This is a genomic window from Brevundimonas sp. SGAir0440, assembly GCF_005484585.1.
In the GTDB taxonomy this organism is placed as follows: Bacteria; Pseudomonadota; Alphaproteobacteria; order Caulobacterales; family Caulobacteraceae; genus Brevundimonas.
Map to the genome: position 1 here is coordinate 57,672 of NZ_CP039435.1, position 223,657 is coordinate 281,328.

Genomic DNA, 223,657 nt, shown 5'->3' on the forward strand with positions numbered 1-223,657 from the left:
TCGCCGGTGGCGAGCAGGGCCTTGACCACGTCGTCCGCATCGGCGGGCTTGGACAGATAGTCGACGGCGCCGGCCTTGACCGCCGCGACCGCCGTGGCGATGGCGCCGTAGCCGGTCACCATGACGATGCGGGCGTCTTCGCGTTTTTCGCGCACCGCCTCGACGATCTTCAGGCCGTTGCCGTCCTCAAGCCGCATGTCCAGCACGGCGAAGGCCGGGGCCTTATCCCGCAGCAGCTGCGTCGCCTCGGCGACGGATTCAGCGGTCGTCACTTGAAAACCACGTGCTTCCAGCGCCCGCCCCATCCGGGTGCGCAGGGCCTGGTCGTCATCCAGCAGCAGCAGGGACTTGTCGGGCAGGGCGGCGATGCGGGCTTCGAGTTCTGACATGCGTTTCTCTCTCTCCTGCCGCTTCAAGTCGGGACGGGGAGCGCGCGGGTCAAGGCCAAGGTTCCGCCTGCGACGCTTCGACCCAATCGCCTCATGCCGCGACCTCCAGCGCCGGCCGCGCCCAGCGCACCGCCACGCGCGCGCCGCGAGGCGCCGCCTTGGCGTCCGATTGCGGCAGGCCTTGGCCCACGCTGACCGAGCCGCCGGTCCGTTCCAGCAGGGTGCGGGCGATGAAGAAGCCCAGCCCCATGCCGCCCTGGCTGGGGGCGATGGGCGGCTCGACCGTTGCGCGAGGCTTGGAGGGTCGGGCGGCGGCGGCGATCTGGGCGGCCAGGGCCTGGCGCGCCTTGCCCTGAGGCCGACTGGTCACATAGGGCTCGCCCAGCCGGGGCAGGATGTCGCCTGCGAAGCCCGGCCCGTCATCCAGAATCTCGATCTCGATCCAGCCGGCGTCCACCACCGCCTGGACCCGAACCGTCGTCCTGGCGAAATCGGCGGCGTTCTCGACCAGGGTGGACAGACCGTGGATCACCTCGGGCATCCGGCGCACGCGCGGCGCGGGCTGACCCGGCGGCGTCTTGACCAGCACATCGAAGGCCAGATCGAAGCCCCGGTGCGGCTCCACCACCTCTTCCAGCAGCGCCTTCAGCGAGACGTCGGCATAGAGGGCGTCGTCGCCCTCGGGCTGCTGCGACAGCTGGGTCAGGATGCCCCGGCACCGTTCGGCCTGTTGCAGGATCAGGGCCGCATCCTCGGCCGCGTCGCTGTCGGGGGCGGAGGCGCGCTGAAGCTCCTTGGCCACCACCTGAATGGTCGCCAGCGGCGTGCCAAGCTCATGCGCCGCCGCCGCCGCCAGGCCGCCCAGCGCCGCCAGCCTCTGTTCGCGTTGCAGCACGTCCTGGGTGGTCGCCAGGGCCAACTCCAGCTTCTCCGCATCGGCCGCCACCCGCCAGGCGTAGCCGGCGGTGAAGACCACGCCGGTCACCAGGGCCATGGCCATGCCGAGGCGATAAAGCGTCGGCAGGTGGAAGTTCTCGTGCGGGCGCCAAGGCAGGGGTTCGGACCAGAAGAACAGCACCCCGACCGCGATCAGGGCCAGCACGCCCAGCATCAGGGCCTGACGCGCCGGCAGGGCGGCCGCCGCGATGGTGACGGGCGCGACCAGCAGCAGGCAGAACGGGTTCTCCAGCCCGCCGGTCAGACCCAGCAGCACGCCCAGCTGGAAAATGTCGAAGCCCAGGTGGATCGCCGTCGTGCGCCCGTCCGGCAGGCTGGCCTCCAGCCGTCGCACCCGCGCCATGGCCCCCACATTCACCGCCGCGCTGATGGCGATGACGATCAGGCAAGGCCAGAGCGGCAGGGGGAAATGCAGCCCCTGATGCGCCGTCAGGATCGCCGCACTCTGGCCGATGATCGTCAGCCAGCGCAGAACGATCAGGGTCCGCAGTGAAAACCCCCGACCGCGACGCGGCGCATCGCTCCAGCCGTTCAACGGCTCCGAAGAGGATACGCCGTGCGGCGCCATGCGGGCTTCTGTCGAGGTCACACGCCTTCTATAGACCGATCACATTCGTTTCGTGAGAGGCCGTCATGCCGCGTCGTTCCATCCTGCTGTTCGCGGGCGCCTGCATCGCCATCGCCGTGGCTCTGGCCATCATCACCGTCGTGGTGGTCAGCGGTCGTGCGCCCACGTCGGACGGCGCCGAGGTGACGTCGACCGGCCAACCCCTGGTCGGCGGCGACTTCAAGCTGGTCAATCAGGATGGGCGGCCCGTCGATCAGACGATGCTGAACGGCAAATGGAGCCTGGTCTTCTTCGGCTTCACCTACTGCCCCGAGTTCTGCCCGACCACGTTGGCCGAACTGGGCGCGGTGCAGCAGCGGCTGGGCGACAAGGCGGACAATCTGCAGATCGTCTTCGTCAGCATCGACCCTGAACGCGACACGCCCCAGGCGCTGAAGGACTATCTGTCGTCAGACGGCTTTCCCAAGGGGACCATCGGCCTGACGGGCACGCCCGAACAGGTGGCGACGGCCGCCAAGGCCTACCGCGCCTTCTATCAGAAGGTCGGCGAGGGCGAGGGCTATACGATGAACCACTCCCTGACCGTCTATCTGATGGGCCCGGACGGAAAGTTCCGCACCGCCGTCGCCTATGGAATGGGTCCGGACAAGACGACCAAGATCATCGAACAGGCGATGGCGCGGGGTTAGCGGCGACCCCATAATCCTTTTGCAGGGTGATGCATTATATGTTGCCCTGCACAAACGGCGCTCGGCCGTATCGGATCGTCATGCTCTACGCCTTTCATGAACTCGCCTACCAGTCGGCCCTGCCGTTTCGGGTCGGCGCGCAACTGGCCCGCAGCTTCTGGACCTCGCCTTTCAACCCGGCGGCCGACACCGCCATCGGCCGCACGGCCTACGCCTCGGCCGAACTGTTCGAGAGCGTGACGCGGCGCTACGGCAAGCCGGCCTGGAAGCTGGAAACCATCGACATCGGCGGCAAGCCGGTGCGAACCACCGAACAGGTGATCTGGCAGAGCCCGTGGTGCCGCCTGGTTCGCTTCGCCCGCAACATCGGCGATCTGAAGCGCGCCAAGAAGCCCGCCTCCGGCCCGGCCGTCCTGATCGTGGCCCCGCTTTCGGGCCACTACGCCACCCTGCTGCGCGGCACGGTCGAGGCCTTCCTTCAGGACCACGACGTCTATGTCACCGACTGGGTCAACGCCCGCCAGGTGCCGATGCTGGAAGGCCGGTTCGACTTCTTCGACTATATCGACCACGTCCGGCTGATGCTGGCCGAGATCGGCGGCCGCGCCCATGTCGTCGGCGTGTGCCAGCCCGGCCCGCCGGTGCTGGCCGCCGGCGCGGTCATGGCCGAGGACGAGGACGAAAACCGTCCCCTGTCGATGACCTTCATGGGGTCGCCCATCGACGCGCGCCTGTCGCCGACCGTGACCAACCAGCTGGCCGAGGAAAAGCCCTTCACCTGGTTCAAGTCGAACATGATCCACACGGTGCCCCTGCCCTATGCGGGCTTCGGACGGCGCGTCTATCCGGGCTTCGTCCAGCTCTACAGCTTCATGTCGATGAACGAGGATCGTCACCGCGACGCCCACTGGAACTATTTCACCAGCCTGATCGCCGGCGACGGCGACGAGGTCGAGAAGCACGAGGAATTCTACGACGAATATCTGTCGGTGCTGGATCTGACCGAAGAGTTCTATCTCCAGACCATCGACATCGTCTTCCAGCAGCATCTGCTGGCGCGGGGCCTGTTGGAACATCGCGGGCGCAAGGTCGATCTGTCCAAAATCACCGACATCGGCCTGATGACCGTCGAGGGCGAGAAGGACGACATCTCCGGCGTCGGCCAGACCCAGGCCGCGCACGGCCTGTGCCCCAACATCCCCGACGATCGCCGCGTCCTCTACGTCCAGCCGGGCGTGGGCCATTACGGCGTGTTCAACGGCCGTCGCTTCCGTGACGAGATCTATCCCCGCGTGCGCGACTTCATCGCCCAGAACGAGGCCGCCGGTGGCGTACCGCAACGGTCAGCGGCTGCCGCTTGACGAAAGCGGGGCCGGCGCCGGTCCCGTCCTCAGACTTTCGGTCAATCCGCGCGCGCGGCGCCTGTCGGTGCGGATCGACGCGCGCGCCGGCGAGGCCGTGGTCATCGCCCCGACCGAGCGCGGCCTGAGCCAGGCCGTCGCCTTCGCCCGATCCAAGGCCGTCTGGATCAGCGAACGCCTGGCCGTCCGCCCCAAGAGCCGCCCGCTGGAACCGGGCCAGATCATCTCCCTGCGCGGCAGGCCTGTGCGGCTTGAGGCCGTGTCCGGCGCAGGCGCCGCGCGCCTGGTCGAGGACGGGACGATCATCCGCTCAGGCGGCGAGGGCGAGGCCTACGCCCGCCGGGTCGAAAACCTGTTGAAGCGCGAGGCGCGCGATACGCTTCTGGAACGCACCGACCACCATCTGCGCGCGCTGGGCCAGGGCCCGGTCAAGATGGGCATCGCCGACACCCGGTCGCGCTGGGGCTCGTGCAGCCCGCACAACCGCACCATCCGCTACTCCTGGCGCGTCATCATGGCCCCGCCCCCGGTCATCGACTACCTCGCCGCCCACGAGGTCGCCCACCTGGTCCACGCCGACCACAGCGCGGCCTATTGGTCCGTGGTCGAACGTCTGGTCGGGGATCACAAGCCCTGGCGCAAATGGCTGAAGGATTACGGCGCCGCGCTGCACGCCGTGGGGCGCTAGGCGGAAACCCCGGCGGCCGGGCGCGTTTCACCATGGCCCGTCCACTCAGGAACGCCCTATGAAAACGATGATCACCCTATCGATCGCGCTCGGCCTCGCCGCTGCCGCCGCCTCATCCGCCAGCGCCCAGTCGCAGGCCACGATGAACGCCAACGCCGCCCAGGAACTTCAGCGCGCCGATCGGGCGCTGAACAGCCAGTACACGACGACGATGGGACGGCTGTCGCCCGCCAGCCGCACCCTGCTGCGCACCGCCCAACGCACCTGGATCAGCTTCCGCGACCAGCAATGCCGGTTCGAGGCGTCCGGCGTTCAGGGCGGCTCCGCCTATCCGATGGTGCATTCGACCTGCCTTGCGCGTCTGACGACGGAGCGGACACGCCAGTTGCGGACCCTCAGCCAATGCCAGGAAGGCGACCTGTCCTGCCCCCGCTGACCCAGGCCTGAAATGCAAAGGGAGGCGACCGCCGGGTCGCCTCCCTTTTTTACGCGCCGTAGGCGTCGTGATTAAAAGAACAGGGCATCGCCCTTTCGCTCCGGCGCCGGGCGGCCCTCGGGCTGCTGCGAATTCGGCGCATCGCGATAGCCGCCCCTGGGTGACGCCGGGCTGGACGGCTGCGGCGACGGCGGTTGCATCGGCGCCTGGTCGTCCGGGACATAGGGTTCGCCCGCCAGGGGATCGACGGGTTCGATGGGCAGGCCGTTCTGGTCCAGGCCGCTCATCAGATCGCCGACCGGATCGGGTGCGACCCAGCCTTCAGGCATGGGCGGACCGTTGGGGATGGCGGGGGCGTCCAGGCGCGGCAGGGCCGCCTCCATGAAGCCCTTCCAGATGGCGGCGGGCGACGAGCCGCCGGTCACGCCGCGCATGGCGGTGTTGTCGTCCTTGCCGACCCAGACGGCGGTGACGAAGCCGCCGGTATAGCCCACGAACCAGGCGTCCTTGTAATCCGAGGTCGTGCCGGTCTTGCCCGCCAGGTCGCGGCCCGAGATCGCCGCCGACCGGCCCGAGCCGCTGGTGACCACGCCGCGCAGCATCTGGTTCATGTAGTACAGCGACGGATTGTTGATCGCCTGGCCGCTCTGGCCCGACTGGCGCTGATAGATGACGCGGCCCTGGGGCGTGCGGATGCGGCTGATGCCATAGGCATCGACCCGGCGCCCGCCATTGGCGAAGGCGTCATAGGCAGTGGCCATCTCGATCGGCGAGACCTCGACCGCGCCCAGCGCCATCGCCGGCTCCAGACCGATGCGGCTTTCGATGCCCAGACGCCGCGCGGCGCGGGCCACGCTGTCGCGCCCGACCTGATCGGCGACATAGGCCGCTACCGTATTGGTCGACTGGGCCACAGCCTGGGCCAGGGTCATATTTCCGCTGAAGGTGCCGGAATAGTTGCGGGGCGACCAGTTGCCGATTGTGATCGGCTGATCGACCACCGGGGTCTGGGGCGTATAGCCGGCCTCGACCGCCGCCAGATAGACGAACGGCTTGAAGGCCGAACCCGCCTGGCGCCTGGCGTCGACGGCGCGGTTGAACTGGCTGTCGGCATAGGAGGAGCCGCCTATCATGGCGCGGACCCGGCCGTCGCCATCCAGCGCGACCAGAGCCGCCTGCTGCACGCCCTTGCCGGCGTCACGATCCAGAATGCGGCGCACCGATCGCTCGGCCGCCGTCTGCAGCGTTAGGTCCAGCGTGGTCTCGACCACCATGTCCTCGGTCGGTTCGCCGACCAGACTGCGGATCGACTTGTCCAGCCAGTCGATGAAATACTGGGCGTGCTGGGTCGCCAGAGTGCGCGAGACGATGACCGGCTGGGTCACGGCTTGTTCGCGCTGGGCGGCGGTGATGACGCCGGCCTCTTCCATCTCGTTCAGCACGACGGTGGCGCGGGCGGCGGCGCGTTCGCTCTCGGACACCGGCGAATAGCGCGAGGGGGCCTTCAGCAGGCCGGCCAGCAGCGCGGCCTCGCCGACCGTCAGGTTTTTGGCCGACTTGTCGAAATAGCGCTGCGACGCCGCCTCGATCCCATAGGCCCCGGCGCCGAAATAGACCCGGTTCAAATAGAGGGCCAGGATCTCCTTCTTGGAGAATTTCATCTCCAGCCAGACGGCCAGCATCAGCTCCTGCACCTTTCGGCGCATGTTCTGGTCGGGCGTCAGGAACAGGTTCTTGGCCAGCTGCTGCGTGAGGGTCGAGCCGCCCTGCACCACCCGACCGGCGCGGACGTTGGTCGCCATCGCCCGCATCATGCCGATGGGGTCGAAGCCGGGGTGGTGATAGAAGCGCCGGTCCTCGATGGCGATAAAGGCGGCCGGCACATAGTCCGGCAGGGCGTCCAGATCGGCGGGCGGCGCCATCTGGGTGCCTCGCGTCGCGATCAGGGCGCCGTTGCGATCCAGATAGGTGATCGAGGGCTGGCGATCGACCTGATACAGGCTGGAGGTGTCCGGCAAGCCGCGCGCAAAGACGGCGAAGAAGACGACCAGGAAGATCAGCCCCCAGACCGCCAGCACGGCGCTCCAGTAGAACAACCGTCCCAGGGCCGACCGGCGGGGCTTGCCCTGCGCCTGTGGTCCGCCCGCATTCACCGGTCCCGCCATGTCCGTCCTTCAGATGCCGCGCTGGGCGAGTTCTCGTTCATCGGCTGTGTATCGCGTATGAACGCCCGCCGAAACGGTCCCGCCGACTTCACGGGATCGTGAGCGGCTATTTCGCCGAAAGAAAGGCGCGCCGGGCCAGCCATACGCCGCTTTCCGCCCCGTCGTGTTCCACGCGCAATCCGGCGTCGGCCAGCAGGGCGCGATAGGCCTCCGGGTCAAGACTGGCGTGATAGAGCGGCTCGCCCCGCCAGTCGCCGATGGTCTCGCCGTGCGCCTGGCCAGAGGTGAACATCAGCCGCCCGCCCTCGGCGACGCACGCGGCCAGCGCCGGCAGCACCCTGCTCTGATCATCTGGGCAGAGATGAAACAGACTGTGCCAGGCCAGAACGCCGTCGAACGGACCCGCCGGAAATTCATCGCGCATATCCGCCAACGACCACACGCCTGTCGGCAGCGTCGCCTGAGCATGGGCGATCAGGCCCGGCGACGCATCCATGCCCGTCACCTGATGTCCCCGCTTCAGCAGGGCGGCCCCAATGGGCCAGCCCGAACCGCAGCCGACATCCAGAATAGATGCGCCTGCGGGCAAATCCGCAACGAAGCGGTCCAGCCAAAGCGCTTCGTCCGCCCCGCCCGCGCCGGAATACAGGGTCGCGCCTCGATCCCGGACCCAGTCGTCGGCCTTGTCCCTATAAAGGCCGACGATCCGTTTCGCGGACGGATGGGTCACGGCGCTCTATTTCGCCAGGAAGGCGTCCAGGTCGGCGTAGAAGGCCTGGGGCTGGTCGAACATGATGAAGTGAGCGCTGTCGTCGATCCGCTTCAGCTGGGCGTCCTTCAGATTGGCGAACGACATCCGATAGATGCTGTCGGTGATCTCGGGCGTCATGCGGGGATCGTTGAACTTGACGTACAGCACCTCGGTCGGGGCGGTGATCTTGGACAGTTCGGGACGCAGGTCCGTCGTGATCAGCTCGCGGAAGGCGGCGGCAGAGACCTTCTGGTCGCTTTCGCGCATGTCCTCCAGCGCCTCGGCGCGGCGGCTTTCGGTGTTGATCATGCCGTTGATGCTGGTGGTCGCCTGGGCGACATAGGCCTCGCGCGGGCTGTTGGCCTGGGCGGCCCAGATCTGGTCGGCGACCGGCGTCACGCTTTCGGCCGAGGCGCCGGGCGCGGCGAACATCGCGCCCATGAACGGGATCATGTCCACGACCATCAACTTGCCTACCGCATCGGGATGGCGCGCGGCCAGCATCATGCCGATGGTCCCGCCCATCGAATGGCCGACGACGACGGGCTTGGTCAGGCCCTTTTCACGGATGTAGCGGGCGATCTCTTCCGCCACCGGCGCGGCGACCGGCGAAGGGGTCGCGCCCTGCGCATTGCCCTCGGCCGGCGCGCCGGCGAAGCCCTGCACATGAATGCGGTGCACGCGCCAACCCACGCCGTCCTGCGCCGTCAGATGATCCACCGTCCCCTGCCAGACCTCGGGCGACGAGCTGAGACCGGGGATCAGGATGATGTCGCGACCATCCATGTCGCCATCGACGCGAACGTGGATGCGGTCGGACTGGAAATCGGCATGCTGGTGGCCGTGGACGTGACCCGCCTCCGCATGGGCGCCATGCCCGTCCTGCGCCAGGGCGGCCGGTGCGGCACACAGCAGGGCGGCGGCCGCTGCGGCGCCGACGGTGCGGTTCAGAATGGATGCGATAGTCATGATCAAACTCCCCTTTGACGCCCGCTTATGCCGCACCAACTTTGATATGTAAAGTTCTCTGTCAGGTGACATGAGACAGGCGCCGCGCGGCTCTGTTAGACAGTCGGTATGAAGCTCGCCGACGCCGCTCCCGTCCAGTCCCCCCAGGTCGAACCCGCCCCTTCAAAAGCCGGCGCGCAGCCGTTCGGCAAGGGGTTTGTCACCGACGCCTGGTACTTCGTCGCCCTCGGCCGTGACGTCGCTCCGGCCAGCCTGAAACGCTACGAGATCATGGGCGAGCCGGTGCTGATCGGCCGCACCCGCGCAGGCCAGGTCTATGCGATGCGCGACATCTGTCCCCACCGCGCAGCGCCCCTGTCGGCTGGCAAGCTGGTGGAGAAGCCCGAAGAGGGCGAGACGGTCGAATGCCCCTACCACGGCTGGCGCTTCCGACCCGACGGCGTCTGCGCCGCCATTCCGTCGCTGGTCGAGGATCAGGCGTTCGAGGCGAACCGCATCCGCGTGCGGTCCTATCCGGTGCGTGAAAGCCAGGGCATCGTCTTCGTCTGGATGGCTTCGGACGCGCGCAACCCGTCGGAGCCGGACCACGAACCGCCCATCTTCCCCGGCGTGGTCGGCGGCGAGGCCAAGCTGGTCGAGGCGATGGATTTCGACAGCCACATCGATCACGCCGTCGTCGGCCTGATGGACCCCGCCCACGGCCCCTACGTCCACCAGCAATGGTGGTGGCGGTCCGAGCATTCGATGCACGAAAAGTCCAAGGCCTTCGCCCCGACCGAATTCGGCTGGGCCATGGTCCGCCATGCGCCGTCGTCGAACAGCCGCCTCTACAAGATCCTGGGCGGGGCGCCCGCGACCGAGATCACCTTCCGCCTGCCGGGCTTCCGCTGGGAGCATATTCAGGTGGGGGAAAAACAGGTCCTGGCCCTGACCTGCCTGACGCCGATCACCGACACCAAGACGCGCATCACCCAGATCTTCTGGTCCGACCACTGGGTGTTCGGCCTGGCCAAACCCTTCCTGCGCATGGGGGTCGTCGCCTTCCTGAAACAGGACGGCGGCATGGTGAACCTGCAGAACGAAGGCCTGCGCTACGACCCCGCCCTGATCTGGATCGACGACGCCGACAAACAGGCCAAATGGTATCAGCAGCTGAAGCGCGAATGGGCCAAGAGCCGCGCCGAGGCGCGCCCCTTCGTCAATCCGATCCAGCCTGTGACGCTGAGGTGGAAGAGCTGAAGACGAACGTCTCCCCCCCATGCAGTGGGGAGGGGGACCGCGAAGCGGTGGAGGAGCTCTTGAAGTCCCACAGCCGCCTGTGATGCGTTAAAGAACCCATCCGTCACGGCGCTGAAGAAGCGCCGCGCCACCTCCCCACTGCGTGGAGAGGAGACACTGGGTCTTACAGCTTCAGCCCGTTCTCTTTGGCCAGGTCGACCAGCTTCACCATCGGGCGCGGGCCCCAGTGGGCGATGACTTCGGACGCCGCCAGCGAGCCCAGCTTGCCGGCCTCTTCAAGCGTCAGGCCGCGCGCGAGGCCCAGCAGGAAGCCGGCGGCGTACTGGTCGCCGGCGCCGGTGGTGTCGATGACTTTGGCGACCGGATAGGCGGCGACGACGACGCGGTCCTCGCCCTTGATCACGACTGAGCCCTGCTCGCCGCGCGTCACGGCGGCGATCTCGACGATGGCGGCCAGTTGCGCGGCGGCGGCGTCGAAGTCTTCGGTCTCGAACAGGGCGCCCAGCTCGGCTTCGTTAGCCAGGACGATGTCGGCGGACTGGGTGATGAAGTCCAGCAGTTCGGCGCGCCAGCGGGCGACGACGAAGGTGTCCGACAGGGTGATGGCCACCTTGCGGCCGGCCTTGTGCGCGGCGGCGGCGGCGCGTTCGAAGGCGGCGCGGGCGGGCGCCGGGTCGAACAGATAGCCTTCCAGATAGACGATCTCGCTGGCGCCGATCAGGGCCTCGTCGATGTCGTCGGCATACAGCTGGTTTGCGGCGCCCAGGAAGGTCGCCATGGTGCGTGCGCCGTCCGACAGCACATTGATCAGGCAGCGACCGGTGCCGAAACCCTGTTCCGCCCCGCCGGTCAGGACAGGCGTGTCGAAGTGGACGCCCGCGGCGCGGATGTCGTGGCTGAAGACCTGGCCCAGCGTATCGTCGGCGACCTTGCCGATATAGGCCGCGCGGCCGCCGAACGAGCCGACGCCGGCCACGGTGTTGCCGGCCGATCCGCCCGAGGCCTCCACGCCGGGCGCCATGGCGTCGTACAGGGCGGCGCTGCGTTCGGCGTCGACCAGCTGCATCGAGTTGGGCGCCAGGTCCTGGGCCGCCAGGAAGGCGGCGTCGCAGGGGCTGAGGACATCGACGATGGCGTTGCCGACGGCGCAGACGTCATATTGGGCGGTGTTCTGGGTCATGGTTGCGCCTTAGCCGGTCAACGCCCGCACGTCATCCGAAATCACATAAGGAAGGCCTTATATGCTCCGTGTCGCTTCGGTATGAGGACTGCATGACCCAGATCGCCGTCCTGACCCCCGATCCCGCCGACAAGACCTATGTCGGGCGCTGGCCCGAGGTGCTGGACCGGTTGAAGGCGACGCTGGAGAGCACGGGCGCGACGGTCACGGCCACGCCCTGGAGCGATCATGTCGAGGACGCGTCGGGCCTTGAGGCCTATGACCTGATCCTGCCGGTCATCGCCTGGGGCTATCACCGCGATCATGGGCGCTGGCTGAAGGCCTGCGCGACTTGGCGCGAGGCCGGCCTGGCGGTCGCCAATCCGGCCGAGGTGCTGCGCTGGAACTCGGACAAGGCCTATCTGGCGCGGCTGGCGGACAAGGGCGTGCCGATCCCGCCGACGCGCTGGACCGACGGCGTGAACCAGGATCAGGTGGACGCCGCCTTCGCCGAGACGGGCGCGCCGGTGCTGATCGTCAAACCCACGGTGTCGGCCGGGGCGTTTCGCACCCTGCGCCTGGCGCTGGGCGAGGTGTTGAGCGATGCGCCCGAGGGCGCGGCGATGATCCAACCCTATCTGAAATCGATCGAGACCGAGGGCGAGACCTCGCTGCTGTTCTTCGGCGGTCGGTTCAGCCATGCGGTCAACAAGCGTCCCGTGGCGGGCGACTTCCGCATCCAGGTCCAGTTCGGCGGCCTGTACAGGGCCGTGACGCCGGACGCGGCGGCGATGGCCTTGGCCGAGCAGGTGCTGGCCGCCATCGACGAACCGCTGCTCTATGCCCGCATCGACATGGCCCGCGACGACGCCGGTCGATGGGTGCTGATGGAGGCCGAACTGATCGAACCGGACTTCTATCTGGACCACGACCCTGCGAACGGCGCCGGCTTCGCCGAGGCCGTCAAGGCGCGGCTGGAGACCTAGGCCGCCTCGTGCTGAACCGCGCCCGAACCGGGCCTGGAGCTCAAAACTCTTCCCAGTCCGACTGAACGGCAGCCACAGCCGCCCGTCCGCCGCCGGCCGCCATGCGGGCGCGCGCAGGGGCGGCGTGGGCCCGGGCGAAGCTTTCGACGCGTGCCTTCATCTGCTGGACGGAGGCCGCGTGAATCGGCGTCGGCGCCGCCGCGACCTGGCTGGTTTCGAAGCGGCCGACCAGCTCGGCCAGTTCGGCGGCCTCGCGGCTCAGGCTCAGGCTGGCGGCGGTCGACTGCTCGACCATGGCCGCGTTCTGCTGGGTGACCTGATCCATCTGGTTCACGGCGGTGTTGACCTCGGCCAGACCCACCGCCTGTTCCTGGGTCGAGGCGCGGATTTCACTCATCAGGGTCGTGATCTCTTCGATCCGGCCGGCGATGCCGGTCAGGGCCTCGCCCGACTGACGCACCAGAACCACTCCGTCCCTGACCTGGGCGGAACTGGCCGAGATCAGCGTCTTGATCTCCTTGGCTGATTCCGCCGACCGCTGGGCCAGGGCGCGCACTTCGGAGGCGACGACGGCGAAGCCGCGACCGGCCTCGCCCGCACGGGCGGCCTCGACGCCGGCGTTCAACGCCAGGAGATTGGTCTGGAAGGCGATCTCGTCGATCACGCCGATGATCTGGCTGATCTCGTTGGAGGACCGTTCGATCTCGCCCATGGCCGCAACGGCCTTCTGGACGACCACGCCGCCGGTCTCGGCCTGGGTCCGGCCTTGGGTCACGACAGTGTCGGCGGCCTGGGCGTTTTCGGCCGTCTTGCGCACGGTGGCGGTGATCTGGTCCAGCGCGGCGGCCGTCTCTTCCAGACTGGCGGCCTGTTGTTCGGTGCGGCGCGACAGATCCTCGGCGGCGCTGCCGATCTCGTGTGCGCCCGACTGCATCGATCCGGCGTTGACGCCGATCACGCCGACGGCCTCGTCCAGCGCCGCCATGGCCTGGTTGAAGTTGCCGCGCAGCACGGCGTATTCGCCGGGGAAGTCGTCCTGGATGCGATAGGACAGGTCGCCGGCCGCCATGGCCGACAGGCCCTTGGCCGTGCCTTCGACGACGGCGGCCTGGACCTGGGCGGCCTGACGATCGGCCTCGGCGCGGCGCTCACGCTCTTCTTCGACGGCGGTGACGTCCGTGGCGAACTTGACCACCTTGTAGGGGCGGCCGTCGCTGTCCAGAATTGGATTGTAGCTGGCCTCGATCACCACCCGCTGGCCGCTCTTGCCGTAGCGCACGAACTTGTTCGCCACGAACTCACCGGCATTCAGCTTTCGCCACAACTCGGCATAGGCCGGCGTCTGCGCCTCGGCCGGATCGACGAAGATCTTGTGGTGACGTCCGACGATTTCGGACATTTCGTATCCCACCACTGACAGGAAGTTCTGATTGGCCTCCAGAATGACGCCATCCAGATCGAACTGGATGACTGCTTGAGAGCGACTGACGGCAGCCATCATGTTGCGCAGCTCGTTGAGCGTCTTGTCATCTCTGGTTTTGGCGAAGAGGCGCAATGCAAAAATCTTTCGTGCTGAGATGAACGTTAATGCCACATCAACACTTTAAATCAGGTGTCAGCATGGTTAGCGCGCTAAAGGCTCAACCTGGGGGAGAATATTCCTCTGCGGTCTAGCTTTATCCGCCTTAAATCCGCTACGCCGCCCGCTGGTTCCATGAGGTCATATTTGTCGCAACGCCCCCATCTGCTGTCGTCAGATCAGCGCAGCGCCCTTCAGCTCGACGTCGCCATGACGCTGATGGTGACAGCCAAGCGGTGGAGGTTACGTGTCGCCGATCTGTTCCGAGAGTCCGGACACACGGGCGCGCCGACCGTGGTGCTTTATTTCCTGGCGGACGAGCCCAAGGGCCTGACGCTTTCCGAGTTGGCGAACAGGATGGAGCTGTCCGGCGCGTCGCTGACCCGTCTGGTGCAAAGACTCGAGAAGGACGGCATGGTCAGCCGGCGTCGGATGATTGGAGACGGCCGATCATGGCTGATCCAGATGGAGCCGGCCGGGCGCGCCGAAATCGAGGCGTTCGAGATCCATGCCGCGGCCATGCGCAAACGAATGTTTGAAGGCGTTTCGGACGAGGATATGGCTGCCGCACTTCGCGTGCTGAAGGCCTTGGCCGAGAAGCTGACCCACGGCCCCGACGCCGCTCCGGGGATCTAGCCCGCCGCCTCGCCCAGCGCCATCAGGCCTGCCCGCGACGGGCACAGGTCGGCGATGATGCAGGACAGGCATTTGGGTTTGCGCGCCGTGCAGGTGTAGCGGCCGTGCAGGATCAGCCAGTGGTGCGCCTTGGGCAGCCAGTCCTCCGGCACGACCTTGAACAGCTGGGCCTCGACCTTGTCCGGCGTTCCGGCATTGGCCAGCGCCAGCCGGTGCGAGACGCGAAAGACGTGGGTGTCCACGGCGATGGCCGCCTCGAACCCCAGTTCGTTCAATACCACCGAGGCCGTCTTTCGACCCACGCCGGGCAGGGCCTGAAGATCGGCGCGGTTCAGCGGGACCTCGCCGCCGTGCTGCTCCAGCACGATCCGGCTGAGCGCGATTACGTTCCTTGCCTTGCCGCGATAAAGGCCGATGGAAGCGATGTAGGGGATCAGCCCCTCCTCGCCCAGGGCCAGCATCTTCTCCGGCGTGTCCGCGACCTTGAACAGCCGCTCGGTCGCCTTGTTGACCGACACGTCCGTCGCCTGTGCCGACAGGGCGACGGCGACGACCAGGGTGAAGGGATCGGAGAAATCCAGCTCGGTCTTGGGTTCCGGCATGACGCCGGACAGGCGCTCGAAGATCGCCTCGACGCGGTCTTCGTCGGGCGGCCAGCGCAGCACGGGGATGGCCGCCCCGGTCATCACAGCCGGGCGTTTGGCAGGCTTGGCGGCGGGCTTTCTGGCCTTGGCGGGCTTCATGCCTCGCTGTCGTCCCCAGGGCGACGCGGGTCAAGACCCAGGCCCTTAAGCGCTTGGGCGGTCAGGGCGGCGTCGGCGGCGCGCTCACCCTCCATCCAGGCGCCGTGGGCCGTGCCGTAATAGACCGGCGCCGTCGCCTCGCCGGCCAGGAAGATGCGGTTCTCGACCGACGTGCGCAGCTTGGCCCGGTCCGCCGCATGGCCCGGCAGGGCGTGGGAATAGGCGCCGCGCGACCAGGGATCGACGCCCCAGCCGCTGACCGCAACCGCCTCCAGCCGGCGGCGCATGTCCGACCCCAGGGCCGCGACCAGTTCGGACACGGCGAAGTCGAACAGGGCGGCCGGCCCCTGCGCTTCCAGCCCCCAGGCGAGGTCGGCGCCGAAATAGGCCTCGATCATCGGCCGCCCGAACGGCCGCAGGTGATAGCCGCCGGTCTCGGCCGTATCGGTGCGGGTCCACAACTGGGTGTCGGGCTGGAAATCGCCGGCGCCGCGCACGGTCATATGCACCTTGGACGCCAGGCCCAGCGGCACGCCCGCCGTCGCCTCGAGCAGGGCCGGAACCGGCGGATCGATGCGGATCGCCTCGCCGGCGATCAGGCTGTTGGGGACCGTCAGGATGACGATCCGCGCCGTCAGTTCACCGCGATTGGTCTCCAGCCGCAGCACCGGTCCGGAACGGTCGATGCGCCTGACGGCGCAGTCCGTGACCGTGATGGACGAAACGGCCTGCCCCAGCCGGGCGATCAGGCGGCCATAGCCTTCGCGCACCCGCCAGTTCACGCCGGTGTCGCCATAGGCGTCGTAATCCAGGCTGGACACCTCGGCGAACCGCGCGCCGTTCAGGGCGCCCGAGATGGCGTCCATGTGAGGGTTCCAGGGACAGTTGAGATCGAAGAAGTCCGACGCCGGGCGATCCTCACCCGCCCCCGCGCGGACGAGCGCCGCCGCCTCGCTCACCCGCTGGTCGAAGGCGGCGAAGTCCTCGCCGAACGCGGCCTGATCCGCGCGGGTCATCTCGTGATCGAAGGCCTGAGTGCGCCACGGCGGCGGCGTCTGGTCCAGCGTCAGCCCCTCGGCCTCGACCCGTCCGGCCAGCACATTGTCGTCTGCCGAATGCAGCCAGCCGCAGCCCATGTCCAAGCCTTCGCCCTCGGCCCGAACCGTCCAGGCGCGCCCGCCGATCCGGTCGCGGGCCTCCAGCACCAGAACCGACAGGCCGGGCCGCATCAGACGACGCGCGGCGGCGATGCCGGCGGCGCCGGCGCCGATCACCACGACATCGACCTGAGACGGCAGCGGCGGGGAGGCGGAGATGCGGGCGGTCATGGCGTCAGGACATACACGAAAACCGGTCGTGATCGGCGCCGTCCCGATCGCCTATTGATTTTTGGACGGCGCGGTCCATTTTAGCGCCGCTTCAAAACGCCGCACCTCCCCCCGGATTCTTCATGTCGCCTGAATTCAAGAAACGCCTGCCGCTGTTTGCGGCCGCCCTCGTCGGCCTGGCCCTGATCGTGGGCGGCATCGTCTGGTGGGTGAACGGCCAGCGTTGGGAAAGCACCGACAACGCCTTCGTCCAGGCCGACACCACCCTCGTCAGCCCGCAACTGTCCGGCCGAGTCACCGAGGTCTTGGTGGGTGACAACCAGCGGGTCGCGGCAGGTCAGATCCTGGTCAAGCTGGACGATTCCGACCAGAAGGCCCAACTGGCGCAGGCCGAGGCCAATCTGGCCGCCGCGATCGCCGCCGTCGGCCATGTCGACGCCCAAGCCGAGCAGGAACAGGCCACCATCGCCGCCCGCGCCGCCTCGGTCGCCCAGGCCAACGCCCAGGCCGGCCTGGCCCGCGCCGAGGTCGATCGTTACGGCAAGCTGGCCGAACAGGGTTGGGTCTCGCAACAACGCATCCAGACCGAGCGCGCCTCGGCCGCCACCGCCGCCGCCAGCGTGCAGCAGGCCCAGGCCGCCCTTGTCGCCGAGCAACGCACGGCCGGCGTGCTGGGCTCGACCCGTCAGCAGAGCGTCGCCGCCGTCGAACAGGCCCGCGCCGTGGTCGAACAGGCTCGCATCGCGCTGGAGCGCACCGTCATCCGCGCCCCGGTCGCCGGCGTCGTCGGCGCCCGCAGCGTGCGGCCCGGCCAGTATGTCAACGCCGGCACGCAACTGCTGTCGGTCGTGCCCCTGACCAACACCTACATCGTCGCCAACTTCAAGGAGACGCAGCTGGACAAGGTGCGCCTGGGCCAGACCGTCGAGATTTCCGCCGACGCCTTCCCCGGCCGCAAGATCGAGGGCCGCGTGGACAGCTTCGCCCCCGCCACCGGGTCCGAGTTCGCCCTGATCCCGGTTGAGAACGCCACGGGCAACTTCACCAAAATCACCCAGCGCGTGCCCGTCCGCATCGTCGTCAGCGGCGCAGACCGCAGCCTGGCCCTGCGTCCCGGCCTGTCGGTGGACGTCAAGATCGACCTGAAGAGCCAAGGCGGCCAGAGCTTCGCCGAAGCCGCCACAACGACCGGAGCCGCAGGCCAGTGACCGCCGCCAACCCCGCCGCGAATGGCGGGGCCCCTGTCGCGCAAAAGGGTCCCGTCGCCGGCCATCCCGAAATCAACTGGACCATGCTGCTGCTGGGCTTCGCCGGCATGGTGGTGGGCCAGTTCATGGCTATTCTGGACATCCAGATTGTCGCCGCCTCCCTGCCCCAGATCCAGGCCGGCGTCGGGGCCTCGGCCGACGAGATCAGCTGGATCCAGACCGCCTATCTGATCCCCGAGGTGGTGATGATCCCCCTGTCGGGCTTCCTGTCGCGGCTGTGGGGGACGCAGCGGCTGTTTCTGGTCTCGTGCGCCGGCTTCGTGCTGATGAGCGTCGCCACGGGCCTGTCGTCGTCGATCGACATGATGATCCTGTTCCGGGCCATCCAAGGTTTCGTGGGCGGGGCCATGATCCCGACCGTCTTCGCTGTCGCCTTCACCGCCTTTCCGCCCGCCAAGCGCGTCACCGCCAGCGTGGTCATGGGCCTGATCGTCACCCTGGCGCCGACCGTCGGGCCGACGCTGGGCGGGCACCTGACGGAGTGGCTGAGCTGGCGCTGGCTGTTCTTCATCAACGTCGGGCCGGGCCTGCTGGTGCTGTTTCTGGTCGGTCGCTACGGCAACTTCGACAAGGGCGACCCGTCGCTGGCCAAGGGCTTCGACTGGTGGGGCCTGGGCCTGATGGCCGCTTTTCTGATGTCGATGCAGTTCGTGCTGGAAGAGGGCGCCAAGAACGACTGGTTCGACGACACCCACATCCTGCTTTTGACCGTCGTGGCGGCGGTCGCCGGACCGATCTTCATCTGGCGGTCCCTGACCTATCGCCAGCCGATCGTGGAGCTGCGCGCCTTTGGCAATCGCAACTTCCTGGTCGGTTTCATCATGACCTTCATCGTCGGGTTCGCCCTGTTCGGCGGCACCTTCCTGCTGCCGCTCTTCTTGGGCCGCGTGCTCGGCTATTCGTCGTCAGAGGTCGGCACCACCATGGTCGTGTCGGGCCTGGCCATGTTCGCCACCGGCCCCTTCGCCGGACGACTGGTGCGCAAGCTGGATGCGCGGGTGCTGATGTTCGGCGGCTTCATGCTGTGCGCCTGGGGCATGTGGCAGGCGCGCGTCGTCACCGACGACTGGGGCTTCTGGAACTTCGCCTCGGTCCAGGCCTTCCGCGGCGTCGGCGTGATGCTGGCCATGATCGCCTCCCAGCAGGTGACGATGGCGACCCTGCCGCCGCAGATGGTCAAGAACGCCTCTGGGCTGGTGAACCTGTCGCGCAACGTCGGCGGCGCCTTCGGCCTGGCGATCCTGAACACCAGCCTGACGTCCAACACCGCCCTGCACATGAGCGAACTGACCAGCGCCATCGGTCAGGGCGACCAGGCGATGCGCAACATGTTGGCCGGCATGGCGCATCGGTTCGCCGGCTCCATCGACCCGGCCGCCTCGGCGATGAAGGCCATCTATGGGATGTTGCAGAAACAGGCGACGACGATGGCGTTCGGCGACGCCTTCGCCCTGCTGGCCATCCTGTGCGCGGGCGCGGCCTTCGTCACCCTGGCCGCCCAGCCGGTGAAGGCCCAGGCCGGCGCCCCGCCCTCGGACGCCCACTGATGGCGCGCCGTCTCGGGCAGGTCGATGAACGCAAGAGCGAGGCGATCCTGGACGCCGCCGCGACCCTGTTCGCCGACAAGGGGTTGCAGGCCAAGATGGACGAGATCGCCAAACTGGCCGGCGTCTCCAAACAGACGGTCTACAACCGCTTCGCCTCCAAGCTGGAGATCGCCCAGGCCCTGGCGTCAAAGCGGGTCGAGGACATCGTCGCCCCCCTGCGCGGCACCGGCGATCCGCAGACGGTGCTGGAGGCCCTGGCCCTGACGCTGCTGAACCGGGTGTGCAGCGGCGACAAGGTCGGCTCGATGCGCGGGGTCGCGCTGGTCTCGGTCGAGGCGCCTGACATCGCCCACGCCATCTATGAGGCCGGCCCGCGTCGCAGCCTACGCGAACTGGCCGCCTGGCTGGCGGAACAGACGCGGCTGGGCCGAATGAGCGTCGCCGACCCGGAAGAGGCGGCCGAGATGTTCGCCGGCCTTGTGCTGGGCCACGGCCATCTGCGCGCCATGCTGGACGTGCCGCAGCTGGAGGCCGACAAACGCGCTGGTCGCGCCAGAGAGGCCGCGCGCATCTTCATGGCCGCTCATCCGCCCGCCACCGCCGCCAAGACTTCCTGAGCCCGGCGCGCTACAGTCGCCCCACCCTGTCGCTTGAGACCGCCTTCATGCTGATCCACCTGTCCTCCTGGCCCGAAATCGATGCGCGACTGAACGACGGCGGCCCGCTGTCCAGAACGGTGGTCGTGCCCATCGGCTCGAACGAGCAGCACGGGCCGACGGGGCTTCTGGGCACCGACTGGCTGTGCCCCGAGATCATCGCCCATGCGGCCGAAAAGACCGAGGCCAACCTGATCGTGGCCCCGACCTTCAACATCGGCATGGCCCAGCATCACCTGGCCTTCGCCGGCACCATCAGCCTGCGCCCCTCGACCTTCATGGCCGCGATTACGGACTGGGTGTCGTCCCTGAGCCGTCACGGGTTTGAGCGGATCTACTTCCTGAACGGGCACGGCGGGAACGTCGCGACCATCGAGGCGACGATCTCGGAAATCTACGCCGAGTGGAGCTTCGTCGAGGACAGCCCGCCCTTCATCCTGAAGCTGAAGAACTGGTGGGACCTGCCCGGCGTCAATGGCCTGTGCAACCGCCTGTTCCCGACCGGCCATGGCATGCATGCCACACCGTCCGAGATCGCGGTGACGCAGGCCGCCTATCCCGAGCGGATCAAGACCGCCGACTACAGCCCGCAGATCGCGCCGAACGGGCCGATCCGCGACGCCCTGGACTATCGCGCCCGCTTCCCCGACGGCCGGATCGGCTCGGACCCGGCCCAGGCCAGCCCCGAGAAGGGCCAGCAGATCATCGACGCGGCGGTCCCCGCCCTGCTCGCCGACATCACAGCCTTCGCCGCAGAAACCCAGCCGGGAGCGTCGCTCTGACCCGCAGGACGCCCACAGCCGCCAGCGCCGCCGTCGTCGGCGCCGAGATCCTGGCCGCCTCGGCCGAGGTGATCGCGGCCCGCACCGGCCTGATGGCGCAGGGCCTGACCAGCGCCAAGGGTCAGGACTTCACGGAACTGTCGCTGATGAGTTCCGAGAAGACCAAGGCGCTGTCCGCCTCCGCCGACGCCATGGCCGCCAGCGCCGGGGCCATCGGTCAGCGGCTGGGGCGCGTGGCGATGGACGAGGGCGCCCATGCCCTACGCGCGGCGGCGGCTGTGACCCAGGCCCGCACCCCGGCCCAGGCGGCCGAGGCCCAGTTCAGCTACGCGATGGGCTGGTGGAGCCGGGCGGCGGCCCAGGCCATGACCCTGAACGGCGAACTGCTGAAGGCCCAGGCCGAGGCGCTGGCCCCGATCCACAAGACGGCGACCGCCAACGCGAAGCGGTTGCGCAAGACGCGCTAGGCCGGCTGCACCAGCTTGAGCTTGGGCTTCTTGATCTTGGGCGCTTTGGCCGGACGCTCGGCCTTCTTGGCGGCCTTCTCGGCCTTCCTGACTTCTTTCTCGACCGCCTTCAGCGCCTTCTTGGCCGCCTTGGCCTCGGCCTTGGCGGCGTCAGGGGCGTCGTCGGCGGCGGCGGCCAGATCGGCCAGCTGATTGAGGAAGGTCTCGCGCTGGCCCTTGGGCAGCAGGGCCATGATCCGCTTGTCGGCGGCCTCGACCAGCGGCCGCGCGGTCTCCAACCGGGCCGCGCCTTCAGCCGACAAACGCACGGCCTTGGCCCGCGCATCCAGGGTCGAGCGTTCCCGCTCCAGCAGGCCCTTGGTCGTCATGCGCGCGACCAGATCGGCCAGGGTCGAGCGGTCGATGCCGGTCATCCGCACCAGTTCGGTCTGGGTCAGGCCGGCCTTGATCGAGACCGCCTCCAGCACTGCGAACTGGCGCTGGGTCAGGCCGTCGGCGCCGGTCTCCTCGGCATAGATGTCGAGCGCCAGTTGAAGGGCGCGGTGCATCAGGTGGCTGGGCGAGGTGGCCAGGGGGCCGACCTTCCTTGCCGCTTTTCCCGCCTTCACCATCGCGCCGCTCCCCTGAAGTTTCGTCCGAACACGTATCAGCTCTGCTTTACGATTTGACGGGGAAAGCGCGTCGGTTCCGTGACAGTTCCGCTTGGTCCCTAGAGCCCGGTATCGGGCGAGACGGGAGCCGGCTCCTCGTCCTTGATCAGGTGATTCATGATGAAAAAGACCTGCCAGACGCCGAACACGGCCGAGGCGATCCACAGCCCGCCGCGGAAGGCGACCCAGGTATCATCGGACTGGGTGCGCCAGACGATCTCGTTGACGATGCAGACGGCCGCGAAATACAAGCCGTAACGCAGGGTCAGCCCGCGCCAGCCCGCGTCGGTGATGCGGATCGCCTCGCCCAGAAGATATTTGAACGGATAGCGGTTCAGCGGAAGCGATCCCAGCAGTACGACCGCCAGCAGGCCGTTCTGGATCGACAGCTTGATCTTCAACAGGTTCGGATCGTGGAAGACGATGGTCAGCACGCCGAAAATCAGGGCGAAGCCGCCGGTCAGCAGCGGCAGGGGCGCCAGACGACGCTCGACCACATAGCCGACGATCAGGGCGATCAGCGAGGCGCCGACCAGGACCCAGGTCGCCTGGACCAGGGCTTCCTGCCCGTCCAGACCGCGCGCGAACCGGTTGACCGCATAGGCGGCCATGAAGGCCACAAGCGCGCCGAAATCGACGGCCTGACGGATGTTGGAAGCCTTTTTCGGCGTCTCGGTCATGTCAGTCTTCCAGTCCCACCAGCGAGCGGGAGAAGGCGCGGGCGTCGAACGGTTGCAGGTCCTCGACCCCTTCGCCGACGCCGATCAGCATCAGGGGGGCGTCGGACGCCTGGGCCACCGGCACCAGCACGCCGCCGCGCGCCGTGCCGTCCAGCTTGGTCATGACCACGCCGGTCACGAAGGCGGTCCGGCCGAACATCTGTTCCTGGGCCAGGGCGTTGCGGCCGACGGTGGCGTCCAGCACCAGCAGGGTGTCGTGCGGCGCCTCGGGATCGACCTTCTTCAGCACGCGGACGATCTTGAGTAGTTCGTCCATCAGGGCGGACTTGTTCTGCAGCCGGCCGGCGGTGTCAATCAGGACCACGTCATAGCCTTCGGCCCGCGCCTTGGTATAGGCGTCGAAGGCCAGGCCCGCGGCATCGGCGCCGTCGCGACGGCTCTCGAAATCGGCGCCCGAGCGCTCGGCCCAGACCTTCAGCTGTTCGCGGGCGGCGGCGCGGAAGGTGTCGCCGGCAACGATCATCACCTTGGCGCCCTTGCCCGTCAGATCGGCGGCGATCTTGCCGAGCGTCGTGGTCTTGCCCGATCCGTTCACCCCTACGAACAGGACGACATAGGGTTTGGGGCCGGACAGGGGGTCGAAGGTCGCCTGGCGCGGCGACAGTTCGGCGGCGACCGCCTCGGCCAGGGCCTCCTTGACCTCGCGCTCGGGCGCATCCTTGCTGAACTTCAGGGCGCGAAAGCGTTCGACGATCCGGGCCGAGGCGGCCGGGCCGAGATCGCTCTCCAGCAGATGCTCCTCCAGCTGCTCCAGCGAGGCCTCGGACAGAGGCTCCTTGACGAAGGTGGCGACGACCTGATCGGTCATCTGTTTGGAGGAGCGCGAGAGCCCAGCGGACAGGCGCTGGAACCAGCCCTTTTTCGGCGTATCGTTCATGCAGTGGCTTTAGCGGGGGCGAAGGCCAACGTCATCCGCATTCGCGAAGGTCGTCCGCGACGTTTCAGACGGTCGGCGACCAAAACACCGTCTAATTCGTCTAATTGATCTGAAATCGAGACCTCCCTGTTAGCGTCAGTGCGAAGGCGAGGATTATAGGCCCGCGCAAAATCGACGATGGCAGAAGGCGGTGAGAAATCGGCAAACCGTTGAAAGCGCGAGGGTTGGAGCCGCCAGTTTGGATGGCTGTCGATCATTTTCTTCCGTCATCCTGTGCAAGCCTCTGGCGCAGACGGCAGCGGCGAAGATCATCGAGCGGCGCTTGCGCTTGTAGAGCCGATCGACAAAGAATATGCGCTGCGCATACGTTTCATATAGAGCGAGAGTATCATGGGCATCGTCAATATCGAGGACGAACTGCACGAGCAGCTGCGGCGCGCTGCGAAGGCGTCCTATCGGTCGATCAACGCCCAGGCGGCGTTCTGGATCAGGATCGGCATATTGTGTGAGATGCATCCCGGCGTGACGTTCCAGGAGCTGGTGGCGCGCGAGTTGCGGGCGGCGGGCGTCGATGCGTCAGTGCCCGCGGACGCCGCCGCGTGATCAAGACGCCGGCCGAGATCGCGCTGATGGCCGAAGCGGGGCGACGGCTGGCCTCGGTCTTCACCCATCTTGACGCGATGACGCTCGAGGGGTTGAGCACGCTGGAGATCGACCGAAGGGTCGAAGCCTTCATCGTCGACGAGCTGAAGGCGCGGCCGGCCAGCAAGGGTCAGTACGGCTATGGCTTCGTGCTCAACAGCTCAATCAATCAGGTCGTCTGCCACGGCGTGCCCTCCGCAGACGACATCCTGAAGAGCGGCGACATCGTCAATCTGGACATCACCCTGGAGAAAGACGGCTTCATCGCCGATTCCTCCAAGACCTACCTTATCGGCGCGGTGGGACCGCAAACCCGGCGGCTGGTGCGCACCACATATGAAGCCCTGTGGAAGGGCATTCAGGCGGTGCGTCCGGGCGCGAAACTGGGCGACATCGGTTTCGCCATCGAAAAACACGCCAGGAAGGCCGGCTATTCCGTGGTGCGCGACTATTGCGGGCACGGCATCGGGCGCGAGATGCATGAAGAGCCGCAGGTGCTGCATTTCGGCAAGGCCGGGACCGGCGTAACCCTGCGCGAAGGCATGACCTTCACCATCGAACCGATGCTGAATCAGGGCGTCCGCACGGTCCTGACCGAGGACGACGGCTGGACCGTGGTCACCTCCGACGGAAAACTGTCGGCCCAGTTCGAACATACAGTGGCGGTGACAAAAGACGGCGTGCGGGTCCTGACCCTGAGGCCGGACGAGACGCGGGGCGCATAGGCGCGCGAAGACGTTTCCGTCCCTTCACCATTCGCGCCTATATGAAGGCCGATGACCGGCGCCGGCCGGGTGATGCGGACGATCCGATGGCTGATGCTCTGTTCCATTCTCCCAAGACCCACGGCTTCGTGCGCGTGGCGGCGGCGACGCCGGTCAGCCACGTGGGCGACCCCAGGGCGAACGGGCAAGAGCACGTCGCGCTGATCCGTCAGGCGGGCGAGCAGGGCGTGGACCTGATGGTCTTTCCCGAGCTGTCGCTGTCGGCCTATGCGATCGACGACCTGCATATGCAGGCGGCGCTGCTGGACGAGGTCGAGCGGCAGATCGCCGTAATGGCGGAGGCGACGGCCGAGGCGGATGTCGTGGCGGTGGTCGGGGCGCCGATCCGCAACGGCGACGCCCTGTATAATTGCGCGGTGGTGATCGGAGCGGGCGAGGTGCTGGGCGTCGTTCCCAAGACCTATCTGCCCAACTACCGCGAATACTATGAGAAACGCTGGTTCGCGCCGGCGACGGCGCGCGCCGAGGACGTGATCCAGCTTAACGGCGAGACGGTGGATTTTGCGCCGGGCCTGTTGTTCGAGGCGGTCAACCGGCCGGGCTTCGTCTTCTCGGTCGAGATCTGCGAGGACTATTGGGCGCCGCTGCCGCCCTCGACGCGGGCGGCGCTGGCAGGCGCGCGGATCCTGCTGAACCTGTCGGCGTCCAACATCGTCATCGGCAAGGCGGACGAGCGGGCGATGCTGAGCGCCAGCCATTCGGCGCGCACGCTGTCGGCCTATGTCTTCGCCGCCTCGGGCTGGGGCGAGAGCACCACCGACCTGGCCTGGGATGGGCAGGCGACGATCCATGAGTTGGGGGCCAAGCTGGCCGAGGGCGAGCGGTTCGCCTTGGAGAGCCACCTGACCATCGCCGATGTGGACGTGGACCGGATCGGACTGGACCGGTTGCGCAACGGCACCTTCGCCGAATGCGCGAGAAACGAAGGCGAGGCGGCGACCGTCGTGCCTTTCATGGCGCGCGAGGATCATGAGGCCAGCGAGCTGATCCGGCCGCTGGACCGGTTCCCCTTCGTGCCGGACGACGCCGGGCGGCTGGACCAGGACTGCTATGAGGCGTTCAACATCCAGGTGCAGGGGCTGATGCGCCGCATGACGGCCACAGGCGCCAGGTCGCTGGTGATCGGCGTGTCCGGCGGGCTGGATTCGACCCAGGCCCTGCTGGTCGCGTGCCGCGCCTTCGACCGGCTGGATCTGCCGCGGACCAATATCCTGGGCTTCACCATGCCGGGGTTCGCGACCTCGGACGGGACCAAGTCCAACGCCTGGGCGCTGATGACCGCGCTGGGCGTCACGGGCGCAGAGATCGACATCCGCCCCGCCGCCGAACAGATGTTCAAGGACATCGGCCACCCCTACGCCGAGGGTCAGCCGGTGCACGACATTACCTTCGAGAACGTGCAGGCGGGTCTGAGGACCGACTATCTGTTCCGGCTGGCCAATCAGCACAACGCCTTCGTGCTGGGGACCGGGGACCTGTCGGAACTGGCGCTGGGCTGGGCCACATACGGCGTCGGCGACCATATGAGCCACTACAACGTCAACGGCGGGGTGGCGAAGACGTTGATCCGTCACCTGATCCGCTGGGTGGCGGCGGGCGACCTGATTGGCGCGGGCGCGCGCGACACGCTGCACGCGATTCTGAACACCGAGATTTCGCCCGAGCTGGTGCCGGCCAAGGATGGGGTGATCCAGTCGACGGAAGGCACCGTCGGCCCCTATGCGCTGAACGACTTCTTCCTGTTCTACATCAGCCGGTTCGGGATGACACCGTCCAAGGTCGCCTTCCTGGCGCACCAGGCCTGGGGCGATGCGGGCGCAGGGCATTGGCCAGCGAATACGCCCGAGGACGAGAAGGTCGAATATGATCTGGCGACGATCAAGGGCTGGCTGAGGAAGTTCCTGATCCGCTTCTTCCAGACCGCCCAGTTCAAGCGCTCGGCCCTGCCGAACGGGCCCAAGGTGGTCACCGGCGGATCGCTGTCGCCGCGCGGCGACTGGCGCGCGCCGTCGGATGGGAACGCGCGCGCGTGGCTGGACGAGCTTGAGGCGAACGTGCCGGACTGACCGTCTCCTCCCCATTGCATGGGGAGTAGACGCGGCCCTAGAAGCTTGGCCATGACCGACGACGTGACCAAAGATTCCAACGGCAACATCCTGGCCGACGGCGATAGCGTGACCCTGATCAAGGATCTGAAGGTCAAAGGATCGGGCGGGGTGACGCTGAAGCGCGGGACGCTGGTCAAGACCATCCGCCTGACCGGCGATCCGGACGAGATCGAGGCCAATGTGGAGAAGGTGCGCGGCCTGGTCCTGCGGACCGAGTTCGTGAAGAAGGCCTGACCCTCTTCCCTTCGCGCGATGCAGCCGCCATCTAGCGGCCTATGACCGACACCCTCGCCGCCCCGACCTCGACCGCTTCCGCCAACAGCAAGATCCCCGTCACTGTCCTGACCGGCTATCTCGGTGCGGGCAAGACGACGCTGCTGAACCGGATACTGACCGAGGATCACGGCAAGCGCTACGCCGTCATCGTCAACGAGTTCGGCGAGATCGGCATCGACAACGACCTGGTGGTCGGCGCCGACGAGGACGTGTTCGAAATGAACAACGGCTGCGTCTGCTGCACGGTGCGGGGCGACCTGATTCGCGTGGTCGCCGGCCTGATGAAGCGCCAGCGTCCCGGCAAGCCGGCCTTCGACGCCATCATCGTGGAGACGACGGGCCTGGCCGACCCCGGTCCGGTGGCCCAGACCTTCTTCGTGGACGAGGACGTCAAGGCCAAGACCCAGCTGGACAGCGTCACGACCCTGGTCGACGCCAAACATGTGATGGCGCGCCTGGATGACTCCAAGGAGGCGCGCGAGCAGGTGGCCTTCGCCGACCGGATCATCCTGAACAAGGTCGATCTGGCGACGGCCGACGAACTGAACGTGGTCGAGGCGCGTCTGCGGGCGCTGAATCCGCTGGCGCCCATCGTGCGGGCCGAACGGTCGAACGTGCCGCTGGATCAGGTGCTGGGCCTGGGGGCCTTCGATCTGGAACGCATTCTCGAGGTCAAGCCGGACTTCGTGAACCCGCCGCACGGCGCGGACGGCCATGTGCATGACGAGCACTGCGGTCATGACCATGGGCATCATGACCACGATCATGACCACCATGATCACGGCCACAGCCATGGCGCGCGCGGTCACGCTCACCAGGACGACATCAAGGGCATCTCCCTGTCGATGGATCGGCCGCTGGACGGAGCCAAGTTCACCGCCTGGCTGGACCGGCTGCTGGGCGAGCAGGGTCAGAACATCCTACGCGCCAAGGGCATCATCGACGTGAAGGGCGAGAACCGACGCCTGGTCTTCCAGGCCGTGCACATGATCCTGGAAGGCGACCTGCAACGCGAATGGGGCGCCGCCGAACGCCGCTGGAGCCGCGCCGTCTTCATCGGCCGCGATCTGGACGAAGCCGAACTGCGCCAAGGATTTGAAGCCTGCGCGGCCTAAGTTGATCCTTCTCCCCTCGGGGGAGAAGGTGGCCCGCAGCGCGGGTCGGATGAGGGGGCTGGTGGATACGGATGTGGCAGACGCCGCCGAGAACCCGACAGTCACGCCGTCTTCGCGCCGACATGACAGGCGCGGAAGCGATCCTGTGGTCGATGCTGCGAAACCGGCAGCTGGATGGCCTGAAGTTCAGGCGACAGGCGCCAGTCGCTGGGGCCATCGCCGATTTCGCCTGCCATGAGATCAGACTGATCATAGAGTTGGACGGCGGCGTGCACGATCTGCACGAGGCGCGGGACGCCGTGCGGGACGAGCGGCTTCGCGTCGCGGGCTATACGGTCATGCGATTCAGGAACGCCGAGTTTTCGAAGAATCCGGCGGTTGTGCTGAACGCGATACGGCGACATGCGAGCATGCAGACACAGCCCCCTCATCCGGCCGGCTCCGCCGGCCACCTTCTCCCCCGAGGGGAGAAGGGAAGCGACGAGTAAGTCTTACTTCTCGAACAGCTTGTTCCAGCGGCGCTTGTCGCGGGCCTTCCAGGCGCCGCGGTGGTAGGCGTCGGAGCCGATCAGGGGGACGACCGTGGTGGCCTCGGCGAAGACCATCTGTTCGTGGGTGGTCTGGACCTTGCCCCAGGAGGCCGCCTCTTTCAGCGTCGAGGACGAGCAGGCGCCGTCGCGGACGTCGGCAACGGTGATCTGAACTGCATAGCGGTGCATCTCAGCCTCGACGCCGAGGATTTCGGCGCAGACGACCGTGTCCTGGGCGAAGTTCTTGGGCACGCCGCCGCCGACCATGAACAGGCCGGTGACGCCGGCGGCGATCTTGATGTCGGTCAGTTCGCGGAAGTCGGCGATGGCGTCCAGCATCAGATAGGGCTGGCCGGCGGCCGCCCGCTCCTTCTGGTGCTTGACCAACCCAAAGCCGGCCGAGCTGTCGACGAAGGCCGGGCAGAAGATCGGCACGCCCTCTTCATAGGCGGTCTGGATGAGGCTACCGGGCTTCTTGGCGTTGCCCTCCGACAGCCACTTGCCCATCTCCCAGATGAACTCGCGGCTGGAATAGCCGCGCGGCTCCAGACGGTTGGCGATCTCCAGGATGGTGTGGTCGCAGGCCTGGAGCTCTTCCTCGTCGATATAGGTGTCGTAGATCCGGTCGATGTAGTTGTCGCGCAGGACGTTGTCGTCCACCTCGCCGGCCGCCTGATAGTGTTTGAAGCCCAGGGCCTCGAAGAAATCCATGTCGACGATCGAGGCGCCGGTGGCGACCACGGCGTCGACCATGCCGAACTTCACCATGTCGCGGTAGACGTGCATGCAGCCGCCGGCCGAGGTCGAACCGGCCAGGATCAGCCAGGGCGAGCAGTCCTTGTCCTCGATGGCCATCGAGAAGATGTCCGCAGCGCGGGCGGTGTCGCGCGACGAGAAGGACATCTTACGCATCGAATCGATGATCGGGCGCGCGTCGAAGCTGGTGATGTCGACGTGCTCGACGACGTTCTGCAGCAGCTGGGCCTTGGTGTTCGATTGAACGGGAGCGTTCATTTCGGCGGTTTCCCTGTGATTTGAGCGCCCGTCGAACAAGCAGACGTGCCGGGACGGAGCGACCGACAGGACCGATAGACTCCCAACCTTCAGCCGTCACCCTCGGACTTGATCCGAGGGTCGGACGTTCCGCCACGCGCTCCTCGCAGGGGAGACGCAGAGCGGCCGATCCTCGGGTCGAGCCCGAGGATGACGGTTACAGGTGGGGGCGTCTACTTCCGGCGCGACTTGCGCTGACCGGCCTTACCCTTGGGGCGTGACAGGCGCACGACCTTGCGGGCGTTCTCTTCCGCCGTGGTGCGCACGGTGGGGATGGAACGCGGGGCCAGACCGTACAGCGAGGCCATCGGAGCGTCCTCGACTGCCGCGATGTCGTGTTCGCCATAGCCGTTGAAGCCCGTCGACATGGCCACGCCATAGGCGCCCAGCATGCCGATTTCGATGAAGTCGCCTTCGCGCACATCGGCCGGCAGCCAGAAGGGGCCCGGCATATGGTCGATGGAATCGCAGGTCGGGCCGTAGAACTGGAAGGCCTTCAGCTCGCCTGCGCTTTCACCGTCCCGCACCAGCTTGGTCGGGAAGGGCCAGCGCGAATGGGTCGCGTCGAACAGCGAACCGTAGGAGCCGTCGTTCAGATAAAGGGCGTCGCCCTTGCGCAGGTCGACACGGGCCAGGATCGACGAGGATTCGGCGACCAGCGCCCGGCCGGGCTCGCACCACAGCTCGGTCGTTTCCGACACCGGCATCTCGTTGAAGCCGCGATGGATGGCGTCGGCGTATTCGCTCATGTCCGGCGGGACCATGCCCGGATAGACGGAAGGGAAGCCGCCGCCGACATCGACGATATCGACGATCACGCCCGCACGGCTGATCGACCGGCCGACCTGGGCCATCGCCGCCTGATAAGCGGTCGGGCGCATGCACTGGCTGCCGACGTGGAAGGAGACGCCCATCAGGCCGTCCTTGACCGCCTGGCGCGTCGCCATCAGCAGGGCCGGCGCCTGATCCGACGAGACGCCGAACTTGCCCGACAGCGTGTAGGCGGCGCCGTCGGCCGAGACGGCCATGCGCACGATCAGGTTCAGGTCGTCCGCGCCGCCGGTGGCGTCGAGGATCTTGTTCAGCTCGTCGATGCAGTCGAGCGAGAAGGTGCGCACGCCGTGATCGAAATAGGCCTTGGTGATCGCAGAGCGGCTCTTGACCGGGTGCATGAAGGCCAGGCGCACGTCATGGCTGACCGAGCGAACCAGCTCGATCTCGGCGATGGACGCCACATCGAAGCCGCGAACGCCGGCCTCGATCAGGGTTTCGACGACCCAGCGCGAAGGGTTGGCCTTCACAGCGTAGAAGACGTCGGCCTTTAGATTATCCTGGAACCAGCGCGCCGCTACGGAAACCGAACGCGGCCGCACGAGGGCGACGGGACGTTCAGGGGACCGCTCACGGACCAGGTCCAGGGGAAGCTGATACGTGCGCAATTCACGTAACCCCCTGCTAATTGTTAAACCCAGACCGGCGTTAGCGGCGCAGACAGGACCTACGGGGTCCGCCGGAGAGCGCGATATGGGGACGCGCGACTGTCATGTAAAGAGGTTTTTTCGTGGCGGGGCCGGCAAGAAGCTGTGCGAAGCGTCGGGGAAACTGGCGACCAACGGCTGCGTTAGGCTTTCGAGGGGACCGTCATGAATCGCTGGATATTTCTGTTTCGTCGCCTGTCGCGGCAACTGTGGTGGCGCGCCAGCCTGTATGCCGCTCTTGGCGTGATCGCCGCATTGGCCGGGGCGTGGGGCGCGCCGTTCGCCCCCGACGTTCTGGCCGAACGGTTCGGCGGCGATTCCGTGGAGGCGGTGCTGACGATCTTGGCGTCCAGCCTTCTGGCGGTGGCGACCTTTTCGCTGGGCGCCATGGTCACCGCCTACACAAGCGTGTCGAGCGCAGCGACTCCGCGAGCCGCCGCCCTGATCACCGGCGACGAAAGCACGCAAAAGGCCCTGTCCACCTTCGTCGGGGCCTTTCTCTACGCCATCGTCGGCGTCACCGCGATCAACGCCCAGTATTATGGTCCGGGCGGACGAGCGATCATCTTCGTCTTCAGCCTTGGCGTCGTGGCGTTGGTGGCCTTTCGTCTTCTGACCTGGGTAAGCCGCCTGACCAGTCTGGCGCGGCTCAGCCATACCGTCGAGCGGGTCGAGGCCGAGGCGGCCAAGGCGCTGAAGGCGGACGCGGAACGACCGCGCATGGGCGCTGCGTTGGGCACGTTGTCGCAAGGCCGGATCGTCGCGGCGGCGTCGACCGGCTACGTCCTGAACGTCGATGTCCAGCACCTGCAGACGCTGGCGGAACGGGCGGATGCGCGGGTCCAGATTCTGGCGCGGCCTGGCGCCTTTCGCATGCGGGGCGAACCCTTGGCGCGTCTGGACGGCGACAAGATCGCCCCAGATGCGGTGCTCAGCGCCTTCATTCTGGGCCGGGAACGGTCGTTCGATCAGGATCCGCGCTATGGCCTGATCGTCTTGGGCGAGATCGCCGACAAGGCGCTGTCGAGCGCCGTCAACGACATCGGCACGGTCGTGTGCGTCGTCGGATCAGGCGTTCGGCTGCTGGATCAGTGGGCCGATCAGAGAACCGAAAAGGTGGCGGAGTGTGATCGCGTTCTGGCCGAGGCGCTGGACGCATCCGAGCTGCTGGACGACATCTTCGGCCCGGTCCTGCGGCATGGGGCCCACGATCTGACGGCCGCCATCAGACTGCGCAAGGCCCTGGCGTCGCTGTCGGTCCATCCGGTTCTGGCGGGTGCGGCGCTGGCCATGGACGACCGGCTGCTACAGGCGGCGCAGCCCCAGGACGCGGCGGACGGGGCGCTTCTGCGGCGTTGCGGCCTGGGCGAGACCGTAAGGGCGGACTAGACGAAATCCCACGCCCCGTGCGATTAAGACTTGCCCGAGCGTGATTTCAGCTTATTGCGGCGCCCCTTCGCCATAGCCTCCTAGCGAGTTCATGAGTTCATCCGCAGCCGCCGCCGCCCCTGGGCTAGTCCTGGCGCGTGACGTGTCGAAGACCTTCGGATCGCGAAAGGCGCTGGACGGCGTCTCGATTTCCGTGGCCTCCGGCGAAATGGTCGCCCTGATCGGTCCGTCCGGTTCGGGCAAGTCCACCCTGCTCCGCTCCATCACCGGCCTGCAGTCGATCGATGCGGGCGCCGGCACGATCCAGGTGTTCGGCGAGACCGTGCAGAAGGACGGCCGGGTCACCGGCGCCGTGCGCAAGGCGCGCAGCAAGCTGGGCATGATCTTCCAGCAGTTCAATCTGGTCGGGCGTCTGAGCCTGTTCTCCAACGTCATGCTGGGCGCGCTGGGGCGTCTGCCCGGATGGAAGGGCCTGCTGGGCCTGTGGCCCCAAGCGGACAAGGACAAGGCCATGGCGGCCCTGCACCGCGTCGGCGTCAGCGACTACGCCGCCCAGCGCGCCAACACCCTGTCCGGCGGCCAGCAGCAGCGCGGCGCCATCGCCCGCGCCATCGTCCAGGGCGCAAAGGCCATTCTGGCCGACGAACCCGTCGCCTCGCTGGACCCGGTGTCCGCCCGCAAGGTGATGGAACTGCTGGTCGAGCTGAACAAGCGCGACGGCATGGGGGTGATCGTCACCCTGCACCAGGTCGACTACGCCATCCGCTACTGCGACCGCGTCATCGCCCTGCAAGGCGGCAAGATCGTCTATGACGGCCCGTCCACGGCGCTGGACCAAAAGCGCCTGATCGAAATCTACGGTCCCGAGTTCGAGGACGCGTTCTGGGAGACCAAGGCATGAGCCTGTCGCGCATTTCCCCTACTCGCCGCCTGTTTGCTGCGGCCGGCGCTGCCGTCATGATCCTGGGCCTGGTGGCCTGCGGCGGCGGCGAGGACAAGAAGGCTGCGGGCGGCGCGCCCAGCGAGATCACCTTCTCGATCCTGTCCGCCGAAGGCCAGGCCTCGGCCGGCCCTCTGTGGCAGCCGCTGCTGGACGACATGTCCAAGGCCATAGGCGTGCCGGTGAAGCCTTACTTTGGTTCGAACTACACCGTCCTGGTCGAGGCCATGCGCGGCAACCACACCCAGGTGGGCTGGTTCTCGGCCAAGCCTGAGGTCGAGGCCATCGACCGCGCCAAAGCCGAGGTCATCGCTCGCACCGTCAACCGCGAAGGTCTGGACAGCTATCAGTCCACCCTGATCGTCAAGAAAGGGTCGGGCATCACGCTGGATCAGGTCATGGCGTGCGGCAAGAAGTACAACTTCGGCATCGGCGACGCCCAGTCGACGTCGGGCACGCTGGCCCCGCTGACCTTCCTGTTCAATCCGCGCGGGGTGGTCCCCAGCCAGTGCTTCAAGACCGTGCGCTCGGCCAACCACCAGGCCAACGCCTTCGGCGTGGCGACCGGCGTGATCGACGTGGCCACCTCCAACAGCGTGAACACCATCTTCATGCGCAAGGAGAACCCGCAGCTGGCCGGCCAGATCGAGGAAATCTGGACCTCGCCGCCGATCCCCGAGAGCGGCATCGTCGTACGCGAGGACCTGGATCCGGCGCTGAAGGAAAAGATCCGCAGCTTCTTCCTGACCTATGGCCAGGGCGAAGGCGCCGAGGCCGAGCGGCAGCGCAAGGTTCTGGCGGACCTGGAATATTCCCGCTTCACCGCCGCCGACGACAGCTATCTGGACCCGATCCGCGAAATGATCGCCGACCAGAAACTGGGCGAGGCCCGCGCCAAGGGCGATACGGCCGCCGCCGCCGCCGCCGAGCGCGAGCTTCAACGCCTGCGCAGCCTGCGTGAGGTCCGGCCTTGACCGCAGTCGCGTCTCCCGCCGTCGCGATTCCGGCGGCGCCCAAGAAGTCCGCCCTCGCTTGGGTCGCCGACGTCCTGGTCTGGGGCGGCGTCGCCGCCGTCCTGCTGTACAGCATCGACGCGGTCGATCTGGGCAACATCTCGCGCCTGTTCGCCGGCAACGACAGCACCCAGCTGTTCGTCCATGACCTGCTGCGTCCCGACTTCAGCGACTGGAAGATGTTCGTCGCCAAGATGTGGGAGACGGTGCAGATCGCCCTGTGGGGCACCTTCCTGGCCGTGATCCTGGGCATTCCGCTCGGTCTGGCGGCGGCGCGCAACATCGCGCCCGTCTGGATCGTGACGCCCGTGCGCTGGATCATGAACCTGCTGCGTTCGGTGCCGGATCTGGTGATCGGCCTGCTGTTCGTGACCGCCGTGGGCCTGGGGCCTCTGGCGGGCGTTCTGGCCATCACCCTGAATACGGCCGGGGTTCTGGCCAAGCTGTTCTCGGAAGCGGTCGAGTCGATCGACAAGGGTCCGGTCGAGGGCGTGCGCGCCACCGGCGCGGGCAAGCTGCACGAGATCGTCTGGGGCGTCCTGCCTCAGGTCGCGCCGCTGTGGACCTCATTCGCCCTGTACCGCTTTGAATCCAACAGCCGGTCCGCGACCGTGCTGGGTCTGATCGGCGCGGGCGGCATCGGCCAGGTGCTGTTCGACAGCATGAACGCCTTCGATTTCCGCGCCGTCTCGGCCATCGTGATCGTCGTCGTGGTCGCCGTGACCCTGATCGACACCCTGTCGCAGGTGATGCGCCGCCGCCTGCTGTAGCGGCGGCGGTTCCCTTCGCGGGACTGTCATAATCCTCTGCTCTAAGCATCGCGAAATCGATGCTCAGGGAGAGCCTTGGATGATCCGCACACTGAAACTGGCGGCTTCGGCCGCCGCCCTTCTGGCCCTGGCGGCCTGTGGCGACAACGGCGGGGGCGGCTCCGCCTCCGGCGCGCGCTCCGGCATCTGGGCGGCCGGTTCGTCGACAGTCTTCCCCTTCGCCACGCGGGTCGCCGAGACCTTCGCGCGCGGTTCGGGCGGCGCGGCGCCGCGCGTCGAATCGCTGGGCACCGGCGGCGGCATCCAGGCCTTCTGCCAGGGCGTCGGCCCGACCACCCCGGACATCGCCAACGCCTCGCGTCAGATGAAGCAGTCCGAGTTCGATCTGTGCGCCAAGAACGGCGTCACCGACATCGTCGAGATCAAGATCGGCTTCGACGGCATCGTCATCGCCACGGCCCGTAACGGCAACGGCTTCAACTTCGAACTGAACGACCTGTACGAAGGCCTGGCCAAGGAAGTGCCGGGCGCCGACGGTCAGTTCGTCGCCAATCCGGCCAAGACCTGGAACCAGGTCAACGCCGGCCTGCCGAACCAGCGCATCCAGGTCTATGGCCCGCCGCCCACCTCGGGCACGCGCGACGCCTTCCTGGAGCTGGGCATGACGCCGGGCGCCAAGCTGGTGCCGGCCGTCAAGGCGATCGAAGGCGACAAGGACCGGTTCGAAGCCATCGCCCACACCCTGCGCGAGGACGGCGCCTGGATCGATTCCGGCGAGAACGACAACGCCATCGTCCAGACCCTGACCCGCACGCCGGGTTCGCTGGGCGTGTTCGGCTATTCGTTCCTGGAGCAGAACCTGGATACGGTGAAGGCCGAGACCATCGACGGCGTCGCCCCCACCGCCGACACCATCGCCAGCGGCGCCTATCCGCTGTCGCGCAGCCTGTACATCTATGTGAAGAAGGCCCATATCGGCGTCATTCCGGGCCTGCAGCAGTTCGTGCAGGAGTTCCTGTCGGAAGGCGCCGCCGGCAAGGGCGGCTATCTGGCCGACCGCGGCCTGATCCCGCTGCCGGAGGACCAGCTGCTGGCCCAGCGCGCGACCATCGCCGCCATGACCCCGATGGCCCGCCCCGCCAAATAAGGCGGAACCTGACCGCCGTTCCGCCCCTTTTTTCACCGGTTCGCCCCGTTGAAGCGCGAAGCGCTTCAACTGAAGCGCACGAGGCCGTAGAAGGGGCGGGATAGCTGTCAGGATGATTTGATGACCACCACGCCCGCGCGCCTGCGCAAGGCCGTACTGCCCGTCGCGGGCCTCGGCACCCGGGTCCTGCCCGGCACCAAGACGACCCCCAAGGAACTGCTGAACGTCGTCGACCGGCCGATCCTGTCCTACATCGTCGAAGAGGCGCGCGAGGCCGGGATCGAGCACATCGTCTTCGTCACCGGCCGCTCCAAGGGCGCCATCGAGGACTATTTCGATCACCAGATCGAGCTGGAAGCCCAGCTTCAGGCCAAGGGCAAGACCGACATCCTGGAGATGATGAACGCCGAACTGGCCTCGGCCGGCGAGATGAGCTTCACCCGCCAGATGCAGCCCAAGGGCCTGGGCCACGCCGTCTGGTGCGCGCGCGACATCATCGGGCACGAGCCGTTCGCCGTCATCCTGCCCGACGTCATCGTGGATTCGCAGCCCGGCGCCCTGAAACAGTTGGCCGAGGTCTATGCCGAAACCGGCGGCAACATCATCGGCGTGGAATCCGTCCCCGAAGATCAGACCCACAAATACGGCATCGTCGATCCGGTCAGCCGCGACGGTGCGCGCATCGTCATGAAGGGCATGGTCGAAAAGCCCGCCGCCGGAACTGCGCCGTCCAACCTGTCGATCTCGGGCCGTTACATCCTGCAGCCGGAAATCTTCGACCTGTTGGCGACGCAGGAAAAGGGCGCGGGCGGCGAGATCCAGCTGACCGACGCCATGGCGCGACTGATGGCGGACCAGAGCTTCACCGCCGTGGAATATGAAGGCGTCACGCACGACTGCGGCGACAAGATCGGCCTGCTGCGCGCCAACGTCGCCCTGGCCCTAAAACGCCCCGACCTGGGCGACGCCGCGCGCGAGGCGATCGCGGGCCTGCTGTGACGCTGGGGAAGGCAGCGGGGGTTCCGGTTTACGCCCGCCCCTGCTAACCCTCCGCGCAAATCATCAGGAGACGAACCATGGCGACTTCCGAAGGCTGGGACATGCCGACCGGCGACCTCATGAAGGGCAAGAAGGGCCTGATCATGGGCGTGGCCAACTCCAGCTCCATCGCCTGGGGCATCGCCTCGCAGCTGGCCGCCCAGGGCGCCGAGCTGGCCTTCACCTATCTGGGCGAGAGCCTGGAGCGTCGCGTGCGTCCGCTGGCCGAGAGCGTTGGCGCCAAGCTGCTGATCCCGGCCGACGTCACCGACGACGCCTCGATGGATGCGGCCTTCGCCGAGCTGGAAAGGACCTTCGGCACGATCGACTTCGTCGTCCATTCGGTGGCCTTTGCCAACAAGGATGAGTTGAAGGGCAGCTTCGTGGACAACACCACGCGCGACAGCTTCCTTCTGGCCATGAACATCTCGGCCTTCAGCTTCGTGGACGTGTCGCGTCGCGCGGCCAAGCTGATGCCGAACGGCGGCAGCTTGATCACCCTGACCTATCTGGGGTCCGAGCGGGTCATTCCGAACTACAACACCATGGGCGTCGCCAAGGCCGCGCTGGAAGCCGCGACCCGCTATATCGCGCGCGACCTGGGTCCCAAGAACATCCGCGTCAACGCCATCTCGGCCGGGGCCATGCGCACCCTGTCGCTGGCCGGCATCTCGGGCGGGCGCGGCCTGCACTCCAAGTCGGCGCAGTTCTCGCTGATCAAGGAAGAGACCTCGATGGAAGGCGTCGCGGGCGCGGCCCTGTGGCTGTGTTCGGACCTGGGCCGTTCGACCACGGGCGAAGTCGTCCACGTCGATGCGGGCTTCCACGCCGTGGGCCTGCCGGAAGACATCGAAGGCTGATCTAGGAGGGCTGATCCCAGCCTTCCGCCACCTGAAGCGACGGTTTAAGGCCGGGGCATGACTGCTCCGGCCTTTTCCATGCGCGCACTGCCCGCCTCGGCCTTTTCGTCCGCCGCGGTGGCGACGGTGATCGGGTTCGGCGGGACGGTCGCCCTGGTGGTCCAGGCCGGCCAGGCCCTGGGGGCGGACGCAGGCCAGATCGGGTCGATGGTGACGGCCCTGTGCCTGGGCATCGGCTTGCCCGGCGCGGTGCTGAGCTGGCGGCTGAAGATCCCCGTCGTGCTGGCTTGGTCCACGCCGGGGGCGGCCCTGCTGGCGGCCTCGACTCTGGGCCTGTCCTGGCCGACGGCCATCGGCGCCTTCGTCTTCGCCGCCTTGCTGATGATCCTGACCGGCCTGATCCCGGTGCTGGGGCGGCTAGCGGGGCGGATCCCGGCGGCCATCGCCTCGGCCATGCTGGCGGGGGTGCTGCTGCCCTTCGTGCTGAGACTGTTCAAGGTGGCGCCAGACGAGACGGCCTTGGTCGTCGGGCTGATCGCGGTGTTCCTGGTCTTTCGACGGCTGTGGCCGACCTGGGCCTTGCCCGCCGTGCTGGCGGCGGCCTTTGCGGTCCTGGCGATGCGGGGGCAGTTGGCCCTGCCGGCCGGGACCGGACTGTTCGGCCATCTGGAGCCGGTCGCGCCAGTCTTCGACTGGAAGGCGGCGGTCAGCGTTGGCTTTCCGTTGTTTCTGGTAACGCTGGCGGCCCAGAACCTGCCTGGGCTGGTGGTGCTGCAGAGCGCCGGCTATCCGCCGCCCGCCAATCGACTGATCCTGTCCACCGGCGTCGCCAGCCTGCTGATCGCACCGTTCGGCGGGCATGGGGTCAATCTGGCGGCGATCACGGCGGCGATCTGCACTGGGCCGGACGCCCATTCCGATCCCACCAGGCGTTGGATCGTGGGCGTGATCTATGGCGGTCTTTATCTGGTCGTGGCCCTGTTCGCCGCGCCGCTGGCCGGACTGTTCATCGCCATGCCGCCCGCTGTGCTGACGGCGGTGACGGGTCTGGCGCTGATCGCGCCATTGATCGGCGCGATGCAGACCATGATGACGGAGGTCGGATCGCGCGAGGCGGCCGTGCTGACGTTTGCGGCGACGGCTTCGGGCCTGACCCTGTTCGGCGTCGGATCGGCCTTCTGGGGTCTGGTCGTGGGGTTTGCGGCGTTGGCCGCGATGCGCTGGATCAGACCGCCGGCCTGATCCAGCGAGAGGCGATTAATCCCGCAGCGAGGCCGGGACCTGACCGCCGTTTTCGGCCAGCTTCTGCCAGACGGCCTTGGACAGGGCGATGTTCTGTTCGGCCGAGCCGTGCTCGCCGGCGTGGACGTTCAGTTCCTCGGCCAGTTCCTTGCGGGCGGCCAAACTGGAATCCAAGTCCAACAGCTTCAGAAGATCGACGATCGAGGTGCGCCAGTTGCCGCCGCCGCCCTTGGACGCCGCCAGATCGCTGAGCACCGCCTCGACATCGACGGGCGGCAAGGCCGGTGCGGCGGTCGGAGCCGGCGCAGCGTTAGGAGCAGGGATTCCGGCCGTCGAGGCCGGCGTTGGAACGGGGGCCGCCTTCGGCTTGTGGCCCGTGATCTTGTTCCAGATCGAAGAGAAGATGCCCATCGGTCGCGCTCCTGTTGGTTGTGAGCAGACAACGCGACCGACGGGGCGAGGTTCAGATCAGTCACGCGCCGGAATGTTGAGGCCGCGCTGCACGGCGGGGCGGGCCAGGCCGCGCTCAAGCCAGGCGGCGACGCGCGGGAAGTCGGCGAAGCCGACGATCTCGCCTGCTTCGTAGAAGCCGATCAGGTTGCGGACCCAGCCCAGGGTGGCGACATCGGCGATGGAATAGTCGCCGACAAGCCAGTCCCGGCCCTCAAGCCGCGTTTCCAGCACGCCGAGCAGGCGGCGGCTTTCGGCGACGTAGCGGTCGCGCGGGCGCTTGTCCTCGTAGTCCTTGCCGGCGAAGCGGTGGAAGAAGCCCAGTTGGCCGAACATAGGGCCGATCGCGCCCATCTGGAACATCACCCACTGGATCGTCTCATAGCGGGTCGCCGGATCGGCCGAGAGCAGTTTGCCGGTCTTCTCCGCCAGATAGATCAGGATGGCGCCGGATTCGAACAGGGCCAGCGGCTTTCCTTTCGGGCCGTTCGGATCGAGGATGGCGGGGATCTTGCCGTTGGGGTTCAGCGACAGAAACTCCGGCCCCCAGGTCTCGTTCTTGGTGATGTCGATCAGGTGCGGCTCATAGGCCAGGCCGACCTCTTCCAGCATGATCGAAACCTTCACCCCATTGGGCGTCGGCAGGGAATACAGCTGGATGCGATCGGGATGCTGGGCCGGCCAGCGTTGCGTGATCGGAAAGGCGGACAGGTCGGTCATGGGTGCGGCCTCGGCTATTGCGATAGGCCTATGTCGGCGCCGTCCGGGCGATCCGCAACACCGACGGGAGCGGTGACGAAACTTCAGTCCGGCTCGCGCTCGCCCACCTCGGTCGGCGGAACGGCCATGAGCCAGCCGTCGGCCAGATGCAGTTCCGGCGTCGCTTCCTTCGTGAAGGGCAGATACCAGGTCGGGCCGCCGGCGGCGGGCGCAATCTCCAGCATGTCGTCTGCGCCGAAATTCTGGACCGATTTCACCGTGCCCATGACGGCGCCCGCCGTGTCGCGGACCTGAACGCCCAGTAGATCGGCGAGGTAGAATTCGTCCTCGTCCGGCTCGGGGAACCGGTCGCGGGGGACGTGCAGCTTCAGGCCGCGCAGGGCGTCGGCCTGTTCCTTTGTGGTAATCTCCTTAGCCCGGCCGACGACGCCGTTCTTGTCGGGCCGCGTCGAGGTCAGGGTCAGGGCCACGGTGCCATCGGCGCGCAATAGAGGGCCATAGGCGGTCAGGGCCAGGGGATCGGCGGTGAAGGCGGTCACCCGCACCTCGCCCCGCACGCCGAAGCCGCCGCCGACCTGGCCGACGAGGATCAATCTGCTGTCCGTGGTCATGCGCGTTCTTAACCCATGAAAAAGGCGGCGTCGAAAGACGCCGCCCTGATCATCGTCAAACCGAAAGGCTTAGCCTTCGGCCTTTTCCTCGGTCGCTTCAGCAGCCGGGGCCTCTTCGGCGGGCGCTTCTTCAGCAGCGGGAGCGTTCTTGGCGGCTTCGGCGGCGGCGGCGGCCTCTTCCTTGGCGCGGGCGGCGGCTTCAGCAGCCTCGACCTTGGCGGCGGCTTCGGCTTCCAGGCGGTCGGCTTCGCGCTGGGCGCGCTCGGCGGCGCGCTCTTGCGCCTTCTTGCCCGGAGCGCCCTTGTTCGGGTTGTTCGACTGGGTCCACTTGACCTTCTGGCCCAGGGTCTCGTCCTGCGACAGGAAGCGGGCGACGCGGTCGGTCGGCTGGGCGCCCTTGCCGAGCCATTCGGCGATGCGCTCGACCTTCAGGGCGACGCGCGGGGTGGCGCCGTCCTTGGGCAGCATCGGGTTGTAGCTGCCGACCTTCTCGATGAACTTGCCGTCGCGCGGCGAGTGCGAGTCGGCGATGACGATGTGGTAGTAGGGGCGCTTCTTGGCGCCGCCGCGGGCCAGACGAATCTTCAGCATTTCAGGTCTCTTTCTAGGAAGTCGTTATTTCTTGGGAGGGAAGCCCGGTAAGCCCGGAAGGCCTCCCGGAAGTTGTCCGCCGCCCAGTCCGGCGAGCCGGTCCTGGATGGCTTTCAGATCGTCGGCGGAGGGTTCGGCCATCTTGCCGCCGCCCAATGCCTTGAGGCGGGCCATATCGGGGCCGGCACCGCCCATCCCGGGCATGCCGCCGCCAAGGCCGCCCAGCATGGCGGCCATCTGCTGCATCTTCTTGGGTCCGCCGCGCGCCATCGACTTGACCACATCGGCCATCTGGCGGTGCTGTTTCAGAACCCGGTTCACGTCCTGCACATCGACCCCGGCGCCGGCGGCGATGCGCTTCTTGCGCGAGGCGTTCAGCAGGTCGGGTTTCTTGCGCTCGGCCTTGGTCATCGAGGAGATAATGGCTTCTTGACGCAGGATCATGCGGTCGTCGATGCCGCTCTCGGCCATCTGACCCTTCATCTTGGCCACGCCGGGCAGCATGCCCATGATGCCCTGAAGCCCGCCCATCCGCTTCATCTGCTGAAGATGACCGGCCAGGTCATCCAGATCAAACTGGCCCTTGGCCAGTTTGCGGGCCATCTTCTCGGCCTTGGCCTGGTCCAGATCCTGGCTGGCCTTTTCGACCAGGGCGACGATATCGCCCTGACCCAGGATGCGGCCGGCGACGCGACGGGCGTCGAACACGTCCAGCGCATCGACCTTTTCGCCGGCGCCCAGATATTTGATCGGCAGGCCGGTGACGGCGCGCATCGACAGCATGGCACCGCCGCGACCGTCGCCGTCGGCGCGGGTCAGAACCAGGCCGGTCAGGGGCAGGCGCTCGTGGAAAGCCTTGGCGGTGCGAACGGCGTCCTGGCCGGTCAGACTGTCGGCGACCAGCAGGGTCTCGACGGGCTTGGCGATGTCGGCGACCTCGGCGACCTCGTTCATCAGCCCTTCGTCCAGGGTGATGCGGCCGGCGGTGTCGAGGATCAGGACGTCGAAGCCCTGGAGTTTCGCCGATTGCAGCGCCCGGCGCGTGATCTGGACGGCGCTTTCGCCCGCCACGATCGGCAGGGTGGCGACCTCGATCTGCTTGCCCAGGGTCGCCAGCTGTTCCATCGCGGCCGGACGACGCGTGTCCAGCGAGGCCATCATGACCTTCTTGCGATCGAATTTGGTCAGGCGCAGCGCCAGCTTGGCCGAGGTCGTGGTCTTGCCCGAGCCCTGAAGGCCGGCCATCAGCACAACGGCGGGCGGGTTGGCATTGGTGTTCAGCGGGACCGGCTCTTCGCCGCCCAGCATCTCGATCAGGCCGTCATAGACGATCTTGACCACCTGATCGGCCGGCTTGACCGAACGGATGACCTCTTCGCCCGTCGCGCGCTCGGTAGCGAAGGCGATGAATTCCTTGACGACCGGCAGGGCGACGTCGGCCTCGAGCAGGGCCACGCGCACTTCGCGCATCGCCTCGGCGACATCCTTTTCGGACAGGGCGCCGCGCCCGGTGATCCGGTCGAAGACGCCTGTCAGCCGCTCGTTCAGAGCCTCGAACATTCACTACCTCATGGCGACGGGTGAAACGGCTCCATACGACAACGGCCCCCGGCGACGATCACGTCGGCGGAGGGTTCTCGCCGGGCTCGTCTCATCGAAATGAGGGTCGTCCCGGTGGAGACGCAGGTTCACTTGCGTCGGAAGCGGCGGCTTATGGCGGAAAAACCGTACAAAGGCAACCGGAGCGATCCGGTCACGCTATAACAGCCAATATCGGCGCAGGGATTTAGCGGATTGTCATCATCGTGCTAAGAGCCGCGCCCTTTATAGGGGCGGCGTTGTCGCCAGGGTTTCAGACTTCGGGAGAAGCACAGATGAGCAAGGTGCTGGTTATCGGCGCAGGCGGCGTCAGTTCGGTGGCCGTCCACAAGATGGCGATGAACGCGGACATCTTCTCGCATATCACCCTGGCGAGCCGGACCAAGTCCAAGTGCGATGCGATCGCCCAGTCCGTGAAGTCGCGCTTCGGCGTCGACATCGACACGGCCGCCATCGACGCCGACGACGTGGCGGCGACCACGGCGTTGATCCAGAAGGTGCAGCCCGAACTGGTCGTGAACCTGGCCCTGCCCTATCAGGACCTGTCGATCATGGACGCCTGCCTGGCCGCCGGCGTCGACTATCTGGATACCGCCAACTACGAGCCGCGCGACGAGGCCAAGTTCGAATACAAGTGGCAGTGGGCCTATCAGGACCGCTTCAAGGACGCCGGCCTGATGGCGCTGCTGGGTTCGGGCTTCGACCCCGGCGTGACCTCGGTCTTCACCACCTACATCAAGAAGCACCTGCTGGATTCCATCGAGACGCTGGACATCCTGGACTGCAACGGCGGCGATACCGGCCTGCCCTTTGCGACCAACTTCAACCCCGAGATCAACCTGCGCGAAGTGACGGCGAACTCGCGTCACTGGGAGAACGGCCAGTGGGTCGAAGGCCCGGCGCTGAGCCACAAACAGACCTTCGACTTCGAAGGCGTGGGGCCGAAGAACATGTACCTCATGTACCATGAGGAGCTGGAATCGCTGGCGAAGTTCTACCCCGAGATCAAGCGCATCCGCTTCTGGATGACGTTCGGCGACAGCTATCTGAAGCACCTCGAAGTGCTGGAAAACATCGGCATGACCTCGATTGAGCCGATGCAATTCCAGGGCCGCGAGATCATTCCGATCGAGTTCCTGAAGGCCCTGCTGCCCGAGCCGGCCTCGCTGGGTCCGATCACAAAGGGCAAGACCAACATCGGCGTCATCGCCACCGGCCTGAAGGACGGGGTCAAGAAGACAGTCTACGTCAACAACATCTGCGACCACGAAGAGGCGTATGCCGAGACCGGCAACCAGGCCGTCAGCTACACCACCGGCGTGCCGGCCATGATCGGCGCGGCCCTGATGGTGACGGGCCAGTGGAAGGGCGACGGCGTGTTCAACATGGAGCAGCTGGACCCCGATCCCTTCATGGACATGCTGAACAAGCACGGCCTGCCGTGGAAGGTTCAGGACCTGGACGCCCCTCTGGACTTCTGATCGGACCGACTGAATGCAGACCCAGGCCGGCGATCCGGGCGCCTTTGCGCATTTCGACCTGAACCGCGTCGCCTCGCCCGCCTTCGTGGTGGACGAGGCGGCCATCCGTCGCAATCTGTCCGTGCTGAAAGGCGTGCGCGACGGGGCGGAGGCGCGCGTGCTTCTGGCGCTGAAGGCGTTTTCGATGTGGTCGCTGGCCGATGTGGTCGGCGACTACCTCGACGGGGTCTGCGCCTCGGGCCTGTGGGAGGCGCGGCTGGCCCGCGAGTTCTACACGGGCGAGCTGACCACCTATTCGCCGGCCTATACGGCGCAGGACCTGCCTGAGATCCTGCGTCTGTCGGACCACGTCATCTTCAACAACCCGGCCCAGATCGCCCGCTTCGCCGATCTGATCGCCAAGGCCCGGGCTGAAGGGCAGGCGTTCGAGATCGGCCTGCGGCTGAACCCCGAACATTCCGAAGGCGAGGTCGCCAAATACGACCCGGCCCAGCCCTGCTCGCGCCTGGGCTTTCCGGTGTCGCAACTGACGGCCGACCATCTGATCGGCGTGGATGGTCTGCACATCCATGCGCTGTGCGAGCAGGATTTCCAGCCGCTGTCGCGCATCTGGGCGGCGGTGGAGCCGAAGCTGGCGCCGCTGCTGGGCGGGATCAAATGGCTGAACCTGGGCGGGGGGCACCACATCACCCGCGCCGACTATCAGACTGACGAACTGATCGCCTTCGTGCGCGATCTGCAGGCCCGGCACGGGGTTCGGGTCTATCTGGAGCCGGGCGAGGCCGTGGCGCTGGACGCCGGCATCCTGATCGGCGAGGTGCTGGACGTGTTCGACAACGGCATGCCCATCGGCATCACCGACATCTCGGCGACCTGCCATATGCCCGATGTGATCGAGGCGCCCTATCGCCCCGCGCTGCTGAAAGAGCCCGAACATGGGGTGACGGTGCGGCTGGGCGGACCGTCGTGCCTGGCCGGCGACATCATCGGCGACTACGTCTTCGCCGAACGGCCGACGCCGGGAACACGGATCGCGTTTCTGGACCAGGCCCACTATTCGATGGTGAAGACCAACACCTTCAACGGCGTACCGCTGCCGTCCATCGTGCTGTGGAACAGCGAGACGGATGCGCTGAGGACGGTGCGCGCGTTCGACTATTCGGCCTTCCGCGACCGCCTGTCGTAGCCGCAAGAAAAAGGGCGGCTCGCGCCGCCCTTCCCTGACCTATTCTTCCTTCGGTTCGTCCGCCGCCGGTTCGGCGTCGGGCTTGGGCGTCGAGCCCGGTTCGGTGACAACGATGCCTTCGGGCGCGGCCGGCAGTTTCGACAGGTCGCCGCCGGCGCGCAGGACGTCCAGCGCGCGCTGAAGCTGATAGTCCTTTTCCTTGTCGAACTTGTCGCCCGGAGCTTCGCGTGGGGTGTGCGGACCCTTGCGCTCGGCGCCGATGGAGGCGTCCAGGGCCGTGGCGTAGGCGGCTTCGGAATAGATGAAGCTGGAGCGCGAGACGATGCGGGCCTCGGCCTCCGAACGCGCGACTTCCAGGTCCGGCTCGATGCCAATCTTCTGGATCGAGGCGCCCGAGGGGGTGTAGTAGCGCGCGGTCGTGATCGACAAGGCGCCGTCCTGGCCCTGACGCAGCGGGATCACGGTCTGGACCGAACCCTTGCCGAAGCTGGTCAGGCCCACGATGGTCGCGCGCTGGTGATCCTTCAGGGCACCGGCGACGATTTCCGACGCCGAGGCCGAGCCGTAGTTGACCAGGACGACCAGCGGCAGGCCGCCGGTGACGTCGCCGGGCTTGGCGGAATAACGCTGAATCTGCTCGGGCTTGCGGCCGCGCTGGCTGACGATCTCGCCGCGTTCCAGGAAGGCGTCGGAGACGTCGATGGCGGCGTTCAGCAGGCCGCCACCGTTGTTGCGCAGGTCCAGGACATAGCCCTTCACGCCCGGCTTCTCAGCCTTGATCTTGGCGATGGCCTCGTTCAGCTCGCGGCCGGTGTTCTCGTTGAAGGTCGAGACGCGCAAGTAACCGAAGTCGCCCTCGACCCGGCCGGTGACCGACTGAACCTTGATGACCTCGCGGGTCAGGGTCACTTCCAGCGGGTCTGAACCGTCGCGCAGGAAGGTCACCTTGACGCTGGTGCCCACGGCGCCGCGCAGCTTTTCGGACACCTGGCTGACCGTCAGGCCCGCCGCGTTCTGGCCCTCGATCGAAGAGATCACGTCCCCCGCCTGGACCCCGGCCCTGGCGGCGGGGCTGTCGTCCATCGGCGAGATGACCTTCACCATGCCGCCGTCGGCGCTGATGGTCAGGCCGACGCCCGAATACTGGCCTTCGGTGCGCTCGCGCAGGTCGTCGTAGTTGGAGGGCGGCAGATAGTTGGAGTGCGGGTCCAGCGCCGTCATCATACCGGCCAGCGCGGCCTCGATCAGCTTCTTGTTGTCGACCGGGACGACGTAGGCCTGCTCGACGATGCCCACCACGTCGCCGAACAGCTCCAGCATGCGGAAGGTTTCGTTTCGCGGGGTCTGGCTGCTGACAGCAGCGGCGGATCCGCCGAGCACCAGAGCGGCGCAGCCGACGAGGAGCAGTTTACGCATTCGGTCTCTTTCGGTCGGGCCGATCACTGTGCGCGCCCGTGGGAAGGTTAAGGCCCCGTCCTCACGACCAAATCGTGGCGACGCGGCGTCCCGCCGATAAAATCAGCGTCAGACGAGAATGCAAAGGACTATTGCGGGTTCACCGCAACCACGGTCCCGGATCGATCGGCCGTTCGTCGCGGCGCAGTTCGAAATAGACATCGCCGTCCGGGCCGCTGCGCCCAAGGGTCTGGCCGTCCGAGACCCGGGCGTCCGGGCCGACATCGACGCTTTCCAGGCCGGCGATGACGGCGCGCCAGCCGGGACCGAGGTCCAGCACCACCACATTGCCCCACCCCGTCAGCGGCCCGGCGTAGGCCACCTTGGCGTCGGCGGGGGCGGTGACGGCTGCGCGGTCGGCCCGCCAGCGCCAGCCGGAGGTTCCGGCGCCCCAGGTCTGGCTGGGCGCGCCGGCGACGGGCGAACTGAGGCGGCCGCGTCCGGCCGGAAGGCGAGCGGTCGGCGTCTCTTCGGCCTGGGTGGTCGGGACCGCGCCGCCCAGTTCGCGAATGCGGCGCTCCAGCACGGCGGCTGCGCGTTCGGCGGCGCGGGCCTCAGCGTTCAGGACGGCGGTCAGGGCGGTCTTGCGCGCCGTCAGCCCCTCGATCTCGCCGCGCCGGTCGCCTTGCTCGCTCTCGGTCGTCAGCAGTCGCTCCGAGGACAGGACGGCGAGGCGGCGGATGCGCATGATCTCGGCCTGACGGGCGGCCAGCACCTTGGCGCGGCTTTCCAAATCCGGCGTCATGGCTTTGAGCAGGATGGAGGCGCGCACCGTGTCGATGGCCTTGTCGGCGGGCACTAGCAAGGGCGGCGGCGGCCGGCGGCTCATCATCTGCAGCGCGCTGAGCAGACGGCCCTGGGCGCCGCGCTCCCGCGCCAAGTCCGTAACCAGTTCGGCCTCGCGCTCGGTCAGTTGCTGGAGGCGGGCGCGCTGATCGTCGATCTGACGGTCGCCGGTCTGTTCGTCGGCCCGCAGCGAGGCCAGGCGGCGCTCCAACTGAGCCAGTTCGGTCTTGGCGGCGTCGGCGTCGGCGCGCAGACGACGGGCGCGCACCGTCTCGTCGCGGTATTCGGCCTGAATGCGCGACAGTTCGCTCTCGGGCGCCTGCCCACCAAAGCTTGGGCGGCTCATCGCCGGGGCGGCGCAGACAAAACCCGTCAGCAGGGCCAGCGATAAGGGTATGGCGCGACGCATGTCAGTCGCGATGATAGGGCGATCCGGCCAGGATGGTCACGGCCCGATACAACTGTTCGGACAGCATGGCGCGCGCCAGGGCATGGGGCCAGGTCTGGGGACCGAAGGCCAGGGTCGAGGACGCGGCCTCGCGCACGCTGGCGTCCAGCCCGTCCGCTCCGCCGATGGCGAAGACCAGACGGCGCTCGCCCTGATCCCTCAGTTTGGCGATGTGGTCGGCGAAGGCGCGCGAGGAATAGGTCTTGCCGCGCTCGTCGCAGGCGATCAGGTGCGATCCTTCGGCGGCCGCGAGGATCAACTCGGCCTCCGGCGCCTTGCCGGGTCTGCGGGCTTCCAGATCGATCAGTTCGAGGGGACCGAGGCCAAGCGCGCGTCCCGACAGGGTGGCGCGCTTGGCGTAGTCGTCGGCGAGCGTCGCTTCAGGCCCCCGGCCCGGTCGGCCGATGGCGACGATGCTCAGCTTCATGGTGTCAGTCGCGGACCATGCGGTGGGCGGAATCGACCGCCCAGATCTTTTCGATGTTGTAGAAGGTGCGGACTTCCGGGCGGAACAGGTGCACGATCACATCGCCGGCGTCGATCAGAACCCAGTCGCAGTGCGGCAGGCCCTCGACCTTGGCCTTGCCCAGCCCCTGTTCTTTGAGCGTGCGCAGCAGGTGGTCGGCGATGGCGCCGACGTGACGGTGCGAACGACCGGACGCCACGATCATGGTGTCGGCCATGGCGCTTTTGCCCTTCAGGTCGATCAGGACCATGTCCTGGGCCTTGTCCTCGTCGAGGCGGCTCAGCAGGGCTTCTTCCAGCGGCGTGGAGCCGACGGGGCGGGGAGCGGAATCGTCGAAGCCGCGCGGGGAGGCGTCGGATTCAAAGCCGTCTTCGGAATGGAGAGGTTCGATAGGGTCCATCTCGTGCGCCGTATTCGAAACGGCGGCGTCTTGCGTATCATACGCGGGCGAGGGGGTCAGCGGAGGGCTCCGGGAGCGTTGACTAAAGAAGCCCTCTAGCACGGATGGGCCGCAACGTGAACCGCCGCCCGAATCATCCGGCGATCACGAGGTCGCGCGCTCGCCTTTTCCGGTCCTGATCGCCGTGGACGACAGGGGGTTGAGCGGCGCCGTCAGATAGGTCCAGGCGGGCGCCTGAAGCGTCGGCAGAAGCCCCGCCTGCTGGGCCGGAATGCGGAAACCGGCGAAGCGGGCGGCGGCGGGCGCCGTGCGGCTGTCCAGCAGCGAACCCGGCCGGGCGATGACCGCCACCGGCATCAGCCGCATGATGTCGGTCCAGCCTCGCCAGCGGTGGAAGCTGGCCAGATTGTCCGACCCCATCAGCCAGACGAAATGCACGCCGGGATGCCGCGCGACCAGAAGGCGCAGGGTGTCCACGGTCCAGGCGACGCCGGCCCGACTCTCGAAGTCCGAGACGATCATCGACGGACCGCGTGCGTGCTGGCGCGCCGAGGCCATGCGGTCCTTCAGCGGCGCGCTGTGACGGGCATCCTTCAACGGGTTCTGCGGCGAGACCAGCCAGACGACCCGGTCGAGATCCAGACGTCGCATGGCGGTCTCGGCGACATGGGCGTGACCGTCGTGGGCGGGATTGAAGGAGCCGCCGAACAGGCCGACCTTCATGCCTGGAGCGAGGATCAAGCCGTCGCGTAGCGCCCCGGAGCGGGGGCCGGCGCCTTTGGGCGCGGGACCGGCGTGGAAGAAGGACAAGCGGCGTCTCGGGCGGCGGGCGTTGTGCTCAGCGGCGCCCTTATAGCGCGCGCCCATGCTCCGCCTACAGAATTCGTTCTCAGACGGCGGCGTCGAACAGGGCGTCGCGCGCCACGTCGGCATGGGTCATGGGGAACAGGTGTCCGCCGCCGGACACGACCTCGACCGAGACATTGGGCAGGCCACGGGGCTGGATCGGCACATGGGTCAGGGCGCCATGCTCGGCTTTGAGGATGCGAACCGGTCCGGGATAGCGTTTCATGGCCCGCCACGGATCGTGCGCCTGGGCTGCGTAGTTGGCCGCCTCCCAGGCCGGCGCGGCGGTCAGGCTGAATCCGCCGTCGCCTTCGTTCAAACCTTCGGAAAGATAGTCGGCCAGGACCATATCGGGCCAACCCTTGAACGCGCCGCGCCCGCGATAGGCGGCCATGGCCTGTTCGCGGCTGTCGAACTGGCTGCGACGGCGCAGGGTAGCCTTGGCGATAGGGATCGCCTTCATCAGCTTGTGGGCGAAGGGCAGGTTGAAGGCGAAGACCGCCGAGCGTTTCCAGATCACCGGATCGAACAGCACCAGGCTGGACACCCGATCCGGCCGGACGGCGGCCGCCAGAAGCGAGGCCGTGCCGCCCATCGAATGGCCGGCCATGACCACGGGCGGGCCGTCGATGGCCTCCAGCAGCGCCAGCAGGTCGTCGCGGTGGTCCAGCCAGCTGGTCTTGGGCCTCGCGAAGGTCGGCAAGGCCGATCGGCCATGCCCTCGCAGATCCGGCGCCCAGATCCGCAAGGACGCCGACAACGGCGACAACAGGCTGCGATAGGTGGCGGCGTTGAAGCCGTTGGCGTGAGAGAAGATCAGGTCGACCGGCCGGTTCGGATCGCCGAAATCCAGCACGGCCATCGCGCCGGCGCCCCAGCGATTGTCGATCGGCACGGACAGGCGACGCGGTGGGGACATCAACGCCGCATCCATGGTCATGCGACGTCGCGACAGGCGGCGCAGCGACCGTGCGCCTCGATCGTCGTGCGGGCGATGGCGTAGCCGGCGGCGGATGCGGCGGCGTTCATGGCGCTCTGGTCCGGGCCGCTGACCTCGCGCGTCGCGCCGCAGCAGTCGCAGATCAAAAAGGCGGCCGCGTGGGCGGCCTCGCCGTCGTCGGTGCAGGCGACATAGGCGCTGATCGAGGCGATGCGGTGGACCATGCCCAGCCGTTCCAGAAACTCCAGCGCGCGATAGACGGTCGGCGGCTTGGCGGCCTGGCCGTCTTCGCCGAAGCGCGCGATCAGATCGTAGGCCTTCACCGGCTCGCCGCTTTCCAGCAGCAGCGCCAGGACGCGCCGACGCTGGGCGGTCATCCGCTCGCCCTGCTGGACCGCGCGCGCCTCGGCCGCCGCCAAGGCGCGGTCCAGCGCCCCGCCGTTCAGGCCGGAGTGGTCATGGTCATGATCGCAGGCGAAACCCATACGCCACAGCTAATGGCTGGCGATCCCCACTGCAACCGACGCATCGCGGGTTTGCCGGTTGCGCGGCGTTGGGCTAGAAGGCCCGCCTTCCGATCTTTAACCAGAGCGTCCTCGCTTCATGACCGACACGAACAATTCGCCGCTTGAAGGCAACGTCCTCTTCTACACCAACCCCGAACCGCTGGATCAGAGCGTCCACGGCGGCTTGGGCGTGAACCCGAGCGACAAGCCCTACGCCTTCGTGGCCCAGACCAATATCGTGCCGCTGACGGTCACCGAATTCTCGGCCGCCGCCCTGTCTTACCCGATCATCTTCACCGGCGAGAACCGCCAGCCGGTGGCCGTGATGGGCCTGAGCTCCAACGAAAACCTGTTCGTCGCGCCGGACGGCGAGTTCCGCGCCGACGCCTATGTGCCGGCCTATGTGCGCCGCTATCCGTTCGTCTTCGCCGACGACAAGCAGAACCAGCGCCTGATCCTGTGCATCGACCGCGGCGCCTCGATCGTCGCCGAGGGCGGCCAGAACCCGCTGTTCGTCGACGGCCAGCCCAGCGACTACACGAATATGGCGATGGAGTTCTGCAACAACTTCGAACAGGAGCGCCAGCGCACCGAGGGCTTCGTCGCTCTGGTCAAGGATCTGGACCTGCTGGACATCCGCGAAGCCCACTTCACGCCGCGCAATCCCGACGGCACGCCGGGTCAGCCGCAGAAGCTGGCCGAATACTATGCGGTGTCGGAAGACAAGCTGCGCGCCCTGCCCGCCGAGAAGCTGGTCGAGCTGCGCGACAACGGCGCCCTGGGCCAGATCTACGCCCACCTGGTGTCGCTGGTCGGTTGGGATCGCCTGATCGCCATGGCCGTGATGCGTCAGGCCCAGGCCCCGACGTCGGTCAACTAGGATCCGGTCTGTCGAAGATCGATCAACGCCCCGCCGGTTCGCCGGCGGGGCGTTTTTCGTTTCAGCGGCGCGAGAACAGCGCGCGCGTCAGGCAGGAAAAGACCAGACGCCCGGCCTCGTCCAGCAGGTCATGCGAGGCGATGACGATGCCCTTGTCGTCGCCGACCGGGTCCTTGCCCATCACTGTCATGCGACCCCGCAAGAGTTCGCCGGCCGGCGGATTGCGCATGTAACGCAGCCCATCGACGGCCAGGACCTTGGTCTGGGCCCAGCCGCCGGACTTGTCGGCCGCCAGTCGACTCCACAGCACATAGACCATGGCGTCCGGTGCGCCGTAGGCCACGTCCCAGCCCGGCGAGAACCGCTCGATGAAGACGTCCAGCGCCCCCTGATCGACCGCACAGGCGCCCAGCGGCACAACCTGCCCCACCTCCAGGTCTTCGAAATGGACGTGCAGCGGATCGCTCATGCGCAGACCTTGGGTTCAGGCGGGTTCTTCGGAAACGCGAACCAGCAGCTTGCCGTCGTGATCGCCGGTGAACAAGCGATTCAACGAGCCTACCGCGCCTTCCAGCCCGTCGTCGACGTGAACCTTCCATTTCACCCGGCCGTCCGCCAGCCACGGGCCCATTTCCGCGACCATCTCGCGAGCGCGAGGGGCGTAGTCCAGAACCAGGAAGCCCTGGACGTGCAAGCGATGGGTGATGATGCGCGCGAAGTTCGGCGACGGCGGCGCCTTGGTCGCATTGTAGGAGGACACAAGGCCGCAGACCGCCATCCGGCCATGGACCTTCAGCCGGTTGAACACCGCGATCATGATGTCGCCGCCGACATTCTCGAAGTTCAGATCGACGCCGTCGGGGGCCAGACGATCCAGCGCCTCGCCGACATCCTCGTTCTTGTAATCGATGGCCGCGTCGAAGCCGAGTTCGTCGGTCAGCCAGGCGCACTTCTGCGGGCCGCCCGCGATGCCGATGACGCGGCAGCCGCGCTGTTTGGCGATCTGCCCCGCGACGGAGCCGACCGCGCCGGCGGCCGCCGAGATGACGATGGTCTCGCCTTCCTTGGCCTTCAGCACGTCGGTGACGCCGAAATAGGCGGTCAGGCCGGTCATGCCAAGCACCGACATATTCGCGGTCAGCGGCAAACCGGGCGCACGATGCACCGGACGCAGGCCGCTTTCCGGCACGACCGCATAGTCGGCCCAGCCGCCCGAGGTCGGCATGACGACATCGCCTGTTTTGAAGCGGCTGGATCGCGAGGCTTCGACCACGCCCAGCGTCAGGCCGCGCATGACCTCGCCCAGGCCGACCGGCGGCAGATAACCCTCGGAATCGTTCATCCAGGTGCGATTGGTCGGGTCCAGCGACAGATAGACGGTGCGGACCAGCACCTCGTTCTCCTTCAGATCAGGGATGGCCGTCTCGACCAGTTCCAGATCGCCGGGCTGGATCAGGCCCTTGGGTCGCTGGCGCAGCACCCATTGACGGTTCGTCTTGCCGCTTGTCGAAGCCATTAGCGTCTCTCCGTGCGTTTTCTTTGACCACCATCTTGGCCGCGACGGCGGCTTCGGTCGAGGTGCGCGCCAAGAAAAAAGCGACCCTTTCGGATCGCTTTGAAGTGGCATCATCGAGAATGAGGCGCGGAGGCGGCATGATCAGCTTTCGCAGATCAAGTCGGGGGGCGTCGCCGCCTCCACGGACCGATAACGGCGGCGCCCGAAGCCGGTTCCCGTTCTCGATCGCTTTTTTTGCGCTTTCGTACTTTGGCCCATCAATGCCGGCGCAAACCAAAGAAAAGGCCTCGATCCCGAGGGACCGAGGCCGATCTTGTCGTCAACGAAAGATCGCGTTTTAAGCGGCTTCCTTCTGGCGCGACGGGTGGAAGAACAGCGCCTGGCTGATCGCCGCCTTCACCGTTTCCGGCTGGAAGGGCTTGGTGATCAGGAATGTCGGTTCGGGACGCTCGCCGGTCAACAGACGCTCCGGGAAGGCGGTGATGAAGATCACCGGCACGTCCATGGTCTTCAGGATATCCTTGACCGCATCAATGCCCGACGAGCCGTCGGCCAGCTGGATGTCAGCCAGTACCAGACCCGGCTTGTGGCGGGCGACGGCGTCGATCGCCTCGTCGTGCGTCGTGGCGGTGCCGGTGACGCGGTGACCCAGTTCCGTGACCAGGCTCTGGATGTCGGCCGAAATGATGGCCTCGTCCTCGATGACCAGAACATCGGTGGCCAGTTCGGCGTCGATGTCGGCTTGGGCGTCGGCGATCAGACGTTCCACGTCGCGCGGATCGGCGGACAGGATTTGCGCGGCTTCCGAGGGGGTGAAGCCTTCAAGCGCGGTCAGCAGGAAGGCCTGACGCGAGCGCGGGGCGATACGCAGCAGACGCTGCGAGGCGTCGCTGCCCGTGGTTTCCAGCGTGCCAGTTTCCAGCTGCGCGCCGGTCGAGGACCAGATCGCGTGGAAGACATGATAAAGAGCGACCCGCGGCGTCATGTCAGCCGACAGCTGCTGCTCGCCGGCGGCCAGGGCCTCCAGAGCGACGCGGACATAGTTGTCGCCGGTAGATTGATCGCCGGTCAGGGCGCGTGCGTAACGGCGCACATAAGGAAGGTGCGGCGCGAGTCTGGCCAGAAGGCTCATTCAGATAGTCCCCGACAAATCACAGCCCGGCCGGCAAGGCGGGGCGCTACATCAGCCCTAAACGTCACATTCGCATCACGGTTCCGCCGTGGCGAACAAGCTTTAGCATTAAAAGACGTCCATGCAGGAACCCGGCCGGTCTGATGACGTTTGAGACCGACATCTTCTCGCGATGACAGTTGGGTGGGCTTGGCTCTGTCTATGATCGATTCTCCGGACTCCTCTCGTCCCAAAGGCGAACAGAAGGGGGAGGCAGGGCTTGAAGAAGCTCGCCTTCGCCAACAGGCCATTGGCGTCAAGCTGCGGCACATGTTCGACGAGGTCGTCAACGAACCCGTGCCCGATGAGTTTCTCGATATCCTGAAACGCGCCGACGCCAAGTCTTCGGACAGCGCCGCATGAGCACCTCACGCCTGGGCGCCGCCCCCAAACCCGCGTCGGCCGACGACGAGGGCTTCAAGCGCGAACTGGTCCTGCTGATCCCGCATCTGCGCGCCTTCGCCCGGACCTTGACCGGCGACCCGACCGCCGCCGACGATCTGGCGCAGGACGCCATGATGAAGGCCTGGGATGCGCGCGCCAGCTATCAGATGGGCACGAACATGAAGGCCTGGACCTTCATGATCCTGCGCAACCAGTTCTATTCCGAAAAGCGCCGCTCGTGGCGCCAGTCGCAGCTGGATCAGGAGGCCGCCGAGCGGACCCTGGTCGCCGTGGACGATCCCGAGGCGCCCGTCGCTCTGGACGAACTGCGTCAGGCTCTGAAGACCCTGCCCGAAGAGCAACGCGAAGCCTTGATTCTGGTCGGCGCCGGCGGCTTCGCCTATGAAGAAGCAGCCGAAATCTGCGGCTGCGCCGTCGGCACGGTGAAGAGCCGCGTCAGCCGCGCACGCCGGGCCTTGCAAGCCACGCTGGAGCGGGGCGGTTACGGCCGCGACGGTGAAGCGGCCGGCGACGCCATGCGCACGATCTTGGGCGAGGCCGACAGGCTGGCCGGCGCCCGGAGCTAAGCGGCGGTGAACGAGACGAGCAGGGAGGCCTCCAGGTCGCGGCTCGGTCGCACGTGGAAATCGGATCGCTTTCAGGGCATCCGGTTTCGACTGGGTGCGGCCATGGCCATGGCCCTGCTGCCGATCTTCGTTCTCAGCCTGATCCAGACCCAGGCGGACTTCCAAAGACAGGCCGACGACCGGCAGGTCGACCTTCAACTGGCGGCCGAACGCAGCGCCTCCAGCGCCAAGGCCAAGCTGGACAGCGCCCAGGTGCTGTTGCGCGCGCTCAGCCCCGATGCGGTCGGCCCCTATTGCGCACCGCGCCTGACGGCGCTGGTCGGACGTCTGGAAGGTTACGAGGGTCTGTATCGCATCAGCCCGACGGGCGAGGCGGTGTGCGCCTCGGGCCGGGCGGACGGCGTGAGATCCGGCGTGGCGCCCGCCGCCCAGGCGACCTGGTTCCAGCGGTTGCGCAATGGCGAAGAACTGGTCGTCATGCGCGCCCCCGATGGCGCCGGCTATGAAGGCGCGCTGATCGTGGCCACCCGCGCCGAGCGCCCGATGGGCCGTTTCGACGGCGCCATGGTCGCCGTGATCCCCTTCTCCGCCCTGCAACCCGATGTGGCCGACCCCGCCCTGCCCTCGGACGCGGAAGCGGTATTGACCGACGGCGCCGGCCGCATTCTGACGGCCAGCGATCCCGACGTCTTCAAACTGTCGGCCGGCGACGACATCGCCGGCTGGGTCGGCCGAGCGCGCGATCAAGGGTCCGCCGTGTTCGAAGCGAAGGATGCGCAGAATCAGCGCCGCGACTATGCGGGCGCGGCCCTGGCCGGCGGCGATCTTTACGCCCTGTTGTCAGCCCCGGCGCCCGGCTGGCTGTCATGGGCGCGGCTCAATCCGATCGGCACCCTGCTGCTGCCGCTGGGCGCTTGGTTGACGGCGTTCGCGGCGGTGATGCTGCTGTCCGAACGCATCTTCATCCGCTGGCTGGACTATCTGGAGCGGGTCGCGGCCATCTACGCCAAGGGTCGGTTCTCGGTGCGTCCGCTGCAGGCGATGAACGCCCCGTCGGAAATCCGCACCATGGCGCGCACCCTGGACGAGATGGCCGAGGCTATCACCCTGCGCGACCGCGAGCTGACGGACGCCTTGATGGAAAAGGACGCGCTGATGCGCGAAATCCATCACCGGGTGAAGAACAACCTTCAGATCATCTCCTCCCTGCTGTCGATGCAGCAGCGCGCGCTAACCGATGCACCGGCCAAGGCGGCGCTGGGTGATACGCGCCAGCGCATCTCGGCCTTGGCCCTGATCTACCGCACCCTTTATCAGAGCAACGACATCCGCCACGCCGATGCGCGCGAGTTTCTGAACGAACTGGTGGGACAGCTGATCGCAAGCGAAGCCGGGCGCGGACCGGTGGTCATCAGCTCGGTGGACGCCGATTCCCTGCATGTCGATCCCGACAAGCTGGCGCCCCTGGCGCTGTGGCTTGTCGAAGCGGTCAGCAATGCGCAGAAACACGCCTTCGCCCACAGCGGCGGCGAGCTGAAGGTGCGCTTCCGCGTCCAGGGCGAGACATCGGTTCTGGAAGTCGAAGACAATGGCCCAGGCGCCCAGGCCGGCGCCGAGGTCGGGGTGGGCCGCACCCTGATGAGCGCCTTCGCCAAACAGCTGCGCGGCGAGACCGAGTTCGCCGCCCCGCCCGGCGGCGGCACCATCGCCCGCATGATCTTCGCCACCCCCGAAGCACTCGCGCCCGTCGATCCGGCGGACAAGACGCCCGGAACCGCAGCGCTGGCGTCGCGTTGATGAGCCGAGACCGGCGGAGTTTCACCCCGGCCAACCCTGGAGCTTCCCCTATGCGCAAGATTTTCGTTCTGGTCGCCGCCGCCGCCGCCCTGACCACCGCCGCCTGCAACACTGTCGAAGGCGTGGGCCGCGACACCCAGGCCGCCGGCCAGGCCGTGACCGGCGCCGCTCAAGACGCCAAGAACTAATCGACGGCTGCAGCCCAGGCTGAAGCATTCGACCGGCAAGGCCCCGCATCGTCGGGGCCTTGTTCGTTTCAGGACCGCGATAGGAGCCATCCCGTGAACCACACCGCCCGCGACGCCGGCCTCAAACTCTTGCGCCAGCACGCCCTGATCGCCGGCAAGGCCGTACCCGCCAACGGCGGCGGCATCGCCGTCGATGATCCGGCGACCGGCGATGTGATCGGCCACGTCCCCGATCTGGGCGCCGACGAGACCGAACAGGCCATCGCGGCGGCGAGCGAGACGTTCAAGACCTGGTCGCGATCCGACCCGCACGCGCGCGCCGCCTTCCTGCGCAAATGGGCGGCGCTGATCGACGACAACCTGGAGGGTCTTGGCGCCCTGATGGCGCTGGAGAACGGCAAGCCGTTCGAGGAGGCCAAGGGCGAGGTCACCTACGCCAACGGCTTCTTGAAATGGTTCGCGGGCCAAGCCGAGCGGCTGATCGGCGAGACCCAGGACAGTCCGCTGGGCCATCTGATCCTGACCTATCGCGAGGCTGTCGGACCCTGCGCCCTGATCACGCCCTGGAACTTCCCCGCCGCCATGCTGACGCGAAAGCTGGGGCCGGCGTTCGCGGCAGGCTGCACCGCCGTGGTCAAGCCGGCCAGCCAGACGCCCTTCACCGCCATCGCCCTGGCCGAACTGGCCTATGAAGCGGGCCTGCCGAAAGGCGCCCTGTCGATCGTCACCGGGGACGCCGCCACCATCGGCAAGGCGCTGACCGACAGCCCGGACATCCGCAAACTGTCCTTCACCGGCTCGACCGGGGTAGGCCGCAAACTGGCCGAGCAGTGCGCGGGAACGCTGAAGCGGGTGTCGATGGAGCTGGGCGGCGCGGCGCCGCTGATCGTCTTCGCCGACGCCGATCTGGATCTGGCCGTGGCGGAGACCATCAAGGGCAAGTTCAGGAACTCGGGCCAGACCTGCGTCTGTCCGAACCGCGTCTATGTCGAGCGGTCGGTCGCCGAGACCTATGCCGAGAAACTGGCCGCCGAGGTGGCCAAGATCGTGGTCGGTCCCGCCTTCGACGACGGCGTGAAGGTCGGGCCGCTGATCGAGGACAAGGCCATCGACAAGGTCGAAAAGCATGTGGCGGCGATCAAGGCCGACGGCGGACGCGTGCTGACCGGCGGCTCGCGCCACGATCTGGGCGGCCGCTTCTTCCAGCCGACCGTCACCTTGGGCGGAAATGATGAACTGTTCCGTGAGGAAGAGACGTTTGGCCCCATGATCCCCGTCTTCGCCTTCGACACCGAGGACGAGGCGCTGGAGAAGGCCAACGCCAGCGACTATGGCCTCGCCTCCTATCTGTTCACGCGCGATCTGGACCGGGCCATGCGGTTCAGCCGTCGGATTGAGGCGGGGATGTGCGGGGTCAACACCGGCCTGATCTCCACCGCTGTCGCCCCGTTCGGCGGGGTCAAGCAGTCGGGCTATGGCCGCGAAGGCTCGATCCACGGCATCGACGAATATGTGGACGTCAAGACGGTGACGCTGGCGCTGAAATAGCGCCGGGTCGCCGGGCCTGTAATTCGCCGCGCTTCTGCGGCATAAGCCCGCGATGAAGTTCCTCGACCAGGCCAAGATCTATATCCGCTCCGGCAACGGCGGCGCGGGCTCCGTTTCGTTTCGACGCGAGAAATTCATCCCGAACGGCGGCCCGGACGGCGGCGACGGCGGCAAGGGCGGGGATGTCTGGATCGAGGCGGTCGAGGGTCTGAACACCCTGATCGACTATCGCTATCAGCAGCATTTCAAGGCCCAGACCGGCCACCACGGCCAGGGGCGCCAGATGCACGGCGGCAAGGGCGAGGACGTGCATCTGAAGGTCCCCGTCGGCACCCAGGTGCTGGACGAGGACAAGGAAACGGTCCTGCTAGACATGGACACGCCCGGCAAGATGGAGCTGTTGCTGAAGGGCGGCAACGGCGGCTGGGGCAATGTGCGCTTCAAGGGGCCGACCAACCAGGCGCCGACCTACGCCAACCCCGGCCAGGACGGTCAGGAACGCTGGATCTGGCTGCGGCTGAAGCTGATCGCCGACATCGGTCTGGCGGGTTTGCCCAATGCCGGAAAGTCGACCTTTCTGTCGGCCGCTAGCGCCGCCAAGCCCAAGATCGCCGACTATCCGTTCACCACCCTGGCGCCGAACCTGGGGATGGTGGACCTGTCGCCGTCAGAGCGGTTCGTCATCGCCGACATTCCTGGCCTGATCGAGGGCGCCAGCGAGGGCGCGGGCCTCGGCACGCGGTTCCTGGGCCATGTCGAACGCTCGGCCAGCCTGATCCACCTGATCGACGGCACGCAGGACGATGTCGTCGAGGCCTACCGCATCATTCGGGGCGAACTGGAGGCCTATGGCGAGGGTCTGGCGGACAAGGCCGAAATCCTGGCCCTGAACAAGATCGACGCCCTGACGCCGGAGGCGCGCGAGGAGAAGGCCGCCGAACTGGAGGCTGTCGCCGGTCGCCGTCCCATGCTGGTGTCCGGCGTGTCGGGAGAGGGCGTGCCCGCCTTGCTGCGCGCCGCCTGGGCCGAGGTGAAGAAGACGCGCGGCGCCCTGGCCGGCGATAGCGACGCGGACCAGATCAGCGGTTGGCAGCCCTGATCAAGCCTCCGTTGCGGGTTCCGGTTCGGGCTTGCGGCGGGTCGGCTTCGGTTTGTCGGTCGTCTTGCCCTCGTTCGCATAGGGCTCGCCGTCGCCCGACAGCAGGATCGCCATCCAGCGCGAACCCTTGAACTCGGCCAGGATCGCCATGGCCATGACCGCCAGCGGCGTCGACAGGAACATGCCGACCACGCCCCACAGCTTGCCCCAGAAGGCCAGGGCCAGCAGCACCACGACTGGGTCGATGTTCTGGTTGTCGCCCTGCATGCGCGGCTGGATGAAGTTGCCGACGACGAACAGGATCACCTGCAACCCGACCAGCAGGATGGCGGCGGGCCAATAGCTTTCGAACTGGACCAGGGCGAACAGCGGCGGGGCCAGACCGGCCACCGCCCCGCCCAGAACAGGGATGAAGCCGACGATGAAGATCACGAAGGTCCAGAACTCGGCGTTCTGAAGCCCGACGGCCCGCATCAGGATCCAGGCGACGACGCAGATCATCGCGCCGGTCACCGACTGCACCCAGATATAGCCCTCTACCCCGCCGCGTACGCGCTGGAACACCGCGACCGCCTCGTCGCGCTGGGCCTCGGACGGGAACATGGCGACGATTTTGCGCCGGAAGCCGACCTGAGAGGCCAGCAGAAAGCCCAGATAGATCAGGACGAAGAAGGCGCCCGAGGCGATGCCCTGCACCTGGAACGCCATGGATGTCAGCCAGCCGCGCACATCGACGCCGCTGATCAGATCCTGCGCCGTCGGCGGATTGGCCAAGCGCACCAGCCCATAGGCGTCGCGAATGATCTGATCGATGCGCGGGCCGATGTTGGCCGACACGCCGGACGCCTCGCCGAAGAAGCCCGCCGCCCCGTTCACGATGATGGCGATGGAGGCGAAGAAGGCCAGCACCACCAGCGTCAGGGCCGCGATCCCGGCCATGCGGCTGTTCAATGGCGTGCGCGCCTCGACCGACCGCTTCACCCCGTCGATCATGATCAAGAGAAAGATGGCCATCGCCAGCGGCGTCAGGATGTCGCGCAGCCAGTAGATCGCCGCCCCGGCCGCGACCGTGGCGATGACGCCGAGGGCATTGCGAGCGGCGACCGAGGATGGCGTGGCGATGGGGTTTTTCATGAGCATGTTGTCGAACCGCCCGCCGTCGCCGTCAATCGCTGTTCCGAGCGCGCGGGGAACGCGCTAGACCTTTGCCGGAGACGCCATCGGAGACCCCAATGCCCGACGCCCTGCCCGGCCTGTTCCTCGGCCAGTCCGACGCCGCCCAGCCGGAAAATCTGCTGTTCAACCGCGCCAACCGTCACGGCGTCGTCGCCGGCGCGACCGGCACCGGCAAGACGGTCACGTTGCAGATCATGGCCCAGGGCTTTTCCGACGCCGGGGTGCCGGTCTTCTGCGCCGATGTGAAGGGCGACCTGTCGGGCATCTCTCAGGTCGGCGCGCCGAATGAGAAGCTGATCGCCCGCGCAGCCGAGATGGGCCTGACCCTGACGCCGCGCGCCGCCCCGACCGTCTTCTGGGACCTGTATGGCCAGAAGGGGCATCCGATCCGCACCACGGTGTCCGAGATCGGTCCGGTGCTGATGGCGCGGATGCTGAACCTGAACGAGGTGCAGGAGGGCGTGCTGACCGTCGTCTTCCACGTCGCGGACAAGGAAGGTCTGCTGCTGCTGGACCTCGACGACCTGAGGAGCCTGCTGGTCTATGTCGGCGAGAACGCCGAACGGATCGGGCGCGAGGTCGGCAATGTCGCCCCCGCCTCCATCGCCGCCATCCAGCGCGCGCTGTTGCAGGTCGAGCAGCAGGGCGGCGACGCCTTCTTCGGCGAACCGGTGCTGAAGCTGGAAGACATGATCCGCGTCGGCCTGGACGGCCGGGGCCAGGTCAATGTCCTGGATTCGACCCGGCTGATGAACAGCCCGCGCCTGTACGCGGCCTTCCTGCTGTGGCTGCTGTCGGAGCTGTTCGAACAGCTTCCCGAGGTGGGCGATCCGGAAAAGCCGCGCCTGGTCTTCTTCTTCGACGAGGCGCATCTGCTGTTCAACGACGCCCCCCGCGCCCTGCTGGAAAAGGTCGAACAGGTCGTGCGCCTGATCCGGTCAAAAGGCGTCGGGGTCTATTTCGTGACGCAAAACCCGGCCGATATTCCCGACAGCGTCCTGGCCCAGCTGGGCAACCGCATTCAGCACGCGCTTCGCGCCTATACGCCGTCGGAACAGAAGGGGCTGAGGGCGGCCTCGCAGAGTTTCCGCGCCAACGCCGCCTTCGACACGGCCGAGGCCATTCAGGCTCTGGGCGTGGGCGAGGCCCTGGTGTCGGTGCTGGACGAAAAGGGCGCGCCGACCATCGTGGCCCGCACCAAGATTCGCCCGCCGGCCTCGCGCCTGGGTCCGGCGACCGATACGGAGCGCGCCGCCGTCATGGCCGCCAGTCCGGTGCGGGGCCTTTACGAGCAGGTGCTGAACCGCGAATCCGCCGCCGAAATCCTGGCCAACCGCCACAGCGCCGCCGATCAGGCTGAAGTTCAGGCCAAGGCGCAGGCCGAGGCCGACAAGGCCGCCGCCGCTCAGGCCAAGGCCGATCAGAAGGCCGCCGAGGCGCGGGCGAAGGCTCAGGCTCAGGCCGAAGCGCGGGCGGCGCGCGAGGCCGCAAGGCCGGCGCGTCGGTCCACCCGCGAAACCCCGGTCGAGGCGCTGACCAAGTCGGTCCTGCGCACCGCTGGGTCGACCCTGACCCGCGAGCTGATGCGCGGTCTGCTGGGCGGGCTGAAGCGGCGCTAGGTTCCACTCGGGTCTTGCAACGGGGCGGGGGCGAGCGCATCTCCCGCCCATGTTCATCCAGACCGAACCCACGCCCAATCCGAACGTGCTGAAGTTCCTGCCCGGCCGCGACGTGTCGCCGACCGCCGCGCTGGAATATCGCACCATCGACGAGGCGACGGCCTCTCCGCTGGCGGAGGCCTTGTTCGAACTAGAAGGCGTCGACGGCGTCTTCTTCGGCGCGGACTATGTTTCGGTGACCCGCCAGCCTCAGGGTCCGGAATGGTCGGAGATGAAGGCGCCGATCCTGGGCGTCGTCATGGATCACTTCGTCTCGGGTCAGGCGCTGACGCGCGGCGCCGGCGGCGAAACCGACGGCCATGCCGAGGACGACAGCGAGATCGTCGCCGAAATCAAGGCCCTGCTGGACAGCCGCATTCGTCCCGCCGTGGCCCAGGACGGCGGCGACATCCTGTTTGATTCTTTCGACGAGGCGACGGGCGTGCTTAACCTGCGGATGCGCGGCGCCTGCGCCGGCTGCCCGTCGTCGTCGGCGACCTTGAAGGCCGGGGTCGAGCAGATGATGCGCCACTATGTCCCCGAAGTGACGCGGGTCGAGCAGACCCTCTGATCCGGACGCGGTGGCGGTTCTGCGACGCGCCGCCTAGAAGACGCCCATGAGACTTCTGGTGATCGATACGGCGCTCGGCGCCTGCACGGCGGCGGTGTTCGAGGACGATCGCGCGGTCGCCGTGCGCTTCGAGCCGATGACCAAGGGACATCAGGAACGGATCGGCGGCCTGGTGCGCGACGTCATGGCCGAGGCGGGCGGCGGTTTCGATAGCCTGGACCGGATCGGCGTCACGGTCGGGCCGGGCTCGTTCACCGGTCTGCGCGTCGGCCTGGCCTTTGCCCAGGGTCTGGGCGCGGCGCTGGATCGGCGGGTCGTCGGTCTTTCGGCGCTGGACGCGCTCGCCGCCTCGCTCACCGATCAAGATGGTCCCATCGCAGCCCTGATCGATGCGCGGCGCGGTCAGGTCTATGCGCGCCTCTTCGCCGACGGCGGGCCGCTTGGCCCCGATGAAGCGTTATCGGTGGAAGAGGCCGCGCGGCGGATCACCGACATCGGACCGGGCGTCGCTTTGGTCGGCAATGGCGCGGCGGTCGTGACCCAGGCCTTTCCCGACCTGCCCTTCGCCCATCTGGACGATCGGGTCGCAGCGTCTCCGGGGGCGCTGGCCCGCCTGGCCGCCGCCGCAGATCCGGCGACCCATCCGCCCCGTCCGCTCTATCTGCGTGCGCCCGACGCCACGCCGCCCAGCCGCCTGCCGGGTCAGCCGCGCCAGCCCGCGCCATGACGGCGGTGAACCCCGCCTCACTCGCCGCCTTGCACGCCCAGGCCTTCGCCGCGCCGTGGGGGGCCGACACCTTCGCCGATCTGCTGTCGCAGCCGGGCGTGCTGGCGGTCAGCGAGCCCGACGGCTTCATCCTGATCCGGACCGTGGTCGACGAGGCGGAAATCCTGACCCTGGCCGTGGTCCCGTCCGCGCGTCGCCGCGGACTGGGGCGACGTCTGGTCGAGGCGGCGGCCCTCGCTGCGGTCCAGGCCGGCGCGACGCGGCTGTTCCTGGAGGTCGCCGACGACAATATCGCCGCGCGCAGCCTGTATGAGCAGACCGGGTTCGATCCGATCGGTCGCCGCAAAGCCTATTATGCGGGCGCCGACGGATCGCGGACCGATGCGGTGGTGATGAGCCGCGACCTCTGTGCGCCTAACGCCAACCTGACGCTTCCCTGATGCGATCCAAGCCCCTATTCTAGGCGCATGGACCGGATCGAAAAACTCTGCGCCGAGCGCGGCATGCGTATGACCGAACAGCGCCGGGTGATCGCCCGGGTGCTGTCCAACGCCGCGGACCACCCGGATGTGGAAGAGCTGTATCGCCGCGCCTCGGCCATCGATCCGCACATCTCCATCGCCACCGTCTATCGCACCGTGCGCCTGTTCGAAGAGGCGGGCGTGGTCGAGAAGCATGATTTCGGCGACGGCCGCAGCCGCTATGAAGAGGCCGGCGACGATCACCACGACCACCTGATCGACACCAAGTCGGGCGAGGTGATCGAATTCTTCGACGCCGAGATCGAGCGGCTGAAGAACGAGATCGCGGAACGGCTGGGCTTCCAGCTGATCGGCCACAAGCTGGAGCTCTACGGCGTTGCGATCGAGGGCGCCGAACCGTCCAAGCGCGAAGGCCTGATCTTCACCCGCCATGCGGCGCGGGTCGATCCCGCCGATGTAGATGCGGGCTGACGCTCGGCTTGTCGCGACGCTTGCGGGCGATCATAAGCCCACGATGACCGAGACCCTGGTTCCTCAAGTCGAGACGGCGCCCGAAAAGCGTCTGTTCATCAAGACCTACGGCTGTCAGATGAACGTCTATGACAGCGAGCGCATGGCCGATGTGCTGCGCCCGCTGGGTTATGGCGTCACCGACGACGTGAAGGCCGCCGACTTCGTCATCCTGAACACCTGCCACATCCGCGAAAAGGCGGCCGAGAAGATCTATTCCGAGCTCGGCAAGCTGCGCGAGATGCGCGACATCCGGCGCGAAACTGGCGGGGACCTGACCATCGCCGTCGCCGGCTGCGTCGCCCAGGCCGAGGGCGAGGAGATCATGCGGCGTCAACCGGCCGTCGACATCGTCGTTGGTCCCCAGGCCTATCACCAGCTGCCCGAGCTTCTGACCCGCACGGCGCGGGCGCGGGGCGAGCGGATCGGCGCCGACTTCGCTCCCGACGACAAGTTCGACGCCCTGCCCGCGGCCCGCTTCACCGAGGGGCCGACCGCCTTCCTGACGGTGCAGGAGGGTTGCGACAAGTTCTGCACCTTCTGCGTCGTGCCCTATACACGCGGCGCCGAATGGTCGCGGCCGATGGCGGCGGTGCTGGAAGAGGCGAGACAACTGGCGGATCGGGGCGTGCGCGAGGTCACCCTGCTGGGCCAGAACGTCAACGCCTATGACGGCGAGCGGCCGGACGGGCGCAAGGCGACCCTGGCCGAACTGGCCTATGCCCTGGCCGAGATCCCCGGCCTGGACCGCATTCGCTATACGACCAGCCATCCCAACGACATGGCCGATGAGTTGATCGCCGCGCATGGCGATCTGGACGCCCTGATGCCCTATCTGCACCTTCCGGTTCAGGCGGGGTCGGATCGCATTTTGCGGGCAATGAACCGCAAGCACGGGCGTCAGAAATATTTCGACCTGATCGACCGAATCCGCGCTGCACGGCCCGATATCGCCATTGCGGGCGATTTCATCGTCGGCTTCCCCGGTGAGACGGATCGGGAGTTCGAGGACACGCTGGATCTGGTGCGGCGCGTGAACTACGCCGGCGCCTTCGCCTTCGCCTATTCGCCGCGACCGGGCACGCCGGCGGCGGGCATGGGCAAACAGGTCGAGCCGGAAATCGTCAAGGACCGACTGCATCGCCTGATCGGCCTGCTGACGGAACAGCAGACCGCCTTCAACGCGGCGCAGGTGGGCCGGACGCTGAACGTGCTGTTCGACAAGCCGGGACGGCATGGCCACCGTCGCCAAGCGATCGGTCGATCCCCATATCTTCAATCGGTCCACGTCGATGACGCGGATCATCTGATCGGGCAGATCGTTCCGGTCGAGATCATCGCCGGCCAGCAGAACAGTCTGTCAGGCCGGCTCTTAGCAGACGGGCTCAGGCAGCCGGGTCCCGCAGGCTCGGCGACAGCCCAAAAAGAAAAGGCCGCTTGATGGCGCGTGAGTCTGAATTCGTCCCCTTGAACGATGCCGAACTGCGGGCGGTCATCGGGCCGAACAGTCGCCACGTCGCCCTGATCGAGGACGCCTTCAAGGTGCTGGTCGAGGCCCCGGGCGGCGGGGTCTCCGTCAATGGCGGCGCCCGCGACCGCACGGACGCCCGCCAGGTGATCGAGGATCTGGCCAAGCGCGCGGCCCTGGGCGCGGAAGTCACCGAGGCCGACGTGCGCGCGGCCTTGGGACAGGCGCGCGGCGGTCGCGGCACGCCGGGCATGGCGGCGGCGGGCGTGTCGCTGCCGGGCGGCAAGCGCGGCGCCATCGTGCCCAAGACCAAGGCGCAGGCCGCCTATCTGGACATGCTGGGCCGGTGCGAACTGAGCTTCGGCGTCGGCCCGGCGGGCACCGGCAAGACCTTTTTGGCGGCGGCCTATGGCGCATCGCTGCTGCGGCGGGGGCAGGTGGACCGGCTGGTCATCACCCGCCCGGCGGTCGAGGCGGGCGAGAAGCTGGGCTTCCTGCCCGGCGACCTGAACGAAAAGGTCGATCCCTATCTGGCGCCGATCTGGGAGGCGCTGAACGACATTCTGGGCGCCGAGGACGTGCAGCGTCGCCGCGACAAGGGCGAGATCGAAGCCGCCCCCATCGCCTTCATGCGCGGCCGCACGCTCAGCCATGCCTTCGTCATCGTCGATGAAGCCCAGAACACCAGCCGCCTGCAGATGAAGATGGTGCTGACGCGCCTGGGCGAGGGCGCGCGGATGGTGGTGACGGGCGACCCGTCGCAGATCGACCTGCTGAACCCGCGCGATTCCGGTCTGGCCCACGCCCTGCGCATCCTGGACGGGGTCCAGGGCGTCGGCATCCTGAAGTTCGAGGCGTCCGACGTGGTGCGTCACGCCATGGTCGAGCGGATCGTGCGCGCCTATGACGCCGACGCCGCGCGCGGACGCCCCGCCTCGGACCTCGAAGACCCCGCATGATCGAGATTGAAGTCGAGGCCGAGGCCTGGACCGGCGCCCTGCCGGACGCCGAGGCCGTCGTCGAACGCGCGGCGCAGGCCGCGCTTGGCACGGTGGAGGGCGACATCGTCGTCCTGCTGACCGATGACGCCGCCGTGCGCGAACTGAACGGTCGGTTTCGCGACAAGGACAAGCCGACCAATGTCCTGTCCTTCCCGGCGCCGGAAAACGCCTTTCCGCATCTGGGCGACATCGTCCTGGCTTACGGCGTCTGCGCGACCGAGGCCGAGGCGCAGGGCAAGACCCTGGCCGATCATCTGAGCCATCTGGTCGTCCACGGCGTGCTGCACCTCTTGGGCCGCGACCACGATGACGACGCCGAGGCCGAGGAGATGGAGGCCGAAGAGCGCGACATCCTGGCCCAGATCGGCGTCGCCGACCCCTATCTCACCGAGCAGGACTGACCCGATGTTCCCCGACGCCCTGCTGGACCGTTTCGCGGCCCCGATCCGCGCCCTGCCTGACAGGAAACGCGCCCTGACATGGCGGCTGATACGCATCGTTCTGGCGCTGCTGGCCGGCGCCGGGACGGCCTTCGCCCATCCGCCGTTCGGCGTGCTGATCGGGCTTTTGGGCTATCCGCTGCTGATGATCCTGTCGGAGCGGTCCGACACGATGCGCGGCGCTTTCTGGATGGGCTGGCTGGCGGGGTTCGCCTATTTCTTCGTCGGCTGCTGGTGGGTGGCCGAGGCGTTTTTCGTCAATCCCGAACAGGCGTGGATGGCGCCGTTCGCGGCCAGCCTGCTCCCGGCGGGCCTGGGTCTGTTCTGGGGGACGGCCTGCGCCCTCTATCGTCGGTTCGCGCCGCTGGGCGCCGTGCGGGTGCTGTTGTTCGCCGCCCTGTTCTGCGCGGCCGAATGGTTGCGCGGTCATGTGCTGACGGGCTTTCCGTGGAATCCGGCCGGCGCGACCTGGCGCGCGGGCGGCGGCATGTCCCAGTTCGCCTCGGTCGTCGGCGTCTATGGGCTGAGCCTGGTCACGGTCGCGGCCACGGCGGCTTTCGCGCCTTTGATCGGGCCGGGCGACAAGCGCAGCCGCCTGATCTCTGCAGGCCTAGGCGCCTTGGCGCTGATCGCCGTCGGCGGCTTCGGCGCCGTCAGGCTGGCGCAATCGGACCTTCAGTTGACCGACACGGTCGTCCGCCTGGTTCAGGCCGATGTGAAGCAGGAGACCAAATGGTCGCCCGAGGCCTATCGCTCCATCGTCGATCGCTATGTCGCCCTGACGGGTCAGGCGGCGGCGCGGACGCCCAACGTCGTGGTCTGGCCCGAAGGCGCCCTGCCCGCCTCGGCCAACGACGTCTTCGCCTCCGCCGACGCCCAGGCCATCGCGGGCGCCCTGCGTCCCGGCCAGACCTTGCTGATGGGCCTGGCGCGGGGCGAGCCGGACCTGACCGCGCCCGAGGGCGCGCGCTATTACAACAGCCTGTTCGCCCTGGCTGACGAAGGCGGAGCGGGTCTTCGGGTCGCCGCCGTCTATGACAAGCACCGGCTGGTGCCGTTCGGCGAATATCTGCCCTTGGGGTCGATCATGACCTCCATCGGCCTGCGCAGCCTGGTGCATATGCCCAGCGACTTTTCCGCCGGACCGACGCCGGCCCCGATTTCGTTTCCGGGCGCTCCCCCGGCACAGGTTCTGATCTGCTATGAGAGCCTGTATCCCGGCTTCACGCCCGGCGCGGCTGGACGGCCCGAGTGGATCGTCAACGCGTCGAACGACGCCTGGTTCGGCGCGACCTCGGGCCCGCGCCAGCATCTGAACCTGGCCAGCTATCGCGCGATCGAGACCGGCCTGCCCATCGCGCGGGCCACGCCGACCGGCATTTCGGCCATGATCGATCCGTGGGGCCGGATCGTGGAGGGTCAGCGACTGGAGCCCGGCGTCATGGGCGTGATCGACGCCCCCCTGCCCCGTCCAACGGGCGTGACGCCCTATGGTCGATTTGGCGATTTCCTGTTCTTTTTCTCAATGCTAACAGCGTTCATCCTGTCCTTGTGGCCGTCGATCCGGCGATCTAGGGTCCAGGGAAGTCGAGTAGCGATCTAGGTGAAGGGTGACGGCGATGGCGCGTGAAAAGGACGAGGATCCGCACCCCGTCGATCGCCATGTCGGCCGTCGCGTTCAGGAAAAGCGTCTCGACCTTGGCCTGACCCAGACCGCCTTGGCCAAGGCCGTCGGCGTCAGCTTCCAGCAGGTGCAGAAGTACGAAAAGGGCACGAACCGCGTCTCGGCGTCGAAACTGTTCGAAATGGCCGAGTTCATGAAGGTCGGCATCCCCTTCTTCTTCGACGGCTACAGCAGCGCGACGGTCGGCGTCGCCGAAGAGGCGCCCGCCTTCGACCACGAGCATCGCCCCACCAAGACCAGCGTCGAGATCACCCGGCTGGCGCCACGCCTGCCCGCGCGCAAGCAGAAGCTGATCCTGGACATGATGCGGGATATGCTCGGCGACGACGACGCCCAGAACTGAGGGCTAGCCGACCGCGACGATCTCGGCCGACTGACCGGCCACCGTCACCTCGTCGCCGACCCTTTTGCCCATAACGGCGCGGGCGAGGGGCGAGACATGGCTGACCGAGCCGGCGGCCGGATCGGCCTCGTCCTCGCCGACGATGCGCCAGGTCTGGGCGCGCCCGTCCTCGCGCTCGATGGAGACCGAACCCCCGAACCGCACGGCCCCATCGTCCTCGGTCGGTTCGACCAACTGCGCTGAGGCGCGCCGGGCGGACCAGTAGCGCAGGTCCCGCGTCGCGCGGGCCATGGCGGTGCGGTCGCTCTCGATCGAACCTTGCACCTGGGCGGCGGTATAGGCGGCGCGGGCCGAGGCCAGTTCGGCCTCGATCGCGGCCAGCCCCTCGGGCGTGACCAGATTGGGATGGGGCGAGATCGGGCGGTCCGCCAGGTCGGCGGCGGTGGCTTCCAGATCTTCTTCGCGGGTGAAGGCAACGCTCATGACACGGAACATAGCGATGACGACGCCTATAGCCAGCGCGGCCGCAAGCGCGCAAAGCCACGCCATGCAACAGTCGCCCCGTCTTACGACCTCTCGCACCGTTCATGTGATCGGCGCCGGCCCAGCAGGGCTGATGGCGGCCGAACGGCTGGCGCAGGCAGGGGCGACGGTCGTGGTGCACGACCGGATGCCGTCCGTGGCGCGCAAGCTGCTGATGGCCGGGCGCGGCGGTCTGAACCTGACCCATTCGGAACCGCTCGATCGGTTCCTGACCCGCTATGGCCCCGCCCAGCCGACGGCCGCCGCCTGGATCGACCAGTTCACGCCTGCCGACCTGACCGCCTGGGTCGAGGCGCTGGGGCAAGAGACCTTCGTCGGCTCCAGCGGGCGGGTGTTTCCCAAGACCATGAAGGCTTCGCCGCTGGTGCGGGCCTGGCTAGCGCGGCTGGAGGCGCAGGGCGTCGAGATTCGCACGCGCTCGCGCTGGACCGGTTGGCGCGACGGCGCGCTGACATTCGAGACGCCGGACGGGGAGCGCCTGGAACGACCCGACGCCGTGGTCCTGGCTCTGGGCGGCGCCAGCTGGCCGCGTCTGGGCTCGGACGGCGCCTGGACGCCGTGGCTCAAAGCGCAGGGCGCCGCCGTGTCGCCGTTCCGGCCAGCCAATGTCGGCTTCGACGTCGCCTGGTCGGCGTTGTTCCGTGATCGATTCGCGGGCCAGCCGCTGAAAGGCGTCGCTATCGCCCATGGCGAGCGGACCGCGCGGGGCGAGGCGATGATCGCCCGCTACGGCATCGAGGGCGGGGTCATCTATGCGCTGTCCGCGGCGCTGAGGACGGCGGTCGAGACCGAAGGGCGCGCCGAGATCCAGATCGATCTGAAGCCCGATGTAGCGATCGGAAAACTGACCGACCGTCTGTCCAAGCCGCGCGGCAAAGCCAGCCTGTCAAACCATCTGCGCAAGGTGGTCGGCCTGGAATTGGCCGCCGTCGCCCTGCTTTATGAGGCCGGCCCCCTGCCCGCCTCGCCTCGGGCCTTGGCCGAACGGATCAAAGCCATGCCGCTGACCCTGACCGGCGTTCAGGGACTGGAGCGGGCGATCTCCTCGGCGGGCGGCGTCAAACTGGACGGCGTGGACGAACGGCTGATGCTGGTCGCGCGTCCGGGCGTTTTCGTCGCCGGTGAGATGCTGGATTGGGAGGCGCCGACCGGCGGCTATCTGCTTCAGGCCAGCTTCGCCTCCGCCGTCGTCGCGGCCGACGGCGTCATCGACTGGCTCGACAGCCGGGACTGAGAAAGGCAGGGTCGCGCGGTTCGATCAGGAGTATCCGATGCGCCACGCCCTCCCCGCTGTTTCCATCCTGGCCCTGATGATGGCCTGCTCGCCGGCACTGGCGCAGGAGACGATGCCGAACATCGACGCCGCGCGGATGAATGAGTCGGTTCGGATTCTGGCGTCGGACGAGTTCGAAGGCCGCGCCCCCGCCTCGGCCGGCGAGGAAAAAACCGTTACCTGGCTGGTCGAACAGTTCAAGGCCGCGGGGGCCGAGGGCGGTGGGCCGGACGGCGCCTTCGTTCAGGTCGCCCATCTGTCGCGCACGCGCCAGGACGGTCCGGCGACCGTCGCCGCGACCGTCGGCGGCAAGACCATCAGCCTGGAGCGCGGTCCCGAAGTTCTGGTGTCCAGCGACCGGCCGACCAACCACATCACGGTGACCGACGCGCCCGTGGTCTTCGTCGGCTATGGTGCCACGGCGCCCGAGCGCCAGTGGGACGATTTCAAGGACGTAGACGTGCGCGGCAAGGTCATCGTCGTCCTGGTCAACGATCCCGACTTCCAGGCGCCCGACGGCGATCCGGTCGCGGGCAAGTTCGACGGGAACGCCATGACCTTCTATGGCCGCTGGACCTACAAGTTCCAGGAGGCGGGTCGTCGCGGCGCGGCGGGCGTACTGGTGGTGCATGAGACGGCGGGTGCGGGCTATCCCTGGTCGACGCTGCAGAACTCATCGGCCGCGCCAAAGTTCGACATCGTGCGCGCCAACCCCGACGCCGAGCGCGCGGCGTTCCAGGGCTGGATCCAGCGCGCCAAGGTGGAAGAGCTGTTCACCGCCGCCGGCCTGGATTTTGCCGCCCTGAAGGACAGCGCGCGCAGCGTCGATTTCAAGCCCATCGTCCTGCCCGGCCTGACGATGAGCGTCGATTTCGGCCAGATCGCCGACAAGGTGGAGACCAAGAACGTCATCGCCCGCATTCCCGGCTCCGAACGCCCGGACGAGACCGTCATGTACGGCGCCCACTGGGACGGCTACGGCGTCGGCACGCCGAACGCCCAAGGCGACAAGATCTATAATGCGGCGGTGGACAATGCGACCGGCGTCGCCGCCCTGCTGGAACTCGCCCACGCCTTCGCGGAGGGGCCGCGCCCCAAACGATCGGTCGTCTTCGCCGCCTGGTCGGGCGAGGAGGCGGGCCTCCTGGGCTCAACCTATTACGCCGCCAACCCGGTCTGGCCGCTGGAGATCACGGTCGCCAACATCAACGTCGACAGCCTTTTGCCAGGAGCCGAGATCGACCCGAACGTCGTCGTCATCGGCAAGGGCAAGAACCAGCTGGACGACATTCTGGCCCGCCATGCGACCGAGACGGGCCGCACCCTGATCGCCGATCCGGCGCCCCAGGCCGGGGCCTTCTATCGCTCGGACCACTTCCCCCTGGCGTTGAAGGGCGTGCCGGCCCTGTTCCCGGCGGCGGGCTTCACCGGCGCCAGCGCGGTCAGCCGCGACTACGTCCAGAACCGCTATCATCAGCCCACGGACGAATGGAATTCGACCTGGACGATGGACGCCGCCGCCGCCGATGTGGCCCTGATCTACGCCGTCGGTCGCGAGCTGGCGGACGGGGACCAATGGCCGGAATGGAACGCCGGCGCCGAGTTCGGCCCGGCGCGGGACGCCTCGAAGGCTTCGCGACGCTAAATCTCTAGCTGAAGCTCGGGCGCGGCGGCGGTGGTCGCGGCGCCCGGCGGCAGATGCAGGATGAAGGCGGCGCCCTTGCCCGGCTCGCTTTCGACCTCGGCCCAGCCGCCGTGCAGTTCGACCAGGGCCTTGACCAGGGCCAGACCCACGCCGGGGCCGCCCCTCTCACGCCGCACGAAGCGATCGAAGACATGGGCCTGCAGGTGATAGGGAATGCCGCGCCCGGTGTCGGACACCGTCAGGCGGATTTCGGACGGGCCGGTCTCGGCCTTCAGCTCCACCGCCCCGCCTTCGGACACGGCGCGCGCCGCATTCTCCAGCAGATGATCCAGCGCCTGGCCGATGCGGTGCTCGTCGGCGCGGATGGGTTTGAGATCGGCGGGACAGGACACGGTCAGGGTGGCGCCGCGCCCCTCGACCCGCGCCCGGACCTTTTCGGCGGCCTGGCTCAGCAGGTCGCAGACCCTGAGGTCGCCCAGCGACAGCTCCATCTCGCCGGCGTCGATCTGGGCCATGTCCAGCACGTCGTCGATGGAGCGGGCCAGTTGGCTGGCGGCGATGCGAATGGCGCCCGCGTGCTGGCGGCTGCGCTCGGGCAGCTCGCCCATCGTCTCCAGCAGTTCGGAATAGCCGACGATGGTCGTCAGCGGCGTGCGCAACTCATAGGAGACGCTGCCCACGAACTCGCGCTTCAGCGCCTGGCTTTCGGCCAGGGCCTGTTCGCGCTGCACCAGCGCCTGCTCCAGCCCGCGACGCGCGGTCACGTCCGAGAAGGCGACCAGGGTCGCGCCGTCCGGCAGGGGACGGGTCTGCCAGGCGGCGACGCGACCGTCCACGGTCCGGCCCTCGCCGGAGATGGCGACGCGGCTCTCGGGATCAGGATCGGCGACGCGCGCCTTCAGTCCCAGCCACAGGGCGGGATCGGGCAGCACGGCCTTGCACAGTTCGGCCAGGGCGTCGAAATCCGAGGCCGTGGCGATCTTGTCCGCCGACAGGTTCCAGAAGGTTTCGAAGGCCTCATTGTGCAGGCGCAGTCGGCCGTCCGAGCCGAACACCGCGACCGCGTCGTTCAGCTTGTCCAGCGTCGCGCGCTGGACCTGGATCTGGGCGTTGAAGCGGCTGCGCAGCTTCAGCTCGTCGGTGATGTCCGAGAAGATCAGCAGAATGCCGCCCAGCGGGTGCGGCTGGCGCACGACGCGCAGGGTGCGCCCGTCCGGCAGGGACCAACTGTCGTCCGGCGAGGCCTCCGACGCGCCGTAGAACTCCAACTCACGCGCCTTCCAGCCGGCGTAGTCGACGACCTCGGGCAGGCTGCGACGCTGGCGCAGACGGTCCAGCAGTTCGGCATGGGTCGGACGTTCGTCCAGCCAGGCCGCGTCGATGTCGAACAAGGCCTGGAAGGCGGTGTTGTGGAAGGCCAGCCGCTTTTGCGGGCCGAAGATGGCGACGGCGTCGGCCAGGTGGTTCAGCGTCTCGTCATGGGCGTCGACGTGGCGGCGCAGGGTGTCGCGCGTCTCTTCCGCCTCGGTCACCTCGATGGCGAAGGCGGTGACGGCGCCGCCGCCCGCCGGTTCGGCGATGATGCGCCAGGCGCGCCGCGCGCCCCCGCCGGTCGTCCAGCGGAAGCCCTCCTGGCGCACGCCCAGACGCGCGGCCTCGGCGACCAGGGCGTCGGCGCCGCGGTCGAAGGACACGCCCTTTTCGACGGCGTCGTCGATGCTCTCGGCATTGGTCTCGTTCAGCCAGGCGCGGTTGGCCCAGGCCAGCTTGCCGGTCCCGTCCACGACCCAGGTCGGGGTGGGCGAGGCGTCGCCCAGCAGGGCCAGGCCGCTTTCCGTCGCATCCGCCCCGGTCAGGGTGAAGCGCGACGCGGGCGACAGCCGCAGCCAGGCCGAACCGCCCGCGACCCGTCCCTCGATCCGCCAGGGCTCTACATCGTCCAGCGCGACCAGACCTTCGAACGCCTGACCTTCGTGAACCAGGGCGTCGATCAGCGCGCCGTGGGTGATCCGGAGCTTGTTCAGGACGGCGGCCCCGGCCTCGGTGTCCTCACCCGCCAGCCGCGCGATCAGTTCGGCCGAACCGATCGGCAGACCGGCCGCCTGCCCATCCGGCGTCAGGGCCAGGCTGACGTCGTCGAAGGCGCGCAGCATGGCGTCATGGCGGCTGAGGTCGGCCAGGGCCTCGACCCGCTCGCGCTCGGCGGCGACGGCGGTCTCATGCAACCGCCCACGCAGCAGCAAGGCCCAGGCGCTGACGGCCATGGCCAGTCCGGCTGCGCCCGCTGTGGCGACATAGGCGATGTCGGCCTCGGCCATTCGTGTCCCTGGAGAAGAGTCTCAGCCCCGATTCGCTAACCATACTCCAAGCGCGCGAAAAAGCGGCAGTCTCGTAATCGCGTCATCGCGCCCCGTTGCGGCAGGGCGTCGAGACGGCGATATCGCGAGCATGACCGACCCGATCGCCCCCTCTCTCGACGACTTCGCCCGCCTGGCGCAGGAGGCGTTCGACGCCCTGCCCGGACCGTTCAAAGATGCGGCGGGCGAGGTGGTCATCCGCATCGACGACTTCGCCGACGAGTCGACGCTTGCCGAGATGGAGATCGAGGATCCGTTCGAGCTGACGGGCCTGTATCACGGCGTGGACATCGGCCGGCGCGACAGCCTGGGCCCGGCGGCCGAGCCGTCGCGGGTCTTCCTCTATCGCCGCCCCATCCTGGACGAATGGTGCGAGCGCGGCGACGTTGGGATCGGCGAACTGATCGCCCACGTCCTGATCCACGAGATCGGCCACCACCTGGGCCTGACCGACGACGACATCCACGCCATCGAGGACGACGCGGATTGACGCCTTATTTCGTCGCCGGATAAGGCGTCGTCACCGCGCCGGAGATCATGCCGGGGATGGCCTCGCCCAGGCCCAGCAGGATGAACTGGATCGCCAGGGCGCACAGGATCAGGCCCAGAACCTTGACGATGATCGCCATGCCGACCTCGCCCAGCAGGCGGCTGAGCGAGCCTGTCAGGGCGAAACAGACGAAGGAGACGGCGCAGGCCGCCGCGATCGCCACCAACGATCCCATGGTCCCGGCATAGCCCAGCTTGGCCGCCTCGCCCGCCTGGATGATGACCGCCGAAATGGCGCCAGGACCGATCATCAGCGGAATGGCGAAGGGCACGACCAGACGCTGAAAACGCCTGCGGGCATAGCCGCGCACATCCTTGGAATCCGCCAGCGCATCCTTGTCGGCGAACATGGCCAGAAAGTCGCCGCGCGCCATGTCCAGACCCAGGAACAGCAGCAGTATGCCGCCCGCGATGCGGAACGCCGCCAGCGAAATGCCGAAGAACTGCAACAGGCCCAGGCCCGTGAACAGGAAGAAGGCCAGGAAGACGGCGGCGAAGGCGCAGATCAGGGCCGAGACCGAAATCCGCTGACGCAGGGTCGCCCCCGCCGTCGCGGCGGCGAAGATCGGCAGATTGCCAATCGGGTCCAGCAGGGCGAACAGGGTCACGAACAGGTTGACACCCAAATCGACTGCGTTCATCGCCTGCCCTCGCCCTCAATCCATCACGCCGCCCTGCCGACGCGCCCTCGTGTCCGGCATAGCCGCTCAGCGCGAGTCCGTCGATGACCGATCCCCAAACCGCCTCCGATCGTGCGCCCGACGAGCGGATCATCTGCGCCCTGGACGTGCCGACGACGGCCGAGGCGGCCGCCCTGGCCGAGCGGATCGGCGATGCGATCGGCTTCTACAAGGTCGGACTGCAACTGTTCGCGGTCGATGGCATGGCGCTGGCGCGGGAACTGAAGGCGCAGGGCCGGAAGATCTTTCTGGACTGGAAGCTGCACGACATCGGCGCGACCGTAGAGAAGGCGACGGCCAATCTGGCGGGCGCGGATTGCGACCTGCTGACGGTGCATGCGCGACCCCAGGTCATGGCGGCGGCGGCGCGCGGCGCGGCGGGATCGAAGATGAAGGTTCTCGGGGTCACCGTTCTGACCAGCCTGACAGCCGACGATTTGGCCGCCGACGACCACAGCCTGTCGCCGGCCGATCTGGTCGAGCGGCGCGTGCGTCAGGCGCTGGAGGCCGGAATCGACGGCGTCGTCTCCAGCCCGCATGAGGCGGCGCGTGCCCGGGCTCTGGCGATCGAGGCGGGCCGGCCCGACTTTCTGATCGTCACGCCCGGCGTGCGACCCGTCGGCGCGGCGCTAGACGATCAGGCGCGGGCGGCGACGCCACAGGCGGCGCTTGAAGCCGGCGCGACCCATCTGGTCATCGGTCGACCAATCACGGCGGCGACCGATCCGCGCGCGGCGGCGCAAGCGATCGCACAGCAGATCGCCCTGATCTGAGACAGACCAGGGCGACCGTTCGTCTTCAGTTGTTCCAGCGCGAGGCGATCAGCCGCGCTCGCCCGGCTCCTGGGCATAGCCGTGACGCGGCGGGGCGTGGGGCGCAGGCGCCTCGGGCGGCGGCAGGTCGCCGTAGTAGCCCGACGGCGGCGGGGGCGGAGGAGGCGGCGGCGGGGCCGTGTTCACCTCCGGCGGCGCGACATAGACCTGGGCCGGAGCCACATTGACCGGCGCGGACTGCACATAGACTGGCGACTGATCGACGTAGACCGGGCCGCCGACCTCGACCTGGGCGGGCGCGACATTGACCTGGGCCGGGGCGACCTGGATGTGTTGCGGGCCGATGTTGACGGGCGCCGATTGCACATAGACCGGGGCCTGATCGACATAGACGGGCGGGCCGACATCGACCTGGGCCGGAGCCAAATTCACCTGCGACGGAGCCACCTGAACGCGTTGCGGCCCGATGTTCACCGGCGGCGCCTGCACATAGATGGGCGGCTGTTCGATATAGGTAGGCGGTCCCATCTCGATCTGGGGCGGGGCCAGGCTGACCTGAGAAGGCGCGACATAGATGCGCTGCGGCGCGATCTGGACGGGCGGCGCCTGGACATAGACCGGCGGCTGATCGACGTAGCCTTGCTCGTAACGCTGCTCATAGCGGTGTTCGTAGCGAACCGGCGGGCGAACGGGCGGACGGCAGTTGCAGTCGATCGGACGGCCCGGATACGGACGCCAGCCGATGTAGTCACGGCCGAACCCGTAGACCGGATATCCCACCGGAGCGCTGACCGGAGGACGACCGACCAGGACCGAGGTCGCGCTGACGCCGCCGACATAGCCGCCGCCGTAATAGCCGTCCGAATAGCCGCCGCTTCCGACATAGGTCGTGCCGCCGCCGACATAGCCGCGCTGGAAGCTGGACGAGCTGGAATAGGACCGGGCGCTGCTCGCCGAATAGCTGGAGGCGCTCGCATAGGCGTTGGCGTTGGCATTGGCGTAGGCGCCGCCGTTCACGTTCACATTGACGTTGTGGTTGGCGTTGTAGTTGCCGCCGCCGTAGTGACCGCCGCCGCCGCATCCCCCGCCGCAGCCGCCGCCGGGGTGGCCCCCGCCATAACCCCCGTGACCGGGACCACCGGCCAGAGCGGGCGCTGCGGAGAGCAGCAGAGCCGCCGACGCGGCGGTAAGTATCGACTGTATCGTCACGGGACAGACTCCTCTGAGTTGTCCCGACACTGGCAAGTCCGGCGCCTGTTTCTTAAGGCGTGGTTAACCTTTGCGCCCGTTTCAGCACGCCGGCGGGTCAGAAATCGACCGCCAGCCCCTTCTTCTCCCAGTCGCCGAAACGGGTCGGTTCGGGACCGGTCGGACCGCCGTATTCCGTGTCCGCCTGAACCGTCGATTCCGCCGCGCGACGATCCGCCGCTTCCTGAAGCGCGCGCCGCGCGGCCTCGCTGAGCGGCCGTTCCGGCGTGGCGTGGGGCACGTCGGCATTGAAAACGGGCGCCGCAGCCGGCGTCTCGTCGGCGTCATTCGGCGCGAGGGTGGGATGTTCGGTCACAGGGCGGCTCCCTTGAGGCTTGATGCGCCTTCTCTCAAATAGAGGTTCAAGCCCGGGACGCCAGACGGATCGGGAATGGAACCGCGATGAACCATCTGAAGACCTTCATTCTGTTGGCGGCGATGACGGCCCTGTTCGCAGGGGTCGGCTATCTGATCGGCGGCGCGACCGGCATGGCGATCGCCCTGCTGTTCGCGGGCGGGATGAATCTGTTCAGCTACTGGAACGCCGACAAGATCGTGCTGAAGATGTACCGGGCCCAGCCGGTCGACGAGCAGCACCCCAACGCCGTGGTCAGGAACTATGTCGCCGACGTGCGTCAGATGGCCCGCGACGCCGGCCTGCCCCAGCCGCAGGTCGCCATCATTCCCAATGATCAGCCCAACGCCTTCGCCACCGGCCGAAACCCCGAGAACGCCGCCGTCTGCGCCACCACCGGCCTGCTGGACATGCTGACGCGCGAGGAGGTGCGCGGGGTGATGGCGCACGAGCTGGCCCATGTGAAGAACCGCGACACCCTGATCATGACGGTGACGGCGACTATCGCCGGAGCCATCGCCGCGCTCGCCAACTTCGCCCTGTTCTTCGGCGGCAACGACCGCGAGCGGCCGGGCGGAATCATTGGCACGATCGCCCTGATGCTGCTGGCGCCGATGGCCGCCGGTCTGGTGCAGATGGCCATCAGCCGGGGCCGCGAATATGAGGCCGACCGCGTCGGCGCCGAGATCGCCGGCGATCCCCAGGCCCTGGCTTCGGCCCTGCAGAAGATCGACGCCTACGCCAGGCGGATCACCAATCAGACGGCTGAGCGCAATCCGGCCTCGGGTCAGATGTTCATCATCAATCCGCTGGCGGGTCGCGGTGCGGACAATCTGTTCTCGACCCATCCGGCGACGGGAAACCGCGTCCGGGCCTTGATGGAGCTTGGCGCGAAGATGGGAATGCAGTCCCGCGCCCGAACGCCGGACCTCACCCAGCCGCGACCGGCCGCCAGTTTCACCACCACGGGCGTCCCGACCACCCCGAACGAGCCGCGCGGTCCCTGGGGCTGATCGTCGCGGTCTGGACGCCGTTTGCGGTTTGCACTCCGCGACCGGATCACATCAGATGCGCCCCTGTTCAGCCATCGGGCTTTCTTGGGGAAATCCATGTCGCGTCTGCTCGCCTTCGTCTCCGCCGCCGCTCTTCTCGCCACGCCGGTCGCCGCCCAGTCGGTGGACCGCGTCGCCGTCAACGGCATCATCGACCAGGGGCTGAACCACAGTCAGGTGATGCAGACCGCCGCCTATCTGACCGACCGGATCGGCGGGCGGATGACCAACTCGCCCCAGATGCGCGAGGCCGAACGCTGGGCGCAGCAGCAGTTCCGCGACTACGGTCTGTCCGACGTGCGCGCCGAAGGATTCGAGTTCGGCCGGGGCTGGTCCATCGTCCGCTCCAGCGCGCGCATGACCGCGCCGCGCCCGCTGGATCTGCGCGCCATCCCGGTGGCCTGGACGCCCTCGACCAATGGCGTGATCAGCGGCGGCGTGATCGTGGCCCCGATCTCCAAGGTCGAGGACTTCGACAAATGGCGCGGCAAGCTGTCGGGCAAGATCGTCATGCTGTCCCAGCCGGGCACGGGGTCCGAGCCGACAGAGCCGGCCTTCCGCCGCTGGACCAGCGCCGAGCTGGCCGAGCGCAACACCTATAATCAGCCCCAGCATTCGCCGGCCGCCATCGAACGCTCGCTGAAGACCGTCAACTTCGCCAATCAGTTGGACGCCTTCCTGGCCGAAGAGGGCGCCCTGGCCTGGGTGCGGATTTCCCAGCGTGACGGCGGCCTGCTGCACGGCACGGGCTACACCTACCAGGTCGGCGCCACGCCCAAGCTGGCTGGGATGGAGTTGGCGGCCGAGGATTATCGCCGTCTGGCGCGCTTGGCCCTGACCGACGCGCCGCCGACGCTGGAGCTGATGAGCGAGGTCCGCTTCCATGACGAGGACGTCAACGCCTACAACATCCTGGCCGACATCCCCGGCACGGCGCGCGGAACCGAATACGTCATGGCCGGCGCCCATCTGGACAGCTGGGTCGCCTCGGACGGAGCTGTCGACAACGCCGCCGGCAGCGCGGTGGTCATGGAGGCCGCACGCATCCTGAAGGCGCTCAACGTCAAGCCCAAGCGCACCATCCGTTTCGCCCTGTGGAACGGCGAGGAGCAAGGCATCCTGGGCTCGCTGGCCTATGTCGACCGGCATCTGGCGACGCGTGCGCCGTCGAACGATCCGGCGCTGGCGGGCCTGCCGGACAACCGCACCTGGCGCAGCCGCTGGCCGATCGAGCCGCGCGCCGGCTATCGCGATCTGGTCGCCTATTTCAATCTGGACAACGGCTCGGGCAAGATCCGCGGCATCAACGCCGAGGGCAATGTCGCCGCCGCCCCGATCTTCCAGGAATGGCTGGCGCCGTTCGCCAGCATGGGCGCAACGACCGTCTCGCTGCGCAACTCGGGCGGCACCGACCACGTCTATATGCAGACCGTGGGCGTGCCGGGGTATCAGTTCATTCAGGACCCGCTCGACTATTCCAGCCGCCTGCACCACACCAGCATCGACAGCTACGACCACCTGAAGGCCGAGGACCTGCGTCAGGCGGCCGTCATCCTGGCCAGCTTCCTGCTGAACGCCGCCAACCGCGACGAGCCCCTGCCGCGCATGCCGCTGCCGACCCAGCCCACGCCGAGCGATCCGTTCGAATATCCGGCGGCGGACTAAGAGTTCAGGGGCGAGGAAAACCTCGCCCCTTTCTTCTTATCGGATCACGCGCGCTCGACGCACATCGCCACGCCCATGCCGCCGCCGATGCACAGGGTCGCCAGACCCTTCTTCGCGCCCGACCGCTTCATCTCGAACAGCAGGGTCGTCAGGATGCGCGCGCCCGAGGCGCCGATGGGATGGCCGATGGCGATGGCGCCGCCGTTGACGTTGACCTTGGCCGGGTCGAGACCCAGCTCCTTGACCACGCACAGACTTTGGGCGGCGAAGGCCTCGTTGGACTCGACCAGATCCAGATCGGAAACGTCCCAGCCGGCCTTCTCGAGCGCCTTCTTCGACGCCGGGATCGGGCCGGTCCCCATGATGGACGGATCGACGCCGGCGGTGGCGTAGGAGGCGATGCGGGCCAGCGGTTCCAGCCCGCGCGCCTTGGCCTCGTCGGCGCTCATCAGCACCAGGGCGGCGGCGCCGTCGTTCAGCCCGGACGCATTGGCGGCGGTCACGCTGCCGTCCTTGGTGAAGGCCGGTTTGAGCTTCTGCATCAGCTCCAGCGTCGCGCCGTGGCGGATGTATTCGTCCTTGTCGACCGTAACATCGCCCTTGCGGCCGGGGATGACGACCGGCGCGATCTCCTCATCGAACTTGCCGGCGTTCTGGGCCGCCTCGGCCTTGTGCTGGCTGGCCAGACCGAATTCGTCCTGCGCCTCGCGGCTGATGGACCATTTTTCGGCGATGTTCTCGGCCGTCTGACCCATGTGATAGCCGTTGAAGGCGTCCCACAGGCCGTCCTTGACCATGGTGTCGACCAGGGCGACGTCGCCCATCTTGTGCCCGTTGCGCAGCTGTTGGGCGTGCGGCGCCTGGCTCATGCTCTCCTGACCGCCGGCGACGACGATCTTGGCGTCGCCGAGAGCGATCTGCTGGGCGGCGATGGCGACGGCGCGAAGGCCGGAGCCGCAGATCTGGTTCAGGCTCCAGGCGGCGGCCTCCTTTCGAACGCCCGCGCCGACCGCGGCCTGGCGCGCAGGGCCCTGACCCGCCGCGGCCTGCAGCACATGACCCAGGATCACCTCATCGACCTCGTCGCCGGAAACACCGGCCCGTTCCAGCGCCGCCTTGATGGCGACCTCGCCGAGCTTGGACGCGGGAAGGGACGACAGGGCGCCCAGGAAGGAGCCGACCGGGGTGCGCGCGGCGGAAACGATGACGACGTCGGTCATGGGATTTCACTCTTTGGAGAATAACTCGGCGGGACCGTTTTGCCGCATTGCAGCGCGTTCGTCACCTGCGACGACATCGACAGGGCGCGATTCAGCCAATCGTCACCCTGTCGGCGCATTGTCTCGGAACGATAGAGGCGATCGACGGATTGGAAGGTCCATGCTGCGCACGCTGAAACGTCTTGTCACCCACGTCTGCACGCCGGACGAGCTGGACATGATCGAGCACTATCCGACGCGCGCGGAAAAGCTGGCGGATCTGTGGGTCCACGTCGTCGGCCTGATGCTGGCGGCGGTCGGCGGCATCATTCTGGCGGGTCTGGCCGGGGTCTATGCGGGGATCGGCGGCGTGATGGCGACCGCCATCTACGCTTTGTGCCTCGTCGGCATGCTGACGGCCTCGACCCTCTATAACTGGACCAACCCCTGCGCCGCGCGGCCGGTGCTGCGGCGACTGGACGAGGCGGCGATCTTCCTGATGATCGCCGGCAGCTACACCCCCTTCACGACCCAACGGTTCGAAGGTCTGTGGGCCATCGGCTTCACCACCCTGATCTGGACCCTGGCCTTCCTCGGCGCCGGGGTGAAGCTGTTCGCCCCGCGCATCTCGGACAAATTCTGGAGCGGCGTCTACGTCGTCTTCGGCTGGCTGGCGGTCGCGGCCCTGAAGCCGATGGTGGAGACGGTGCATCCGATCGCTCTGGCTCTGCTGGTCATCGGCGGCCTGATCTATACCGCCGGGGTCTTCGTCTTCATCAGCCCGCGCGTGAAGTTCCGCCGCGCCATCTGGCACGGCTTCGTCGTCACCGGCGCGACAGTCCACTGGACGGCGGTGCTGGTCGGCGTCGTGCTGGCCCCGGCGATGAGCCACTGATCGACCGTCCGTTCCCGGCGATTTCGCCCCCTCTGGCGCATCGCGTCGCAACGGAGGATAGTGACGCGTTGCAACATCGCGAGAACAAGCGTGGCTGACGAGAAGAACAAGGGCGGAAAGACCGGCGACAGCGCTCAGGTCGTCATCAAGAAGTATGCGAACCGCAGGCTCTACAACACGCGGACCAGCGCCTATGTGACGCTGGAAGACCTGGCGACCATGGTGCGCGAGGGGACCGAGTTCGTCGTCTATGACGCCAAGACCAACGACGACCTGACCCGCCAGATCCTGACCCAGATCATTTTCGAGGAAGAGAGCCGGGGAGAGGCCTTGCTGCCGGTTCAGTTCCTGCGCCAGCTGATCGGCTTCTACGGCGGTCAGATGCAGGGCGTCCTGCCCTCCTATCTGGAGATGTCGTTGGCCAACTTCGGTCGCCAGCAGGAGCAGTTCGCCAGTCAGATGGGCCGCGCCTTCGGAACCGGCGCCGGCGCGACCCTGATGGAGGACGCCGCGCGCGCCAATATGGCGATGTTCGAGCGCGCCATGCAGATGTTCCCGGCCTTCACCTATCCGCGCGCCGAGCCGACCCCGGCCGCGTCGGACGACAAGGCTGAACCCGCGCCGCCGCCCGAGGCGCCCGACGCCCTGAACGAGATGCGTCGCCAGATGGACGAGATGCGCCGTCAGATCGAAAAGCTGGCGGGCGGCAAGGGCAAATGACCGATCGGATCCAGGCCGTCGGCGGACCGGACCGGGTGGATCGCCGCGAAGGCGAACGCCGCGAGCGCGAGCGGCGCGCCCGATCCGCCTCGCGCGCCCTGGTCCCCGTCGATGCGCCTGAGATCGCCGAACCCCAACCGGCCCCGGCAAGGGCTGCCGCCCTGCCGACGCCCGAGCCCGGCGCCGCCGCCTTCGTGGCCCAGCAGATGGGCCAGAGCGGCCAGAAACGGGGCCTGCGCGGCGGCCCGCCGGTGCTGGACGCGGCCCGCTCCGCCTACCTTGGAGCCGAATATTCGGGCGCGGCCGAGCGTCGTCCGAAAACAGGCAAGACCGCCAAGACCGAAATCTGAGCTGACGCTGCTCCGGCGGCACGGGGTTTGCTGGGGGCGAGGCAGAACGCTGTCAGCCGGACCCGCCCATGCCCGCCGTCTTCACCCTTGTCGCCAAAGCCTTCGACATCGCCGTCGTCGCCCTGATCTTCACGGCATTTTCGTAAGCGCTACCGCGCTTCGCGCTGCTTGAGCGCATGTTTCTTAGGGCCTATCGCGCTTTGCGCGACTTGAGCGCATATTTCTTGGGGCCTACCGCGCTTCGCGCTGCTTGAGGCCGTTGTCGGGGAGAGCCGTTGGGCTCACGCTCCGCCGAAATCGAAATCCTTGCGCGACGCGATGATGGTCACGATGAACCCGGCCAGCACGTCCAGCAGGATCATGATCACGATCAGGAAGAAGGTCGAGGTCGCGAACCCCGGCAGCAGCAGGAACTCCACCAGCACGCCGATGAACAGGATCATCGACAGGGCGTGATTGATGATGGCGATCCGCTGGCTGGAGGTGGACTTTACCAGCTCGAAGAACAGCAGGATCAGGCCGAGAAACAGGATCAGGTCGCCCGATCCGATCGTCCATTGCGCTCCCGATGTCATGGTGACGGAAAAGAGCGGATCGCGCAGCAGCACGTCCGCCTGCACCATCCCCGCCCCGCTCGGCGCGCCGAACAGCACCACGATATTGTAGAGCACCACCGGGATCAGCAGCAGCGGAATGGCGAGCAGCATGGACGGTCCTCTTCGCAGCCGGTCCAACGGCTACGCCTGTTCACCCTGATTTAGCGCCGTTTGCGAAACGCCGCCACAAGGGTTCAGCGCTTGGGAAATCCGCCTGCCCGGCTGAGCGCCGACGGCGCCGGCCGGCCGATGGCTTCGCCAATCCAGCGCGCCGTCGCGATCAGGGCGTCCAGATCATAGCCGGTTTCGAACCCGCCCCGCGCCAGCATATAGACCAGATCCTCGGTGGCGATGTTTCCCGTGGCGCCCGGCGCGAACGGACAGCCGCCAATGCCGCCGACAGACGCGTCCAGCACGTCGATCCCCGCCTCGACGCCGGCATAGGCGTTGGCCAAGCCGGTGTTGCGGGTGTCGTGGAAGTGTAGGCGCAGGGTCGCATTCGGCGCGGCCGCCCTGGCCGCCTCGATCTTTTTCGTCACCGCCCAAGGATCGCCCGCGCCGATGGTGTCGGCCAGACCGATCTCGCCGACGCCCTTCTCGGCGATGGCGCCGACCATATCCGCGACCTGGTCGACGGAAACCTCGCCGTCGAACGGACAGCCCCAGACGCAGGAGATCATGGCCGACAGCGACGGCGCGCCCTCGCTGGCCTCGGCGTTGTGGCGGCGGGCGACGATCTCGCCCAGCATGGCCAGTTGATCCTTCACCGCCAGGCCCTGGTTTTTCAGACCGAAGCCGTCGGTGGCGGCGACCGAGACATTGACCTCGTCCACTCCGGTCGCCAGCGCCCGGTCATAGCCCTTGCCGTTCAACACCAGGCCGATGCGGCTGCGCCCCGCCTCATGCGACAGGGCGGCCATGACCTCTTCGGCGCCGGCCATCTGCGGCACATATTTGGGATGGACGAAGGAGACGGCCTCGATCCGTTTCGCCCCCGCCTGCTCGAGCCGTCGCACCAGATCGGCGCGAACCGCGGGCTCAAGCACCGCCTTTTCGTTCTGCAGGCCATCGCGCGGCCCGACTTCGACGATCTGGATGAAGCGGCCCATCACTCGGCTCCCGCCACGACGTTGCCGTTACCGTTCCCGTTTCGGGGCGGCGGCGCATAGACGGTCAGGCTGACCGGATCGCCGGCCGAATAGTTGTAGCCGTTGACCGTCCCGACCGCGCGACCGGACACGCCCAGACGCGCCGCAGCCGCACGGAAGGCGTCGGCGTCGCGTCCTTCGACGATGGCGGGCCGCCCCTCGGCCAGGGCCTCGGCCGCGCCCTGGGCGTCGGTCAGGTCGGTGTCGCGCCCGGTCAGGAAGACGAAGCTGGGTTCATGGAAGCCGGTGATCGCCACCGGCCCCGGCGTGCGGCCCTGACGCGGGTGCAGGTCCGCCGCCTCCAGCGCCTTTTCAAGCTGGGGCGCGATGGCCAGGGGCCGCAGCTGGCGGATGGTGCCCGACAGGGCCGCGTGCGCCACGATCCCGAAGGCCAGCGAGGCGACCAGAGCCGCGACCGGCGCGCGGTTCAGCAGCAGGAAGCCACCCATCGCCCCCGCCGCCAGCGCCATGACCACCGTCAGCGCCGCCCAGGTCTGGGCTGTCGAGGTGCCGTAGACGGTCAGCCCATAGACGGTGATGCCGATGATCAGCAGGGCCGCGAACGCGCCCAGCACCGCGCCGGTGATGCGCGAGACCTTGCCGATGGGCTGGGCCAGGGCGGCGGCCGCCAGCAGGGCCAGCGCTCCAAAGGTCGGCAGGGTGTAGTGCCACAGCTTGGTCGGCGCCAGTTCGAACATCAGCCAGCCCGGGACCAGCCAGCAGACCAGGAACCGGATCGCCGGCTCGGCGCGTCGGCTCCAACCCGTCGACACGGCGGCGGGCAACAGCAGGGTCGAGGGGAAGAACAGCAGGGGCGCCAGCAGCAGATACATGCCGGGGAAACCCGAATGGCTTTCGTGCGCGCCGGCGATCTTGGGCGCCAGGTCCCCGCCGATGGCCTCGCGCCAGAAACCGCCGTCGGTGGCGATCGTGATGGCGATGGCCCACGGTCCGACCATCAGGGCGACCAGCGGCAGACCCCACCCCCAGCCGAGGCGATACAGCCATTTGATATTTCGATCCCAGATCGACAGGGCGATGATCGCCAGGGCCACGACCAGGAACCCGATCGGTCCCTTGATCAGGATCGACAGACCGATCCCGATCCAGAACAGCAGCTTGTGTGGCCGGATTGGACGTTCGCCCGCCTTCGTCGCCATATAGATGCGCGCCAGCGCCGCCATGGCCAGGGTCGTCGCCCCGCACAGCATGGCGTCGGTCTTGGCGATGCTCGCCTCGGTCGACAACAGGAAGGTCGCCCCCATGATGGCCCCGCCGAAGAAGCCGACCCGGCGGCCCAGCATGGCCGAGCCCGCCCAGGCCACGGCCCAGGCCGCCAGCATGGCGCCCAGCAGGGACGGGATGCGATAGGGGGCGATTTCGCGGTCCTCGACATCCGAGGTCAGGCCCACGGCGATCGCCTGCATCCAGTAGATGCCGACCGGCTTCTTCCAGCGCGGCTCGTCCTGATAGCGGATGTCGACATAGTCGCCGCTTTCCAGCATCTGGGACGTGGCCTGGGCGAACCGGCTCTCGTCGCGATCCAGCGGCGGCAGCAGCAGCAGGCCCGGCAGCCCGGCGATCAGCGTCAGCAGGGCCGCGAGAACCGGCCCGCGCCAGCCGGCGATGCGGCCATCCAGATCGAAAGTCTTCATTCCAGACTCCTTACACGGCGACTACGCCGTCGTCAGCCGTCTCCCCTAAGCCGTCGTTATCCTCTATGGAGCGCCGATGACCCCCGAAACGCCCGAAATCTCCGTCGTCGTTCCCGTCCATGACGAGGCGGGCGCCGCCGTGCCGCTGGCGCGCGAGATCGCCGCCGCCTTCGCCGGCCGTTCGTACGAGATGATCTTCGTGGACGATGCGTCCCGAGATGCGACCCTGGCCGAGTTGAAGGCCGCCATGGCCGAACTGCCGGCGCTGCGCGTCCTGGCCCACGGGACCAATGCGGGCCAGAGCCGGGCGGTTCGAACCGGCGTCCTGGCTGCGCGCGCGCCGGTCGTGGTGACGATGGACGGTGACGGTCAGAACCCGCCGGCCGATGCGCCCCGCCTGGTCGATGCGCTTCTGGCCGCCCCCGGCGATGTGGGCCTGGTCGGCGGTCGTCGCGCCAAGCGCCAGGACACAGAGGCCAAACGCCAGGCCTCGATCTGGGCCAACCGCATCCGCCGAAAACTGCTGGGCGACGACGCCGAAGACACCGGCTGCGGGCTGAAGGCCTTCCGCCGCGATGTCTTCCTGCGCCTGCCCTACTTCGATCACATCCACCGCTATCTGCCGGCGCTGATGATCCGCGAGGGGTTCAAGAACCAGTATCTCGACGTGGACCATCGCCACCGCGAGGTCGGCCGCTCGAAATACACCAACTGGGGCCGCCTGCGCGCCTCGGTCTCGGACCTCCTGGGCGTGATGTGGCTGAAGACGCGGTCCCGCAAGCCGGGCGCGATTTCGGAGTTCTGAAACAGCCACACCCGCCCCGCTTCGCAGAGAGGATAGGCAAACAAAAAGGGCGGGACCTTGCGGTCCCGCCCTTCTGCATTTCAGCGTCGGTTAGCTTGGACCCCGGCCTTCGCCGGGGCGTCCGGGCGACCCGAAGGCCGCCCTTCCGCTTAGAAGTCCATGCCGCCCATGCCGCCCATGCCGCCCATGTCGGGAGCCGCAGCGCCGCCCGACTTCTTGGGGGCGTCGGCGACGGCGGCTTCCGTCGTGATCAGGATGCCGGCCACCGAAGCGGCGTCTTGCAGAGCCGTGCGGACGACCTTGGCGGGGTCGATGACGCCCATCTGCACCAGATCGCCGTACTCTTCGGTCTGGGCGTTGAAGCCGAACGAGGACTGGTCGTTTTCCAGCACCTTGCCGACGACGATCGAGCCTTCGACGCCTGCGTTTTCCGAGATCTGACGGATCGGAGCCTGCAGGGCGCGACGGATGATGGCGATGCCGGCGTTCTGGTCGGCATTGTCGCCCTTGACGTCGGCCAAGATCTTGGAGGCCTTCAGCAGGGCGATGCCGCCGCCCGGAACGATGCCTTCGTCAGCTGCGGCGCGCGTGGCGTTCAGGGCGTCGTCGACGCGGTCCTTCTTTTCCTTCACTTCGACTTCGGTCGAACCGCCGACGCGCAGGACTGCAACGCCGCCGGCCAGCTTGGCCAGACGTTCCTGCAGCTTTTCCTTGTCGTAGTCCGAGGTCGTGTCTTCGATCTGGCGCTTGATCTGGGCCACGCGGGCTTCGATCTCGTCCTTGCCGCCGACGCCTTCGACGATGGTGGTGTCGTCCTTGGTGATCGAGACCTTCTTGGCCTTGCCGAGCATGTCGAGCGTGACGCTCTCAAGCTTGATGCCCAGGTCTTCCGAGATGACCTGGCCGCCCGTCAGGATGGCGATGTCTTCCAGCATGGCCTTACGGCGGTCGCCGAAGCCCGGAGCCTTGACGGCGGCGACGCGCAGGCCGCCGCGCAGCTTGTTGACGACCAGGGTCGCCAGGGCTTCGCCTTCGATGTCCTCGGCGATAATCAGCAGCGGACGGCCCGACTGCACCACGGCTTCCAGGATCGGCAGCATGGCTTGCAGCGAGGTCAGCTTCTTCTCGAACAGCAGGATGAGCGGCTCTTCGAGTTGGGCCTCCATCTTGTCGGCGTTGGTGATGAAGTAGGGCGACAGGTAGCCGCGGTCGAACTGCATGCCTTCGACGACGTCGACGGTGGTGTCGGCGGTCTTGGCTTCCTCGACGGTGATAACGCCCTCGTTGCCGACCTTGGCCATCGCCTGGGCGATCAGCTCACCGATTTCCGAGTCGCCGTTGGCCGAGATGGTGCCGACCTGGGCGATTTCGGAGTTGTTGGAGACCGGCTTGGAGTTGGTCTTGATCTCTTCCAGCACCAGGCCGACGGCCTTGTCGATGCCGCGCTTCAGATCCATCGGGTTCATGCCGGCGGCGACGGCCTTGAGGCCCTCTTGCACGATGGCCTGAGCCAGAACGGTTGCGGTGGTGGTGCCGTCGCCCGCCTTGTCGTTCGTCTTCGAAGCGACTTCGCGGATCATCTGGGCGCCCATGTTCTCGAAGGCGTCTTCCAGCTCGATCTCTTTGGCGACCGAGACGCCGTCCTTGGTCGAGCGCGGGGCGCCGAAGGACTTCTGGATCACGACGTTGCGGCCCTTGGGACCCAAGGTCACCTTGACGGCGTTGGCGAGGACGTTGACGCCGCGCAGCATCTTGTCGCGCGCGTCGGTGTTAAACTGTACGATTTTAGCAGCCATGCGGGCAGCTCCTATCTATATGGATTGATTGAAGAACGTCGGACGTCGGGTGCTTAGGACAGCACGCCCAGGACGTCGGATTCCTTCATGATGATCAGGTCTTCTCCGTCGATCTTCACTTCCGTGCCCGACCACTTGCCGAACAGGATGCGGTCGCCGGCTTTCAGCTCCAGAGCATTGACCTTGCCTTGGTCGTCACGGGCGCCAGGGCCGACGGAGACGACTTCGCCTTCCTGCGGCTTTTCCTTGGCGGTGTCGGGGATGATGATGCCACCCTTGGTCTTGGATTCTTCTTCAACGCGCTTGACCAGCACGCGGTCGCCGAGCGGACGGAACGCCATCGGACTTCTCCCTCTAGAACCCCCGGATCGGGGCGTTTTTGAAACGGTGTGCGGCGCTCTCGCGATCGCCGTTTTGGCAGCCGACCAGCGAGAGTGCTAACGCGGGCGGGAGTTAGGCAGAGGCGCTGGCATCGTCAAGCGGCGCGGCTCGATCTCCGCGCGAATTCTCTGTGACAAATGAACCGAAAATGAATGCCGACCTCCGGGGTCGTTCAAACTGGGAGCGATAGAACAGCTCCAACGCTGGATGCCTTCCCGCCCCGGAAATGCAGATCGGCGAGGAAAGAAGGAGACCAAGATGTCCAAGCTGCTGAAGATCACTGCGGTCGCCGCCGCCCCCGTCGTGGCCCTGAGCCTGATGGCCGCTCCGGCATCCGCCCAATCGCGCGATCGCGACAACACCGGCCGTAACGCCCTGATCGGCGCTGCGGTGGGCGGTCTGGCCGGCGCCATCTATGGCAACGGCGACGGCAGCTATATCGCAGGCGGCGCGCTTGCCGGTGCGGCGCTGGGCGCGGTGGCCTCCAACCGAGGATCGGGCTGCGAATATTATCGCGGCGGCCGCTGCTACCGTAACCAGGGCCACTGGGAGCGCGAGCACGGCATCGACCGCAGCCGCTCGGGCTATGACTACCGCTACGACGGCCGCCGTTACGACTCGCGCTATGACCGCCGCGACTACCGCAATGATCGCGACTACCGCTATGACCGCCGCTGGTAAGCGTTCGACAGTCTAGGTGATCGGCAGGGCCCGTCCGGCAAGGACGGGCCCTTTTCGCGTCAGCCCATCAACCGCGTCATCAGGGCCGCCGTGGACGGATCCAGGTCCGCCGAGGGGCCGCCCGCGTCCACGTCCTTCAGGATCGCCTTGGCCAGGACCTTGCCCAGTTCGACACCCCATTGGTCGAAGCTGTTGATGTCCCAGATCACGCCCTCGACGAAGGTCTTGTGCTCATACAGGGCCAGCAGCGCGCCCAGGGCCTCGGGCGTCAGCCGCTCCATGACGATGGCCGTCGACGGACGGTTGCCGGTGAAGGTGCGGTGGGACGCTAGGCGCGTCGCCTCTTCCTCCGACAGACCCTGAGCCAGACCTTCAGCCCTGGCCGCCTCGGTCGTCTTGCCCAGCATCAGGGCCTGCCCCTGGGCCAGGGCATTGGACCAGAGCGGCGATTCCGGCGCATCCGCATGCGTCCTGGCGACAATCACGAACTCCGCCGGCACGACCTCCGGCCCCTGGTGGATTTGCTGGAAGAAGGCGTGCTGCCCGTTGGTGCCCGGCTCGCCGAAGACGACGGGACAGGTCTGGCGCGTCACCGGTGTGCCGTCGCGGTGCACCCGCTTGCCGTTCGACTCCATCTCCAGCTGCTGCAGGAAGGACGGCAGGCGACGCAGGGCGTGGGCGTAGGGGGCGACGGTACGGGCGGGCCGGTTCAGGCCGTCGACGTTGAACACCTGGGCCAGGGCCAGAAGGATCGGCGCGTTACGCTCCAGCGGCGCCGAGACGAAATGCGCATCCATCTCCGCCGCGCCCGCCAGCATCCGTTCGAACACGTCCCAGCCCAGGGCGATGCCGCACGACAGGCTGACCGCCGACCACAGCGAATAGCGCCCGCCGACCCAGTCCCGGAAGGCAAAGGTCCGACCGCAGCCGAAGGCGGCCGCCTTGTCCGGCGCCGCCGTCACCCCGATGAAGTGTTTCGTCATCCCCTCGGCCGGCAGCGACGCCGCCAGCCAGGCCTTGGCCGCCTCGGCGTTGGCCAGGGTTTCCTGCGTCGTGAAGGTCTTGGACACCACCACCACCAGGGTGGTTTCGGGATCGAGGCCCGTCAGCGCCTCGGCCATGTCGCGCGGATCGATGTTGGCGACGAAGCGCAGATCGATGGCCGGGTCCAGCGGACGCAGGGCGTCCCAGACCACGCGCGGCCCCAGGTCCGAACCGCCGATGCCGACATGGACGATCGCCTCGAACTTGCGCCCCGTCGCGCCCGCCTCGGCGCCCGACCGCACGGCGTCGGCATAGGCCTTCATGTCCGCCCGCACGGCGTCCACCTCGGCCGAGACCGGCTCGCCCAGGGCCTTGAAGTCGGCGCCGGGCGCAGCGCGCAGAGCGGGGTGCAGGACCGCCCGTCCCTCGGTCAGATTGACGGCCTCGCCGGCGAACAGGGCCGCGCGACGTCCCTCGACGTCGGATGCCCTCGCCAGATCGAGGCAGGCCTCGAAAGCGGCGTTGGTCCAGCTCTGTTTCGAAAGGTCCAGATAGAGCCCCGCCGCCTCGACCGACATCCGCGCCAGCCGGTCGGGATCGGCGGCGAACTGATCCACGATCCGCGCGGAGGCGGCCTCGGCGGCGGCTTGGTCGAAGGCGGTCCAGGCGGCGTCGCGGGTCATCGTCGTCTCCATCGGGAATGACAGGGTAAACACTCGTTTACGGCTGGGGCGTATTCAGGTTCAACGTCCCAGCGGACGCTGAAACAGGAAGTCACCTCAATGTCCTGCGGCCTTGCTCTCACGATCGCCCTGGCGATGTCCAATCCCGCGGTGGCCCTGGCCGCCGAACAGCCGGCCGCCGCGCCCGGCGCGCCGGTCTCGGTGGCGGGCGAGCCGCTGTTCGCCGACATCATCTCGCGCTCGGCCAGCCTGAAGGCCGTGGTGGACGGTTGGGCCGCCGCCAAGGCCGCCGACGACGCCGCCTTCTTCACCAGCCAGGCCTTCACCGGCTTCAAGGCCCAGGCCGAACAGTTGGCCGCCCTGGACATGCAGGGCCACCTGATCCTGAAGGAACGCGGCACCGACGGCGATCTGAAATGCATCCTGCGCGGCATTTCCGAGGACATGCCCAAGAAGGTTCAGGCCGTTCAGGCCGCGGCCAACCCGGCCGAGCGCGCGGTCGCCCTGTCGGAACTGTCCTATCTGCTAAACGACAACGTCGAAGTCATCACCGCCCCGCCCAAGCCGGAAGTCTGACGGCTTCTAGAGAGCGGCCAGCGCCTCCAGCACGCCCTTGCCGTAGCGATCCAGCTTGGACTGGCCGACGCCGGAAATCGCGCCCAGACTGTTCAGGTCGCCCGGCTCGGCGTGGGCGATCTCCAGCAGCGTCCGGTCCTGGAAGATGACATAGGGCGGGACGTGCTGTTCCGAGGCGCGGTCGCGGCGCCAGGCGCGCAAGGCCTCGAACCGGGCGCGGACATCGGCGTCCATCGTCTCCAGCGCCGCATTGCGCCCCTCGCCCGATCGATCACGACGACGCGGGGCGGTATCGGCCCTCAGCGGCGCGCGACGCACCTCGATCTGGCGCTCGCCGCGATAGACGGCGCGCACCGCCTCGGGATCGCCCAGCCCGACCAGCGGCTTGCCGTCGTTGGGATCCTCGACCAGCAGACCTTCGAACAGCAGGTGATCGACGATCTCGCGCCAGCTGTTCAGCGAAATCTCGCGCCCGATGCCCCAGGTGGACAGTTGCTGCTCCCACGGCTGCACGTCCTTGGTGCGGGCGGTCAGGTGATCGACGACGCGGCCCCTCCCAAACCGGCCGCCCAGCCGCTGCACCGCCGCCAGCGCCTTCTGGGCCGGGACGGTCGCGTCATAAAGCTGGGGCGGGTCGCCGCAGATGTCGCAGACGCCGCAAGGCTGGGCGTCATGCTCGCCGAAATATCGCCGCACGGCCTGGGCGCGACAGACCGCGCCGTCCAGCATGGCGAACAACTGACGAGTCTTTCGCACCTGGACCGATTTGACCTCCTCGGCCATCGGACGGCTGTCCAGTCGGCGCAAGGACCAGGCGATGTCGGACGGGCCATACAGGGTGATGCCCTCGGCCGGTTCGCCGTCGCGACCGCCCCGTCCGATTTCCTGCCAATAGGCCTCCAGGCTGCCCGGCGGATCGGCGTGGATGACGAAGCGGACGTCGGCCTTGTCCACGCCCATGCCGAAAGCGATGGTCGCGACCATCACAGCGCCCTCTTCGGCCAGGAAGCGTTCCAGCCGGCGGTCGCGCTCCTTCGTATCCATGCCGGCGTGATAGGCGATGGCGTTGGTCCCCGCGTCGCGCAGCGCCTGGGCCACGCGGTCGCAGCCGTCGCGGCTGCCGCAATAGACGACGCCCGACTTGCCCCGCCGTTCGCGCACCAGTTCGATGACGCGGGCGTCGGTCTTGGCCCGAGACGCGCTCTCCTTGCGCTCGGCCGACAGTTGCAGATTCGGACGCGCGAAGCTGTCGACGAAGACCGTCGCCTCTTCCAGCCGCAGCGAGCGCAGAATGTCGTCGCGGGTGCGGGCGTCGGCGGTCGCCGTCACCGCGATGCGGGGCACGTCGGGGAACCGCTCGGCCAGCAGACCCAGGTTGCGATAGTCGGGGCGGAAGTCGTGACCCCACTGGGACACACAGTGGGCCTCGTCGATGGCGATCAGGCTGAGCGGCAGTTCCGCCAGCCGGTCCATCATGGCGCCCGCCGCCAGGCCTTCGGGCGAGACATAGAGCAGGTCCAGTTCCCCCGACCGCGCCGCCGCCCAGATGGCCGAACGCTCGTCCAGCGACACGCCGGAATCCAGCCGCGCCGCCGCGACGCCCTGCTGCTTCAACGCCTCGACCTGATCGGTCATCAGTGCGATCAGGGGCGACACCACCAGCCCCAGTCCGGGGCGCAGTATGGCCGGGATCTGATAGCAGACGCTCTTGCCGCCGCCGGTCGGCAGGACCGCCAGCACATCGCCGCCCGACAGGATTTGCTCGACCACCCGTCCTTGCAGCCCCCGAAAGTCGGCATGACCCCAGACACGCGCCAGCAACGCCCGCGCGTCGTTCAGGTCAGGCGTATCGGTGGTGGAGAACTGGGGGCGCGTGGCCGGCATCCTTAAGCTGTGCACTCTTTGTTCCCGAACAGAAGACGCCGCCGGCCGCGAAGGCGACCGGCGGCGGCGTCATAGGGGACGGGTTTAGTGGGCGGGCGCTTCGGCGAACTGGCCGCCGACGCGGTAGCGCCACAGATAGGACGGGGCGATCGCCGCCATGCCGGCCGGATGGTCGATGCCCAGATCGCTGAGGCCGAACGCATCGGCGGCGACCACATTGTCCTTCTCCAGCATCAGCACCTGATCGCGCGTCAGCGGCGGGGTCAGGCCGACGAACCGGCTCAGTTGCAGCAGCGAACCCAGGGGCTTGGCGACGATGAAGGGCACCGAAACCAGCATCCGGTCGCGGCCCGTCTCACGACGCACCAGCTCCAGCACCTCGCGGAAGGTGTAGAGGCTCGGCCCGCCCAGTTCATAGGTGCGGCCGGCCGCGTCCGCGCGGGTCACGCCGCGCGCGATGGCCTCGGCGACATCGCCGACATAGACCGGCTGGAACCGGGTCTCGCCGCCGCCGATCAGCGGCAGGGCCGGGGCCATCGTCGCCATGGCGGCGAAGCGATTGAGGAAGCTGTCGCCCGCGCCGAACACCAGCGACGGACGCAGGATCACCGCATCCGGATAGACGGCGCGCACGGCCGCCTCGGCCTGGGCCTTGGTGCGGCCATAGGCCGAAGGGCTGGCGGCGTCGGCGCCGATGGCCGAGATCTGGACCAGGCGCGCAACGCCCGCCGCCTTTGCGGCCTCGGCGATGGTCTTGGCCGCCTCGGTGTGAACGGCGTCGAAACCGCGCTTGCCGCCTGCGTCATGCAGCACGCCGACCAGATTGACGACGGCGTCCGCGCCGCGCACGGCCTGCGCCACATCCGCCGGGTTGGTGATGTCGCAGCGCATGAACTGGATCTGGCCGGGATCGCCCAGCGGCTGGATTTCGATCGCCAGGACCGGGTTGCGCACGGCGACCCGAATGCGCCAGCCGCGACGCGCCAGGGCGCGCACCGCCTGCGACCCGATAAAGCCCGAACCTCCGAAGAGGGTCACGACGCCGGGGGCGAGGTCAGCCATGGGGAAAGCTCCAGTCGAAATCCGTTTCGGCGGGATAGACGATAGGGCGCCGCACCGCAACGCGGGCCTTCACGGTCACGCTGGCGTTCGACGCGCGGCCGCCCATCTGAGGCGGATGAAGCTTTTCACCATTGGCTACGAGGGCGCGACCCAGGCCGACGTCATCGCGCGGCTGAAGACAGCCGGTGTGCAGACCCTGATCGATGTCCGCGCGGTCGCCGCGTCCCGCCGCGCCGGCTTTTCCAAGACGATCCTGGGCGAGAGCCTGAAGGCCGAAGGGATCGACTATGTCCACCTGCGCGGGCTGGGCACGCCCAAGGCGGGACGTGACGCGGCGCGCAAGGGCCGTGTCGACGAGATGCGCGCCATCTTCGCCGATCACTTGGCCGAGCCCCGGGCGCAGATCGAGTACGAGCGACTAAAGGCGCTGGCGGCCGACAAACCCGTCGCCTTGCTGTGCTTCGAGGCCGACCACGCCGGCTGCCACCGCGCCGTCCTGGCGGAACGACTGGCGGAGGAAACCGGCGCGGCGGTCGTGGATCTCTAGCCTTAAGGCCGTCCGACCAGCTGATCGACCGAACCGCTGGTGACCGGGTGATAGAGCGGCCGGGCCTCGGCGTAGATGCGCCGCGCGTTGCCCCGACCCCAGTCGCCCTCGTTCCACAGGGTCTGGAACAGCGGCAGGACGAACTTGCGACGGCCCTGGCTGGTCAGGAACTTCTCGGCCGTGGCCACAGACGGCTGATAGCGATGGGCCAGGGCGATCTGCAGCCAGGCGAAGGTCAGTTCGGCGTTGCCTTCGTTCGCCAGATTCAGCGTGCGCTCCAGATCGGCCAGCTGCGCGGTCGTCAGCCAGTCGGCCCCCGTCCGCAGACCCTCGGGACGCCAGCCCAGGAAGCGCTGCCGCTGCTGGGTGTTCCAGTCCGCCCACGGAATGGCCGAGGCCGGCCCCTTGTCCTTGAAGAAGGCCACGGCGGCCGCATCCACCGGCTCGAAGGCGTGGGACACCGGCGCGACGGCGTTGGACGGCAGGCCGGGCTGATAGACCCACGCGTCCATCTGCAGCTGGCTTTCCAGCGCCGCGTCGCCCTTGATCAGGTTGTCGCGGATGTCCTGCAGGAACATCGCCGTGGTCATGGGACGATAGGCGTTGCGGTCGAAATAGCCGCGCAACCACGCGTCGAACCGATCCCGCCCGACGGTGCGTTCGATGGTCCGCAGGAACAGGGCGCCCTTCTCATAGGCGATGTCGTTCATGCCGTCGTCGGGATCGCGGCCCTTCAGGTCCAGATGCAAGCGGGTGTCCGCCGCCGGCAGGGACTTCAGCGTGTCCTGAAGGCTGTCCCAGCCCAGCACCTGCTCCTGCATGGCGCGGTCATGGCCATAGACCGACTCCATGATCCGGTTCTCGAAATAGACGGTGAAACCCTCGTTCAGCCAGAAATCGTTCCAGGTCGCATTGGTGACCAGATTGCCCGACCAAGAGTGCGCCAGTTCGTGCGCGACCAGCGACACCAGCGAGCGATCGCCGGCGATGATGGTCGGGGTGGCGAAGGTCAGCTTCGGGTTCTCCATCCCGCCGAACGGGAAGGAGGGCGGCAGGACCAGAAGGTCGTAGCGGCCCCAGCGATACGGGCCGTACAGCTTCTCGGCCGCCGTCACCATCTGGGCGGTCGGCTCCAGCTCCCACTGGGCGGCGCGCAGGCGGCTGGGCTCGGTCCAGACCCCGGTGCGGCCGTCGAACGGCGCAAAGGCGATATCGCCGACGCCCAGCGCGATCAGATAGGGCGGGATCGGATTGTCCATCCGGAAGCGCCAGGTCTTCATCCCGTTTAAGGCCCGCTCGCCGTTGGGCGTCAGGTGATCGGCGCTCATGACCACCGTCAGGTCTTCAGGCGCGGTGATGCGGGCCGAATAGGTCTGGCGGATGCCGGGGCTGTCCTGGGTCGGCACCCAGGTGCGGGTCAGGATCGCCTGGCCCTGGCTGAACAGATAGGGCTTCTGTCCGCCCGCCGTCTGGCTGGGGTTCAGCCACTGCAGCGCCGCCGCATTCGGACGGGTGGAATAGCGGATGGTGATCTTGCGTCGCTCATTGGCGGCGAAGGCCGGGAAATAGACCGTCAGCGGCTGGCCCAGGATCGGGTCGCTGTCGCCGACGACATAGCGCAGCGGCTGGCCCGCCGCGTCGCGCACATCCTGAATGTCCAGATCGCGGATATCCAGCACGATCTCGTTGGCGCCCGGGATCGCCAGGATGTCCAGGGTCGCCGTGCCCGCCAGGGTCTTGGCGTTGAAGTCGGCGGTCAGGTCCAAGGCCACATCGACGACGCGGGCGATCTCGGGCCGGGCGTGGGTGTGGACGTCCACCGCCTCGGGACCGGGCGCCGGGGCGATGGCGGGCGGGGTCATGGCCGACCCTCCCGTCGTGGTGGAGCAGGCGCTCAGACCCATGGCGGCGGCCAGGGCGAGGGCGGAGACGAGACCGAGCGCTTTGCGCGTCATCGAGGTTTTCCTGGGCTGATCTTACGATTGGCCCGGAGAACGCGCGGAAACGCGAAAAAGATCAAGCCTTGGCGGCGACCGGCGCGTGATGGGCCCGGAACAGCCGTCCCCGCTCGGCGAACAGCACCCAGCCCAAGGCGACCAAGCCAAAGACGGTGAAGCCGACCGACATCGGAATGGTCGTGCCGTTGAACTGTTGGCCCACCGCAAAGCCCAGCAGCGAGCCGACGATGGTGGAGACGAACCCCTGGATCGAGGCCGCCGTGCCCGCGATCTTGCCCATCGTCTCCATGGCCATTGATCCAAAATTGCCCGCGATCAGGCCGAAACAGAACATGGTCAGGGTCTGCAGCATCGCAAAGGTCCAGATTGATTCATGACCGCTGATCGCCACCCCTGCATGGATGGCCGCGATGCTGGTGAAGCCGATCAGGGCCGTGTGCGAAATCTTGCGCGAACCCAGCTTCACCACCAGTCGCGCATTGACGATCGAGGCCACGGCGATGCCGCCCGCGATCAGGGCGAAGATGGCCGGAAACGCCGCCTCGGCGTGAAAGACGTCGGCGAAGATCTGCTGCGACGAGTTGATGAAGCCGAACAACGCCCCGGTGATCGCCGTCATGGCCAGGGTGTAGCCGACGGCCGTGCGATCGGTCAGGGCGATCTTGTAGGCCGAGACCAGCCGCTTGACCTGGATCGGCAGGCGATCCTCGGGCTTCAGCGTCTCGGGCAGACGCAACGACGCCCAAACGATCAGGCCTACCCCGATCAGGCCCAGCCCGGCGAAGATCCAGCGCCACGGCCCGACCAGCATGATCATCTGACCCAGCGACGGCGCCAGGATCGGCACGCCCAGGAAGACCAGGAAGCTGAACGACATGACCCGCGCCATGGTGCGCCCCTCATACCGATCGCGTACGATGGAGACGGCCAGCACGCGGGTGCAGGCGCTGCCCAGACCCTGACCGACGCGGGCCATGATCAGCGTCTCGAAGGTCGGCGCCAGGGTCGCCAGCAGGCTGAACATCACATAGACGCCGACGCCGAACAGCAGGACCGGCTTTCGGCCGAACCGATCCGCCAACGGACCGTAGAACAGCTGCGCCCCGCCGAAGCCCAGCAGATAGGCCGTCACCACCCATTGCCGATCGTTGTCGGTCGCCACCTTCAGGTCGGCGCCGATGTGCGGCAGGGCCGGCAGCATGGAATCGATCGCCAGCGCATTCAGCGCCATCATCAGGGCGATGAGACAGACGAACTCGACGAAGCCGAGGTCCTTCTTGGCGGGCGCTGACGCAAGGGAAGAAGACATCCGCGCCAGATGCGCCGTCACGCCCCGATCCGCAACCGCACCCCCGTCATAAATTGCTGCAATGCAGCGAAATCGGGTTTGAACGGGCGGCGCCTCGCCAAAGCCGCGAAGCTTCGCTAGAGGAAGTCATGACAGAACAGATGACAGCACAGGCGGCGCTGGACCGCCTCGAAACCCTCTACACCCAATCCGTGACCAACCTGCGCGACGCCGTGCGGGATTTCGTCAACACCGGCGCGCGGCCCGATCCGGTCAAGCGCGCCGAAGGGGTGTTCGCCTATCCCGAACTTCGCATTCGCTGGGACGGGGATCGCCCCCAGGACCTAGAGCCGCGCGCCTACGCCCGGCTGTCGAGACAGGGCAGCTATTCGACTACAGTCACGCGACCGGACCTTTTCCGCCCCTATCTGACCGAACAGCTGGGCCTGCTGGAGCAGGAATATAATGCGACCTTCGAGGTCGGCGTCTCGCGCCAGGAAATCCCCTTCCCCTATGTGACCGACGGGCTGGAGGTCGCGCTGGACCGGTCGATGACGGCGGCCCTGGCGCGCTGGTTCCCGACGACGGACCTGGCCCATATCGGCGACGAGATCGCCGACGGCCTGTTCGAAATGGGCGGCGACTTCCCCCTGTCGCACTTCGACGGCCTGCGCACCGACTTCTCGCTGGCGCGGTTGAAACACTACACCGGAACGCCGGTGGACGACGTTCAGTCCTATGTCCTGTTCACCAACTACAATCGTTACGTCGATGAGTTCGTGCGCTGGGCCATCGAGCAGCTTCGGACGCCCGGCTCGCCGTATCAGACCCTGTCCTGCGCCGGCGGCGTGGTGATCACGCGCGACACGCCCAACCCCGAGGCGGCGATCAGCGACACGGCGTGGAAGAAGCACCAGATGCCGGCCTATCACCTGACCGCGCCGGGCCATAAGGGCGTGACCCTGGTCAACATCGGCGTCGGCCCGTCCAACGCCAAGACGATCACGGATCACCTGGCGGTCACCCGTCCGCACGTCTGGCTGATGATCGGTCACTGCGGCGGCCTGCGCGCCAGCCAGACCATCGGCGACTACGTCCTGGCCCACGCCTATCTGCGCGACGATCACGTGCTGGACGCGGTGCTGCCGCCCGACATTCCGATCCCGTCGATCGCCGAAGTTCAGCGCGCGCTCTATGACGCCACCAAGTCGGTCAGCGGCATGCCGGGCGACGAGGTCAAGCTTCGCCTGCGCACCGGCACGGTCGTCACCACCGACGACCGGAATTGGGAGCTGCGCTATTCCAAGTCGGCCCTGCGCTTCAACCAGTCCAGAGCCGTCGCCATCGACATGGAAAGCGCCACCATCGCGGCCCAAGGCTATCGCTTCCGCGTCCCCTACGGGACGCTGCTGTGCGTGTCGGACAAGCCGCTGCACGGCGAGATCAAACTGCCGGGTCAGGCCAACCGCTTCTACGAAGGTTCGATCTCCGAACACTTGCAGATCGGCATCCAGGCGGTCGATCTGATGCGCAGCGAAGGCTCCAAGCTGCACTCGCGCAAACTGCGCGCCTTCGACGAGCCGCCGTTCCGTTGATCCCAACCGTCTCCTCCCCACAGCGTGGGGAGGGGGACCGCGGAGCGGTGGAGGGGTTTTGAAAGCCCACCGGCGGCTGCGATGCGGGAAAGAACCCCTCCGTCTCTTTGCTACGCTTCGAGCCACCTCCCCGCTTCGCAGGGAGGAGACCGATCTGAGGTCTTCAGACCGCCGCCTTCTCCAGTTCGCCGGGCTCGACCGGGCTGGGCGCGGTGTTCGCCTTGCGGGTGTCCTGACGGCGCGGCAGTCGCCAGACCTGATGCGAGCGATAGCCCGTTCCATCCCAGGCCAGGGCCGTCACGGTGATGGTCTTGGCGTCCCAGTCGATCTGGTTGAAGCCGGGCGGCGCGCCGCGCTCGCGGTGCGACAGCGTCCCGCAGCCGACGGCGTAGGAGCAGCGGTCCGCCAGCGGGATCGGCATGGCGAACGGCACATGGACGTGGCCGGTCATGATCAGATCGACGCCGGCCTCGGCGAAGATCAGGGCCGCCTCATCGCCGCGCTTGACGTCGCCGGTCATCGGCGTGCCGACCATCTCGATCAGCGGATGGTGGCAGGCCAGGATTCGCAGCGCGCCGATCGGCGCCTGACGCAGGGCCTCCGCCGCACGCCGCGTCTGGTCCAGATCGATGACGCCCTTCGACCAGTTGGGGCGCGCCTGCCAGCCGCGCGCGGTGACGACGCCGCGCACCATGACCGCATCGCTGCAGAACTGGCCGTCGTGGGCCGGAAAGCCGGTCGCCGTCTCGAACGCCCGCCAGGGATGGAAGACCCGCGCGATGGCGTCCCAATAGGGCACGTCATGATTGCCGACGATGACGAAGCGCGGCTCGGGCATGGCCCGCATCCATTCGCCGGCGGCCTTGAACTCGTCGGGAAACCCCTTCTGGGTGATGTCGCCGGTGATCAGCACCAGATCGTTCGGCGTGGCGTGGGCGTAGTCCAGAGCGGCGGCGCAGGCGCGTTTGTGCTCGCAGCCGAAATGGACGTCGGAGAACTGAAGAACGCGTCCCATCAGACGCTGTCCTCGGCCGAAGGCGGCTTGGGCGCCAGCGCCTTGAAGGCCTTGGGCACGAAGCGGATCACGGCCTCGGGCTTGAGCAGCAGCGGCTCGCCGTCGATCACGGCCGGGATCTTGGATCGCGCGCGCACCTCGATCCGTTTCGCCGGGCGGGTCGAAACGGCCGGGTCCTGGCGCCAATCGCTGAACAGCGCCGTCGCGGCCAAGCGGAAGGCCTGGGTCGTGTCGCTGGGGTCCATGGCCGCAGCTTCCAGGCCGATTGGGTCCTCCATCGCCTTGGAGATCATAGGGCTGATCAGCACCAGCGCCTCGGTCCGGCGTTTCTCGCCGCCGTCGAGAGTGAAGCGCAGACGCCCCGAGAAGGCGCGTTTCAAGGCGCGACGGCCATATTGCCAGGCCAGCTTGATCTTTCCGGTCCGCATCGCCTCGCGCGCCGGGGCCCACAGCGCCGGCGATCCCAGAATGGCGGCGCAATAGAAGTATTCGCCCTGAACCTCGCCGCCCGAAACGGCCTGGGGCTCGCCTTCCTCCAGCGCCCGCTTCAGCGCCAGCTTCCAGTCGGCGGTGCCGTAAAGCGCCTTGGGCAACATGTTCATCGTGCCGCCCGGCAAGGGGGCGATCATCGGACCGTCCGGCTTGGCCTTCGACGCCACCGAGCGCGCCGTGCCGTCGCCGGCCAGAACGAAGATCACGTCCGGCTTGGCGTCGAACGCCTCCGCGATCGTCTTGTCGAAGTCGCCGCCGCCCAGCGTCATCACCTCGGCCTTCAGATCATAGTCGGCCAGGATCGCCTCGGCCTCGCCCGCCGCGCGCGGTCCCACGCTGCCGGACAGCGGATTGACCAGCATCACGACATGCCGGATCTGGGAGCGGATGGACGGCGCGCAGCGCACGTCTGTTTCGGGCGTATCGGGAGCAGCGACATCTATCATGGCGGCCGAACGCCCCGCAGACGCCGTCGTTCCGCCCAAGCGTCACCATAGTTGCCGATGCAGTCTCTCGATGCGGAACCTATGCCGCGAGGACACGTTTGCTGCCCACAGGGGCCAACACCCAGGGACAAAGGAATTCATCATGAAAAAGGCGATTATCGCGATTGCCGGCGCCGGCCTGCTGGCTTCGGCCTGCGCCAGCGACCCGTACGGCTATAACAACGGCTCGAACGAAACCGTTCGCCAGGGCGCCATCGGCGCCGGCCTGGGCTCCGTCGCCGGCGCCATCATCGGTAACAACGTCGGCGGCGGCAACGCTGCGACCGGCGCCCTGATCGGCGGCGCCCTGGGCGGCACCGCCGGCGCCATCCGCGGCTCGAACCAGGACCGCAACAACCAGCAGCGTTATCGCGACAGCCAAGGTCGCTACTACTACTGCTACGACAACCGTCAGGACGAGTGCTACTGGGACAACGGTCAGCGCCGTTATTGATCGGTGATCAAATGCCGGTCGCGCAGATTTGCGACCGGCGTTAGGTTGAGGGGGCGGCCTGTCGGACGATGGGCCGCCTCTTTTGCGTAATGGGCCGGCCGAGCCGGAGGAGGGCTGAGATGAAGCGATCGATGGGTCTGGCTGTGGCGGCCGTGGGCGTGCTGGTGGCGTGCGCGCCGATGCCCAAGCGCGAGGCGCTGGTGGTGGGCGAATCTCTGTGCGCGCCGGGGCGTTTCGATATCTACTTCCTGGAGAACCAGGCGCGGCTGACCGAGCCGGCGGCGATGGTGCTGAAGGCGGCGGCGACCAAGGCGAAGGATTGCGACGTGCGCAAGGTGCGCGTGGTGGGCCTGGCCGACGCCACGGGGACGCCGGAAGCCAATCTGAACCTGTCGCAGCGGCGCGCCCGGACGGTCGTCGAGGCGCTGACCCAGGCGGGCATGCCGGCGCCGATCTTCGAGCTGAACGCCGCAGGCGACGCGGGCGCCACGACCGCAGCCGGCAATGACGAACCGCTGCGGCGCCGCGCGGAAGTGATCTACGAGGCCTATCCGCGCTGATCGACGCGGGGGCGGGCGCAGCGATGGCGCGGGGACGCGTGACGCATTAGGTTGCGGCGCTCCCCTCGCCTGCCGGAACACGCGTTTGCGCCTCTTCGCCCTTCTCCTCGGCCTGCTGTTCAATTTGACGGGCGTTTCGGCGACCGTCGCCCAGCCGGTGCAGAGCCAACCCACGGGCGTCGTCGCCTTCGGACCGCAGCGGACCGAGCGGATCGAGGCCGAACTGGTCCCTATGTCGCAATGGGTCGCGCCCGGTTCGACGACCGTGGTAGCGGTGCGCCAGAAGATCGCGCCCGGCTGGCACACCTATTGGCGCAATCCGGGCGACAGCGGCGGGGCGACCAGCCTGATCTGGACCCTGCCCGCCGGGGTGACCGCCGATCCGATCCTGTGGCCGCTGCCCAGCCGCCAGCGGCTGATAAGCCTGATGAACTATGGCTATTCGGGCGCGGTGCTCTTGCCCGTGCCGATCCATGTGCCGCCGACGGCGCGGCCGGGCGAAGTGCTGACCCTGACGACGGATGTGCTGTTTCTGGTGTGCAGCGACCAGATGTGCGTGCCCGAGCCGATGACCCTGTCGCTGGCCCTGCCGGTGCGCGAGGGCGCAGCGCCGCTGGCCAAGCCCTGGGGTGAGGAGATCGAGCGGCTGGTCGAAACCGCGCCACGCCCGGCCGGGATCGAGGCGCGCGTCACGCGTCAGGGCGGCCAGCTGATCCTGACCGCGACCGGCGGGCCGCTATCTGGCGACCAGGCGGGCGCCGACATCAGCCAGGTCTATTTCTATCCTTTCGACGGCGGGCGGATCGACCATGCGGCGGCCCAGTCGGGCCAGCGGGGTCCGAACGGCCTGACCCTAACGCTGACGGCCGGCAAGGACACGGCAACGACGGCGCTGAGCGGCGTCCTGGCGACCGACAAGGGCGCGTGGGAGATCACGGCGGAGCCGGGCGCGCCTCTGGCGGGCGCCCAAGGCGGCGCGGCGCTGAAACCGCTGGACGAAACCACGGCGACGCCGACGAAGACCGGCGCTTGGGTCTTTCTTCAGGCGCTGGGCCTGGCGCTGTTGGGCGGGCTGGTGTTGAACCTGATGCCGTGCGTCTTCCCGGTTCTGGCGATGAAGGCGGCGTCCCTGTCGGCGGCGGCGCATGATCCGGCGCGGGCCCGGCGCGACGGCTTGGCCTTCACCGCCGGGGTGCTGGTCAGCTTCCTGGTTCTGGCCGGCGCCCTGCTGGCGTTGAGGGCGGCGGGTCAGGCGATCGGCTGGGGGTTCCAGCTTCAGTCGCCGGGCGTGGTTGCGGCCCTGGCCCTGGTCATGCTGCTCGTCGGGCTGAACCTATCGGGCGTCTTCCATGTCGGCGCCGGATTGCAGAACGCGGGGTCCGGCCCCCTATCGCGCCTGCCCGGTGCGGCAGGCGCCTTCTTCACCGGCGTTCTGGCCGTGGTCGTCGCAGCGCCCTGCACCGCGCCCTTCATGGCCGCAGCGCTCGGCGCGGCCTTGGTCCTGCCCTGGCCGATGGCGCTGGCCGTTTTCCTGATGCTGGGGCTGGGTCTGGCCCTGCCTTATCTGGCGATCAGCCTGTCGCCCGGCCTGTTATCGCGCCTGCCGCGCCCGGGCGTCTGGATGGAGCGGCTGAAGGGTCTGCTGGCCTTTCCCATGTATGGGGCCGCGCTGTGGCTGTTGTGGGTGTTTACGCGACAGGGCGGCGTCGACGCCTTGGGCCTGCTGCTGACGGCGGCGCTGCTGCTGGCCCTGGCGGCCTGGCTGACGGGTCTGGCGCAAGCGGCGCGCCAGCGTGATGAACGGCCGATCCTGACCACGATCTGCGCGGTCGTCGTCGGCGTTCTGGCGCTGGGCCTGGCAGGCGTTGCGGCGGGTGCGGCGCGAGACATGGATGCCGCGCCTCAAGGCGACAGCGGCCCGCTGGCCGCCCAGCCCTGGTCGGCGGCGGCGGTGAGTGCAGCGACCGCCTCGGGGCGACCCGTGCTGGTCAATCTGACCGCCGACTGGTGCGTGACGTGCAAGATCAACGAACGCGCGGCCCTGTCTTCGCCCCGTGTCGCAAAGGCGATGCGCGAGGCGAACGCCGCCTATCTGGTCGGTGACTGGACCCGGCGCGACGACGCCATCACCCGCGAGCTTCAGGCGCATGGGCGTTCGGGCGTGCCGCTGTATCTGCTGTATCGACCGGGCCGGGCTGAGCCGGAGATCCTGCCGCAGCTGTTGACCGAGGGCGTGGTCGTGGATGCGCTGAAGGATTGAGCGTCAGCTCAGGAACCGCTGCACCGCCGCCAGGAACCGCTGCGGCTGCTGCATCATCACCTGGTGCTCGGCGCCTTCGATCCGCTCGAACCGGGCCGTGCGCGGCAAGCCTTCGAAGCCGTAGCGATACAGGCCCTCCAGCCGGTTGCGAGGCGCGTCGGGATCGCGGGTCCAGCCATAGACGACGGTGACCGGGGCGGTGATCTCAGACAGGCGGGGGCGCAGATCGACGGTCAGGGCCTCATACAGGCCCTGGGCCAGGACGCGCCGATCGCCGCCCTGAAGCCCCAGCCCCTCGAACACCATGTCGCCGGCCAGACCCATGTCCACCCCAAAGGCCGCGACCTGGGACTTCAGCGCCTGATCGCCGAACAGCAGCAGGGCCTGATAGCCCAGCCGGGCCAGGGGCTCGACCTGATCCGATGTGGTGCGCGCGTCGATCAGGGACGGGAAGAAGGGCGAGGAATCGACCACCATGACGCGCCCGATCCGGTCGCCCATGTCGGCGGCGACGCGCAGGGCGATCTGGCCGCCCAGCGAATGGCCGATCACGGCGGGCCGGTCGATGCGCTGCTCGCGGATGTAGCGTTCGATCTCGCTGGCGGCGGGGCCGGCCAGACCGCCGCTGACATTGTCGCCGATCTGGGTCTCGCCAAAGCCGCGCAGGGTGACCAAATGCACCCGGTAGCGGTTATCGAGCCGATCCGCCGTCGAGCGCCAGGCCGAGCCGGTCGAACCCAGGCCGGGGATGAAGATGATGTCCGGCCCCCGCCCGCGCGTCTCGACGAGGATGCGGCTGGAGCTGAAGGCCGGAGCGGCCTGTAACTGCACCTTGGCCTGGACGGCGACCGGGGCGAGGACGAACAGGGTCGCAAGCAGCGAGGCGAAAAGGCGGATCATCATCCGCCCCTAACGCCCGATCACGGCGATCGGTTGACCCGCGCCTGCGACCTATCGCCCCTTGAACTCGGGCTTGCGCTTTTCGACGAAGGCGGACATGCCTTCCTTCTGGTCCTCGAAGGCGAACAGGGAGTGGAACAGGCGGCGTTCGAACTGGACGCCCTGGGTCAAGGTCGTCTCCAGCGCGGCGTTGACCATCTCCTTGTTGGCCATGATCGCCAGCGGGCTTTGCGAGGCGATCTTGGCGGCGATCTTGCGGGCTTCCTCCAGCAAAGTGTCGTGCGGGAAGACGCGCGAGGCCAGGCCGGCGCGTTCCGCTTCGGCCGCATCCATCATCCGGGCGGTCAGGACCATGTCCATGGCCTTGGACTTGCCCACCAGACGGGTCAGGCGCTGGGACCCGCCGATGCCCGGCGCGACGCCCAGGTTGATCTCGGGCTGGCCGAACTTCGCCTTGTCCGAGGCGACGATGAAATCGCACAGCATGGCCAGTTCGCAGCCGCCGCCGAGAGCGAAGCCGTTGACCGCAGCGATGATCGGCTTTCTGAACCGAGTGATGCGGTCGTGACCCAGGGCGAAATAGTTGCCCGTGTACATCTGGGCATAGGTCTGATCCGCCATCTCCTTGATGTCGGCGCCGGCGGCGAAAGCCTTTTCGCCCGCGCCGGTCAGGATCAGGCAGCGCACGCCGTCGTCATGCTCGACGCTGTCGAGAAAGTCGGCCAGATCCTTGAACAGGGCCGCGTTCAGGGCGTTCAGCGCCTCGGGCCGGTTCAGGGTCACCACCGCATAGCCGTCGGCGTGGCGTTCGATCAGCAGATTGGAATAGGCGTCGGCCATGGTCGGTCTCCTTTGACGGCGGTCATACAGGCGCGCGGCGGGGCTCGCCAGCGCAGGCGCTATCGTCGGGGCATCAGCGCCAGGGTCAAGGCGGCGCGGACCAGTTCGACCACGACGACCATGCCCAGCAGCAGATTGGCGGCGATCACCTGACCCCGCGCGCCCGACAGGTCCAAGGTCCAGCCGAAGACGGACGACAGGGCCAGCACCAGGGCCGAGAGCAGGACCAGGCCGACCAGCAGCATCAGGGCGACATGACCCGCCTTCAGCGCCGCCTGGAGCGTCGGCCCCTCGTCCAGCACGCGGGCGCGACGGCGCAACAGGCGCGCGATCAGGCCGGTGGCGGCGGCCTCGGCGACGGCGGCGACGACCAGGGCGGCGACGAACCACCAGATCAGGTCGCCGAGATCGCCGGCGCGCAAGCCCTGGACGAAGTGGACGAAATAGGCGCCCCAGACCAGGACGCCGACGATCAGACTGATCCACAGGTGGATTTTGCGCATGGGTCGGACCTCGAAGGCTTATCGCTTCTGGCAGGAGGGGCAGTAGAAGGTGGAGCGGCCGCCCTGAACGATGCGGGCGACCACGCCGGTGCATGTCTCACCACGGCAAGGCTCGCCCTCGCGGCCATAGACGTCGAACCGGTGCTGGAAATAGCCCTGGCCGCCCTCAGCGTTGGCGAAGTCGCGAAGTGTCGAGCCGCCCGCCGCGATGGCGTCGTTCAGGACGTTTCGAACCTCGGTCGCCAGACGCTCCAGCCGCGCCTTCGACACCGATCCGGCCGCGACCAGGGGCGAGATGCGGGCGCGGTACAGGGCCTCGCACACATAGATATTGCCCAGGCCGGCGACGATCCGCTGATCCAGCAGACTGACCTTGATATTCTGTGTCTTGCCGGCGAAGGCCTCGACCAGATGGGCGCCGGAAAAGCCGTTGCCCAGCGGCTCGGGCCCCAGGCCGGCGAACCAGGGATGGGTTTCGATCTGATCGCTGGAGATCAGACCCATGAAGCCGAACCGGCGCGCGTCGGCGTATCCGATGCGGGTCGCCGCCCCATCGCGGATGGCGCAGCCGCTGAAATGTTCGTGCTTGCCGGCGATCGGCGCCGCCTCCTCGAACTCGCCCAGCAGGGTTCCGTCCAGGGTGAACCGGCCGGTCATGCCCAGGTGGGTGATCCAGGTCTCGCCGGTGGACAAAGGCATCAGCAGATATTTGGCCCGCCGGTCGATCCGCAGGACCGTCGCCCCCTCCAGCCGTTCGACGAAGCGCTCGGGGAAGGGAAATCGCAGGTCGGGCCGGTTGATCCGGACCCGCGACAGCCGCGCGCCCTCCAGCACCGGCGTCAGGCCGCGTCGGACGGTTTCGACCTCGGGAAGTTCGGGCATGGCCCGGTCCTAGCCCGTCCGGGTCGCGGGGCCAAGCGGCGGGGGCCTCGCATCTGACCGCGACCAGTTGCCGCCTGCGACAGAATGCGCTTACGTCCGCGCAAACGTGGGACCTCGCATATGACAGACGCCGCCGCCGCCCCGAAGGGCCGGCTTGAACTGACGCTCCGCGCCCTGGTGCTGGGCTGCCTGCTGGCGGTGATCTTCACCGCCGCCAACACCTATCTGGGCCTGCTGGTCGGCCTGACCTTCGCCTCGGCCATTCCGGCGGCGGTGATCTCGATGGCGGTGCTGCGGGCGTTCCGCACCTCGACCATCTGGGAGAATATGACCGTCCAGACCGTGGCCTCGGTCGGCGGGGCCATGAGCTCGATCATCTTCGTCCTGCCGGGCCTGGTGATGATCGGCTGGTGGCTGGAGTTTCCGTTCTGGCAGTCGGTGGCGATCTGCATCCTGGGCGGCGTGCTGGGCGTGACCTTCTCGATCCCGCTGCGCCGGGCGCTGGTCACGGGCGGCGGCCTGCCCTACCCCGAAGGCGTCGCCGCCGCCGAGGTGCTGAAGGTCGGCTCGCGCGGGGCCGAACAGACCGAAAGCGCGGTGCGCGAGAACAAGTCGGGCCTGTGGGTCGTGGTCGCCGGCGCCGTGGTCTCGGCCGGTTACGCCCTGCTGGTCGCGGGTCGGGTCTTTGCGGGCGAGGCGGCCAAGTTCTTCAAACTGCCGGCCGCGCTGGGCGGCGGGGCCACGGGCATGGGCTTCGGCATGCAGTTCGCCCTGCTGGGCGCCGGGCATCTGATCGGCCTGACGGTCGGTTTGGCGCAGCTGTTCGGCCTGGTGCTGGCCTGGGCTGTCGCCGTGCCGATCCTGACCAGCCCGGATACCATCGCCTGGCTGACGGCGCACGGCATTCCGTCGATCGCCTCGAGCCTGCCCGCCGGCGTAGGCGCAGAGGAGCTGGCGACCACCGTCTGGGCGCGCGAGGTGCGGTTCATGGGCGCGGGCGTCATCGGCGTCGCCGCCATCTGGACCCTGATCAAACTGGCCGGTCCGCTGATCGGCGGCCTGACCTCGGCGCTGGCCGCCAACGCCAAACGCGCCCACGGCGAAGTGCTTGAGCGCACCGAACAGGATTTGCCGATCAAACTGGTCGGCGGGGTTTCGGTCGCCTGCCTGGTCGGCATCGCCGGCCTCCTGGCCTGGTTCGCCCAGAGCGCCCCGGCCCTGGCGGGATCGACGCCGCTCCTGGTGATCGGCGGCCTGGTCTATGTGGTGCTGATCGGTTTCGCCGTGGCGGCCATCTGCGGATACATGGCCGGTCTGATCGGCTCGTCGAACAGCCCCGTGTCGGGCGTCGGCATTCTGGCCATCGTCATCGCCTCGCTGCTGATGCTGGGCGTCATGGCCGTCGCCGGCGTGCCGGCCGATCCGTCGATCATCGCCTTCGCCCTGATCGTGACGGCGGTGGTCTTCACCGTCGCCGTCATCGCCAATGACAACCTTCAGGACCTGAAGACCGGCCAGTTGGTCGAGGCCACGCCGTGGCGTCAGCAGGTGGCGCTGATCGTCGGCGTCGGCGCCGGCGCCCTGGTGATCCCCTTCATCCTGAACCTGCTGAACCAGGCCTTCGGCTTCGAAGGCGGCCCGCCCGCCATCGTGGAAGGCGCCAAGACCCTGGCGGCGCCCCAGGCGACCCTGATCTCAGCCCTGGCGCGCGGCGTCATCGGCGGCGATCTGCGCTGGGACCTGATCGGTCTGGGCGCGGCGATCGGCGTGGTCATCATCGTGCTGGACGCGGTCGTGTCGAAAGCGACCAAGGGCAAGGTCAAGCTGCCGCCGCTGGCCGTCGGCATCGGCTTCTATCTGCCGGCTGCGGTCACCACCATGCTGGTCATCGGCGCCGTCGCCGGATGGATCTACGACAAGGCGGTCTCATCCACCCGCTACGCCGACGTGGCGCGTCGGATGGGCGTGCTGCTGGCCTCGGGCCTGATCGTGGGCGAAAGCCTGTTCGGCGTCTTCACCGCCGGGGTAATCGTGGCGACCAGGGACGACGCGCCCTTCGCCATGCTGCCCGAGGGTTCGGCCTGGCCGGCCATGCTGGCGGGCGTCGTCGGCTTCGCCGTCGCGGTGTTCGGCCTGTACGCCTGGACGCGCAGCCGGGCTTCGAAGGTCTAGCGACGAGGTTCAATCAGAAAGAAAGGCCGCCCTTCGGGGCGGCCTTTTGCATGTCAGGCGGCGCTTCGCGTGGCGACCATCATGTAGTTGATGCCCGCATCGTCGGTCTGGCTCCATCGGTCCTGAAGCGGGTCGTAGTTCAGGCCGTAGGGCCCCTCGACCGTCACTGGTTCGGCGGCCAGCATCGTGCGGATTTCCTCGGGCTTCAGGAACTGGCGCCAGTCGTGGGTGCCGGCCGGAACCCAGCGCAGGATGTATTCCGCCGCCACCTTGCCCAGGGCCAGCGACTTCAGCGTGCGGTTCAGGGTGGCGACCATCATCACCCCGCCCGGCCGGACCAGGCGCGAACAGGCGCGCACGAAGCCCTCGGGATCGGCGACGTGTTCGATCACCTCCATCGTCAGGACCACGTCGAACGGCCCCGCTCCTTCCGCCTCGATCTGTTCGACCGTGGCGGCGCGATAGGCGATGTCCAGGCCGACCATGTCGGCATGGGCGCGGGCCGTGCCGATGTTCTCGGACGAGGCGTCGATGGCGGTGACGTCAAAGCCCATTCTCCGCATCGGCTCGGCGATCAGTCCGCCGCCGCACCCCACGTCCAGCAGGGTCAGACCTTCGAAGGGCGCGCGCGCCTTGGAATCGCGGCCCAGCCGCGAGCAAAGCTGGTCGCGGATCAGCGCCAGCCGCGCCGGGTTGAAGCGGTGCAGCGGCGCGAACGGCCCGTGCGCGTCCCACCATTCGGCCGCCTGGGCCGAGAAGCGCGCCACGTCGGCGGGGTCGATCGATGCGCCGAACGCCGTTTCGGGCGAATTTTGCGAAAAACCATGCCCCTGTTGGGGTAGGCGAGACGGAGCGGCGCCGTTAGAAGCGGTCATGACGCGAGGGATGAACCTTCGCGCCCTTTCACGCAAGCAGGGGGCGGAACGCCACGATGACGCGGCCCGATACGACACGACTGGTGATGAAGTTCGGCGGCACCTCGATGGGCGACCTCGAACGCATTCGCCGTGCGGCGCGGATCGTCGCGGCCGAAGTGTCGGCGGGCAAACGGGTCGCCGTCGTCGTCTCCGCCATGGCGGGCAAGACCAACGAACTGGTCGCCTGGACCGACGGCGCCGGACCGGCCGCCGCGGGTCTGCCGCTCAGCGACGACGAATATGACGTGGTCGTCGCCTCGGGCGAACAGGTTACCTCGGGCCTGCTGGCCGCGACGCTGCGCAACATGGGCTTCAACGCGCGCTCGTGGATGGGCTGGCAGGTGCCGATCCTGACCGACGACGCCCACGCCCGCGCCCGCATCATCGACATCCCCGGCGAGAAGCTGGGCGCCGCCGTCGACGCCGGCGAGATCGCCATCGTGCCCGGCTTCCAGGGCGTGACGGCGGACGGCAAGATCACGACCCTGGGACGCGGCGGTTCGGACACCTCGGCGGTCGCCGTGGCGGCGGCCCTGGGCTGCCCCTGCGACATCTATACCGACGTGGACGGCGTCTATACGACCGACCCGCGTATCGAGAACCGCGCGCGCCGCCTGGCCAAGGTGTCCTACGAAGAGATGCTGGAAATGGCGTCCCTGGGCGCCAAGGTGCTGCAGACCCGCTCGGTCGAGCTGGCCATGGCCAAACAGGTGCCGGTCCGCGTCCTTTCAAGCTTTATCGAACCTGACGCGAATGGCGTCATGCCCGACAAGGGTGGAACCCTGATCTGCGACGAGGAGGAGATCGTGGAAAAACGTATCGTGTCCGGTGTGACCATGAGCCGTGACGAGGCCCGCATCACCCTGCTGGGCCTGTCCGACCGGGTGGACGCGCCCGCCGACGTCTTCACGCGCCTGGCCGAAGCCAACGTCAACGTCGACATGATCGTGCAGAGCCAGTCGCGCACCGCCGGAACCGTCAACCTGACCTTCACGACCGGGCGTCGCGACGCCGTGCGCGCCGCCGACCTGATGACCGCCGCCAAGGAGCAGCTCGGCTTCGAGGAAATCCGCGTCGACGAGGACGTGGCCAAGGTTTCGGTCGTCGGCGTGGGCATGCGCAGCCATGCGGGCGTCGCCCAGACCATGTTCAAGGCCCTGGCCGACAAGGGCGTGAAGTTCCAGGCGATCTCGACCTCCGAGATCAAGATCAGCGTGCTGATCGACGCCGCCTACGCCGAGCTGGCCGTTCGCGCCCTGCATTCGGCATATGGGCTAGACGCGGTATAGGGTGATTTCAGAAGGCGCCTAGGCGCCGGGGCGCGGGAGACATGATGCCGGCAGGCGGCGCGATGACCAGAGGACCCCGGATCCTCCTGCGCCAGATCCGCGAGGCTCTGGGCGGGGCCGGCGCGGGCGTGACGCCGGCGCAGGACCGGTTGAACATGGTCGTCAAGATCATCGCCCGGTCCATGGTCGCCGAGGTCTGCTCGATCTATCTGCGTCGCGCGTCGGGCGAGCTGGAGCTGTTCGCCACCGAGGGTCTGAACCCCGACGCCGTGCACAACACCCGGCTGCGGCCCGGCGAGGGCCTGGTGGGCGAAGTGGCGCGGATGGCCCAGCCCATCAGCCTGTCGGACGCCCCGTCGCACCCGTCCTTCTCCTATCGTCCCGAGACGGGCGAAGACCCCTATCACGCCTTCCTGGGCGCCCCGCTGCTGCGCGGCGGTCGGGCCATCGGCGTCCTGGTCGTTCAAAACCGCACTGAGCGGCGCTATGACGAGGAAGAGGTCGAGGACATCCAGACCATCGCCATGGTCCTGTCCGAAACCGTGTCGTCGGGCGAACTGTTGGCGCTGGACGAGTTGCGCGACGTGGAGCTGGCGCCGCACCGGCCCGAACGGCTGAAGGGTCAGAAGTTCGCCGACGGCCTGGCCTTCGGCCATGTGGTTCTGCACGAGGCGCCGCTGGCGCCCGAACGCCTGCTATCCGACGACCCGGCGATGGAGGAGGCGCGGCTGAAGCTGGCGCTGGCTACGCTGAAGAGCGGCCTGGACGTCATGCTGGACAAGGGCCAAGGCCTGGCCGGTCCGTCGTTCGAGGTTCTGGAAACCTATCGGATGTTCGCCGACGACCGGGGCTGGAACCGGTCGCTGGAAGAGGCGGTGCGGAACGGTCTGACGGCCGAGGCGGCGGTGGACCGGGTCAGAAACGAACACCGCGCCCGCTTCGCCCAGGCGCGCGACCCCTATATCCGCGAGCGGCTTCACGACTTCGAGGACCTGGCCAACCGGCTGCTGCGGGTGCTGGCGGGCGACAAGCCGGGCGAGCGCGAACTGCCTGACGATGCCATTCTGGTGGCGCGAAACCTGGGCCCCGCCGACCTCTTGGAATATCCGCGCGACAAGCTGAAGGGGCTGTTGCTGGAAGAGGGCTCGGCCGCCAGCCACGCCGCCATCGTCGCCCGCGCGCTGCAGATCCCGTGCGTCGGGCGCCTGATGGGCCTGCGCGACCGGCTGTCCGAAGGCGACATGGTCATCGCCGACGGCGAGACCGGCGAGACCTATCTGCGTCCCCGCCCCGACATGCTGGAGGCGGTGCAGTCACGCATGGCCGTGCGCGAACAGCGCCAGGCCGAGTTCGCCCAGCTGCGCGACGTGCCGGCCGTGACCCTGGACGGTCAGCGGATCACGGTCCTGACCAACGCCGGGCTGGCGGTCGATCTGGAAAACATGATCGAGACGGGCGCCGAGGGCATCGGCCTGTTCAGGACCGAGTTCCAGTTCATGGTCTCGGACGAACTGCCCCGGCTGGACGCCCAGACGGCGCTCTACAAGCTGGTGCTGGACGCAGCGGGCGACAAGCCCGTGACCTTCCGCACCCTGGACATCGGCGGCGACAAGGTCCTGCCGTATCTGGAAGCCGAGCGCGAAGAGAACCCCGCGCTGGGCCGTCGCGCCATTCGCCTGGGGCTGGACCGGCCGTCGTTGCTGCGGATGCAGCTTCGGGCGCTGCTGGCGGCGGGGGCCGGGCGCGAGCTGCGCGTCATGTTCCCGATGATCGCCACGGTGGACGAGTTCCGGGCCGCGCGCGAGCTGGTGGATATCGAATGCGCCTGGGCGCGGCGTCGCGGGCGCGCCTTGCCCGCCCTGCTGCGCGTCGGGGCGATGGTCGAATGCCCGTCGCTGCTGTGGCATCTGGACGCCCTGCTGCCGCTGACGGATTTCGTCTCCATCGGCACCAACGACCTGTTCCAGTACATGTATGCGGCCGACCGGACCAATCCGCTGGTGTCGGACCGCTATGACCCTCTGTCGCCGCCGACCCTGCGGGCGCTCCAGACCATCCAGAAGGCCTGCGCCGACACCGGCACGCCGGTCTCGATCTGCGGCGAGCTGGCGGGACGGCCGCTGGAGGCCTTCGCCCTGATCGTGCTGGGCTTCACCCGACTGTCGGCGCCGGCGGGCGGTGTCGGGCCGGTCAAGCGGATGATCCTGTCGGCGGACCTGAATGCGGCCCGGCGCGGCATGGCCAATCTGCTGAACCTGTCCACCGGCTCGGTCCGGAACGAGATCGAATCCCTGGCGCGCAAGCTGAACGTCGCGGTCTGATCGCAGGTTTTTGGACGCACGGGCGGCGTTGCTGGTCGGCGCGCAATCGTCTATCTCGGGCCCTGTGAACGGCGCATCGGCGCTGTGTTTCCCGGACATGGGGTCAGGCGTCATGGCGCGGAATGCGGGGGTCGCCCCCGAGGCGATCGAAAGCCTTGCTGACCGGCCGGATCCGACGGCCGCCTTCGTCGACGCCGCGACCCTGGGCGACGGTTTTCGCGCCGCCCGCGAGCGATCGGGCAAGTCCCCGGCCGAACTGGCCGCCGAGACCAAGGTGCATCGTCGGTTCCTGACCGCCCTAGAGCAAAACGACTGGTCGTCCCTGCCCTCGCGCGTCTTCGCCCTGGGCTATGTCCGGGCCTACGCCTCGGCCCTGGCGCTGGACGAACAGACCGCCGTCGAGCGGTTCAAGCGCGAGAGCCCGGACACCTCCGTACCGCTGAAGGCGCCCATCGGCATCGCCTTCGAGGACGTGAAACGCCATTCGCCACGCATCGTCGCCGGCATCGCCGCCGTGGTGGTCGCCGTCATCGGCTGGAACGTGTTCCAGCGCGCCAGCCTGCATCGGACCGCCCATCCGTCCGATATCGCCGCCGTGCCCAAGGCCTGGACCGGGGCGGCCGATCCCGATCCGCAGGTCGCGCTCAGCGCGCCCATGTCCGCCCCGCCCGACCAGACGACGCCGGCGCTGTACATCACACCAGGGCTGGAGGCCGAACTGACCGGGGTCGATCCGACCGATCCGGCCGTGATCGCCGCCGCCGCCAATCCGGAGCCGGTGCAGAAGGCGTTCAACCCGCGCGGGGCGGTCTATGGCGCCTCGGCCAACGCCTCGATGGTGGTGATCCAGGCCAAGACGGCGGGCGCCCTGGTCGTGCGGCTGGGCGACGGTCAGGCCCTGTTCGCGCGCCAGATGGCGCCGGGCGAGGCCTGGCGCGCGCCCATCGGCGTGGCGGCGACGGTGGACGTGTCCGACCCGGCCGCCTTCGACGTCTTCCTAAATGGCGAATACGGCGGACCGCTGGCCGGCGTGCTGACGCCGCTGGCCCAGTTGAACAGCCGTGCGGACCAGGCGGCCAAGGCTCTGGCCGCCACGCAAGCGCGCGCCCAGGCCCAGGCCCAGGCCGCTCAGGCCCGGACCCAGGCGACCGCGACGTCAGGGGCGACGCCCTCCCCCGCGCCCGCGTCCTCTTCACCCGCCCCTGCGCCGAACTGATGCGTCGGCCGTGGTCCCGCCGTCATCATCGGCCTATATGATGATCCCATGAGCGATCACACGCACGTCCGACCCTGGCGCCACATCGAGCGTCGCAAGAGCCGCCAGATCCGCGTCGGCTCCGTTCTGGTGGGCGGCGACGCCCCGATCAGCGTCCAGTCGATGACCAATACGCCGACGACGGATGCGGCCGCGACGATCGACCAGATCCGCCAATTGGAAGAGGCCGGCGCCGATATCGTGCGCGTCTCCTGCCCCGACGTGGAATCGACCGCCGCCTTCAAGACCATTGTGCGCGAGGCCAAGGTCCCCTTGGTCGCCGACATCCACTTCCACTACAAGCGCGGCATCGAGGCGGCCGAGGCGGGCGCCGCCTGCCTGCGCATCAATCCGGGCAACATCGGTTCGGCCGACCGCGTCCGCGACGTGATCAAGGCGGCCAAGGACAACGGCTGCTCCATGCGGATCGGCGTCAACGCCGGTTCGCTGGAAAAGGAACTGCTGGAAAAATACGGCGAGCCCTGCCCCGACGCCATGGTCGAGAGCGCCCTCAACCACGCGCGCATCCTTCAGGACCACGACTTCCACGAGTTCAAGATCTCGGTGAAGGCGTCCGATCCCTTCCTGACCGTCGCCGCCTATCAGCAGCTGGCCGAGGCGATCGACTGCCCGCTCCATCTGGGCGTGACCGAGGCAGGTCCGTTGCGCACCGGCACGATCAAGTCCGCCATCGGCCTGGGGTCGATGCTGTGGGCCGGGATCGGAGACACCATCCGCGTGTCGCTGGCCGCCGATCCGGTCGAGGAGATCAAGGTCGGCTTCGACATCCTGAAGTCGCTGGGTCTGCGCCACCGGGGGGTCAACATCATCGCCTGCCCGTCCTGCGCGCGTCAGGGCTTCAACGTCATCGAGACGGTGGCGGTGCTGGAAGAGAAGCTGGCCCATATCTCGACGCCGATGAGCCTGTCGGTGATCGGCTGCGTCGTGAACGGACCGGGCGAAGCGCTCTATACCGACATCGGCTTCACCGGCGGCGGCAAGGGCGCGGGCATGATCTATCTGAACGGCAAGATCGCCCACAAACAGGCCAACGACGGCATGATCGACCACATCGTCGATCTGGTCGAACAGAAGGCCGCCGAACTGGACGCCGCCCGCGCGGCGGCGCTTCAGGCGGCGGAGTAGGCTGCGGAAGCCGCTTGTGCAGGGTGGCGATGCCGGCGGTATTCGGAAATCAGAGTCGAAGTCGGATTGGCGGCGGGTGCGAACCCGCCGCCGTTTTGCGTTTCAGATCACTTTGAACAGACGCAGGGCCTGATAGCCGGCGGACAGGAGCACCACGGCGCCGACGCCGTAGGTGAGAGCGCGGCGCGGGGCGATGCGGGCGATGACGCCGGCGAAGGGGGCGGCGATCAGGCCGCCGAGAATCAGGCCCAGCACCGCCATGGCGTGGGTGGAGAAGCCCTCGGCCTCCTGCCAGTGGCCGGTCAGCAGGGCGACCAGGAAGGTCGCGGAAATGGCGGAGGTGACGAAGAACTCCGCCGTATTGGTGGTGCCGATCGAGACGCGCGGATCCTGGCCCGTGCCGACCAGGGTGGTGGTGACCGTGGGTCCCCAGCCGCCGCCGCCGATGGCGTCGAAGAAGCCGCCGACCAGACCCAAGGGGCCGGCGAACTTGCGCGGGAAGATCCGCTCGCGCGTCTGACGCGTGGCGCGCCAGATGATCACGACGCCCATGATGGCCAGATAGGTGGTGATGAAGGGCTTGAGCAGATCGCCGTCGATGCTGGTCAGGACGAAGGCGCCGAAGCCGCCGCCGACGACGCCGCCGAGCGCCAGCGGCACGAACAGTTTCCAGTTCACGTTCTTGTTGACCGTATGCGACCCGGCCGAGGCCGCCGTGGTGAAGACCTCGGCGGCATGGACGCTGGCGGACGCCGTCGCGGGCGGCACGCCAAACGACAGCAGGACGGTGGAGGAAATCACGCCATAGGCCATGCCCAGCGCCCCATCCACGATCTGGGCCAGAAATCCGACGGCGAGGAAGAGCAGGAAATCTTGCATGGCGGCCTCTGCAATAGGGGGCGAACGGTGCGGGCTATTTCCCTAGTCGGTCAATAGGAGAAGAAGTGACGGCGGCTTGCAGAAGGGTTCGCGCCTCGAAGACGGCGGCGATCGCGTCGCGCCCGTCCTGAAGCACAGGCTGCAACGGACAGGTCTCGACATCCGGGCAGGTTTCGCATGGACCATAGGCGGTGCGCGAGGCGCAGGGCGCGAGGGCCAGCGGGCCTTCCAGCGCGCGGATGACATCGGCGAAGCTGATGGCGTCGGCGGGCGCGCCCAGCGCATAGCCGCCCGCCCTGCCCCGCTTCGAGGCCAGCAGACCCCGACGGCGCAGATCCAGCAGAATGGCCTCCAGGAACTTTCGCGGAGCCGCCGCCGCCTCGGCAATCTCGGCGATGGTTGCGGGACCACCGTCCGGCAGACCGGCCAGATGCACCATGGCGCGCAGAGCATAGCGAGACCGGTTCGACAGCATGATCCGTGATCGCCCGGCTGAGCCGCCGACGCAAGCTGGGGGAACTCGATCCGGCCCTCAGGCGAGGCGCGCCACCGCCTCCAGAATCTGCGCGCCGTTATAGGGTTTCAGCACCAGGGCCTCGGCCATGTCCGCATTCTTCGCGGCGGCGGCGACATCGCCGGAGATGAAGATGACCCGTACGGCCCAGCGATCCGTCAGGACGCGGGCCAGTTCCACCCCGGTCATCTCGCCCGACAGATTGATGTCCAGCAAGGCCGCATCGATGCTGTGCAGCGCAGCGGCGGCCTCGGCGGCGGCGGCGCTGTGGAACGGGCCGACGACATTGTGACCCGCCTCGGTCAACAGTTCGGTCAGCGAGGCGGCGGCGTCGGGATCGTCCTCGACCACCAGCAGGGTCAGGGCCTCGACCTCGGCCGGCGCCGTGGCGTCAAGCGGCGCCTGGCGCGTGATCACGGCGCGAAGGTCGCGCCAGACATCGGTCGAGGGGCGGTCGGTGTCCAGATCATAGATGGCGGCCATGGCCTTCAGTTCGCGGGCATCCTCGGGCGACAGGTCGCCGCCGGTCTCGGCCAGACGGCTGTCGTACAGGCGGCACAGGCGATCGACGCTTTCGGCGACCTCGGCGGCGTCGGGATGCGACGGGGGCGGGCGATCGAACATGGCGTCCTCCTTAAGGTTGTTCGATCTCAACTAATGGCTTCAAGCCGATTGCGTCACCGCGACTGACGCCATCGTGACCCGGCCGTTATCGCCGATCACAAGCGCGGCGCCGGCGCCGGTCCACGCCCCGACACGGCTTGCAATCGACACGACGCCCCCCGGCGGGTAAGGACGGCGCTCCGCTTTTTCTCAGGACATTTCCCTCTTGCGACTGCCCAAGGCCCGTCTCGATCAGGTGCTCGACCGTTTCCACGAGGTGGAGGCGCGCATGGGTTCGGCGACGGACGGCGCCGAGATCGTGCGGCTGTCCAAGGAGCACGCCGAGCTGAAGCCCGTCGTCGATGCGGTTCAGGGCCTGGCTCGCGCGCGCGCCGAAATGGCGGACCTGGAAGCCATGACGGCCGATCCGGAAATGGCGGCGATGGCCGAGGAAGAGCTGCGGGCGCTGACCGACAGGCTGCCCGAGCTGGAACGCGAAGTCGCGCTGCTGCTGGCCCCGCGCGACGCCGACGAGAACGCCTCGGCCGTGCTGGAAGTGCGCGCCGGCACCGGCGGGGACGAGGCGGCCCTGTTCGCGGGCGATCTGTTCCGCATGTATTCGCGCTACGCCGCCTCGCGCGGCTGGCGGATCGAGCTGGATTCCGCGACCGAGGGCGACGCCGGCGGCTATAAGGAAATCATCGCCACGGTGACGGGCGAGGGCGTGTTCGGCCGGCTGAAGTTCGAAAGCGGCGTTCACCGGGTGCAGCGGGTGCCGACGACCGAGTCGCAAGGGCGCATCCACACCTCTGCGGCGACGGTGGCGGTCCTGCCCGAGGTCGAGGACGTGGAGATCGAAATCCACGACAAGGACATCCGCATCGACACCTTCCGCGCGTCGGGTTCGGGCGGGCAGCACGTCAATACGACCGATTCCGCCGTGCGCATCACCCACCTGCCCACCGGCATCATGGTGACGTCGTCGGAGAAGTCCCAGCACGTCAACCGCGACAAGGCGATGAAGAACCTGCGCGTGCGCCTGTACGACATGCAGCGCCAGGCCAAGGACCTGGCCCGCTCGGACAGCCGCAAGTCGCAGGTCGGTTCGGGCGACCGGTCCGAACGGATCCGCACCTACAACTATCCGCAAGGGCGGGTCAGCGATCACCGCATCAACCTGACCCTGCACAGCCTGCCCCAGATCATGGAAGGCGACATCGATCCGCTGCTGAACGCCCTGATCGCCGAGGACCAGGCGGCGCGTCTGGCCGATCTGGAAGCCGAGTTCGGCTGATCAGCCCAGGACGCCGGTCAGCGGCAGCCACAGCACCACGCCGGTGACGGCGGTGTAGGCGGCGAAGGCATGCACCGACTTCAACCGGCCGCTGGCCAGGGGGCTGTCGAGATCGGCGCGGTTGACCCACAGCAGATAGGCGGCCTGGATCGCCCAACCGGCGAGAAAGGCGACCACGGCCCAGGCGCTGAGCGCCGCCAGGGCGACGCCGGACATCAGCACCACCACGCCGCCCAAGGCGATCACGCCGTCTGCGATCTGATCGTCTGCCGGAACGGCGATGACGCCGGACAGCGCCCGTTGCAGACGCCAGTTGAGCCAGGCCTGATACAACAGCATCAGTCCGCCCAAGACGTAGAACATCCCTATCGCGCGCGCCGCCCACTCCATGTCCGAAATAAGGCGCCATTTTCGGCGCTTGTAATCAGGGAAAATGCGTCGCCGATTCGGATCGTTAACGACCGGCGCAAATTAGACACAACCGTTGGTCTGCGAGCGCGCCCGCTAAGCTTTGGCGGACAGGGCGCGCTGAACCGCCGGACGCGCCTTCATGCGCTCGAAGTGCGCCTGGACGCGCGGGAATGCGGCGATGTCCACGCCGTCGCTTTCCAGCCAGCCGGCGAAGGTGAACAGATAGGGGTCCGCGACCGTATAGGCGTCGCCCATCGCCCATTCGCCGGTCAGGTCCGCCTCGATCAACGCAAAGCCGTCGCGCATGTTCTGCGTGACCTTGGCCGCCATCGACGCCTGGGCGGCGGCGTCGTCGCTCCACCGCGCGGCGCGGCGACCGTGGGCGTGGGCGACGTGGACGGTGGTGGCCAGATAGAGGTTGAACGCCTGCATCCGCGCAAAGGCGAAGGGATCGGTCGGCGCCAGAAAGCCGGGCGGCGACAGGGCGGCGATGTGCGCCAGAATGGCGGGGCTCTCGGTCAGGACGCCCTGATCGGTCGCGAGCGCAGGAACGCGGCCCTTGGGATTGATCGCCAGATAGGCCGCCTCGCGTTGCTCGGCCCTGGCGAAGTCGACCAGACGAACCTCATAGGCCAGCCCCGACTCCTCCAGCGCAATATGGCTGGCCCGGCTGCAGGATCCGGTCGCGGCGTAGAGGGTCAGCATGGTCGCGCCTCGCAGCAAAGAAAAAGGCGGCGAGATCATCGCCGCCTTTCAGGAAATCAGAGGTCCAGCAGGGCCCGCGCCGGATCTTCCAGCAGTTCCTTGACCCGGACCAGGAAGGTCACGGCTTCCTTGCCGTCGACGATGCGGTGATCGTAGCTGAGGGCCAGATACATCATCGGGCGGATCTTGACCTCGCCGTTGATGGCCATCGGGCGCTGGACGATGTTGTGCATGCCCAGGATGCCCGACTGCGGCGCATTCAGGATCGGCGTCGACATCAGCGAGCCATAGGTGCCGCCGTTGGTGATGGTGAAGGTGCCGCCCTGCATCTGATCCATGGTCAGCGAGCCGTCACGCGCGGCCTTGCCCAGGGCGCCGATGCCCTTTTCGATGCCGGCGAGCGACAGGGTGTCGGCGTCACGCAGGACCGGAACCACCAGCCCCTTGTCGGTGCCGACGGCGACGCCGATGTCGTAGTGGTTCTTGTAGATGATGTCCGTGCCGTCGATCTCGGCGTTGACGGCCGGGATCTCATGCAGGGCCGCGACGACGGCCTTGGTGAAGAAGGACATGAAGCCCAGCTTCACGCCGTGGCGCTTTTCGAACACGTCCTTGTACTGGGCGCGCAGGGCCATGACGTTGGTCATGTCCACCTCGTTGAAGGTGGTCAGCTGGGCGGCGGTGTTCTGCGATTCCTTCAGGCGGCGGGCGATGGTCTGACGCAGGCGCGTCATCTTCACCCGCTCTTCGCGCGGCTGGTCGGCGCGCGGGGCGGCCGGAGCGGCGGCGGCGGCAGGAGCCGGCGCCGAGGCCTGGCCGATGGCGGCGATGGCGTCGGCCTTGGTGATGTTGCCCTTCGGTCCCGTGGCGTTGATGGCCTTGGGATCCAGATTGTTCTCGCCGACCACGCGCTGGACGGCGGGCGACAGGGTTTCGTTTCTGGCGGTCGAGACCTGGGCCGAGCCGGTGTTGGCCGGGGCGGCGGCGGGCGCCGGAGCGGCTGCGGCGGGAGCCGAGGCGGCGGCGGGCGCGCTCGCAGCACCCGAACCCGAGCCCGATCCTGAGATTGAGCCGATCTTCTGGCCCGGCGTGACGGTCGCGCCTTCGTCGGCGGCGATCGTCAGAACGCCGTCAGCCGGGGCGGAGACTTCGACCGCGACCTTGTCGGTCTCGATCTCGACCAGCAGTTCGTCCTTCTTGACCGTGTCGCCGTTCTTCTTGACCCACTTGCCCATCGAGCCTTCGGCGACGCTCTCGCCCATGACCGGGACGGTGATGTCGATCGCGGCGGCGGCCGGAGCAGCGGCGGCCGGCGCGGCCTTGGCGTCAGCTTTGGCGGCCTTGGCCGGGGCAGCGGCGGGCGCAGCGGCCGGAGCGCCGGCGGACGCGCCTTCCGTCACCGAACCCAGCACCGTGCCGGGAACGACGTTATCGCCCTCGGCCGCCTTGATGTCGCCCAGCACGCCGTCGGCGGGCGAGACGACTTCCAGCGAGACCTTGTCGGTCTCCAGCTCGACCAGCAGTTCGTCCTTCTTGACCGGATCACCGACCTTCTTGGTCCACTTTGCGATGGTGGCTTCGGTGACGGATTCACCGAGGGCGGGGGTCAGGATGTCGGCCATGTCAGGTCCAGCTCGTCTCTAGTCGGTCTTTTGTACGTGTATCAGGCGAAGGCTTCGGTCGTGAAGGCTTCGAGTTCCTTCAGGTGCCGGCTCATCAGACCGGCGGCGGTCGAGGCCGATCCGGGACGGCCGACGTAGCGGGCGCGCTTGGCCTTCACGTCCAGCTTGTCCAGCGTCAACTCCAGCCACGGATCCACGAAGGTCCAGCCGCCCATGTTCTTCGGCTCTTCCTGGCACCAGACCAGTTCGGCGTTGGGGAAGCGGGCCAGTTCCTTGCGCAGCGACTGGATCGGCCACGGATAGAACTGCTCCAGACGCAGGATGTAGACGTCGTCCACCGCCTGACCGTCCTTGGCCTTCTTCTCGCGCGCGTCCAGCAGATCGTAATAGACCTTGCCCGAACACAGGATGACGCGGCGGATGTCCTTGTCCGCCTTGATCGTGATGCCGGCGATCTCGGGCCGCGTCTGGGCGTCGTCGTGCAGGACGCGGTGGAAGGACGAGCCTTCGGCCAGATCGGCCAGGCTGGATACCGCCTTCTTGTGACGCAGCAGCGACTTGGGCGTCATCAGGATCAGCGGCTTGCGGAACGGCCGGTGCATCTGGCGACGCAGGATGTGGAAATAGTTGGCCGGGGTGGTGCAATTGGCGACCTGCATATTGTCTTCGGCGCAGGCCTGCAGGAAGCGCTCCAGACGGGCCGAGGAGTGTTCCGGCCCCTGGCCTTCATAGCCGTGCGGCAGCAGCATGGTCAGGCCGCTCATGCGCAGCCACTTGCGTTCGCCCGAAGAGATGAACTGGTCGATCACCACCTGGGCGCCGTTCACGAAGTCGCCGAACTGGGCTTCCCACATGACCAGCGTATTGGGGTCGGCCAGCGAATAGCCGTACTCGAAGCCCAGCACGGCCTCTTCGGACAGGGCCGAGTCGATGACTTCGAAATTGGCCTGGCCTTCGCGCAGGTTGTTCAGCGGGATGTAGCGCTCTTCGGTCGTCTGATCGATGATGCCCGAGTGACGCTGCGAGAAGGTGCCGCGCACCGAATCCTGACCCGACAGACGGATCGGGAAACCTTCATCGACCAGCGAGGCGAAGGCCAGGCTCTCGGCCGTGGCCCAGTCCAGGCCCTGGCCCGAGGTGACGGCTTCGCGGCGACCGTCGATGACGCGCTTCAGCGTCTTGTGCATGTCGACGCTGTTGGGGATCGTGGTCAGGCGGTGGCCCAGGTCGGTCAGCTTGGCCAGCGGCACGGCGGTGTCGCCGCGCAGCTCGTCCTTGGGCGACTGGAAGCCCTGCCACTGGCCGTCCAGCCAGTCGGCCTTCTCGGCGGACCAGGTCTTGCCGGCCTCGAACTGCTCGTCGAGGAATTTCTCGAACCGCTCGACCTCGGCGTCCACCTCGGCCTGGCTGATCACGCCTTCGGCCACCAGACGCTGCGAATAGAGTTCGCGGGTCGAGGGCTGGGCGCGGATCTTCGAATACATCAGCGGCTGGGTGAAGGTGGGATCGTCGCCTTCGTTGTGGCCGAAGCGGCGGTAGCAGAACATGTCCACCACCACGTCCTTGTGGAACTTCTGGCGGTATTCGGTGGCCACCTTGGCGGCGAAGACGACCGCTTCGGGATCGTCGCCGTTCACGTGGAAGATCGGCGCCTGGACCATCAGGGCCACATCCGACGGATAGGGCGACGAGCGCGAGTTGCGCGGGCTGGTGGTGAAGCCGATCTGGTTGTTGATGACGAAGTGCAGCGTGCCGCCGGTGCGGTAGCCCTTCAGCCCCATCAGGGCGAAGCACTCCGCGACCACGCCCTGGCCGGCGAAGGCGGCGTCGCCGTGGATCAGCAGCGGCACGACCTTCGAGCGGTCCAGCGCCCACTGCCCCTCGGGCACGCCCTCGTTGGCCTCGCGAATGTCGAACGCCTGTTTGGCGCGCGCCTTGCCCAGCACGACCGGGTTGACGATCTCGAGGTGAGACGGGTTGGCGGTCAGCGACAGGTGGACGTGGTTGCCGTCGAACTCGCGGTTCGACGAAGCGCCCATGTGATATTTGACGTCTCCCGAGCCCTCGATGTCGCTCGGCACGGCCGAGCCGCCCTGGAACTCGTGGAAGATGACCTTGTAGGGCTTGCCCATCACGGCGGCGAGCACGTTCAGGCGGCCGCGGTGAGCCATGCCCAGCACGACCTCGTCGACGCCCAGCGAACCGCCGCGCTTGATGACCTGCTCCAGCGCCGGGACCATGGCCTCGCCGCCGTCCAGGCCGAAGCGCTTGGTGCCGGGGAAACGCTTGTGCAGGAAGCGCTCGAAGCCCTCGGCCTCGACCAGCTTAGACAGGATGGCCAGCTTGCCTTCCTTGGAGAAGGCGTTCTGCTCGAACTTGTCGGCGCCCTCGAACCGCTGCTGCAGCCAGGATTTCTCTTCCGGCTCAGCGATGTGCATGAACTGGATGCCGATGTTGCCGCAGTAGGTGCGCTTCAGGATTTCCAGCACTTCACGGATCGTGCCGGTCTGAAGACCAAGCACGCCGTCCAGGAAGATCGGGCGGTCCAGATCGGCGCCGGTGAAGCCGTAGAATTCGGGCGTCAGCTCAGGGTTCTCGACCGGCTGCTCAATGCCCAGCGGGTCCAGCTTGGCCTGCAGGTGGCCCCGCACGCGATAGCTGCGGATCAGCATCAGGGCGCGGATGGAATCGTGGGCGGCGGCGCGGATCGCATCGGCCGAGACGTCGGCGGCCGCGGCCTTGGGCGCAGCAGCAGCCGGCGCAGCGCCGGCCTTTTTGGGATCGGGCTTCGGCGCCGGCCAACGGCCGTCGAAGACGCCGGTCTCTTCGGTCGGCTCGGTCGCTGTGCCGCGACCCCAGCTGCCGGCGCCAGCCGAGGCGGTCACCAGCGCGGCGTTATCGCGCAGCTGGTCGAAAAAGGCTTTCCATTCGGCGGAAACGGAGCCGGGGTCTTTCGCCCACTTCTCCTGAAGCTCCTCGACGTAGGCCGCATTGGACCCGTAGAGGAATGAGGTCTCGGCAAAGACCTGGTTCAGCCGACCGGCATCGTCCGCCATCGTTTCGCAATCCCTGGGCCCCGACGGACACATCTCCGTGAGGGGCGCGCCCGTCATATAGGCGTCGTTTCCTGACGGGTCATGACCGAAACGGGGCAATTTGGTAGGAAATTGGTCGCAGGCCCAAGAAAAAACGCCCCCGGCCTGAGCCGAGGGCGTTCATCGATGCGTCACACGGCATTTTTGATGCCGAAAAGGCGCTCAAGCAGCGAGGCGCCGCGCGGCGAGCGTAGCGCCCGCGCGCAGCACGCACTTGGAAGCCTCAGCCCTTCAGCACTTCGACCAGGGTCTTGCCGAGGCGCGCGGGCGATTCCGACATGCGGATGCCGGCGGCTTCCATCGCCGCGATCTTGGATTCCGCATCGCCCTTGCCGCCCGAGACGACGGCGCCGGCGTGACCCATGGTGCGGCCCTTCGGAGCCGTGCGGCCCGCGATGAAGCCGGCCATCGGCTTCTTGCGGCCCTTCTTGGCTTCGTCGATCAGGAACTGGGCGGCGTCTTCTTCCGCGCCGCCGCCGATTTCGCCGATCATGATGATCGAGGTGGTTTCCTCGTCGGCCAGGAACAGTTCCAGCACGTCGATGAATTCGGTGCCCTTGACCGGGTCGCCGCCGATGCCGACGGCCGTGGTCTGGCCCAGGCCTTCGTTGGTGGTCTGGAACACGGCTTCATATGTCAGGGTGCCCGAACGCGACACGATGCCAACCGAGCCCTTCTTGAAGATGTTGCCCGGCATGATGCCGATCTTGCACTCGTCCGGCGTCAGGATGCCGGGGCAGTTCGGGCCCAGCAGGCGCGACTTGGAGCCTTCCAGGCGACGCTTGACCTTGACCATGTCCATCACCGGGATGCCCTCGGTGATGCAGGTGATGAAGGGGATTTCGGCGTCGATGGCTTCGATGATCGCGGCGGCCGCGCCCGACGGCGGGACGTAGATCACCGAGGCGTCGGCGCCCGTGGCGTCCTTGGCTTCAGCGACCGAGGCGTAGATCGGCAGGCTCTCACCGTGCGATCCGGTCCAGTTCGTGCCGCCCTTGGAGGGGTGCACGCCGGCGACCATCTGGGTGCCGTGATAGGCCAGCGCCTGTTCGGTGTGGAAGCCGCCGGTCTTGCCGGTCAGGCCCTGGACGATGATCTTGGTGTTCTTGTCGACGAGAATGGACATGGGTCTGTGCTCTGAATTCGATGTGTCAGCGGGGCGGTGGCGAGTAAGGCCGAAGCCTTAGCCGACCGCCGCGACGATCTTCTGGGCGGCGTCGTCGAGGTCATCGGCGGCCTGGATGGTCAGGCCCGACTCGTTCAGGATTTTCTTGCCCAGTTCGGCGTTGGTGCCTTCCAGACGCACGACCAGCGGCACCTTCAGGCCCACTTCCTTCACGGCCGCGACCACGCCCTCGGCGATGACGTCGCACTTCATGATGCCGCCGAAGATGTTGACCAGGATGCCCTGGACGTTCGGGTCGGCGGTGATGATCTTGAAGGCCGCAGCGACCTTCTCCTTGCCGGCGCCGCCGCCGACGTCGCAGAAGTTGGCCGGCTCCTTGCCGTACAGCTTGATGATGTCCATCGTCGCCATGGCCAGACCGGCGCCGTTGACCATGCAGCCGATGTTGCCGTCCAGCGAGACGTAGGCGAGGTCCCACTTGGACGCTTCGATTTCCTTGGCGTCTTCTTCGGTTTCGTCGCGCAGTTCCTTGATGTCGTCGTGGCGGAACAGGGCGTTGCCGTCGAAGCTGACCTTGGCGTCCAGAACGCGCAGGTGGCCGTCCTTCATCACGATCAGGGGGTTCACCTCCAGCATGTCCATGTCCTTCTCGACGAAGGCCTTGTACAGGGCGGGGAACAGCGACTTGGCGTCTTCGGCCGCGGCGCCCGTTAGGCCGTAGGCGGCGACGATGGCGGCGACGTCGGCGTCGGTCACGCCCGCGCTGGGGTCGATGACGATGTTCTGGATTTTCTCGGGCGTGTCGTGGGCGACGGTTTCGATGTCCATGCCGCCTTCGGTCGAGACGACGAAGGCGATGCGGCCGTAGGCGCGGTCGACCAGCAGCGAGCAGTACAGTTCACGCTCGATGTCGGCGCCGTCCTCGATGTAGAGGCGGTTGACCTGCTTGCCGGCGTCGCCCGTCTGGGCGGTGACCAGGGTGTTGCCCAGCATTTCCTTGGCGTGGGCGACGGCTTCCTCGACCGAGAAGGCCAGGCGCACGCCGCCCTTGGCGTCGGCCGGCAGTTCCTTGAACTTGCCCTTGCCGCGGCCGCCGGCGTGGATTTGCGACTTCACGACATAGAGCGGGCCGGGCAGCGACTTGGCGGCCGCCTCGACCTGATCGACCGACGTCACCGCGACGCCTTGCGCGACCGGAGCGCCGAAGCCTTTGAGGACCTGCTTGGCCTGATATTCGTGAATGTTCATGGGGGACCGTCGCAACCGCTGCTGGGAGAGTTGCGGGGCTTATAGGCCCCACCCCTTCGCAGGTGCAACCGTCCACAGCCCCCCTTTAGTCGACCCAGTCCTTCTTGAGGGTGCGCGATGCCCCGATCAGCAGGATCGCGGCCAGCACATAGAAGCCCATGCCGGTGTAGATGGCCCAGCGCAGGCTTTCCTCGCCGAAGCGCGGCGCCAGCAGGTCGCTCATCCAGCCGAAATAGTAGAAGCCGACCGCGATCCCGAGCAGATTGTTCAGCAGCAGGAACAGGGCCGAGGCCGTCGAGCGCATGGCCGCCGGCACCAGATGCTGGACCGCCGCCGTGATCGGGCCCAGCCAGGCCAGGTTCAATCCGGTCGGCAACAGGAAGATCAGGAAGGCCAGGGTCAGCTGCTGAACGTGGCTGCCGCCGCCGGGCAGAACCAGGCCGATCAGCCAGGGCGAGTTCATCGCCAGGATGAAGCACGGCGCCGAGATCAGGAAGGCGACGGCGGGCGTCAGAGGATAGGCGCCCTTGCCCTTCTTGGACAGCTTGTCGGCGATCATGCCGCCCAGCCAGATGCCCAGGATGCCGCCGATCAGGGCGATGCCGGAATAATAGATGCTGGTCTGTTTCAGGGTCAGGTCGAAGCTGCGCATAAAGAACAGCGGCAGCCAGCCGGCCACGCCATAGCCGCACACCGACGATGAGGCCGCGCCCAGGCCCAGCAGCCAGAAACTGGGCTTCTTGATCACCACCGAGGCGGTGCGACGCGCGATCATCAGCGAAACGCCGATCACCACCGCCAGCAGGCCGCCGAACGCCAGCACCAGCGGATTGCCCAGCGACATGCCCATCAGCCAGCTCAAGGCGCCGAGGATCAGCAGACCGGCGCCGAGACCCAGCATGATCTGGGCGGCGATCTTGCCGGCCCGATCGGTGCCGACCGGCGCGGCCGCCAGGGCCGCGACCTGGGCCTCGGTCTTGATGGCGTCTATGCCGCCCCGCTTGGGATCACGCACCGTCAGACGCAGCAGGGGCGCGACCAGCACACCCAGCAGGCCGACCACGATGAAGGCGGTGCGCCAGCCGTAGGTCGCCGCCAGTAGACCACCGACCAAGGTCCCCGCCGCCATGCCCAGCGGAATGCCGAAGGCGAAGGCCGCCATGGCCCGCGCGCGCTGATGCGGCGGGAAATAGTCGGCGATCAGCGAATAGGCCGGAGCCACGCCGCCCGCCTCGCCGATGCCCACGCCCATCCGGCACAGGAACAGCTGGCCGAACGATCCGGCCATGCCGCACAGGGCGGTGAAGCCCGACCAGACGGCCAGGGCGCCGGTCATGATCCAGACCCGGCTGAACCGGTCGGCCAGCCACGCCAGGGGTATAGCCAGTGTCGAATAGACCGAGGCGAAGGCGATGCCGCCCAACAGGCCGAACTGGCTGTCGGACATGCCGAACTCTTCCTTCAACGGCGCGGCCAGGATGCCGATGATCTGGCGATCCAGGAAGTTCAGCATGTAGATCAGGATCAGAACCGCCAGCACATAGTAGCGGTAGCCGGGCCGCTCAGGCCGCTCGGGCCGCGCCTCCTGGACCGTCAGCGTCTCCGTCGTCATCGGCGTTTCCCCTCGGCGTCTTGTTGTTCGTTGCGGCGAGCCTAGCCGCAAGTCCGCCCTGTGCAAAATAGGCCCGGCGGAGCGAAAAGGGGCGGCGGCCCGGAGACCGCCGCCCCTCGTCGTCAGGCGTTATGGATGTGGATCAGAACTTCAGACCCAGGGTCGCCGTGACGGTGCGCGGCGGGCCGTAGAAGCCGATGATCGAGTTGCCGGTCAGGGCGCCGGGGAAGGTATAGCCGCCGACGCGATAGCGCTCGTCGCCCAGGTTCTTGCCGTGGACGCCGAAGGTCAGGCGGTCGTCGGACGAGGTCCAGACGATGCTGGCGTCATACATCCAGTAGGCGTCCTGATCGAGCAGCGGCGCGGGCGTTTCGAACTGCTGATAGGCGCCGCGGTAAGCGACCGACGGGATGAAGGCGATCGACGAGCCATTCTCCATGACCCAGTTGTAGTTGGCCGAGATCGATCCGGTCCATTCCGGCGTGTTCTGGAAGTCGCGCTGCGAGGATACGTCGACGACGCAGCCCGGCAGGGTCGGGCAGGACGTATTGCCCGAGGCCGTCGGGATATAGGCCAGGAACTGGTCGAACTTGGCGTCAATGTAGCTCAGCGAGGCGTTGAACGTCAGGGCGTCGGTGGCGCGCACGCGGCCTTCGAACTCCCAACCGCGTATCGAGGACGAGCCGACATTGTCCACCACCGAGGCGACGGTCGCGCCGGCCGGATACTGGGTCGTGATCTGCTGGTTCTCGTAGCTGGAATCGAAGATCGCGGTGGCGAAGGTCAGGCGACGATCCAGCAGCGAACCCTTCAGCCCGATCTCATAGGTCTCAACCGTTTCCGGCGCATAGCCGTTGACGGTGGCGGGATACAGGACCGCATCGCCGCGCATGTCGAAGCCGCCCGATTTGAAGCCCTCGCCCCAGGAGGCATAGGCCGTCAGATCGGGGCCGAACTTGTAGTTGACCGAGACGCGCGGCGTGAACTTCTCGAACTCGCGGGTGCGGGTGTAGTTGGTGCGCGGCGCGCCCAGCGGCACGGCGGCGTTGTTGCCGAAATAGGGGCTGCGGATGCCCAGATACTGCTGACGGAAGACGGTGCCTTCCTTCTCGTCCTTGGTGAAGCGTCCGCCGACCGAGACCGACAGGGCGTCGGTGAAGTCATACGAGAAGTCGGCGAAGGCGGCGTAGCTCTTGGTCGCCACTGAACCCGAGGTCAGGGTCGTCAGATTGGCCAGACCAACGACGGTGTCGAAGGCCCCCGAGGCGTTGGCGTCCATGTAGAAGACGCCGGCGACGCCGTTCAGGCGGCCCGCGCTGACCAGAACCTGAAACTCCTGGCTGAACTGGTCGTCGTCATAGGCGGCGGGAATGTCGAGGATGGGCTGAGGCAGGTTGTCGAAGTCGATGTTGCCGCGCGTCAGGCCTTCACGATAGGCGGTGATCGACTTGAAGGTGAACATGTCGCTCATCTCCCATTCGCCGGTCAGCGACACGCCGCGCGTCTGGACGCGGTTCTTGTCGCCGGCGCCGGCGTTGGTGTCATAGACATCGGCGGGCGACGGCGCGAACTCGCGGTGACCGTGGCGCGCGTTGGAATCGTCGTTCACCAGATCGCCGGCCAGACGGAAGAACAGGCTGTCGGTCGGGCTCCATTCCGCGCTGGCGCGGAAGGCGGTCACGTCCTTGTTGTAGTGTTCGTTGCCGGTGTTCAGGTTCTTGCCGTAGCCATCGCGCAGATAGCGGGCCAAGGCGGCCGAGACCTTGAACTCGTCGTTGAAGGGCAGTTGGGCGCTGGCGATCACGTCGCGCTGGTTGTAGCTGCCGTAGGAGGCGCGCAGGCTTCCCTCGGGCTCGTCCGCATTGATGCGGCTGGTCACGTATTTGATGGCGCCGCCGATGGTGTTGCGGCCGTAGAGCGTGCCTTGCGGACCGCGCAGCACCTCGACCCGCTCCACGTCGAAGATGTCCAGAACGGCGGCCTGCGGACGGGCCACATAGACGTCGTCGATATACAGGCCGACGCCGGGATCGAAGCCCCACAGCGGATCCTGCTGGCCCACGCCGCGAATGAAGGAGATGAGGGTCGAGTTCGAGCCCCGCGCGGCGTTCAGCGTCAGGCTGGGCGTCGAGCGCGCCAGTTCGGTGATGTCCAGGGCGCCGCGCGCCTCAAGCTGTTCGCCGCTGACGGCGGTCACCGCGACCGGCACATCCTGCAGGCTTTCCGCGCGGCGGCGCGCGGTGACGACGATGTCGTCGACGGTGGCGGCGTCCTGAGCGTTCGCGACCTGAGCGGTCGCCTCCGCATCCTGGGCGAACGTGGCCCCCGCAAGCACGCCCCACGCCGCGCCGGCCAGCAGCGCGCACTTCACATGACGGTTCATGATCCTAGACCCCTTTGTCGTTTCCAGCCCGATGGACGCTTTTATTCAGCGTTCAATGATTTTCACGGAACCTACCCGGTTTCGGCCGTCTGTCAAACACTGGACTGACGCAGCGTCACTTGGTCCCCCAACCGTGGCGCCGTTGCACCGTCGCGGTCGTGCGCCTAGCCTTGCCGGATGAGCAAGCCGGACGCCGCCGCCACCCTTCCCCGCCCCGTCGCCGCCGCGCGCCGCAAGGCGGCGGGCGCTGCCCCGGCGCGGCGCGGCCGGCCGCCCAAGACCGAGGCCAAGGCGGCCGGTGAGACGCGCGATCTGATCCTGGATGCGGCCGAGGACCTGTTTTCCAAACACGGCTTCTACGGCGTCACCATCCGCGAGGTGGCGCGCGAGGCGGGCGTCGATACGGCCCTGGTGCACTACTATTTCGGAGCCAAGCGCGAGCTGTTCGACGCGGTCTTCCTGCGCCGGGCCGAAGTGTGGAACGACGATCGCGTCGCCGCCATCGACCGCTATGCCGAGACGGCGGGCGACGACATGACGCTGGAGGGCTTGCTGGAGGCCTTTCTGCGGCCGCCGTTCGAATGGTCGCTGAAGGGCGGGCCGGGCTGGAAACACTATTCCGCCCTGGTGGCCCAGACCAACGCCAACCCCAGCTTCGGCGGCGAGACGATGGCGCGCTATTTCGACCCGGCCATCCACCGGCTGATCGAGCTGATCGCCAAGGTGCTGCCGGGCGCCAGCGAGGTCGATCTGTACTGGGGCTATCACAATCTGTCGGGCGCCCTGACCCTCACGCTGGGCGAGACGGGGCGACTGGACAGGCTGTCGAACGGGCGGGCGCGATCCGGCGATCTGGAGACGGCGGGCGACTATATGGTTCGGTTTGCCGCAGCCGGTTTCCGCGCCGTAGCAGGAATGACCCCGCGCCAGGGCTGATCGGTCACGCCGGGGCACCGTCGCGCGCCCGGCTTTCGCCCGGCCGAAAATCATGGTTTCAAGGCGCAATCTTCCGACTGCGAAAGCCCTGATGACCGCCCCTGCCGCCGACCGCCGCCGCACCTTCTTGCGCGGCCTCATCGTCGCCGTTCTGGCGGGCGTCTTTCTGGCGGTGACCGGCGCCTTCGGCAGCGCGGGCGCATCGCTGCCCGTACGGCTGGCCTATTGGGTGCTGGTCATGGTGCTGGGCGGACTGTGGGGGCATCTGTGCGGGGTGCTGGTCAGCCGGTTTATCGATTCCGACGAGCGGCCGTGGCTTAGCATTGCGGTCATGGTCGTGATCATCACCGGGCCGCTGTGCGTGCTGGTGTGGGCGGCGACGGGCCTGTTCTTCGCCCAGAGGCTCTATCCGCTGGCGGTGCTGCCGGAACTGGTCGTGCCCGTCGTGGTCATCACGGCGGCGGTGACGACGTTGAACGTCTTTCTGGGGCGGGCCGTGCCGATCCAGACCCATGCCGCGCCGCCCGAGACAGCGGCTCGCTCGGTTCGGTTTCTGGACCGTCTGCCGATCAAGCTGAAAGGCGCGACGATCCGGGCGGTGCAGGCCGAGGACCATTATCTGCGCATCCACACCGACCGGGGGTCGGACCTGATCCTGATGCGGCTGTCGGACGCGGTGGAAGAGCTGGAGGGGCTGGAGGGCGCCCAGACGCACCGCAGCTGGTGGGTGGCGCGTGAGGCGGTGCGCGCCGTCGAACGCGGCGACGGGCGCGCGACCCTGACGCTGGACGGCGGCCTGTCGCCGCCGGTCAGCCGCCGCTACGCCCGGATGCTGCGCGACGCCGAATGGTGGTGAGGCTCTCTTTGAGCGCATGATTCACGCTTCGGACGGGGCCGCGTTGCGCCCCGATCCGAAACGATCACGCGCTAGGGCGCGGGCTGGGTGGTCAGCATCGACGCCGGCGCGGCGCAGCCGGTCAGTTCGTCGTCGCCGATCTCGACCTTGGCCGTCAGCGGATAGGTGCGGTCGCTCATGCCGTCCGAACATTCGGTGGCGATCAGCACGACGTTCAGCGCCTTGTTCAGATTGGTCGAGCTGGCGAAGGTCGCGACCGTGCCCTGGACCGTCGCGCCATGGTTCGGCGCGCGCTGGGTCGGCTCATCGACGCGGGTGTAGATCAGGGCGTCCGGCGTGATCTCCACGCCCCAGAAGGGTTCGGTCCCCAGCGCCCGCACCGGCTGCCCCAGATCGACGCCGCCCAGGGTGACGGCGGCCTGCGGCTGCGGCGCCGGCTTGGGCTTGGACTCCTCGCGGTCGTAACAGGCGCCGAGCGAGAGGCCGGCCACGGCGATGGCGAACGGGGCGGCGGCGAGCGGAATGAGGCGCATGACGGCTCCTTTTGGTTCGGGCGCAGGTGAGGTCCCCGCCGCCCTCGGTCAAGGGGCGCGGCTGGGTTATGCTGATCCCATGTCGATTCGCCCCACCGCATTCGAGTTCTTCGCCGGGGGCGGCCTGGCGGGGTTGGGACTGTCGGCCGCCTGCATCGACACCGTCTTCGCCAACGATATGGACGCGGCCAAGGCGCGCGCTTTCAAAGCCAATCATCCGCACACGCCGTTTCGCCAGGGCGATGTCTGGAGCCTGACTGTCGACGATCTGCCGGGACGGCCAGATATGGCATGGGCCTCGTCGCCCTGTCAGGACGTCAGCCTGGCGGGCGCGCGCGGCGGGCTGGAGGCTGGGCGATCGGGCGCCTTTTGGGGCTTCTGGCGATTGATGCAGGGTCTGGCGGCCCAGGGACGCGGCCCGCGCGTGATCGTGTTGGAGAACGTCATCGGCCTGCTGACTTCCGGGCCAAGGACCGAAGTGGGGCGAGATTTCGCGGCCGTCTGCACGGCGATGGTCGAGGCGGGCTATACGGTCGGCGCGCTGGAGATGGACGCCGCCCACTGGCTGCCCCAGTCGCGCCCGCGTTTGTTCGTTGTGGCCATTCAGGGCGAGGCCCCGCGCGCGGCCGGTCCGATCCAGCCCTTCCATTCACCGCGTCTCATCGCCGCCCACGCGCGGCTGCCCGAGGCGGTGAAGGCGGCCTGGGCGTGGTGGTCGCTGCCCGCGCCGTCGCAGCGCAATCTGGACCTGGCGGCCATTCTGGAGCCCGACGACGCCGTCCACTGGCTGGATGATGCGGACGCCATCCTGGCCCTGGCCGCGCCGCTGCACCGCGCCCGGATCGCGTCGGCCCTGGCGTCTGGCCAGCGCTGTGTCGGCGCCGCCTATCGCCGGGTGCGGACCGAGAACGGCCGCAAGGTCCAGCGGCTGGAAATCCGGTTCGATGGTCTGGCCGGATGCCTGCGGACACCGGCTGGCGGCTCGTCGCGGCAATATGTTGTGGTGTGCGATCAGGGCCGGGCGCGGGTTCGGCGTCTGACCGGGCGCGAGGCCGCGCGGCTGATGGGCGTGTCGGACGACTATCGCCTGCCGTCTAGCGAAAGTGCGGCGCTGAAGCTGATGGGCGATGCGGTCGCCGTCCCGGTGGTCAGGGCGCTGGCGGAGGGGCTGTTGCTGCCCGCGCTGCTGGATCGACGCGCCGCCGCCTGACGCCGTCACTGATCGCCCAGATAAAAACACCCCCCGGGATATCGCCCGAGGGGTGGGAAACTTGCGGTCCTTAGCGCTGGACCCACTGGCCCTGGGCGTTGCGGTACCATTGGCCCGAGGAGATGCGGGGCAGCAGCTGGGCCTCGAACATCCGGGCCCCGGCGACATCCGCCGAAGTGCCGGCGTCGGCGGCGCTGCGGGCGTAGGCGGCGCGGCGGCCCGAGTTGGTGGCGTCGACCGCGGCGCGCAGGCTGGCGTCCGAGGTCGGGGTGCGGAAGCCCAGGTAACCGTCGGCCTGTTCGCCCACGGTGCCGGCGGCCTTGGCCTGGTCGATCTGCGCCTTCTGGGCGCTGGTCTGGGCGAGGGCGGCGCCCGCGACGCCCAGGGCCGCGAGGGCGGTGCCGATGACGAAGAGTTTGCGGAAGGTCATGTCAGCCTGTCCCTTTCAGAGAGAAGCGAGAAATCAGAAGAGGTTGGGGTTCTGCTGCAACAGCTGTTGCAGCTCCTGGTCCAGACGAACGCGCACATCGGCGTCCAGCTTGGCGTAGATCTGGATCGGCGCGACCTCGAGACGGATGGTCGGGGCGCAGGCCGCGAGGGCGACGACGACGGCTCCGAAACCGAGGCCGGCCAGTTGGCGCTTGTGGATCATGACATGGGCTCCGGTTCGGCCGAGGGTGATGTCTCTATTAGCACGCCGTCCAATGAACGCGCGCTGAATGGTGAAGTTCAATCGGCAGGCGCCGGGACGGGCGCGGGCGTCGCCTCCTGCTGACCCTGGCGGGCGCGATTGACGGCCAGCAGGTCCGAGATCAGCTGGTTGGCGTTCAGGGTTGTGTCCAGGGTCAGGTCGATCTGGGTGTTCGACGGCAACGGCAGTTTGCGGTTCAGGAACTGGCGGCTGATCAGTTCGCCGATCGTCAGGCGAAGCTCCTGGCGCTTGGGCGGATCGTGGCGGCCGCGAATGTGGAACAGGACCGCCAGACGCCCGCCGTCTAGGCTGTTCACATCGGCGCTGAGCTGATCGAAGGACAGGTTTTCCATCGCCTGATAGGCCAGGTCCTCGACGACGTTTTCCGACACCTCGCCGCCCCCGCCGCTGGCGGCGACGTCGGTCAGGACGTCCCGCTTGATCGACAGGCGGCCCGGCTGCACGGCCTCCAGTTTGCCGGCGGTGATCTTGAGCCCGCGCTTGGGGTCCATGATGAAGGGCAGGCGGCCCGAGACGACGGCGTCCAGCTGAACCTTGTCGTCAAAGCCGGTGTCGGCGACGATATCGCCCAGCTGCACCCGGTCCAGCACAATCACGCCGCTGTAGGGCTGGCTCGCGTCCAGCGGGACGGTGAAGGGCTCGACCGAGACGGTCCCACCACCGGCGACGACCTGGGCGCCGTCGATCAGCACCCCGGCCTCGTTGATCGAGAAGGTCACATCCAGCGCCGTGACCGCCGTGCCGACGGCCAGACTGTCGGCCGTCAGCTTTTGGTTCGGAGCGGTGATCAGGGGGGTCAGGCTGCTGAAGACGATGTCCCCGCGCAGACCCTTCACGGCCCCGACCGGACTGACGAAATCCAGGCCCGGCGTGACCAGATGGCCGCTGGAGGTCGGTTCGGCGTCCTTGGTCCAGTCGAAGCGGCCGTCGAAGCTGACGGCGCCTTCGACCGGCGACTGCAGGAAATCGGCGGCGAGCGGGCTGAGCATCGCCGGCTGAAGCCCATGCTCGGCGAAGGTCACCTTCGGGGCGGTGATGACGATGCCGCCCGATCCGGTGCGACCGTCGTGCGCCAGGGTCAGTCGGCCGAGACCATAGGCGGCGGCCGCGCCCGTGCCCTTCAGATCGAAGGCGCCGCTCCAGCGTTCGTTGGCCAGCGTCGCAGATCCTGTGGCCGAAAGCGGTTCGAACCGTTCCGGCGTCAGGGCGTCGATGACGCGGGCGGCGGCCACATTGGCGGTCAGGCCGATGCCCGCCTTGGTCCCGTCGACAGTGACACGGCCTGCGGCGTCGGCGAACCGCATGCCGAGGAAGGGCGCCTGGGCCGACACCTGACTGAACCCGGCCGCGACGCGCCAGACGCCGTCCCTGGACGTCAATAGCGGACCGCCCTGGGGACACAGTTTGCCGGCGACCTGATGGACGTCGTTCTCGTCCAGCTCCAGCCGCTCGACGGTCAGGTCGACGCAGTCGGATGTAGCATAGGTCAGCCGGCCTGCGTTCAGGGCCAGAACGCCGCGCGTCCGGGCGTCGATGCCGCGCGCCAAATCGAAATCCAATCGGGCGCGACCGTCCAGCGTCGCTTCGAACCCGCCCTCGGTCAGACGCCAGTTCGGGACCGCGACGGACAGTTCCGGCAGGCCCTTGCCGCGCGTTGCGGTCAGGGTCAACGCCCCGCCGCCCAGCTGTCCCGGCTCAGCCTGATAGGCGCCGCCCTGACCTTGAGCCACCGTCAGGACGTCGCCGTTGGCGGGCGTCAGGGTCACGGGACGCGACAGGGCGACGGTCGTGCCGGCCGCGCCCGTGGCGAAGCGGACGGCGGGCGCGTTCAGGGCGAAGCGTCCCAGCGCGCGCTTCATCTCGGCCAGCTCGGCGATGTCGTCGGGACCGACCGCGCCAAACAGGGGCCAGGCCCCGTCGGCGGCGCGCAGCGATCCGTTCGCCGCGATCTGAACCCCGCCGTCGCTGACCACGTCCAGGTCCACATCGGCGCGACCGCGCTTCAGCGCCAGGTCGCCGAAACCGAACCGGTCGAAGGCCGCGCTCAACGGCCCGGTCGCCTCGAAGGCCGCGTCCTTGCCGCCCAAGGCCAGGTCGCGCGACGTCAACGACAGTCCGCCGATCGCCGTCTGACCCGTCCGTCCCGAACCGGCGGTCAGGGCCAGCGGCCCCTGCACGCGCCAGCGCACGGCGTCGTCGCGCGACACCGTCAGCTTGCCCCGAGTCGCCGTCGCGGCGACATCGGCGATGCGCAGGTCCGCGCCCTCGACGGCCGCCGCCTTCAGCGCGGTGGTGACTTCGCCGTCCAGCCGGAAGGTTTCGATCCAGCCGGAGACGACGCCGTCGAACCGGGCGGCGACATCGGCGCTGCGGGCGCTGAGCGTCGAGGTTCCCAGGCGCTCGCCCGTCAGGCGGGCGTCCAGAACCGCCCGGCCGTCGCCGCGCCGCGTCTTCAAATCCGGATAGGGCAGATCGCCGGTCAGGGTCAGCGCAGCCCCCCGCCCTCGCGCGGCCGATGTCGCGAAGCTGTCGGCGGCGGCCGACAGCTTGATCGCCATCCGGTCGCCGGTCGTGGTGAGGTCCAGCAGGCCGGACAGGCCCTGGGCCTGCGTTTCGCCGCTCTTCAGCGCAGCCTTCGGCAGGCGCGCCGCCAGCCGCATCAGCTTGCCGTCGTCGATCCGGGCGTCAGCCAGCAGGTCGACGGGCCCGTATTCCGTACTCAACCGCCCGCTGCCGCCCTCGACGATGACCAGGGGTCCGCGCGAGTCCGGGCGCGGCGGTCCGCCGGTGAATTCCTTGATCAGCGGGTCCAGCGAGCCGAACGACAGCTTTCCACCCTTCCAGCTGGCCCGAACGACCGGTCGCACCAGCCGGATGCGGCTGGGGGTGACGCCGAGGCCCGACCTGGACCACGGCAGGGCGACGGCGTAATCGACCTCGGCCCGCTCGACCACGACATCCGGATTGTCGGGATCGCCGATGCGGATGCGGCCGACGAAGCCGTCGATTTCGATCCGCTCCACCTCGACATCGGCCGGAATCCCGCGCTGGTCCAGCCAGCCCACCAAGACATTGCGCGCCACCGCGCGGCGATTGAGATAGATCAGAGCCGCCGCCACGCCGATCAGCAGCGCCAGAATCAGAACGCCTACTGCGACGGCGCGCAGGATGCGACGGGTCTTGGCCTGCGGCTTTGGCTTTGGCTTGGACGGTGTGTCGGTCAAACGGATCGATCGCGTGATTGAAACAGCGGGCCGTCCACCTTGGTCATCCTTATCCCCAGCACAAGATCAAAGCATGACGGTCGGTTTTCGGCGCCCGTCTCCTGCCGGTCAAGCTGGGCCAGATAACGGCGAATCGGCCGGTCGGGATCCCTGCACCGTCGAGCTTTGTCTGACGCACGTTAACCGTTTGTAACGGTCTGCTTTCCAAAATGAGACAAGCGCGGTATAGGACCGCCTTCGCGCCACGGGCGATACGGCGCGATCTTCGAGAACGAGTAAAGCTTTGGCGCCGAAGGCGTCGCAATACGACGGGGACCGATGGCTCAGTTCGACCCACGCCGCCAGCCGATGCGGCTCGCGCCGCACATGCTTACCGCGGCCGCTGCGATCTCGGTGGCGATGCTCGCCGGTCGAGCCTATCAACCCGCTCAGGCCGAAGAAGTTCCCGCCCTGACCTCGGCCCAGATGGCGGCCATGGAAGCCAAGGCCTTCGCCGCCGCCAATGCGCCCGCCGGCCTGACCGCGCCCGAGGCCGTCAACGTTCAGATCCGCCGTGGCGAAACCTTCGAGCAGGCCGTGCGCCGCACCGGCGTTGCGCCCGAAGAAGCCAGCGCCGTCGCCGCCACCGTCGCCAACGCCTTCGACCTGGCCGATCTGCGCGCCGGACTGAAGTTCGAAACCGCCATCGCCAAACCGCGCAACGGCCGGGGCGACGCCCGCCTGATCGGCCTGACCATGCGCACCGGCCCGGCGTCGCAACTGACCGTATCGCGAAGCTTCGACGGCGCCCTGCGCCTGCGTTCGCTGGAAGAAAAAGTCACCCATGAGACCGTCGTCCTGAAGGGCGATGTCGAGCGCAGCCTGTCCGCCAGCGCGCGTGAACTGGGCGCCACCGCCTCCATCGTCCGTTCCGCCAGCCGTCTGTTCGCCACCAAGTTCGACATGCAGCGCGACATTCGCGCCACCGACGAGTTCACCATGGTCTTCGACCGTGAAGTGACCGAGGCCGGCCGCACGGTGGACGTGGGCGACCTGATGTACGCCGAACTGCGCGGCGTGACCTTCTATCGCTTCAAGCCCGCCGGCGCGAAGGAAGCTCAGTTCTTCGATTCCAACGGCAAGAACCTGCGTTCCGCCATGATGCGCACGCCGCTGCAGAACTTCCGCCGCGTGTCCTCGGGCTTCGGTTTCCGCACACACCCGATCTCGGGCTACAAGAAGATGCACCAGGGCATCGACTTCGCCGCCGGCACCGGCACGCCGGTCGTGGCCCCCGCCGACGGCGTGGTGGTCGAGGCGCGTCGCTGGGGCGGCTATGGCAACTGGCTGCGCATCCGCCACAACAACGGACTGGAAAGCGGCTACGGCCACCTGTCGCGCTACGGCTCGGGCATCCGCGCCGGCCAGCGGGTCAGCCAGGGTCAGATCGTCGCCTATGTCGGTTCGACCGGCGCCTCCACCGGTCCGCACCTTCACTATGAGCTGTGGCGCGGGGGCCAGCGGATCAATCCCGCCGGCGTGCGCACCCAGGAAGGCACCGAACTGGCCGGCGCCGACCTGACCGCCTTCCGCGCCGAAAAGGCCCGCATCGACCGCATCATCGCTTCGGGCGGTCAAAAGCGTCCCGCCATGCAGCAGGCCTCGGCCGAAGGCCTGCGTCCGGCCCGCGGCTAAGGTTCAGCCGACCAGACGCGGGGTCGCGCGCCCCAGCGCCGGGCAGGACAGGCCGTGGACCGTCACATCGGCCTCGCCCAGCTTCAGGCCCAACAGGTCCAGCACGGGATTGAGCGCGCCGTCCAGCACCGGCCCCAGCGGCTCCAGCAGCCGCCCCAGGGCCTTGGTCAGATCGCCGAGTCCCAGGCCCAGGCCGATCACATTCACATCCACGTCCAGGCGCGCCAGCAGGCTGGCCACCGCACCGCTCGCGAAACCGCGTGAGGCCATGGTCTTGGCGCGCTGGTTTTCGATGTCGCCCGCGTCGAACCTCAGCGATCTGAAACCGGCGTCCGCCGCCTCGACATCCGCCTTGCCGGTAATGCTGACCAGGCCCAGGACCGACAACAGGGTCGCGCGCTGGGGCGTCAGCGGGGTCTTGAAGTCGCCCAGCCTGGCCTCGTCCACCACACCGATCGATGCGCGCGCCAGGCCCGGCCGCACATCGACCTCGACAGCGCGCGCCGGATCGCAGGACAGCGACTTCAGCCGCGCCTCGGACGCCGCCAGTTCGATCAGGATCGGCAGTTCGACCCGCGCCAGACCCGACAGGGATTGCGCGGTCTTGGCCCGCACATAGAGCCGCGCCTGGGCCGTGCGGATGATCGGCTGGCCGTTGGCCGTCACCGTCAGCCAGGGCGAGCGATTGGGCCGTTCTCCGATCGCCAGGCTCGTCTTCAGATCGGCCAGCCCCGCCGGCACGCCCAGGTTCAGCGCGATCTGTCGATCCCCGCCCCCGACCTCCAGCATGGCCATGACCAGATCCATGGCCGACACCGAGGCGTCCAGCCCTTCGCGGATCCCGTCCGGCGATCGCGCCTCCAGCCCGATCAGGTCACCCAGCCGGACCTTCGTCCCGACCGAGGCCGAGGCCAGCTTGCCCAGCGCCCCGCCGTCCTGGCCGCCCGCCACCCGCTCCAGCACCCTCAGCGCACGGCCGGCGTCGACCTGGGTCGCCAGAAGCCGGTCGTAGTCGCCGATCTGGACGCCCAGATCGGTCGCCAGGGCGTCGGTGAGCCCCAGCAGATTGACGTCGAGATCGATCAGACGGCGATAGTCCATGACGCTGAGCGACACCTTGGACCCGGTCAGGCCGCCGAGCAGTTGGTTGGCCACGCCGCCGTCCAGTCGCGCGAGACGCGACCCGATGGAGATCATGGCGTTGGGCGTCGCCCCGCCCGTCGTCGCCGTGGCCCGGCGGGTGACCCGCACCTGATCGCGGCCCAGCAACAGCGGCGTGAAGAACATCGGCGCGCGGCTGGTGACCTCGACCCGCGCGGCGTTCGGCTTCACGCCACCCGTCATGAACCGGTCATTGCGCGACTTGGCCGGATCGGGCGTATAGACGCCCAGCGCCGTCGCCACCGTGACCGAGACGTCGGGCGCGACATTGGCCTCGACCGTCGCCTGGGCCGCGCGCGAGACTGCGCCCTCGCCCTGCGCCAGGTTTCGCACCGCCGACAGCGCCGCGAGATCCGCCGCCCCCTGAACCCGCCGGGTGTGCAGCACCAGAACGCCCAGGTCGATCACCGCCGCCGTGAACAGACACAACAGACCGCCCGCGACCGCCGCGATCACCGCCACCGCCCCACGCCGATCGGCGCCGAACCGGAGCCGCAGACAAGGCGCCCGGACGTTCATCAATAGTCGCCCACATGGATGACCGCCGACCGCCGAATGACGGACGGTGGACGCGGCAGCATCCCGCCCAGCGCCATGATCAGACTGTCGCTCGCGTCATAAACCACGACGACCCGCAGCCGCCCGGCGTCCTCCCTCACCTCGATGGTCGTGTGATCGGGGTTCAGCGCCACGCCCCGCACCGCCTCGCTGACCTCGCGCCGCGCCAGACCGTCGCGCTCGGCCGCGTCCAGTCCCCCGATCGCCGCCCTGGCCCCCTCCGACGCCAGCGCCTGAACCGACTGGGCCATCAGAAACCAGCCGCCATAGACGACGATGCCGATCAGCAGCAGGACCAGGATCGGCCCCACCAACGCAAACTCCACCGCCGCCACGCCCTCGCGCCCGCGTCGCCTAGCTGAAGGACCGTGTCCGAACGTCCGCATGCCAACCTCACGATTGCTCGTTTGGGTTGTATATCAGGCGCGGTTAAGGGTTCGTGTGGCCGGTGCCATCGCCATTATACAGTTTAGCGTAGGTACAATCGCGCGAGCACCTAGGCATCTGCTCGGCTCCAATAGCGAGCCGGGAGATCGAGACGAAAATTGGAGCGGCTCTGAAGGTGTAGCGCTGTCGGCCCTTGCGTCGCGGACCGACCGACGATTCCACGCAATGGTACGCCAACATGGAACCTAGGTCTTCGCCCGGATCGCGCCGGCAGAGAGCCCGATGTTTCCTATCTAAAGACCCGCGAAGTCGACGGCCTTGGCGAACAACTCGCCACGACTGCTGACGTCCAACTTGCGATAGGCATGCTTGATGTGTGTGCGCAGTGTCTCGATGGAGATGTCCTGCTTCTGAGCAATACGCCCCGTCTCCATCCCCGCCAACATCATCGTCACGATGTGTTTTTCGCAGGGTGTCAGATGGTGGATCTGGAGCATTGCTTCATACGAAACACGGTCCGCCATTCGGTGTGCGGCAAACCCAATACTGTCGTCGTCGCCAGGTATCAGTTGTTGACAGCGCAACAGCCATTGTCGGTCGGCATCCGTCGATGTGACAGCATAGATCGCTCGGCCGGGCACAGCGTCTTTCAAAAGCCGAGCCAGCGCCGCAGCCGTCTGTGCACTGTCGGAGACAAGATGGTCGTCAATGACCCGAAAAACGCCGGCGTCGTTCAACATGCGGTAAGCGGCTTCGTTCGCCCAACCGATGCGTCCCGATCGTGAAAGCAACATCCTGGCGCGGGGGTCGATATTGACCCACGCCGCGATAGCCCGAGACCAGGGCGGTATGCGCTCGGCGTCATTATCGAAGTTCAGGTTCGCCTGTCGTGGATCGCAGTCGCCGATTTCACTCCCGACAGCAAGAAAGCCCGTCACGCCCACAATCATCTCAACCCTCCCTCGTGGCTGGGCCTCGATGCTCGACACGTAAACAGCCATTCCAAGCGTCGAGCGTTCTCAGGCGCAGTTCACCACACCGTCCTATCCACAGACCGGGTCAATTGACATACCCGAGTTAGGGGAGTGGCGACCGTCGAAGCCGATCCAACTCAATACCGCCCGCCAAGCAGTATCGGGCTATCCAGCGAACACGCTGGCGCATCCTTAAGGTGTGTCCTTGCACCATCAATATTGATGCACACATCGACTAGACAATCATCGATAGTGTCTTTGACGATGCGACGCCGCCTCCAGCGGTGAATAGATGATGACACCACGACATTGTGGCGCCCACCCAGTTCCATTGGGCGGGAAGATATTGAAAAGCTGGAGGATATTATGCGGACCTATACTATTGCGGCGGCGACTGCCGTCGCGGCCCTGCTGGCGATGCCGGCTGTGTCGAGCGCACAGACCAATGTGACCGTCTCGACCACCGTGACCAACTTCTGCGGCATCGGCTTGGCCAATGTTGCAGGCGGAAACGTCGCGGTCGCCAACGGCGTACGTCAAAAGGTCACTACATTGCGGATGTCGTGCAACGCCGCCAGCGGCGCCAAACTGACGTCAAGCGCCGCCAACGGCGACTTTAAGTCGGCGGCAGGCAAGCTGATCAACTACGATTGGGATCTGTCCGTGCCGGAAATCCCGAGCCTGGGCTTTGCGGCCAACGACACCTATCCCGGCGAACCTGCCCAAGTCACCAACTCCGGCGGCTATAGCCAGAAGCTGGCTGACGGCGTCTTTGCCGATCTGTTCCTGAACCTCTGCTACAACGTTCCCGGCGGCAGCGGCGTGGGCGGAACGCAGGGCGATCCGAGCAACCCCGGCTCTTCAGGTTGCGCTGCCGCCCCCTCGGGTCCAGGCGCCGCCTCGGCTCCGGCCGGAACCTATACGGAAACCTTCACCTTCTCGCTCGATCCCGCTTGATCGTCGCGAAATGCAGGGGCCGCCCTCGGACGGCCCCTGCTTCTTCTTCAGGGGTCTGACAGCATAAGGGGGGTAACAATGACGCTTCGTGCACTCGCGACACTGATGGCCGCAACGGCCTTGACGACAGTCTTGATGGCAGGGTCGACGTCACCAGCCGAGGCCATGGACGTCTCGCCCATGATCTCGAAGGTCACGCCGTCCGGCAGTGGGGCCAGCTATCGGATGACCGTCAGGAACGACAGCGCCACACCGGCGACGGTCGAAATCGAGACTTATCGTATGCAGGTCGATGCTAACGGCGCGCGGTCTCTAGTCGAAGACGACAAAGACATCACGGTGTTTCCTGTCCAGTCCGTCATCCCGGCCAATCGCGAACAGGTGATCCAAGTCCGCTACACAGGCGACGCGACCGAAGAGGGCCGCATGTATCTGGTCCGCGCGGCTCAGTTGCCGATCAACATGCAGACAATGCCCGGCGACAGCGGCGTTGGCGCTGACATCCAGGTCGCTTTCACCATCAATACCTATGTGTTCGTCGCCCCGCCCAGGGCTCGCGCCGAAGTGCAGGTTACTGCGGTGTCACGCCAGCCGAATGGCGACGTCATCTTGACCGCCCACAACTCAGGGACCGGCTTCGCCTATATCCGTGAGTCCAGGATCATCCTGAAGACAGCGGACGGAAAAATGCATGAGGTGCCGGCCGCCGAAGTGGATGTCGGAGAGGTCAGTGTGATCGCCGGCGGCGCTACGCGGCAGGTTAAGATACCGGCGGCCCTCGTCGCATCGGCATCCGGCGACCTCACCGCTTCCATCGTGCTGCTGTGAGGGCCGGCGATGGCCCGCAAGTCCCTCAAGGGCGGGCGGTCCGGAGCGCGAACCGCTTTTCGCCGCATCGGGGCCGTCGCCTGCATGGGAGGCGGGTTGGCGAGCGTGGCGCATGCCGCACCCGTCGTGCTGACCGATGAGGTCATGCGCACGGCCCCACCGGACTATTCCGCCGTCGTAGCCATCGATCGAGGCGAAAGCGACAGCCCCGTCGGCGAAGCTTCGCCGCCCATTCAGGACCAGTCTCCCTCGGTCAGGCCGTCCTCGGTTTTTACGCCGATCCAGGGACCGCTAACGCTCGATGGCAAATATCTTGGCGACATCAGCGGCTCGGTCGACGCCCAGGGCCAGGGATTGGTGGATGCGACAGCCCTGTTGGACTTGTTGAAGCCTCAGATCGGGCCCGAACTCTTCACCGTTCTGACAGGCCGGATCGCGACACAGACCAAGGTCAATATGGCGGACCTTGTCAGCGACACCTTCTCTTTAACCTTCGATCCTCTTTCCCTGACCTTCGTGGCGACTTCCACGCCGGAAAGCCGAGCGCGTCGCGATGTCGGCTTCTCCCAAACCCCGGTGATCGACCCTGCCGCCTTCGATCAACCGGCGGACTTTTCGGCCGGCGCGAACATCACCCTGGCCCAACTCTACTCCCACACCGACACTCGTTTTTCGCCGCTGCAGGGCGGCGTCGACTTTTTCGCCAACCTCGGCGGGTTTGACGGCGTCACGCTGACCACCGGCGTCGATTACGATGGAAACAACGAGCAAGGCCGCTGGCAGCGCCGCGAAATCCGTCTGACCAAGGACATCTTCAACTCCGCTGTACGTTTGACCGCCGGCGAGTTCGCGCCGCCGATCGACAGTTTTCAGGGCTCGCAAAGGTTTTTGGGGCTATCGGCCGCACGCGCATATTCAACCATTCGACCATTCCAGAACGTGCGTCCTGCTGGCCGCCGGCAGTTCATCCTAGACCGTCCGGCCTTGGTCGTCGTCGAGGTCAACGGCGTGGTGGCGGAACGGATCCGTCTGGACGCCGGCCCCTACTCCATTGGCGACTTTCCCTTCGCGCAGGGCGCCAACACGGTTCGCCTGCTCGTCGAAGACGACAGCGGTCGGCGCGAGATCGCTGTGTTCGACCTGTTCGGCGGCGCCGGGCTGCTGGATCGCGGCGTGTTGGATTTTGGGGTGTCGGCCGGACTGCTGGAAGAAGGCGGAGATCTACAATACGGCTCGACGCTGGCCGCGAGCGGCTTTGTGCGCAAGGGCCTGTCCGATGTTCTGACCGTCGGCGTCAACGCTCAGATCGCCGACCGAAAGGGGCAAGCCGGCGCAATAGCGACATGGGGTTCCAAACTGGGTCTGATCCAGCTGAGCAGCGCCGCCAGCCATAACGGCGACACCGGAAAAAACGGCTACGTCGCCTCTGTCGATTATCTCCTTGAAAGGACTTTGGGCAAGAACGCTGAAGCGCGTCTTGTGGCGTCGGCCCAGGCGACCAGCCGCTATTTTCAGAACGCCTTCGACCCGTCCGCCTTCAACAACGAGAAATGGCGCGCCGCCGCGCGGCTGCTTGTGCGTTTTCGTGACTATTCGATCAGCGGCGGCGTCGCCTTTGTAAAGGGTCGCGAACAAAAAGATCGCACCGATTTCAGCCTGGGCCTGGGCCGCACTTTCCGTCGTTTCGCGGTCAATCTGGCCTGGCAGCGCGGGTCCACCGAAGATGGCCGCGACGAGGACCGCTTCGGATTGACGCTGACGTCGCGTTTCGGCGGGCGCTGGAGCACCACCGCGCGCTACGACAGTGACAACGACCTGCGTGAGGTTGGGGTGTCACGCGCATCCTCGGGCCGCCTCAATGACTTGAGCGGCGACCTGCGGCTGTCGCAAGATCGAACCAACCAAGCGATCACGGCGGACCTGCGCTACATCAATAATCGGTTCGACGCCGAACTCGTATCGAACCGGCTGGTTTCGTCCGAGCCCGGCGGGGTCACGCGCCAGGAGTCGCTGTGGCGACTGTCGACGATGATCGGTTACGCCGGCGGCGCCTTTGGCGTGGGACGTTTGGCGCGCGAGGGCTTCGTCATCGCAACGCCCCACCCTACCCTGTCTCGTTCGCGCATCAAGCTGACGGATTCCAGCGGCTATACGGTCGCGCACAGCGGATGGCTGGGGCCGGCTCTGGTCGGGTTGGGTCGCGGCTATGGCGTCAATCGCTACGAGATCGAGGCCGATCCGTTGCCGCAGGGCTATGACCTGGGCAGCGGCGTCATCAACATCTTCCCTGGCTACGGCAACGGTTATCGCTTCGTGGTGGGTAGCGACGCGTCGCGCACCGCGCGAGGCGTCCTGATGTCCGCCACTGGGCCGGTCGCTCTGGCCGGCGGCGTCATCCAGGCGGCAGGCGCACCGGCCGATGCCGAGGGCAAGCCCTTCTTCACCAACCGGTCCGGACGGTTCGTCGCCGATGGCCTGGCTCCGGGCCGCTATCGCTTGGTGATCCAGGGCGCCGTGGTGGGAGAATTCGTCATTCCCGAGAGAGTGGAAGGAACAGTCGATGTCGGCGAAATCCGCACGTCTCCGCCGTCGCCGTAGGCGCAAGACGCACGGTGACCGAAAGATCCGGGTTCCAACCTGGTCTGAAACGCTGACCGTCATCGTCTCGCTGGTCCTGGCGGCTATCCTGGCCGTGACCGCCTCTAAGGCGAGAGCCTGCGACCTTGCCCTGACCCAGAACCCCAACACTGTCGTCATCAACTACAATCCCTTCGCTGCGGGACCGTCGAGCGGCGCCATCGATTTGGGCCTGAAGAACCAGACAGATGAGGCCTGCGAGCTGCGGCTGTCCTTCGTTGACGACGGCGGGGCGATTGTTTCCCGGCTGGACCTTGGGGGCGTGGGGGTGCAGTTTCGTCCGCGAGAGGCGTCGGGGCTTCAGACGTCTGACGTCGAGCCTGGAGTCTTGCGCTACACTCTCGCAGGCAAGGCGACAGGTCAGGCGCAGTTGGACGCCGCCATCGTCGTGGACGCCGTGCCGGACGCAGGAACCTACGCCAGCGACCTGAAGCTGCTGGTCAAGGACGCTGATGGGACGGCTTTGCTTGCCCCAATCCCGGTCCGGTTGCAGCTGGTATCCACGCCCCGAGCACAACTGAATCTGGCTGGCGCCGCCGGAGCCTTTGGTTCGGGTTCCAGTGTGGAGGTGGTCGATTTCGGTGACGCCTCTACCGGCCTGACGCGGCGCATCTTCATCCAGGTCCGCGCCAACGCACCGTCGGTCATCGCGATCACGTCCGAACATCGCGGCCTGATGCAACGTCAGGGCGATGCGGAGACGGCGTCCAGCGTCGCCTACGCGGTCGAGCTGGACGGGACGCCGGTCGATTTACAGGCGCCGTGGACCAAGGAGGTCGATCCGCCCCGGACCCTCGCCGGCATATCGCTGCCGATGCTGTTTACCTTGGGCAAGATCAAGGATCAGATGGCCGGTCGCTATCAGGATGTGCTCGCCATCGACATATCGCCCCGCTGACGAGAGATACCCCATCATGGTTAGCCCATAGCGGCGATTACGACGCGGCCTTCAAACTGTTAACAAAGTTAATGCGATGAGCCGGCTGTTTTGAGGAGCCGGCACACACAGATCGTAAGCTCGAGGCCGACAGCTCTATCCGGGTTTTTGACGGCCTGCGGAAAGGGGTGGCGCAAATGTATGAGCAAAAGATTGGGTCGGCGTCGCGAACAGACGGCCGTGCTGTTTCAGCAATCCTGCAAGGAGAGTTTGGGCAGCGCCGGACGCCAATCAGGTCAAACGGAAATCCGACACCCCTGCCTCGTGCGGACTGCACCGCCTGGTTCGAACACGACATTCACGCCCGTTTTGTTCTGGATCCTCAGGGCTGCGTGATCCACGCCAACGCCAAGGCCAGAGCCATGATTGCAGCCGGTGTGCTGGGCGCTGGCGGGGCTTTCATCTGTCCCTCCCATCGCAATCGTGGCGAGTTCGACGCCTTGGCCAACCGTCTGCTGCAAGGACGACAATCCCACGGCCGCCTTCTGTTTCGCGCAGGCGATGACGCCTGGTGCCTGCTGGATCTGGCGACGGCGCCCGATGCGATTGACCGCATCTTCGCCACGGCGCGCCCGGCCCGTTGCATGGGCGTGGAGGTTATGGAGCCGCTGCGCGCTATTTTCGGTCTGACCCGGGCTGAACTCCTGGTCCTATCCCATCTGACCCAAGGCGAGGCGCCAAAGGACATCAGCCGAAAGATGGATATGTCGATCCACACTGTCCGCGCCCACCTGCGCGCCATCTGCATGCGCATGGGCGTCAAAGGCATTACCGGCGCCCTGAGATTGAGCTTTCAACTCATAAACTGACGCTCGTTTCGCAAAGCCATCAGAAACGTCCGCCGCACGCCTCCAAGGTCTTCCATCAAGACAAACGCTGAGCTGGGCCACACGCCGTCGGCGGCGCGGTTTGCGGAATCCGGTGACGTGCTGGATGCTGATTAGACCATCCGAGCCGAGCGCCGACTTTCAACAAAGGTTCAAAATAACTGTCACCACGCGTCCATGAACACTGAAACGTGGTCAATCGCGTGCTGCCTCAAGTCTCATGTTACGATCGCCTCAAGCTCTATGCAGCGTTACCTCGGCAGGGGCCGGACGAAGCTTTTGTGCTTTCAGATGGTGTCAAAAAACTCACCAGACTTTCAAAAGGCAGCGGTCGCGAGATCCAGTAGCCCTGGATGGTGTCGCACCCCAATGTTGCCAAGACATCAAACACTTCCCTGGTCTCGACGCCCTCAGCGACGACGGTCATGCCCAAGCCGTGGGCCAGATCGACGGTGGATTTGATGATCAGACGATCGCGTGCGCTGTTGACGACATCAAGGATCAGAGATCGGTCGATCTTCAACTCGTCGGCGTTCAGAATTTTCAGATAGCTGAGCGAAGATAGGCCGGCGCCGTAGTCGTCGATCGAAATCCGCACCCCCGCCGACCGATAGGCCGCGATCGCCTGGGCCGCGATCTTCGGGTTTTCGATGACGGCAGTCTCAGTGATTTCGAAGATGAGATCGGCGTCGCAGCCCTCGATCAACTGAAGCGCACGCGCTTGGAAGGCCTCGTCCACAAGGAGCCGTCCCGAAACATTCAGAGCGATCGCCAAATGAACGCCCTGAGCCTTAAGCGCGGCCTGATCCTCGATCGCTTTGATGATGCTCCACTCTGTCAGGACCCTGATCTGTCCCGTCTGCTCGGCGATGGGAATGAACAGGTCCGGCCCGATCCGACCGCGAACGGGATGATGCCAGCGGCAGAGCGCCTCGACCGAAGCCGTTGAGCCATCCGAGGTCTTCCGCTTCGGCTGATAGTGCAGACTGACGTCGCTCCTGCGCAGGGCGTCGCGAAGTTCCGACATCAGGGCGAGGTTGTTGTCGGGATCGACAAAAGTCGCCTCGTCATACAGCACCGTACGGTCGTCCGAGAGATCGGCCTGGTTTAGCGCCGTCGTCGCCCGTTCGATCAGGGCGTCGCCGCTCGCCGATTGCCTATCCTGCGAGGCGCTGCCGATGCGGACGAACAGATCCAGCGGCTGGCCGTCGACTGTGAAGGTCGTCTCTACGGCGCGAAGAGATCTGGCCAGGGCGTGTTGCTGATCCGCGGACAGATCGGCCCGCGAGAAGGCGAGCACCGAGGACGCAATTTGCGCCACCAGGTCCACTTCGGCCAAATCGGCCAAGCGATCGGCAAGCTGGACCATCAAGGTGTTGGCGACGTCATAACCGACGACCCCGCGCATTTCCGCATGGCGATCCACGCCGATCGCAAAGACGGCGACGTTCGTCTCGGCTGTGGCGATGAGATCGTCGATGCCCGCCAGCAGGGCTCGGCGGTTTGGAATCCCGGTTTCCGGCTGATGCATCGCCAGATGAAGCAGGCCGGCCTCTCGCGCCTGCACGATCGCCTTGGCCTGCCTCGTCAGCTCGACGCGGGTCGCCCAGATCGCCATCAGTGTCTGCGTGAAAAGAAGCGCGGCGATGTCGATGCTAACCGGCAACAAGGCCTGAAGCACGACCGGCGCGATCACGATCAAGGCCGTGACGGCGACATGGCGCACGACTAACCGCCACAGAGCAGCGCCCCCGCTTCTGACGGGCTGCAGCGCCGCGACGAGTCCGGCGCAGAGGATCAGAAGAGCCAGCGGGCTGAGGCTGATCAAGGCCCGTCCGCCAGCGATACTTTCGTAGGCGAGGGCGTGGATGATGACGCCGGGCAACAGCCCAACGGGCGTGGCGAACTCGTCGCCGAGTTCCAGGGCCGTCGCCCCCATCAGAACCTTCTTGCCGCGCACGAGCGAGGGGTCGAAGCGGCCGCTATAGACGTTCTCGAAACTGAGGTGGGGGATCGATTTCTGCTCGATCCCGAAATCGACGGTGAAAGCGCCCTGACGCACCGAGGCATCGGCCAGCAGGGCCGCGACCGATGGCGGCGCGTCTTCTGAGGCGCCGTAATCGTAATGGCGCACCCGTCCGTCCCCATCCACCGGCACATTGACCGACGCGAGCAACGACTCGTTCAGAAGCGGCCCGATCGGGCGGTTGCCCGATCTGCGTCTCTCGCCGGCGCCATACGACTCCATCTGCTCAAAGGTCGCCAACGCCACCTGACCAGGATGGCGCGATACCGCCGCCGCCAGCGCCTGATCGGACGCGGGATTGGACGGCGCGCTGAAATCGACATCGACGGCGACCAGGGTCGCGCCGGCCGCAATCAGATTGTCGATCGCTTGGGCATATCGTCGCCGGTCCCATGGCCAGGCTTCTGCGGCGACCAGGCTTCGGGAATCGATCTCGACGATCGTCAGGCTCTGGCTGGCAGGTCGCTCCAGAACCGAGAACCGCGCAGAGGCGATGACGTCGTCTAGGGGCCGGAAGGCGTTCGCAAGCATGCCAACGCCAGCGAACGCCAGGATCAGCACGGACCAAACGACGACAGGAAGTCGACGTCGATCGAGTCCATCAGCAGCGGTGCGCATGGTCACCGTTTCGGAGGCCGAGGACCGCCCTTGCCGGGATCATCCCCACCCGGATTACCGTTGCCGGGGTTGCCGTTGCCCGGGTTGCCCGAGCCCGGATTGCCGTTGCCGGGGTTGCCGTTGCCAGCGTTACCGTTGCCCGGATTGCCCGAGCCGGGGTTGCCGGCGCCGGGGTTGCCCGAGCCGGGATTGCCGTTGCCAGGGTTGCCGTTGCCGGGGTTACCCGAGCCGGGGTTACCCGAGCCGGGGTTACCATTGCCCGGATTGCCGTTGCCAGGGTTGCCCGAGCCGGGGTTGCCGTTGCCGGGGTTGCCGTTGCCGGGGTTACCGTTGCCCGGGTCGCCCGACCCCGGGTTACCATTGCCCGGATTGCCCGAGCCGGGGTTGCCGTTGCCTGGGTTGCCCGAGCCCGGGTTGCCGTTGCCCGGATTGCCGTTGCCGGGGTTGCCGTTGCCAGGGTTGCCGGCGCCGGGGTTGCCCGAGCCGGGGTTGCCGTTGCCGGGGTTACCCGAGCCGGGGTTACCATTGCCCGGATTGCCGTTGCCAGGGTTGCCCGAGCCGGGGTTACCGTTGCCCGGATTGCCCGAGCCGGGGTTGCCGTTGCCAGGGTTGCCGTTGCCGGGGTTGCCGTTGCCGGGGTTACCCGAGCCGGGGTTACCATTGCCCGGATTGCCGTTGCCAGGGTTGCCCGAGCCGGGGTTGCCGTTGCCGGGGTTGCCGTTGCCGGGGTTACCGTTGCCCGGGTCGCCCGACCCCGGGTTACCATTGCCCGGATTGCCCGAGCCGGGGTTGCCGTTGCCAGGGTTGCCGGCGCCGGGGTTGCCGTTGCCAGGGTTGCCCGAGCCGGGGTTGCCGTTGCCAGGGTTGCCGTTGCCTGGGTTGCCCGAGCCCGGGTTGCCGTTGCCCGGATTGCCGTTGCCGGGGTTGCCGTTGCCAGGGTTGCCGGCGCCGGGGTTGCCCGAGCCGGGGTTACCGTTGCCCGGATTGCCCGAGCCGGGGTTGCCGTTGCCAGGGTTGCCGTTGCCGGGGTTGCCGTTGCCAGGGTTGCCCGAGCCCGGATTGCCGTTGCCAGGGTTGCCCGAGCCGGGGTTGCCGTTGCCGGGGTTGCCGTTGCCGGGGTTACCGTTGCCCGGATTGCCGTTGCCAGGGTTGCCCGAGCCGGGGTTGCCGTTGCCGGGGTTGCCGTTGCCGGGGTTACCGTTGCCCGGGTCGCCCGACCCCGGGTTACCATTGCCCGGATTGCCCGAGCCGGGGTTGCCGTTGCCAGGGTTGCCGTTGCCGGGGTTGCCCGAGCCCGGGTTGCCATTGCCCGGATTACCGTTGCCGGGGTTACCGTTGCCGGGATTGCCCGAACCCGGGTTGCCGTTGCCGGGGTTGCCCGAGCCTGGGTTGCCGTTGCCCGGATTGCCCGAGCCTGGGTTGCCGTTGCCAGGGTTGCCATTGCCCGGATTACCGCTGCCGGGGTTACCGTTGCCGGGATTGCCCGAACCCGGGTTGCCGTTGCCGGGGTTGCCATTGCCCGGATTACCGTTGCCGGGATTGCCCGAACCCGGGTTGCCGTTGTCGGGGTTGCCCGAGCCTGGGTTGCCATTGCCCGGATTACCGTTGCCGGGGTTACCGTTGCCGGGATTGCCCGAACCCGGGTTGCCGTTGCCGGGATTGCCCGAACCCGGGTTGCCGTTGCCCGGATTGCCCGAACCCGGGTTGCCGTTGCCGGGGTTGCCCGAGCCTGGGTTGCCGTTGCCCGGGTTGCCATTGCCCGGATTACCGTTGCCGGGGTTGCCCGAGCCTGGGTTGCCGTTGCCGGGGTTGCCCGAGCCTGGGTTGCCATTGCCCGGATTGCCAGCGCCTGGATTGCCGTTGCCAGGGTTGCCGGCGCCAGGGTTGCCGTTGCCGGGGTTGCCCGAGCCCGGATTGCCTGAGCCAGGGTTGCCATTGCCCGGGTTGCCCGAGCCTGGGTTGCCATTGCCCGGATTGCCAGCGCCTGGATTGCCGTTGCCAGGGTTGCCGGCGCCAGGGTTGCCGTTGCCGGGGTTGCCCGAGCCCGGATTGCCTGAGCCAGGGTTGCCATTGCCCGGATTGCCAGCGCCTGGATTGCCGTTGCCAGGGTTGCCGGCGCCAGGGTTGCCGTTGCCGGGGTTGCCCGAGCCCGGATTGCCTGAGCCAGGGTTGCCATTGCCCGGATTGCCAGCGCCTGGATTGCCGTTGCCAGGGTTGCCGGCGCCAGGGTTGCCGTTGCCGGGGTTGCCCGAGCCCGGATTACCGTTGCCGGGGTTGCCCGAGCCAGGGTTAGCGTTGCCGGGATCGCCATTGCCGGGGTTGCCCGAGCCCGGATTACCGTTGCCGGGGTTGCCCGAGCCAGGGTTAGCGTTGCCGGGATCGCCATTGCCGGGGTTACCCGAGCCCGGGTTGCCGTTGCCCGGGTTGCTGGCGCCTGGGTTGCCCGAGCCGGGGTTGCCAGGATTAGTCGCTCCAGGATTGGCGCTGTTACCGGGGCCCGCTGCGGCATTGTTGCTTGCGTTGGTTGCAGCTGGCGGCAGTGAAGCGTTTCCGCTTGAAGCGGAGTTTCCTGCCGCAGCGGTGGACGTCGCAGTTGAAGACGTCGTTGGAACCGAAGTCGTGCTTGTGGTCGTAGCCGATGTTGTCGTCGTCGCGGCCGTCGAGGCGCCTGATGTGGACGCCGTCGCAGTAGTGGCTGCTGGCGCGGCCGCTGGGGGGTTCTGAACCAGACCATCGGTCAAGGCCTCGTAGTCCAGACTCGGCGCCGCAACGGGAGCCGCTTCCGTCGGAACTGCAGCCGCCGGTGTGGAAACCTCGACGCTGGACGGTTGTTGGCGTGGAACCAGGGCGGTGGCGCCCGCCGCCACGTCGCTGACGGCATTGCCGTTATTGGCGCGAACTTCGACCAGACCTTCTGCGACATGCACGCGGTCGCCCATGGGGTCGACGGTGACTGTAAATGTCGTCCCCTTCACCACGGCGGCAAGCAGCGGCGTCTCCACGCGGAAGTGCGGCTGCCTCTGCCGATCGACCTGGAAAAGGGCCGAGCCGAGGTCCTGCAAGACCCGCGTCATGCCACCGACTTCTGGCGCGAGCGTGGTGCGACTGTTCGGCCCTACCACGACCCTTTGCTGACCGTTCGTGATCATCGCACGGCCGTTTCCGCCTGTCGTGACGCTGGTTCCGGTCGGTAATACCTGCCCAACCGAGCCGTTTGCAGCGGGCCGCGCCGGTATGGCCACGCGAACAACGCCCGCCACTTCCCTGATGCGCCATTCATCCGCCAGAGCCTGGGTCGGGTAGCGCACAAAGAAGAAGAGGATCGCGAAGAATATTGCGTATCGATTGGCCAACACACACTCCAGACATTCTGTTTGATGTTCTGGATATCAGGACGTGCCTGCCAAGCTCTTAACTGGTGATATTAACACGATTTTTAGCCCGAACGCCGTAAATGATCTCCTGTGTTTGGAGAACGGCGTGCGTCATATTTTTTCGACTTCATGGTTAAGAACAATCAGCGTCCTGTGGGGGATGGTGGCGGTGCTGACCATGGCTGTCGCGGGACCGGTTCGCGCGGACGCTGAGCCGGCCTCGACGCCGGACGCCGGATGCGCCGGATGTCTGATCCTGACCAGCATGCTGATCCAGGGGGTGAGCGCCTATCCACTCGCCGATCTCGCCGACACCTATGACCAGCAGTTGGCGCGGCGCGTCTCGGTGGACGATCTCGTGCAGTCGGCCAATGCAATCACCGCCCGTTATCGCAACGACGGATATTTTCTGACCCGCGCCGTCGTCGCCGAAACCGACCCCGCCATCGGCGCCGCCCGCATTGTCGTGTTCGAGGGCTATATCTCGGAACTGAAACTGACCGGCGATGGCGCGCAGGCTGTCGAATCGATCCTGAAGCCTTTGGTGAACCAGCGCCCCCTGACCATCGGCGAACTGGATCGCCGTCTGTCGCTGGCGTCCGACGTGCCCGGCGTCAAACTGACCAGTCGCATCGAGCCGATCATCGGCGACCCGGCGCAGCACCGCCTAGTGGTCGAGACGGAAATGGCCGCGGGCAGCGCTGGCGTCTATGCCGACAATCGCGGCTCCGAAACCCAAGGTCCGTGGCAGGTCTATTTGTCCGGCGCCCGCAACTCGACCTTTACGGCCGGCGACCAGATCACATTGGGCGTGCTGACGGTGCCGGATCGCCCTGAAGAGCTCACCTATGTCGATGCGTCCTACTCTGTCATCGCGTCCGGAGGCGGCCGCGTCCGCTTTGGCGTATCGGGCTATGAGACGGATGCGCCGCTTCAGAACGCATCGGGCTGGGTCGGGGGGAGCAGCCGCATGGCCTCGGTCACGCTCTCGCATCCTCTGGTCCGTTCGCGCGACAAGAACCTCTGGCTCAACGCGGGACTGGATGTCCGTCGCGTCGAGCAGAACTACGTCGCCACGGGTCGCACCGACGAGACCCTGACCGTGGCGCGGATGTCGGTGGCGGGACAGCGGCGTTCCAGCTCCGGCTGGATGGCCGGCTCAATTCAGCTATCGAAAGGGATTGACGCCTTCGGCGCCACGACCGAGCGCTCGCCGCTGAATACGCGCTACGACGCGACGGGCGAGTTCTTCAAGGTCAACGCCCAGGTCAGCGCCTATCGCGATCTCAGCAAGTATGTCGGCGTCTATGTCGAGGCCTCAGGCCAATGGTCGGACGACGCCTTGCTCAGCTCCGAAGAGTTCTTCGTCGGCGGCCCGACCTATGGCCGGGCGTATGACTATGGCGAAGCCAGCGGCGACAAGGCCGTCGCCGGGATGATTGAGGCGCGGATCGGATATGATCCCAAGGGCGACCTGATCACCTTCGCCCAGGCCTTCGCCTTCTTCGACACCGCCAAGGTGTGGAACAAGACGCCCGGTCGCGACTGGTCCGAACAGCTGACGTCCGCCGGGGTCGGTTCGCGCATCACCTTCGACCGCAAGACCACCCTTCGTATCGAGTTCGCCAGACCCCTGTCCCGTGCGCCCTATAACCAACATGACAAAGGCTGGCGCACCTTCGTGTCGTTGTCGAAACAGTTTTAAGCGCGCGCAGAAGCTCTCGCGATGCGCTGCGGCGCATCGCCAGGCGACACGGCTTGTTCCTTGATCGCCTTGACGATGCTTTACTCTGTCAGGGCCCCTGATCTTTCTCCCTTTGTTCGGCGATGGGAATGAACGGGGCAGGCCCGATGCGGCGCGAACGGGATGATGCGAGCGATTAAGTGCCTCGACCGAAACCGCTGAGCCATCCAAGGTCCCGTGCTTGGCCTGTTAGTGTAGTCCTTCATGCGCCGGACGGCATGAAGGTCGGACATTAAGGCCAAGTTGTTGTCGGATTAACGAAGGTGGCCTCGTCATTGAGCACTGTACAGTCGTCCGAGACAGAACCTTAACCAATAAATTGAGCTCATTGCTAATCATACAGTCTTAGCAAGATTTAACGCGCAGGGGATAATGTATCGGGACGTCGAGAGAGAACGTCTTATGACCAGTGCTGTCCGAAATGGATATCTTGCTACTGCAGCGCTATTTTCAGCCACGCTGCTGATAACGCAGGCGGCGCACGCGGGTCCCCAAAGCGGGTCATTTCGTCTTCGCGCTACAGTGCCACTTTCCTGCTGGGTCAGGTCTGAGACTGTTATGCAAGCAGTGAGCGGTGCCGAAGGCACGGTGACGGAAGCTTGCAATAATCCTGGCGGCTTCACCGTGACAGCCAATTATCGCCAGTTAAGCGGTGATGAAAGCGCGAGTCTGACATATGGCAACAGCGTGCTGGACCTGTCGGAGACCTCTGGAAAGATTGTCAGTCAGTCCACCCGAGCCGCCATACGAAAAATGAACTATCGGTTCGACGCCGTCAAAGTCGAAACCCCCTTGATTGTGGTTCTGACCATCCGCCCGATTTGATGCGCCGACTTCGGCGCTACATCGGTCGGACTGAGATGGTCAGCACATCAGAATAGCGCCCTGCTCGAAGCCCACTCACGCTTTCGACATCAAACCCGAGACTGAAGCGATCGAACCTCTCTTTCCATCCGCCTACCCGCAGCGACGAGGGCTGGTTCAGCTGGTAACGCTCGCCGTCCAGCACCAAGGCGTAGGGCACGCTCCAGCCGGTTGCTCCTAGTGATAGACGGCCCTGATTTTCAGAAGAGAAGCTGACGACATATCCCCTGGTACTCTGAACCTGCAGTTGAAGGGGAGACTGATGCAGCCCTTTGGAAAGTTCACCAAGGTCGACTGTTGCTCCAGACCCTGCGCGACGACTAACGGCGCCTGCAAGCTGGATGGCAGTGACAGGACGGACTTGGAGTTCGAGCGAAAGGTCGCGACTCGTCAGGACATCCTGTTCTCGCCCGACCGCCTGTAGCCTGAGTTTCTGGGAGAACGACCCGTCTCCGCGAAGCTGGGAGGCGTCCACCACGAAAGACAATAACCGTGTCACGGTCTCCCCCGGCCCCACAGCGAGAGGACGACCCCTCATCGTTTGCGAGCTTCTGCCGGCACGGGGCGTCAGGTCTCGGCTCGCTTCCTCATCTACTAGCGTATAGGGCACGCGATCAGTTCCGAGGCCAGCCAGGCCATAGGGTTCGTCTAGTAATTCCGCTTCTAGCGCGCCCAGGCATGTTCCCGTACCCGAGTTCGTCAGCGCGAGCTGAAACTGCTTGAACGGAACTTCTGCACCAAACGGATCATAATCCTCTATCGACCACCTGGCGCTCACGACATTAATGATCAACCGGCAGTCTGACGGTTTCGACGATGTAACCTGAGCCCGGACAGGTGCAGCTGAAAGTGCAGCCAATACGATTGTGAAGAATAAGTTCGCACGCATGGTCGCTTTCCTTGAGCTGATCATTCCGGAACTTTGATGACTTGAAGGTCCAGCAAACCGTCAGTATCGGTCGGAACCTGAAACTCGAAGGCTGTGCCATCGGCGTCGGAAAGGTTGATGCTGTACCGGCCTCCCGGCTTCAAGCCTGAAAGCGCAAATCGGCCAACGCGGTTCGTGAAGACATTAACGGGGGCAGTATCAGGTTCCGTCAGCGATCGCATCACGCCAGCCGCCAGTCCAACAGCCTCGCCGTCAGACCGTTGCAATGTGCCGTAGGCCGTAACGAACGCGTCGGTGCCAACCGTTAATGCAAAGCCGCTTCGGTTTGCGGGCTTGACCCGAAAAATGCCCGATCCGATGTCGTAGCCGCGGGGCGGGTTCACGACATCATAGCGAATCGATTGATCGACGAACGGCGTCAGGAAGCTGAACACGGCGGGGCCAAGAGGCCCAGAACTGGCGATATATCGACCGTCTTCGAGACTATCCCCGATAATCACACGCCGTCCCTGCAGGCTCTGGTGCTCGCCCACAATGGCAAAGCTGTTGTTAATGCGTCGGCCAATTCCGATCCGCCCGCCTGTGATCGCTAGAGACGTACCAACGCTGAGCGTCGTTGCGGTTCGGTCAGACACCGATGAGAAGTCTTCGCCCGTCGCTGATTGTGTGAACGCCACAGTCCCACGATTACCCACATAATCCGCATAGGCCGACACGTTCGCAGGACCGTCGCTGTATCCAACCAAGGCACCGTATCCGATGCTGCCGACACGCCCGTCACCACTCTTAGAATAGCTGGCGACGGCGCTGTCTGTACGTTGATCGTACGCAACCTCACTTCGACGCTGGAAGTCTGGTTGCCAAGTGATGGAGAATCTGAGCCCGATTTCCTGGCGGTCTCCAGAGCGAAACGCTGTTCGACCATAATCCGCTCCGATCGACGCGCGCACCCGAGGCGTAAATCTATAGTTTGCCGTCGTCGTCACACGCCAAGTGGGATCGAGATCCATTCGAAAGGTCTGATAGGTCGCATTGACCGTTCCATAGAGCCTCGCTGAAAAGTATCGGCTGTATTGTGCTGAAGCTGACCAATCCGAGAAATTTTGCAGCGCAATATTACCCAAGGTCGAAAAACGCTCGGATGTAAAGTCTGCTTGTACCGTTAGATAGTCAGCCTGTTCCCCCCTATCGAACTGACGATCATAGCTAATACCTGCGGCATACCCGGCGCCAGATTCGCTGTTGCTGGCTGCTGCGTTGAATTGTAACCGCGATCCATCTCGTAAGATCAACTGGGTTTCGCCATATAGCCCTTGGACGGCCTCGCTCAGTTGAAGCCCCACGCCTACTGCGGGCCTATCGACGAAAGCCTTTCGGTAGAACCCGGTGAAGGCCGGATCGCCATCATAAGTAGGCGAGCCGAAGAAGCTCTTCGACGAAACGCCGAGAAACGCGCCGTACTCGAAGTCTCCGGGCTCGAGGTCGATCGGGTCGAGATAGGCTGAGTAGTTGAGTAGTTGCGTTCGTCCGGCCAAGTCGCGGATCCTGACCTCAACGTCGTTGCTCCCGGCAAGCAGAGGCAGCGAACTGAGGTCGTACGGGCCGGCATCGAGCTGAAGCTCACGAAAAACCACGCCGTTGCGCAGAATGGTGACAGTAGAATCCTGCTCCAGTAGCAGTTGCCGACTGCCCTGAAGGATGTCGCTGCGGAAGGCATTGAAGCGCCTGCGCTGGCGCGAAACACCAATACCGCCTAGCGGCACATAGCCTTGCCGACCGCGAAACTCGGGGTCCAGATCGCCCAGGTACCAGCGTCGATAAGCTTCGGGTTCATCATAGACCAATCGCGCGTACCGCCTGTCGAACTCGGTTGTTCCGTCGACACCTCGCCCCCCCCGAGCTTCCGCCTCGAAAACAATATTTCCAAATCTGATTGCTCCCGAAACTAGGCCGGCCGGATCAATCTGGCCGTCCTGCGCGGTGGCGAAGGCATCTAGATTCACATAGGCAGAAAATGGTTCGGGCTGAATCGATGACTCAGGCTGCCGTGTGCCGGCAGCAAATATCTCTCCCCTTGACCGCCGCGCAGGATCAATCCTCAGAATGGCTACGGACAGCGTCGAAGGGTCATAAGCAAGAGAGACGCCAGCGGGCGAAATATCCTCACTTTCAAATATCAAACGCTCGCCGATCAGCGATGTGATCTCCGCCAAGGCTTCCGGATTGACAACATCACGCAGCAGATCAAGGAAGGTCGTGCGCTCGATCAAAACGCGGTCATCAGCCGTCAAGGTGATAGGAAGTTCACCCAGTGCGCGCCGTCCGAATAGAAGCGGCGCAGTGATCTGCAAATCCCGGTCATACGGATTTACATTGGGTCTTTGGAAACCCTGCGCGCCGGACGACTGCATCGACGGATCAGGCTGCGCCTTTGGAGCAGCCTCGACTGAAACCGGCGGGTTTAAATCGTAAGCCGGCGCAGTTTTCACGACCGCGTCTGTGTAGTCGCCCCCAAGCGCGACGAGGGCCAGGGCGACCCCCGCTATCATCCCGCGAAACTCAGTTTGATCGGCCCGTCGCCAAACGCCTGTCCCGTTGGAACCGTCAGAACTCGCTCCCCGCCTTGCGGAGGGACATAACCAACTCCAACCGCTCCGCTGATCTGACCAGCAGAAAGCGTGATTTTCAGAGGCTGGCCAGACCGGTCGGTGCCGTCAAGGACCCAGTTGACACCGCTCATGACCGCATGGCGCTGGCCAGTATTCCGCAAACGAACCTTGACGACAGGCACTGGAGATGCGTCCACGGCCGGAGTCGGCGTGGCGGGGGTGCCAGTGATAGCTTCGATCGACGTCTGCGTCGTGGCGGGCACTGCCGGCTGCTTAATTTCCGCGGCCTCAACCGAGACGACCTGCACGCTGGATTCCGTGTTGGGCGGCGCCACGATGATCAGCGTCTTCATATGATACACGACCTGAACCGCAGCGCTTCCCAGGTCGGTTGATCGGGACTCGAAGTCGACGGGGAGCTGTCTGATCTCCATGTAATAAGCCATCGAGGCAGAGGCCGCTGGATCGCCGATCCACTGAGCTCGGATGATTTGTCGAGCACCGGGTGCCGCAACCCCTTGCGGCGGGAAAACTAGGAAGTCTTCGTCAGCCGGGGTCTCGGTGATCGTCCCGTCAGCATTGAAGGTTATGCGCGTGATGCTGGTTTCATACGGTAGAGGCGTTGACGCGATATTCTGCACTTCAATACGGGCCGACGCGCCAGCACCAAGAGTGCTGATTTCGCTGACCATAGGCGATACTCTCATAGCCCACGCACTGCCGGCCAAGGCACAAAAGATGGCCACCAACATCATCAAGCCGATAGGCAAAAATCTGAACCGGAGCGAAACTGACATGCGTGCTCTCAAGCAAGCGCCGAGCCGATAGCGGCGGCAACGATATTCGGGGCGAAACATGAAAGGAGGGTATCCGAAGACACCCTCCTTTCGGTCTTATCGTAGTGCTTAGATGTCGGTGTCGAAGCGAACGGTGATCACGTCCTCATACGTGCCAGCCACCAGACCCTTGCCAGGCTTGCCTGCGAAGAAGCGCATGCTCAGACCCGAGCGCCACGCTCCCAGAGTTTTCTGTTCTGCATCGTCGCCCGAAGCGACAGTGAGGTTCGTTTCGCCGCCGGCCTGGAAAGTCGCCGTGACCGAATAGGGGATGTTTGCTTGGAACTGGTTGCTGTCAAAGGCGCCGGGAGCACTGTTGACCAAGCCACGAACGCCATTTGTCTTGGTGATGCTCATGGTATTAGCTGTGTTGCATCCTGCGGTGCCGCTGGCGATCGTGAGCACAATGTTATCGCGTAGGTCGAAGACGGTATCCGAACCCAGGTTCGATTGGCCTTCAACGCCGATCTCGCCCAGATCGATGACCTGCTGGCTGCCGTTGCCGCCACCGGTAAACAGTACGCAGTCGGCCGGCACGAAGCCGGTGATGCGCCAGCTGTTGGTTTGGGCGTCGTTAAGCTCAAGCGTCGACGCCGTCGCCGTGCCGTTCGAGTTCTGACCGCGGACCGTATAGGTCGTGACGGGATTACTGCCGCCGCGCGAGCTGTTCGTCGTCACGTTGACGTTGTTGGTCTGAGCCGCCGCAACCGAAGCGGTCAGCGTCATGGCGAGGATGGCAGCGCCGCCAAGCAAGCTGGTGATCGTTTTCATAGGGTGTTTCCGTATTTGTAAGGATGAAATGTCGGGTAACCGAAAATAATGACGGCCCCCACATCCTGGTTGATAAAATATTAAATAACGCTGGTCAACTCAAAAAACATACCTAAAACAAGTAAATCCGAACATCTGCACTTAAAACAACACGAACAACATCTACGCCTACTGTCACGCAGACGAGTTCTTCCGTACCTCAAATTTTTTGGCGTGTTTTTACTATAGGCCGACACGCAAAGTCATTGTTATGACGTCGCTATACACGCCCGCGAGCAGGCCGGGAGCCGGAGGCGACAACGTGGACAATGTGATGAGGCCATCGCCAGCGGAGATGTGATCGCCCGTGTTGATTACAGCACCCATTCCTGACATCTGACCGGAAGTGAAGGTGCGCTGAACGACACGAGAAGAGGCCGCCCCCTGCAGCGGAAGCGCGACGTTCAAGGCGTAATCAAGAGTGCCCGCAAAGCCACCCTGACCTTGCGGACTGAGCTCATGCCTCAACCCACCACCCGACTGAAACTCCAGCTCGAACGGCACATTGCACGACAGCGCGAAACCCATTTTGATGGTACGCGCACCCGAACTTAAATCACCCAAATCCACATCGGAAATGTCAGGAAGCTCGCAAAGCGACCGAATATCTCCCTCGACTACGACCGCTATTTCATTGCGAGCGGGCTGCGAAGAGCCGCGATCAGCAGCGGACACCGGCCCCGCCGCCCCACAACCTAGAGCTGAAGCAGCACACAGCACAACAACCCGTGATGCTGCATTTCTGCGCGAGCGCTTGATCGCCATTCCCAACCCCTGCCCTAGGCACCTCCCCGGCACCCGTCTTGGTCGTTACCCTTACAAAAGCCGGGCCATGCCAATTTGGGACACCTTTGGCCGCATTATCGGGCGAAAAGCAACAAAAATTAACACTTTCTTAACCAAATCACAAAGTTGGACCTATGCGGCATTAAGCTTTGCAAGCCACCCGCTCGACTCCATCAGCTTGAAAACCGCTACGTGTGCCAATGTGGCAATGCGCAACTACCTTGGCTCTGGAGTGTTCTGATCTACCGGTTAGACCGGGTTGCAACCGCTGTGCGCGCTGCCGGCGCTAAGGACGCCTCAGCCGACGGTCGCGTTGTTCACGCCATCGAGAGAGCCAAAAGCCGTCTTCTGGCCCACCCACGATCCGCCCGAGGCGTGCGTGAAGGTGGCGATCAGCTACGATTCAGAGACCTGACGTTGTGCTGAACTCATGTCGCGACGACACGACGCCTAACGACATCCGATACAGCAATCAGTGCGCCCAGTGCGGCAGCAGCGTTACCCCTGTACGGGCGAAGCTACCACAAGCGCAGCGCTTTACTTCGCTTGGCGACATACGCGACGATGGTCTGCGAGCGATGCGACAACCAACGTCCGCAGATCGTCATTCAAGGACACCATCTCAACGGGGGCCAGCTGACGGAGTTATGGCGCTGGTTGCCGACGGACCGAACATGACTTTGGAAGAGTTCGACGCCCTGATCGAGGCGGCGATCCGCCTCTACTTGGTCATCATGAACCACGGGATCGATGATTTCGGCTTCATGACCTGATGGAATGTGCGTTGGGCGCGATCAATGCCCTCTTCGAGAATCGCAGTGAAATCAGGACTGGCGATTTTCAGCAGTTTTCAAAGGTCAGACGATTTTCGGCGTTCGCTGCATTTCCTGTGTGGTGGAACCAGATTTTCGGCGCGATCGTAACCCTGCGGAACTCACCATCACGGTACTTTTTCACCTTTGGTTTGGCTTCTAAGTCGATAACCCCTTGGTCTAGAAACTGGTCAATGTGGACAATCAACGCCACACGACCATCCGACCCGTCAGGTTGTTGGACCTGAAGATGCAGATCAGTCCCTTGGTTCTTCATGAAAGCGCCATGCGAGACACCAATAAACCCACCGCCTAGAGCCTTATCGACGCGCGATACGAAGTCACTGTTGCTGTTCGCCTAATCCGTAAAGGCACGGCGGATGCCTCTGTAAGTGATGCCTTTCGGCGTTCGTTCATAGTCCATATTCGAGACCTCCCGTGCTTAACTCTGACCGTTAAGCACGACGCGATCCATGCAGCGAAGGGGGGTGGCTGGGGGTGACCCCCCCAGCCCCTGCCGCCCCCCTTTCCTTCGGACCTCAATAGTCCCGAATTGGCGTACGTCGAGTCACAGTTGATTGGTAAAGTGACTCGAAATCTCAGGCTGGGTCAGGGTTTGGGCGGCGCGGATGAGTAACGTGACTCCTTTGGTGGAGTCACGGTTGCCGTTTGACCTCAGTTCGCCGACGCGCCAATGGGGGCTGTTCAGGTGATGCCAACCGCACGCCGGAGCCCGTATCACCCGAGGCTGGAAGGAATATCACTCCAGCAGACCGAAGTGTGGACACCATCAGCTTAGCATTTGCGGCATTCACCGGCGCCAGACCGTTGTTCCCCTCCGCGCGCTTGATCGTGTTTGGCGCCAATCCAGTACGCTCAGCCAAGTCCAACACTGACATATTCACCAATCCCCGGGCGGCCCGCAATTGTGCGCCAGTCGGGTGATCGGCGGGTTTCGTCCTCGGTGCATTCATGATTCAATTTGACTCTTTAGACCAAGTTTGAATTCTTGGACTCATTCTGACGAAGGAGTCTTACATGAGTGTTTACGATCTGCCCAACCTCGCATGCCCAATCTACGGCGCGCGCCTTCAGCGCTCGACCTGCACAAATTGCAATGCCGCCTATACGCGTCGCTACCTCAAGGTTCAGCGGCGAGTGACCCCCGCCGTCGCGCTTCACAGTCGCGCCCGCCAGCGGGCAGCCCGTCGCGGGCTGCCGTTCGATCTGGATGTGAGCGACGTCATTGTGCCTTCAATTTGCCCCGCGCTGGGCGTGCCGCTCGTCGTTGGCGAGATGCGTTCGCCCTATTCCCCGTCACTTGATTGTATCCGGCCCGCCCTCGGTTATGTTCGCGGCAACACCCGCGTGATCTCTGACCAAGCGAACCATTTGAAAGGCGTCCTCGACATCGAGGGGCTGATTAAGCGCGCTGTGGCTTCGGTCGATCAGCGCCGTGAAGACTATGCGCGCCTGGCCGCGTACCTCGACCGGGAACTCCTGCTTGCCGACGTGCGGCGCAAGGCGGCGCTGGCGGGGGCCGCCGGCGAGGAATGGGCAGAGGTAGCCAAGTTCCTGGACGCGGCGTTTGTACGCGCCGATTGGAAGCGCTGATGTCCAACCAAGTTGATTACAGCGAAGGTTTGCAGCGCCATTTTAAGGCTGTCGAGGTCACTCCAGGCCACCAGCGCGTCCTCGTCGGCACCAAGCCGCTCGAAGACGGCTGGGTCATGTCGATCATAAAAATCGATGGGTGCACCAGTGAAGCTGAAGCTGTCTGGCTCGGCCAATGCGTTCAGTCTGACCTGATTGACTACATCAGCACTGCTAACGACGAGGTCACGCCCCTTGAGGCGGTCATGGTCGAGTTCGGTCAGATCCCTCCCGGCGCCTGCTGGACTGTCGCCGTCTATGTAACGTTAGCGTCGTCCGAGGAAGCCGCCGCGATGTTCGATTTTATGACGGCCTATGCCACCACACCCACCACATGGGGGCACTAAAACAAAAGCGACGCGAATGCAGACAATTCCTTTACAATAACAGTATGTTAACTCAGAACCACTATTGCTTATTCAGCAGGGTCTGCTATAACCAACCCTCGATCACGTTCTCCGTCGGCAGTGACGACAACCGAGGGAGGCACCGCTCAGTCCCGAGCCCGCATACCTATTGCCTGTCGTCAAAATGCGCCCTCGTTCCTCCCCGTCCGCCGACAAGGCGCCAACAGACTGGGCCCGACTTAAGGCCGTCGCCTTTCACCTGTTGCCTTCGGGACAGATCGACCAAGAAGGCCGACCGTCCGCACTCCCAGCGTTCTGGCCGCTGCTGCTCACGAAGGAGCAGTTGAGCGCCTACCTGGCGCTGTCGTGGTCCACGATTTCCAAGATTTGCACGGTAGCTCCTGTTGATTTGGGAGCCAGCGCGTGATCCGCTACAACCGTTTTCAGATCGACGAATGGGTTGCGAGCCTGCCGCTCAAAACGGTCAAACAGGCTGCGCCGGCGGCTCCATCGCTTCCAGACATGGAAATCAAAAGCGACGAAAGGCGAACCTCAGCGCTAGATAAGGTTCGGGCACGTACCCTTAATCGTCTGAGCCAAAGCCGCCAGTTACTGAATGATGAAGCGCGCGATGGATAAGGTTAAATACGTCCAGCGCATTCGACGCCCGGACGGCACCGTCGATCTCTATTTTCGCAAAGGGAACCACCGTGAGGGCCCTCTGCGGTCACTCGATGGGTCCCCAGAACTCAAGGCCGAGGTCGATGCGATTCTCGCTCGACTCGCCAGGGCGCAAGCCGCTCAGACGCCGAGGGCAGGGACTGTAGGCGGCGCTATCCAGCGCTACAGGAAGTCCGCCGATTTTATCGGGCTCGCCCAGTCGACACAGATAGAATACGGGCGCCTACTCAATGAGATCGAGGTCGATGTCGGCGACGTTCGCCTCGCTGAAGTTGATAAGGGCTGGGTCAGAGACCAGCGCGACCTTTGGGCGCCGCGCGGCCATAAAGCCACGAATGACCGCGTTCAGATGCTCAAAAATGCCCTGAAGCCGGCCACTGAGGACGACCGCATAAAGACCAACCCTTTCTTGGGGCTGAAAAAGCTGGCTCCGCCTCATGACGCTGATGAGGTGAACCTTGCCTGGACAGACGAGGAAGTGGACGCGTTCATCGCGCTAGCCCTTAGGCGCGACATGCCGGGCCTGGCCCGTGCCGTGGCTCTAGGGCGCTGGGGCGGCTTCCGTCGGGGTACAATCTGCAACATCCCGCTGAACGCTCGGATCATCGCGCAAGATGATGACGGTTTGCCCCAGCGCCGGCTCTACTGGACGACCGAGAAGCGTAAGGTTTTGTGCGACAAACGTGAAGACAGCCGCCTCTCTGCTTTTTTTGGAGAGCACGTCCACCAAAGCCCTTACCATCGCATACAACCAACGCGGCCACCCCTGGAAGGTGCGCGCTCTTAATCAGGCTGTCACCCGCCTGGCCATTGCGCTGGCTAAGACCAAGCGCGCTCGTCCCAATCTTACACCTCATGGCCTGCGCCATGCCCGTGGGCTTGAACTCGCGTACGCAGGTGCATCTGATGCCGAAATCATGGCGCAGCTTGAACACACCACCGAACGAGCGGCGCGGATTTACCGCCGGCAGGCGCAGCGTCGCCGCATGGCGGACAGCGGGCAGGACCGAGTCGATAATGTCGTAGCGCTCAAGGCACAGAGAAAACGGTCTTCGAACGGGACGTAAACGCAGACTGTAACGAAGGGTGTAAAACGACTGTAACGGCGCGGATAAAAACACGCGCCTCATCCACTAAGTCGTTGAAAAAGATGGCGCACCCGGAGCGATTCGAACGCCCGACCCTCAGATTCGTAGTCTGATGCTCTATCCAGCTGAGCTACGGGTGCGGCTGCCTTGCGGCGAGGGCGGGTCTTTAGCCGGTGGATCGGGCGGACGCAAGCGGGGGAATGCAGTTTCTGCGTCTGAAGCGGTTGGCGTGGCGGCTGCGACGGCTTAGGCCTGTCTAACGCTCCCCTGCTTTCGGATCTTTCATGCGTTCTTTCCGTCGCCAGATCGCCGCTATGCTGGTTCCCGTCCTCATGGCGGGATGCCAGACCGCGACAGCCAGCCAAGCGGCGCCCGCGCTGGCGACAGTATCGCCTCAGGCCCCGTCGCCGGCCGCATCGCCCGCTCGGGGGCCGTTTGTGGCGGCGGCGAATCCGCTCGCGGTCGAGGCGGGGATGACCGTGTTGCGGCGTGGCGGATCGGCCGTGGATGCGGCGGTGACGATCCAGGCGGTGCTGGGTCTGGTGGAGCCCCAGTCGTCGGGCCTGGGGGGCGGGGCCTTTTTGATGAGCTATGACGCCGAGACCGGGACCGTCACGGCCTATGACGGGCGCGAGACGGCGCCGGCGTCGGCGACGCCCGAACTGTTCTATGAGGACGGCAAGCCCCTGCCCTTCATCGACGCGGTGCTGTCGGGCCGCTCGACCGGGGCGCCGGGGGCGGTGGCCATGCTGGCGATGGCGCAGAAGGATCATGGGAAGCTGGCCTGGCGCGATCTGTTCGGGGACGCCGAACGGCTGGCGCGCGACGGGTTCACGGTCAGCCCGCGTCTGGCCGGCATGATCAATGGACGCAGTCCGCAGGCGCGGACCCGCTGGGCCAGCGCCTATTTCACCAAGCCGGACGGGACGCGGTATCAGGCGGGCGATACGTTGAAAAACCCCGCCTACGCCGACACGGTCGCGCGATTGGCGCAGCAGGGGCCGGGCGTCGTCTATGGCGGGCCGATCGGGCGCGACATCGCGGCAGCGGTTCGCGAAGGACCGCGTCCCGGCGGTCTGACCGAGGCGGACATCGCCGGCTATCGGCCCTTGCGCCGCGACGCTCTCTGCCGGCCGTATCAGGCCTATGTGATCTGCGTGCCGCCGCCGCCGTCCAGCGGCGCGGCGTTGCTGCAGTTCCTGGCCATGGCCGAGGAAACGCCGGATCTGGACAAGGGGGCCAGGAGCCCTGAGGCCTGGGTCGCGTTCGGGCGGTTGCAGCGACTGATGTATGCCGACCGGGACCGCTACATCGGCGACAACGACTTCGTCGGCGTGCCGATCGCCGGCCTGCTGGATCCCGACTATGTCGCGTCGCGCGCGGCTCTGGCTCCGCAGGTGAACGGCCCGGTCGAGGCCGGCGCCCCAGCGGGATCGCCGCCGCGCGGGGCCGACCAGACCGCCGAGCCGGGCGGCACCTCGCACATGGTCGTCGTGGACGCCTGGGGCAATGCGGTCAGCATGACCACGACGGTCGAGAGCATCTTCGGCAATGGCCGGATGGTCGACGGCTTCTTCCTGAATAATCAGCTGACCGACTTCTCCTTCACGCCGCTAGAGGACGGTCATCCGGCCGCCAATGCGGTGGCGGCGGGGAAGCGGCCGCGCTCATCGATGACGCCGGTGCTGATTCTGGATCGTCAGGGGCGGCTGGTCGGCGCCATAGGCTCGCCGGGCGGGTCCAGCATCCTGGCCTATGTCGCCAAGGCCTTGGTCGGGACGATGGACTGGGGCCTGTCGATGCAGGAGGCGATCGCCCTGCCCAATCTGGTGGTGCGGGGCGAGATGGTCGGGGCCGACACCGACATGATCGCGCCGGATATCCGCGACGCCCTGGCGGCGGCGGGCATGGCCCTGAGGCCCAACGCCACCGAGACCTCGGGGCTGCATGGCGCGATCTGGCGCGACGGTCGCTGGGACGGAGGGGCCGATCCGCGTCGCGAGGGCGTGGCGGTCTCGGAGGTTCGCTGAAGGCTCAGCGGCCGGGACGGATCGACAGCTGGAAGGCCAGCAGGCCTTCGCTGACGTCGGTGTCCAGGCCGTTCATGCCCCGCAGACCCTTGCCGGCGTCAATCTCGCGATAGACGACGCCGAACGAGGTCTGCATGTCGCCCTTGCGATAGGCCACGCCGATCGAGGCGTCGCCCAGGAAGCTGCCCTTGTCCTGGGTGTAACCCGAGCGGGCATAGTCGCCGTCGCGCGTGCGGGCGAAGTTGTAGCCCACGGCCCGGCCCGATCCGGCGGCGTACAGATACCAGCGCGGCCGCTCGCCGAACCGTTCGCGGCCGTTGGGGGCCAGACGATCCAGCCCCTCGCCGATCTTGAGCGTGACCCCGGCCTCGGCCGAACGGCCTTCGCTGCCGACGCCGAGACCGGCATGGGGCGTCAGGCTGACCTCGAGGCCCGAGGCGGTATGGCCGCGAGCGCCGCGGAAACCGCGCACATAGCGCAGGTCATAGGCGTCGGGGTCCAGTTCGGCCCGATCGACGGGCGTGACCGGCAAGGGAGAGCCGTCGGCGCGGCGCAGACGGCCGGCCGTTTCCAGCGTCACCCGGTCGGTGAAGTCGGTGCGATCAATCCAGACGTCGTTGCGCGTGCTGGCGGTCAGGCCGGATCGGTTGTCGGGACGGAAGGCGGTCGGGATTTCAATCTGAGCGCCGAACCGGGCGTCAGGGGCTACGCGGAAACTGGTCTGTTCGGTCAGGCGCGCCTCGACATCGGGCGAGGCGTCGAAGGCGTTGGGGGCCCAGGTCTGTGCACAGGCGGCGCTCGCGCCGGCCATCGCCAACACGCCCCCCAAGCCGAGACTACAGGCCTTCAATCGCATCCGGTCTCCCCACCGATCCGCTGGACACACACTGCAACCCTCAGGCGCAAGAGTCCAACGGCTTTTGGTCATGGTTTCGTCGCGTTTGAACGAGGACGACCTGCCGGGGTTCCAAAACGAAAAAGGGCCCCGCTGTCGCGGAGCCCTTCGGGTCGCTCGGTGCAGATGCCTTACTGGCAGGCCAGGCACTCGTCGTAGTCGGTCTTGGGCAGGGAGAAGAGATCGGGCTGATTGGGGTCGATCTCGGCCTCGGCCTTGTCCTCGGCGCCCGCGAAGGCGGCGCGCTGCACCGACTTGGAGCGCAGGTAGTACAGCGACTTCACGCCGCGTTCCCACGCGGACCAGTGCAGCATGTGCAGGTCCCATTTGTTCACGTCGCCGGGGATGAACAGGTTCAGCGACTGGGCCTGGCAGATTTCCGGCGCGCGGTCGGCGGCCAGTTCGATCACCCAGCGCTGGTCCAGTTCGAAGGCGGTCTTGAACACGCCCTTCTCGTCCTCGTTCAGGGCGTCGAGGTGCTGGACCGAACCTTCGTTCTCCAGAATGGAGCTCCACACCGCCTCGGTGTTGATGCCCTTTTCGTCGAGCAAGCGCTCCAGATAGGGGTTCTTGACCGCGAACGAGCCCGACAGGGTCTTGTGGGTGTAGATGTTGGCCGGGATCGGCTCGATGCCGGCCGACGTGCCGCCGCAGATGATCGAGATCGAGGCGGTGGGGGCGATGGCCAGCTTGTGGCTGAACCGCTCCATCACGCCGCGCTCCTCGGCGTCCAGGCACGGGCCCTTCTCCTCGGCCAGCAGGCGGCTGGCCTTATCGGCCTCGCGACGCAGGTGCTTGAACAGGCGCATGTTCCACGACTTGGCCATGGCGCTTTCGAAGGCGACGCCCTGCCCCTGCAAGAAGGAGTGGAAGCCCATCAGGCCCAGACCCACCGAACGCTCGCGCTTGGCCGAATAGACGGCGGCGGCCATGGCGGGCGGGGCGCGGCGGATGAAGTCCTCCAGCACATTGTCCAGGAACCGCATCAGATCCTCGACGAAGCGCGGCTCCTCACGCCATTCCAGGAAGGTCTCGGCGTTCACCGACGACAGGCAGCAGACGGCGGTCCGGTCCACGCCCAGGTGGTCGCGGCCGGTGTGAAGCATGATTTCGGCGCACAGGTTCGACTGTTTGACCTTCAGGCCCAGGTCGCGCTGGTGCGGCGCCATCTGGCGGTTCACCGTGTCCGAGAAGATCAGATACGGCTCGCCGGTCTGCATGCGGATGTCGAGCAGCTTGGTCCACAGCGAACGGGCGTCGACGGTCTTCATGACCGCGCCGTCCTTGGGCGACTTCAGGTCGAAGGTTCCGCCGACTTTCACCGCCTCCATGAACTCGTCGGTGACGTTGATGCCGTGGTGCAGGTTCAGGGACTTGCGATTGAAGTCGCCCGACGGTTTGCGGATCTCCAGGAACTCTTCGATTTCCGGGTGGTGGATGTCCAGATAGACGGCGGCCGAACCGCGGCGCAGCGAACCCTGGCTGATCGCCAGCGTCAGGCTGTCCATCACGCGGATGAAAGGGATGATGCCCGAGGTCTTGCCCGCTCCCTTGACCTTTTCGCCGATGGAGCGGACGCCGCCCCAATAGGTGCCGATGCCGCCGCCGTTCGAGGCCAGGGCCACGTTCTCGTTCCAGACGTTCTGGATGCCGTCCAGGCTGTCGCCCACCGCGTTCAGGAAGCAGGAGATCGGCAGGCCGCGATCCGCGCCGCCGTTCGACAGGACCGGGGTCGCCGGCATGAACCACAGGCGGCTCATATAGTCATACAGGCGCTGGGCGTGTTCGGCGTCGTCCGAGAAGGCGGTCGAGACCCGCGCGAACATGTCCTGATAGCTTTCGCCCGGCAGCAGATAGCGATCTTCCAGCGTCTTCTTGCCGAAGTCGGTCAGCAGATCATCGCGCGAGCGGTCGACCTGGACCGATTTGACCACGGTCAGGTGGGGGCGCTCCGGCGTCGGCGTCGCCGCAACGCCTTGGAATTCCGTCGTCTTCAATGCCTCGCCGCCAGCCATGGTCATCTGCGTCCTGAACAAAAAATCGTTTGAGCCGCCCGCGCCGCGACCACATCATCTTGTGGCCTCCGCGCTCCCCGAGCCCACATATAGGGCGCATATGCCTAATGACCCGTCAACGGGTTGACGCCGACCATTGTGGGCGAATCGGTCGGACAAGTCCCAGCCGCCTGGGGAAAAGCCAGTACTCAAGCCAGCACGTCCGTTTTACGCGCCTGAGACAAAGCGATCACGAACGCGTGATCGGAACGACTGACCAGCTTGGCCGTTGGCTCGCCCATGACGCTTTCCGATGTCCGCGCCTTTTTGATACGCGTCCTGACGGTCGCCCGCACCGAGATCGCCGCGCTTCTGGCCTTGCTGGTCGTCGCCGGCGGCGTTTTGACCTTCGCAGGCCTCGCCGATGAGATGACCGAGGGCGAGGGCCAGGCCTTCGATCTTCATGTCCTGGCGCTGATGCGGCCCTATGCCGACGACCCGGGCCGGCCGTGGGGGCCGTGGTGGCTGAAGGAGGCGGCGGCGGACATCACCTCGCTGGGCGGCATCTCGGTGCTGGGGCTGTTCGCCCTGATCGTGATCGTCTTCCTGCTGAGCCAGCGGAAATGGCTGTCGTCCCTGCTGCTGATCATTGGCCTGGCCGGGGGCGTCGCGCTCTCGGAGGGCCTGAAGGCCGTGTTCGAACGCGCCCGGCCCCCTGCGGCCATGCAGGCGGTGGAGACGATCAACGCCAGCTTCCCGTCCGGCCACGCCCTGCTATCCACCGTCTTCTATCTCAGCGTCGCCGTCATGCTGACCCGCGCCTTCCCGCGCGAGCGGTTCAAGGTCTTCGTCCTGGGCGTCGGCATTCTGCTGGCCCTGCTGGTCGGGCTGACGCGCATCTATCTGGGCGCCCACTGGGCCACCGACGTCTTCGCCGGCTGGGCGGTCGGCGCCGCCTGGGCCATGGCCCTGTGGCTGGTCGCCTATGGGGTGGCGCGCTGGCAGAAGCGTCACCGCGCGGCGCTGCAGGACGAAGCCTCGCCGATCGAAGCCGCGCCCGACCCGACCAAAGTCTAGGCCCGCCATCTGCCGCGCGGCAGGCTAGTCTGGCGACATGACGGAGACGCACGCCATGGACCACGCCGCCCTTTACGCCAAACGCCTAAAGACACCCGATCAGGCCGCCGCCCTGATCGTCTCGGGCGCCAAGGTCGCCATGGGGCTCGGCGTGTCCCAGCCGCCCGCCCTGCTCAAGGCCCTGGCCGAACGGGCCGCGCGTGACGAGGTCGAGGATGTGAACCTCTACTATCTGCTCTCGACCGCTATCGCAGGGGACACGGTGCTGCGCTATGAGCTGATGGACCGCATCCGCCCCTGGAGCCTGTTCCACAGCGCCATCGAACGCCGGCTGGAACAGCGCGCACACGAGGAGGGTTGCCCCAACCCCGTGCAGTTCATCCCCACAGGCTTTCAGCAGTCGCCCCGCCTGTTGTGCGAGGAGGTCAAGGTGGATGCGCTGATCTGCACCGTCTCGCCGATGGATGCGGAGGGCTTCTTCTCGTTCGGGACCAACACCGGCTACGCCAAGCCGGTGTCGCAGACGGCCCGGACGGTGATCGTCGAGGTCAATCCGCACATGCCGCGCGTGTTCGGCGACTGCACCATCCATGTGTCCCAGGTCGTCGGCATCGTCGAACATGCCGCGCCCCTGCTGGTCGTGCCGCGCGCCCAACCTCAGCCGGCGGACCTGGCCATCGGCCGCATCATCGCCGGCCTGGTCGAGGACGGGGCGACGCTTCAGATGGGGATCGGCGCCCTGCCCAACGCCGTCTGCGACGCCCTGATGGACCACCGCGATCTGGGCGTTCACACCGAGATGCTGACGCCCGGCCTGGTCGAACTGATGCAGGCCGGCGTGGCCAACCATGCCCGCAAGACCCTGCATCCGGGCGTGGGCGTCTTCGCCTTCTCGATGGGCGACCTCAACACCTATGAGTTTCTGGACGGCAATCGCGGCATGGAGGCCCATCCGGTCTCCTATGTGAACGACCCGGCCGTGATCGCACGCAATGCGAAGATGATCTCGGTCAACGCCACGCTTCAGATCGACCTAACCGGCGCCTGCTGCTCGGAGTTCTTGAACGGGCGCCAGTTCACGGCCGCCGGGGGCCAGCTGGACTTCGTGCGCGGCGCCTATGGATCGGAGGGCGGCAAGTCGATCATCGCCTGTCATTCCACGGCGGCGAAAGGAACGGCCTCGCGCATCGTCGCGCGTCTGGACGGGCCGGTCACCACGCCGCGCAACGACACCCACATCGTCGCCACCGAACACGGCTGGACCAATCTGAAGGGCAAGTCGTCCAGCGAGCGCGCCCGCGCCCTGATCGCCTTGGCCGCGCCCGAGTTTCGCGACGGCCTGACGGCGGCGGCGCGCGAACAAGGGCTGATCTGACGCCGCGCTTGATCTTGGACCGTCTGTGGGGGCTTCTGGCGTCATGAAGACCATCCGCCTTATGGCCCTGCTCGCCCTCCTCGTCGCCGCGCCTTTCAGCGCGAGGGCGGCCCAGGGCGCCTATGCGACCGACGGCGACTGCGGCGGGCGGCCGATGACCACCGTTCGGATGGCGCCCGGCTATTGCCTGGGGCTGGTCTGGCAGGGCGCTGGGGCCGAGGGACCGCGGATGCCGCGCGGCCTGCTGGCGCTACCCGACGGCGACTGGTTGGTGACGGATCTCGGCAGTTGGGAGCAAGGACGCGGCGCCATCTGGCGGCTGTCGTTCGGGTCCGACGGCGCGCCGCGCTGGCGACGGCTGGCGCAAGGTCTGAGCATGCCGCACACGGCGGCGCGCGGGCCGGACGGGCTCATCTATGTGTCCGAGATGAACCGCATCCTGACGCTGGACCCCGACGCGGCCGATCCGGCGGCGACGGTGCGCACCGTGATCGGGGACCTGCCTGACAATCGGCTGCACGCCAATCGCCACCCGCTGTCCAGCTTCGTCTTCGATGCGAACGGGGACCTGCTGGTCAATGTCGGCGCCCCCAGCGACCGCTGCGTGGATGCGCGAGGCCGGGCGCGCGCCAATGCGGCGGGCGCCTGCATCGACAGCGCGGCGACGGCCCAGGTGCGGCGTCACACCTATCTGGGCGCCGGCCGCTGGGCCGAGGACAGCACCGTCTTCGCTTCGGGCCTGCGGAACTCTATCGCCCTGGCCCGGCACCCGTCGGGCACGATCCTGCAAGGCGAGAACTCGGTCGACCTGACCACGCCCGACCATCCCTATGACGAGATCAATGTCCTGCGTCAGGGCGGCCATTACGGCTGGCCCTATTGCGTCGATCTGGCGACGCCCCTGCCGGGCTGGAGCGCGGCCCAGGCGCGATGCCGCCAGCGCGACCGCCCGGTCGCCCTGCTGCCGCCCCACGCCGCGCCGCTGGACCTGATCTATTACGACGGGGCGATGTTCCCCGAACTGCGCGGCCGGCTGCTGATGAGCTGGCACGGCTATCGTCGCGCGGGCGGCCGGATCGTGGCGGCCGAGACGGATGGCGAGGGCCGCCCCCTGACTGATATCGGCGGCCGCTACGCCATCTATCCGCGCGGCGCCCTGTCCTATCCCCCCGGCGCGCCCAGCCTACGCGGCAAGGTGCTGACGCCGGGTTGGGACACGGTCTCAGGCCGCCAGCCGCGCGGCGCGCCGGTCGTGCTGGCCGTCGCCGCCGACGGATCGATCTGGGTCACGGACGACCGAAACCGGGCGATCCTCAGGATCGCCCGCTCGGATAAGACGCCCTAGCTCTTGCGCGCGTCGCGCTTGGCCAGGACGCGCAGACGAAGGGCGTTCAGCTTGATGAAGCCGGCCGCGTCCTTGTGGTCATAGGCCTGGACGCCTTCTTCGAAGGTCACCAGGTCCTGATCGTACAGGCTGTTGGGGCTTTCGCGGCCGATGACCGAGACATTGCCCTTGTACAGCTTGACCTTGACGGTGCCGGAGACGTTTTCCTGGCTCTTGTCGATGGCGGCCTGAAGCATTTCGCGCTCGGGCGAGAACCAGAAGCCGTTGTAGATCAGCTCGGCGTATTTCGGCATCAGCTGGTCCTTCAGGTGCATGGAGCCGCCGTCCAGGGTGATGCTTTCGATGCCGCGGTGCGCCGCGATCAGGATGGTCCCGCCAGGGGTCTCATAGACGCCGCGCGACTTCATGCCGACGAAGCGGTTCTCGACCAGGTCCAGACGGCCGATGCCGTTGTCGTGGCCATACTGGTTCAGCGCCGTCAGGATCGTGGCGGGCGACATGGCCTCGCCGTTGATCGAGACGGCGTCGCCCTTTTCGAAGCCGATCTCGATGACGGTGGCCTTATCCGGCGCGTCTTCGGGGCTGATCGTGCGCTGGTGGACGAACTCGGGGGCCTCGACCGCCGGGTCTTCCAGCACCTTGCCCTCGGACGAGGAGTGCAGAAGGTTGGCGTCGACGCTGAAGGGCGCCTCGCCGCGCTTGTCCTTGGCGATCGGGATCTGGTTCTTCTCGGCGAAGTCCAGCAGGGCCTCGCGGCTGCGGAATTCCCACTCGCGCCACGGGGCGATGACGCGGATGTCGGGCTCCAGCGCATAATAGCCCAGCTCGAACCGGACCTGGTCGTTGCCCTTGCCGGTCGCGCCGTGACAGACGGCGTCGGCGCCGACCATCCGGGCGATCTCGATCTGGCGCTTGGAGATCAGGGGCCGGGCGATGGAGGTGCCCAGCAGATAGTCGCCCTCATACTGGGCGTTGGCGCGGAACATGGGGAAAACGAAGTCGCGCACGAACTCTTCGCGCAGGTCGTCGATGAAGATGTTTTCGGGCTTGATGCCCAGCTTCAGCGCCTTCTCGCGCGCCGGGCCCAACTCTTCGCCCTGGCCCAGGTCGGCGGTGAAGGTCACGACCTCGGCGTTATATTCGGTCTGGAGCCACTTCAGGATGATCGAGGTGTCCAGCCCGCCCGAATAGGCGAGGACGACTTTCTTGACGGGCTTGTCGGCGGGGGCGGACATGGCGGCTCTTTCAGCAAGGGACGGTCAGTCGGGGAGTTGACGCGCGCATAAGACCGGGGGTCCGGCGATGCAACCTTTTCCGGGTCGCGCGGGTGAGAACATGAACCTTTCGTCATGTTCCATTTGGTCGCGTTGCCAGGCGGCAGACCGGCGTTATGGTCCCCTCCAACTGCAATCCCGAGGATATCGCATGCGCCGCACTGGCTCTCTCGTCGCCGCCGCCGCCCTTCTGGCCGTTTCAACGCCCGTCTGGGCCTCCGCGGCCGCCGCACCCGCCGCCCAGGCCGCCGCGCCCGCTGTTCAGTCCGCGCCGGTGTCGCAGCTGATCAACGAAGTCGACATCCCCTACACCAAGTTCACCCTCGACAACGGTCTGACCGTTCTGGTCCATGAGGATCACAAGGCCCCCGTCGTCGCCGTCTCCGTCTGGTACAATGTCGGCTCCAAGGACGAGCCGGCTGGCAAGACCGGCTTCGCCCACCTGTTCGAACACCTGATGTTCGGCGGCTCGGAAAATGCGCCCGGCAGCTATTTCACGCCGATGCGCAACATGGGCGCGACCGACATGAACGGGACCACCTATTTCGACCGCACCAACTATTTCGAGACGGTCCCGACCCCGGCGCTGGAACAGGCCCTGTTCATGGAAAGCGACCGCATGGGCTACATGCTGGGCGCCATCAGCCAGGAGACGCTCGATCTGCAACGCGGCGTCGTTCAGAACGAAAAGCGTCAGGGCGACAACCAGCCCTACGGCCTGAACCAGTACAAGCAGCTGGAGGCCCTGTTCCCCGAAGGCCACCCCTATCGCCACTCGACCATCGGCTCGATGGCCGATCTGGACGCCGCCTCGATGCAGACGGTGCGCGACTGGTTCACCTCCAACTATGGCCCCAACAACGCCGTTCTGGTGCTGGCCGGCGACATCACCCCCGCCAAGGCGCGTGAACTGACCGACAAATACTTCGGCCCGATCGCCAAGGGTCCGGTGAACAACCCCGCCCAGGCCCCGGTCCCGACCCTGTCCGCCCCGCTCAGCGAAACCACCCACGACCGCGTCTCGAACGCCCAGGTCGAGGTCAGTTGGGCCGTGCCCGGCATGCTGGACCCGGATTCGGTGCCGCTCAGCGTCGCCGCCTCCGTGCTGGGCGGCTTGGCCTCCTCGCGTCTGGACAATGAACTGGTGCGCGGCGAGCAGACCGCCGTCTCAGTCAGCGCCGGCAACAGCGCCTTCCACCGCGTCGGCATCTTCGAGATGAGCGCCATGATCAAGCCGGGCGAAGACCCCGCCGCCGTCGAAGCGCGCATGCGCGAGATCCTGAACGGCTTGATCGCGAACGGCCCGACGCAGGACGAGATCAACCGCGTCGTCACCCAATACGCCTCGCGCCGCATCCAGGGCCTGGAACAGGTCGGCGGCTTCGGCGGCAAGGCCACGGCGCTCGCCGAAGGCCAGCTCTATGCCGGCGATCCTGAGTTCTACAAGAAGCAGCTGGCCGCCTACGCCGCCGTCACGCCGGCCCAGGTCAAGGCGGCGATGCAGAAGTGGCTGACCCGTCCGGCCTATACGCTGACCACCCTGCCCGGCCAGCGTGAAGCCTATCAGGAGGCGGCCGCCGCGCCGTCCGGCGCCAACCGCACCCCGGCCCCGGAAATCGAGCGCAAGCCGCGCATGCCCAGGCCCGAGATCGGTCAGGTCGCCAACGTCGACTTCCCGGCCGTCGAGCGCACCCGCCTGTCGAACGGCATGGAGGTGATCTACGCCCAGCGCGACGCCACCCCGACGACGAAGATCGCGCTCGATTTCGACGCCGGTCTGGCCGCCGACGACCGGTCCAAACTGGGTCTGCAGACCCTGATGCTGGACCTGATGGACGAGGGCACCCGCACCCTGAACGCCACGCAGTTGGCCGAGGCGCAGGAAGCCCTGGGCGCCAGCATCACCACTGGGGCGACGATGGACAGTTCGGTCGTCCAGCTGTCGGCGGTGACGCCGAACCTGAAGCCTTCGGTGGATCTGATGGCCGAGGTTGTGCGCAATCCTGCCTTCGCCCCGGCCGAGCTGGAGCGCCTGCGCGCCACCCGTCTGTCGCGCATCGCCGCCGAGCGCACCCAGCCGGCCGCCTTGGCCAGCCGCGCCCTGCCGGAACTGATGTATGGGCCCAACAGCCCCTATGGCCGTCCGTTCAGCGGCAATGGCGACGAGGCCAGCGTCAAGGCGATCACCGATGCCGACATCCGCGCCGACTACGCCAAGTGGATCCGTCCGGACAACGCCAAGCTGTTCATCGTCTCCGACCGGCCCCTGGCCGAGCTGACGCCGATCCTGGACAGCGCCTTCGGTCAATGGGCGCCGCCCGCATCGGCCAAGGCCGTCAAGGACTTCTCGGCCCCGATCCCGGCCGCGACGCCCAAGATCGTGCTGATCGACCGTCCGCAATCGCCCCAGTCCTACATCATGGGCGGCGAGGTTCTGGGCCTGTCGGGCACCGACGACCTGTTGGTGTTGAACGCGGCGAACAATGTGCTCGGCAACGACTTCCTGTCGCGCATCAACTCGGATCTGCGTGAGACCAAGAGCTGGTCCTACGGCGTCAACGCCTCGGTCAATCCGTTCGCCGGACGCGTGCCCTATCTGATCACCGCCCCGGTCCAGGCCGACAAGACCGGCCCGGCCATCGAAGCCCTGAACCAGCAGTTCAACGACTTCCTGTCGGGCGGCAAGGGCGTGACGCCCGAGGAGTTGCAACGCACGATCAACGGCAACACCCGCCGTCTGGCCGGTAGCTACGAGACCTCGGCCGCCGTCCTGGGCGCCATGCGCTCCAACGCCCTGCTGGGCCGTCCGGACGACTATCCGGAAACCATCGCGGCGCGCACCAACGCCCTGACCGCAGCCCAGCTGGACGCCGCCGCCAAGGCCGCCATCGACCCGTCCCGGTTCGTCTGGGTCGTGGTCGGCGACGCCTCGGTGGTCAAGCCGCAACTGGACGCCCTGGGCATCCCTGTCGAGGTCCGCGCGGCGGCCCCCGCCGCCCAATAGGGCGACGACAGACCAAAACGACGAAGGCCCGGAGAGCGATCTCCGGGCCTTTTCTTTTCTGCCGTCATGCTCGGGCCCTGGCCCGACGATGAGGGCCTCTAGTCCAGAGTCGCGCCCGTCGTACGCATGATCTCGGCGCGCAGTTCCGGCAGGCCGATCCCCTTTTCCGACGACGTCAGAGCCACCACCGGGAAGGCGGCGGGGCGTTTGGAGATGGCCTTGAGGGTCGCGGCCTGCACGGCCTCGCCCTCGCCCTTCTTCAGCTTGTCGGCCTTGGTCAGGACGATCTGATAGCTGACGGCGGCCAGATCGAGCGCATCCAGCGCCTCCGTATCCACCGACTTCAGGCCATGGCGGCTGTCGATCAGCAGATAGACCCGCTTCAGCGTCACCCGGCCGCGCAGATAGTCGCGGCCCAGATCCTGGAACTTCTTGACCGTGGTCTTGGACGCCTTGGCCCAGCCATAGCCGGGCAGGTCGACCAGACGCATCCGGCCGTCCAGATCGAAGAAGTTGACCTCACGCGTGCGGCCCGGCTCATTCGAAGCGCGGGCCAGCTTGTGCATGCCCACCAGCCCGTTGATCAGGCTGGACTTGCCCACGTTCGAGCGCCCGGCGAAGGCGATCTCGGGCAGGTCGAGGTCGGGCAACTGCTCGATCTTGGCCGCGCCCATGACGAAGGTCGCTGGCCGCGCGAACAGGACGCGCGCCGCCTCTATGTCCTCGGGCGTGAACTCGGTCTCGTCGATCACGCGGGCGACTTCTTGAACCGGGCGAAGAACGCATCGATCGGGTTCTCGGCCTTGTAGCGGTGCATGATCACATACTGCTGCAGGATGGTCAGGATGTTGGACCAGGCCCAGTAGATCAGCAGGCCCGCCGCGAACGGCGCCATGATGAAGGTGAACAGCAGCGGCATGAACTGGAAGATCTGGCGCTGGACCGGATCGGCCGCCGGCGGGTTCATCGCCGTCTGCAGCCACATCGTCAGACCATAGGCGATCGCCAGCAGACCCAGGTGCAGCGGGCCGGCCAACAGGCCGCCGATCAGCGGCGCCATCGCCGGATCCCACGGGATCAGGCCGAACAGGTTCCAGATCGACGACGGATCGCGCGCCGACAGGTCATGGATGAAGCCCAGGAACGGCTGGTGACGCATTTCGATGGTCACGGTCAGCACCTTGTACAGGGCGTAGAAGACCGGGATCTGCAGCAACAGCGGAAGGCATCCGGCGACCGGATTGATCTTCTCGCGCTGATACAGGGCCATCGTCTCCTGCTGCTGCTTCTGCGGGTCGTCTTTGAACTTCTTCTTGATCTCCTCCATCTTGGGCTGGAGGTTCCGCATCTTGGACATCGAGGCGTAGGCGTTGTTGGCCAGCGGGAACATCACCAGCTTGACGATGACGGTCAGGGCCAGAATGGCGACGCCGAAGCTGCCGACCAGGCCGTAGACGTTCTCCAGAATCCAGAAGATCGGACGCGTCAGGAACCAGAACATGCCCCAGTCGATCGCATAGACGAAGCGCGGCAGGTTCAGGCTCTGCTCATAGGATTTCAGCACCTCGGCGCGCTTGACCCCGGCGAACAGGCGCTGGGTCTCGGTCGCGGTGGCGCCGGGCTGGATGGTGCGGGTGGTGCCCAGGACATTGGCTTCCAGCTGCTGGGCGCCGTTCAGGTCGCGCACGCGGAATTCGGTTTCGACCGCCTCGTTCTGCTGGGGCAGCAGGGCCGCCAGCCAATATTTGTCGGTGATGCCCAGCCAGCCGCCGGTCGAGGCGTTTTCGATCCGCGGCTCCTTCAGCCAGTCCTTGTATTTCTTCTGCTCGGTCCGGTAGTCACCCGGCTTGCCGAAGGTGCCGATCGCACCCTCGTGGACGATATGCGACGAGCCGGCTGCGGGCGGCACGCCCTGGCGCTGGACGCTGCCGTAGGGGGCGATGGTGATCGCCTGCGTACCCAGGTTCTGAACCGTGTCCTGCACCGAGAAGACGTATTTGTCGTCGACCGAGATCACGCGGGTGAAGCGCAGGCCCTGGCCGTTGTCCCAGGTCAGGGTGACCGGCGTCGTCGGCGTCAGGGTCGACCCATTGGTCAGCCGCCACACGGTATTGGGTCCGGGCACGCCGCCGGCGACATTGGGGCCGGTCCAGCCGAACTGGGCGAAATAGGCGTTCTGCATCCCCTGCGGGCGGAACAGCTCCACCGGCTGGGGCTTGTCCTGAACCTCGCGATAGTCGGTCAGGAACAGGTCGTCGATCCGGCCGCCCTGAAGCGACAGCGACCCCTTCAGCGTGCCGGACTGGATCGGCACCCGTGCGGCGGTGCTCAGCGCCTGGCTGCGGTCGGTGACGAAGGTCGGGCCCTGCGGGCTCAGCGCCGTGCGCGCGGCGTTATCGGCGGTCTGCGACTGCTCGGCCTGGGCCTGCTGTTGCACGGCGCGCCGCTCGGCCTGCGGACGCAGCACGGCGAAATAGTAGATCCCCATGATCAGGACCGAGCACACGATGAAGATGATCGTGTTGCGCGTGTTTTCGTTTTTCATGGATTCTGGCGGTCCTGGCCGGAGGGGGCGCGGGCGTGCGAAGGCCTGTTGGCCTTGGGTGTCGCCAGCCTTGTAAGCGTCGATTTCACGTCGTCAAGCAGACGGTCCCACGCACGCTCGGTCGTGCCCATGCGGGCGATGAAGACATAGTCGCTTCCGGGCACGCCGTGCTGGGCCAGCATGGCCCGTGCGGCCTCGCGCAGACGGCGTTTGGCGCGGTTGCGCTGGACCGCCCCGCCGATCTTCTTGGTGGCGGTGAAGCCCAGGCCGATGTGCGGCGAACCGTCGCCGCGCTCCAGCCGCTGGATCACCACGGCGCCGCGCGCCTCGGAAACGCCTTTGGCGGCCGCCAGGAACTGGGGCCGCCGCAACAGACGCTTGATCTGTAAAGGGTCGCTCATGCGTCCAAAAGATCCGGACGCGTAAGCCGCTTACGCCGTCAGGCGCTTGCGGCCCTTGGCGCGACGGCGCGCAACAATCTTCTGGCCGTTCTTGGTGGCCATCCGGCTGCGGAAGCCGTGACGGCGCTTGCGCACGAGTCGCGACGGCTGATAGGTCCGCTTCACGGTCGGCTCCTGACGTTAAAAGGTTGGGCGACGGGGCAAGAGGCGTCCGCCGCAGGAAGGGCGGGCGTATAAGTCGCATGTCCGCGTGAGTCAACGCTCGGACGGCATTTCGGGACGATGAAACGGATGGCGAAACGAACGGCGAAGGAATGGGCCCTGCGGCTGGCGCCGCTGGCGGCCATCGCCGGGCTGGTGATCGCCTTCTTCGCCCTGGGCTGGAACCGCTATCTGTCGATGGATCTGATCCGTGAGCACGGGCTGAACCTTCAGGCCTATGCGCAACAAAACTGGTGGATCGCGCTGGTGGCCTTCATCGCCGTCTACGCCCTGGCGACCGCCTCGACCATTCCCGGACCCGTCTTCCTGACCCTGCTGGGCGGGATGATGTTCGGCCCCTATGTCGGCGCCCTGGCGCAGTCGACGGGGGCCACCATCGGTTCGGTCGTCATCTATTATGTCTATCGCACCTCGATCGGTTCCTGGCTGCGCGCCAAGTTCGAGGCCGACGCCGGTTTCATGGATCGGCTGGCCAAGGGTATCGACCGCAACGCCTTCACCACCCTGTTCACCCTGCGCGTGATCCCCAGCGTTCCCTTCGTCCTGGTCAACGCAACGGCGGGGATGATGGCGGTGCCGCTGAGGCCCTACATCATCGCCACCTTCATCGGCCTACTGCCGTCCACCTTCATCTACACCTGGATCGGATCGCAGCTGGGCGACCTGCTGCGCGCGGGCGTGCGGCCGGACCTGCCGATGCTGGTGCAACAGTTCTTCTGGCCATTGATGGGCGTGGTCTTCCTGTCCCTGCTGCTGCCCATCGGCATCAAGCTGTTCCAGATGATCCGCGCCCGGCGGATCGGGGCGACGGCGGCATGAGCGCCCTGTTCGACCGGATCGCGGCGCGGCTGAACCTGACGCCGGACCAGGCCAGTCTCTGGCGCGAACGCCTGACCCCGCGCGCGCCAGACGGTCTGTCGGCGCGGTTGCTGCTGCTGACCGTCGCCTTCACTTTGGCGGTCGAGGCCCTGATCCTGGGGCCGAACCTGGCGGCCTTCCATGAGCGCTGGCTGCGCGACCGGCTCCAGGCCGCCGAACTAGCCTCGGTCGGGGTCGAGGCCCTGCCCTATAGCGCGGTCGAGGACGACACGGCCGCCGAGCTGATGCGGATCGGCGGGGTTCAGGCGGTGGCCCTGACGGAGCAAGGGGTGCGCCGCCTGCTGCTTCAGGCCCCCAACCTGCCCCGCGCGCCCGAACTGATCGACCTGAGGCGTCAGGACAGCTGGTCGCGCCTGACCGACCCGTGGCGCACCCTGTTCGGCCATCCGGACCGCTCGCTGCGGGTTCAGGCCAAGCCGCGCTATCGTTCCGGCGACTTCATCGAGATCGTCACCCCCGCCCAGCCGCTGAAGCTGGAACTGCGCGCCTTCCTGCTGAACAGCCTGCTGGTCTCCCTGCTGGTGTCGGTGACGGCGGGCGCCCTGCTTTATGGCGGTCTGGCCCTTCTGGTGCTGCGCCCGCTGCGTCGCGTCACCCGCTCGATGGAGCGGTTCGCCGCCGATCCCGAGAGCGAGGCCGAGGCGCCGTCCGACCGCCACGACGAGATCGGCCGCGTCGAGCGCGAACTCAGCCGGATGCAGGAGGAGGTGCGCCATTCCCTGCGCTCTCGCGCCCGTCTGGTCGCGCTGGGCGAGGCGGTGGCCAAGATCAACCACGACCTGCGCAACATGCTGACCTCGGCCCAGATGGCGTCCGAACGGCTGGCGACCTCCGCCGATCCTCAGGTGGCCAAGGCCCTGCCCCGGCTGGAGCGCGCGCTCAGCCGCGCCGCCGGCCTGTCGCGCAATGTGCTGGAATACGGCAAGAGCGAGGAGCCCGCGCCCCAGAAGACCCGCGTCGTCCTGACCAAGGCCCTGACCCTGGCGGCCGAGGACGCCGGGCTGGATCCCGACGGCGTGCGCCTGGTCAAACAGCTGCCGCCCCGGTTCGCCGTCGAAGCCGACCCGGATCAGCTGTATCGCATCCTGGTCAATCTGATGCGCAACGCCCGCCAGGCCATCGAGGCCGATCCGACGCGCCCGCCCGAGCGGCGCGGCAAGGGCGCCATCACCGTCAGCGCCTTTGGTCAGGACGGCTTCTGCGTCGTGCGCATCGCCGACGACGGCCCCGGCATTCCGCCGCGTCTGGCCGAACGCCTGTTCGAACCCTTCGTCAGTTCAAAAAGCTCGGACGGTTCGGGCCTGGGCCTGACCATCTCGCGCGAACTGGCCGCCCTTCACGGCGGCGATCTCCGGCTGGTCGAGACCGACGGCAAGGGCGCCGTGTTCGAGCTGCGCCTGCCGGGCTGAACCCCCCTATTCCAAACCGTCGTCCGACACGACGAAGGGCCGGTTCTCCGCCTTGGCCTGGGCCGCGAGTTCTTCCTGAACCAGATGCCAGCGCCGCAGACGCTCATAGTCGATGGCGTGCTCGGGCGAGGCGTCCAGCCAATGGCGGAAGTCCTCGATCTGGAGCCGGGCGTCCGCGGCGGTCGTATCGGGCAGGGCCGGCACGTTCGGCAACTGGCGCGCGACATCCGCAGGAATGGGGAAGTCGCCGGACGCGGTGCTCAGGATCATCGGTCTTCTCGGATAGGCTGCGGTCGGGAGAGGACGACCATGACGCGAAGCCGAGCCTTTCGCCACCTTTTCATCGCTGCGGCGTTGTGCAGCAGGATCACAATGGCCAAGCTGCGGGTAACGCCTCGGCCTCGGGAGAGACAGTCATGATCATTCGCACCGCCGTCGCCGCCGCCCTGCTGGCCGCCGCCCTGACCGCGCCCGTCGCCGCCCAGACGACGACGGCGCCGGCGGCCGCCGACCCCTATCGCGATCAGCGCGTCCTGCCCGACCCGGCCGATCCCGCCAGCCGCGACGCCCTGCTGAAGGCGCGGGGCGAGGCCTATCACCGGGCCAGCGACGCCCAGCAGACCGAAGAGGAACTGCGCACCACCCGCGCCCTCAACGACGAGATCGCCGCCCAAAACGCCCTGGCCGACAAGACCGACGCCGCCAACCGTCTGGACTACGACGCCGCCCTGGCCCGTCATCAGATCGAGGTCAGCCAGGCCGAGGAACAGGCCCGCGCCGCCGCCGAGACGGCGCGTTTGGCCCAAGAAAAATATGATCGAGCCTACGCCGCCTGGCAGGAACAGGTGCGACTATGCCGCACGGGCTTCCGCCCCGCCTGCACCGCCCGGCCAGCGTGGGTCGAACCGGCGCAATAAACGCCGTCAGTCCGCTTTGGCCTTCGCCTCGGCGATCAGGGCGTCGTCGATTTCGCGAGCGCGCACAGCGGCCGGTCGTGTCGTGATTCGCTCGGAATAGGCCTTGAACGCCGGCCGTTCGGGCAGGCTCTTGAACATCAGCCCCCAGGCGATCTGGCTGCCGACATAGACTTCGGCGGCGCTGAACTGTTCGCCGAGGATCCACGGGCCGCGATCCAACGCGTGTTCCAGCCCGTCGATCACCTGATCGAACGAGCTGTAGCCGACCATGGCCGACTTCTCGGGCGGCGGCAGTTGACCCAGCGACTTGGCCGTCACCGCCGCCTCGACCGGTCCGGCGGCGAAGAACATCCAGCGATAATAAAGGCCGCGCAGCGGATCGTCCGTCGCCGGCGCCAGGCCGGCTTCAGGAAAGGCGTCGGCCAGATAGGCGCAGATGGCGGCGCATTCGGTCACGACGACGCCGCGATGGGCGATGGCCGGCACCTTGCCCATCGGATTGATCGCCAGATAGTCCGGCGACTTCATCGCCGGATAATCGACCACGACGGTGCGATAGGGCTGGCCTGCCTCCTCCAGCATCCAGCGAACGATGCGTCCGCGCGACATGGGGTTGGTGTAGAAGACGATCTCTTCGCTCATGGGGTGCTCTCCCTTTCGAGAGAGCCTACGCCCGAAATGGGAGATGTGTCAGCCCGCGGCCAGGCTCATGTCGCGCCGCGCCATCATGCGATCGAACGCGCCCCAGACGCCCTCGACACCGCGCCAGCCCGGAGCAATATGATCGGGACTACGCCCCTTGGCAGGAACAGGCGCGGCTATGCCGGTCGGGCCTCCGCAAGGCCTCATCGCGCGACCGGCCTGGATCCGGCCAGCGCAATAAACCGTGCCGGCTGAAACCATAGAGGGATCGGGCGGTTGTCTCTATCGAACCCCAAGCGAAAGAGACCCTCCATGGCCGATGCCACCGCCAATATCGCCGCAACCAAACGCTTCGGCGAGATCGTCAACACAGGCGCTCTGGACGCCTTTCCCGAGGTCGTGGCGGAGGCTTGCGTCGACAACGATCCCGCACCGGGTCAGGGACCGGGGCCCGAAGGCTTCAAGGCCTTCTTCACCGAGATGCGGACCGCCTTCCCCGACCTGAAGGTCGAACCTCAGACCATGCTCAGCGAAGGCGATCAGGTGGCCTTCGCCTACACCCTGACCGGCACGCACAAGGGCGACTTCCAGGGCGTAGCCGCTACGGGCAAGTCCATCGAGGTTCGCGGGATGCAGATCGGCCGGTTCGAGGAGGGCAAGATGGTCGAACGTTGGGGCAGCTCCGACGAGCTGGGCATCCTCAAACAGATCGGCGCGGCCCCCGTCTGAGGCCGCGCCCCTGGTCGCGGGTTCAGCCCGCGACCATACTCATGTCGCGGCGCGCCATCATGCGGTCGAACTCGCTCCAGACGCCGTCGGCGCCGTGCCAGTTTCCTTGCGTCGCCGCCTTAGAATATTCGGTGGCGCGGGCCTCGAAGAAGTTGGCGTGTTCGACGCCGCTGAGCAGCGACTGCAGCCAGGGCAGCGGGTTTTCCGTCACCCCATAGACTTCCGGCAGTTTCAGCTGACGCAGGCGCCAGTCGGCGATGAAGCGGATGTACTGCTTGATGTCCTCGGGCGTCATGCCGTTCACCGAGCCCATCTCGAAGGCCAGGTCGATGAACTTGTCCTCCATGTTCACCACCGTCTTGCAGCAGTCGACGATGTCGTCCGCGACCGACTTGGTGACGGCGCCCGTCTCCTTGTTGAAGGCGTGGTACAGCTTGATGATGCCTTCGCAGTGCAGGCTCTCGTCGCGCACCGACCAGGACACGATCTGACCCATGCCCTTCATCTTGTTCTGGCGCGGAAAGTTCATCAGCATGGCGAAGGACGCGAACAGCTGAACGCCTTCCGAGAAGCCGCCGAACATGGCCAGGGTCCGGCAGATGTCGGCGTCTGAATCGACCCCGAACTGGCCCATGTAGTCGTGCTTGTCCCGCATGGCCTCGTATTCCATGAAGGCGCCGAACTCGCTCTCAGGCATGCCGATGGTCTCGAGCAGCAGGGCGTAGGCCGCGATGTGGATCGTCTCCATATTGCCGAAGGCGGCCAGCATCATCTTCACCTCGGTCGGTTTGAAGACCCGACCGTAGCGTTCCATATAGTTGTCCTGAACCTCGATGTCCGCCTGGGTGAAGAAGCGGAAGATCTGGGTCAGCAGGTTACGTTCGCCGTCGTTCAGGGTCGAGGCCCAGTCCTTGACGTCCTCGCCCAGCGGCACCTCCTCGGGCATCCAGTGGACCTGCTGCTGCTTCTTCCACATGTCGAACGCCCACGGATAGCGGAACGGCTTGTAGGCGGCCGACGGGGTCAGAAGACCGGCGCGCTCGGGGAGGATGATCGGAGTGATGGCGTTCATCGAACTAGACCTGAGGGCGATTCTGAAGACGCATTCACCATGCGATGCGACGACCCCGGCGCCAAGTCGAATTAGGTCTATTTTGCGATCACAATTTATCGCGACCGCTAGATGTTGTGTCCGTGCCGCACATTCTTGGGGACGGGCCTGGGGATGAAGACGCGCCCGGTTGCTCAGGCGGCTTGGGCGTCCAAGCGAGTTGCGGCCGCGCTAAGCGTCTCGTCGATGGCGGCGTAGAGCTTGGCCTGGGTCACCGGCTTGGCCAGATGGCCGTCCATACCGGCGGACAGGCACCGGGCGGCGTCTTCGGGCATGGCCTCGGCGGTGACGGCCAGGATCGGCGTCCGGCTGGCGGGATCGGCCAGGGCGCGGATCGCACGGCTGGCGGCCAAACCATCCATCACCGGCATGCGCACATCCATTAGGATCAGGTCGAAAGCCTCGGCCGAGGCGGCGTTCACCGCCTCCTGCCCATCGCAGGCCTCGGCGGTATCGCAGTCGGCGGCCTGCAGCATGATGCGCAGCAGATCGCGATTGGCGGGATGGTCGTCGACGATCAGAACCTTCATGCGACGGCTGTCCAGCGGCGCGCCGCTCTCCGTCTCCACCGGAACCACGACCGGCGCCTCGATCTCCAAAGTGAAGGTCGAGCCCTGCCATTGCACGCTTTCGACGGCGATGGCGCCGTTCAGCCGCTCGGCATGACATTTGGCCAGGGCCAGGCCGACGCCTGCCCCTTCGTGGGCGCGGCTGGTGGAGGCGTCCGCCTGCTCGAACAGGCGGAACACGCCCGCCAAGGTCTCGGCGTCCATGCCGCAGCCCGTGTCCGCCACGGCGATGCGCAGCCGGTCCCCGCTCCGATCGACCGTGACGCCCACGCCCCCGTGAGAGGTGAATTTCGAGGCGTTCAGCGTCAGGTGATGCAGGATTTGACGCAGACGCCGCATGTCGGTCAGCACCCAGCCTTCGGCGTCCGGCGCGATGTGCAGGTCGAACGTCAGGCCGCGGATTTCGGCCCACTCGCGCGCCGGCGCCACGGCGTCCTGGATCAGGGCGCGCAGATCGGCGGGCTTCAGCACGACCTCGTCGCCCCCGCGCGAAATCTCCAGCAAGTCCTCGACCAACCTCAGCATGGATTCGCCGCACTGGCGCACCGCATTGACCTGGCGATGGCCCTCGGCGTCCAGACCGGTCGAGCGCGACAACAGGTCGGCATAGCCGGTGACCCCGGTCAGGGGCGTGCGCATCTCATGGCTCATCATGGCCAGAAAGCGCGACTTCGCCTCGTCGGCGCGCCTGGCCCGGGCCAGGGCGTCCAGCGCCGCCGCCGTGCGCGCCCTCAGCCGCGCCGTCAGACGCCGACGCTCGCTCGACAGGGTGGTGATGGGCAGGACCGACCCGACGACGCACAGCAGGAACAGATGAAACACATTCATCTGGCGCATAACCTCGGGCAAGGCGGCCAGAACCGGATCGGGCGGCAGGCGGGTCAGCACGACCGGCCCATGCCCGCCCAGCGTGGCGGCGCCGCCGATGGCCGCGACCAGCACCACCGCGCAGGCGGTGGTCGGCGGACCCAGACGGAAGGCCAGAAGGATCAGCGGCGGAAGCACCGCGAACATCACCGGCGCCGACGACTGGGTGAAGACCCACACCGTGACGCCGCTGACCAGCACCAGCAGGGCGACCGCCTCGGTCATCGTGGCCTGGGCGTCGTCCCGGAACCGGTGATTGCGCGCCAGCAGCAACAGGGACGGCGTGACGATCATCATCGCCAGCAGTTCCATGTCGAACAGGTGGTGCATCCGGAACGCCAGGGTGCCCGGCACCTTCCAACTCATCAGCACCGCGACCGCGCCCGCCAGCAGGGTGCTGATCAAGACCGCCGGCACGGCGGCGAAGACGGCGAAGCGGAACAGACGCCAAGGACGTCGCATATCCAGCGCGGCCCCGCAGAAACGGCGCGCCAGCACGGCCGCGACGCAGACCTGCGTCAGGTTCAGGGCGACATTGGTGAACATCATCACGCCGGGATCGCCGCGCACGATGTTGCTGGCCAGGTTGATGGCCGCGCAAGCGATCATCACGCCGATGGCCTGGCGACGATGAAGCTGAAGAACGGCGGCCAGAAGCACCGCATTGGCCGGCCACAGAACCGTGGCGCCGAAGGCGTGCATGCTCCACTGGGCGACCGACAGGCACAGGGCGAACAACGCCACGTAGGCGTAGGGCGACGGCCCAGCCGCGCGGCCGGCCTCGTGACGGAAAAACCGCCAGCGCCCGCCTTCTGCGTTCACCCACTTCAGTCCCATGACGTAACGATGACACGCAGGGGTTAAGGATCCCGTAGCGGCCCACCTAGGTAGGATTGCGGAACCGCCGTTCAGCGTCGCCGTTTACTCGCCCTTGCCAGCAAAGGGCCCAGCCGATGTCAGACGTGATCGCCGAACCGACCTTTGAGCCGCCGGCGGACGCCCTGGCCTTCTATGAAGAGAGCCTGCGCCTGCTGAAGGAAAGCGGCATCCCCTTCCTGCTGTCGGGCACCTATGCGGTCACGGCCTACACCGGCATCCGTCGTCCGACCAAGGATCTGGACGTCTTCTGCAAGCCCGGCGACTACCCCCGCATCCTGGCCTTCTTCCAGAAGCACGGCTATCGCACCGACGTCGAGGACGAGCGCTGGATCGCCAAGGTCTGGAAGGACGAGAAACACTTCTTCGACGTCATCTTCGCCATGTCTAACGGCACCATCGCCGTGTCCGACAGCTGGTTCAGCGAGGACCGGATCACCGTCTATGGCCACCAGGTCCAGATCACCCCGCCCACGGCCCTGATCCTGTCCAAGGTCTTCATCCAGGACCGCTATCGTTATGACGGGGCCGACGTGAACCACGTCATCCTGAAACAGTCCGACGCGATCGACTGGAAGAGCCTGCTGGACCAGATGGACCTCTATTGGGAGGTGCTGGCGGCGCATCTGCTGAACTTCCGCTTCGCCTATCCGACTGAGCGCGACCGGATTCCGCGCTGGCTGATGGAAGAGCTGGTCCAGCGACTGACCGCCCAGATCGATCTGCCGGCGCCGCGCGTGAAGGTCTGTCGCGGCCGCCTGTTCAGTCCGCGCGACTATGTCGCCGACGTCGCCGAATGGGGCTTTGGCGATGTGGTGGGCAAGGGGCTGGAGGAACGCCACGACCCCGTCCACCTGGGCCACTGAAAGGTAAGCCGCCATGACTGACGCCGTCTCCGATACCCAGACGATCCAACCCGGACTGGAAGCCGGCCCCGCCAAGACCCTGCGCGTCGCCGCCGTCGGCGACCTTCATGTCGGCGAGACCACTGAGCATCGCTATCGCGACCTGTTCGAGCGGGTGGCCGACGACGCCGATGTCTTATGCCTGTGTGGCGACCTGACCAATTACGGCAAGACGCCCGAGGTCGAGCGGCTGCTTGAGGATCTCAAGCTGTGCAAAATCCCGATGGTCGGCGTGCTGGGCAATCACGAGCACGAGTGCGGCCAGCCCGAGGTCGTCACCAAGATGCTGACCGACGCCGGGGTCAAGATGCTGACCGGCGAGGCCTATGAGATCGACGGCGTCGGCTTTGCGGGCGGAAAGGGGTTCGTCGGCGGCTTCGGCCGCTACATGCTCTCCTCGTTCGGCGAGGCCTCGATCAAGCGTTTCGTGCAGGAGGCGGTCGAGGACGCCAATCTGATCGAGAACTCGATCCGCACGCTGCGCACCGAACGCTCGGTCGTGCTGCTGCACTATGCGCCCGTGGTCGAGACCGTGATGGGCGAGCCGCCCGAAATCCACGCTTTCCTGGGCTCGTCGCGCCTGGCCGAGACTATCGATCGCTACGACAACGTCCGTTTGGTCGTGCACGGCCACGCCCATCGCGGTGGGCCGGAGGGACGCACCACCAAGGGGACGCCCGTCTATAATGTCGCCCTGCCGGTGCTGAAGACCCTGGGCGACAAACCCTATCGGGTCTTTGAAATCTGACCGGACTGTAGGAGGGTGCGGCCGGGGCTGGGATGCAGCCTCGTTCGGGGCCGCAAGGCGGCCCGTCGTGGAGTTTCCGATGCGCCTTTTGTCTTCCGCCGCGGCCGTCGCCGTCCTGGCCCTGACCACCCCCGCCTTCGCCGCCGGTCAGGCCGCCTCGCCTACGCCGCAGGCCGCTCCGGCGCCCGCCCAAGAAGCGGACAGCCCCGAGGAAGCCGCCTTCGAGGCCAAGGCGGAAGCCTTCCAAGAGCGCATGGAAGCCATGGCGACGGAAATGCAGGCCGCCGCCGCTCAAGCCGACAAGGCCAAGGCCAAGTCCGATTTGGACGCCGTGCAGGCCAAGTATCAGAGTGAAGTCGATACCTTCGCCGAAGAGGTCAACACGTTCGCCACCGCCCAGGGCGCGCCAGCCGAACAGATGGCCATGGTGATGCAGCAGATCAAAGGCATTCCGCTGAAGGCCCGCACCGAGATCGAGGCGGCCGCCTCCGCGCCAGCCGCTGCGCCGGCGACGCCGCAGTAAGCCAAGCCTTACCGCGATTTCACTTGAGACGGGGCGGCTGAGGGCGGAGTTTGCGCGGGTCATTCAACGGGAGCCGTCCCATGATCCGCCTGCTCAGCCTGACTGCCGCCCTGGCGCTCGCGCCCCTGTCCTCGGCCTTGGCCCAGACCCCCGCGCCTGCACCCGTGTCGGCCTCCGCCGAAACCGCCGAGGCCCGGATGGAAGCCGCCGCCGAAGCTTTCGAAGCGCGCATGGAGGCCTTTGGCGAGCGGGCTGAGGCGATTTCCGAAGATGAGAGCCTGAGCGAGGCTGAACGCGGTCGTCGCATCGCCGCCCTGTGGTCGGACTATGCGCCCGACGTCGCCGCCTTCACCGCCGAAACGACCAAACACGCCAATGAAATGGCCGCCCAGGCGCTGAAGAACATCGACGTCGACGCCATCGTCGCCGACGCCCTGAACGACCCCGAGGTCAAACAGGCGATGGAAGAGGGAATGCAGAAGGGCGTCGTCACCGCCGAAGGCATCGCCCGCAACAGCGCCTGGACCAATCCGACGCCCGAGCAGATGGAGACCTACAGCCTGGTCGCCCAATACGCCCTGGACCAGGCCGCCGACGCCGTCGTCGAGGACGAAGCGGCCGCCGAGGTTCCCGAAGCGCCCGAGGCGCCGGAAGCCCCCGAACCGCCGGCGCCCCCGGCCCGTCCGGCCGCCTGACATCCTTGTCTTCTCCCCATGAAATGGGGAGGAGGACCGCGCAGCGGTGGAGGGGTTTTTGATCCCTACGGACGCCGATGAATGAGTGAAGCCCCCTCCGTCATGACGCGAAGAGGCGCCGCGCCACCTCCCCACGACGCAGGGAGGAGACAGAGCGCCTTGACCGCGCCCGACTAAGCAGCGACATCGCGCCGCATGCCCGCCCTGCCCGTCGATCCGCACCTCTATTCGACCTTCCTCGGCGTTATGGCGGTGATGGCGATCACGCCAGGCCCGGCCAATCTGTTCGCCGTCGCGGCCGGCGTTGAAAAGGGCCGCGCCTCGGCCCTGATCGGCGTCTTGGGCATGAACGCCGCGACGCTGGTGTGGTTCGGCGCGGCGGCCCTGGGTCTGGGCGCCCTGGTCAAGGCCTTTCCCGCCGCCTTCAAGGTCATCGCCGTGCTGGGCGCGCTTTATGTCGCCTGGCTGGGGATCAAGGCGCTGCGCGGCGCCTTCGCCACCGCCGCCGATCCCGACGAGGTCGTCGTCAAGAAGGGCCGCAGCGCCCTGATCGACGGGTTCGCCGTCCAGATCGCAAACCCCAAGGCTATCCTGTTCTTCACCGCCGTCCTGCCGCCCTTCATCGACGTGAACCGCCCGGTCGCGCCGCAGATGGCGATGTTCGCCATGGCGGCCATCGGCATGGATATGGTGTCGATGAGCACCTACGCCCTGTCCGGTGCCGCCTTGTCGCGCCGCATGCAGCAACCGCGCTTTCGAAAGGGCTTCGGCGTCTTCGTCGGCCTGCTGCTGATGGTCGCCGCGATCCTGATCGTCCTTAGGCTCTAGACGCCGCGACGCTTCGTCATACAGTGGTCGGGAACGCCTTCGTTCATGCTCCGTTCAGCCGTCAGAGCGCCCGAATGGGCGATCAAGGAGTTTGATGTCATGAAAACCCTCCCCCTGAAGACCCTGGCGATGACCGTCGCCGCCGGTCTGGCCTTGGCGGCCTGCGCCACCGCCACCCCGTATCAACCCGCAGGCTTCAACGGCCAGCGTGGCGGCTATGCCGAGCAGCGCCTTGAGAACAACCGTTTCCGGGTCAGCTTCTCGGGCAATTCGCTGACCTCGCGCGAACAGGTCGAGCAGTCGCTGCTGCTGCGTTCGGCCGAACTGACGGTCGAGAGCGGCTATGACTGGTTCGCCACCGTCAACCGCGCCACCGACCGCGACACCCGCTTCGTCGGCACGCCCGATCCCTTCTATTCGGGCTATAACCGCTTCTACAGCCCCTATTGGGGTCCGTCGTGGCGCTATTACCGCAGCGGCTTCTGGAGCCCGTGGGACCGTTACGGCCCGTGGGGCGTCAATGACTTCGACGTCCGCCAGGTCGACCGCTTCGAGGCCAACGCCGAAATCGTTCTGGGCCGCGGCCCCAAACCCGCCAACGACCCCAACGCCTTCGACGCCCGCGAGGTGATCCAGAACCTGGGCCCGCAGGTCACCCGCCCGGCGGCCTGATGCTGAAAGCCCCTCTCCACGGCGTGGAGAGGGGCTTTTTCTTTCATCCCACCCGCGGCGACTTCAGCCGGCGCTTGTTGGAGTGGGTCGCGGGCGCCGTGCCCAGATCCTCCGGCACCTCGCCCTTGAAGTAGTAACGCTGCCAGGCCTCCTTGGCCGCATCCGGATCGCCGCCGGCCAGACGCTGGTTGAAGTCGGTGCGGGCGCGGTTCCAGGCCTCGAACTGGCCCTTCATCACCGGGTTGGATTCCAGGGTGCGGATGATCGGCTGGAACTGCTCGACCTTCTTGTGCTCGATCAGATTGATGAAGCAGAAGGGCTCGCCCTTCTCGAAGGTGATCCGCCCCGGCCGGGTGAAGATCCAGTTCATCGTGAAGGGAAACGGCAACCAGTCCGTCTCGATCAGGCCGACCAGCGGCTGAATCCCGTCCTTCACATGGTTGGGCGACCCCGAACACATCATCCCCCAGCCCGGCGGCGTGCGGAACAGATATTGCGGATGCATCGTCAAAACCCCGCGCGAGAAGTGCGAGGTGACGAAATGGGCCAGATCGTGCTGGGGCCGATCCGGCGTGATGACGATGTCTTCCTGGCGCGGTCCGCCGTTCCACTCGGCCGAGAAGCCGAACGGGCACAGGATTTCCCACCCCGTCGTGTTGGCCATGTTCAGCGGCAGACACCGATAGGGGTGGCGGCTGATGAAGGCGTCCATCCAGTTGCGCGACTGGCGGCCGGGCACCAGGTCCGGCGGCCGGGCCGTCATCGGATAGCATTCCAGTTCCAGCGGGCGCGTGTTGACGGTATCGACCATGACCATGTCCTAACGCCCGAAACCCGACGGCTCAACCATGACTGACGCACCCGCTTTCGACCGCGAGACCCTGACCGTCTGGCTGAAGGCGAACGGCGTGGATCACCTCACCCACGACCACCCGGCCGTCTTTCGCGTCGAGGAAGGGCTGGACCTCAAGGCCGACCTGCCCGGCGCCCACACCAAGAACCTGTTCCTGAAGGATCACAAAGGCCGGCTGTGGCTAATCTCGGCGCGTCAGGACACGGTCATCCACCTGAAGCGCGCCGCCGCCGCCATGGGGTCGGGGCGGCTGTCGTTCGGAAACGAAGTCCTGATGTGGGAGACGCTGGGCGTACGGCCCGGCTCAGTCACGGCGCTGGGCCTGATCAACGACATCGACCGCCGCGTCACCTTCGTCCTGGACCGGCGCCTGTGGGACGCCGACATCGTCAACTTCCACCCCCTGACCAATACGGCGACCACCGCGCTGGATCAGTCAGCCTTCCGGCGGGTGCTGGCGCTGCTGGAGCGTGAGCCGGTGGTGTTGGATTTCGAGGCGATGGGCGCGTGAACCCATAGGGCGAAATCAGACCTTCGCCAGGCGCGCCCTTCTCCACGACGCCCGCACGCCAAGGATCGCGACCGGCAGGGCGAAGATGTTCATATAGCTGCCGCCCAATCTGTAGTCGAACAGCCACCGGCCGCAGGTGATTTCCACCACGAGCCAGCCGAGGACAAAACAATTCGGCCAAATCGTGCGTCCATACACGATGGCGTAATAGGCCAGGATCACAAGTCCCGTCAGCACCCCATGCACGACCAGACTGGACCAATCGCCCGTAAAGAGCGCGACAAAGGCTAAAAAGCCATGGACCATGCCCAAAGGAAGCACGGCTGCGCTTCCGCCTTCAATGCCCTCCGATAGGCTGCGCTTTGTGTTCAAAGGCGCGAAGGCGGCCGCCAGGACCCTCTGATCATTGCTGAAGGCGTTCGACGCCACCTCACCAAAGCGCACCCTGCGACCGGCGGCGCGCTCCGCCAACGGCAGCGGCAGCGGCAGCGGCAGCGGCAGCGGCTCTTTGATGGGACTGTTTTGGTTGTCCAGCATTCAACCTGAATACGGCAGGCTTGCTTGAAGACAGGTTAGCGGCGATGCCAGAGCGGTCGCGGCACCCATCCTGTTGGACTTCGGGAATGTCGCGAGGAACGCGGCAGCGTTGCGTTTACACCATCGTCATCGCCAACCGCTTGAACCTTGCCGCACAGGCCCCATCTCGCAAAGTCCGGCACAATGAGGCAGACGAGCGGCGGGGGAAGTCAGACGAATTAGACGAATTAGACGGTGTTTTTCACGACTGCCGTCTGAAATCCCGGCGCGACCTTTTCCCGGCTTGATGCCGACGCATCCCGACGCCATCTGAACCGTTGAACCTGACCGATCTCTGCGCGGACCTCGCCCATGACCCTGCTCGACCCGACCCTGACCCCCGACGCCGCCGGCGACCTGATCAAGGAAGGCACCGACGCCTCCTTCATGACCGACGTCATCGAGGCTTCGAAGCATCAGCCGGTCATCGTCGACTTCTGGGCCACCTGGTGCGGGCCGTGCCGGACCCTGGGCCCGGCGCTGGAGAAGGCCGTGCGCGCCGCCAAAGGGGCGGTGAAGATGGTCAAGATCGATGTGGACGCCAACCCGGCCTATGCGGGCCAGCTGCGGGTGCAGTCGATCCCGACGGTCTACGCCTTCGTCAACGGCCAGCCGGTGGACGGCTTCCAGGGCGCCATTCCCGACAGCCAGATCAAGGCCTTCATCGACAAGCTGACCGGCGGTCAGGGCGGCTCGACCGAGACGGCGCAACTTCTGGAGCTGGGTGAGGAATCGCTGGGCCTGAATGACTTCGGCGGCGCGGCCCAGGCCTTCGCCCACGTCCTGTCGATCGAGCCCGAGAACGAAAAGGCCATCGCCGGCATGGCGCGGGTCTATCTGGCGGGCGGCGACCCCGAACAGGCCGCCCAGACCATTGCCATGGCGCCGCAGGATTCCAAGGAACCGGCGGTCCAGAGCGTGCGCGCCCAGCTGGCCCTGGCCTCGAAAGCGCCCACCGGCGCCTCGGCCGAACTCGAGGCCAAGGTCGCCGCCGATCCGAACGATCATCAGGCGCGTTTCGACCTGGCCGAGGCCCAGAGCGCGGCCGGCGACTTCAAGGGCGCGGTCGACAATCTGCTGGCCATCATCCAGGCCGACCGCGAGTGGAACGATCAGGCGGCCCGCAAACAGTTGCTGGTCATCTTCGAGGCGGCGGGCCTGACCTCGGACGTGTCGAAGGATGGTCGCCGCCGCCTCTCGTCCATTCTGTTTTCGTGATCCAGAACAAGCGGGCCTCAAGCAGCGCGAAGCGCGGTAGGCCCCAGGAGAAGTGATGCCTCAAGGCTATGTCCGCGCCCTCGACCTGCCCCAGGTGATCCCGGTGTTCCCGCTGGGCGGGACCATCCTGCTGCCGCGCGGACAGCTGCCGCTGAACATCTTCGAGCCGCGCTATCTGAACATGGTGGACGACGCCATGGCCGGCGACCGGATCATCGGCCTGGTCCAGCCCAAGGGCGGCACGCCGGCTCTGCCCGGCCTATCGCCGGTCGGCTGCGCCGGTCGGATCACCAGTTTCGCCGAGACTTCCGACGGGCGCTATCTGATCACCCTGACCGGCGTGTCGCGGTTTCGCATCGCCGCCGAAATGCCGTCCAAGACCCCCTATCGTCAGGTCCGCGCGGCGTTCGAGGCCTATGAGGACGATCTGGTCTCCCCGCCCGAGGAGCCGGACTTCGACAGGGACGCCTTCCTCGACGCTCTGCGCGCCTATATGGCCCACCGGCTCCTGGACATCGATTGGGAGACGGCCGAGACCGCGCCGATGGAGGCCCTGGTCAACAGCCTGTCGATGGCCCTGCCTTTCGAGCCGGCCGAGAAGCAGGCTCTGCTGGAGGCCATGGGCCTGATGCCCCGCGCCGAGGCCCTGACCGCCCTGATGCGCATCGACGCCGCCGACGGCGGTGACGACGCCGCGCCGTCCATGCAATAAGCGGCCACGCTTTCAGGAACCCGCCATGAGTGATGCTTTCAACACCCCGGTCTCCGTCGATCCCCGTCTGCTGGAGGTGCTGGTCTGCCCGGTCACGCGCGGCAAGCTGACCTACGACCGCGACGCCAACGAACTGATCTCGTCGGGCGCCAAACTGGCCTATCCGATCCGCGAAGGCGTCCCGATCATGCTGGCCGAAGAAGCGCGTCAGCTGGACTGATTTCATGCTCCGCTCATCCCCTCGAAAGCGGGGACCCAGCGCTTTTGGCGATAAGCCGTATCCGATGGATGCCCTTGATCGATCCAATGCGCTGACGGGTGAAAGAACTGGGTCCCCGCTTTCGAGGGGATGAGCGGATGGGGTTGCGGTGCCGCTTCCTCGCTCCCATTCCATTCGTGCCTGCCAAAGCAAGGAAAGCCTCGATGCTTAAAGTCGCCATCCAGATGGACCCGATCGAGGCCGTCGACATCGCCGGGGACACCACCTTCCTGATGGCCGAGACGGCGCAGGCGCGCGGTCACAAACAGTGGGTGTATGACTTCCGCACCCTGGCGCTGGAAGAGGGCCGCCTCTACTGCCGCGCCCGCCCGATCACCGTGCGGCGCGAGGTCGGCAACCACGTCGATTTCGGCGACTGGGAAAAGCTGGATCTGGCCGAAGACGTGGACGTGATCCTGATGCGCCAGGATCCGCCGTTCGACATGGCCTATGTCACAGCCACCTATCTGCTGGAGACGGTGCATCCCCGGACCCTAGTGGTCAACGACCCGGCGCAGGTGCGGTCGGCCCCCGAAAAGCTGATGGTCACCGCCTTCCCCGGCCTGCAACCGCCGACCCTGATCTCGGCCGACCCTGTCGCTCTGGACGCCTTCCACAAGAAGCACGGCGAGGTGGTGCTGAAGCCCCTGCACGGCAATGGCGGCTCGGGCGTGATCAAGCTGCGCGCCGATGATCCCAATCTGGACGCCCTGATCGAGATCCATGCCGCGGGCAGCCGCGATCCGCTGGTGATCCAGAAGTTCATTCCCGCCGTGTCCAAGGGCGACAAGCGCATCCTGCTGATCGACGGCGAGCCGGTCGGCGCCATCAATCGCGTCCCGGCGGCGGGGGCGGTACGCTCAAACCTGCATGTCGGCGGCACGGCCATGCCGGTCGAACTGACGCCGCGCGACCTGGAAATCTGCGCCGCCATCGGCCCGACGCTGAGGGAACGCGGCCTGATTTTCGTCGGCATCGATGTCATCGGCGACTATCTGACCGAGATCAACGTCACCTCCCCCACCGGCGCCCAGCAGTTGAAGGCCTTCACCGGCATCGACGCCACGGCCCTGATGTGGGACGCCATCGAAGCCAAACGCGCCGCACAGGTTGCGTGATCGCCACTTGAATTAGATTTCAGTTCATGGTTCGTTCTCTTGCTTAGCTGGGAGAACGACATGGTCGCGCGAGTTGTCACGGTCGCCTTTGACGGGGTCGAGGCCCGGCGGGTGGACGTCGAGGTCCAGTTGATTGGCGCCGACGGGCCGACGATCTTCAATATCGTGGGCCTGCCGGACAAGGCCGTGGCCGAAAGCAAGGAGCGGGTGCGCGGGGCCTTCGCCGGCATCGGTCTGGCCCTGCCCGCCAAGCGGATCATCGCCAATCTGGCGCCGGCCGACCTGCCCAAGGAGGGCAGCCATTTCGACCTGCCTATCGCCCTGGCCCTGATGGCGGCCATGGGGGTGATCGCGCCCGATGCGCTCGACGGCTGGGCCGCCATCGGCGAGCTGGGGCTGGACGGTCAGATCGCGCGGGTCGGCGGCGCCCTGCCCGCCGCCGTCGCCGCCGACGCCATGGGCCTGGGTCTGATCTGCCCCGAGGCGACGGGACCGGAGGCCGCCTGGGCCGGCGGCGCCCGCATCCTTGCGCCGCGCTCGCTAATCAGCCTGGTCAACCACTTCAAGGGAACCCAGGTTCTGCGCGCGTCCGAGCCCGGACCGCTGGCGGACGGCAAGGCCGTGCCCGACCTGCGCGAGGTCAAGGGTCAGGAAAGCGCCAAGCGCGCGCTTGAGATCGCGGCGGCCGGCGGCCACAACCTGCTCTTCATCGGCCCGCCGGGGTCGGGCAAGTCGATGATGGCGCAGCGTTTGCCGGGCCTCTTGCCGCCCCTGACCCCGCAGGAGTTGCTGGAGACCTCGATGGTCTGGTCGGTCGCCGGCCTGATCGAACGCGGCGCCCTGACCCGCGATCGCCCGTTCCGCAGCCCGCACCATTCCGCGTCAATGGCGGCCCTGACCGGCGGGGGCCTACGCGCCAAGCCCGGCGAGGCGTCGCTGGCCCACAATGGCGTGCTGTTCCTCGATGAACTGCCGGAATACAGCGCCCAGGCCCTGGACTCGCTGCGGGCGCCGCTGGAGACCGGCGAGATCGTGGTCGCCCGCGCCAACGCCCACATCCGCTATCCCGCGCGGTTCCAGCTCGTGGCGGCGATGAACCCGTGCCGCTGTGGCATCGGCGGAGCCGGACGCGGGGCGTGCGGCAAGGCGCCGCGTTGCCAGCGCGACTATCAGAACCGCGTCTCGGGTCCGATGTTCGACCGCATCGACCTGACGGTGGAGACGCCACCGGTCACCGCCGCCGACATGGCCCTGCCCCCGCCCGCCGAAGGTACGGCCGAGGCGCGGGCGCGCGTCGCGACCGCCCGCGCCATGCAGGAGGACCGGGTTCGCGAGGCGGGGCTGGACGCCGCCCAAGGCCTGAACGCCCGCGCCTCCGGCGGCACGCTGGATCGGTTCGCCACGCCGGACGAGGCGGGCCGGATGCTGCTGATGCGGGCGGGCGAGGCCGGCGGCCTGACGGCGCGCGGCTGGACCCGCACCCTGCGCCTGGCGCGCACCATCGCCGACCTGGACGGCAGCACCGGCGTTCTGCGTCGCCACATCGCCGAGGCCTTGATCTATCGCCGCACCACCATCGGCGCCGAGGCGGACTTCGACCGCCGCGTGGCGCAGCGCCATGAAGGCTTCGGCCTGCGCGAAGGCGATGACGAGCAGACGCCCTTCCTGCACGCGTGAGGCGCCCGCGTCATGGTGGAGACATCCTTAACCGTCCGCTTTTAGTCTCCGTGCCTGACGGGGAGGCGGCCATGACGCGACGGACGGCGACGAAGCGGATCGAGGAGCGGACGAGCGCACCCGTTGACCCCGCCCAGCAGTTCCTGCGGCTGATGAGCCACGAGATGCGCACGCCGCTGAACGGCGTCATCGGCATGATCAACCTGTTGCAGCGGACCCGACTGGACGGCGCCCAGCGCGCCTATGCCGAGAACGCGCGTCAGTCGGCCGAACATCTGCTGGGTCTGGTCAACGATCTGCTGGACTATGCGCGGTTGGAGGCCGGGGCGCTGGAGTTCGACCTGGCGCCCGTTGATCTGGAAGGTCTGGTGCGCGGCGTCGCCGAGTTGCTGAGCCCGCGCGCCCACGACAAGGGGTTGGAGATCGTCTGGTCGGTCGCCGCCGACGCGCCCGACGTGCTGGCGGACGAAGGCCGGCTGCGTCAGGTGCTTTTCAACCTGGCGGGCAACGCCGTGAAGTTCACCGACACCGGCGGCGTGCGCATTTCGGTCGAGCGCGTCGGCGGCAGCGCGGCGCGCCCGCGTCTGGCCTTTCTGGTCGATGACACCGGCCCCGGCGTGGCACCCGAGGCGCGCATACGGATCTTCGAGGAATTCGGCCACGCCGACAGTTCCGACGCGGTCCGCCAGGATGGGGCGGGCCTGGGTCTGGCGGTCGTGCGAAAGCTGGCCGCCGCCATGGACGGCTCTGTGAAGGTCGAAAGCCGGCCCGACGGCGCCGCAACCGGCGGGGGCGCCCGCTTCCGCTTCGAGGCCGCCTTCGCCGCCGTCGCGGTGGCGCGCGACAAACCATTGCGCGGCCAGACGGTCGCGGTGCGCGCCGTCGATCCCTTCGTCCTGTCGGCGGCTCGCGCTCAGATCGAGGCCTCGGGCGGCGTCGTGGCGGATGCGGCCCCGGTGACCCTGGTCGATCACGCCGACGCCCCGGCGGGCGCGCTGGCGGCCCTGCCTTCGAGTGGTCGCGGCATCGTCCTGCTGAAACCGGCCGAACGCGATCTGATCGCCCGCTATCGCGCCGTCGGTTTCCACGGCTATCTGATCAAGCCCTTGCGTCGCGCGTCCCTGGCCGAGCGCGTCCTGGCCGCCATCGGCGCGGAGACGCCGGACAAGGCCAGCGCCCACTGCGCCGCCCCGGTCGAAGACGACCGCGTCGCCCCCGTTCAGTTTGCCGGCATCCGCGTCCTGCTGGCTGAGGATAATCCCGTCGGGGCGCTTCTGGCCCGCACCCTGTTGCGACGCGAGGGCTGCACCGTCGAGACGGCCGCCACCGGCGACGAGGCTGTCGCGGCGCTGAAACGCGCGCGCTATGACGTGGTCTTCATGGACATGCGGATGCCCGGCATGGACGGCCCCGCCGCCGCCCGCGCCATCCGCGCGGCGGGTGACACGACGCCGATCCTGGCCCTGACCGCCAATGCCTTCGCCGAGGACCGCCGGGCCTGTCTGGAAGCCGGCATGGACGACCATATCGTCAAGCCTCTGGACGCCGAGGCCCTGCGCGCCGCCCTCGCCCGCTGGACGAAGCGCGACATCCGCGCCAAGGTCGGCTGAGTTACAGGCGCCCGCGTTTCCGGCCGCCGCGCCGGAGCCGTGCATGACCGATCAAGCTACCCCTGCAGAAGAAGTCGCCGCGCTGCGGCCCCAGGCCAAGGGCCTCGGGGTCATCAAGGCCGCCTTCAGAGAGCGGCGCACTCTGGCGATGTTGCTGCTGGGCTTCTCCTCTGGCCTGCCCTTCGCCATGTTGTTCGGCACGCTGAACGCCTGGCTGTCGGCGGCGGATGTGTCTGTGGCTACGATAGGCGTCCTGTCCTGGGTCGGCCTGTTCGGCGCCTTCAAGTTTCTTTGGTCGCCGACGGTCGGGCTGCGTCTGCCGGGCGTCTGGCGGCTGGGACAAAGGCGCTCGTGGATGATCATCTGTCAGATCGTCTTGGCGGCAGCCTTTGTCGTCATCGCCCTGTCACATCCAGCAACCGGGGCCATCGGATTTCTGGCGCTCGCTGCCGCGCTGGGCGCCTTCGCCTCAGCTACCCAAGACATCGTGATCGACACTTGGAGGATCGAGGCTGCTGACGACCGGGCGCCCGTGGACCTACTATCGGCAGTCTATCAACTCGGCTTTCGTACAGCGGCTCTGGTCGGCGGCGCCGGCGCCCTGATTCTGGCGGACAATCTCGGCTGGCCTGCCACCTTCCTGATCGGCGCAGGCTTGATGGGATTGGGGCTGCTCGGCTCCATAATCGCGCCAGAACCAGTCGTAGCCGCCAATCAGGCGATCGCTCGTGAGCGTATCGCCACTCCGGCCCTGCGCCGGATCGCGCTCATCGTGACACTCGCGGCTTGGGGATGGGCCGCCTTCATGTTGATCAGATTCATGATCGTGGCGCTGACGACTGCCCCTGCTCCCAGCGCCGGCGAGTTCATACAGACCTGGGGCGCTTGGATCGTGACCGCAGCCGTCTTGCTGCCTGCTGGATTGGCTGGATTTCTGGTGTGGCGAGGCCGGTCGATGCCGCCTTCCCAAAACACATCGCACGGCGGGCTCGCGGAGCGCTTCTATGATGCCATCCTCGCTCCGCTCGTTGAACTTATGGGTAGGCTTGGCTGGGGCGCCTTGATCGTGCTGGGTCTAATTCTCAGCTACCGCATCACCGATGGGGTCTGGGGGCCTTTCGCCTATCCCTTTTACTTGGGGACAGAGGGCGGCGCCCTAGGGCGGACAATGACCGAGGTGGCGCTTGCGTCCAAAACCTTTGGCGTGGTGATGACGTTGCTGGGGATCGGCCTCGGAGGGTGGGCGCTTCTCGTCATCGGCCGCATGCCTTGCCTGCTGATCGGAGCCGTTCTGAGTGCAGCGACCAATCTGCTGATGATGGACCTCGCCTTGGGAGCGCCGGTGATCGATCCCTTCATGCAGGCGACGGGGCTATATGGACTATTCTCGACCTTCGGGGTCGGTGAACCTCTCGCTCGCCTGATGGTCGCCATCGCCGGAGAGAACATCGCAGGCGGCTTCGCCGGCGCCGCCTTCGTCGCCTATTTGTCCGCCTTGTCAAACAGGTTGTTTGGAGCAGTTCAGTTCGCCGTCTTTACTTCTTTGGCGCTCTTGATCGGCACGCTGGGAAGAGCACCCCTGGGCGAACTTGTTGATCGAGCGGGCTTTGCGCCGATGTTCCAGTTCGCCGCCGCGCTTGGCCTGGTCGCCGTAGTCTTCTGCATACTCGAATGGATCAGGCTGACGGTCGAAAAGCGGCGACTGCGATAAACCTCAGCGCTTCAGAAAGCCGCCGATCATATCGCCCAGGCCGCCCGGTAGTTTGCCGAGCAGGTCGTCGGCGCCGTCGATCTGACCGCCAGGGGTCAGGCGGTCGATGGCTTCGGGCAGAAGACCGGCCAGGGTCTCGCCGGCCTGTTCGGGGGTCACGCCCATCTTGGCGGCGATGTCGGCGATGGGGCCGTGGCCGAGGACGGCCGTGATCTGCTCAGGCGAGATGTTGGCGTTCGGCCCCGTGCCGACCCAGGAGCCGATGACATCGCCCAGGCCCGCCTGACCGAACTTCTCGGCCAGTCCGCCGACGCCGCCCTGACCCTTGAGCAGATCGCTCAGACCGCCTGCGGCGTCGTCGCCGAGACCCTTCACCACATTGTCCAGAAAGCCCATCGCCGTCTCCTGAATGATGGCGCACCGTAACACCGTCATGCGCCGGATACGAGAAAGGCCCGCCGGGATCCGGCGGGCCTTCGCAACATCGGCTTTTGAGAAAGCCTTAGTTCTTGGCGTCGTTGGCGCCTTGCGTGACGGCCGAACCGGCGGCCGAGACGTCGCGGCCGGCGCCGGCGATGGTGTTGCAGGCCGACACGGCCAGAGCGGCGGCGACGATGGACAGGGTGATGATCTTGCGCATGGTTTGAACCCTTGTTGGTATGGTCAAGTTTCGTCGAAACGCCGACCCTGAACTTGGGTTGCATCAAGCGACGCCGTGTCGAAGATTTTGCTTTCGGCGTGTCGGATCGCCGCAACGGCGGCGGCATTGATCGCTTGCGCCGCGCGCACGCGACCCCGAAGGTGCCCCCTGTTTCACGAGGGTTTGTTCATGCGTCGTCTTCTGATCTCGTCCGCCGCCATGATGGCGGTGCTGTCCGCCGCGCCCGCGCTGGCGCAGACCTCCGCCCCCGCACAGACAGCCGCGGCTGAAAGTGAGGACGCGCGGCTGAACGCCTTCTTCGAACAGGCCTTCCAGGCGCGGATCGCGCTGAGCCCGCAGCAGATGACGTCTCTGGGCATCAAGACCGACTACGACAAGCTGGACGACGTGTCGGACGCCGCCGCCGACCGGGCCCTGGCGCTTCAGGAGGCGCAACTGGCGCAGATGAAGGCCCAGTTCGATCCGCAGAAGCTGGGGCCGCAGGCGGCGCTGTCGTGGCGGATGTTCGAATATGGCGTCCAGCAGGCGCGGCTGTCGAACCAGTGGCGCGACTGGGGCTTTCAGTTCGCCGCCAACGGCAATCCGACCACCAGCCTGCCGGTCTTTCTGATCAACAACCACCGGGTCTCCGGCGTGGCCGACGCCGAGGCCTATGTCGCGCGGATCAAGGCCGCCGAGACGCAGATGGATCAGGTGGCAGACGAACTGCGTCAGCGCGCGGCGGCGGGCGTCGTCTCGCCGCGCTTCGTCTTCGCCCCGTCCATCGCCAACACCCGCAACGTCATCACCGGCGCGCCTTTCGACGATGGGGCGGACAATCCGGTCTGGGCCGACTTCACCAAGAAGGTCGCGGCCCTGGAGACCGATCAGGCGACGAAGGACCGGCTGCTGTCGGAAGCCCGCGCCGCCCTGACCGGTCCCTACAAGACCGGGTTCGAGACCGTTCTGACGGCCCTGGCCGAGGTGCAGCCTAAGGCTGACAGCGATGCGGGCGTGTGGCGCCTGCCGCAGGGCGAGGCCTATTACAACGCCCGGCTCCAGCTCTCGACCACCACCGACCTGACCGCCGAGCAGATCCATCAGATCGGTCTGGCCGAGGTCGCCCGAATCCAGGCCGAAATGGAGACCATCAAGACCCAGGTCGGCTTCACCGGCTCGCTGCAGGACTTCTTCACCTTCCTGAAGACCGATCCACGGTTCCAGTATCCGAACACGCCCGAGGGCAAGGAGCAGTATCTGACCGACGCGCGTGGGTTCATCGCCCAGGTGATGGCGGCGGCGCCGCAATGGTTCTCGACCCTGCCCAAGGCGGCGCTGGAGGTGCGGGCGGTGGAGCCGTTCCGCGAGGCGACGGCCTCGATCGCCTTCTACAACTCGCCCGCGCCGGACGGATCGCGGCCGGGCATCTACTATGTCAATCTGTCGGACATGACCCAGGTGCTGAAGCCCCAGATCGAGGGCATCAGCTATCACGAGGGCGCGCCGGGCCACCATTTCCAGATCGCCTATGCGCAGGAGATCGAGGGCCTGCCGCGCTTCCGCCGCTTCGGCGGCTATGGCGCCTATGCGGAAGGGTGGGGGCTGTACGCCGAACAGCTGGGCAAGGAGATGGGCTTCTATCAGGACCCCTATTCCGACGTCGGCCGGCTCTCGACCGAGCTGTGGCGCGCGGTGCGTCTGGTGACCGACACCGGCCTGCATGCCAAGCGCTGGAGCCGCGAACAGGCGATGGACTATTTCCGCCAGAACTCCCTGCTGTCCGAGCGCGACATCGAAAAGGAAGTCGAGCGCTACATCACCAACCCCGGCCAGGCGACCAGCTACAAGATTGGCGAGCTGAAGATCGAGGAACTGCGCGACCGCGCCAGGACGGCCTTGGGCGACCGGTTCGACATCAAGGACTTCCACGCGGTCGTGCTGGGCTCCGGCTCGGTGCCGCTGGATGTGCTGGAGGATCAGGTCGACAGCTGGATTGCGGCGGGCGGCGGGGCGCCGAAAGCATGATCGCCGGCTATGAGTTGACGGCCGAAACGCCTGCGGTCGCCGATTATCTCCGCCTCCGGATCAACGCCGGCCTGAGCCCGAAAGCTGAGGCGAACGCCATCGCCGGCCTGCCGCACACCTGGTTCGCCGTTGTCGTACGACGGGATGATCGGGTGGTCGGCATGGGTCGGATCATTGGCGACGGCGGTCTGTTCTTCCAGATCGTCGACATGGCCATCGAGCCTGCGCATCAGGGGCGCGGCCTGGGAAAGGCGATCATGACGGCCTTGATGGAGCGGCTGCGCAGTCACGCGCAGGGCGCCTACGTCAGCCTGATCGCGGGCGGAGAGGCGAACCGACTGTATGCACAATACGGCTTTGCGCCGACCATGCCGAAATCCATCGGCATGGCGCAGGTAATCCGCTGACGCGCATTTCCTGCGCGTTTGGTGTAAGAGCCGCCGCCATGCCTTTCACCGCAACCGTCTTGACCATGTTTCCCGAGGCCTTTCCGGGTCCGCTCGGCGTGTCTCTGATCGGCACGGCTTGGCGCGAGAAGGGCTTGTGGAGCCTGGAAACGGTTGACATTCGCGCCTTTTCCACAGATACGCGCGGCTTCCTGGACGACACCCCTGCGGGTGGCGGCCCGGGAGCTGTGCTGAAGGCGGACGTGGTGGCCCGGGCGGTGGATAGCCTGCCGGGACCCAAGCGGCCGCTTTTGTACATGAGCGCCCGGGGTCGGCCCCTGACCCAGGCGCGCGTTAAGGAATGGGCGAAGGCCGACGGGATCGTCGTGCTGTGCGGTCGTTTCGAGGGGGTGGATCAGCGGGTGCTGGACGCACGCGGGTTCGAGGAGGTCTCGGTCGGAGACGCGGTTCTCGCCGGCGGCGAGGCGGCGGCGATGGTCGCGATCGAGGCGTGCGTAAGACTGATCCCCGGCGTACTCGGCTCAGGCGACAGCCTGTCGTCCGAAAGCTTCGAGGATGGGCTCCTGGAACACCCGCACTACACGCGACCGCGGACGTTCGAGGGGCTTGAGATACCCGAGGTGCTGCTGTCGGGCGATCACAAGAAGATCGCGGGATGGCGTGAGGCGCAGCGGGCGACGACTACGCGGGAGCGGCGGCCGGACCTCTGGCAGGCGCATCTCGCCAACTCACAGCTAAAGGGCGCAAAGCCCGAGGAGAAATGACATGAACATCGTTCAACAGCTGGACGCCGAAGAAAAAGCCCGCGTCCTGGGCGAACGCAAAATCCCGGAATTCCAGCCCGGCGACACCCTGCGCGTCAATGTGAAGATCAAGGAAGGCGAGCGCGAGCGCGTTCAGGCCTTCGAAGGCGTCTGCATCGCCCGTGACGGCGGCGGCATCAGCGAAACCTTCACGGTCCGCAAGATCTCGTTCGGCGAAGGCGTCGAGCGCCGCTTCCCCATCCTGTCGCCGAACATCGAGTCGATCGAAGTGAAGCGCCGCGGCGTCGTGCGTCGCGCCAAGCTCTATTACCTGCGCGATCGTCGCGGCAAGTCGGCCCGTATCGCCGAGCGCCAGACGGTCCGTCCCGCCAAGGGCGTCGTCGTTCCGGAAACCGGTTCGGCCGCCAAGACCGAAGAAGCCTAGGCCACTTTGTGGTGCGCTAACGCGCTTCGCGCTGCTTGAGCGTGGGCTAGACGATCAAATGACGAAGGCCCCGGCGGTGACGCCGGGGCCTTTTTCTATTCCGTCAGTCCGGGATTACTCCGGGAACAAGGGGTTGGCCGCGTCGCGCTGGCCTTCAAGGCTGTGCTTCAGGGCCTCCATCTGCTCATGCTCGGTTTTCACCGCCGCATAGGCGCGCCGGATCGTCTCGCGCGTGGTGGCGGAAATGCCGGTGTCTTCCAGCGCCTTTTCATATTTGTTGGCGATGAACCCCTCGCCCGAGTTGATCGAACCGACGACGGAATCATCGTTGCGCAGCAGGGCGTGTTTCACATCCAGAAATGCGCGGTGGGCCTTGGCCAGGATCGATCCATCGGATTCCGGATCGCCGCCCAAGCCGCGCACGGCGGCCGACAGGTCGTCGACGACCTGCTGGCGCTCGCTGCTGCGGCGCTCGAACAGGGTGCGGTAATGCGGGTCCTGAGTCTGGTCGGCGGCTTCGCGATAGCCGTCCGCGCTGTCCAGCGTCGTTTCGATCAGGCCGTTCAGAACCTTGATGTCGTGGGCGTTGGGGTTGCTCATCTCGTCCATTCCTTCCGCTGTTGCGGTCAAACGGCGAAATGGCCCGGCGCGGCGAAGGTTGCCGCCTGCGACATCAAAGTTTGGTGCGAAGCGACCACAGCTCGGGGAAGCAGCGTTTGGTCAGGGTCGAGGCCAGATAGGCGGCGCCTTCGGTTCCGCCCGTGCCGCGACGCCGACCGATGATGCGTTCGACCGTGACGACATGCTTGTGCCGCCAGGTCAGCAGGGCGTCGTCCAGATCGACCAGCTTCTCGGCCAGCTGATACAGGACCCACCACCGTTCCGTGTCGCGATAGACCTCCAGCCAGGCCGCCTCGACGGCTTCGGACGGCGCATAGGGTTGGGTCACGTCGCGGTTCAACACCTCTGCGGGCACCGGCAGACCGGCCTTAGCCAGTTGAGCCAAGGCGTCATCGTAAAGACTGGGCGCGGCGATGGCGGCCTGAAGCGCCGCCAAGGCCTCGGGGCGGTCTTCGTGGAACTTCAGGAAGCTGGCGTCCTTCAGGCCCAGCATGGCCTCGAAACGACGGAACTGGTCGCTCTGGAAGCCGGAGGACGACCCCAAAGACCCTCGGAACCGCAGATAGTCCGACGGCGTCATCGTCGACAGAATGTCCCAGCTGTGGGTCATCACCGCCTGGATGCGGGAAACGCGGGCGAGGCTCTTGTAGGCCGGGACCAAGTCGCCGGCGCGCACCATCGACTGGGCCAGGGCCGTCTCATGCAGGATCTGCTTGAGCCACAGTTCCTTGGTCTGGTGGATGACGACGAACAGCATTTCGTCGTGCTGGTCCGACAGCGGATGCTGGGTCGAAAGCAGGTCGTCCAACGCCAGATAGCCGGCGTAGGTGATGTCGCTGGATTGGGTCATGCCCGCCTATCGCCCGCGATGGCGGGCGGTGCAAGCTTGGCGCCGGCCCTTAATGCTGGCCTTGGGCCGAGACGTTGGCGGCGATCTGACGGCCGGCGTCGAAGGCGTCGCGGGCGCCTTTGTAGATGAAGCCGTAGGTCGGATAGACCGTCGTGCCCAGATCGTTGATCGGGTTGTACCAGACCTTGACCTGCGACCAGTCGTTGGAGGGCGAGACGTCGACAACGGTGACGTTCTCTTCGACCTTGCCGCGGCTGCCGCCCCAGTTGGCGTGGGTCACGCGCACGACGCGGTCGGTCAGGATGTCGGAAACGACGGCGACGTGGCCCCGGCTCATGCGGCCCTCGGGGCGGAAGACCAGAACCGAGCCGGTCTCCGGGGCCTTGCCAGTGCGGAAGTTGGCGGCGGCCTGACGCCACCAGGTCCAGGCGTCGCCGAAGATGTTGATGCCGGAGAACATGCGCGCGAAGGTCACGCACTGCCAATAGGGCTCATCAGCCTTTGCGGTGGAGGGGACGGCGCCCAGCGCAAAAAAACCGAGGGTCGCCGCAACTGCGGCGGCTTTGAGCCGTTTCAGCATGCTTGGGGTATCCCGACCCGCCTTTGGAAGCGCCCTTTAGGCCACGGGATCACGCCCTGTCGCAAGTTGTTTCGGCATATCGCCGTGCTTCATATTTCCTTCTGAAACCTTGTCGTGACGCTTGGCGCGCTTGTCGGCCATGTCTCTGAGAGCCTTGCGCGCTGGGCGTTCAACGAGATGATAGGATACGGCCGCGACAACTGGCAGAAGGGCCAGGATCGCCAACCACACGAAAATTTGAAGCTGCTTGTCCGGCGCATCGAACAGTTTGGCCGCCAGACCGACCGCCAGAAGCTTCCACGGCACGCAGACCATATAGACCGAATAGCTGATCTCCCCGAGGTAGACGGCCGGCTTGGAGGCCAGCCATCCGGCGCGTTCGTTGGGCAGCGAGGCCAGCGACAGGATCAGGGCGCCGGCCAGCAGAACCGTGACGCCGTCCCATAGGCCGAGCGCGGCGCTGAGCACCATCAGGCCGAACGAGATGGCGGCGCACAGCCACGGCGCCTTCAACGGCGCGCGGCGATAAACGAGATAGAGGGCGCAGCCCAGGGCGAAGCACGGCACGATCCTGAGCGCGCCCCAGCGGATCGTCGCTTCGGTCAGGGCGAAGCCGGCCAGTTGCTCGAACACGAAATAGAGAATGACGAGGAAGGCCGCAGCCCCGACCACCGCCGCGATCGGCCGATGACGCAGGCGCCAGAAGACGAAGGCGAACAGCGGGAAGCAGAGATAGGCGAACCACTCCGCAGAAATGGACCAGGACGGATGGTTCCAGCCCGCGACCGGCGCCAGCCCCCAGGCGTGAACCATGAAGAGGTTGGCGGGCAGCGAGGCCCAGCTCAGCACATTGGCGTCCACGCTCATGCCCGCAAACAGGGCGGCGGCCGCCAGCAGCCCCACGCCGATCAGGGTGGCGATATGCAGCGGATAAACGCGCGCGATCCGCGCCCAGAGGAAGCCACGGTACGAGAACCGCTTCTCGCCCGCCGCCTGAAGATAGACGTGGCTGAGGATGAAGCCGGACAGGACGAAGAACAGCTCGACGCCCAGATAGCCCTTGGCGACAAGGCCCGACTGACCCGCGCCCGCCAGGTTTTCCCAGAAGCTGTAGACGGCGACCCACATGGCCGCGCCGAAGCGCAGGGCGGTGATGGGGCGAAGATCGGCGGGCGTCTGGACGGGGGTCATGGTCTCACCTTGGCACGTCAGCCTTTTCGAACCGTGAAGGCCCGCAAAGGTTGTGCCCGGGCGGCCCTTACCCTGCCCACACGCCGTGGAAGCCGGCCGGCAGGGCCACGTCTGCCTGCCAGGTCGCGACCGGGCCATCCTCGATCCGCGCCACGTCGAAGACGTGAAGCTCGGTGCGCCCGTCGTTCAGATTGACCGACGGTCCGACCAGCCAGGCGTCGCGTTCCGCCGTCGCGCCGGGCTTGGCTACGAAGACCGCCTCCTCGACCACCTGATGCACGCCGAACTCGAAGGCGTGCGAGCGCCCGCTGTCCCAGTCGTGGACCGCCAGTCCCGTTGGCAAGGGCCGGCCGCGAGTCTCGCCGGAGGTATGGACGGTCAGGTTGCGCTTCAGCCCCGCACGACGCGGATCGGCCTTGGGGAATTCACCCACGACATCGCTGTAGCTCATGTCGGCGCGCCCATCCGGCCGCAGGGTGATCAGAGCCAGCTTCGCCGGATCGCCCGGAACGACCCCATGCCCGTCCACCAGAACCCGCGCGCCATCGACCGCGAAGCGCGGATCGCCGCTGGCGGCGACATCGAAGCGGATCGTGCCGTCGCGTTCGGCCCAGGCGTCGCCCAGGTGGAAATGGAAGAAGCCCGGCAGTTCATAGAGGCGGCGCCTGGACAGGTCGTCCTTGTCCAGCACCAGGACCTGCGTCCCCATCTCCGGTCGCCAAGCCAGGCCTGCGGTCACCGGCATGGCGTGGGTCGCAAACACCCAAGGCTGGAGCACCAGGATCACGTGCCGGTCGGTGGCGGTGAAGTCGTGCATATAGCTGGCGCGCGGCAGGGGCACGACCTGGGCGTCGCTCAGGCTGCGATCCGGGCGCAGGCGCCAGATGACGGCCTGACCGCCCGCCGACCCCACGTTCCAGATCGAGCCGTCGGGAGCGTAGCGCGGGTGGGCCTGGAACGGCATGCCTTTCAGGTCGTCGCGCAGGGTGATGAAGTCGCGCGTCGATAGGTCAGACGCCGACAGGGCCAGGGGCGATCCCGCCTCCCACAGCGCCCAGACCTGATCGCCGGCGACCATGACGGCGGTGTTGGCGGCGTTGGCGTCGTCGTTCGAGCCGATGTGGGCGCGCGCGTCGCCCTTGGTGCCGAAACCCGGCGTGACCACAGCGCCCAGTTCCGTTTCTGTGCGGCGCTTGGGCGTGTCGGCGAACCGCGCCTCCAACGTCGCCTGACCGTCCTGGATGCGGAAGGCGCGCATCATGCCGTCGCCGTCGAACCAGTGGGTCGCCGATCCACCCGGCCGCCGGAACTTGGCCGGTCCGTTGCGATACAGCGCGCCCTGCAGCCCGGTCGGCGCCCGGCCGTGGACCAGGCGCATCGTCCGGCGCGCGATGTCGACTTCGACGTCCTGGGTCGCCAGGGCCCAGTCGGCCTTCGTCGCGGCGACGGCGTCCAGGGCGGCGGCGGCGCGGACCATTTCAGGCGTAGCCACGGCGGCGGACAGCGCAGCGGCGCCCATCAGGAAGGAACGGCGGGAAGGGATCATGATCGAACTCCGGCTTTCGTCGCTTACTTCAGGTCGATCGACTGGGTAATCGCGCCGGCGGCGGCGAACTTGGCGCGCTCCCACGAAGCCGGTCCCATATTGCCGACAGCGTTGTTGGAGAAGGCGAACGGCTCGACCGGCATGCCGAAGGGATTGGTGTTCATCTTGCCGTCGGCGTTCAGGTCGTGGAAGGCGCGCACCGCATAGTCGCCGTCGGGCAGGCCGTCGAAGGTCACGCTGGTCTGGCCGGCGGCGGCATCCAGCATGGCGACCTGGACCGGCTGGCCCTCGCCGCCATAGTTGGCCTCGCTGTTGAAGACGGCGACCATGATCTGGCCCTGGGGCGCGGCGCTCGGGAAGGCGACGGTCAGGTCGGCGGCGAAGGCGGGCGCGGCCGGCGCCGCAATGGTGAGGGCGGCGGCGAGAGCGAGAACGGGAGCGATGGCGGCGACGGTCTTCATGACGGCGTGTCCTGTGTCAGCGAGAGGACCGACGACCGGCCCTCGATGACCAGACCGTGCCGCCATCCCCTGCCCTCCGCCACCGCGCTTGCGGCGATGCACGGTCGCCGTTCGCGAATGAACAGGCATGGGCGTTGGCGAAGCGCGAACGCACACCGCCCAACGC

At 66.8% G+C, this 223,657-nt stretch carries 212 protein-coding genes and 1 tRNA gene (1 of these 213 running past the window's edge); 112 read left to right on the forward strand and 101 right to left on the reverse strand.

From position 1 onward, the window contains the following. Both E7T10_RS00265 and E7T10_RS00270 read right to left on the reverse strand, forming a co-directional pair. A protein-coding gene (locus E7T10_RS00265) for an ActR/PrrA/RegA family redox response regulator transcription factor (protein ID WP_017505618.1) crosses the window boundary here: on the reverse strand, nt 1–389 show its 5' portion. The gene continues 166 nt to the left of window position 1, outside the view; the window shows 389 of its 555 coding nt (coding positions 1–389); its start codon is at nt 387–389; its stop codon lies off the left edge, out of view. Between the two features lie 91 nt (nt 390–480). Then, entirely contained in the window at nt 481–1,935 is a 1,455-nt protein-coding gene (locus E7T10_RS00270) for an ActS/PrrB/RegB family redox-sensitive histidine kinase (RefSeq protein ID WP_246846064.1), read from the reverse strand. Between the two features lie 44 nt (nt 1,936–1,979). Between E7T10_RS00270 and E7T10_RS00275 the strand changes: the two genes are divergently transcribed. The 4 genes from E7T10_RS00275 (at nt 1,980) to E7T10_RS00290 (ending at nt 5,088) form a co-directional block, all read left to right on the forward strand. Further along, nucleotides 1,980–2,603, forward strand: a complete 624-nt coding sequence (locus E7T10_RS00275) for an SCO family protein (protein WP_137720245.1) — start codon at nt 1,980–1,982, stop codon at nt 2,601–2,603. An 80-nt stretch (nt 2,604–2,683) separates the two neighbouring features. After that, nucleotides 2,684–3,964 carry a polyhydroxyalkanoate depolymerase gene (locus tag E7T10_RS00280; protein WP_137722508.1) on the forward strand — a complete coding sequence of 427 codons (1,281 nt, stop codon included), beginning with the start codon at nt 2,684–2,686 and terminating at the stop codon, nt 3,962–3,964. Further along, on the forward strand, nt 3,930–4,652 hold the full coding sequence (locus tag E7T10_RS00285; RefSeq protein ID WP_137720246.1) for a M48 family metallopeptidase: 723 nt from the start codon (nt 3,930–3,932) through the stop codon (nt 4,650–4,652). Before E7T10_RS00280 ends, E7T10_RS00285 begins: the two co-directional genes overlap by 35 nt. Before the next feature lie 58 nt (nt 4,653–4,710). After that, nucleotides 4,711–5,088: a lysozyme inhibitor LprI family protein gene (locus E7T10_RS00290; RefSeq protein WP_055808962.1), complete on the forward strand. Its 378-nt coding sequence runs from the start codon at nt 4,711–4,713 to the stop codon at nt 5,086–5,088. A gap of 71 nt (nt 5,089–5,159) precedes the next feature. Here the strand turns inward: E7T10_RS00290 and E7T10_RS00295 are convergent, their stop codons facing one another. The 3 genes from E7T10_RS00295 to E7T10_RS00305 all read right to left on the reverse strand — a co-directional run bounded on the left by E7T10_RS00295 (nt 5,160) and on the right by E7T10_RS00305 (nt 8,973). Then, on the reverse strand, nt 5,160–7,253 hold the full coding sequence (locus E7T10_RS00295) for a transglycosylase domain-containing protein (protein WP_137720247.1): 2,094 nt from the start codon (nt 7,251–7,253) through the stop codon (nt 5,160–5,162). A gap of 106 nt (nt 7,254–7,359) precedes the next feature. Next, nucleotides 7,360–7,983, reverse strand: coding sequence for a trans-aconitate 2-methyltransferase (locus E7T10_RS00300; RefSeq protein WP_137720248.1), 624 nt, complete (start codon nt 7,981–7,983; stop codon nt 7,360–7,362). Between the two features lie 6 nt (nt 7,984–7,989). Next, on the reverse strand, nt 7,990–8,973 hold the full coding sequence (locus E7T10_RS00305) for an alpha/beta fold hydrolase (protein ID WP_137720249.1): 984 nt from the start codon (nt 8,971–8,973) through the stop codon (nt 7,990–7,992). 108 nt (nt 8,974–9,081) lie between these two features. Here E7T10_RS00305 and E7T10_RS00310 point away from each other — a divergent pair, with 108 nt between their 5' ends. Then, nucleotides 9,082–10,212, forward strand: a complete 1,131-nt coding sequence (locus E7T10_RS00310; RefSeq protein WP_137720250.1) for an aromatic ring-hydroxylating dioxygenase subunit alpha — start codon at nt 9,082–9,084, stop codon at nt 10,210–10,212. 163 nt (nt 10,213–10,375) lie between these two features. On the opposite strand, the gene E7T10_RS00315 is transcribed toward E7T10_RS00310, so the two are convergent. Then, entirely contained in the window at nt 10,376–11,392 is a 1,017-nt protein-coding gene (locus E7T10_RS00315) for an adenosine kinase (protein WP_137720251.1), read from the reverse strand. A 92-nt stretch (nt 11,393–11,484) separates the two neighbouring features. On the opposite strand from E7T10_RS00315, the gene E7T10_RS00320 reads away from it, so the two are divergent. After that, nucleotides 11,485–12,357 (forward strand): RimK family alpha-L-glutamate ligase, encoded by an 873-nt coding sequence (locus E7T10_RS00320; protein WP_137720252.1) that lies wholly within the window; start codon nt 11,485–11,487, stop codon nt 12,355–12,357. Nucleotides 12,358–12,397: 40 nt separating this feature from the next. Here the strand turns inward: E7T10_RS00320 and E7T10_RS00325 are convergent, their stop codons facing one another. Continuing rightward, nucleotides 12,398–13,858: a methyl-accepting chemotaxis protein gene (locus E7T10_RS00325; protein ID WP_137720253.1), complete on the reverse strand. Its 1,461-nt coding sequence runs from the start codon at nt 13,856–13,858 to the stop codon at nt 12,398–12,400. 225 nt (nt 13,859–14,083) lie between these two features. On the opposite strand from E7T10_RS00325, the gene E7T10_RS00330 reads away from it, so the two are divergent. Beyond that, complete coding sequence (locus E7T10_RS00330) at nt 14,084–14,572, forward strand: MarR family winged helix-turn-helix transcriptional regulator (protein ID WP_168189858.1); 489 nt, start codon at nt 14,084–14,086, stop codon at nt 14,570–14,572. Here the strand turns inward: E7T10_RS00330 and nth are convergent. Beyond that, entirely contained in the window at nt 14,569–15,315 is a 747-nt protein-coding gene (nth, locus tag E7T10_RS00335) for an endonuclease III (protein WP_137720255.1), read from the reverse strand. The genes E7T10_RS00330 and nth overlap by 4 nt on opposite strands. Next, nucleotides 15,312–16,643: an NAD(P)/FAD-dependent oxidoreductase gene (locus E7T10_RS00340; RefSeq protein WP_137720256.1), complete on the reverse strand. Its 1,332-nt coding sequence runs from the start codon at nt 16,641–16,643 to the stop codon at nt 15,312–15,314. Before E7T10_RS00340 ends, nth begins: the two co-directional genes overlap by 4 nt. A 122-nt stretch (nt 16,644–16,765) precedes the next feature. On the opposite strand from E7T10_RS00340, the gene E7T10_RS00345 reads away from it, so the two are divergent. The 5 genes from E7T10_RS00345 (at nt 16,766) to E7T10_RS00365 (ending at nt 21,363) form a co-directional block, all read left to right on the forward strand. Next, nucleotides 16,766–17,851, forward strand: a complete 1,086-nt coding sequence (locus tag E7T10_RS00345) for an HlyD family secretion protein (protein WP_137720257.1) — start codon at nt 16,766–16,768, stop codon at nt 17,849–17,851. Further along, entirely contained in the window at nt 17,848–19,458 is a 1,611-nt protein-coding gene (locus E7T10_RS00350) for a DHA2 family efflux MFS transporter permease subunit (protein ID WP_137720258.1), read from the forward strand. The genes E7T10_RS00345 and E7T10_RS00350 overlap by 4 nt, the downstream gene beginning before the upstream one ends. After that, nucleotides 19,458–20,075: a TetR/AcrR family transcriptional regulator gene (locus tag E7T10_RS00355; protein WP_137720259.1), complete on the forward strand. Its 618-nt coding sequence runs from the start codon at nt 19,458–19,460 to the stop codon at nt 20,073–20,075. The genes E7T10_RS00350 and E7T10_RS00355 overlap by 1 nt, the downstream gene beginning before the upstream one ends. 47 nt (nt 20,076–20,122) lie before the next feature. Then, the gene (locus tag E7T10_RS00360; protein ID WP_137720260.1) at nt 20,123–20,896 is read left to right on the forward strand and encodes a creatininase family protein; all 774 of its coding nucleotides are present in this window, start codon (nt 20,123–20,125) and stop codon (nt 20,894–20,896) included. Between the two features lie 68 nt (nt 20,897–20,964). Further along, the gene (locus E7T10_RS00365) at nt 20,965–21,363 is read left to right on the forward strand and encodes a phasin family protein (RefSeq protein WP_137720261.1); all 399 of its coding nucleotides are present in this window, start codon (nt 20,965–20,967) and stop codon (nt 21,361–21,363) included. Here E7T10_RS00365 and E7T10_RS00370 read toward each other — a convergent pair. The 3 genes from E7T10_RS00370 to ftsY form a co-directional block, all read right to left on the reverse strand. Next, the gene (locus E7T10_RS00370) at nt 21,360–21,974 is read right to left on the reverse strand and encodes a MarR family winged helix-turn-helix transcriptional regulator (protein ID WP_137720262.1); all 615 of its coding nucleotides are present in this window, start codon (nt 21,972–21,974) and stop codon (nt 21,360–21,362) included. The two genes, E7T10_RS00365 and E7T10_RS00370, sit on opposite strands and share 4 nt — an antisense overlap. A gap of 98 nt (nt 21,975–22,072) precedes the next feature. Next, nucleotides 22,073–22,693, reverse strand: coding sequence for an inner membrane-spanning protein YciB (locus tag E7T10_RS00375; protein ID WP_137720263.1), 621 nt, complete (start codon nt 22,691–22,693; stop codon nt 22,073–22,075). Nucleotide 22,694: 1 nt separating this feature from the next. Continuing rightward, nucleotides 22,695–23,630, reverse strand: coding sequence for a signal recognition particle-docking protein FtsY (gene ftsY, locus E7T10_RS00380; protein WP_137720264.1), 936 nt, complete (start codon nt 23,628–23,630; stop codon nt 22,695–22,697). A 390-nt stretch (nt 23,631–24,020) separates the two neighbouring features. Between ftsY and E7T10_RS00385 the strand changes: the two genes are divergently transcribed. From E7T10_RS00385 to E7T10_RS00410, 6 genes are all read left to right on the forward strand, one after another. After that, entirely contained in the window at nt 24,021–24,233 is a 213-nt protein-coding gene (locus E7T10_RS00385) for a ParD-like family protein (RefSeq protein ID WP_137720265.1), read from the forward strand. Beyond that, nucleotides 24,230–24,997 carry a type I methionyl aminopeptidase gene (map, locus tag E7T10_RS00390; RefSeq protein ID WP_137720266.1) on the forward strand — a complete coding sequence of 256 codons (768 nt, stop codon included), beginning with the start codon at nt 24,230–24,232 and terminating at the stop codon, nt 24,995–24,997. The genes E7T10_RS00385 and map overlap by 4 nt, the downstream gene beginning before the upstream one ends. A gap of 86 nt (nt 24,998–25,083) precedes the next feature. Beyond that, on the forward strand, nt 25,084–27,123 hold the full coding sequence (locus E7T10_RS00395; RefSeq protein WP_137720267.1) for an NAD(+) synthase: 2,040 nt from the start codon (nt 25,084–25,086) through the stop codon (nt 27,121–27,123). 51 nt (nt 27,124–27,174) lie between these two features. Beyond that, the gene (locus E7T10_RS00400; protein ID WP_137720268.1) at nt 27,175–27,399 is read left to right on the forward strand and encodes an alkylphosphonate utilization protein; all 225 of its coding nucleotides are present in this window, start codon (nt 27,175–27,177) and stop codon (nt 27,397–27,399) included. A gap of 41 nt (nt 27,400–27,440) precedes the next feature. Then, nucleotides 27,441–28,556 (forward strand): GTP-binding protein, encoded by a 1,116-nt coding sequence (locus E7T10_RS00405; protein WP_137720269.1) that lies wholly within the window; start codon nt 27,441–27,443, stop codon nt 28,554–28,556. 152 nt (nt 28,557–28,708) lie between these two features. Further along, nucleotides 28,709–29,044, forward strand: a complete 336-nt coding sequence (locus tag E7T10_RS00410) for an endonuclease domain-containing protein (protein WP_246846133.1) — start codon at nt 28,709–28,711, stop codon at nt 29,042–29,044. 3 nt (nt 29,045–29,047) lie between these two features. On the opposite strand, the gene E7T10_RS00415 is transcribed toward E7T10_RS00410, so the two are convergent. Both E7T10_RS00415 and E7T10_RS00420 read right to left on the reverse strand, forming a co-directional pair. After that, nucleotides 29,048–30,100 (reverse strand): deoxyhypusine synthase, encoded by a 1,053-nt coding sequence (locus tag E7T10_RS00415; RefSeq protein ID WP_137720271.1) that lies wholly within the window; start codon nt 30,098–30,100, stop codon nt 29,048–29,050. A 212-nt stretch (nt 30,101–30,312) separates the two neighbouring features. Next, complete coding sequence (locus E7T10_RS00420) at nt 30,313–31,578, reverse strand: type III PLP-dependent enzyme (protein WP_039245976.1); 1,266 nt, start codon at nt 31,576–31,578, stop codon at nt 30,313–30,315. 204 nt (nt 31,579–31,782) lie between these two features. On the opposite strand from E7T10_RS00420, the gene E7T10_RS00425 reads away from it, so the two are divergent. The 8 genes from E7T10_RS00425 (at nt 31,783) to E7T10_RS00460 (ending at nt 40,016) form a co-directional block, all read left to right on the forward strand. Further along, a complete protein-coding gene (locus E7T10_RS00425; protein ID WP_137720272.1) occupies nt 31,783–33,006 on the forward strand; it encodes a DUF2254 domain-containing protein in 1,224 nt (407 codons plus the stop codon). Nucleotides 33,007–33,097: 91 nt separating this feature from the next. Continuing rightward, nucleotides 33,098–33,907, forward strand: a complete 810-nt coding sequence (gene phnC / locus E7T10_RS00430; RefSeq protein WP_017506638.1) for a phosphonate ABC transporter ATP-binding protein — start codon at nt 33,098–33,100, stop codon at nt 33,905–33,907. Next, the gene (gene phnD / locus E7T10_RS00435; RefSeq protein ID WP_137720273.1) at nt 33,904–34,920 is read left to right on the forward strand and encodes a phosphate/phosphite/phosphonate ABC transporter substrate-binding protein; all 1,017 of its coding nucleotides are present in this window, start codon (nt 33,904–33,906) and stop codon (nt 34,918–34,920) included. The genes phnC and phnD overlap by 4 nt, the downstream gene beginning before the upstream one ends. Further along, nucleotides 34,917–35,729 (forward strand): phosphonate ABC transporter, permease protein PhnE, encoded by an 813-nt coding sequence (gene phnE / locus E7T10_RS00440; protein WP_137720274.1) that lies wholly within the window; start codon nt 34,917–34,919, stop codon nt 35,727–35,729. Before phnD ends, phnE begins: the two co-directional genes overlap by 4 nt. A 79-nt stretch (nt 35,730–35,808) precedes the next feature. After that, a complete protein-coding gene (locus E7T10_RS00445) occupies nt 35,809–36,876 on the forward strand; it encodes a substrate-binding domain-containing protein (protein ID WP_137720275.1) in 1,068 nt (355 codons plus the stop codon). 120 nt (nt 36,877–36,996) lie between these two features. Further along, nucleotides 36,997–37,875 carry a UTP--glucose-1-phosphate uridylyltransferase GalU gene (gene galU, locus E7T10_RS00450; protein WP_137720276.1) on the forward strand — a complete coding sequence of 293 codons (879 nt, stop codon included), beginning with the start codon at nt 36,997–36,999 and terminating at the stop codon, nt 37,873–37,875. A gap of 101 nt (nt 37,876–37,976) precedes the next feature. Beyond that, the gene (locus E7T10_RS00455) at nt 37,977–38,774 is read left to right on the forward strand and encodes an enoyl-ACP reductase (RefSeq protein ID WP_168189969.1); all 798 of its coding nucleotides are present in this window, start codon (nt 37,977–37,979) and stop codon (nt 38,772–38,774) included. 78 nt (nt 38,775–38,852) lie between these two features. Further along, complete coding sequence (locus E7T10_RS00460; RefSeq protein ID WP_137720278.1) at nt 38,853–40,016, forward strand: benzoate/H(+) symporter BenE family transporter; 1,164 nt, start codon at nt 38,853–38,855, stop codon at nt 40,014–40,016. Between the two features lie 15 nt (nt 40,017–40,031). Here the strand turns inward: E7T10_RS00460 and E7T10_RS00465 are convergent, their stop codons facing one another. From E7T10_RS00465 to ffh, 5 genes are all read right to left on the reverse strand, one after another. Further along, nucleotides 40,032–40,427 carry a DUF3597 domain-containing protein gene (locus E7T10_RS00465; RefSeq protein ID WP_137720279.1) on the reverse strand — a complete coding sequence of 132 codons (396 nt, stop codon included), beginning with the start codon at nt 40,425–40,427 and terminating at the stop codon, nt 40,032–40,034. 57 nt (nt 40,428–40,484) lie between these two features. Continuing rightward, a complete protein-coding gene (locus tag E7T10_RS00470) occupies nt 40,485–41,186 on the reverse strand; it encodes a glutathione S-transferase N-terminal domain-containing protein (RefSeq protein ID WP_137720280.1) in 702 nt (233 codons plus the stop codon). Nucleotides 41,187–41,269: 83 nt separating this feature from the next. Then, complete coding sequence (gene rimM, locus E7T10_RS00475) at nt 41,270–41,797, reverse strand: ribosome maturation factor RimM (RefSeq protein WP_137720281.1); 528 nt, start codon at nt 41,795–41,797, stop codon at nt 41,270–41,272. A gap of 69 nt (nt 41,798–41,866) precedes the next feature. After that, complete coding sequence (gene rpsP / locus E7T10_RS00480) at nt 41,867–42,388, reverse strand: 30S ribosomal protein S16 (RefSeq protein ID WP_017506628.1); 522 nt, start codon at nt 42,386–42,388, stop codon at nt 41,867–41,869. Between the two features lie 24 nt (nt 42,389–42,412). Further along, complete coding sequence (gene ffh, locus E7T10_RS00485) at nt 42,413–43,948, reverse strand: signal recognition particle protein (RefSeq protein WP_137720282.1); 1,536 nt, start codon at nt 43,946–43,948, stop codon at nt 42,413–42,415. A 314-nt stretch (nt 43,949–44,262) separates the two neighbouring features. Here ffh and E7T10_RS00490 point away from each other — a divergent pair, with 314 nt between their 5' ends. Both E7T10_RS00490 and E7T10_RS00495 read left to right on the forward strand, forming a co-directional pair. Continuing rightward, the gene (locus E7T10_RS00490) at nt 44,263–45,468 is read left to right on the forward strand and encodes a saccharopine dehydrogenase family protein (RefSeq protein WP_137720283.1); all 1,206 of its coding nucleotides are present in this window, start codon (nt 44,263–44,265) and stop codon (nt 45,466–45,468) included. Between the two features lie 13 nt (nt 45,469–45,481). Beyond that, nucleotides 45,482–46,654: a carboxynorspermidine decarboxylase gene (locus E7T10_RS00495; protein WP_137720284.1), complete on the forward strand. Its 1,173-nt coding sequence runs from the start codon at nt 45,482–45,484 to the stop codon at nt 46,652–46,654. Between the two features lie 39 nt (nt 46,655–46,693). On the opposite strand, the gene E7T10_RS00500 is transcribed toward E7T10_RS00495, so the two are convergent. From E7T10_RS00500 to E7T10_RS00530, 7 genes are all read right to left on the reverse strand, one after another. Further along, on the reverse strand, nt 46,694–48,070 hold the full coding sequence (locus E7T10_RS00500; RefSeq protein WP_137720285.1) for a S41 family peptidase: 1,377 nt from the start codon (nt 48,068–48,070) through the stop codon (nt 46,694–46,696). Nucleotides 48,071–48,209: 139 nt separating this feature from the next. Continuing rightward, complete coding sequence (locus E7T10_RS00505) at nt 48,210–49,304, reverse strand: murein hydrolase activator EnvC (protein WP_137720286.1); 1,095 nt, start codon at nt 49,302–49,304, stop codon at nt 48,210–48,212. 1 nt (nt 49,305) lies between these two features. Beyond that, nucleotides 49,306–49,770, reverse strand: coding sequence for a 23S rRNA (pseudouridine(1915)-N(3))-methyltransferase RlmH (gene rlmH / locus E7T10_RS00510; RefSeq protein WP_137720287.1), 465 nt, complete (start codon nt 49,768–49,770; stop codon nt 49,306–49,308). Between the two features lie 4 nt (nt 49,771–49,774). Then, entirely contained in the window at nt 49,775–50,209 is a 435-nt protein-coding gene (rsfS, locus tag E7T10_RS00515) for a ribosome silencing factor (protein ID WP_082064315.1), read from the reverse strand. A gap of 144 nt (nt 50,210–50,353) precedes the next feature. Further along, nucleotides 50,354–51,076, reverse strand: coding sequence for a nicotinate-nucleotide adenylyltransferase (locus E7T10_RS00520; RefSeq protein ID WP_246846065.1), 723 nt, complete (start codon nt 51,074–51,076; stop codon nt 50,354–50,356). A gap of 22 nt (nt 51,077–51,098) precedes the next feature. Next, on the reverse strand, nt 51,099–51,989 hold the full coding sequence (locus tag E7T10_RS00525; RefSeq protein ID WP_210416187.1) for an alpha/beta fold hydrolase: 891 nt from the start codon (nt 51,987–51,989) through the stop codon (nt 51,099–51,101). Nucleotides 51,990–51,991: 2 nt separating this feature from the next. Then, the gene (locus tag E7T10_RS00530; RefSeq protein ID WP_137720290.1) at nt 51,992–52,480 is read right to left on the reverse strand and encodes a Fur family transcriptional regulator; all 489 of its coding nucleotides are present in this window, start codon (nt 52,478–52,480) and stop codon (nt 51,992–51,994) included. Nucleotides 52,481–52,598: 118 nt separating this feature from the next. Between E7T10_RS00530 and E7T10_RS00535 the strand changes: the two genes are divergently transcribed. After that, entirely contained in the window at nt 52,599–53,381 is a 783-nt protein-coding gene (locus E7T10_RS00535) for a SapC family protein (protein WP_045809526.1), read from the forward strand. Nucleotides 53,382–53,442: 61 nt separating this feature from the next. Here the strand turns inward: E7T10_RS00535 and E7T10_RS00540 are convergent, their stop codons facing one another. The 3 genes from E7T10_RS00540 to E7T10_RS00550 all read right to left on the reverse strand — a co-directional run bounded on the left by E7T10_RS00540 (nt 53,443) and on the right by E7T10_RS00550 (nt 56,029). After that, on the reverse strand, nt 53,443–53,850 hold the full coding sequence (locus E7T10_RS00540) for an acyl dehydratase (RefSeq protein WP_017505512.1): 408 nt from the start codon (nt 53,848–53,850) through the stop codon (nt 53,443–53,445). Nucleotides 53,851–53,865: 15 nt separating this feature from the next. After that, nucleotides 53,866–54,897: an NADP-dependent oxidoreductase gene (locus E7T10_RS00545; RefSeq protein ID WP_137720291.1), complete on the reverse strand. Its 1,032-nt coding sequence runs from the start codon at nt 54,895–54,897 to the stop codon at nt 53,866–53,868. Between the two features lie 337 nt (nt 54,898–55,234). Continuing rightward, a complete protein-coding gene (locus E7T10_RS00550) occupies nt 55,235–56,029 on the reverse strand; it encodes a response regulator (protein ID WP_026108480.1) in 795 nt (264 codons plus the stop codon). Between the two features lie 201 nt (nt 56,030–56,230). Here E7T10_RS00550 and E7T10_RS00555 point away from each other — a divergent pair, with 201 nt between their 5' ends. From E7T10_RS00555 to obgE, 6 genes are all read left to right on the forward strand, one after another. Continuing rightward, nucleotides 56,231–56,431: a NepR family anti-sigma factor gene (locus E7T10_RS00555; protein ID WP_112862830.1), complete on the forward strand. Its 201-nt coding sequence runs from the start codon at nt 56,231–56,233 to the stop codon at nt 56,429–56,431. Beyond that, entirely contained in the window at nt 56,428–57,039 is a 612-nt protein-coding gene (locus tag E7T10_RS00560) for a sigma-70 family RNA polymerase sigma factor (protein ID WP_017505508.1), read from the forward strand. Before E7T10_RS00555 ends, E7T10_RS00560 begins: the two co-directional genes overlap by 4 nt. 102 nt (nt 57,040–57,141) lie before the next feature. Further along, on the forward strand, nt 57,142–58,836 hold the full coding sequence (locus E7T10_RS00565; RefSeq protein WP_137720292.1) for a sensor histidine kinase: 1,695 nt from the start codon (nt 57,142–57,144) through the stop codon (nt 58,834–58,836). Nucleotides 58,837–58,886: 50 nt separating this feature from the next. Then, the gene (locus E7T10_RS00570; protein WP_017505506.1) at nt 58,887–59,024 is read left to right on the forward strand and encodes an entericidin A/B family lipoprotein; all 138 of its coding nucleotides are present in this window, start codon (nt 58,887–58,889) and stop codon (nt 59,022–59,024) included. Between the two features lie 93 nt (nt 59,025–59,117). Further along, nucleotides 59,118–60,572, forward strand: coding sequence for an NAD-dependent succinate-semialdehyde dehydrogenase (locus E7T10_RS00575; protein WP_137720293.1), 1,455 nt, complete (start codon nt 59,118–59,120; stop codon nt 60,570–60,572). Between the two features lie 52 nt (nt 60,573–60,624). After that, on the forward strand, nt 60,625–61,671 hold the full coding sequence (gene obgE / locus E7T10_RS00580; RefSeq protein ID WP_055754561.1) for a GTPase ObgE: 1,047 nt from the start codon (nt 60,625–60,627) through the stop codon (nt 61,669–61,671). Here obgE and E7T10_RS00585 read toward each other — a convergent pair whose 3' ends face one another. Then, nucleotides 61,672–62,805 carry an AI-2E family transporter gene (locus E7T10_RS00585; RefSeq protein ID WP_137720294.1) on the reverse strand — a complete coding sequence of 378 codons (1,134 nt, stop codon included), beginning with the start codon at nt 62,803–62,805 and terminating at the stop codon, nt 61,672–61,674. A 98-nt stretch (nt 62,806–62,903) separates the two neighbouring features. Between E7T10_RS00585 and E7T10_RS00590 the strand changes: the two genes are divergently transcribed. From E7T10_RS00590 to E7T10_RS00635, 10 genes are read left to right on the forward strand one after another with little or no spacing between them, the layout of a single operon-like run. Then, complete coding sequence (locus tag E7T10_RS00590; RefSeq protein ID WP_137720295.1) at nt 62,904–64,466, forward strand: helicase HerA-like domain-containing protein; 1,563 nt, start codon at nt 62,904–62,906, stop codon at nt 64,464–64,466. Between the two features lie 49 nt (nt 64,467–64,515). Next, nucleotides 64,516–65,076 carry a NifU family protein gene (locus tag E7T10_RS00595; RefSeq protein ID WP_055808867.1) on the forward strand — a complete coding sequence of 187 codons (561 nt, stop codon included), beginning with the start codon at nt 64,516–64,518 and terminating at the stop codon, nt 65,074–65,076. A 46-nt stretch (nt 65,077–65,122) separates the two neighbouring features. Next, nucleotides 65,123–65,803, forward strand: a complete 681-nt coding sequence (tsaB, locus tag E7T10_RS00600; RefSeq protein ID WP_137720296.1) for a tRNA (adenosine(37)-N6)-threonylcarbamoyltransferase complex dimerization subunit type 1 TsaB — start codon at nt 65,123–65,125, stop codon at nt 65,801–65,803. Further along, the gene (locus tag E7T10_RS00605; protein ID WP_137720297.1) at nt 65,800–66,243 is read left to right on the forward strand and encodes a GNAT family N-acetyltransferase; all 444 of its coding nucleotides are present in this window, start codon (nt 65,800–65,802) and stop codon (nt 66,241–66,243) included. The genes tsaB and E7T10_RS00605 overlap by 4 nt, the downstream gene beginning before the upstream one ends. A gap of 27 nt (nt 66,244–66,270) precedes the next feature. After that, a complete protein-coding gene (locus E7T10_RS00610) occupies nt 66,271–66,756 on the forward strand; it encodes a Fur family transcriptional regulator (RefSeq protein WP_017505496.1) in 486 nt (161 codons plus the stop codon). A gap of 43 nt (nt 66,757–66,799) precedes the next feature. Further along, nucleotides 66,800–68,236 (forward strand): tRNA (N6-isopentenyl adenosine(37)-C2)-methylthiotransferase MiaB, encoded by a 1,437-nt coding sequence (miaB, locus tag E7T10_RS00615; RefSeq protein ID WP_246846066.1) that lies wholly within the window; start codon nt 66,800–66,802, stop codon nt 68,234–68,236. Beyond that, nucleotides 68,236–69,222, forward strand: a complete 987-nt coding sequence (locus E7T10_RS00620; RefSeq protein ID WP_137720298.1) for a PhoH family protein — start codon at nt 68,236–68,238, stop codon at nt 69,220–69,222. The genes miaB and E7T10_RS00620 overlap by 1 nt, the downstream gene beginning before the upstream one ends. Beyond that, on the forward strand, nt 69,219–69,665 hold the full coding sequence (ybeY, locus tag E7T10_RS00625; RefSeq protein ID WP_137720299.1) for an rRNA maturation RNase YbeY: 447 nt from the start codon (nt 69,219–69,221) through the stop codon (nt 69,663–69,665). The genes E7T10_RS00620 and ybeY overlap by 4 nt, the downstream gene beginning before the upstream one ends. Before the next feature lie 4 nt (nt 69,666–69,669). Next, nucleotides 69,670–71,307 (forward strand): apolipoprotein N-acyltransferase, encoded by a 1,638-nt coding sequence (gene lnt, locus E7T10_RS00630; RefSeq protein ID WP_137720300.1) that lies wholly within the window; start codon nt 69,670–69,672, stop codon nt 71,305–71,307. A 16-nt stretch (nt 71,308–71,323) separates the two neighbouring features. Then, nucleotides 71,324–71,731: a helix-turn-helix transcriptional regulator gene (locus E7T10_RS00635; RefSeq protein WP_066625335.1), complete on the forward strand. Its 408-nt coding sequence runs from the start codon at nt 71,324–71,326 to the stop codon at nt 71,729–71,731. Nucleotides 71,732–71,734: 3 nt separating this feature from the next. Here E7T10_RS00635 and greA read toward each other — a convergent pair whose 3' ends face one another. After that, nucleotides 71,735–72,214 carry a transcription elongation factor GreA gene (gene greA, locus E7T10_RS00640; protein ID WP_168189859.1) on the reverse strand — a complete coding sequence of 160 codons (480 nt, stop codon included), beginning with the start codon at nt 72,212–72,214 and terminating at the stop codon, nt 71,735–71,737. Between the two features lie 64 nt (nt 72,215–72,278). Between greA and E7T10_RS00645 the strand changes: the two genes are divergently transcribed. Beyond that, nucleotides 72,279–73,508 (forward strand): TIGR03862 family flavoprotein, encoded by a 1,230-nt coding sequence (locus tag E7T10_RS00645; RefSeq protein ID WP_137720302.1) that lies wholly within the window; start codon nt 72,279–72,281, stop codon nt 73,506–73,508. Nucleotides 73,509–73,545: 37 nt separating this feature from the next. Next, nucleotides 73,546–75,192 (forward strand): M28 family metallopeptidase, encoded by a 1,647-nt coding sequence (locus E7T10_RS00650; RefSeq protein ID WP_137720303.1) that lies wholly within the window; start codon nt 73,546–73,548, stop codon nt 75,190–75,192. Here E7T10_RS00650 and E7T10_RS00655 read toward each other — a convergent pair. Further along, nucleotides 75,189–77,510, reverse strand: a complete 2,322-nt coding sequence (locus E7T10_RS00655) for a PAS domain-containing sensor histidine kinase (RefSeq protein ID WP_137720304.1) — start codon at nt 77,508–77,510, stop codon at nt 75,189–75,191. The two genes, E7T10_RS00650 and E7T10_RS00655, sit on opposite strands and share 4 nt — an antisense overlap. 130 nt (nt 77,511–77,640) lie before the next feature. Between E7T10_RS00655 and E7T10_RS00660 the strand changes: the two genes are divergently transcribed. Beyond that, a complete protein-coding gene (locus E7T10_RS00660) occupies nt 77,641–78,039 on the forward strand; it encodes a metallopeptidase family protein (protein WP_137720305.1) in 399 nt (132 codons plus the stop codon). A gap of 4 nt (nt 78,040–78,043) precedes the next feature. On the opposite strand, the gene E7T10_RS00665 is transcribed toward E7T10_RS00660, so the two are convergent. Then, nucleotides 78,044–78,739, reverse strand: coding sequence for a MarC family protein (locus tag E7T10_RS00665; protein ID WP_017505485.1), 696 nt, complete (start codon nt 78,737–78,739; stop codon nt 78,044–78,046). 83 nt (nt 78,740–78,822) lie between these two features. Here E7T10_RS00665 and pyrF point away from each other — a divergent pair, with 83 nt between their 5' ends. Next, on the forward strand, nt 78,823–79,551 hold the full coding sequence (gene pyrF, locus E7T10_RS00670; protein WP_137720306.1) for an orotidine-5'-phosphate decarboxylase: 729 nt from the start codon (nt 78,823–78,825) through the stop codon (nt 79,549–79,551). A 48-nt stretch (nt 79,552–79,599) separates the two neighbouring features. Here the strand turns inward: pyrF and E7T10_RS00675 are convergent, their stop codons facing one another. Then, entirely contained in the window at nt 79,600–80,760 is a 1,161-nt protein-coding gene (locus tag E7T10_RS00675; protein WP_137720307.1) for a hypothetical protein, read from the reverse strand. A gap of 97 nt (nt 80,761–80,857) precedes the next feature. After that, complete coding sequence (locus tag E7T10_RS00680; protein WP_137720308.1) at nt 80,858–81,115, reverse strand: DUF1674 domain-containing protein; 258 nt, start codon at nt 81,113–81,115, stop codon at nt 80,858–80,860. Nucleotides 81,116–81,201: 86 nt separating this feature from the next. Between E7T10_RS00680 and htpX the strand changes: the two genes are divergently transcribed. Both htpX and E7T10_RS00690 read left to right on the forward strand, forming a co-directional pair. Next, nucleotides 81,202–82,167 (forward strand): zinc metalloprotease HtpX, encoded by a 966-nt coding sequence (htpX, locus tag E7T10_RS00685; protein WP_137720309.1) that lies wholly within the window; start codon nt 81,202–81,204, stop codon nt 82,165–82,167. 96 nt (nt 82,168–82,263) lie between these two features. Further along, entirely contained in the window at nt 82,264–83,871 is a 1,608-nt protein-coding gene (locus tag E7T10_RS00690) for a M20/M25/M40 family metallo-hydrolase (RefSeq protein ID WP_137720310.1), read from the forward strand. Between the two features lie 44 nt (nt 83,872–83,915). Here the strand turns inward: E7T10_RS00690 and E7T10_RS00695 are convergent, their stop codons facing one another. After that, a complete protein-coding gene (locus E7T10_RS00695; protein WP_137720311.1) occupies nt 83,916–85,091 on the reverse strand; it encodes an acetyl-CoA C-acetyltransferase in 1,176 nt (391 codons plus the stop codon). Between the two features lie 160 nt (nt 85,092–85,251). Between E7T10_RS00695 and E7T10_RS00700 the strand changes: the two genes are divergently transcribed. The 3 genes from E7T10_RS00700 to E7T10_RS00710 all read left to right on the forward strand — a co-directional run bounded on the left by E7T10_RS00700 (nt 85,252) and on the right by E7T10_RS00710 (nt 87,035). After that, the gene (locus E7T10_RS00700) at nt 85,252–85,965 is read left to right on the forward strand and encodes a hemolysin III family protein (RefSeq protein ID WP_137720312.1); all 714 of its coding nucleotides are present in this window, start codon (nt 85,252–85,254) and stop codon (nt 85,963–85,965) included. 90 nt (nt 85,966–86,055) lie between these two features. Then, nucleotides 86,056–86,685 (forward strand): polyhydroxyalkanoate synthesis repressor PhaR, encoded by a 630-nt coding sequence (gene phaR / locus E7T10_RS00705; protein WP_137720313.1) that lies wholly within the window; start codon nt 86,056–86,058, stop codon nt 86,683–86,685. Further along, the gene (locus E7T10_RS00710) at nt 86,682–87,035 is read left to right on the forward strand and encodes a hypothetical protein (RefSeq protein ID WP_137720314.1); all 354 of its coding nucleotides are present in this window, start codon (nt 86,682–86,684) and stop codon (nt 87,033–87,035) included. Before phaR ends, E7T10_RS00710 begins: the two co-directional genes overlap by 4 nt. Nucleotides 87,036–87,316: 281 nt before the next feature. On the opposite strand, the gene E7T10_RS00715 is transcribed toward E7T10_RS00710, so the two are convergent. The 3 genes from E7T10_RS00715 to E7T10_RS00725 form a co-directional block, all read right to left on the reverse strand. Beyond that, nucleotides 87,317–87,742: a hypothetical protein gene (locus E7T10_RS00715; protein ID WP_066553946.1), complete on the reverse strand. Its 426-nt coding sequence runs from the start codon at nt 87,740–87,742 to the stop codon at nt 87,317–87,319. Between the two features lie 83 nt (nt 87,743–87,825). Next, entirely contained in the window at nt 87,826–88,740 is a 915-nt protein-coding gene (locus E7T10_RS00720) for a hydroxymethylglutaryl-CoA lyase (RefSeq protein ID WP_137720315.1), read from the reverse strand. Beyond that, a complete protein-coding gene (locus E7T10_RS00725) occupies nt 88,740–90,434 on the reverse strand; it encodes a glycosyltransferase family 39 protein (protein ID WP_137720316.1) in 1,695 nt (564 codons plus the stop codon). The genes E7T10_RS00720 and E7T10_RS00725 overlap by 1 nt, the downstream gene beginning before the upstream one ends. Before the next feature lie 76 nt (nt 90,435–90,510). Here E7T10_RS00725 and E7T10_RS00730 point away from each other — a divergent pair, with 76 nt between their 5' ends. Then, on the forward strand, nt 90,511–91,239 hold the full coding sequence (locus tag E7T10_RS00730; protein ID WP_137720317.1) for a glycosyltransferase family 2 protein: 729 nt from the start codon (nt 90,511–90,513) through the stop codon (nt 91,237–91,239). A 149-nt stretch (nt 91,240–91,388) separates the two neighbouring features. On the opposite strand, the gene groL is transcribed toward E7T10_RS00730, so the two are convergent. Next, nucleotides 91,389–93,035 (reverse strand): chaperonin GroEL, encoded by a 1,647-nt coding sequence (gene groL, locus E7T10_RS00735; RefSeq protein WP_017505471.1) that lies wholly within the window; start codon nt 93,033–93,035, stop codon nt 91,389–91,391. Nucleotides 93,036–93,088: 53 nt separating this feature from the next. Next, on the reverse strand, nt 93,089–93,376 hold the full coding sequence (gene groES, locus E7T10_RS00740; RefSeq protein WP_017505470.1) for a co-chaperone GroES: 288 nt from the start codon (nt 93,374–93,376) through the stop codon (nt 93,089–93,091). Nucleotides 93,377–93,674: 298 nt separating this feature from the next. Here groES and E7T10_RS00745 point away from each other — a divergent pair, with 298 nt between their 5' ends. Continuing rightward, complete coding sequence (locus tag E7T10_RS00745) at nt 93,675–94,097, forward strand: hypothetical protein (protein ID WP_039245800.1); 423 nt, start codon at nt 93,675–93,677, stop codon at nt 94,095–94,097. A gap of 59 nt (nt 94,098–94,156) precedes the next feature. Here E7T10_RS00745 and pgi read toward each other — a convergent pair whose 3' ends face one another. Beyond that, complete coding sequence (gene pgi, locus E7T10_RS00750; RefSeq protein ID WP_137720318.1) at nt 94,157–95,764, reverse strand: glucose-6-phosphate isomerase; 1,608 nt, start codon at nt 95,762–95,764, stop codon at nt 94,157–94,159. Nucleotides 95,765–95,863: 99 nt separating this feature from the next. On the opposite strand from pgi, the gene E7T10_RS00755 reads away from it, so the two are divergent. Further along, the gene (locus E7T10_RS00755) at nt 95,864–96,340 is read left to right on the forward strand and encodes a hypothetical protein (RefSeq protein WP_137720319.1); all 477 of its coding nucleotides are present in this window, start codon (nt 95,864–95,866) and stop codon (nt 96,338–96,340) included. Between the two features lie 6 nt (nt 96,341–96,346). On the opposite strand, the gene recQ is transcribed toward E7T10_RS00755, so the two are convergent. Together recQ and E7T10_RS00765 are read right to left on the reverse strand one after the other, a co-directional pair. After that, nucleotides 96,347–98,224, reverse strand: a complete 1,878-nt coding sequence (gene recQ / locus E7T10_RS00760) for a DNA helicase RecQ (protein ID WP_137720320.1) — start codon at nt 98,222–98,224, stop codon at nt 96,347–96,349. 84 nt (nt 98,225–98,308) lie between these two features. Continuing rightward, nucleotides 98,309–99,286, reverse strand: a complete 978-nt coding sequence (locus E7T10_RS00765) for a complex I NDUFA9 subunit family protein (RefSeq protein WP_137720321.1) — start codon at nt 99,284–99,286, stop codon at nt 98,309–98,311. Between the two features lie 115 nt (nt 99,287–99,401). Between E7T10_RS00765 and E7T10_RS00770 the strand changes: the two genes are divergently transcribed. Beyond that, a complete protein-coding gene (locus tag E7T10_RS00770) occupies nt 99,402–99,833 on the forward strand; it encodes a DUF488 family protein (protein WP_137720322.1) in 432 nt (143 codons plus the stop codon). Nucleotides 99,834–99,835: 2 nt separating this feature from the next. On the opposite strand, the gene E7T10_RS00775 is transcribed toward E7T10_RS00770, so the two are convergent. Both E7T10_RS00775 and E7T10_RS00780 read right to left on the reverse strand, forming a co-directional pair. Continuing rightward, nucleotides 99,836–101,788 carry a M1 family metallopeptidase gene (locus E7T10_RS00775; RefSeq protein ID WP_137720323.1) on the reverse strand — a complete coding sequence of 651 codons (1,953 nt, stop codon included), beginning with the start codon at nt 101,786–101,788 and terminating at the stop codon, nt 99,836–99,838. 61 nt (nt 101,789–101,849) lie between these two features. After that, on the reverse strand, nt 101,850–103,100 hold the full coding sequence (locus tag E7T10_RS00780) for a multidrug effflux MFS transporter (RefSeq protein WP_137720324.1): 1,251 nt from the start codon (nt 103,098–103,100) through the stop codon (nt 101,850–101,852). Between the two features lie 128 nt (nt 103,101–103,228). On the opposite strand from E7T10_RS00780, the gene E7T10_RS00785 reads away from it, so the two are divergent. Continuing rightward, nucleotides 103,229–104,674 (forward strand): AMP nucleosidase, encoded by a 1,446-nt coding sequence (locus E7T10_RS00785; protein WP_017505461.1) that lies wholly within the window; start codon nt 103,229–103,231, stop codon nt 104,672–104,674. A gap of 163 nt (nt 104,675–104,837) precedes the next feature. Here E7T10_RS00785 and E7T10_RS00790 read toward each other — a convergent pair whose 3' ends face one another. Together E7T10_RS00790 and E7T10_RS00795 are read right to left on the reverse strand one after the other, a co-directional pair. Next, nucleotides 104,838–105,689, reverse strand: a complete 852-nt coding sequence (locus tag E7T10_RS00790; protein WP_137720325.1) for a metallophosphoesterase — start codon at nt 105,687–105,689, stop codon at nt 104,838–104,840. Further along, the gene (locus E7T10_RS00795; protein WP_137720326.1) at nt 105,689–106,627 is read right to left on the reverse strand and encodes a diacylglycerol kinase family protein; all 939 of its coding nucleotides are present in this window, start codon (nt 106,625–106,627) and stop codon (nt 105,689–105,691) included. Before E7T10_RS00795 ends, E7T10_RS00790 begins: the two co-directional genes overlap by 1 nt. Nucleotides 106,628–106,769: 142 nt before the next feature. On the opposite strand from E7T10_RS00795, the gene E7T10_RS00800 reads away from it, so the two are divergent. The 3 genes from E7T10_RS00800 to E7T10_RS00810 all read left to right on the forward strand — a co-directional run bounded on the left by E7T10_RS00800 (nt 106,770) and on the right by E7T10_RS00810 (nt 109,940). After that, nucleotides 106,770–107,120 carry a glycine zipper domain-containing protein gene (locus tag E7T10_RS00800; RefSeq protein WP_137720327.1) on the forward strand — a complete coding sequence of 117 codons (351 nt, stop codon included), beginning with the start codon at nt 106,770–106,772 and terminating at the stop codon, nt 107,118–107,120. A gap of 119 nt (nt 107,121–107,239) precedes the next feature. Beyond that, nucleotides 107,240–107,680 carry an OmpA family protein gene (locus E7T10_RS00805; RefSeq protein ID WP_210416126.1) on the forward strand — a complete coding sequence of 147 codons (441 nt, stop codon included), beginning with the start codon at nt 107,240–107,242 and terminating at the stop codon, nt 107,678–107,680. Between the two features lie 85 nt (nt 107,681–107,765). Continuing rightward, complete coding sequence (locus E7T10_RS00810) at nt 107,766–109,940, forward strand: protein-disulfide reductase DsbD (protein ID WP_246846067.1); 2,175 nt, start codon at nt 107,766–107,768, stop codon at nt 109,938–109,940. 3 nt (nt 109,941–109,943) lie between these two features. Here the strand turns inward: E7T10_RS00810 and E7T10_RS00815 are convergent, their stop codons facing one another. From E7T10_RS00815 to mutM, 4 genes are read right to left on the reverse strand one after another with little or no spacing between them, the layout of a single operon-like run. Further along, entirely contained in the window at nt 109,944–110,840 is an 897-nt protein-coding gene (locus E7T10_RS00815) for an alpha/beta fold hydrolase (protein WP_246846068.1), read from the reverse strand. A gap of 51 nt (nt 110,841–110,891) precedes the next feature. Beyond that, nucleotides 110,892–111,680, reverse strand: coding sequence for an enoyl-CoA hydratase-related protein (locus tag E7T10_RS00820; protein WP_137720329.1), 789 nt, complete (start codon nt 111,678–111,680; stop codon nt 110,892–110,894). A 59-nt stretch (nt 111,681–111,739) separates the two neighbouring features. Then, the gene (locus E7T10_RS00825; RefSeq protein WP_137720330.1) at nt 111,740–112,183 is read right to left on the reverse strand and encodes a hypothetical protein; all 444 of its coding nucleotides are present in this window, start codon (nt 112,181–112,183) and stop codon (nt 111,740–111,742) included. 18 nt (nt 112,184–112,201) lie between these two features. Further along, a complete protein-coding gene (gene mutM, locus E7T10_RS00830) occupies nt 112,202–113,065 on the reverse strand; it encodes a bifunctional DNA-formamidopyrimidine glycosylase/DNA-(apurinic or apyrimidinic site) lyase (protein ID WP_137720331.1) in 864 nt (287 codons plus the stop codon). A gap of 120 nt (nt 113,066–113,185) precedes the next feature. On the opposite strand from mutM, the gene E7T10_RS00835 reads away from it, so the two are divergent. Then, nucleotides 113,186–115,237 carry an OPT family oligopeptide transporter gene (locus tag E7T10_RS00835; protein WP_137720332.1) on the forward strand — a complete coding sequence of 684 codons (2,052 nt, stop codon included), beginning with the start codon at nt 113,186–113,188 and terminating at the stop codon, nt 115,235–115,237. A 53-nt stretch (nt 115,238–115,290) separates the two neighbouring features. On the opposite strand, the gene ubiG is transcribed toward E7T10_RS00835, so the two are convergent. Continuing rightward, the gene (ubiG, locus tag E7T10_RS00840; protein WP_137720333.1) at nt 115,291–116,112 is read right to left on the reverse strand and encodes a bifunctional 2-polyprenyl-6-hydroxyphenol methylase/3-demethylubiquinol 3-O-methyltransferase UbiG; all 822 of its coding nucleotides are present in this window, start codon (nt 116,110–116,112) and stop codon (nt 115,291–115,293) included. Between the two features lie 56 nt (nt 116,113–116,168). On the opposite strand from ubiG, the gene E7T10_RS00845 reads away from it, so the two are divergent. The 4 genes from E7T10_RS00845 (at nt 116,169) to ispG (ending at nt 122,165) form a co-directional block, all read left to right on the forward strand. After that, on the forward strand, nt 116,169–117,443 hold the full coding sequence (locus tag E7T10_RS00845) for an aspartate kinase (protein ID WP_137720334.1): 1,275 nt from the start codon (nt 116,169–116,171) through the stop codon (nt 117,441–117,443). Between the two features lie 62 nt (nt 117,444–117,505). Continuing rightward, a complete protein-coding gene (gene ptsP, locus E7T10_RS00850; RefSeq protein ID WP_371275846.1) occupies nt 117,506–119,764 on the forward strand; it encodes a phosphoenolpyruvate--protein phosphotransferase in 2,259 nt (752 codons plus the stop codon). A gap of 112 nt (nt 119,765–119,876) precedes the next feature. Further along, the gene (locus E7T10_RS00855) at nt 119,877–120,980 is read left to right on the forward strand and encodes a RodZ family helix-turn-helix domain-containing protein (RefSeq protein WP_210416127.1); all 1,104 of its coding nucleotides are present in this window, start codon (nt 119,877–119,879) and stop codon (nt 120,978–120,980) included. Between the two features lie 48 nt (nt 120,981–121,028). Then, complete coding sequence (gene ispG, locus E7T10_RS00860) at nt 121,029–122,165, forward strand: flavodoxin-dependent (E)-4-hydroxy-3-methylbut-2-enyl-diphosphate synthase (protein ID WP_137720336.1); 1,137 nt, start codon at nt 121,029–121,031, stop codon at nt 122,163–122,165. A 102-nt stretch (nt 122,166–122,267) separates the two neighbouring features. Here the strand turns inward: ispG and E7T10_RS00865 are convergent, their stop codons facing one another. Genes E7T10_RS00865 through E7T10_RS00875 form a run of 3 tightly spaced genes read right to left on the reverse strand, consistent with a single transcriptional unit; the run spans nt 122,268 to nt 124,182 of the window. Next, complete coding sequence (locus E7T10_RS00865; protein WP_137720337.1) at nt 122,268–123,044, reverse strand: sulfite exporter TauE/SafE family protein; 777 nt, start codon at nt 123,042–123,044, stop codon at nt 122,268–122,270. 34 nt (nt 123,045–123,078) lie between these two features. Beyond that, complete coding sequence (locus E7T10_RS00870) at nt 123,079–123,519, reverse strand: Rrf2 family transcriptional regulator (RefSeq protein WP_045809480.1); 441 nt, start codon at nt 123,517–123,519, stop codon at nt 123,079–123,081. A 57-nt stretch (nt 123,520–123,576) separates the two neighbouring features. Further along, a complete protein-coding gene (locus E7T10_RS00875) occupies nt 123,577–124,182 on the reverse strand; it encodes a response regulator (RefSeq protein WP_137720338.1) in 606 nt (201 codons plus the stop codon). 205 nt (nt 124,183–124,387) lie between these two features. Between E7T10_RS00875 and prfA the strand changes: the two genes are divergently transcribed. Then, entirely contained in the window at nt 124,388–125,455 is a 1,068-nt protein-coding gene (prfA, locus tag E7T10_RS00880; protein WP_137720339.1) for a peptide chain release factor 1, read from the forward strand. Here the strand turns inward: prfA and E7T10_RS00885 are convergent, their stop codons facing one another. The 8 genes from E7T10_RS00885 to E7T10_RS00920 form a co-directional block, all read right to left on the reverse strand. Further along, the gene (locus tag E7T10_RS00885; RefSeq protein WP_205196067.1) at nt 125,456–125,818 is read right to left on the reverse strand and encodes a hypothetical protein; all 363 of its coding nucleotides are present in this window, start codon (nt 125,816–125,818) and stop codon (nt 125,456–125,458) included. It lies immediately after the preceding gene. Between the two features lie 141 nt (nt 125,819–125,959). Then, nucleotides 125,960–126,571 (reverse strand): glutathione S-transferase family protein, encoded by a 612-nt coding sequence (locus E7T10_RS00890; RefSeq protein ID WP_137720340.1) that lies wholly within the window; start codon nt 126,569–126,571, stop codon nt 125,960–125,962. A gap of 56 nt (nt 126,572–126,627) precedes the next feature. Further along, a complete protein-coding gene (gene odhB / locus E7T10_RS00895) occupies nt 126,628–128,193 on the reverse strand; it encodes a 2-oxoglutarate dehydrogenase complex dihydrolipoyllysine-residue succinyltransferase (RefSeq protein WP_137720341.1) in 1,566 nt (521 codons plus the stop codon). 41 nt (nt 128,194–128,234) lie between these two features. Next, on the reverse strand, nt 128,235–131,249 hold the full coding sequence (locus E7T10_RS00900; protein ID WP_137720342.1) for a 2-oxoglutarate dehydrogenase E1 component: 3,015 nt from the start codon (nt 131,247–131,249) through the stop codon (nt 128,235–128,237). A gap of 262 nt (nt 131,250–131,511) precedes the next feature. After that, nucleotides 131,512–132,414, reverse strand: a complete 903-nt coding sequence (sucD, locus tag E7T10_RS00905; RefSeq protein WP_045809475.1) for a succinate--CoA ligase subunit alpha — start codon at nt 132,412–132,414, stop codon at nt 131,512–131,514. 57 nt (nt 132,415–132,471) lie between these two features. Beyond that, nucleotides 132,472–133,662 carry an ADP-forming succinate--CoA ligase subunit beta gene (gene sucC / locus E7T10_RS00910; RefSeq protein WP_091751315.1) on the reverse strand — a complete coding sequence of 397 codons (1,191 nt, stop codon included), beginning with the start codon at nt 133,660–133,662 and terminating at the stop codon, nt 132,472–132,474. A gap of 85 nt (nt 133,663–133,747) precedes the next feature. Beyond that, complete coding sequence (locus E7T10_RS00915; RefSeq protein ID WP_137720343.1) at nt 133,748–135,274, reverse strand: MFS transporter; 1,527 nt, start codon at nt 135,272–135,274, stop codon at nt 133,748–133,750. Between the two features lie 142 nt (nt 135,275–135,416). Further along, nucleotides 135,417–137,657, reverse strand: a complete 2,241-nt coding sequence (locus tag E7T10_RS00920; RefSeq protein ID WP_137720344.1) for a TonB-dependent receptor — start codon at nt 137,655–137,657, stop codon at nt 135,417–135,419. 177 nt (nt 137,658–137,834) lie between these two features. On the opposite strand from E7T10_RS00920, the gene E7T10_RS00925 reads away from it, so the two are divergent. Further along, nucleotides 137,835–138,593, forward strand: a complete 759-nt coding sequence (locus E7T10_RS00925; protein ID WP_137720345.1) for a TetR/AcrR family transcriptional regulator — start codon at nt 137,835–137,837, stop codon at nt 138,591–138,593. A gap of 91 nt (nt 138,594–138,684) precedes the next feature. Continuing rightward, a complete protein-coding gene (locus E7T10_RS00930; protein ID WP_168189860.1) occupies nt 138,685–139,449 on the forward strand; it encodes a LytTR family DNA-binding domain-containing protein in 765 nt (254 codons plus the stop codon). A gap of 71 nt (nt 139,450–139,520) precedes the next feature. Here E7T10_RS00930 and E7T10_RS00935 read toward each other — a convergent pair whose 3' ends face one another. Further along, nucleotides 139,521–139,982: a COG3650 family protein gene (locus E7T10_RS00935; protein WP_137720347.1), complete on the reverse strand. Its 462-nt coding sequence runs from the start codon at nt 139,980–139,982 to the stop codon at nt 139,521–139,523. 79 nt (nt 139,983–140,061) lie between these two features. Here E7T10_RS00935 and E7T10_RS00940 point away from each other — a divergent pair, with 79 nt between their 5' ends. Then, nucleotides 140,062–141,192: a DNA cytosine methyltransferase gene (locus E7T10_RS00940; RefSeq protein ID WP_137720348.1), complete on the forward strand. Its 1,131-nt coding sequence runs from the start codon at nt 140,062–140,064 to the stop codon at nt 141,190–141,192. Between the two features lie 70 nt (nt 141,193–141,262). Here the strand turns inward: E7T10_RS00940 and E7T10_RS00945 are convergent, their stop codons facing one another. From E7T10_RS00945 to E7T10_RS00955, 3 genes are all read right to left on the reverse strand, one after another. Next, nucleotides 141,263–141,622, reverse strand: coding sequence for a DUF1318 domain-containing protein (locus E7T10_RS00945; protein ID WP_137720349.1), 360 nt, complete (start codon nt 141,620–141,622; stop codon nt 141,263–141,265). 33 nt (nt 141,623–141,655) lie between these two features. After that, nucleotides 141,656–141,844 carry a YnbE family lipoprotein gene (locus E7T10_RS00950; protein ID WP_055754620.1) on the reverse strand — a complete coding sequence of 63 codons (189 nt, stop codon included), beginning with the start codon at nt 141,842–141,844 and terminating at the stop codon, nt 141,656–141,658. Nucleotides 141,845–141,921: 77 nt separating this feature from the next. Continuing rightward, nucleotides 141,922–145,128: a YdbH domain-containing protein gene (locus tag E7T10_RS00955; RefSeq protein ID WP_137720350.1), complete on the reverse strand. Its 3,207-nt coding sequence runs from the start codon at nt 145,126–145,128 to the stop codon at nt 141,922–141,924. A 318-nt stretch (nt 145,129–145,446) separates the two neighbouring features. Between E7T10_RS00955 and E7T10_RS00960 the strand changes: the two genes are divergently transcribed. Then, nucleotides 145,447–146,802, forward strand: coding sequence for a M23 family metallopeptidase (locus E7T10_RS00960; protein WP_168189861.1), 1,356 nt, complete (start codon nt 145,447–145,449; stop codon nt 146,800–146,802). Between the two features lie 3 nt (nt 146,803–146,805). On the opposite strand, the gene E7T10_RS00965 is transcribed toward E7T10_RS00960, so the two are convergent. From E7T10_RS00965 to E7T10_RS00975, 3 genes are all read right to left on the reverse strand, one after another. Next, nucleotides 146,806–148,482, reverse strand: a complete 1,677-nt coding sequence (locus E7T10_RS00965; RefSeq protein ID WP_137720351.1) for a TadG family pilus assembly protein — start codon at nt 148,480–148,482, stop codon at nt 146,806–146,808. Beyond that, nucleotides 148,482–148,907, reverse strand: a complete 426-nt coding sequence (locus E7T10_RS00970) for a TadE/TadG family type IV pilus assembly protein (protein WP_137720352.1) — start codon at nt 148,905–148,907, stop codon at nt 148,482–148,484. Before E7T10_RS00970 ends, E7T10_RS00965 begins: the two co-directional genes overlap by 1 nt. Nucleotides 148,908–149,201: 294 nt before the next feature. Continuing rightward, nucleotides 149,202–149,909 carry a response regulator transcription factor gene (locus E7T10_RS00975; RefSeq protein ID WP_137720353.1) on the reverse strand — a complete coding sequence of 236 codons (708 nt, stop codon included), beginning with the start codon at nt 149,907–149,909 and terminating at the stop codon, nt 149,202–149,204. A 339-nt stretch (nt 149,910–150,248) separates the two neighbouring features. Here E7T10_RS00975 and E7T10_RS00980 point away from each other — a divergent pair, with 339 nt between their 5' ends. From E7T10_RS00980 to E7T10_RS15825, 5 genes are all read left to right on the forward strand, one after another. Continuing rightward, nucleotides 150,249–150,839, forward strand: coding sequence for a hypothetical protein (locus tag E7T10_RS00980; protein WP_137720354.1), 591 nt, complete (start codon nt 150,249–150,251; stop codon nt 150,837–150,839). Nucleotides 150,840–150,917: 78 nt separating this feature from the next. Further along, nucleotides 150,918–151,667 carry a fimbria/pilus periplasmic chaperone gene (locus tag E7T10_RS00985; protein WP_137720355.1) on the forward strand — a complete coding sequence of 250 codons (750 nt, stop codon included), beginning with the start codon at nt 150,918–150,920 and terminating at the stop codon, nt 151,665–151,667. Nucleotides 151,668–151,676: 9 nt separating this feature from the next. Further along, nucleotides 151,677–154,265, forward strand: coding sequence for a fimbria/pilus outer membrane usher protein (locus tag E7T10_RS00990; RefSeq protein ID WP_137720356.1), 2,589 nt, complete (start codon nt 151,677–151,679; stop codon nt 154,263–154,265). A 94-nt stretch (nt 154,266–154,359) separates the two neighbouring features. Further along, nucleotides 154,360–155,202, forward strand: a complete 843-nt coding sequence (locus E7T10_RS00995; protein ID WP_137720357.1) for a hypothetical protein — start codon at nt 154,360–154,362, stop codon at nt 155,200–155,202. Nucleotides 155,203–155,378: 176 nt separating this feature from the next. Continuing rightward, complete coding sequence (locus E7T10_RS15825) at nt 155,379–156,050, forward strand: LuxR C-terminal-related transcriptional regulator (protein WP_210416128.1); 672 nt, start codon at nt 155,379–155,381, stop codon at nt 156,048–156,050. Between the two features lie 259 nt (nt 156,051–156,309). Here E7T10_RS15825 and E7T10_RS01005 read toward each other — a convergent pair whose 3' ends face one another. Both E7T10_RS01005 and E7T10_RS01010 read right to left on the reverse strand, forming a co-directional pair. After that, nucleotides 156,310–158,625 (reverse strand): EAL domain-containing protein, encoded by a 2,316-nt coding sequence (locus tag E7T10_RS01005; protein ID WP_168189862.1) that lies wholly within the window; start codon nt 158,623–158,625, stop codon nt 156,310–156,312. An 89-nt stretch (nt 158,626–158,714) separates the two neighbouring features. Further along, complete coding sequence (locus E7T10_RS01010) at nt 158,715–161,861, reverse strand: FecR domain-containing protein (protein ID WP_137720359.1); 3,147 nt, start codon at nt 161,859–161,861, stop codon at nt 158,715–158,717. A gap of 403 nt (nt 161,862–162,264) precedes the next feature. Here E7T10_RS01010 and E7T10_RS01015 point away from each other — a divergent pair, with 403 nt between their 5' ends. Together E7T10_RS01015 and E7T10_RS01020 are read left to right on the forward strand one after the other, a co-directional pair. Then, a complete protein-coding gene (locus tag E7T10_RS01015) occupies nt 162,265–163,791 on the forward strand; it encodes a ShlB/FhaC/HecB family hemolysin secretion/activation protein (protein WP_168189863.1) in 1,527 nt (508 codons plus the stop codon). A gap of 597 nt (nt 163,792–164,388) precedes the next feature. Then, entirely contained in the window at nt 164,389–164,655 is a 267-nt protein-coding gene (locus E7T10_RS01020) for a hypothetical protein (RefSeq protein ID WP_137720361.1), read from the forward strand. 16 nt (nt 164,656–164,671) lie between these two features. Here E7T10_RS01020 and E7T10_RS01025 read toward each other — a convergent pair whose 3' ends face one another. From E7T10_RS01025 to E7T10_RS01045, 5 genes are all read right to left on the reverse strand, one after another. Further along, entirely contained in the window at nt 164,672–165,487 is an 816-nt protein-coding gene (locus E7T10_RS01025) for a hypothetical protein (protein WP_210416129.1), read from the reverse strand. Nucleotides 165,488–165,603: 116 nt separating this feature from the next. Further along, nucleotides 165,604–168,132, reverse strand: a complete 2,529-nt coding sequence (locus E7T10_RS01030; protein WP_137720363.1) for a fimbria/pilus outer membrane usher protein — start codon at nt 168,130–168,132, stop codon at nt 165,604–165,606. After that, a complete protein-coding gene (locus E7T10_RS01035; protein ID WP_137720364.1) occupies nt 168,129–168,884 on the reverse strand; it encodes a molecular chaperone in 756 nt (251 codons plus the stop codon). Before E7T10_RS01035 ends, E7T10_RS01030 begins: the two co-directional genes overlap by 4 nt. Before the next feature lie 213 nt (nt 168,885–169,097). Further along, nucleotides 169,098–169,799 carry a hypothetical protein gene (locus E7T10_RS01040; protein WP_137720365.1) on the reverse strand — a complete coding sequence of 234 codons (702 nt, stop codon included), beginning with the start codon at nt 169,797–169,799 and terminating at the stop codon, nt 169,098–169,100. Nucleotides 169,800–170,021: 222 nt separating this feature from the next. Further along, nucleotides 170,022–170,603, reverse strand: a complete 582-nt coding sequence (locus E7T10_RS01045) for a hypothetical protein (protein ID WP_137720366.1) — start codon at nt 170,601–170,603, stop codon at nt 170,022–170,024. A 668-nt stretch (nt 170,604–171,271) separates the two neighbouring features. Between E7T10_RS01045 and E7T10_RS15995 the strand changes: the two genes are divergently transcribed. Then, a complete protein-coding gene (locus tag E7T10_RS15995; RefSeq protein WP_256371843.1) occupies nt 171,272–171,397 on the forward strand; it encodes a hypothetical protein in 126 nt (41 codons plus the stop codon). A 67-nt stretch (nt 171,398–171,464) separates the two neighbouring features. On the opposite strand, the gene E7T10_RS01050 is transcribed toward E7T10_RS15995, so the two are convergent. Then, nucleotides 171,465–171,713 carry a hypothetical protein gene (locus tag E7T10_RS01050; RefSeq protein WP_137720367.1) on the reverse strand — a complete coding sequence of 83 codons (249 nt, stop codon included), beginning with the start codon at nt 171,711–171,713 and terminating at the stop codon, nt 171,465–171,467. Between the two features lie 761 nt (nt 171,714–172,474). Here E7T10_RS01050 and E7T10_RS01060 point away from each other — a divergent pair. From E7T10_RS01060 to E7T10_RS15860, 5 genes are all read left to right on the forward strand, one after another. After that, nucleotides 172,475–173,050 carry a hypothetical protein gene (locus E7T10_RS01060; protein ID WP_210416130.1) on the forward strand — a complete coding sequence of 192 codons (576 nt, stop codon included), beginning with the start codon at nt 172,475–172,477 and terminating at the stop codon, nt 173,048–173,050. Continuing rightward, nucleotides 173,050–173,436 (forward strand): hypothetical protein, encoded by a 387-nt coding sequence (locus tag E7T10_RS01065; protein ID WP_137720369.1) that lies wholly within the window; start codon nt 173,050–173,052, stop codon nt 173,434–173,436. Before E7T10_RS01060 ends, E7T10_RS01065 begins: the two co-directional genes overlap by 1 nt. Before the next feature lie 423 nt (nt 173,437–173,859). Beyond that, nucleotides 173,860–174,075, forward strand: a complete 216-nt coding sequence (locus E7T10_RS01070) for a hypothetical protein (RefSeq protein WP_137720370.1) — start codon at nt 173,860–173,862, stop codon at nt 174,073–174,075. Beyond that, complete coding sequence (locus tag E7T10_RS01075; RefSeq protein WP_246846069.1) at nt 174,068–174,904, forward strand: hypothetical protein; 837 nt, start codon at nt 174,068–174,070, stop codon at nt 174,902–174,904. Before E7T10_RS01070 ends, E7T10_RS01075 begins: the two co-directional genes overlap by 8 nt. Further along, nucleotides 174,891–175,184 carry a tyrosine-type recombinase/integrase gene (locus E7T10_RS15860; protein ID WP_246846070.1) on the forward strand — a complete coding sequence of 98 codons (294 nt, stop codon included), beginning with the start codon at nt 174,891–174,893 and terminating at the stop codon, nt 175,182–175,184. Before E7T10_RS01075 ends, E7T10_RS15860 begins: the two co-directional genes overlap by 14 nt. A gap of 84 nt (nt 175,185–175,268) precedes the next feature. Here the strand turns inward: E7T10_RS15860 and E7T10_RS01080 are convergent. Beyond that, nucleotides 175,269–175,345, reverse strand: a tRNA-Arg gene (locus E7T10_RS01080). Between the two features lie 144 nt (nt 175,346–175,489). Between E7T10_RS01080 and E7T10_RS01085 the strand changes: the two genes are divergently transcribed. Next, nucleotides 175,490–177,235 (forward strand): gamma-glutamyltransferase family protein, encoded by a 1,746-nt coding sequence (locus tag E7T10_RS01085; protein WP_137720371.1) that lies wholly within the window; start codon nt 175,490–175,492, stop codon nt 177,233–177,235. A 4-nt stretch (nt 177,236–177,239) separates the two neighbouring features. Here E7T10_RS01085 and E7T10_RS01090 read toward each other — a convergent pair whose 3' ends face one another. Further along, nucleotides 177,240–178,046 (reverse strand): lipid A-modifier LpxR family protein, encoded by an 807-nt coding sequence (locus E7T10_RS01090; protein ID WP_210416131.1) that lies wholly within the window; start codon nt 178,044–178,046, stop codon nt 177,240–177,242. Nucleotides 178,047–178,261: 215 nt separating this feature from the next. Further along, complete coding sequence (locus E7T10_RS01095) at nt 178,262–180,151, reverse strand: ribonucleoside-diphosphate reductase subunit alpha (RefSeq protein WP_137720372.1); 1,890 nt, start codon at nt 180,149–180,151, stop codon at nt 178,262–178,264. A gap of 273 nt (nt 180,152–180,424) precedes the next feature. Here E7T10_RS01095 and E7T10_RS01100 point away from each other — a divergent pair, with 273 nt between their 5' ends. The 3 genes from E7T10_RS01100 to E7T10_RS01110 are packed head-to-tail and all read left to right on the forward strand — an operon-like array spanning nt 180,425 to nt 183,921. Further along, nucleotides 180,425–181,201, forward strand: coding sequence for a phosphatase PAP2 family protein (locus E7T10_RS01100; RefSeq protein ID WP_137720373.1), 777 nt, complete (start codon nt 180,425–180,427; stop codon nt 181,199–181,201). 55 nt (nt 181,202–181,256) lie between these two features. Continuing rightward, entirely contained in the window at nt 181,257–182,576 is a 1,320-nt protein-coding gene (locus E7T10_RS01105) for an acetyl-CoA hydrolase/transferase family protein (protein WP_168189864.1), read from the forward strand. A 43-nt stretch (nt 182,577–182,619) separates the two neighbouring features. Continuing rightward, nucleotides 182,620–183,921 carry a sorbosone dehydrogenase family protein gene (locus E7T10_RS01110; protein ID WP_137720375.1) on the forward strand — a complete coding sequence of 434 codons (1,302 nt, stop codon included), beginning with the start codon at nt 182,620–182,622 and terminating at the stop codon, nt 183,919–183,921. Here E7T10_RS01110 and E7T10_RS01115 read toward each other — a convergent pair. Then, complete coding sequence (locus E7T10_RS01115; protein ID WP_137720376.1) at nt 183,918–185,156, reverse strand: argininosuccinate synthase; 1,239 nt, start codon at nt 185,154–185,156, stop codon at nt 183,918–183,920. The two genes, E7T10_RS01110 and E7T10_RS01115, sit on opposite strands and share 4 nt — an antisense overlap. A 190-nt stretch (nt 185,157–185,346) precedes the next feature. On the opposite strand from E7T10_RS01115, the gene E7T10_RS01120 reads away from it, so the two are divergent. After that, nucleotides 185,347–188,199, forward strand: a complete 2,853-nt coding sequence (locus tag E7T10_RS01120) for a pitrilysin family protein (protein ID WP_137720377.1) — start codon at nt 185,347–185,349, stop codon at nt 188,197–188,199. 98 nt (nt 188,200–188,297) lie between these two features. Here E7T10_RS01120 and yihA read toward each other — a convergent pair whose 3' ends face one another. From yihA to rpmH, 4 genes are read right to left on the reverse strand one after another with little or no spacing between them, the layout of a single operon-like run. Next, nucleotides 188,298–188,951, reverse strand: coding sequence for a ribosome biogenesis GTP-binding protein YihA/YsxC (gene yihA, locus E7T10_RS01125; protein ID WP_137720378.1), 654 nt, complete (start codon nt 188,949–188,951; stop codon nt 188,298–188,300). Continuing rightward, on the reverse strand, nt 188,948–190,744 hold the full coding sequence (gene yidC / locus E7T10_RS01130; protein ID WP_039246554.1) for a membrane protein insertase YidC: 1,797 nt from the start codon (nt 190,742–190,744) through the stop codon (nt 188,948–188,950). Before yidC ends, yihA begins: the two co-directional genes overlap by 4 nt. Beyond that, nucleotides 190,741–191,145 (reverse strand): ribonuclease P protein component, encoded by a 405-nt coding sequence (rnpA, locus tag E7T10_RS01135; protein ID WP_137720379.1) that lies wholly within the window; start codon nt 191,143–191,145, stop codon nt 190,741–190,743. Before rnpA ends, yidC begins: the two co-directional genes overlap by 4 nt. Before the next feature lie 30 nt (nt 191,146–191,175). After that, the gene (gene rpmH / locus E7T10_RS01140; RefSeq protein ID WP_003164000.1) at nt 191,176–191,310 is read right to left on the reverse strand and encodes a 50S ribosomal protein L34; all 135 of its coding nucleotides are present in this window, start codon (nt 191,308–191,310) and stop codon (nt 191,176–191,178) included. 126 nt (nt 191,311–191,436) lie between these two features. Between rpmH and E7T10_RS01145 the strand changes: the two genes are divergently transcribed. After that, nucleotides 191,437–192,186, forward strand: coding sequence for a TVP38/TMEM64 family protein (locus tag E7T10_RS01145; RefSeq protein WP_137720380.1), 750 nt, complete (start codon nt 191,437–191,439; stop codon nt 192,184–192,186). Then, complete coding sequence (locus E7T10_RS01150) at nt 192,183–193,655, forward strand: sensor histidine kinase (RefSeq protein WP_137720381.1); 1,473 nt, start codon at nt 192,183–192,185, stop codon at nt 193,653–193,655. Before E7T10_RS01145 ends, E7T10_RS01150 begins: the two co-directional genes overlap by 4 nt. Before the next feature lie 6 nt (nt 193,656–193,661). Here E7T10_RS01150 and E7T10_RS01155 read toward each other — a convergent pair whose 3' ends face one another. Then, entirely contained in the window at nt 193,662–193,925 is a 264-nt protein-coding gene (locus tag E7T10_RS01155) for a hypothetical protein (protein ID WP_039246564.1), read from the reverse strand. 146 nt (nt 193,926–194,071) lie between these two features. On the opposite strand from E7T10_RS01155, the gene E7T10_RS01160 reads away from it, so the two are divergent. Further along, on the forward strand, nt 194,072–194,572 hold the full coding sequence (locus E7T10_RS01160) for a hypothetical protein (protein WP_137720382.1): 501 nt from the start codon (nt 194,072–194,074) through the stop codon (nt 194,570–194,572). A gap of 6 nt (nt 194,573–194,578) precedes the next feature. Here E7T10_RS01160 and E7T10_RS01165 read toward each other — a convergent pair whose 3' ends face one another. Beyond that, entirely contained in the window at nt 194,579–195,214 is a 636-nt protein-coding gene (locus E7T10_RS01165) for a glutathione S-transferase family protein (RefSeq protein ID WP_137720383.1), read from the reverse strand. A 312-nt stretch (nt 195,215–195,526) separates the two neighbouring features. Between E7T10_RS01165 and E7T10_RS01170 the strand changes: the two genes are divergently transcribed. Continuing rightward, a complete protein-coding gene (locus E7T10_RS01170; protein WP_055809387.1) occupies nt 195,527–195,943 on the forward strand; it encodes an ester cyclase in 417 nt (138 codons plus the stop codon). A 22-nt stretch (nt 195,944–195,965) separates the two neighbouring features. Here E7T10_RS01170 and E7T10_RS01175 read toward each other — a convergent pair whose 3' ends face one another. Together E7T10_RS01175 and E7T10_RS01180 are read right to left on the reverse strand one after the other, a co-directional pair. Next, complete coding sequence (locus tag E7T10_RS01175; RefSeq protein WP_045810910.1) at nt 195,966–197,015, reverse strand: ribonucleotide-diphosphate reductase subunit beta; 1,050 nt, start codon at nt 197,013–197,015, stop codon at nt 195,966–195,968. Nucleotides 197,016–197,188: 173 nt separating this feature from the next. After that, complete coding sequence (locus E7T10_RS01180) at nt 197,189–199,312, reverse strand: response regulator (RefSeq protein WP_246846071.1); 2,124 nt, start codon at nt 199,310–199,312, stop codon at nt 197,189–197,191. A gap of 131 nt (nt 199,313–199,443) precedes the next feature. On the opposite strand from E7T10_RS01180, the gene E7T10_RS01185 reads away from it, so the two are divergent. From E7T10_RS01185 to E7T10_RS01210, 6 genes are all read left to right on the forward strand, one after another. Further along, nucleotides 199,444–200,232, forward strand: coding sequence for a nucleotidyltransferase family protein (locus E7T10_RS01185; RefSeq protein WP_039246573.1), 789 nt, complete (start codon nt 199,444–199,446; stop codon nt 200,230–200,232). 13 nt (nt 200,233–200,245) lie between these two features. Further along, a complete protein-coding gene (locus E7T10_RS01190; RefSeq protein WP_137720385.1) occupies nt 200,246–201,019 on the forward strand; it encodes a metallophosphoesterase in 774 nt (257 codons plus the stop codon). 79 nt (nt 201,020–201,098) lie between these two features. Continuing rightward, on the forward strand, nt 201,099–201,542 hold the full coding sequence (locus tag E7T10_RS01195) for a hypothetical protein (RefSeq protein WP_137720386.1): 444 nt from the start codon (nt 201,099–201,101) through the stop codon (nt 201,540–201,542). 80 nt (nt 201,543–201,622) lie between these two features. Continuing rightward, nucleotides 201,623–202,237, forward strand: a complete 615-nt coding sequence (locus tag E7T10_RS01200) for a hypothetical protein (RefSeq protein ID WP_137720387.1) — start codon at nt 201,623–201,625, stop codon at nt 202,235–202,237. A gap of 195 nt (nt 202,238–202,432) precedes the next feature. Next, a complete protein-coding gene (locus E7T10_RS01205; protein ID WP_137720388.1) occupies nt 202,433–203,065 on the forward strand; it encodes a LysE family translocator in 633 nt (210 codons plus the stop codon). Between the two features lie 99 nt (nt 203,066–203,164). After that, nucleotides 203,165–203,737, forward strand: a complete 573-nt coding sequence (locus E7T10_RS01210) for a hypothetical protein (RefSeq protein WP_137720389.1) — start codon at nt 203,165–203,167, stop codon at nt 203,735–203,737. Between the two features lie 43 nt (nt 203,738–203,780). On the opposite strand, the gene E7T10_RS01215 is transcribed toward E7T10_RS01210, so the two are convergent. Next, nucleotides 203,781–204,548, reverse strand: a complete 768-nt coding sequence (locus E7T10_RS01215; RefSeq protein WP_156146787.1) for a DUF6065 family protein — start codon at nt 204,546–204,548, stop codon at nt 203,781–203,783. Nucleotides 204,549–204,585: 37 nt separating this feature from the next. Here E7T10_RS01215 and E7T10_RS01220 point away from each other — a divergent pair, with 37 nt between their 5' ends. Beyond that, on the forward strand, nt 204,586–205,101 hold the full coding sequence (locus tag E7T10_RS01220) for a prolyl-tRNA synthetase associated domain-containing protein (RefSeq protein WP_137720390.1): 516 nt from the start codon (nt 204,586–204,588) through the stop codon (nt 205,099–205,101). Nucleotides 205,102–205,116: 15 nt separating this feature from the next. Here E7T10_RS01220 and E7T10_RS01225 read toward each other — a convergent pair whose 3' ends face one another. Beyond that, nucleotides 205,117–205,638: a hypothetical protein gene (locus E7T10_RS01225; RefSeq protein ID WP_137720391.1), complete on the reverse strand. Its 522-nt coding sequence runs from the start codon at nt 205,636–205,638 to the stop codon at nt 205,117–205,119. 351 nt (nt 205,639–205,989) lie between these two features. Here E7T10_RS01225 and trxA point away from each other — a divergent pair, with 351 nt between their 5' ends. The 7 genes from trxA to E7T10_RS01260 all read left to right on the forward strand — a co-directional run bounded on the left by trxA (nt 205,990) and on the right by E7T10_RS01260 (nt 213,982). Then, complete coding sequence (gene trxA, locus E7T10_RS01230; protein ID WP_137720392.1) at nt 205,990–206,895, forward strand: thioredoxin; 906 nt, start codon at nt 205,990–205,992, stop codon at nt 206,893–206,895. A gap of 55 nt (nt 206,896–206,950) precedes the next feature. Next, nucleotides 206,951–207,607, forward strand: coding sequence for an LON peptidase substrate-binding domain-containing protein (locus tag E7T10_RS01235; RefSeq protein ID WP_026108391.1), 657 nt, complete (start codon nt 206,951–206,953; stop codon nt 207,605–207,607). A 25-nt stretch (nt 207,608–207,632) separates the two neighbouring features. Beyond that, complete coding sequence (locus E7T10_RS01240; RefSeq protein WP_039246583.1) at nt 207,633–207,827, forward strand: Trm112 family protein; 195 nt, start codon at nt 207,633–207,635, stop codon at nt 207,825–207,827. A gap of 203 nt (nt 207,828–208,030) precedes the next feature. Continuing rightward, complete coding sequence (gshB, locus tag E7T10_RS01245; protein ID WP_137720393.1) at nt 208,031–208,984, forward strand: glutathione synthase; 954 nt, start codon at nt 208,031–208,033, stop codon at nt 208,982–208,984. A 60-nt stretch (nt 208,985–209,044) separates the two neighbouring features. Next, a complete protein-coding gene (locus E7T10_RS01250) occupies nt 209,045–210,661 on the forward strand; it encodes a YifB family Mg chelatase-like AAA ATPase (RefSeq protein WP_137720394.1) in 1,617 nt (538 codons plus the stop codon). Nucleotides 210,662–210,732: 71 nt separating this feature from the next. Next, nucleotides 210,733–212,271, forward strand: coding sequence for a response regulator (locus E7T10_RS01255; RefSeq protein WP_137720395.1), 1,539 nt, complete (start codon nt 210,733–210,735; stop codon nt 212,269–212,271). Between the two features lie 43 nt (nt 212,272–212,314). Further along, entirely contained in the window at nt 212,315–213,982 is a 1,668-nt protein-coding gene (locus E7T10_RS01260; protein ID WP_137720396.1) for an AmpG family muropeptide MFS transporter, read from the forward strand. 3 nt (nt 213,983–213,985) lie between these two features. On the opposite strand, the gene E7T10_RS01265 is transcribed toward E7T10_RS01260, so the two are convergent. Continuing rightward, a complete protein-coding gene (locus E7T10_RS01265) occupies nt 213,986–214,417 on the reverse strand; it encodes a YidB family protein (protein ID WP_240484668.1) in 432 nt (143 codons plus the stop codon). A 67-nt stretch (nt 214,418–214,484) separates the two neighbouring features. After that, nucleotides 214,485–214,622, reverse strand: a complete 138-nt coding sequence (locus E7T10_RS01270; protein WP_039247129.1) for an entericidin A/B family lipoprotein — start codon at nt 214,620–214,622, stop codon at nt 214,485–214,487. Nucleotides 214,623–214,811: 189 nt separating this feature from the next. On the opposite strand from E7T10_RS01270, the gene E7T10_RS01275 reads away from it, so the two are divergent. The 4 genes from E7T10_RS01275 to rplS are packed head-to-tail and all read left to right on the forward strand — an operon-like array spanning nt 214,812 to nt 218,242. Continuing rightward, nucleotides 214,812–216,647 (forward strand): DUF885 family protein, encoded by a 1,836-nt coding sequence (locus tag E7T10_RS01275; RefSeq protein WP_137720397.1) that lies wholly within the window; start codon nt 214,812–214,814, stop codon nt 216,645–216,647. Next, nucleotides 216,644–217,054 carry a GNAT family N-acetyltransferase gene (locus E7T10_RS01280; RefSeq protein WP_137720398.1) on the forward strand — a complete coding sequence of 137 codons (411 nt, stop codon included), beginning with the start codon at nt 216,644–216,646 and terminating at the stop codon, nt 217,052–217,054. The genes E7T10_RS01275 and E7T10_RS01280 overlap by 4 nt, the downstream gene beginning before the upstream one ends. A 38-nt stretch (nt 217,055–217,092) precedes the next feature. Beyond that, complete coding sequence (gene trmD / locus E7T10_RS01285; RefSeq protein WP_137720399.1) at nt 217,093–217,818, forward strand: tRNA (guanosine(37)-N1)-methyltransferase TrmD; 726 nt, start codon at nt 217,093–217,095, stop codon at nt 217,816–217,818. A gap of 1 nt (nt 217,819) precedes the next feature. Further along, nucleotides 217,820–218,242 carry a 50S ribosomal protein L19 gene (gene rplS / locus E7T10_RS01290; protein WP_017505017.1) on the forward strand — a complete coding sequence of 141 codons (423 nt, stop codon included), beginning with the start codon at nt 217,820–217,822 and terminating at the stop codon, nt 218,240–218,242. 114 nt (nt 218,243–218,356) lie between these two features. Here rplS and E7T10_RS01295 read toward each other — a convergent pair whose 3' ends face one another. The 6 genes from E7T10_RS01295 to E7T10_RS01320 form a co-directional block, all read right to left on the reverse strand. Then, entirely contained in the window at nt 218,357–218,842 is a 486-nt protein-coding gene (locus tag E7T10_RS01295) for a PA2169 family four-helix-bundle protein (protein WP_137720400.1), read from the reverse strand. 73 nt (nt 218,843–218,915) lie between these two features. Next, nucleotides 218,916–219,713, reverse strand: coding sequence for a tryptophan 2,3-dioxygenase (locus tag E7T10_RS01300; RefSeq protein ID WP_055809435.1), 798 nt, complete (start codon nt 219,711–219,713; stop codon nt 218,916–218,918). A 49-nt stretch (nt 219,714–219,762) separates the two neighbouring features. Continuing rightward, nucleotides 219,763–220,293, reverse strand: coding sequence for a CHAP domain-containing protein (locus E7T10_RS01305; RefSeq protein ID WP_017505014.1), 531 nt, complete (start codon nt 220,291–220,293; stop codon nt 219,763–219,765). A 36-nt stretch (nt 220,294–220,329) separates the two neighbouring features. After that, nucleotides 220,330–221,484: an acyltransferase gene (locus E7T10_RS01310; RefSeq protein ID WP_137720401.1), complete on the reverse strand. Its 1,155-nt coding sequence runs from the start codon at nt 221,482–221,484 to the stop codon at nt 220,330–220,332. 67 nt (nt 221,485–221,551) lie between these two features. Further along, a complete protein-coding gene (locus E7T10_RS01315; protein WP_137720402.1) occupies nt 221,552–223,030 on the reverse strand; it encodes a carotenoid oxygenase family protein in 1,479 nt (492 codons plus the stop codon). Between the two features lie 23 nt (nt 223,031–223,053). Next, entirely contained in the window at nt 223,054–223,491 is a 438-nt protein-coding gene (locus E7T10_RS01320) for a DUF2141 domain-containing protein (RefSeq protein WP_137720403.1), read from the reverse strand. Nucleotides 223,492–223,657 lie beyond the last annotated feature (166 nt).

What these genes read in the sequence shown, in the direction of transcription:
- E7T10_RS00275 (WP_137720245.1), top strand. Translation starts at nt 1,980, where the DNA reads ATGCCGCGTCGTTCCATCCTGCTGTTCGCGGGCGCCTGCATCGCCATC.
- E7T10_RS00280 (WP_137722508.1), top strand. Translation starts at nt 2,684, where the DNA reads ATGCTCTACGCCTTTCATGAACTCGCCTACCAGTCGGCCCTGCCGTTT.
- E7T10_RS00290 (WP_055808962.1), top strand. Translation starts at nt 4,711, where the DNA reads ATGAAAACGATGATCACCCTATCGATCGCGCTCGGCCTCGCCGCTGCC.
- E7T10_RS00295 (WP_137720247.1), bottom strand. Translation starts at nt 7,253, where the DNA reads ATGGCGGGACCGGTGAATGCGGGCGGACCACAGGCGCAGGGCAAGCCC.
- E7T10_RS00305 (WP_137720249.1), bottom strand. Translation starts at nt 8,973, where the DNA reads ATGACTATCGCATCCATTCTGAACCGCACCGTCGGCGCCGCAGCGGCC.
- E7T10_RS00310 (WP_137720250.1), top strand. Translation starts at nt 9,082, where the DNA reads ATGAAGCTCGCCGACGCCGCTCCCGTCCAGTCCCCCCAGGTCGAACCC.
- E7T10_RS00315 (WP_137720251.1), bottom strand. Translation starts at nt 11,392, where the DNA reads ATGACCCAGAACACCGCCCAATATGACGTCTGCGCCGTCGGCAACGCC.
- E7T10_RS00320 (WP_137720252.1), top strand. Translation starts at nt 11,485, where the DNA reads ATGACCCAGATCGCCGTCCTGACCCCCGATCCCGCCGACAAGACCTAT.
- E7T10_RS00325 (WP_137720253.1), bottom strand. Translation starts at nt 13,858, where the DNA reads ATGATGGCTGCCGTCAGTCGCTCTCAAGCAGTCATCCAGTTCGATCTG.
- nth (WP_137720255.1), bottom strand. Translation starts at nt 15,315, where the DNA reads ATGAAGCCCGCCAAGGCCAGAAAGCCCGCCGCCAAGCCTGCCAAACGC.
- E7T10_RS00340 (WP_137720256.1), bottom strand. Translation starts at nt 16,643, where the DNA reads ATGACCGCCCGCATCTCCGCCTCCCCGCCGCTGCCGTCTCAGGTCGAT.
- E7T10_RS00345 (WP_137720257.1), top strand. Translation starts at nt 16,766, where the DNA reads ATGTCGCCTGAATTCAAGAAACGCCTGCCGCTGTTTGCGGCCGCCCTC.
- E7T10_RS00355 (WP_137720259.1), top strand. Translation starts at nt 19,458, where the DNA reads ATGGCGCGCCGTCTCGGGCAGGTCGATGAACGCAAGAGCGAGGCGATC.
- E7T10_RS00360 (WP_137720260.1), top strand. Translation starts at nt 20,123, where the DNA reads ATGCTGATCCACCTGTCCTCCTGGCCCGAAATCGATGCGCGACTGAAC.
- E7T10_RS00370 (WP_137720262.1), bottom strand. Translation starts at nt 21,974, where the DNA reads ATGGTGAAGGCGGGAAAAGCGGCAAGGAAGGTCGGCCCCCTGGCCACC.
- E7T10_RS00375 (WP_137720263.1), bottom strand. Translation starts at nt 22,693, where the DNA reads ATGACCGAGACGCCGAAAAAGGCTTCCAACATCCGTCAGGCCGTCGAT.
- ftsY (WP_137720264.1), bottom strand. Translation starts at nt 23,630, where the DNA reads ATGAACGATACGCCGAAAAAGGGCTGGTTCCAGCGCCTGTCCGCTGGG.
- E7T10_RS00385 (WP_137720265.1), top strand. Translation starts at nt 24,021, where the DNA reads ATGGGCATCGTCAATATCGAGGACGAACTGCACGAGCAGCTGCGGCGC.
- E7T10_RS00395 (WP_137720267.1), top strand. Translation starts at nt 25,084, where the DNA reads ATGGCTGATGCTCTGTTCCATTCTCCCAAGACCCACGGCTTCGTGCGC.
- E7T10_RS00400 (WP_137720268.1), top strand. Translation starts at nt 27,175, where the DNA reads ATGACCGACGACGTGACCAAAGATTCCAACGGCAACATCCTGGCCGAC.
- E7T10_RS00405 (WP_137720269.1), top strand. Translation starts at nt 27,441, where the DNA reads ATGACCGACACCCTCGCCGCCCCGACCTCGACCGCTTCCGCCAACAGC.
- E7T10_RS00410 (WP_246846133.1), top strand. Translation starts at nt 28,709, where the DNA reads ATGCTGCGAAACCGGCAGCTGGATGGCCTGAAGTTCAGGCGACAGGCG.
- E7T10_RS00415 (WP_137720271.1), bottom strand. Translation starts at nt 30,100, where the DNA reads ATGAACGCTCCCGTTCAATCGAACACCAAGGCCCAGCTGCTGCAGAAC.
- E7T10_RS00425 (WP_137720272.1), top strand. Translation starts at nt 31,783, where the DNA reads ATGAATCGCTGGATATTTCTGTTTCGTCGCCTGTCGCGGCAACTGTGG.
- phnC (WP_017506638.1), top strand. Translation starts at nt 33,098, where the DNA reads ATGAGTTCATCCGCAGCCGCCGCCGCCCCTGGGCTAGTCCTGGCGCGT.
- phnD (WP_137720273.1), top strand. Translation starts at nt 33,904, where the DNA reads ATGAGCCTGTCGCGCATTTCCCCTACTCGCCGCCTGTTTGCTGCGGCC.
- E7T10_RS00445 (WP_137720275.1), top strand. Translation starts at nt 35,809, where the DNA reads ATGATCCGCACACTGAAACTGGCGGCTTCGGCCGCCGCCCTTCTGGCC.
- galU (WP_137720276.1), top strand. Translation starts at nt 36,997, where the DNA reads ATGACCACCACGCCCGCGCGCCTGCGCAAGGCCGTACTGCCCGTCGCG.
- E7T10_RS00455 (WP_168189969.1), top strand. Translation starts at nt 37,977, where the DNA reads ATGCCGACCGGCGACCTCATGAAGGGCAAGAAGGGCCTGATCATGGGC.
- E7T10_RS00460 (WP_137720278.1), top strand. Translation starts at nt 38,853, where the DNA reads ATGCGCGCACTGCCCGCCTCGGCCTTTTCGTCCGCCGCGGTGGCGACG.
- E7T10_RS00465 (WP_137720279.1), bottom strand. Translation starts at nt 40,427, where the DNA reads ATGGGCATCTTCTCTTCGATCTGGAACAAGATCACGGGCCACAAGCCG.
- E7T10_RS00470 (WP_137720280.1), bottom strand. Translation starts at nt 41,186, where the DNA reads ATGACCGACCTGTCCGCCTTTCCGATCACGCAACGCTGGCCGGCCCAG.
- rimM (WP_137720281.1), bottom strand. Translation starts at nt 41,797, where the DNA reads ATGACCACGGACAGCAGATTGATCCTCGTCGGCCAGGTCGGCGGCGGC.
- rpsP (WP_017506628.1), bottom strand. Translation starts at nt 42,388, where the DNA reads ATGCTGAAGATTCGTCTGGCCCGCGGCGGCGCCAAGAAGCGCCCCTAC.
- ffh (WP_137720282.1), bottom strand. Translation starts at nt 43,948, where the DNA reads ATGTTCGAGGCTCTGAACGAGCGGCTGACAGGCGTCTTCGACCGGATC.
- E7T10_RS00490 (WP_137720283.1), top strand. Translation starts at nt 44,263, where the DNA reads ATGAGCAAGGTGCTGGTTATCGGCGCAGGCGGCGTCAGTTCGGTGGCC.
- E7T10_RS00495 (WP_137720284.1), top strand. Translation starts at nt 45,482, where the DNA reads ATGCAGACCCAGGCCGGCGATCCGGGCGCCTTTGCGCATTTCGACCTG.
- E7T10_RS00500 (WP_137720285.1), bottom strand. Translation starts at nt 48,070, where the DNA reads ATGCGTAAACTGCTCCTCGTCGGCTGCGCCGCTCTGGTGCTCGGCGGA.
- E7T10_RS00505 (WP_137720286.1), bottom strand. Translation starts at nt 49,304, where the DNA reads ATGCGTCGCGCCATACCCTTATCGCTGGCCCTGCTGACGGGTTTTGTC.
- rlmH (WP_137720287.1), bottom strand. Translation starts at nt 49,770, where the DNA reads ATGAAGCTGAGCATCGTCGCCATCGGCCGACCGGGCCGGGGGCCTGAA.
- rsfS (WP_082064315.1), bottom strand. Translation starts at nt 50,209, where the DNA reads ATGGACCCTATCGAACCTCTCCATTCCGAAGACGGCTTTGAATCCGAC.
- E7T10_RS00520 (WP_246846065.1), bottom strand. Translation starts at nt 51,076, where the DNA reads ATGGGCGCGCGCTATAAGGGCGCCGCTGAGCACAACGCCCGCCGCCCG.
- E7T10_RS00525 (WP_210416187.1), bottom strand. Translation starts at nt 51,989, where the DNA reads ATGGATGCGGCGTTGATGTCCCCACCGCGTCGCCTGTCCGTGCCGATC.
- E7T10_RS00530 (WP_137720290.1), bottom strand. Translation starts at nt 52,480, where the DNA reads ATGGGTTTCGCCTGCGATCATGACCATGACCACTCCGGCCTGAACGGC.
- E7T10_RS00535 (WP_045809526.1), top strand. Translation starts at nt 52,599, where the DNA reads ATGACCGACACGAACAATTCGCCGCTTGAAGGCAACGTCCTCTTCTAC.
- E7T10_RS00540 (WP_017505512.1), bottom strand. Translation starts at nt 53,850, where the DNA reads ATGAGCGATCCGCTGCACGTCCATTTCGAAGACCTGGAGGTGGGGCAG.
- E7T10_RS00545 (WP_137720291.1), bottom strand. Translation starts at nt 54,897, where the DNA reads ATGGCTTCGACAAGCGGCAAGACGAACCGTCAATGGGTGCTGCGCCAG.
- E7T10_RS00550 (WP_026108480.1), bottom strand. Translation starts at nt 56,029, where the DNA reads ATGAGCCTTCTGGCCAGACTCGCGCCGCACCTTCCTTATGTGCGCCGT.
- E7T10_RS00555 (WP_112862830.1), top strand. Translation starts at nt 56,231, where the DNA reads ATGATCGATTCTCCGGACTCCTCTCGTCCCAAAGGCGAACAGAAGGGG.
- E7T10_RS00560 (WP_017505508.1), top strand. Translation starts at nt 56,428, where the DNA reads ATGAGCACCTCACGCCTGGGCGCCGCCCCCAAACCCGCGTCGGCCGAC.
- E7T10_RS00565 (WP_137720292.1), top strand. Translation starts at nt 57,142, where the DNA reads ATGGCCATGGCCCTGCTGCCGATCTTCGTTCTCAGCCTGATCCAGACC.
- E7T10_RS00570 (WP_017505506.1), top strand. Translation starts at nt 58,887, where the DNA reads ATGCGCAAGATTTTCGTTCTGGTCGCCGCCGCCGCCGCCCTGACCACC.
- obgE (WP_055754561.1), top strand. Translation starts at nt 60,625, where the DNA reads ATGAAGTTCCTCGACCAGGCCAAGATCTATATCCGCTCCGGCAACGGC.
- E7T10_RS00585 (WP_137720294.1), bottom strand. Translation starts at nt 62,805, where the DNA reads ATGAAAAACCCCATCGCCACGCCATCCTCGGTCGCCGCTCGCAATGCC.
- E7T10_RS00590 (WP_137720295.1), top strand. Translation starts at nt 62,904, where the DNA reads ATGCCCGACGCCCTGCCCGGCCTGTTCCTCGGCCAGTCCGACGCCGCC.
- E7T10_RS00595 (WP_055808867.1), top strand. Translation starts at nt 64,516, where the DNA reads ATGTTCATCCAGACCGAACCCACGCCCAATCCGAACGTGCTGAAGTTC.
- tsaB (WP_137720296.1), top strand. Translation starts at nt 65,123, where the DNA reads ATGAGACTTCTGGTGATCGATACGGCGCTCGGCGCCTGCACGGCGGCG.
- E7T10_RS00605 (WP_137720297.1), top strand. Translation starts at nt 65,800, where the DNA reads ATGACGGCGGTGAACCCCGCCTCACTCGCCGCCTTGCACGCCCAGGCC.
- E7T10_RS00610 (WP_017505496.1), top strand. Translation starts at nt 66,271, where the DNA reads ATGGACCGGATCGAAAAACTCTGCGCCGAGCGCGGCATGCGTATGACC.
- miaB (WP_246846066.1), top strand. Translation starts at nt 66,800, where the DNA reads ATGACCGAGACCCTGGTTCCTCAAGTCGAGACGGCGCCCGAAAAGCGT.
- E7T10_RS00620 (WP_137720298.1), top strand. Translation starts at nt 68,236, where the DNA reads ATGGCGCGTGAGTCTGAATTCGTCCCCTTGAACGATGCCGAACTGCGG.
- ybeY (WP_137720299.1), top strand. Translation starts at nt 69,219, where the DNA reads ATGATCGAGATTGAAGTCGAGGCCGAGGCCTGGACCGGCGCCCTGCCG.
- lnt (WP_137720300.1), top strand. Translation starts at nt 69,670, where the DNA reads ATGTTCCCCGACGCCCTGCTGGACCGTTTCGCGGCCCCGATCCGCGCC.
- E7T10_RS00635 (WP_066625335.1), top strand. Translation starts at nt 71,324, where the DNA reads ATGGCGCGTGAAAAGGACGAGGATCCGCACCCCGTCGATCGCCATGTC.
- greA (WP_168189859.1), bottom strand. Translation starts at nt 72,214, where the DNA reads ATGAGCGTTGCCTTCACCCGCGAAGAAGATCTGGAAGCCACCGCCGCC.
- E7T10_RS00645 (WP_137720302.1), top strand. Translation starts at nt 72,279, where the DNA reads ATGCAACAGTCGCCCCGTCTTACGACCTCTCGCACCGTTCATGTGATC.
- E7T10_RS00650 (WP_137720303.1), top strand. Translation starts at nt 73,546, where the DNA reads ATGCGCCACGCCCTCCCCGCTGTTTCCATCCTGGCCCTGATGATGGCC.
- E7T10_RS00655 (WP_137720304.1), bottom strand. Translation starts at nt 77,510, where the DNA reads ATGGCCGAGGCCGACATCGCCTATGTCGCCACAGCGGGCGCAGCCGGA.
- E7T10_RS00660 (WP_137720305.1), top strand. Translation starts at nt 77,641, where the DNA reads ATGACCGACCCGATCGCCCCCTCTCTCGACGACTTCGCCCGCCTGGCG.
- E7T10_RS00665 (WP_017505485.1), bottom strand. Translation starts at nt 78,739, where the DNA reads ATGAACGCAGTCGATTTGGGTGTCAACCTGTTCGTGACCCTGTTCGCC.
- pyrF (WP_137720306.1), top strand. Translation starts at nt 78,823, where the DNA reads ATGACCGATCCCCAAACCGCCTCCGATCGTGCGCCCGACGAGCGGATC.
- htpX (WP_137720309.1), top strand. Translation starts at nt 81,202, where the DNA reads ATGAACCATCTGAAGACCTTCATTCTGTTGGCGGCGATGACGGCCCTG.
- E7T10_RS00690 (WP_137720310.1), top strand. Translation starts at nt 82,264, where the DNA reads ATGTCGCGTCTGCTCGCCTTCGTCTCCGCCGCCGCTCTTCTCGCCACG.
- E7T10_RS00695 (WP_137720311.1), bottom strand. Translation starts at nt 85,091, where the DNA reads ATGACCGACGTCGTCATCGTTTCCGCCGCGCGCACCCCGGTCGGCTCC.
- E7T10_RS00700 (WP_137720312.1), top strand. Translation starts at nt 85,252, where the DNA reads ATGCTGCGCACGCTGAAACGTCTTGTCACCCACGTCTGCACGCCGGAC.
- E7T10_RS00710 (WP_137720314.1), top strand. Translation starts at nt 86,682, where the DNA reads ATGACCGATCGGATCCAGGCCGTCGGCGGACCGGACCGGGTGGATCGC.
- E7T10_RS00715 (WP_066553946.1), bottom strand. Translation starts at nt 87,742, where the DNA reads ATGCTGCTCGCCATTCCGCTGCTGCTGATCCCGGTGGTGCTCTACAAT.
- E7T10_RS00720 (WP_137720315.1), bottom strand. Translation starts at nt 88,740, where the DNA reads ATGGGCCGCTTCATCCAGATCGTCGAAGTCGGGCCGCGCGATGGCCTG.
- E7T10_RS00725 (WP_137720316.1), bottom strand. Translation starts at nt 90,434, where the DNA reads ATGAAGACTTTCGATCTGGATGGCCGCATCGCCGGCTGGCGCGGGCCG.
- E7T10_RS00730 (WP_137720317.1), top strand. Translation starts at nt 90,511, where the DNA reads ATGACCCCCGAAACGCCCGAAATCTCCGTCGTCGTTCCCGTCCATGAC.
- groL (WP_017505471.1), bottom strand. Translation starts at nt 93,035, where the DNA reads ATGGCTGCTAAAATCGTACAGTTTAACACCGACGCGCGCGACAAGATG.
- groES (WP_017505470.1), bottom strand. Translation starts at nt 93,376, where the DNA reads ATGGCGTTCCGTCCGCTCGGCGACCGCGTGCTGGTCAAGCGCGTTGAA.
- E7T10_RS00745 (WP_039245800.1), top strand. Translation starts at nt 93,675, where the DNA reads ATGTCCAAGCTGCTGAAGATCACTGCGGTCGCCGCCGCCCCCGTCGTG.
- pgi (WP_137720318.1), bottom strand. Translation starts at nt 95,764, where the DNA reads ATGACCCGCGACGCCGCCTGGACCGCCTTCGACCAAGCCGCCGCCGAG.
- E7T10_RS00755 (WP_137720319.1), top strand. Translation starts at nt 95,864, where the DNA reads ATGTCCTGCGGCCTTGCTCTCACGATCGCCCTGGCGATGTCCAATCCC.
- recQ (WP_137720320.1), bottom strand. Translation starts at nt 98,224, where the DNA reads ATGCCGGCCACGCGCCCCCAGTTCTCCACCACCGATACGCCTGACCTG.
- E7T10_RS00765 (WP_137720321.1), bottom strand. Translation starts at nt 99,286, where the DNA reads ATGGCTGACCTCGCCCCCGGCGTCGTGACCCTCTTCGGAGGTTCGGGC.
- E7T10_RS00770 (WP_137720322.1), top strand. Translation starts at nt 99,402, where the DNA reads ATGAAGCTTTTCACCATTGGCTACGAGGGCGCGACCCAGGCCGACGTC.
- E7T10_RS00775 (WP_137720323.1), bottom strand. Translation starts at nt 101,788, where the DNA reads ATGACGCGCAAAGCGCTCGGTCTCGTCTCCGCCCTCGCCCTGGCCGCC.
- E7T10_RS00780 (WP_137720324.1), bottom strand. Translation starts at nt 103,100, where the DNA reads ATGTCTTCTTCCCTTGCGTCAGCGCCCGCCAAGAAGGACCTCGGCTTC.
- E7T10_RS00785 (WP_017505461.1), top strand. Translation starts at nt 103,229, where the DNA reads ATGACAGAACAGATGACAGCACAGGCGGCGCTGGACCGCCTCGAAACC.
- E7T10_RS00790 (WP_137720325.1), bottom strand. Translation starts at nt 105,689, where the DNA reads ATGGGACGCGTTCTTCAGTTCTCCGACGTCCATTTCGGCTGCGAGCAC.
- E7T10_RS00795 (WP_137720326.1), bottom strand. Translation starts at nt 106,627, where the DNA reads ATGATAGATGTCGCTGCTCCCGATACGCCCGAAACAGACGTGCGCTGC.
- E7T10_RS00800 (WP_137720327.1), top strand. Translation starts at nt 106,770, where the DNA reads ATGAAAAAGGCGATTATCGCGATTGCCGGCGCCGGCCTGCTGGCTTCG.
- E7T10_RS00805 (WP_210416126.1), top strand. Translation starts at nt 107,240, where the DNA reads ATGAAGCGATCGATGGGTCTGGCTGTGGCGGCCGTGGGCGTGCTGGTG.
- E7T10_RS00815 (WP_246846068.1), bottom strand. Translation starts at nt 110,840, where the DNA reads ATGATCCGCCTTTTCGCCTCGCTGCTTGCGACCCTGTTCGTCCTCGCC.
- E7T10_RS00820 (WP_137720329.1), bottom strand. Translation starts at nt 111,680, where the DNA reads ATGGCCGACGCCTATTCCAATCTGCTGATCGAACGCCACGCCGACGGC.
- E7T10_RS00825 (WP_137720330.1), bottom strand. Translation starts at nt 112,183, where the DNA reads ATGCGCAAAATCCACCTGTGGATCAGTCTGATCGTCGGCGTCCTGGTC.
- mutM (WP_137720331.1), bottom strand. Translation starts at nt 113,065, where the DNA reads ATGCCCGAACTTCCCGAGGTCGAAACCGTCCGACGCGGCCTGACGCCG.
- E7T10_RS00835 (WP_137720332.1), top strand. Translation starts at nt 113,186, where the DNA reads ATGACAGACGCCGCCGCCGCCCCGAAGGGCCGGCTTGAACTGACGCTC.
- ubiG (WP_137720333.1), bottom strand. Translation starts at nt 116,112, where the DNA reads ATGACCGCTTCTAACGGCGCCGCTCCGTCTCGCCTACCCCAACAGGGG.
- E7T10_RS00845 (WP_137720334.1), top strand. Translation starts at nt 116,169, where the DNA reads ATGACGCGGCCCGATACGACACGACTGGTGATGAAGTTCGGCGGCACC.
- ptsP (WP_371275846.1), top strand. Translation starts at nt 117,506, where the DNA reads ATGACCAGAGGACCCCGGATCCTCCTGCGCCAGATCCGCGAGGCTCTG.
- E7T10_RS00855 (WP_210416127.1), top strand. Translation starts at nt 119,877, where the DNA reads ATGGCGCGGAATGCGGGGGTCGCCCCCGAGGCGATCGAAAGCCTTGCT.
- ispG (WP_137720336.1), top strand. Translation starts at nt 121,029, where the DNA reads ATGAGCGATCACACGCACGTCCGACCCTGGCGCCACATCGAGCGTCGC.
- E7T10_RS00865 (WP_137720337.1), bottom strand. Translation starts at nt 123,044, where the DNA reads ATGCAAGATTTCCTGCTCTTCCTCGCCGTCGGATTTCTGGCCCAGATC.
- E7T10_RS00870 (WP_045809480.1), bottom strand. Translation starts at nt 123,519, where the DNA reads ATGCTGTCGAACCGGTCTCGCTATGCTCTGCGCGCCATGGTGCATCTG.
- E7T10_RS00875 (WP_137720338.1), bottom strand. Translation starts at nt 124,182, where the DNA reads ATGTTCGATCGCCCGCCCCCGTCGCATCCCGACGCCGCCGAGGTCGCC.
- E7T10_RS00885 (WP_205196067.1), bottom strand. Translation starts at nt 125,818, where the DNA reads ATGTTCTACGTCTTGGGCGGACTGATGCTGTTGTATCAGGCCTGGCTC.
- E7T10_RS00890 (WP_137720340.1), bottom strand. Translation starts at nt 126,571, where the DNA reads ATGCTGACCCTCTACGCCGCGACCGGATCCTGCAGCCGGGCCAGCCAT.
- odhB (WP_137720341.1), bottom strand. Translation starts at nt 128,193, where the DNA reads ATGGCCGACATCCTGACCCCCGCCCTCGGTGAATCCGTCACCGAAGCC.
- E7T10_RS00900 (WP_137720342.1), bottom strand. Translation starts at nt 131,249, where the DNA reads ATGGCGGACGATGCCGGTCGGCTGAACCAGGTCTTTGCCGAGACCTCA.
- sucD (WP_045809475.1), bottom strand. Translation starts at nt 132,414, where the DNA reads ATGTCCATTCTCGTCGACAAGAACACCAAGATCATCGTCCAGGGCCTG.
- sucC (WP_091751315.1), bottom strand. Translation starts at nt 133,662, where the DNA reads ATGAACATTCACGAATATCAGGCCAAGCAGGTCCTCAAAGGCTTCGGC.
- E7T10_RS00915 (WP_137720343.1), bottom strand. Translation starts at nt 135,274, where the DNA reads ATGACGACGGAGACGCTGACGGTCCAGGAGGCGCGGCCCGAGCGGCCT.
- E7T10_RS00920 (WP_137720344.1), bottom strand. Translation starts at nt 137,657, where the DNA reads ATGAACCGTCATGTGAAGTGCGCGCTGCTGGCCGGCGCGGCGTGGGGC.
- E7T10_RS00925 (WP_137720345.1), top strand. Translation starts at nt 137,835, where the DNA reads ATGAGCAAGCCGGACGCCGCCGCCACCCTTCCCCGCCCCGTCGCCGCC.
- E7T10_RS00930 (WP_168189860.1), top strand. Translation starts at nt 138,685, where the DNA reads ATGACCGCCCCTGCCGCCGACCGCCGCCGCACCTTCTTGCGCGGCCTC.
- E7T10_RS00935 (WP_137720347.1), bottom strand. Translation starts at nt 139,982, where the DNA reads ATGCGCCTCATTCCGCTCGCCGCCGCCCCGTTCGCCATCGCCGTGGCC.
- E7T10_RS00940 (WP_137720348.1), top strand. Translation starts at nt 140,062, where the DNA reads ATGTCGATTCGCCCCACCGCATTCGAGTTCTTCGCCGGGGGCGGCCTG.
- E7T10_RS00945 (WP_137720349.1), bottom strand. Translation starts at nt 141,622, where the DNA reads ATGACCTTCCGCAAACTCTTCGTCATCGGCACCGCCCTCGCGGCCCTG.
- E7T10_RS00950 (WP_055754620.1), bottom strand. Translation starts at nt 141,844, where the DNA reads ATGATCCACAAGCGCCAACTGGCCGGCCTCGGTTTCGGAGCCGTCGTC.
- E7T10_RS00960 (WP_168189861.1), top strand. Translation starts at nt 145,447, where the DNA reads ATGGCTCAGTTCGACCCACGCCGCCAGCCGATGCGGCTCGCGCCGCAC.
- E7T10_RS00965 (WP_137720351.1), bottom strand. Translation starts at nt 148,482, where the DNA reads ATGAACGTCCGGGCGCCTTGTCTGCGGCTCCGGTTCGGCGCCGATCGG.
- E7T10_RS00970 (WP_137720352.1), bottom strand. Translation starts at nt 148,907, where the DNA reads ATGCGGACGTTCGGACACGGTCCTTCAGCTAGGCGACGCGGGCGCGAG.
- E7T10_RS00975 (WP_137720353.1), bottom strand. Translation starts at nt 149,909, where the DNA reads ATGGCTGTTTACGTGTCGAGCATCGAGGCCCAGCCACGAGGGAGGGTT.
- E7T10_RS00980 (WP_137720354.1), top strand. Translation starts at nt 150,249, where the DNA reads ATGCGGACCTATACTATTGCGGCGGCGACTGCCGTCGCGGCCCTGCTG.
- E7T10_RS00985 (WP_137720355.1), top strand. Translation starts at nt 150,918, where the DNA reads ATGACGCTTCGTGCACTCGCGACACTGATGGCCGCAACGGCCTTGACG.
- E7T10_RS00990 (WP_137720356.1), top strand. Translation starts at nt 151,677, where the DNA reads ATGGCCCGCAAGTCCCTCAAGGGCGGGCGGTCCGGAGCGCGAACCGCT.
- E7T10_RS15825 (WP_210416128.1), top strand. Translation starts at nt 155,379, where the DNA reads ATGTATGAGCAAAAGATTGGGTCGGCGTCGCGAACAGACGGCCGTGCT.
- E7T10_RS01005 (WP_168189862.1), bottom strand. Translation starts at nt 158,625, where the DNA reads ATGCTTGCGAACGCCTTCCGGCCCCTAGACGACGTCATCGCCTCTGCG.
- E7T10_RS01010 (WP_137720359.1), bottom strand. Translation starts at nt 161,861, where the DNA reads ATGATCACGAACGGTCAGCAAAGGGTCGTGGTAGGGCCGAACAGTCGC.
- E7T10_RS01015 (WP_168189863.1), top strand. Translation starts at nt 162,265, where the DNA reads ATGGCTGTCGCGGGACCGGTTCGCGCGGACGCTGAGCCGGCCTCGACG.
- E7T10_RS01020 (WP_137720361.1), top strand. Translation starts at nt 164,389, where the DNA reads ATGCAAGCAGTGAGCGGTGCCGAAGGCACGGTGACGGAAGCTTGCAAT.
- E7T10_RS01030 (WP_137720363.1), bottom strand. Translation starts at nt 168,132, where the DNA reads ATGATAGCGGGGGTCGCCCTGGCCCTCGTCGCGCTTGGGGGCGACTAC.
- E7T10_RS01035 (WP_137720364.1), bottom strand. Translation starts at nt 168,884, where the DNA reads ATGGTCAGCGAAATCAGCACTCTTGGTGCTGGCGCGTCGGCCCGTATT.
- E7T10_RS01040 (WP_137720365.1), bottom strand. Translation starts at nt 169,799, where the DNA reads ATGAAAACGATCACCAGCTTGCTTGGCGGCGCTGCCATCCTCGCCATG.
- E7T10_RS01045 (WP_137720366.1), bottom strand. Translation starts at nt 170,603, where the DNA reads ATGGCGATCAAGCGCTCGCGCAGAAATGCAGCATCACGGGTTGTTGTG.
- E7T10_RS15995 (WP_256371843.1), top strand. Translation starts at nt 171,272, where the DNA reads ATGGCGCTGGTTGCCGACGGACCGAACATGACTTTGGAAGAGTTCGAC.
- E7T10_RS01050 (WP_137720367.1), bottom strand. Translation starts at nt 171,713, where the DNA reads ATGAAGAACCAAGGGACTGATCTGCATCTTCAGGTCCAACAACCTGAC.
- E7T10_RS01060 (WP_210416130.1), top strand. Translation starts at nt 172,475, where the DNA reads ATGAGTGTTTACGATCTGCCCAACCTCGCATGCCCAATCTACGGCGCG.
- E7T10_RS01065 (WP_137720369.1), top strand. Translation starts at nt 173,050, where the DNA reads ATGTCCAACCAAGTTGATTACAGCGAAGGTTTGCAGCGCCATTTTAAG.
- E7T10_RS01075 (WP_246846069.1), top strand. Translation starts at nt 174,068, where the DNA reads ATGGATAAGGTTAAATACGTCCAGCGCATTCGACGCCCGGACGGCACC.
- E7T10_RS01085 (WP_137720371.1), top strand. Translation starts at nt 175,490, where the DNA reads ATGCGTTCTTTCCGTCGCCAGATCGCCGCTATGCTGGTTCCCGTCCTC.
- E7T10_RS01090 (WP_210416131.1), bottom strand. Translation starts at nt 178,046, where the DNA reads ATGGCCGGCGCGAGCGCCGCCTGTGCACAGACCTGGGCCCCCAACGCC.
- E7T10_RS01095 (WP_137720372.1), bottom strand. Translation starts at nt 180,151, where the DNA reads ATGACCATGGCTGGCGGCGAGGCATTGAAGACGACGGAATTCCAAGGC.
- E7T10_RS01100 (WP_137720373.1), top strand. Translation starts at nt 180,425, where the DNA reads ATGACGCTTTCCGATGTCCGCGCCTTTTTGATACGCGTCCTGACGGTC.
- E7T10_RS01105 (WP_168189864.1), top strand. Translation starts at nt 181,257, where the DNA reads ATGGACCACGCCGCCCTTTACGCCAAACGCCTAAAGACACCCGATCAG.
- E7T10_RS01110 (WP_137720375.1), top strand. Translation starts at nt 182,620, where the DNA reads ATGAAGACCATCCGCCTTATGGCCCTGCTCGCCCTCCTCGTCGCCGCG.
- E7T10_RS01115 (WP_137720376.1), bottom strand. Translation starts at nt 185,156, where the DNA reads ATGTCCGCCCCCGCCGACAAGCCCGTCAAGAAAGTCGTCCTCGCCTAT.
- E7T10_RS01120 (WP_137720377.1), top strand. Translation starts at nt 185,347, where the DNA reads ATGCGCCGCACTGGCTCTCTCGTCGCCGCCGCCGCCCTTCTGGCCGTT.
- yidC (WP_039246554.1), bottom strand. Translation starts at nt 190,744, where the DNA reads ATGAAAAACGAAAACACGCGCAACACGATCATCTTCATCGTGTGCTCG.
- rnpA (WP_137720379.1), bottom strand. Translation starts at nt 191,145, where the DNA reads ATGAGCGACCCTTTACAGATCAAGCGTCTGTTGCGGCGGCCCCAGTTC.
- E7T10_RS01145 (WP_137720380.1), top strand. Translation starts at nt 191,437, where the DNA reads ATGGCGAAACGAACGGCGAAGGAATGGGCCCTGCGGCTGGCGCCGCTG.
- E7T10_RS01150 (WP_137720381.1), top strand. Translation starts at nt 192,183, where the DNA reads ATGAGCGCCCTGTTCGACCGGATCGCGGCGCGGCTGAACCTGACGCCG.
- E7T10_RS01155 (WP_039246564.1), bottom strand. Translation starts at nt 193,925, where the DNA reads ATGATCCTGAGCACCGCGTCCGGCGACTTCCCCATTCCTGCGGATGTC.
- E7T10_RS01160 (WP_137720382.1), top strand. Translation starts at nt 194,072, where the DNA reads ATGATCATTCGCACCGCCGTCGCCGCCGCCCTGCTGGCCGCCGCCCTG.
- E7T10_RS01165 (WP_137720383.1), bottom strand. Translation starts at nt 195,214, where the DNA reads ATGAGCGAAGAGATCGTCTTCTACACCAACCCCATGTCGCGCGGACGC.
- E7T10_RS01170 (WP_055809387.1), top strand. Translation starts at nt 195,527, where the DNA reads ATGGCCGATGCCACCGCCAATATCGCCGCAACCAAACGCTTCGGCGAG.
- E7T10_RS01175 (WP_045810910.1), bottom strand. Translation starts at nt 197,015, where the DNA reads ATGAACGCCATCACTCCGATCATCCTCCCCGAGCGCGCCGGTCTTCTG.
- E7T10_RS01185 (WP_039246573.1), top strand. Translation starts at nt 199,444, where the DNA reads ATGTCAGACGTGATCGCCGAACCGACCTTTGAGCCGCCGGCGGACGCC.
- E7T10_RS01190 (WP_137720385.1), top strand. Translation starts at nt 200,246, where the DNA reads ATGACTGACGCCGTCTCCGATACCCAGACGATCCAACCCGGACTGGAA.
- E7T10_RS01195 (WP_137720386.1), top strand. Translation starts at nt 201,099, where the DNA reads ATGCGCCTTTTGTCTTCCGCCGCGGCCGTCGCCGTCCTGGCCCTGACC.
- E7T10_RS01200 (WP_137720387.1), top strand. Translation starts at nt 201,623, where the DNA reads ATGATCCGCCTGCTCAGCCTGACTGCCGCCCTGGCGCTCGCGCCCCTG.
- E7T10_RS01205 (WP_137720388.1), top strand. Translation starts at nt 202,433, where the DNA reads ATGCCCGCCCTGCCCGTCGATCCGCACCTCTATTCGACCTTCCTCGGC.
- E7T10_RS01210 (WP_137720389.1), top strand. Translation starts at nt 203,165, where the DNA reads ATGAAAACCCTCCCCCTGAAGACCCTGGCGATGACCGTCGCCGCCGGT.
- E7T10_RS01215 (WP_156146787.1), bottom strand. Translation starts at nt 204,548, where the DNA reads ATGGTCGATACCGTCAACACGCGCCCGCTGGAACTGGAATGCTATCCG.
- E7T10_RS01220 (WP_137720390.1), top strand. Translation starts at nt 204,586, where the DNA reads ATGACTGACGCACCCGCTTTCGACCGCGAGACCCTGACCGTCTGGCTG.
- E7T10_RS01225 (WP_137720391.1), bottom strand. Translation starts at nt 205,638, where the DNA reads ATGCTGGACAACCAAAACAGTCCCATCAAAGAGCCGCTGCCGCTGCCG.
- trxA (WP_137720392.1), top strand. Translation starts at nt 205,990, where the DNA reads ATGACCCTGCTCGACCCGACCCTGACCCCCGACGCCGCCGGCGACCTG.
- E7T10_RS01235 (WP_026108391.1), top strand. Translation starts at nt 206,951, where the DNA reads ATGCCTCAAGGCTATGTCCGCGCCCTCGACCTGCCCCAGGTGATCCCG.
- E7T10_RS01240 (WP_039246583.1), top strand. Translation starts at nt 207,633, where the DNA reads ATGAGTGATGCTTTCAACACCCCGGTCTCCGTCGATCCCCGTCTGCTG.
- gshB (WP_137720393.1), top strand. Translation starts at nt 208,031, where the DNA reads ATGCTTAAAGTCGCCATCCAGATGGACCCGATCGAGGCCGTCGACATC.
- E7T10_RS01250 (WP_137720394.1), top strand. Translation starts at nt 209,045, where the DNA reads ATGGTCGCGCGAGTTGTCACGGTCGCCTTTGACGGGGTCGAGGCCCGG.
- E7T10_RS01255 (WP_137720395.1), top strand. Translation starts at nt 210,733, where the DNA reads ATGACGCGACGGACGGCGACGAAGCGGATCGAGGAGCGGACGAGCGCA.
- E7T10_RS01260 (WP_137720396.1), top strand. Translation starts at nt 212,315, where the DNA reads ATGACCGATCAAGCTACCCCTGCAGAAGAAGTCGCCGCGCTGCGGCCC.
- E7T10_RS01265 (WP_240484668.1), bottom strand. Translation starts at nt 214,417, where the DNA reads ATGACGGTGTTACGGTGCGCCATCATTCAGGAGACGGCGATGGGCTTT.
- E7T10_RS01270 (WP_039247129.1), bottom strand. Translation starts at nt 214,622, where the DNA reads ATGCGCAAGATCATCACCCTGTCCATCGTCGCCGCCGCTCTGGCCGTG.
- E7T10_RS01275 (WP_137720397.1), top strand. Translation starts at nt 214,812, where the DNA reads ATGCGTCGTCTTCTGATCTCGTCCGCCGCCATGATGGCGGTGCTGTCC.
- E7T10_RS01280 (WP_137720398.1), top strand. Translation starts at nt 216,644, where the DNA reads ATGATCGCCGGCTATGAGTTGACGGCCGAAACGCCTGCGGTCGCCGAT.
- trmD (WP_137720399.1), top strand. Translation starts at nt 217,093, where the DNA reads ATGCCTTTCACCGCAACCGTCTTGACCATGTTTCCCGAGGCCTTTCCG.
- rplS (WP_017505017.1), top strand. Translation starts at nt 217,820, where the DNA reads ATGAACATCGTTCAACAGCTGGACGCCGAAGAAAAAGCCCGCGTCCTG.
- E7T10_RS01295 (WP_137720400.1), bottom strand. Translation starts at nt 218,842, where the DNA reads ATGAGCAACCCCAACGCCCACGACATCAAGGTTCTGAACGGCCTGATC.
- E7T10_RS01300 (WP_055809435.1), bottom strand. Translation starts at nt 219,713, where the DNA reads ATGACCCAATCCAGCGACATCACCTACGCCGGCTATCTGGCGTTGGAC.
- E7T10_RS01305 (WP_017505014.1), bottom strand. Translation starts at nt 220,293, where the DNA reads ATGCTGAAACGGCTCAAAGCCGCCGCAGTTGCGGCGACCCTCGGTTTT.
- E7T10_RS01310 (WP_137720401.1), bottom strand. Translation starts at nt 221,484, where the DNA reads ATGACCCCCGTCCAGACGCCCGCCGATCTTCGCCCCATCACCGCCCTG.
- E7T10_RS01315 (WP_137720402.1), bottom strand. Translation starts at nt 223,030, where the DNA reads ATGATCCCTTCCCGCCGTTCCTTCCTGATGGGCGCCGCTGCGCTGTCC.
- E7T10_RS01320 (WP_137720403.1), bottom strand. Translation starts at nt 223,491, where the DNA reads ATGAAGACCGTCGCCGCCATCGCTCCCGTTCTCGCTCTCGCCGCCGCC.